This is a genomic window from Pimelobacter sp. 30-1, assembly GCF_018831735.1.
GTDB lineage: Bacteria > Actinomycetota > Actinomycetes > Propionibacteriales > Nocardioidaceae > Nocardioides.
Genome location: NZ_NHTS01000003.1, coordinates 280,286 through 502,914 on the forward strand (window position 1 = coordinate 280,286; position 222,629 = coordinate 502,914).

Consider the following 222,629-nt stretch of genomic DNA (forward strand, 5'->3'; position numbering starts at 1 on the left):
GCCGAGCGGTAGCCCGCGGTGATCAGGCCCTTGGCGTCCTCGGAGGTCTCCGCGATCTCGCGTGCCACCCCGACGAGGGCGTCGCGGTGATCGAGCAGGATGCCGCGCCACGGCTCCTCGGCGGCCTCGGCGAGGGCGGCCAGGGACGGGTTCGGGGTGAGGCCGAGCTGCTCGGCAGCCTCGTCGGCGGCGGTCGCCCGCAGCACCTCGGTCGCGCGGAGGTCCTCGAGGAGGACCTCGATCTCGCGGGTGGCGTTGACCAGCCATCGGGTCCGGCCGCTGGCAAGCACGAGGCGTTCGACCTCGAGCTTGTACGCCAAGAGCTCGAGGAGCTCCCGCTCGCGCCACAGGATCTGCGACAGCCTGTCCATCCCACGCCCTTCCGTCCGCTCCCGGTGGAGCGATCTCGGCCCTACCCATCGCCCGGGGTGAGGGCGACCTGAGCGGTCTCGGGCGATCTACCTCAGCCGGACGGTCATCTCCCGGAGGTTCGTCGTGACCAGGGGGTACCGGGACTCCGTCCCGTATTGCCGGACCGATAGGCCCGTTTGGCGCAATTGGGCTGCGCCACGCCCACGCGAGGCCGGAATGTCGTGCACGTGAACGAGACGGACGAGCTGATCACGACCCACATGCCTCTGGTCGGCCACATCGTGCGGGAGACGATGGGCCGGGTGCCGTCGCACGTCAGCCGGGACGACCTGACCTCCGCCGGACTGACCGCGCTCGTGCTCGCCGCCAAGGCGTACGACGAGTCCCGCGGCGTCCCGTTCGACCGCTACGCCGCGACCCGCATCCGCGGCGCGCTGCTCGACGAGCTGCGCTCGGTCGACTGGGCCTCCCGCTCGGTCCGCCGCCGCGCCCGCGACCTCGCCGAGACCCGCAGCCGGCTCGCCAGCGTGCTCGGCCACACCCCGACCGTCGCCGAGGTCGCCCGCGCGGCCGGCCTCAGCGAGGACGAGGTCGCCGCCAACGACGACGACGTCTCGCGCGCCCAGGTGCTCTCCCTGCAGGGATCGAGCGCCACCCCCATCGAGGAGCTCGTCGCCACCCGCGCGCCCTCCCCCGAGGAGCTCATCGAGCACGCCGAGCGGCTCACCTACCTGCGCGAGGCGATCGAGGAGCTGCCGGAGCGGCTGCGCGTCGTCGTGCAGGACTACTTCTTCTCCGAGCGGCCGATGGCCGACATCGCCGCCGACCTCGGCGTCACCGACTCGCGGATCTCGCAGATGCGGGCCGAGGCACTCACCCTGCTGCGCGACGCGCTCAACCACGCGCTCGAGCCGTCGCTGGTCAAGCAGAACGGCAAGAGCGGGGGCGTCGCCCAGCGCCGGCGCGAGTCCTACTTCGCCGCCGTGGCCGCACGGCACGCGCAGGGCGCGCACGGCGGGGTCGTCGTACCGCTCGACGCGGTCGGCTGAGAAGCGTCGCCTGAGAACCACTGCCGAAAAACCTCTCAGGCGCGGTGATCGGGGACCGATCACCACCCCGACGGGAGACCACGGACGGTCACCCGAGAAACGACCTTTCAGTTCCAGGAGGGAAACATCATGGGTCTTCGCATCAACCAGAACATCGAGGCGACCAACGCGTACCGCAACCTGTCGGTGACGCAGAACCAGCTCTCGAAGTCGATGGAGAAGCTGTCGTCCGGCTTCCGGATCAACCGGGCCGCTGACGACGCCGCCGGTCTGGCCATCTCCGAGGGCCTGCGCTCGCAGGTCGGTGGCCTCAAGGTCGCGGTCCGCAACGCCCAGGACGGCATCTCGGTCGCGCAGACCGCTGAAGGTGCGCTCACCGAGGTCCACTCGATGCTGCAGCGCATCAACGACCTCGCCGTCCAGTACAACAACGGCACCCAGAACACCGACTCGCAGGCCGCCATCGAGGCCGAGGTCACCGAGCTGAACGCCGAGATCACCCGGATCAAGGACAACACGAAGTTCAACGGCGTCGCCCTCTTCGGCGGCACCGCGCTGGACTTCCAGGTCGGCTACGCGGACGCGGACACCATCACCGTCTCCGCCACCGCCCTGGCCGACTTCACCACCGCGGTCGGCACCCTGACCGCGGCCGGTGGCAGCGACGCCGTCCAGACCGCCATCACCGCCGTCTCCACGCAGCGTGCGGAGCTCGGTGCGGTCCAGAACCGGTTCGAGCACACGATCAACAACGTCAACGTCGCGATCGAGAACCTGTCCGCCTCCGAGTCGCGCATCCGCGACACCGACATGGCCCAGGAGATGATGAGCCTCACCCGCTCGCAGATCCTCTCCCAGGCCGGTACGGCGATGCTCGCCCAGGCCAACTCGGCCCCGAACGGCGTGCTCCAGCTGCTCCGCGGCTGATCCTCGTACTGCACCACAGCACCAACCGAGCGCCGGTGGGGCCGGCGGCCCCGCCGGCGCTCGGGTACTTCCGGGGGTATGACCCACCCCCGCACCCAGGAGGACGAACCCCATGGCAGCGACCAGCAGCATCGGCGGACTGGCCAGTGGCCTGAACACGGCCGACATCATCAACCAGCTGATCGCGCTCGAGGCCCTCCCCCAGACCAAGCTCAAGACGCAGGTCACCACCGAGCAGAGCCGGATCACCGCCCTGCAGAAGGTGAACACCGCGCTGCAGGCGCTGGTGACGTCCGCGAAGACCATGCAGTCGACGACGACCGGCGCGTGGGCCAACCTCGCCGCGACGTCCAGCAACACCGCGGTCTCCGTCACCGCGACCAGCACCGCCAGCCCCGCGGCCTTCACGGTCACCGTCGGCCAGACCGCGCTGAGCCACCAGCTCGCGTTCACCGACGCCCACGCCAAGACCGACCAGGTCACGGGCGCCACGAACGGCGTCCTCCTCAAGCGGGCCGGGCAGCCGGACGTCGCGATCAGCACCGCGAACGGCACCCTCGAGGAGCTCGCCGCCGCGATCAACGGCGCCGACGCGGGCGTGCGCGCCACGCTGGTCCGCACCGGCAGCGCCGGCGGCACCGAGCAGTACCGCCTCCTCGTCGAGTCCGCCACCACCGGCGCCGCGGGGTCCTTCGAGCTCACCGACTCGGCCGGCGCGCCCCTCCTCGGCGGCGCGACCACGCGGGCGGGCCGCGACGCCAGCATCGACATCGGCGGCATCACCGCCACGTCCTCGTCGAACACCTTCACCGACGTCGTCCCCGGCGTCACGATCACGCTCGGCGCCACGGCGACCGGCACCGCCGAGGTCGCCGTCAGCCGCGACGCCGCGAGCCGCTCGGCCTCGGTGAAGTCGCTGGTCGACGAGGCCAACGCGCTCATCACGCAGATGGGCAACCTGACGCTCAACAGCCTCACCACCAAGGGAGTGCTGGCCGGCGACAGCACGCTGCGCGACGTCGCCAGCTCGCTCGCGGACGCGATCTACCCCGCCGACGGCACCTCGATGGCGAAGTACGGCATCCAGGTCGACCGCTACGGCAAGCTCACCTTCGACACCCAGAAGTTCGCCGACGCCTACGCCGCCGACCCGGCCGGCACCGCGGCCGCCTTCACCGGCACCGACGGCTTCGCGGCGCGGCTGCAGAAGGCCGCCGAGACCGCCAGCGACAAGTACGACGGCACGGTCACCCAGGCGATCACCAGCCGCAACGTCACCGTGACCCGGCTCAACGACAGCATCGAGCGCTGGGACGGCCGGCTCGAGCTGCGCCGGGCCACCCTGGAGCGCCAGTACACCGCGCTGGAGAAGGCGCTCTCCCAGCTGCAGGGCCAGTCCTCGTGGCTGACCAGCCAGCTCAACGCCCTCAACGCGAACTCGAACCAGTGAGGACCTGACCGATGTACGCCACCCCGACCGTGCGCAACGCCCAGTCCGCCTACCGTGACAACGCGGTGGCGACGGCGTCCCCGGCTCGCCTGCTGGTGATGCTGGTCGAGCGCCTCGTCCTCGACGTCGAGCGCGGCCTCGCCGCCCAGCGCGCGGAGGACTGGACCCAGGCGCACCACCACCTCATGCACGCGCAGGACATCGTGGTCGAGCTGGAGTCGAGCCTCGACGTCTCCGCGATGCCCGGCGGCCGCGAGCTGGCCGCGCTCTACGAGTACCTCCGGACCCGGCTCGTGATCGCCAACGTCCGGCGGCGCACCGCCACCACCGAGGAGGCCCTCGGCCTGGCCCGGCAGCTGTGCGAGACCTGGCGCGAGGCCGCGATGACGGCGGCGCTGCGATGACCGCTCCGCACACCCCCGACCGCCCCTCCTCGTGGACCGAGGCGCTCGATCGCCTGGAGGCCCACGCCGACCGCGCCGAGCGCCTCCTGCACGGCGAGAGTGCCGAGCCGACGCCCACCCCCTGGCAGCCGTCGGCCGAGCTCGGCCCGCTCCCCAGCGAGCTGGTCCCCCGAGCCCGGCAGCTCCTGGCCCGCCAGCAGCGGCTGATGGCCGCGATCCCGGCCGTGCTCTCCGACAAGCGCCAGCAGCAGCGGATCGCGGACCGGGTCGGCGACGCCACCGCCGCGACCGTGCCGCCGATCTACCTGGACGTCACCGCCTGACCTGATCCGGGTTCCGGTGGAACAGCCGTGGTTCCTCGTGCGTCGAGGGGTGTAGAAGACCCCTGAGGAGGAACGCACGGTGAGCACGGACCAACGGCACGAGGCGGAGTTCACGGCGTTCGCCCGCGCCCGGATGCCCCACCTCTACCGCGCCGCGTGGCTGCTGTGCGGCGACCGGCACCGGGCGGAGGACCTCGTCCAGGAGACGCTCGGCAAGGTCTACGCCCACTGGGGTCCCAAGATCGCCAACCCCGCGGCGTACGCGCAGACGACGCTGACCCGTACCTGGATCAGTCAGCAGCGCCGGGCGAGCACCCACGAGCGGCCGACCGACGAGCTGCCCGAGCAGGCACAGCACACGGCCGACGACGCGCTGCGGCTCACGCTCCTCGCCGCGCTCGACGGGCTCGCCGCCAAGGACCGTGCGGTCGTCGTCCTGCACTACCTGGACGACGCAACCATCGCCGACGTGGCCCGCCAGGTCGGTAGCAGCGAGGGCGCGGTGCGCAAGCGGCTGATGCGGGCACGCCGCGTCCTCCGGGAGCGTCTCGGGCTCTCCTTCGCCGACCTCGTCCCCGAAAGGACGGAATCGTGACCGACACCGAGCTGACCGACCTGATCACCCGCACCTGCGCGGGGATCGACCCGCCCGGCGCCGACGTCCAGGCCCGCATCCTCGGCGACGCGCTCAGCGACGGACGCCGCCGCCGGAGCCGGCACCGCCGGCGCGTGGCGACCGCGTGGACGAGCGCCGCCCTGGTGGTCGCCGTCACCGGTGCCGCCGGTCTCGTGGGCGTCCTCGACGGCTCCGGGCCGGGCGAGGGCGATCGCGACGTCGCCGTCGAACCGACCACCCACACCGCGTCGCCCGACCCGTCGCCGACGGCCGCCACCACCTATGCCCCCGGCACCGGGCCGGTGATCGCGACCGAGCGGCGGCTCGTGCCCGACGCTGCGCTCGCCGACGTCACCGCTGGCCTCGTGCCCCCGGGCGTGGCGCTCACCGGGCTCGAGGTCGAGCACGTGGGGAGCCGGGTGATCACGCTCATGAACGACACCTCGCGCGACGGCCGGCGGGTGTCGTTCCTGCTCGACGGCGCGAGCGCGAGCGTCACGCTGCAGCGCTGGGACGGCTACGCCGCCGTCGCCGGACCCGCGCGCAACCAGCGCGTCACCACCACTGCCCGCGAGGCCTGCCAGGGCGCCTACCGCATCTCTCCGGCGCCTCGGTGCACGCAGGTCGACGGCGGCTGGCTCCTCATCGAGCCCGGCCGCGGCGACGACCAGCAGGAGCTCTGGGTCAGTTACTACACCGACGACGGCTTCCTCGTCGGTGTGGTCGCCCCCGAGCCACGGCTCGACCGGACGCAGGCACGGGCCATGGTGACCAGCCCGCGCTGGTTCACGACCCGCTGACGATCAGACCGCCGCGGTCCGGGAGCGCCGCACGGTCGAGGTGATCCGCTCGGCGAGCCGCTCCAGCGGCAGCACGTCGTCGGCGAGACCCGCGCCGGCCACTGCTCCCGGCATCCCCCACACGACCGAGGAATCCTCGTCCTGGACGATGATCCGGGCGCCGGCCGCGGCGAGGTCGCGCGCGCCGGCGAGGCCGTCCTGGCCCATCCCGGTGAGCACCGTGGCGAGCGCACCGCCGCCGTACACCTCGACGGCGGAGCGGAAGAGGACGTCGACCGCCGGGCGGCAGAAGTTCTCCTGCGGGCCCTGGTCGAGCACGGCCCGTCCCCCCAGGGCGGTACGCCGGACCCGGAGGTGGAAGTCGCCCGGAGCGATGAGCACCTCGCCGGCCCGCACCTCGTCACCGTCCGCGGCCTCGCGGACGGTCAGCGCGGAGACCTTGTCGAGCCGCTGGGCGAGCATCGCCGTGAACACCGGGGGCATGTGCTGCACCACGAGCACCGGTACGCCGAGGTCGCCGGGCAGCTGGGGCAGCAGCCGGGCCAGCGCGTCCGGGCCGCCGGTGGAGCAGCCGATGAGCAGCGCCGAGACCGGGGCCGTCGGCGGCAGCGCCCGCGCCCGCCGTACGACGGGCCGGCCGCCGCCGACGCCGGGCGTCAGCTTGCGGATGCCCGCCAGGGCGCGGATCCGGGGCACGAGCTGGTCGCGGATCGCCGCGATGCCGTCGGCGATCTGGCCGGTGTTGGACGGCTTGGTGACGTAGTCCGAGGCCCCGCGGGAGAGCGCGTCGAGGGTGGCGGTCGCCCCGCGCTCGGTGAGCGTCGAGAACATGATGACCGGCAACCGGGCGTGCTTCTCGCGGATCCGGGTGAGCGCGCCGAGACCGTCGAGGTTCGGCATCTCGATGTCGAGGGTGACCACGTCGGGGCGCAGCTCGTCGACCATCCGGACCGCCTCCAGGCCGTCCCGGGCGACGCCGGCGACCTCGATGTCGGCAGCCTGCTGGAGCGCGGCCGTCACCAGCCGCCGCACCAGCGCCGAGTCGTCGACCACGAGCACCCTGATCTGTGTCACCCCCGTCCCATCGGCCCGACCCGGCGCGGCCTGAGCGCTCAGGAAGTCCGCCGGAGCGCCGATCAGACCGGCATGACCGCGACCTCCGCCTTCGCCTCCGTCTCGGCGCTGGTGCGCAAGGAGACGTCGATGGTGTACGACGAGGGCAAGGAGTACCTCGTCGAGGCACGCCTGACGCCCCTCGCCAACGCGCGCGGCCTCGGCCTCGAGCAGTACGTCGCCCGGCTGGCCTTCGACGCCGACGAGCGGCGCAAGGTGATCGACGCGCTCACCATCAACGAGACCAGCTGGTTCCGCGACCACTCGCCGTACCAGGCCTTCACCGACGCGATGCTGCCGCCGCTGCTGGAGGCACGCTCCGTGACCCGCCGGCTGCGGATCTGGAGCGCCGCCTGCTCCAGCGGGCAGGAGGCGTACTCGATCGCGATGCTGCTCGACCAGCACCTCCCCGCGGGCTGGCAGTACGAGATCGTCGCGACCGACATCTCCACCCAGATGCTGGAGCGGGTCCGCGCCGGGCGCTACAGCCAGGTCGAGGTCAACCGCGGGCTGCCCGCGACCAGCCTGGTGCGCTACTTCACCCGGGTCGGGCGCGAGTGGGAGATCGCCGAGCGGCTGCGCGAGCGGATCACCGTGCGCCACCTCAACCTCGCCGCGCCGTACGTCGGGCTGGGCACGTTCGACGTGATCTGGCTGCGCAACGTCCTCATCTACTTCGACGCCGCCACCAAGGCCGACATCCTGCGCCGGATGCTGCCGATGCTCGCGCCGGACGGCTACCTCCTCCTCGGCTCGTCCGAGACCACGCTCGACCTGCCTCCCGACCTCGCCGCCGCCTGGCAGCGCGAGCAGATCGGCCGGGTGCCGGCGTACCGCCGCGCGCCTGCCTTGTCCCTCACCAGCACAGGAGCCTGACCGTGCGCGCGATGATCATCGACGACTCCCGGGCGATGCGCAGCATCCTGCGCCGCATCGTCACCGACCTCGACTTCGAGACGACCGAGGCCGAGCACGGCCAGGCCGCGCTCGACCAGCTGGAGGCGGGCGAGGTGCCCGACCTGTGCCTGGTGGACTGGAACATGCCGGTGATGGACGGCTACACGTTCATCACCCAGGTCCGCGCGAACCCGGCCTGGCGCGACATCACGCTGATGATGGTGACCACCGAGAGCGAGCAGCGCCAGATCGTCCGGGCTCTCGCCGCCGGGGCGCACGAGTACGTCATCAAGCCGTTCACGCCCGACGCCATCGTCGACAAGCTGGCCCTGCTCGGGCTGCTCTCGGAGGACCGGCAGGTGAGCGCATGAGCACGCTCGCGTCGGCCGAGACGCCCGCGACCGACGACGTCCTGGCCGTCACCGAGGACGTCTGGATGGCGCTGCTCGGCGACGAGGAGCCGCTGGCGCCGCGCGCCGTACCGGCCGGGACGCCGTTCGACGCCGCCGGTGCGTGGTCGGCCGCGACCACGGTGAGCGGCGGCTGGCACGGCGTCGTCACCGTCGAGCTCGACGAGTCCGTCGCCCGGGTCCTGACCGCGCGCATGCTCGACCTGCCCGCCACGGAGACCGCCGCCGATGCCGACGTCGCCGATGCCGTCGGCGAGCTGGTCAACATGGTCGGCGGCAACGTCAAGAGCCTGATGCCCGGGCCGTCGGTGCTGTCGCTGCCCGCGGTCGCGGCCGGCCGCGCCGCCTTCGCCCACGACGTCAGCGAGGCCTGCCGCCTCGACCTGCTCTGGCAGGGCGCCCCCGTCCGCATCTCCGTCCACGTCCCCGCCTGAACCTCCCGAGGAATGAGCACCCCATGAAGATCCTGATCGCCGACGACAGCCGGGTGATGCGGCAGATCGTGATCCGCACGCTGCGTCAGGCCGGCCACGGTGGCCACGAGATCGTCGAGGCCGAGAACGGCCGGCAGGCCCTGGAGCTGGTCCACACCGAGGCGCCCGACCTCGTCCTCTCGGACTGGAACATGCCGGAGATGAACGGCATCGACTGCCTCGCCGCGCTGCGGGCCGCCGGGTCCACGGTCGCCTTCGGCTTCGTCACCTCGGAGGGCTCCGACGAGATGCGCCAGCGCGCCGACGCCGCCGGTGCGGCCTTCCTCATCGCCAAGCCGTTCACCCCGGAGGCGTTCGACGACGCGCTCCGCAGCGTCCTCTGAGCGCCGGAGCACCACCATGGCCATCCACCTCCCCCTGACCAAGCAGGTCCGTGACCTGCTCACCGAGCTGCTCGGTCGCGAGGTCACCCTGGAGCCCACCGCGCCCTATGCCCCGGGGCCGGACACGCCCGCCTCGGTCGCCGTGTACGTCGACGACAGCCTCCGGATCCGCGCGCTCATCGTCGGCGACCTGGCCTTCTCGGCCCACGCCGGCGCCGCGATCGGGCTCGTCCCCGTCGGCGGCGCCGTCGCCGCGCTCGAGGACGGCAAGCTCACCGACACCCTCAGCGAGAACCTCTACGAGGTCCTCAACATCGCCGCCTCGACCTTCAACGTCGCCGGCGCCGAGCACCTGCGCCTGCACGCCCTGCACCCCGCCGGTCCCCCGCTCGACCCGCAGCTGCGGATCAGCACGCTGACCCTGGGGCGGCGCGAGGACCTGAAGGTGTCGATCGCCGGGTACGGCGACGGGCTGCTCTCGGTCGTCCTCGTCTAGGTCGCAGCGGAGCAGGTCCCGGCGCGCCAGCGCGCCGAGCGCCATCGAGCGGCGCACGTCGAGGCTCGCGGTGCTGCCGGCCCGGCGCAGCAGGTAGGCCCGCCGGTCGAGCGCCACGTCGAGGGCCCGGGCGTCCGCCGCGGCCAGGACGGCGTCGACGACCACCCGGTCGTGCCCGTCGGGCGCCCCGACCTGGACGTCGCGGGCGTCGGCGGCCGCCACCCGCTCGCGCTCCGCCCGCTCGGGCTCGCAGCGGAGCACCGCCTCGACCACGAGGTCCTCGACCCGGTCCCACCCCGCGCTCGTGAGCTCGCGCAGCGCAGCGTCCACGAACCCGGCCGCCGCCACGCTCAGCGGCCGGGTGCGCGCGGCGACCTGCTCGGCCCGCCACGGCGCCAGCCGGCCCCCCACCACGGCGGCGTGGACCCCGGGCAGCCGCCAGGCGCACTCCAGCACCCGGCCGACGTAGAGGCGCCCGCGGTCGGCCGGACGGTCGAGCACCGCGAGCAGGTCGACCAGGGCGAGCTCGGAGACCCACGGCGCTCCGGCGCCCGCGATGGGCAGCCCGGTGTCGAGCCGGCCGTCGCCGATCGTCGCGGCCCGCTCGCGCGAGGACACCGTGTGGTCCGCGGCCCACGCCACGATCTCGGTCCACTCCGCGACCAGCAGTCCTTCGCGGTGGACGACGCCGGCGCGCAGCCGCTGGAGCGAGGTGGAGACGGTCCCGAGTGCCATACGGAGATGACAACACAAGGATCCGACACAACCCCCCGGGCCCGCCGTTCGGCCGAACTTTTCGGGACCAAGTCCCGCCCGGCGCCGCTCAGGTCGCCCCGGCCCGGACCGATCAGGCCGGTTGAGCGACGGATTGCTCACCACCGCCGACGGACCGGCACCGCCTCTTCGCCGACCCCCGGGCCGGTGACTCCCCAGGAGATCCGATCGTGTCCTTCGCCGCGTCCGACGCCGTCGGCTTCGTGCTGCACTCCGCGATCAACGGGCTGTCCGTCCGGCAGCAGGTGATCGCCGACAACATCGCGAACGTCGACACCCCTGGTTTCCGCGCCCGCAGCGTGGAGTTCGAGTCCGCGCTCTCGCGGGCGATCGAGAGCGGCAGCGCGTCCGCGGAGGACCTCGGGGCCGTGGTCTCGCCCACCCAGACGCCCGTCGGTGCCAACGACAACAACGTCGACCTGCGCAAGGAGTCGATCGCGGCGATCCAGACGCAGTACCAGTACCAGATCATGGGTCGCGCGATCAGCGACCGGAACGCCCGCCTGGGCACGATGGCCGGGGGTGGCGCATGAGCGCCTTCGAGACGCTGCGCATCGCCAACACCGCGCTGGGCGCGCACCAGGTGTGGCTCGACGCGCTGGCCGGCAACATCGCCAACGCCAACACGGTGCGCAGCACCGACCAGGAGGCCTTCCGCGCGACGTACGTCGTCTTCGACCCGCGCGCCGACGGCGGTGTGGACGTCGCCGGGTTCGCCCAGTCGAACGCCGAGGGCCGGATGGTGAGCTCGCCGGACCACCCGCTCGCGGACGCCGACGGCTACGTGCGGATGCCCGACCTCGACATGTCCTCCCAGATGAGCCAGCTCGTGATGGCCCAGCGCGGCTACCAGGCGTCGGTGCAGGTCACCAAGAGCGCCCAGGACACCTACACCGCCGCGCTGCAGATCGGCTCGCGCTGATGGAGATCTCGCCGCTGACCTTCCCCAGCCTGTCCGGAACCGGCGCCGCCACGGGCATCTCCTCGGTCGCGCCGTCGACCGCCGTGTCCGGGCCGACCGGCCCCGACACCGAGTTCGGCTCGCTCGTCCTCGACGGCCTCGACCGGCTGGAGGGCCTGACCGACAAGGCCGACGGCCTCGCCGTGCAGGCCGCGACCGGCAAGCTCGAGAACATCCACGACTACACGATCGCCGCGAGCGAGGCCTCCGTGGCCAGCCAGATGACCGTGGCGCTCCGCAACCGTGCGGTCGAGGCGTTCAACGAGATCATGCGGATGCAGGTCTGAGGCTGATCGACCGATGCAACAGCGACTCACCCGGTACCTCACGCGCGCCCGGGACACGTTCGCCGGCTTCACCGCCGGCCAGAAGGCCGTCGCGCTCGTGGGGACGGCGGCCCTCCTCATCGCGGTCTTCCTCGTCTTCCGGTGGGTCTCCGCGCCCAGCTACGCACCGCTCTACTCGAACCTCAGCGGCAAGGACGCCAGCGCCGTCATCGAGGAGCTCGACGCCCAGGGCGTGAAGTACGAGATCACCGGCGGCGGCGGCACGATCATGGTGCCGCGCGCCGACGTCTACAGCACCCGGATCGCCCTGTCCGGCAAGGGCTTGCCGTCGAGCTCCGACAGCGGCGGCTACAGCCTGCTCGACAACCAGGGTCTGTCCACCTCGGAGTCGCAGGAGCAGACGAACTTCAAGCGCGCCATGGAGGGCGAGCTCAGCAAGACGATCGAGGCGATCGACGGCGTCAACACCGCGGTCGTGCACCTCGCGATCCCGCAGAAGCGCGTGTTCAGCGACGAGCAGGACCCCGCCACCGCCTCGGTCCTGGTCGACACCGACGCGGGCAAGTCGCTCGACGAGGAGCAGGTCCAGGCCGTGGTCAACCTGGTCGCGTCGAGCATCGACGGCCTCGACCCCAAGAAGGTCACCGTCGCCGACTCCTCCGGCAAGGTGCTCACCACCGACGCCGCCGACGCCGGCTCCGGCGCCGCCTCGACCCGCAGCAAGCAGGTCAAGGAGTTCCAGGGCTCGATGCAGGCCGAGATCCAGGCCGTGCTCGACCGCGTCGTCGGCCCGGGCAACTCGACGACCACGGTCACCGCGGACCTCGACTTCGACAAGTCGGTCACCGACAGCCGCAAGTACGACGCGCAGACCGGCGTCCCGCCGCTCTCGGAGTCGAGCAGCAACGAGACCTACAACGGCGCGGGCAGTCCCAACCCGAACGTCGGCGGCGTGGTCGGTCCCGACGGCCAGATGGACCCCGGCACGACCGGCAACGCCGACTCGTCGTACCGCAACCGCAAGCAGACCAAGGACAACGCCGTCGGCGAGACCGTCGAGCACCGCGAGACGGCGCCCGGCGCGGTCAACAGCCTGCACGTCGGCGTGGTCCTCGACTCCACGGCCGCCGCGGCGATCCAGCCGCAGGTCGTCAAGGACCTGATCAGCAACGCGGTCGGCATCAAGGCCGCCCGGGGCGACACGATCGACGTCTCGACGATGCCGTTCGACCGCAGCGTCGAGAAGGCCGCCGCGGCCGACCTCGCCGCCGCCAAGGACGCCGACGCGGCGCACCGCCGCAACGCGCTGCTGCGCAACCTGGGCATCGGCGGCGGCATCATCCTGATGCTCGTGCTGGCCTGGCTGCAGGCCCGGCGCCGCGCGGCGGCCCGCGACGAGGCCCGGTCCTACCTGGTCGAGCAGCTCCGCTCCGACGCCGCGAACCGGGCGGCCGCCCTCGAGTCCCCGGCCCTGGCCGCCCTCGAGGCCGCCGAGCAGGACGAGGACGAGTCGCTGCGCGACGAGCTCATCGCCCTGGTCGAGAAGCAGCCCGAGGACGTCGCCGCCCTGCTGCGCGGCTGGCTCGTGGAGCCGCGCCCGTGACGATCATCGCCGCCCCCTCGTCCGCCATCGTCCAGCTCGGTGTCCGCAAGGCCGCCATCCTGCTGATCCAGCTCGGCAAGGAGCGCGCCGCCCAGGTGATGGCGCACCTCAGCGACGCCGAGGTGGAGAGCATCTCCGCCGAGATCGCCCGGCTGGACGCGGTCTCCGCGGCCGAGACCGAGCAGGTGCTGAGCGAGTTCCACGACCTCGCCACCGCGCACGCCCACGTCACCCAGGGCGGGTTCAACTTCGCCCAGCAGCTGCTGGAGCAGTCGCTCGGGCCGGAGCGGGCCAAGGAGATCATGGAGCGGCTGCACGCGGCCGCCGTCCAGATGCCGTTCCAGTTCCTGCACCGCGCGGATCCCGCGCAGCTGCGGGGATTCATCGCCGACGAGCACCCCCAGGTGATCGCGCTCGTGCTCGCCCACATGGCCGCCGACAAGGCCTCGCTGCTGCTCAGCGGGCTGCCCGCGCACCAGCAGGCGGTCGTCGCGCACCGGATCGCCGTGATGGACCGCACCTCCCCCGAGATCGTGCGCACGGTCGAGAGCGTCCTGGAGCGCAAGCTCTCCTCGATGCTCCAGCCGGCCGAGGTCTCCCGGGTCGGCGGCGTCGACCCTCTCGTCAACATCATCAACCGCTCGGACCGCCCTACGGAGCGCCAGATCGTCGAGGGCCTCGAAGGTCTCGACGCCGCGCTGGCCGACGAGGTCAAGAGCCGGATGTTCATGTTCGAGGACATCGTCGGTCTCGACGACCGGTCGGTGCAGCAGGTGCTGCGCCAGGTCGACACGGCCGAGCTCGCTCTGGCCCTCAAGGGTGTCAGCGACGCGGTCCGCAGCAAGATCACCGCGAACCTCTCCGAGCGCGCCGCGGAGAACCTGCTCGAGGAGGTCGAGCTGCTGGGCGCCGTCCGCCTGGCCCAGGTCGAGGAGGCCCAGCAGGGCGTCATTCGCACCATCCGCCAGCTCGAGGAGCAGGGCCAGATCATGGTCCGGCGAGGGAACGACGATGAGTTCATCGTCTGAGTCGGCCCTGCCGCTCCCCGAGCTGCGGGTCGGTGCCTGGACCCGGCTCGGCAGCAGCAGCGTGCTCGGCGACCCGGTCACCGAGTCACTGCTGGGCGGGATCGCCGCCGAGGCGCGCGACGCCGCCCGGGCCCAGGGGTACGCCGTCGGGTGGGCCCAGGGCCGTCGTACGGCGGCCGCGGAGGCGGCCGTCGAGGAAGCCCGCCGCGTCGCCCTCCACACGGAGGCCGAGGCGCGGCGCGAGGCCGAGCACCGCGCCGCGCTCGACGCGCTGGGTGAGGCAGCCGAGCAGGTCAGGGGGCTGCTCGACGACCTGGCCCACGCGATCGAGGCGCAGGCCACCGACCTGGCCTGGTCGCTGACGACCACGGTGCTCGGCCTCCAGGTAGCCAAGATGGGACCGCAGGACGTGGTCGCCCGTGTGCTGCAGGTGCTGCCCCCGGCCCCCGTCGGGGCGGTCCGGCTGCACCCGTCGGTCGCCGGCTCGTCCGCCGCGCAGGACCTGCTCTCGCGCGGCCTCGACGTGATCGCCGACCCCGCCCTGGGCTCGGCCGACGCCCTAGTCGAGGCGGTCGACGGCAGTGTCGTCGACCTGCGCGTGCGCGAGGCGATGGCCCGCGTCCGGGAGGTCCTCGCATGAGCGTCGACGCCGCCGTCCGCGGACGGCTCCTGGCCGCGGCCGCGCCCCTGCACCTGGGCACCGTCAGCGAGCTGGTCGGCCTGCACCTCGACGTGCGCGGACTCCCCCAGGCCGCCGTCGGCGACCTGCTGGAGGTCCGCACCGCGCAGGGCCCGCTCCTCGCCGAGGTCGCCGCGCTCCGGGCCGGCCTCGCCACCTGCCTCCCCCTCGGCACGACGACCGGCGTCCGCGTCGGCGACCACGTCCGCACGACGGGCGGCCCGCTCCGCGTCCAGGTGGGCGAGGCCCTGCTCGGCCGGGTCCTCGACGGCCTCGGCCGCCCGGTCGACGGCGGCCCCGCGCTCGACGGCCTCCCGGGCCTGGCCTCGGTCCCCACCGAGAACGCCGCACCCGACGCCCTCAGCCGGCCACGGATCACCGAGCCGCTCGGCCTCGGCGTGCGTGCCCTCGACGCGCTCGTCCCCGTCGGCCGCGGCCAGCGGATCGGCATCATGGCCGGCTCCGGCGTCGGCAAGTCCTCCCTGCTCTCGATGATCGCCCGCGGCACGGACGCCGCGATCAACGTCATCGCCCTGGTCGGCGAGCGCGGCCGCGAGGTCCGCGAGTTCCTCGACGGCGACCTCGGCCCCGAGGGTCTCGCCCGCTCGGTCGTCGTCGTCGCGACCTCGGACGCCCCCGCCGTCGAGCGGCTCCGCGCCGCCTTCACCGCCACCCGGATCGCCGAGTGGTTCCGCGACTCCGGCCGCGACGTCGTGCTGATGATGGACTCGCTCACCCGCGTCGCCATGGCCCAGCGCGAGATCGGCCTGTCGGCCGGCGAACCGCCCGCCACCCGCGGCTACCCGCCCAGCGTCTTCGGCCTGCTGCCCCGTCTCCTGGAGCGCGCGGGCACCTCGTCCGCCGGCTCGATCACCGGCATCTACACCGTCCTGGTCGAGGGTGACGACCTCCAGGACCCGATCGGCGACACCGCCCGGTCGATCCTCGACGGCCACGTCGTCCTCTCCCGCGACCTCGCCACCGCCGGCCACTTCCCCGCCATCGACGTGCTGGAGTCGATCTCCCGCGTCCACGGCGCCGTCACCACCCCCGAGCAACGCGCGAACGCCACCCGCCTGCGCCGGATGCTCGCCGCCCACCGCTCGGTGCGCGAGCTCGTCGAGATCGGCGCGTACGTCGCCGGGGCCGACGCCGACGCCGACGCGGCCCTCGCCCGCCTCCCCCGCATCGAGGACTTCCTGCGCCAGTCGCTGGAGGACCTCACCGCCCCCGCCGAGACCTGGGACCGGCTCGCCGGTCTGGTGGCGTCGTGAGCGCCCGCGGACACCGGGACGACCGGGGACTCGCCGCCGTGGCCCGCGTGCGCGGCGTGCGCGAGACCGACAGCCGGATCGGCCTGCAGCACGTGCTGGCCGAGGAGGCCGCCGTCACCGCACGGTTGACCGCGCTCGAGACCGGCCTCGGCGCGGCCGCCGTCCCGGCCACCACGACGCCGGGGGCGCTCCTCGCGATGCGCACGATGCTCGCCGGCACCGGCGTCCTCATCGGCGAGACCCGCGCCGCGGCCGCGACCGCGCACGTCGTCAGCGACGAGGCCCGCGCCCGCTGGGGCGCCGACAAGGCCCGGCTCGCCGCCGTCGAGCACCTGTTGGAGCGCCGCGCCGCCCGGCGTCGTACCGAGGCGGAGCGGGAGGCGGCCCGCGAGGCCGACGACCTCGCCGCCCAGCGCTGGATGCGGGGTCCGCGATGAGCATCGACCTGGTCACCGCCCGGATCAGCGAGATCCAGGCCCGCCTCGCCCAGCTCGCGCCGGCCCGCGGCACCGCGTCGGCATCCGGCGCCTTCTCGACCGAATTGGCCGCCGCCACGGGCGATGCGGCCGGTACGCCGTCCACCGGCGGGACCGTCACCGGCGAGGACGTCGTCGTCGAGGCCCGCAAGTACCTCGGGCTCCCCTATGTCTGGGGCGGCACCGATCCGACCAAGGGCATGGACTGCTCGGGCCTGGTGCAGGTCGTCTACAAGAACCTCGGCTACGACCTGCCGCGGGTCTCCTACCAGCAGGCCGCTGCCGGCCGGCCCGTCGCCAGCATGGCCGAGGCCCAGCCCGGCGACCTGCTCGCGTGGGACAACTCCAGCCGCAACAACGGTGTCGACCACATCGCGATCTACATCGGCAACGGCAAGATGATCGAGGCGCCGCGGACCGGGCTGAACATCCGGATCGTCGACGTCCCCTCCACCCCGGACGTCATCCGCCGCATCATCGACCAGCCGGCCGCCGCCTCCGGGGTCTCCGGGCCCGTCGGGCGCGCGGCCACCGGGACGCCGTACGCGGGGCTGATCGACGCCGCCGCGGCCCGCACCGGCGTACCGGCCGCGCTCATCGCCGCCGTCGCGAAGCAGGAGTCGGGATTCGACCCGCGCGCGGTCAGCCCGGCCGGCGCCCAGGGCCTCATGCAGCTCATGCCCGGCACCGCCCGCGGTCTCGGCGTGGACGACCCGTTCGACCCGGCCCAGGCGATCGACGGCGGCGCCCGGCTGCTGCGCTCGCTGCTGGACCGGTTCGGACGCACCGACCTCGCGCTCGCGGCGTACAACGCGGGGCCGGGGGCGGTCAGTCGCTATGGCGGGATCCCGCCGTACCCGGAGACGCAGCGGTACGTCCGCAACGTCATGGCCATGATGGGGAGCAACGGATGAGCATCACTCCGTCGCCCGCGCTGCCGATCGCGGGGCTGCCGACGCCCCCGGCGGGCGCGGGTCTCGGGCAGGCGCAGGGGCAGCCGCAAGGGCAGGGGAACCTCGGTCAGGGGTGGGGGCAGTCGGCCCTCGCCGACCTGCTGGCGGCGCTCGCCGCGCCGGTCGAGCTGGACGCGTCGGCTGCACCGGCCGATCCCGCTGCCGAGACCGCTGAGCCGGCGCCGGCCGACGACTTCCTCGGTGCCCTGGCCGCGGCGCTCGGCATGACCGCGGCGCCCACGCCCACGCCCACGCAGCCGCCGACCACGGCGCCGACGCCGGGTCCGGCAGCGGCCCCGGCCCTGGGCCGGAACCTGACCTCGGTGGCGACACCGCAGCCCGAGGCGACCCCGACCCCGGCCACGACCCCGGTCCCAGCAGCAGCGCCGCCGGCGAGCGAGTCCACGCCGGAGCCCGCCGCACCGCCCCCACCGCCGCCGCCCCCGACGACCGCGACCACGACGGCGAGCGCCGCGGCCACCGCAGCCGTGCCCGTGGCCGCGCCCGCGCTCGCCCCCGGGCAGCCGGACGTCGCGCTGAGCGTTGTCCGGCAGGTGTTCCCCGAGGTGACCCGGATCGTGACGTCCACGCCGACGGACCGCCCCGGTACCCAGCGGATCACCCTGACCCTCCAGCCCGAGCAGCTCGGCGAGGTACGGGTCACGCTGGTGGTCCGCGACGGCACGGTCCACGTCCGGCTGGCGGGCGAGTCCGACAATCCCGCCGTCCACCGGGCGCTCGCGACCGGGGCCCCGGAGCTGCAGCGGCTGCTGGAGCGGACCGGAGGCGGCGAGGCGCGGGTACTGGTCCGCGAGCCGTTCGGGCTCCCGGCCACCGCTGCCACCTCGGTCAGCCCGGCCGCCGCCTCCACGCCGGCCACCCCGGCCACGCCGACCACCCCGGCGGCGACCACAACCGCGGCCGCCCCGGACGGCACCGCCCTCGGCGCCGACCCCGGCGGCGCGCACGCCGGCCGGGACCAGCGGGGCGACCAGGGCTCCGAGCGCGCGGACCACCCGGCCGCGACCGTACAGGCCACCCCGACGCCGACGCCGTCCACGACACCGACGCCGCCCACGACGCCCGCCGCCGCGGGCCACCTCGACCGGATCCTCTGAGGAGCCACCAATGCCGATCGATCCCACCTCCGCCGCAGCCGCGGCCACCACCAGCTACGGCGTCACGTCCAACGCCGGCTCCACCAGCAGCACCAAGGGCTTCGGCGACCAGCAGGTCTTCCTGGAGCTGATGGTCGCCCAGATGCGCTACCAGGACCCGCTCAATCCCACCGACTCCTCGCAGTTCATGGCGCAGACCGCGCAGTTCACCGCGCTGGAGAAGATGCAGAACGTCGCCGACCAGACCGCGATGCTGCTGAGCACCCAGCTCGCGTTCGGCGCGAGCTCGATGATCGGCCAGACCGTCCGCTGGTACGACGCCAAGGGGGTCGAGCAGAGCGGCACCGTCCAGGGCACCACGTACCTCTCCTCGGGCCCCGTGCTCAGCGTCGACGGCCACCACGTGCCGATCACCGACGTGATCAGCGTCGGCTCGGCGCCGACGATCGAGAAGCCGCCGACCGGCGGTACCGGCAACGGGACCTACACCCCGCCCAGCGGCACGCCCCCGACCAAGACCGCCTGACCAGCACCCACCCGAAGAAGAAGAAGAAGAAGGAGACACACCCATGCTTCGCTCGCTCTTCGCCGGCATCTCCGGCCTCCGCGTCAACCAGACCATGCTCGACGTCACCGGCAACAACATCGCCAACGCCAACACGACGGGCTTCAAGGCCAGCACCACGGTCTTCTCCGACACCCTGAGCCAGATGCTCACCGCGGCCTCGGGCGGCAACGCCGAGCGCGGCGGCACCAACCCGATCCAGATCGGCCTCGGCGTCCAGCTCGCCGCGACCTCGACCAACTTCGGCCAGGGCTCGGCGCAGCTGACCGGGCGGCCGACCGACGTGATGCTCCAGGGCGACGGCTTCTTCGTGCTGCGCGACGGCGCGGAGGACGTCTACACCCGGGCCGGCGCGTTCACGTTCGACCAGACCGGTGTGCTCGTCACGCCCAACGGCATGCGGGTGCAGGGCTACGCGCTCGACGGCGCGGGTCTGCCGACCGGCGGTCTCGTGGACGTCGACCTCAACAGCCTCGCGCTGCCGGCCGGCGTCGAGCTGACGTCGTACTCCATCGCGGCGGACGGCAAGGTCCGCGGCGTGTTCTCCGACGGTGTGCAGCGCGACATCTGCCAGCTCGCGGTGGCCGACTTCAACAACCCGATGGGCCTGGAGAAGATCGGCGACACGGCGTACCGCGCCTCCGCCAACTCCGGTCCGGTCCAGCTCGGCGTCGCCGGTCAGGGCCAGCGCGGCCAGATCATGGCCGGCGCCCTGGAGATGTCGAACGTCGACCTGTCGGCCGAGTTCACCAACCTGATCCTGGCCCAGCGCGGCTTCCAGGCCAGCTCGCGCGTGATCACCACGAGCGACCAGGTCCTCGAGGAGCTCGTCAACATCAAGCGCTAAGGGACCTCCCCCGGGGGCCGATGAGGACGTCGGAGAGCCACGGACGGCTCTCCGATCAGTCCACGCACACGGAGGTGCCGCGGTGATCTCGTTGACCCGACTCTCGGGGACCACGTTCCTGCTGAACGCGGACCTGATCGAGCGCGTGGACTGCACGCCCGACACGGTGGTGACCCTCGTCGACGGCACCAAGTACCTCGTCTCGGAGCCCCTGGACGACGTCCTGGCCGCCGTCGTGGACTACCGCGCGGCGATCGTCGCGCGCGCCGGCCTCCCGGACGCGGCGACGCTGCCGTCCGTCAGCCCGCGCCCGACCGCCCGGCTCACCGCCGTGCCCCCGCGAGGAGTGACCCCATGAAGGACATCGCCACCCCGGTCGGCATCGCGCTCGGCCTGGTGATCATCGTCGCCGCCAACATGCTCGAGGGCGGCAACCCGATGAGCCTGCTGCTCCTGCCGCCCATGCTCCTCGTCCTCGGTACGACGATCATGGTCACCGTCGCGGGCGGCACGATGAGCGACGCGAAGTCCGCGGTCAAGGACCTCAAGCGCGCGTTCAGCGGCAAGGTCGAGCCGGCCGACGAGCTCGTCCCCCAGGTCGTGACGCTCGCCGAGCGCGCCCGCCGCGAGGGCCTGCTCGCGCTGGAGGACAGCCTGCGCGAGATCGACGACCCGTTCCTGGTCAAGGGCGTGACGATGGCGATCGACGGCACCGACCCCGAGGACGTCCGCGACATCCTCGAGGCCGAGCTGCGCGCCAAGCGCCGCGACGACAAGCAGTCCGCGAAGTTCTTCGGCGACGCCGGCGCCTACGCGCCGACCATCGGCATCGTCGGCACCGTGATGGGCCTGGTCCACGTGCTGGAGAACCTCGCCACCCCCGACGAGCTCGGCCACCTCATCGCCGGCGCCTTCGTCGCCACCCTGTGGGGCGTCATGTCGGCCAACGTCATCTGGCTGCCGATCTCCAGCCGGCTCAAGCGCCTCGGCGAGCTCGAGTGCGCGCGGATGGAGGTCGCCATCGAGGGCGTCGCCGCCATCCAGGCCGGCGCCAACCCGCGCCTGGTCGCGGAGAAGCTGCGCTCCCTGCTGCCCGCCGGCATGGCCGAGCGCGAGGCCGCCTGATGTCCACCCGGCCCGGCACCGGTCCGCCCCGCCGGCGGCACCGCGAGGAGGAGCACGAGGAGGCGGAGGAGGGCAAGGAGCGCTGGCTCGTCACCTACGCCGACATGGTGACCCTGCTGATGGTCCTCTTCATCGTCATGTTCGCGATGTCGACCGTCGACGAGAAGAAGTACGCCCAGCTCAAGGACGGCCTCGCCGACGGCTTCGGCCGCGAGCAGTCGATCCTCAACGGCGCGAGCCCGATCAGCAACAGCAAGGGCGCCAACGACCCGGGCGAGTCGTCGTACCAGATGCTGCTGGCGCAGGTCCCCGAGCCGCAGCGCGGCACCGTGTCCAAGCTCCTGCAGGAGGCCGACCGGCTCCGCCGCGACCGGGCGTACGGCGAGGCGCGGGTCGAGGTCGAGCGCCTCCTCAAGGTCTGGCGCAAGATCGACAAGGCGCTGCGCGCCAAGGGCCTGCGCGACGACGTCCGCGCCACCATCGACGAGCGCGGCCTCGTGGTCAGCCTGGTCTCCCAGCACGTCGTCTTCGAGCCGGACATCGCGGTCCTCACCGACCGCGGCCGGCGCGTCGTCGACACGCTCGCGCCCGTCCTGGTCGCCCTGTCCGAGCCGCTGGAGCTCGACGGCCACACCAACCAGGAGCCGGTGAAGCCGAAGTACTACCCCACCGACTGGGAGCTCTCCCTCGCCCGCGCGGCCCACGTGCTGCGCCGGCTCGAGGAGGTGCACCACGTCCCCGCCGCGCGGCTGCGCGCCACCGGCTTCGGCCACACCAAGCCGCTCGTCGACCCGGCCCGCTCGGGCTCGCAGAAGGTCAACAAGCGCGTCGACATCCTCGTCCTGAGCCAGGCGCCCGCCGAGACGCGTGCCTTCATGGGCGAGGCGTACGAGGAGCTGCGCCGCCAGGCCGGCCTGGACGACCCCGGCGCCCCCGTCGGCAGCGCCGGCCCGGCCGGCGGTCCCGAAGCACTGGGCTATCCCGTCACCCGTCAGGAGGAACGACCGTGAGCACCACCCTCGCCGCCCCCGCGGCCGCCACCGAGCAGGAACCCGCCAAGGGCGGGCGGACCCGGACGATCGGGATCGTGGTGCTGCTGGTCGCCGTGCTCGCCGGCGCCGGCTGGTTCTTCGTCCTCAAGCCGACCGACAGTGCGCCGAAGCCCGGCGAGGTCGTCGCGCTGGACTCGATCCAGGTCAACCTGGCCGGCGGCCACTACCTGCGCCTGGGCATGGCCCTGCAGCTGACCGCGAGCACCAAGGAGGCGGACGGCAGCAAGGCGCTCGACGCCGCGATCGCCGTCTTCAGCGGCCTGCCGGTCGGCGAGGTGAACAAGCCGGCCGTGCGCGAGACCCTGCGCAAGCAGCTGGAGAAGCGACTCGAGGAGCGCTACCACGGTGAGGTGATGGAGGTGTACTTCACCGAGTTCGTCACGCAGTAGGCCCCAGCCGAGCCGCCGACCCGGGACCCCACCCGGGACCCTGCGTAGTCCGATCGGGCCACCCAGCCGTGACCGCCCGGCGACCGGGCGACCCCTCAGGTCCGCCCCCGCCGCGACGATGGACCCCTCGTGACCCTCCAGCGGCCGCGCCGCCGACCCCGCACGGCCGAACCCACGCCGTACGACTTCCGGCGTCCGATCCAGCTCTCGCGCGAGCACCAGCGCACCCTCCAGCTCGGCTTCGACGGCTTCGCCCGCCAGGCCACGACGGTGTTCACGAGCTCGCTGCGCACGGTGTGCACGGTGACGCTGGTCGGGATCGAGCAGCGCACCTACGCCGAGTACGTCGACAGCCTCGGCCCGTCGACGTACATGACGCTGTTCTCGGCCGACCCGATGCCCGGCACCGGCGTGCTGGAGATCCCGCTGTTCGCCACGATGTCCTGCCTGGACCACATGCTCGGCGGGCCGGGCTCCGACGAGCAGCCGGACCGGCCGCTCACCGAGATCGAGGACGGCGTCATCCGCGGGCTGGTCGAGCGGCTGCTCGGCGAGATGCGCTACTCCCTCGACGGGATCGTCGCGCTGGAGCCGACCGTCACCGGCATCGAGTACAGCCCCCAGTTCGCGCAGGTCGCGAGCGCCGCCGACGTGATGGTCGTCGTCGAGCTCGAGCTGCGCATCGGCGAGCGCGCGCACCGGGTGTCGATCTGCCTGCCGTTCACCGGCCTGCTCCCCCACCTGACCAACGCCACCGGCAGCGGCGCCGTCTCCGACCGCGAGCGCGCCCAGCGCGCGCAGTCCGCGCTCCTGCTGCAGGAGCAGTTCCAGCGGGTGCCGGTCGCGGTGTCCGTGCGCTTCCGCCCCATCGCGCTCGACCCCGGCACGCTCTCGGCGCTCGAGCCGGGCTCCGTCGTCCGGCTGACCCACCCGGCGTCGGCACCCCTCGACGTCACCGTCGCCGGCAACACCTTCGCCCACGCCACCCCCGGTACCCGCGGCCAGCGTCTGGCCGCGCTCATCGTCACCACTCCCGAGGAGTCCTGATGTCCGACGTGCTCGACCCCACCGCGCTGGCCGAGGCCGTCGCCGAGGCGGCCGCCGCCGCCCTTCCGGCCGTCACGCCGCTGACCCCGGCGCCGGCCCAGCCCGGCTCCCCCCACGTCACCGCCGCGTTCGCCGGCGGTGCGGTCGTGGAGCTGGACGGCGGGGTGCCCGGACGGGTCGTCGTCCTCGTCGGCACCGAGCTGGTCGAGGCGCTCGCCAGCAGCCCGCTCGGCGGCCTGGACGTCGCGGCCGCCGTCCAGCCGGCCCTCGACGCCGCCGCGCTGCGCCTCGGCGCCCGCGCCCGCGGGGCGCGCACCCTCGACCTCGACGCCGAGGACTTCGACATCAGCACGCTGCTGGGCGGTGCGTTCAGCACCGTCCCCCTGATCGGCACCGGTATCGCCGCCGCGGTCCTCGTCCCGGAGACGACGCTCGCCGGTGCCCGCGAGCCGATCAGCCCCGAGGACGCCGTACCGACCGCGGCGGAGGCGGTCGCGGCCGCCGCGCTCTCGGCCGGCGACGGCCCGGAGCCGTTCGTGCCCGCCTTCGGCGCGCCGGTGGCCCCGCCGCGCGGCCTGGAGCTGCTCCAGGGCGTCGACATGGAGGTCACCGTCGAGCTCGGCCGGACCCGGATGACCGTGCGCGACCTGCTCGCGCTCACGCCGGGCGCCGTCCTCGAGCTCGACCGCGCCGCCGGCAGCCCCGCCGACCTGCTCGTCAACGGACGACTCGTCGCGCGCGGCGAGGTCGTCGTGGTCGACGAGGACTTCGGCCTGCGGGTCACCGAGATCCTCGACGCGAACGCCGCGGTCTGATCGCGATGTCCGGCGCTGACCCGAACCTCGGAGAGCTGGCGTTCCGCCTGGTCGGCTCGCTCGTGGTGGTCGTCGGGCTGCTGCTGCTCATCGCGCGGGGCGTCAACCGGCGCTTCAAGGCGCCCACCGGTGCGGCGATCCAGGTCGTGCACCGCCAGGCGCTCGGCCGCGGCCAGGCCGTCGCGATCGTCTCGGTCGGCACCCGCGTCCTCGTCCTCGGTACGACGGAGCAGCAGGTCACGCTGCTCACCGAGGTCGAGCCCGACGAGATCGGCCTCGACCTCGACCCGGCCGCGCTCGAGGCCGACCCGGCCGAGACCCCGCGGCACAAGCAGCCCCTGACCACCGGCCCGCTGGCCGGCTCGGTGCTCTCGCCGCAGACCTGGAAGCAGACGCTCGCGGCCGTCACCGGCCAGTCCTCCGACAGCACACCCCCGCGACGGCGAGCCTCGTGAACGCACTGAGCCACCTGGTCCTCGCGCTCGACCCCAACGGGCCCAACGGGCCGAAGGGCCCCGGCAACGGCGGCAGCGTCGAGATCGACCTGTCCGGACTGACCGACAAGCCGAGCCACGGCCTGCTGGTCTTCCTCGCGCTGACGCTGCTCAGCCTGCTGCCGGCGATCGTGCTGACCTGCACCAGCTTCACCAAGGTGCTCGTCGTGCTGGGCCTGACCCGCAACGCGCTCGGCCTCCAGCAGACCCCGAACAACCAGGTGCTGGCGGGGCTCGCGCTCTTCCTGAGCCTGTTCATCATGGCGCCGGTGCTGTCGGACATGAACGACGCCGGCGTCCAGCCCTACCTCAAGGGCGACAAGTCCAACTCCGCCGCCTTCCAGGACGGCATGGAGCCGCTGCGCGCCTTCATGCTCGACAACACCGGCGACGACGAGCTGACCCTGCTCACCAGCGTCGCCGACCGCAAGCTCCCCGAGAACCGCGAGGACGTCCCGACCGCGACGCTGATCCCCGCGTTCGTGCTCTCGGAGCTCAAGGACGCCTTCATCATCGGGTTCATCATCTTCATCCCGTTCCTGGTCATCGACATCGTCGTGAGCGGAGCGTTGATGAGTCTCGGCATGATGATGATGCCGCCGGTGATGGTGTCGTTGCCGTTCAAGCTGCTGCTGTTCGTGATGGTCGACGGCTGGGCGCTCGTGATCAGGTCGCTCGTCGCGTCGTACACCGGAGGCGGTTAGCGCCATGACCGACACGTGACCGACACCGCGATCATCGAGATCGCCCTCAAGACCATGCTCGTCGCCCTCAAGCTGTCGGCGCCGATCCTCGCGACCTCGCTGGTGATCGGCTTCGCCATCTCGCTGTTCCAGGCGATGACCCAGATCCAGGAGTTCACGCTCGCCTTCGTGCCCAAGCTCGTCGGCGTCGCGGTGGCCCTGCTCTTCTGCGGCAACTGGATGCTGCACACCCTCATGGCCTTCACCCGGGAGCTGTTCGCCATCCTCCCCGGCCTCCTCGTCTAGCCGCCAGGAAGCACACCCGTGGTCCTCTCCGTCGACGGTGCCGCGCTCAGCGCGCTGCTGCTCGCCTCCGTGCGGGTGGTGGCGTGGCTGGCCGTCGTACCGCCGTTCGCGACCCGGGGCATCCCTGCGATGGCCAAGGTCGTGCTGGCGCTGGGCCTGTCGCTGACGATGGCGCCGACGCTGGCCACCCAGGACCTGCCCAGCACCACGCCCGCGCTGCTCATGGCGACCGTCGCGCAGGCGCTGATCGGCGTCGCCATGGGCTACGTGACGATGCTGCTCTTCGCCGCGATCGGCGCCGCCGGCGCGCTGATCGACCTCTTCGGCGGCTTCGCGATCGCCGCCGCCTGGGACCCCCTGGGCATGAACATGAACACCGTCTTCGGCCGGTTCCACCAGATCCTCGCGACCGCGCTGCTCGTCGTGACCGGCGGGCACCTGCTGGTGATCGGCGGCCTGCTCAGCACGTTCCGCTACCTGCCGCTGACCGGGATGCCCGACATCTCCAGCTGGGACGGCGTCCTCGTCACGGCGTTCTCGATGTTCTTCACCGTGGCCGTGCAGATGGCGCTGCCGATGATCGCGGTGCTCTTCGTCGCCGACCTCGCGCTCGCGCTGCTGACCAAGGTCGCGCCCCAGCTCAACGCGCTCAACGTGATGTTCCCGGCCAAGGTCGGGCTCACGCTCCTGCTGCTCGGGCTGTCGTTCCCGATGCTGCCCGACGCCGTCGAGCGGCTCGTCGGGTTCGCGAACGACGCCATGGCCACGATGTCCGGAGCGGGGTGAACCGATGGCCGCGTCGAGCGAGGAGAAGACCGAGAAACCCACTCCCAAGAAGAAGAAGGAGGCCCGCAAGGAAGGCCAGGTCCCGCGCACGCCCGAGCTCGGCGGCTGGCTCGGCCTCCTCGTCGTCGCCCTCGCGCTCGGTCCCCTGATGGACCACGAGCTCAACGCCGTCCGCACCCTGATGGCCACCAACCTGCGCGCCGCCGAACGTCCCTCGATCCCGCTCGCCCTGCACCTGCTCGGCCAGGCCGGCCAGCACATCCTGGTCAGCCTCGTCGTGCTCGGCGCGATGGTGATGGTGATCGGCGTGGTCTCCGCCCTGGCCCAGGGCGGCTTCTACCTCGCCCCCAAGCTCGCCAAGCCCGACGCCAAGAAGCTCAACCCCCTCCAGGGCGCCAAGCGCCTCCTCGGCCCGCACGCCGCCTGGGAGGGCGTGAAGGTCCTCGTGAAGAGCTCCGTCGTCGCCTTCCTCGCCTGGGGCGCGGTGAAGTCGATGATGCCCCTCGTCGGCGGCCTGCTGCCCATCGAGCTCGTCCTCCACGAGCTCACCGCCGAGGTCTCCCGCCTCGTCCTCACCGTCGCCATCGCCGGCCTCGTCATGGCCGCCGCCGACTACGCGATGATGAGGCGCCGGATCGGCAAGCAGATCCGGATGAGCCACAGCGAGATCAAGCAGGAGCACAAGCAGGCCGAGGGCGATCCCCTCGTCAAGAGCGCCATCCGCAGCCGCCAGCTCGCCGCCGCCCGCAACCGGATGATCTCCGACGTCGGCACCGCCGACGTCCTCCTGGTCAACCCCACCCACGTCGCCGTCGCGCTCCGCTACGACCCCGACCGCGGCGCGCCCCGTGTCGTCGCGCGCGGTGCCGGCGCCATCGCGGCCAAGATCCGCGAGCGCGCCGCCGAGGAGCGCGTCCCGCTGGTCCAGGACGTCCCCCTCGCCCGCGCGCTCTACCGCCACTGCCAGGTCGGCCAGGAGATCCCCCGCGAGCTCTGGGCCGCCGTCGCTCAGGTCCTCGCGTTCGTGCTCAGCCGGCGGCACGCGGGGCAGCACGGCGGCGAGCACCGCACCCCTCGTCGTACGGACGAGCTGCCGGAGGTGCTCGCCGGGGCCCGGCGGCGCCGGGCGCAGTCCACCTGAACCCCTCAACCCGCCCGCGCGCGTGCCGATGGGCCCCCCGACGCCAGGACGGCGTCGCGTAGGGCCAGGGACGGCGCTCACTCGTCGAGAGGCTGTACCGCCGCATGCCCGTGAAGTCGCTGACCAAGCTCGGTGTGCCCCTGGGCATCGTGCTCATCGTGGTCATGCTCGTGGTGCCGCTGCCGGCGGTGCTGCTCGACCTGATGATCGCGCTCAACATCACCGGTGCCCTGCTCGTCCTGATGGTCGCCATGTTCATCCACAAGCCGCTGGAGTTCGCCGCCTTCCCCTCGGTGATCCTGGTGATGACGCTGTTCCGGCTCGCGCTCAACGTCAGCGCGACCCGCCTGGTCCTCCTCGACGGGTACGCCGGCAAGGTGATCGACACGTTCGGCCACTTCGTCGTCGGCGGCTCGCTGATCGTCGGCCTGATCGTGTTCGCGATCCTGCTGGTGATCCAGTTCGTCGTCATCACCAACGGCGCCGGCCGCGTCGCCGAGGTGGGTGCGCGGTTCACGCTCGACGCCATGCCCGGCAAGCAGATGGCGATCGACGCCGACCTCAACTCCGGGCTCATCGACGAGGAGGAGGCGCGGCGACGGCGAGCCGAGGTGCACGCCGAGGCGGACTTCCACGGCGCGATGGACGGTGCCTCCAAGTTCGTCAAGGGCGACGCGATCGCGGCGATCGTGATCACGCTGGTCAACCTGCTCGGCGGCTTCGCGATCGGCGTGGCGCAGTACGGCATGCCGTTCGGCGAGGCGATCAACACCTACTCGCTGCTGTCGATCGGCGACGGCCTCGTCTCGCAGATCCCCGCGCTGCTGCTGTCGGTCGCGACCGGCCTCATCGTCACCCGCTCAGTCGCCGACTCCGACATGGGCTCCGACATCGTCGGCCAGATCTTCCAGCGCAAGATGCCGCTGCGGGTGGCCGGGTTCGGCGCGCTCGCGCTGTGCGTCATCCCGGGCCTGCCGAAGCTGCCGTTCCTCGTGGCGGGCGGGCTCATGCTGCTCGGCGCCAGCCGGATCGACGAGAAGTCCGCCACCGGTACGGCGGCCGACGCCGCCGGTGCCGGCGGCCCCGGCGAGCTCGTCCAGGTCCCCGACTCCCCCGAGGCGCTCGTCACCGAGATCCGGGTCGATCCGCTCGGGCTGGAGCTCTCCGCCGACCTCATCGACCTCGTCGACACCCGCTCCGGCGGCGACCTGCTCGACCGGGTCAAGGCACTGCGCCGCAAGGTCGCCGGCGAGCTCGGCATCGTCATCCCCCCGGTGCGCACGCGCGACAACCTCGAGCTGCCGCCGCACACCTACGCCATCACCCTGTCCGGCGCGGAGGTGGCCCGCGGCGAGGCCCCCCGCGGCACGGTGCTGGCCATCGGCGACTTCCTCGGCTCGCTCCCCGGCACCCCCACGCAGGAGCCCGTCTTCGGCCTGGAGGCCAAGTGGATCCCGGCCGAGCTGCGCCACCAGGCCGAGATCGGCGGCGCCACCGTCGTCGACCGCGCGTCCGTGGTGACCACGCACCTCGCCGAGGTCGTCCACCAGCACGCCAGCCGGCTGCTCGGCCGCGAGGACGTCCGCCTGCTCACCGACGTCGTCAAGCGCACCCACCCGGTCGTCATCGAGGAGCTCACCCCGACCCTCCTCCCGCTCGGCGAGGTGCAGCGCGTGCTGCGCTCGCTGCTGGAGGAGCGCATCCCGATCCGCGACCTGGTGCGGATCTTCGAGGCGCTGTCGATCCGCGCGACCTCGTCCAAGGAGCACGACGCGCTGGTCGAGGCGGCCCGGGCCGCGCTCGAGCCGGCGCTCGCGGCGCCGTACGTCACGGACGGGGTGCTGCACGCGATCAGCTTCGAGCCCCTGCTGGAGCAGCAGATGCTCGAAGGCCTGCGTCCCACCGACCAGGGCGCCGTCATCGTGCTCGACCCGGACATCGCCCAGCAGGTGCTGCTCGGGCTCACCCAGGCGGCGCACGCGGCCGAGAACGCCGACGTACGGCCGGTCCTGGTCTGCGCACCCGCCCTCCGCGCCGCCGTACGACGCCTGGTGGCGCCCGCGGTCGAACGGCTCCCCGTGTTCTCCTACGCCGAGCTCGGCGCCGCCCGTGAGGTCACCTCGGTGGCCGTGATCAGCGGCCACGGCGCCCGGCCGGCGCTCGGCACGATCGGGGTGGGGGCGTGATGCTCGACCTCCGTGTGTTCCTCGTGGCCGCCGTGCTCGCCTCGCCGGCCGTCGTCCGGGCGGCGGACGGCACGCTCCCCATGGAGGACGCGCTGACCCGCGTGCTCCTCGTGATGCTCGGCGCGACGGCGGTCAGCCTGCTCGTGCGCACGCTCTGGCCGCTCCTGGCCGGGCCGACGGCCGAGCCGGAGCGCCTCCCCGACACGACGCCGACGCCCGTCGAGGACGACTTCATGCTGACGAGCGAGCTCGACGAGCGTGACGACGACGGGCTCAGCCTGTTCAGCCCACGGCCGGAATGATCCACTCCAGCTGGGTTCCCTGACCCGGAGCCGAGCCGAGCTCGAGGTGCCCACCCAGGTCCTCGGCGCGCGTGCGCAGGTTGCCGGTGCCGTTGCCGTGGCAGACCGTGGCGGGATCGAAGCCCACCCCGTCGTCGCTGACCCGCAGCCGGAACCACGCCGACGACGCGGTCAGCTCGACCACGACCGACGCGGCGCCCGCGTGCCGCGCGACGTTGGACAGCGCCTCGCGCAGGGTGGTCAGCACGTGCGCTCCCGCCTCGGGCACGAGCGCGCGGTCGACCGGACCCTGGACCCGCAGGACGGGCTGGAAGCCGAGCACGCCGACGTACTCCCCCAGCAGCGAGCGGACGTCCTCGAGCAGCGGGCGGCCGGTGCCGGTGCCGAGCTCGAAGATCGCCGCCCGGAGCTCCTTGATCGCCAGGTCCAGGTCGCTGATCGTGCTGTCGACGCGGGCCCGCAGCTCGTCGACGTCGAGGCTGCGGGCGCCCTGGAGCTGCATGCCGGTCGCGAAGAGCCGCTGGATGACGAGGTCGTGCAGGTCGCGCGCGATCCGGTCGCGGTCCTTGGCGACGAGCAGCTGGGCCCGGTCGCGCAGCGCCTGGTCGCGGTCGAGGATCAGGCCCAGCTGGGTCGCGGTCACGGTGACCAGGTCGAGCATGACCCCCTGCAGGGACGGCGTCTCGTGCGCCCGGTCGACCACGATCACGCCGGAGCCGGCCAGCCGCGTGTGCACCGGTACGACGAGCGTCGCCCGGCCGTGCTTCTCGGGAAGCCGCTCGGGCACCCGCGAGGAGGTGACGTGCCGGATGGTGTCGCCGTGGCGCTCCACCACCCGCGGCGCGACCTCGGCCTTGCCCGCGAGCTGGCGGATCTCGAGCAGGTCCTCGTCGACGCGGACGTAGGCGACCAGCCGGGCGCCGCACAGCTCGCGCAGCGACACCACCAGCTCGTCGAGCGCCTCCTGCACGCGCATGGTGCCGGACAGGTCGCCGCCGACCTCGGCGGTGCCGGCCAGCCAGCGGCGGCGCCACTCGACGGCCTCGAACGTGCGGGCGTTGTCGATCATCGCGCCGGCCGCGCCGGCCAGCGCCTCGACCAGGGCCTCGTCGGTCGCCGTGAACTCCGCGCCACCGCGCTTGTTGCCCAGGTAGAGGTGGCCGAACGCCTGGTTGCGCACCAGCACCGGCGCACCGAGGAAGCTCTCGATCGCCGGGTGCCCGTCGGGGAAGGAGCCCGTGGAGACGGGGTGCTCGTCGACCTGACCGACCCGGATCGTGCGCCGCTGCTGGGGAACGAGGCCGATCAGCCCCTCCCCGAGCGGCATCCGGCCGATCTCCTGGAAGCGGTCGGCGACCACCCGGTTGGGGACGAGGTCGACGAAGGCGCCGTCGTCGTCGACGATCCCGAGGACGCCGTACTCGGCGTCGGTGAGCTGGCAGGACGCCTCGACGATGCGCGTCAGGACGCCGCGCAGGTCCAGGTCGGACCCGATCGCAACGACCGCGTCCAACAGGGCCCGAGCCTCTGGGGGCAGCTCCATGTCCATCAGCTACTCGATCCCTCCCTCAAGATCGCTGACAGAGCTCAGGCTATCGCCTTCGCGCCGGCTCGCTCCACGCGCACGTGCCAACCATCGGCACCGGGACCTTGGGCCTGAGCGGTCCCGGGACGAACGTCTCAGAACCGCCGCAGCTGGTAGAGGCCGCGGGTGCGCCCGACGACCGTCCCGGCCTCGTCGGTGAGCTCGGCGACGAGCTCGAAGTCGGACTTGCCGCGCTCGTCGTACTCGGCGAGCACGCGGGCGATCTCGTCCTCGGTGATCGACGCGCGGGCCACGACCGCGGTCGTCGCCGGGCGCAGGAAGTCGATGGTCACGCTCTTGACGAGCGGGACGCCGCCCTCGACCGCGAGCGAGGTGCGCGGCAGCAGGCCACCCAGGACCTCGGCCACGGTGAAGAGCGAGCCGGCGTACGCCGTGCCGAAGTGGTTGACGTTCGGGTCGGACGGGATGCGCGCGGCCACCGACGTCCGCTCCAGCTCGACGACCTCGACCTGCATGGCGTCGAGGACGGGGATGATCCGGCGGATGTCGGCGGTGGTCTCCTGGAGTTCGGTCACGGCCTCAACCTACTGAAGCCGGACCCTGCGGCGGCTCAGGCCACGTCGTAGCGGCGCTGGCCGAGGCGCGGGTGGTCCGAGCCGGTCAGCAGCACGTCGACCACGCGCTCGACGTCGTCGATCATCGGCACGTGCCCGCAGCCAGGCAGCGAGATGTGGTCGGCGTCGGGCAGCGCCTGCTGGGCGCGCGTGGCCTGGTAGGGCAGCAGGACGAGGTCGCGGGTGCCCCACGCGACGGTGATCGGGATCGACGGGTCGATCGGGCGGTCGAACGGGAAGCCGCCGTCGATGATCGTCTCGAGCGCCGGGCGCGCGTGGACCAGGCCGCGCAGGTCGCCCAGCGCCGCCTCGGGCGAGAGCCGGTTGCCCTTGGTCATCAGCAGCCCGAACGCCGCCGCGCGCCCCGGGCCGGTCTTGAGGATGGCCGGCGCGACCGGCTGCGCGATCGTCGCCGCACCCGTCAGCAGCGTGAACACCGCGCGGATGTAGGCGAAGTCGACCTTGTTGCGCCAGAAGCCCGCCGGGGCCAGCGTCGTCGCACTGCTCACCAGGTCGTCGGCCGCCGCCTCCAGGGCGATCCGCCCGCCGAGCGAGTTGCCGGCGATGTGCGGGCGCTCCAGGCCGAGCTCGACGAAGCAGTCCTCGAGGATGTCGCGCAGGATGTCGCGCACGGGCCGGCCGTCCGGCACCAGCGCCGGCGACTCACCGTGCCCCGGCAGGTCCACCAGCACGACCTCGCGCTTCTCGGCCAACCGGTCGACCACCGGGTACCACGCCTGCCTGCGGTGCCCGATCCCGTGGACCAGGACCAGCGGCTCTCCCGAGCCGATGCGTTCGTAGGCGAGCATGAGGACCTCGATTCCCCGCACCGACGTTGGTGCGATCTAGGTGCAACGGTGAGTTGCAGATACCGAGAGTACGAAAGGTGCTAGCTGCCCGCAAGCACTTGGCAGCAGCCGATTCGTGTGGCCCACGTCACACGAAGGCGCGGTAGCCTCGCCCCATGCCCCGCGACTGGCTGAACCTGTCCTGGAAGCTCCTGCTCGCCCGCGGCGTGATCGCCGTCCTGTTCGGCATCGCCGCCATGGTCTGGCCCCTCGACACCGCGCTCGCGCTCGTCCTGCTCTGGGGCTTCTGGGCGCTCTTCGACAGTGCCGGGTCGTTCGTCCAGGCCTTCGAGCGCGGTACGCCGGGCGCGGCCCGCCTGCTCCTCGTGGTGATGGGACTGGTCGCCCTCGTCGCCGCCTTCCTCGCCATCTTCAGCCCGGCGATGACCGCGGTGACCCTGACCTGGATCCTCGGGATCTGGCTCATCGTGCGCGGCGTCTTCGAGGGCGTCGGCGCCCTCGTCGCCTCCGGTGCCGCACCCCGCGGCCTCCTGCTCGCCAGCGCCGCGGTCGACGTCCTGCTCGGCATCCTGTTCGTCGCCAACCCCGGACGCGGCGCGCTCGGCATCGCGTTCGTGCTGGGCCTCGTGGCGTTCGTCTGGGGCGTCATCTTCCTGGTGATGGGCTTCGCGATGCGCCGCCGCGTGGCCGGCTTGGACCAGCCCGCCCCTACGCTCGGAGCGTGACCGACACCGCCGCCGACCGCCGCGAGATCCACGACGCCGTCCTGCGCTACTGCCGCGCGGTCGACCGCCTCGACTTCGACGGCATCCGTGCGGTCTACGCCGACGACGGCGTCGACCACCACACCGGCTTCAGCGGCCCCGCCGACGACTACGTCGCCTGGCTGCGCGGACTGCTCCCCCACCTCGACGGCACCATGCACCTCCTCGGCAACCACCTCGCCGAGGTCCAGGGCGACCAGGCCGTCGCCGAGACCTACGGCACCGCCGTCCACTGGGGCACCCCGCGCGACGACGCCCGCCGCAACTTCACCTCCGGCTTCCGCTACGTCGACCACTTCGTCCGTACGCCGTCCGGCTGGCGCATCCGCGAGCGCTGGGCCGTGCGCGAGTGGACCCGCAGCGACGCCGGCCGCCTCCTCGCCCCCGAGGGCGACGGACCGCGCGGCACCCGCGACGAGCACGACCCGCTCGCCGTGCTGCGGCGCAGCGTGCTCGGCGGCTAGGACCGCTCTCCTTCATCGGCGCTTCATGCGCGCCGCCCTAGGTTCGCGCCGTGCCGATCGGAGGAGCGTCCCAGGAAGCGTGGTTCCGCGCCGTCAACCACCTCGCCCGCGCGACACCGTGGCTGCACACGCCGGCCCGGCTGTTCGCCCAGGACGGGATCGTCCTCTTCGCCGCGCTGCTCCTCCTGTCGTGGTGGTGGGCGCGGCGCTCGGGTGACCCCCGCCGGGTCGCCGCCGCGCTGTGGGCACCGGCCGGAGCACTCGTGGCCCTCGGGGCCAACCAGCTCCTCGTCGCCGCCTTCGCCGAGCCCCGCCCCTTCACCGTGGTGCCCGACGCCCTCGTCCTCGTCAGCCGCAGCACCGACGCCTCCTTCCCCAGCGACCACGCGGTGATGGCCGGCGCGGTCGCGATGGGTCTGGCCCTCGCGCACGGACGGCACGCCCTCACCTGGACCGGCGCCGGGCTGGCCGTGCTCATGGCCGCCACCCGGGTGTACGTCGGCGCGCACTTCCCGCTCGACGTGGTCGCCGGCCTCCTGGTCGGCGCGGCGATCGCCCTGGCGTCGTACCGGCTGGTGCGGCCGGTCGCGGTCCGCCTGGTCGAGGCGGTGGCCCGCACACCCGTGCGCGTACTGGTGCGCGGGTGAGCCCGGACGGGAGGCGTGCCGCCCGGCTGTGGGCGGTCGTGCTGGTGTTCGCCGGTGTCGGCGTCGCGCGCTCGGTCCAGGTCGGCATCCCCTTCCGCGACCCCGGCGGCGACTTCCTCGCCCGCCGGATCGTCATCACCACCGGGGTGTTCGCCGCCCTGGTGCTGCTCGACGGCCTGCTCCGCACCCCGCGCCCCTGGACCCGTGCGGCCCTCACCGCGACCGTCCGGGACCGCTGGCCCCCGCGCCGCCTCGCGCTCGCGGCGAGCGCCCTGCTGGCCTACCTGGTGACCTACTTCGTCTACCACAACCTCAAGAGCTGGGACGTCCTCAACGCCCCGCGCGACGCGATGCTGCTGCGCTGGGACCGCGCCCTGTTCGCCGGCCACAGCCCCGCCGTGCTCCTGCACGACCTGCTCGGCACGCACGTCGCCGCGTGGGTGCTCATGATCTGGTACGAGGCGTTCCCCGCGCTCGTCGTGGTCGCCTTCCCCGCCGCGGTGGCCCTGGCCCGTCGTACCCGGGACGCCTATGCGGGCATCGCCGCCCTCGTCTGGGTGTGGATCCTGGGCACCGCGACCTACTACGCCATCCCGTCGCTGGGCCCCTTCCACGCCGCACCCGAGGAGTTCGCCGGGCTGCCGCACACGATGATCCAGGACACCCAGGCCCACTACCTGGCCCAGCGCGACGCCCTTCTCGCGCACCCGCACGGCCCGGACGTCTTCGCCCAGATCTCCGCCTTCGCCAGCCTCCACGTGGGCGTCACCGCGACCATCCTCGGCCTGGCCTGGTGGCACCGGATGCGCCGCACGACCATCGCCCTCACGGTCTTCCTCGCCGGCACCATGGTCGCGACGGTCTACCTCGGCTGGCACTTCGCCGTCGACGTCCCCGCCGGCCTGGCCATCGCGGCCGCCGCGTGGTGGCTCGGGCCGCGCACCGTCGGCGTACGCCGCCCGGCGGCGGCCACCGCTCACTCCCCCGACGCGGCATCGACCCGCTTGAGCAGGTCCTTGCGGCGCAGCACCTGACGCAGGTCGCCGCCGAGGCGGTCTTGAGCGACGGCGCCTCGGTCATGCCCGCCATCCCGTTGTGCTCGGCGCCGCGGCGCGCGACCACACCGAGCGCCGCCGCCCGGACCACGTCGACGTTGGTCCCCGCGAACAGGATGCCCCGGCACCACCCCACCCTCGAGTCCGGCGTCTCCGGTACGACGTCCTCGCGCGAGGCGAGCGCTCGCCGTGCGGTCCGGCGCAGGTCGCCGATGCGGTCCGCCTCGTCGCCCAGCGCGTCGAGGCGGGCGATGGTGGTCGCCAGCGCGACCCGGCGGTCGTCGTACGCCTGGGGGTGGAGGGTGCGCAGCGCGATCGTCGCCGTGGCCGCCGTCCAGGGCAGGCGCACGCGCGCCAGGTGCGCCGCGAGGTCCGGCTCCGTCACGCCGCGAGCATGACATAGGCTCGACCCGTGCTCATCGAGGTCGACAGAGGCTAGCCGCCGGACCGGCGGCCGCCTTCGCGACGACTTCCTCGCCCGCGCGCTCGGCGCGCGGCGGGTCGTGCGCGCGGGCGTGTGCCCGACGGTTCGAGACGACCGTCCCCTCCCTCGCACGACGCACGAGAGACCTCACGATGTCCACGAACCCTGTCATCACCCTGCACGACCTCACCCTCGAGTGGCCCGACGGCACCGTCGCCCTCGACCGCCTCAACGGCGCGTTCAGCTCCGGCCGGACCGGCCTGGTCGGCCGCAACGGCGCCGGGAAGTCCACCCTGCTGCGCCTGGTCGCCGGCCTGCTCACACCGACGAGCGGCCGCGTCGACACGGTCGGCGCGGTGGGCTACCTGCCGCAGACCCTGACGCTCCAGGCCGGCACCACCATCGCCGGGCTGCTCGGCATCCAGGCGATCATCGACGCCATCGACCATGTCGAGCGCGGGGACGTCGACCAGCGCCACTTCGACACCATCGGCGACGACTGGGACGTCGAGGCGCGCGCCGACGAGCTGCTCGACCAGATCGGCTTCGGCGCCGGCGACCTGCACCGCCGGGTCGCGGAGGTCTCGGGCGGGGAGGCGATGCTCATCGCCCTCACCGGCCTGCGGATCCGGCGTACGCCGATCACGCTGCTCGACGAGCCCACCAACAACCTCGACCGGCCCACCCGCGCCCGGCTCGCGGAGATCGTCGACCAGTGGCCCGGCGCGCTGGTCGTGGTCAGCCACGACCTCGAGCTGCTGGAGCACGTCGACCAGACCGCCGAGCTGTACGACGGCCGGCTCACCACGTTCGGCGGCCCCTACAGCGCCTGGCGCGAGCACCAGCAGCAGGAGCAGGCGGCCGCCACGCAGGCCGCGCGCTCCGCCCAGCAGGCACTCAAGGTCGAGAAGCGCCAGCGCGTCGAGGCCGAGACCAAGCTGGCCCGGCGGGAGCGGACCGCACGCAAGACCCAGAAGGACGGCGGGATCCCCAAGATCCTCGCGGGCAACCGGGCCAGCAAGGCCCAGAACGCCGCCGGCTCGCTGCGCTCGACGCTGGACGACAAGGTGCAGGCCGCCCAGGCCGCGGTCGACTCGGCCGACGCCCGGGTCCGCCGCGAGGAGCACATCCACCTGACGCTCCCCGATCCCGCCGTGCCCCGTGGCCGGCAGCTCGTCGAGCTGGTCCAGGACGACCGCACGATCGTCGTCCAGGGACCGGAGCGGGTCGCGCTCGTCGGGCCCAACGGCGCCGGCAAGTCGACGCTCCTCCAGCAGCTCGTCGGGCGTGGTCCGGCGCCGCGGGCCGGGGCGCCGTACGGGCGGCTGCTGACGGACCGCTTCGGCTACCTGCCCCAGCGCCTCGACGGCCTCGACGAGGACGCCGACGCGATGGCGAACGTGCGCGCGGTGGCGCCCGGCGTACCGGACGGGACGATCCGCAACCAGCTCGCCCGCCTGCTGCTGCGCGGCTCGAGCGTCGACCGCCCGGTCCGCTCGCTGTCGGGCGGCGAGCGCTTCCGGGTCTCGCTGGCCACCCTGCTCCTCGCCGACCCGCCGGCCGACCTGCTCGTGCTCGACGAGCCGACCAACAACCTCGACGTCACCAGCGTCGACCAGCTCGTCGAGGCGCTGTCGGGCTATCGCGGCGCGCTCCTCGTGGTCAGCCACGACCACGCCTTCCTGGACCGGCTCGGACTCGACCTCGTCGTCGCGATCGACGCCCACGGCCGGCTCAGCCGCGAGTCGGCGCTGCCCACCTGAGCGGCACCGGGGTCGCGGCCGAGGTTGTGTCGGACGAGTCCGGCACGATGAGTCCGTGACCCCGATCGTCGTCGAGCTGCCCAGCCCCGTCCTGCTCCTGGTGGGCCGCGAGGACTTCGATCCGCCGCGCTCGTTCGGCGACGCCACCTGCGTGGCCACCGCCGACTGCGTCGCCACCGGCATCCGTCCCCGCGCCGCCGGCCCGACCACCGTCACCCTGGTCGCGGACCGCCCGGCGCGGGGCCTGGTCGAGCTCGGCAGCCACGTGATCGAGACCGAGGGCATGCTCTCGCTGCGCGACGTCTACAGCCGCGAGTACGCCAACATCGGAGTCGAGCCCGGCCACGTCGCGGTGACCGCCTGGGGCGACGACCCGGCCGGGCCGGGCGAGCTGGTGCTCCAGGTGCAGCCGGCTCCCTAGCCGGAGCCGTCGGGGGGCCAGCCGGACCCATGAAACGGGCACAGCGACGCCCCCGCGTCCGGCAGGATGCGCACTACGTTGTGCGGGCCGCTCCGCGGCCCACCGCCCCGACAGGAGACGCCATGCCCCCCGACCCGAGCCAGCCGCAGATCGTCCGGCCCTTCACCCGGCAGTCCACCGTGCTCGAGCTGGCCTCGACACTGCCCGGACGCGCGTTCAAGGCGCTGATCGTGCGCCAGCTTCCGCCGGTGGCCACCGAGAAGGAGCGCCAGGAGCTGGAGGACATGACCGTCGGCCTCCCCCTGGAGACCCTCGTCGAGCTGTCCGAGGGCAAGCTCACCTGGGGCATCGCCGACTCCGTCCTCGACCTGGCGAACCGCAAGCCGCACCGCGTGGCCGCACGCGGGGCCGGCGCGGGCGTGAGCGCCCTGAGGAAGGTGGCGAGCTCGGTTCGCCGCTGAGGGCGCCCGCTCGTCGGCACGAGCGTCACCTCAGTCCGGGGTCCACCGATCTCCGGTCCGAGACGGCAGCCGCGCGCCGCGCGCCGACGGGGACGATCAGGGGCCGCAGGGACACCGGATCGACCAGCACCTGGCTCTCGAGGCCGAAGACCTCCCGGAGCATCTCGGCGTCGATGACCTCCTCGGGCGGACCGCTGGTCACGATCGCGCCGTCGCGCATCACGATCAGGTGATCGCTGTACCGGGCAGCGAGGTTGAGGTCGTGCAGGACCATGACGACCGTCCGCCTCAGGTCCGCGTGCAGCTTGTCGACGAGGTCCAGCACCTCGACCTGGTGGGCGAGGTCCAGGTACGTCGTGGGCTCGTCGAGCAGGAGCACGTCGGTCTCCTGGGCGAGCGCCATCGAGATCCAGGCACGCTGCCGCTGTCCTCCCGACAGCTCGTCGACCGGTCGGCCCGCGAGAGCCTGCATGCCGGTCAGCTGCAGAGCCGCGTCGACCTCGGCCACGTCGTCGCGCGACCACTGCCGCAGCCAGGACTGGTGCGGGTGCCGCCCCTTGGCGACCAGGTCCGCGACGGTCAGACCCTCCGGCGCGGTCGGCGACTGGGGAAGCATGCCGAGGACCTTGGCGACGTCGCGGGTGCGCATCGAGGTGATCGCCTTGCCGTCGAGGAGGACCTCGCCGGCCTTCGGCTTGAGCAGCCGCGCGATCGCGCGGAGGAGGGTCGACTTGCCGCAGCCGTTGGGGCCGATGATCGTCGTCACCGTGCCGACCGGGATCTGCGTCGTGAGCCCCTCGACCACCACACGGTCGCCGTAGGCGAGGCGCAGGTCCTCGGCGGAGATCTGGCGAACAGTCATCGAGCCGTCCTCCGGTTCGTGCGGATGATCAGGTACATCAGGAAGGGCCCGCCGATCGCCGTGGTGACGATGCCGACAGGCAGGTCGATCGGCAGCACGACGCGCGCGACGTAGTCGCTCCCGACGACGAGGGCCGCTCCCATCAGCCCCGACGCCAGCAGCGGTGGTCCCGCGGTGCCGACGAGGCGCACGGTCAGCTGGGGAGCGACGAAGGCGACGAACCCGATGGGCCCCGCTGCCGTCACGCACATCGCCGCCAGCACCACCGAGGCGACGAGGAGCACGGCCTGGCTCAGCTGGACGCGGACCCCGAGGGCACGGGCCGTGTCCTCACCGAGCCGCAGCGCCGACAGCGCGAAGGTCGACGCCAGGGCGACGGCACCGACGACCCCGACGGCGAGCGCAGCCGGCCAGACATGGCGCCAGCCGCGGCCGGCCAGCGAGCCGTTGAGCCACACCGTGGCGCGCTGCACGTCCCAGATCTCACCGTGCACCAGCATCCAGGACGTCAGCGCGGCGAGGACGGCGTTGACGGCGATGCCGATGAGGACCAGCCGGAAGCCCTCGATCCCTCGACGCCAGGCCAGCACGTAGATCAGGCCGGCGGTGAGCAGTCCGCCGAGCAGGGCGGCCGCCGAGACGCCCAGGCCCACCCCGGCCATCGTCGAGCCACCGAAGATGATCACCGCGACGGCGCCCGCGCTCGCCCCGGCCGTGATGCCGAGGATGTCCGGGCTCGCCAAGGGGTTGCGCGTGATCGACTGCGTGACGGCACCGGAGATGCCGAGCCCGACACCTACGAGCACCCCCACCAGCGACCGGGGCATCCGCAGGTCCCAGACGATGAAGTGCTCGACGTCGCTGCCGCCGCCGAGCAGCACCTGGACCACGCCGCCGATGCTGATCGGGTAGTCGCCCTGGCCGACGTCGAGGCAGAAGAGGAGGAACACCGCGACGGCGAGGACGACGTTCGCGAGCACCAGCCGCGGTCGCCACACCATGCTCACCGGCCCCCATCCGAAGCGCGGCCGACCCGTCACCAGCCCGCTCACAGCGTGGCCAGCCTGCGGCGCCGGACGAGCGCGATGAAGAACGGGCCGCCCACGAGGGCCAGGACGATCCCGGCCTGGAGCTCGCCCGGTCGAGCGACCACGCGGCCGATGACGTCGCAGATCGTCAGGAGGATCGCGCCGACCAGCGCGGAGCACGGCAGCAGCCACCGGTAGTCCGGGCCGGTGAAGGATCGCGCGACGTGCGGCACGACGAGCCCCACGAACCCGATCGGACCGCAGGCCGCGGTGGCCGCACCGGCGAGCAGCGTGATCGCCAGGACGCCGGCGATCCGGTTGCGCACGAGGTCGGTTCCCAGGGACCGCGCGACGTCCTCGCCGAGGCTCAGGAGGTTCAGCCCCGGAGCGCTGCCGAGCGCCAGCACGAAGCCCACGACGAAGAACGGCAGCAGCGGGGTCAGGATCTCCAGCCCACGCCCGGCGACCGAGCCGACGACCCAGAACCGGAACGCGTCCAGGGCCTGCTGGTCGAGCAGGACGACGGCGGAGGTGATCGAGGAGAGGAAGGCAGCGACCGCGGCACCGCCGAGGACCAGCGACACGGGCGAGCTGGTCCGGCTGCCCATGGCGGAGAGCCCGAACACGGCCACGCTGGTGACCAGCGCGCCGGCGAGCGCGAACCACACGTAGCCCCCGACCGAGGCGACGCCGAGGAACGCGATGGCGAGGACGACGGCGCACGACGCTCCGGCGCTGACACCGAGGATCCCGGGGTCGGCCAGGGGGTTGCGGGTGTGGCCCTGGATCAGCGCGCCGGCGAGTCCGAGCGCCATGCCCACGACGACGGCGAGCAGGGTGCGGGGCAGCCGAAGGTCGCGGACGATGAGGTCTGCCTCGGACGGGCTGCCGCCGTAGGGAGGCACCAGGGCACCGGCGATCTCGGCGAAGGTCAATGGACGGGCACCCACGGCGATGCTGGCGAGCAGCACGGCGCCCAGGAGCAGGACCAGCGCCACCAGTCCGGCGACCCGGCGGGCCCGCAGGGAGGCCGGTGTCGCGACGACCTCGAGCTCGGCGAAACCCTCGTCGAGCGCCGTTGCTCGTCGTACGACGTCGGGGCGCGGGAACGGCGAGAGACTGACCCGCACGCCCTGCGGTCGTCCGTCGGCACCGCGAGCGACCAGGCCGGTCCACGCCTTGCCGATCGACTCGCCGCGGCGTCCCTGCGCATACCCGATGTTCCACACCTGCACGACCACGGCGGCCACGACGGCGAACGCACCGAAGACCACGCGATCCGTCTGGCCGCCACCGTTGGCGTCGCGCAGCGACTGCACGATCAACCCGCCGACGACCAGCGGCAGGCTCACCACGACGAGGTCGATGACCGCAGCGGCCGCACGCAGGCGGAACGGCGCACGGCCCCGGGGCACGTCCAGCCGCGTGTGGTCCGGCCGCTCCACCACCGCTGCGTCCGCGGCGAGCTCACTCAGCCGGGCAGCCACGACGTCCCCTCCTCCCGACGGTGCCCCGCGCCGCGACGGCGCGGGCGCACCGGTGGTGCGGGTGCGACCGAGGTGACATGACGAGGATCCGGTGCGTCAGGACAGCGGTGCACCCTTGCCGGCGGCCGTCGACGGCAGCACGTCGCGCAGGACCCCGAGCGCGTGCTCGTAGCTCAACGGACCGAAGCCGTCGGCGAGGGACCGCGTGTCGATGTTGTCGATGGCGGTGTAGCGGCCACCCTCGACGGCGGGCAGTCGCTGGAACAGCGACTCGCCCTCGAGCGAGCGGGTCGCGGCGGGGTCCGTCGCGAGGGACAGCAGGATGTCGGCGTCCTCGAGCTTCCCGATCTCCTCGAGGGACAGCTCGGCCAGCGCCTCGGCGGTGGTGGTCTTGACCGTCAGGCCGAGCTCGCGCAGCAGCTTGACCAGGGGGCTGCCGTCACCCTGCAGGTACAGCACGTCCCCGAACTTTGAGCCGATCATGATCGTCCGGTCGGCCAGCGGGGCGAGCTCCTTCGCCAGGGCGGCGATGGCGTCCTCCACCTCGGCGACCAGCTCCTCGGCACGGTCGTCGCGACCGACCGCGGCGGCGATCGTCCGGAGGTCGCTGCGCCACTCGCCGTTCCAGCTCAGCCCGACGGTGGGCGCCATCGCGGAGAGCCCGTCGAACTCGTCGACCACGGGATTCTGCATGCCGATGATGAGGTCGGGCCGCTGGGCGGCGACCAGCTCCATGCTCACGTCGGACGTGGCGTCGAGCTGCTCGATGTCGCCGATGCCCGCCGCCTCCTGCCAGGGCGTCAGGCCGGTCTCCCAGGCGTTCGTGAACCCGAACGCGACGGGCGTGACACCCAGCGCGACGAGGTGGTCGAGGTCGGTGTAGTCGTCGAGCACCACGACCCGCTCGGGGAGCTCGTCGATCTTCGTCGTTCCGGCGGCGTGCTCGACGTCGCGCGGGAACGCGTCGGCATCGCCCACCGCGGCGCCCTTTGCGACCGGGGACGACGGCGTGGACGACTCGCCGCAGCCCGAGAGCACAGCGAGCAGGAGCAGGACGACGGCAGCGCAGAGCGCGCGAGGCAGAGCCAGCACGGATCGTGAATCTAGGCCAACCACGGCGGGGCTCACCCGACAATCGATGTCGCGAACCCGCCAGAGGACTGGGTGGCGCACTGGGCGGCGTACTGGCCGGGGGTCATCCCCGTGACCCGGCGGAACCGGGCGACGAAGGCACTGGTCGACGCATAGCCCGTCCGCCGCGACACCTCGGCGACGCTGGCGCCCTGCGCGAGGCGGACCAGGGCTCCACGGACCCGAGCCTGCAGCCGCCAGTGCTCGAAGCTCATGCCGGTCTGCGCCGAGAACAGGCGCTGCAGGGTGCGTGGACTGGCGCCGACGATCAGGCCCCAGTCCTCCAGGCAGCGGTCGTCGGCCGGGTCGCGGAGCAGCGCCCGGGCGACGCGTTCGGCACGGTCGTCGGTCGGCATCGGGAGCTCCGTGCCGGCCGACGACACCGGGTGCACGAGGTCGTAGAGGACCGACTCGGCCCGGCGCCGCGCCGCGAGGGCGAGGTCCTGGCGAGCAAGGTGGCCGACCGTCGCCAGCAGCATCGGCCCGGTCGCGACGACGGTGGGCTCGGTCCAGGCGATCGGGCACCGGTCGGCACGCACGTAGACGCAGGCGTAGGTCGTGCCCGGCTCCGCGTCCGCCCGGTGCCGCACGAACGGCGGGATCCAGACCCCGAGCGTCGGTGGCACCAGCCAGAGCGAGCCGGCGATCTCCAGGCTGAAGGTGCCGGAGGTGACGATGAGCAGCTCGTGCTCGACGTGGTCGTGCTCGGGCCACGTGGTGGGCTCGGCCACGAAGTCGGCCCACACCGCCATACCGGTGGGCCCGGCCGCGAGGCCGTCGTGACAGGCCTCGATCAGCTGCCTGCTCGCGGGCATCGTCCCCATCAGCGGAGCGTCTCTGCGGCCACCTCGCGCACCGCCTCGTCCTCGAACGGGACTTCCCGAGGTGCGTCCCCCAGCAGGAAGGCGCGGACCAGCCGGCGCGGCAGGGTCCGGGCCGTGGCGACCTCTCCGTACACAGAACTCTCCTCGCACCTTCGCCGGACTTCGGGTACTTAGGCAAGCCTAACTTATCCCATCGGCGGCCGGGCCTGCGGGCCAGGTACAGCCGGGACGGGACAGGTCGAACGCGCCAGGTCAGCGACGGTCCGCCGATCCGTTCACCTCAGCCCGGCCCGGCTCGATGAGCCGCCCGCGGAAGCCGGCGGTCAGCACCTCCGAAAACGCGAGAACCGGCAGGTCAGCGGGGACCTGCCGGTTCTTGCTTGCTGGTGGAGGTGAGGGGATTCGAACCCCTGACCTTCTCATTGCGAACGAGACGCGCTACCAACTGCGCCACACCCCCAAGCGAGGAGAAACGGTAGCACCCGTGGTCGGGGACGTCCGAATCGGGCCCTCAACCACGACCTCGGCCGGCCGACCGGGTGTCGTCGCCCGTGTCATCGCCCGGGTCGTCGGCGCGGTCACCGGGGACGGCGTCGCCCCACTTCTTCTCCTGCTCACGGGTCTGCTGCGCGGCCTGGCGGTCGGCGGCGGTCTCGTCGCTGGGACGGTTGGCGCGGTGCGGAGGGGTCGAAGAGGTCATGGCCCGGCGTTACCCGGACCGGGCGGGGACAACCTCTGGAGGTGGGTCAGCTGCCGGTGGCGCGGCGCTCGTCGGCGTCCGTAGCGGCGGCCGCGGCGGCGTCGGCGCGCTGGGCGTCGGCCTCGCGGGCGAGCTGGGAGTCGGCCTCGTTGCGGCCCGAGCTCCACACGCCGGTGGCGTCGAGGTCGATGGTGCGGACGGTGCGGCCGGCCGGCGCCTTGGCGACGTACGTCGGGAGGGGGACGGCGACCGGGGTCCAGCCGTCGGCGACCTCGGCGGTGATCGCCGGGATCTCGCCGGTGTCGTCGTCGGCGAGCTCGGCGACCACGCCTCCGGGCTCGGCCGGGAGGTCGGGCTCGGGGGCGGTGTCGGAGGCCGCGGCGTCCTCGGCGGCCAGCTCCTCGTCCGCGAGCGTACGACGGCGCCGGCGGGCCGGCGCGGTGGCGGCGGCGCGGGCGGCGCGCTCGTTGCGGACCATCAGGCGGCAGGCGACGAGCCAGGCGGCGAGGAGGGTCAGGGGCGCGGCGATCCAGGGGGTCGCGATGACGCCGCCGACGGCGAGGCCGGTGACGACGAGGGTGAGCAGCACGAGGGTGCCGAGGACCCGGCGGCGGCGCTGGGCCGCGCGACGGGCGGCGGCCCGGCGGGCGACCGGGGAGCGGACGGCACGCGGCGCAGGGGTGGGCGCCGCGGGCTCGGCAACGGGCTCGGCAACGGGCTCGGCAACCGGCTCGGCAGCAGCCTCGGCCTCGGCCGGGGCGTCGGCGACGGGAGCGTCGGAGGTGACGAGCTCGGCCTCGCGAGCGGAGACCGCATCGCGCCGGGCGAGCACGCGCAGGCGGTCGGAGAAGCGGTCGACCGAGCGGCTGACGGCGTCCTCCTCGTGGTGGCGCAGTGCCTTCGGCACGAGGTAGACGACCCAGGCCACCGCCAGTGCGACGAAGATGAGTGCGCTCAGGTCCACACCGAGAGGTTAGGAGCGCTACCTCAATGTGGGGCGCATGTCCATCGGTGTGTCACGAATTGATTGATGTGACGCATGTGATTTGCCGGCCCGACGCCGTCAGTCCGGGGCAGGCCGATCGAGGCGAGCGAGGACGCCGCGGGGCGCCTCCTCCTTGGTGATCGCGAAGATCCGGTGGTCGCGCCAGTCGCCGTCGATGTGCAGGAACCGCGGCGCGTAGCCGACCTCGCGGACGCCGAGCTTCTCCACCACGCGCAGCGAGTTGGAGTTCTCCGGGCGGATGCAGATCTCGATCCGGTGCAGCCCGGCGACGAAGAAGCAGTGGTCGATCACCATCGCGACCGCGCGCGGGATGACACCGCGCCCGGCGAACTGCTGGTCGATCCAGTACCCGACCGACGCGAACTGCGCCGAGCCGCGCACGATGTTGTTGACGCTGACCTGGCCGGCGAAGACGCCGTCCACCTCCACCACGAACGGGTACGTCGTCCCGCGGTGCGCGGCCCTGCGCAGCCGCCGTACCAGCACCCGGAACGAGGTCGGCCGGGCGTCGGCGCCGGGCGGCGCGGTGGCGTCCCAGCGGGCCAGCCAGAGGGCGTTGCGGCGCCGGGCCGCGCGCCAGGCCCGGGCGTCGCTGCGCGCGATCGGGCGCAGCCGGACGACGGGGTCGGTGCCGGAGATCAGCTCGTTGGGCCAGGCGCGGCCGGGGACGCCGACGACCATCCGCTCACGGGGAGCCTCGCTCAATGGTCGCTCCCGACGATCTGCTCGACGGCGTGGACGAGGACCGGCTCGAGAACGGCGAGCGCGTCCTTCACCCCGCCGCGCGAGCCGGGCAGGTTGACCACGAGGGTCTGGCCGGCGATGCCGGCCAGACCGCGGGAGAGCACGGCGGTCGGGACGCCCTTGGCGACGCCGGCCGCGCGGATCGCCTCGGCCAGGCCGGGCACCTCGCGGTCGAGCAGGGGGCGGGTCACCTCGGGGGTGCGGTCGGTGGGTGTGAGCCCGGTGCCGCCGGTGGTCAGCACGACGCGGGCACCCGCGGCGATCGCGGCGGCGATCGCCTCGCCGACCGGCTCCCCGTCGGGCCGGACGACGGGCGCGTCCACGGCGAAGCCCCAGGCCCGCAGCGCGTCGACGAGGAGCGGACCGGTCGTGTCGTCGTAGACACCGGCGGCGGCGCGGTTGGAGGCCACGACCACCACCGCGGGCAGCGCGCTCATCGCGACCAGTCCCCCGACTTGCCGCCGGTCTTGGTCTCGACCCGGATGTCGGTGATGACCGCGCCCTTGTCGACGGCCTTGACCATGTCGACGACGGTCAGCGCGGCGACCGAGACGGCGGTCAGCGCCTCCATCTCGACGCCGGTGCGGTCGGTGGTCTTGACGCTGGCGGTGATCTCGACGGCGTCGTCGGCGACGGTGAGGTCGACGGTGACGCCGGAGACGGCGAGCGGGTGGCACAGCGGGATGAGCGCGGGGGTCTGCTTGGCGCCCATGATGCCGGCGATCCGGGCGACCGCGAGCGCGTCGCCCTTGGGCACGCCGTCGCCGCGCAGCAGCGCGACGACCTCGGGCGAGACCAGGACCCGGCCGGACGCGGTCGCCACCCGGCGGGTCACGTCCTTGGCCGAGACGTCGACCATCCGGGCCGCGCCGGAGGCGTCGACATGGGTCAGCCGGGCGGGCTGCTCGTCAGCCATGGGGCTCCTCCTCGGGATGCAGGGCCAGCACCTCGACCGGCGTGCCCTCGGGGACCAGCCTCGCGCTTGGCGGTACGACGAGCAACGCGTCGGCCGCCGCGAGCAGGCGCTGGGAGTGCCCGGCGTGCCCGGGCAGGGCGGCGATCCGGCCGTTCTCGACGTGGCGCGCGGGCAGCAGGACGGTCCGGTCGGTCGCGGTGACCGCCTCGGCGAGGGGCGCGGTGACCGGCTCCCAGGGAGTGCCGGCGAGGGTGCGCAGCAGCGGGACGACGTAGAGCAGGAACGAGGCGTACGCCGCGATCGGCGTCCCCGGCAGGGTGACCACCGGGACCCGGCGGCCGTCGCTCGCGACCAGGACGCCGCAGCCCTGGGGACGCCCCGGCTTCATCGCGACCGGTCCGAACCAGAAGCCGTCGCGCTCGCGCAGTGCGGCCTTGACCACGTCGTGGTCGCCGGCCGAGATGCCGCCGGTGGTGACCACGACGTCCGCGGCGTCGGCGGCCGCCTGGAGCAGGGCGAGGAAGCGCTGCGGGTCGTCGGGCGCGGGCCCGAAGGCGCTCGCGTCCGACCCCGCCGCCCGGCCCGCGGCCAGGAGGGTCGGGGTGTTGCTGTCGGGGACCTGGCCGCCGACCAGCTCGGCACCGGTCGAGACCACGGCGAGCCGCGGCCGGACCCGGACCTCGACCTCGGTCGCGCCGACCGAGGTGAGCAGCCCGAGCTGGGCCGGACCGAGGCGGGTCCCGGCGCGGAGGGCGATCTCGCCCGCGCCGACGTCCTCGCCCTCGCGGCGGATGTGCCGGCCGGGCGCGGCGGCGCGCTCGATCCGGACGGGGTCCGCACCGGTGGTCCACTCGAACGGGATGACCACGTCGGCCCCTGGGGGCACCGGGGCTCCGGTCATGATCCGGACCGCCGCCCCCTCCCCCAGCGGTACGACGTCATCGCCCGCCGCGACGACGCCGGTCACCGGCAGCTCGGCCGGCAGCGCCCCCAGGTCCGCGGTGCGCACGGCGAAGCCGTCCATCGCGGAGTGGTCGAAGGGCGGCACCGCGAGCGTCGCGACGACGTCGGCGGCGAGCCGGCGGCCGAGCGCGGCGGTCAGCGGCACGCGCTCGGTGCGGGCGAGCGCACCGGCCCCCGCGAGGACCCGGGCGCGGTGCTCGGCGACGGACGGCGCCGGCGCCGGCGCCGCTCCGGGGTCAGTCATCCGCCCCGGACAGCACCTCGCCGGCCGGGATGCGCTGGGCGCCGCGGCCCTCGAGCTCGACCGCGCCGACGACCTGGACCCCGTGACCGAACGTCCAGTCGCCGTCGACCTTGAAGGAGGAGGCCTTGGCCAGCGAGGGCGCGCCCTCGGGGAAGCGCTTGTCGAACTCGCCGACCAGCTTGTAGTGCTCGCCGTCGAGGTCGACGTAGGGCACGTCGGCGGCGACCTGGGTGAGCGCGAAGTCGGCGCCGATCTCGTAGACGTCGGAGCGCAGCACGAGCAGGTCGTTGGTGGTCTTGACCGGGATGAAGCGGTCGCGGCCGACCTCGATCAGCCGGGCGCCCTCGAACACCTCGATCGCGGCCCCCATCGCGGTCTCGATCTGGACCACCTCGGGCGAGGTGGGGTCGGCCGGGTCGAGGTGCTTGACGTTGCGGATCAGCGGCAGGCCGAGGATGCCCTCGCGCTCGTCGAGCTTGGCCTTCATCGCGTGCAGGTCGAACCACAGGTTGTTGGTCGAGGTGAAGCGGTGCTTCTCGAGGTCGGCCGCGGCGGCCTTGTCCTCGTCGAGGGTCTGGGCGGTCTCGCGCAGCACGATCCGGCCGTCGGCCTTGCGCCGGGCGAACTGGCCGCCCTTGCGGTCGGAGACCGTCCGGCGTACGGCCTCGATCGCGAAGGGGGCGCCCGTGCCGGCGAACCAGCCGGCCACCCGCGCGTCGGGGACGGCGCCGAGGTTGTCGGAGTTGGAGACGAAGGCGTAGCGGTAGCCCTGCTCGATCAGCCGGTCGAGGAGCCCGCTGCCGCGCAGCGCGGTGTAGATGTCGCCGTGCCCGGGCGGACACCACTCGAGGTCGGGCTCCTTGGGCCAGGAGGCCGGGGTGAGGTCGGCGGTGAGGAGCTTGGGCTCCTTGTTCTGCAGGAACTCCAGCGGCAGTCCCTCGGTCGCCAGGTCCTCGTAGCGGCCGAGCGCGTGGAGGGTGTCGGAGGAGGTGCGGAAGGAGTTCATGAAGATCAGCGGCAGCCGCGCGCCGTAGAGCCCGCGCAGGTGCAGCGCCTGGCGGGCGATGATGTCGAGGAACGACAGCCCGCGGCGCACGCACAGCAGCGACTTGGCCCGGTCCATGCCCATCGACGTGCCGAGACCGCCGTTGAGCTTGATCGCCACGGTCTGGGCGACGGCCGCGGCCGCGACCTCGTCGGAGACCTCGACGTCGGCGAGGCTCTCGATGTCGACCGGCTCGATGCTCGACTCGGGGATCATCCCGGTCTCACCGTGCTCCAGCAGGCGGTAGTAGTGCGCGAAGGTGTCGACGGCGACCGCGTCCACGCCCGCGTCGAGCATCTTCGCCCGCGCCTTCTCCAGGCCGCCACTACGACCAGTCATACCCATACTGCCGATCGTAGGCTGGACTGGTGACGGCTCCACATCCGTGCCAAGGGGCGGCCAAGACCGCGGTCCGCGACCAGCTCCTCACCGCCCGCCGGCGACGGCCCCTGACCGAGGTCGGCGAGGCCGCCCGCGCGCTCGCCGAGCACCTGCTCGCCACCCCCGAGGTACGCCGCGCGGCCACCGTGGCGGCGTACGTCTCGGTCGGCACGGAGCCCGGCACCACCGCCCTCCTGGACCGGCTGACCGAGGCCGGCAAGCACGTGCTGCTGCCGGTGCTGCTGCCCGACAACGACCTCGACTGGGCGCGCTACCACGGGCCCACCTCGCTCGCCCCCGCCCGCCGCGGGCTGCTCGAGCCGGCCGGGCCCACCCTCGGCGTCGGCGCGGTCGCCACCGCGGACGTCGTCCTGGTGCCCGGGCTCGCGGCCTCGCCCGCGGGGCTGCGCCTGGGCCGCGGGGGCGGGTCCTACGACCGGGCGCTCGCCCGGGTGCCGGTCGGCACCTTCACCTGCGTCCTGCTGTACGACGACGAGCTGCTCCCCGCCGTCCCCGCCGAGCCGCACGACCGGCCGGTCAGCGCGGCGGCGACGCCCGGAGGGGTCGTCCGGTTCACGGCTTGAGGACGAGCACGTCCTCGCCGGCCTGGTCGACGTCGTCCTCGGAGAACGCCCACGGCAGGGTCTCGCCGCGTGCCCAGAGGTCGGTCTGGTCGGTGTAGTTCGGGTGGAAGGCGTGGCCCGAGACGCCGGTCAGGTTGACCCAGCGCGCCGCATCGAGGTCGTCGAGCGGCACCACCATCCGCATCGACGGCGCAGTGGTGACCTCGTAGCCCTCGCGGGCGTCCCACGAGGTCGCGTTGACCAGCGAGCTGCCGCCGCCGACCTTCCAGCCGCCGCGGTTGAACAGCCGCTCGATGATCCCGATGCCGGACTCCCCCAGCGTGGCCGAGCGGAGCTCGAGCCGGTGCAGCCGGCCCCAGGACCACTCGTCGGTGTCCGGGGACTCCAGCGCGGTGAGCTCGTCGCGGGCGGCGATCATCGAGGCGCGCAGGATGTCGTTGCGCCGCTCGACCTTGTCGTCGGTGCTGATGTCGTCCCACCAGGTCGCCCGGGCGCGCGGCAGGAGCGCGCTCACCACCGCGAACCACCGGTCGCCGCCGTCGGGACGCAGCCCCTCGGGCAGCTCGTCGGCGAACGTCCGGTGCAGCACCTGACGCCAGACCGCGTTGAAGTACGCCGCCGCGGCGCTGTCGGCGCCCTCGCGGTAGTTCCACGAGCGCAGCAGCCGCTGGCCGTCGGAGTAGTAGCCGCGCGGCAGGTCCACCTCGAGCAGGTACGGCGTGAGCACCTCGCCGATCGCGCTCCAGTCGTCGAGCTGGATCGCGCTCATCGCGTCGACGCTCAGCTCGTCGTCGGCGGCGAGCAGCTGGTCGATCCGGTTCGAGCGGTAGCCCAGGTCCCAGTCGGAGGTCAGGTACGGCGCGTAGCGGCCCGGGTCGATGACCGCCTGGTTGGCGGTGGCGATGATCCCCGAGGCCGGGTCGAGCACGTGGGGCAGCGCGTCGTACGGGATGTGCCGGCCGGTCCAGTCGGTGTCACGGCGCCAGCCCGCGGCCGGCAGCCGGCCGTCGTTGCCCGCCCGCCGGATCGGGACCAGGCCCGTCGCCTGGTAGCCGATGTGTCCCTGGGTGTCGGCGTAGACGACGTTCTGGCCGGGCGCGGCGAAGTCCGACAGCGCGGCGCGGAACTCGTTCCAGTCGCTCGCCCGGTCGAGCGCGAGCAGGGCGTCGGCGGTGGGCCGCGGGGTCAGGGCGGTCCAGGCCAGGGACACGGCGTGCTCCTGGCCGTCGTCGTCGAGGCCGGCGGTGCCGACGTCGGTGACCTGGTCGACGAGACCGTCCTCGGTGAGGTCGACGCCGGCGTCCGCCGCGGCGGAGGCGAGGTCGGAGAGCAGGGGGCCGTGGCTGGTGGAGCGCACGGTGATCTCGACGTCGTCGCCGCCCTTGACCTCGATCTTCTCCTTGCGCAGCGTGAGCGGGAGCTGCTGGCCGTCGTACTGCCAGGTGTCGCCGCGGACCCGCTCGACGTAGAGGTCGGTGACGTCGGGCCCGAGGTTGGTGAAGCCCCAGGCGATGTCGCGGTTGTGGCCGATCACCACGCCGGGCACGCCCGAGAAGCTGAAGCCCGCCACGTCGTAGGGGCAGGCCGGGGAGACCGAGCGGCAGTGCAGGCCGACCTGGGTCCACACCCCGGGCAGCGAGATGCCGAGGTGGGGGTCGTTGGCCAGGATCGGCGCGCCGGTGTCGGTGCGGTCGCCGTCGACGACCCAGGCGTTGCTGCCGATGCCGTCGCCCTTGCCGAGCAGCGCCGGGACCCCGTCGAGGACGCGGCGTACCGACGCCAGCGCCCGGGTGACGTCGGGGTCGAGCGGCGGGCGCGGGAGCAGCCGCCGGCCGCCCGCCTCGGCGTCCTGGTCGAAGCGCTTCCCGACCACTCCGCCCTGCTGGACGATCGGCTGGTGCTGGTCGTAGGGGTACGACGGGTAGAGGTCGGCGGCCCGCTCCGGTCCGACCGCGGCGCTGGCCAGGGCCCGGCCGATCTCCTCGTCGAGGTTGCCGCGCAGGTCCCAGGCCATCGCCTTGAGCCACGCGATCGAGTCGACCGCCGTCCACTTCTCGGGCTGGTAGTCGAGGCCGGTGAGGTCGAGGAGGGTGTACTCCAGCGACATCTCCGAGAGCGAGCGGCTCTCCATGTAGGCGTTGACGCCCTGGGCGTAGGCGTCGAGCGCGCTGCGGGTCGCCGGCTTGAGCAGCGGCAGCTCCTCCTCGGCGACCTCGCGCCAGCCGAGGGTGCGGACCACGAGGTCGCTCTCGAGACCGGCGTCGCCGAACAGCTCGGAGAGCCGGCCCGCGGTCGCGTGGCGGCGCACGTCCATCTCGAAGAAGCGGTCCTGGGCGGCCACGAAGCCCTGGGCCAGCATCAGGTCGTGGGTGGAGTCGGCGTAGATCTGCGGGATCCCGGCGTCGTCGCGCACCACCCGGACCTCGCCCTCGAGGCCGTTGAGGGTGAGCTCGCCGGAGGTCTGCGGCCACGACTTGCGCACCAGGACGACCGAGGTGGTCAGGCCCGCCACGAGCGCGAGCACGAGCAGCACCCCCACCACGCTCGCCCAGCGCAGCACCCGGGGCCACGGTCGGGGCCGGGTCGTCGGCGCGGTCGTCGTCGCGGCGTCCACGCCGTTGTCTGCCTCCACCATGGTGCCGCCATTGTGCCCGGACCTGGGGTCGTGACGTAGCATTGGCACTCGAAAGTCGAGAGTGCCAACCGGAGATCGCCGATGCCCACGTACCAGTACCAGTGCACCGAGTGCGGTCACGCCTTCGAGCAGGTCCAGTCCTTCAGCGACGACGCGCTCACCACGTGCCCCGAGTGCACGGGTCGCCTGCGCAAGCTGTTCAGCTCGGTCGGCGTGGTCTTCAAGGGCTCGGGGTTCTACAAGACCGACAGCCGCTCGAGCACCACCGCGACCTCACCGGCGGCGTCGACGTCGACCTCCGGGTCCGCGGACTCGTCCTCGACCTCGTCGACCTCGTCCTCGACCTCCTCGTCGTCGTCCTCGTCGTCCTCGTCGTCGAGCAGCTCCGGCGGCTCGAGCACCAGCGCGGCGGCCTCCCCCGCCTGATCCCCGCCTGATCCGCGGGCCCTGTGGAGGACGCCGGCACCCGGCGCCGTCCGCGCCTACCGTCGCGGGCATGGACCTTCTCGGGACCCTCGCCCGCACCCGCGCGACCCTGCGCCGCCACCTGCTGCGCCACCGCCGGCTCCTCGCCGCCCTGCTGCTCGCCGGCGCCGCCGCGAGCAGCCTCCCCGTGCTCGCGCCGCCCGATCCGCCGACCGCCGCGGTCCTGGTCGCCGCGCGCGACCTCCCGGCCGGCCGGGTCCTCGCACCGGGTGACCTGACCAGCGCCCCGCTCCCGCCCGGCGTGCTCCCGGCGGGCGCCGTGCCGGCCGGCTCCCCGCCGCTCGGGCGGGCGCTCGCGGCCCCGCTGCGCCGCGGGGAGCCACTGACCGACGTACGACTGGTCGGGCCGGGGCTCGCCACCGGGCAGCCGTCCGGCGCGGTCGCCGTACCGATCCGGCTCGCGGACGCCGGTCAGGTCGCGCTGCTCGCGGCCGGCGACGTGCTCGACCTGCTCGCAATCGACCCGCGCGGGGCGGCCCCGAGCCGGGTGCTGGCGCGGGCGGCGGTGGTGCTCGCCGTACCGGCGGCGTCGGCGGCCGAGGACGGCGCGCTTCCCGGACGCCTCGTCGTGGTAGCCCTACGCTCGAGCGACGTGTACCACGTCACGGCCGCGTCCGTGGCGAGTTACGTGACTTATACATGGAGTCGCAGTTAGTTTCTTCTGGCCCCCCACCGCCTCCACAAGAAAACCTCGGGAAGAGGAGAGAAAAATGTCCGGCTTCAAGAAGTTCCTGCTCCAGGGCAACCTGGTCGACCTCGCGGTCGCGTTCATCATCGGTACGGCGTTCGCCGCGGTCGTCAAGACCTTCACCGACATGCTGGTCGCCTTCGTCGGCAAGGCCGGCGGCGCCCAGGAGGTCGGACGGCTGCTGATCGCCGACGTCGACGTCGCGCCGTTCATCAACGCCGTGATCGCCTTCGTCGTGATGGCCGCTGTCGTCTACTTCTTCGTCGTCACGCCCTACACCAAGGCCAAGGAGCGCTTCTTCCCCGACGCGCCCGAGGGACCGGACGAGCAGCTCCAGCTGCTCACCGACATCCGCGACGCGCTCACCACGCGCGGAGCCTGATTCCTGCGGCGCTCGGCGCCGATCAGCAGTGCCGTCTCACCCGGTCCGGCCGTGGTGGGGCGGCACTTGCGATTTCAGCCACTGGTCGTGACCGGCGCCGCGGTCGGCGGCCTGGTCGCGGTCGTCCCGCTCGTCGGACGTGGTCTCGGGCAGGGCGTCGCCGAACACCTCGGCGAGGCGCCGCTTGCGCTCCCAGTCCGACTCCGGGCGACCCGACCGCTCGCTCACGTGCAGAGACCGGCCTGCTCGCGGCCGCTGGTCGAGAGGCCGTTGTCCTGGGTCGGCGTCTGGCCCGGCTTGCCGTTGGTCGCGCCGTTGGAGGCCGTGCCGCTCGGGCTGTTGGACGCCGAGCCGCTCGCCGAGCCGCTGGTCGTGCCGCTCGGGCCGCCGGGGGTGCCCGCCGAGGCGGTGCCGTCCGGCTTGTCGCCGGCGCTCAGCGCGTCCTTGAGGAACTCGGGCGTCAGCGGCTTGTCCTTGCGGACGAGCTGCCAGAGCTTGAGCACCTCGGGCGTCCACTCGATGCCGCCGCTGACCTTGTCGGAGTAGGCCCACGGGGTGGTGACGAACTTGATGTTGTCGGCGCCGGTGCCGCGGGCGGTGACCGCGAGGTCGGCCATCTGGGCGATGCTCTTGAAGTCGGTCTGCAGCGACGAGGTCGCGGCGTTCATGAACCCGATCAGGTGGTCGGGGCGGGCCAGCATGTCGGCCGAGAGGGCCTTGCTGATCATCGAGCCGATGAACGCCTGCTGGCGCCGGGTCCGCTGGGTGTCCGTGCCGTCGCCGACGCGGTAACGCACGCGGACGTAGGCGAGCGCCTCGTTGCCCTTGATCTCGCGGGTGCCGGCCTTGAGGTGGATGTCGTGGTCGTTGTCGTCGATGTCCTCGGGGATGCAGACCTCGACGCCGCCGAGCGCGTTGACCATGTCCTTGAACTGGTTGAAGTCGACGACGACGTACTTGTCGACGCGGATCTTGGAGAGCTGCTCGAACTGCTGGATCGTGCAGGAGGGACCGCCGACCGCGTAGGCGGCGTTCCACTTCTCGTAGCCGCCGGCCGCCGGGACGACCCCGCCACCCTTGCGCTTGCACTCGGGGCGCATCACCGCGGTGTCGCGCGGGATCGAGATGCCGTAGGCGAACTCGCGGTTGGCCGAGAGGTGGAACAGGATCGTGGTGTCGGACAGGCCACCGCCGGCCTCGCCGTCGATGCCGTTGCCCTTGCCCGCGCGGGTGTCGGAGCCCATCACCAGGATGTTGAGCGGCTCGCTCGGGCCGGCGACCTGCTCCTTGGCGGGCCGGTTCGAGAGCAGCGTCGAGACGTCCTCGCGCTTGAGGTTGTTGTTCCAGTTGTTGTAGACGAGGACGACGCCCACGCCGGTCGCCATGGCGAGCGAGAGCAGGCTCGCGGCGATCACCTTGAAGACGGTCTTGCCCGGCTGGGGGGCCTTGCGCCGGCCGCGGCCGCGGCGCCCGCGCGGACGTCGTGCGTCACGGCTGGCGCGGCTCGCCCGGGAGGTCGGCACGCGGCGGGCCCGGCTGCCGGGCACGCTCGGCTCGCCGGCGGCGCGGCTCGTCTCAACGTCCTGCGTCATGGATCACCTGGTCGTAGGGGCCCGCCGGGCGGCGGATCTGGGTGCTCGACTGCGCTGCCGAGCCAGCCGCCGATCGGCGCCCCGGTGGCGCCACGCCCACCGTACGGTCCGAGACAAGCACGCGGGCGTCCGTCCATTGTCACCGGTACCGCTCCGCGGACCCAATCGCCCGGCGGTAGCCACCCGGGGTCCGGCCGGTCCAGCGCTTGAACGCGCGCACGAAGCTGCTGGCGTCGGCGTACCCGAGGAGGCGGGCGATCTCGTCCACCGCGAGGGCCGATCCGCGCAGCAGGTGCAGCGCCTCGGTACGACGAGCGTCGGTCGACAGGTCGTGGAAGGTGGTGCCCGCGGCGTGCAGCCGCCGCTTGAGGGTGCGGGTCGACATGTGCATGGCCGCGGCGACGGCGTCCAGGCCGAAACCGGCGGCGCGGGAGCCCAGCAGCGCCTGCACCCGGGCGACGACGTCGTCGGTGAGCCCGATCCGGCACCGCTCCTCGGCGAGCTCGGCCTGGGCGACTCGCGCGGCCAGCGCGTTGGCGGTGTCGATGGGCTCCTCGAGCCGCCCGACCGGGAAGCGCACCTGGTTGACGCCGGTGCCGAACCGGACCGGTGGGAGCCGGGCCCGGTAGCGGGCGAAGTGCTCCGGCTCGGGGCCGTCGAACCACAGCTCGACGTCGTGCTGGCCGTGACCGGTCAGCACCGGCGTCATCCGCGCGAGGCCCGTCAGGAAGAGCTCGAACAAGCACTGGCGGACGTCGCCCACCGGCCGCGTCTCGCGGACGTCGACCGCGGCCTGGTCGCCGTCCAGCACGAGGCCGAGGGTCAGCATCGGCAGCCGCACCGCGCTGTACTCCACCCCCAGCTCGATGGCCTCGCGCAGGGTCGCGGAGGTGAGCAGGCCGAAGCCCATGACGCCGTGCGAGGTGACGGTGCTGCGGAGCCCGATCTCGTAGCCCAGCCCGGGCTCACCGGTCAGGTCCATCCCGTGCCGCAGCAGGTGCCCGGCCTGGAGCGGGGTGAGCCGGCCCTGCGGGTCGGCGAAGGCGGTCGCGGGCAGCCCGGCCGCCGCGCGCAGCTCGGGGCCGACCCCGAACGACGCGGCGACCTCCTCGATGAGCAGCCCGTACCCGACCGGCACCACGGGTCGGTCGAACCACTCGGTCATGACTGGCCCGAATTGCCAACGACCTTGGCCTGCTCGGCCATGGCTCGGCGCCGGAGAGCGCGCCGATAGTGGTCGCATCCGCACCCCACTCCCCCCACCCCCTCGGAGGATCGATGAACGCCGACCGGACCGTTGACCGTCGTCGCCTGCTCAAGCTCGCCGGAGGCGCGGCGGCCGTGACCGCCCTGAGCCCGCTCAACCCCCTGGGCCCCCTCGGCTCGCCCGCACCGGCGAGTGCTGCCGGCAACGGCTTCGGCCTCACCATCACCGACCAGGCCGTGTTCGGCCGGATGAACTACTTCCGGTTCGCGACCAGCGAGATCGGCTGGCAGCCGGGCGTCAACGTGCTCCTGCCCGACGACTACTACACGACCAGCTGGCGTCGCTATCCCGTGCTCTACCTGCTCCACGGCGGCCTCCAGGACTTCCGCAAGTTCGACATGGAGGACGACATCCGCGGCCTGACCGCGGGACGTCGCCTGATCGTGGTGATGCCGGACGGCGGCGGTGCCGGCTGGTACAGCAACCCGGTCTCGTCGTTCAGCGGACCGCGCAACTGGGAGAGCTTCCACATGAACCAGGTGATCCCCTGGGTCGACGCGAACTTCCGCACCTACGCCGAGTACGACGGCCGCGCCGTGTCGGGCTTCTCGATGGGCGGCTTCGGCGCGCTGAAGTACACCGCGAAGTACTACGGGCACTTCGCCTCGGTCAGTGCCCACTCGGGCCCCGCGAGCCTGCGCCGCGACGCCGGCCTCGTCGTCCACTGGGCCAACACCAGCTCGGCGGCCGTCGAGCTCGCCGGCGGCACCGTCTACGGCGCCCCGTTCTGGAACGAGGGCCGGGTCAGCGCCGACAACCCGGTCGAGCGGCTCAACAGCTACCTCAACAAGCGCATCTTCCTCGTCTGCGGTCTCGACGAGGACATCAACGAGACGCCCGTCCGCGCCGGCCAGCGGGAGTTCCGCGGCCTGCTCGCCTCGCGCGGTATCCCGCACGAGTGGCACGAGCTGCCGGGCGGGCACTTCGTCCGCCGCGACATGCTCCAGCGCGACATCGACGGCGTCATCGCCCGCCTGAAGAAGGCCTGACCTGGGACACCCCCCCACGGATCGAGTGCCCGCGCTTCTGGGAGCGCGGGCACTCGGTCGTCCGGGGAGGGTGCGCACCATCGGTCAGCCCGCGCTGGGGTGGTAGATCGACACCTTCGCGGGCCAGTCGACCTGGTAGCCCGTCGCCGGCAGCTCCGCGATCCGGTTGAGCCGCCGCGGCAGCCGGCCGGGGCAGAACTTGTCGTTGTTGCTCACCGCCCCGACCCGCACCGCGCCCTTGATCCGGGTCTGCCCCTCGTACGGCGGCGTGAGCAGCGGGCCAGTGACAGTCGCCCGGACCGCACCGGTGAACGGCACCTCGCACTGCAGCCCGAAGATGCCCGCCGAGCCACTGATCCGGAGGTCGAGGTCCATCGCCAGCCCGTCCTCGTCGTTGCAGGCGACGTCGCTGGCCATCGGCGAGGCGACCACCCGCGTCGGCACGTCCTCCATCCGCGGCATCCCGGGGATCACCAGGCTCGCCTCGAGCCCGTGCGTGACCACCCCGTCCGCCGGGATCACCAACCGCGCCTGGATGCCCTCGCACCCGCTGCCGGCCTGGGCCGCGACGACCCGGACCACGCCGCACACGGAGACGTCGATGTCGGAGATCTCCAGCGGCCCGTCCCCGGCGACCGTGCCACCGGTGACCCGGGCGACGAAGCCGTACTCCGTCGGCGGCGGGTTCGGGTTCGGCTTGCACGCCGCCGGCAGCGGCACCGCTGCCGCCACCGTCGGTACGACCGGCGCCTGCGGCGCCGAGGGCCCCGGCGGCGCGGCCGCACCGGGCAGCACCGTCAGCACCACCGCGCCCACGGCCAGCAGCGGTGCCCAGCGCCAGGGCTTCGCGGGTCGGTTCATGGCGTCCTCGCTGTTCCTGTTGTCCGTCGTGGTCGCGACCGGCCGGGGACGCGGGTCGGCGTCCCCGGCCGGTCGCTCGATCAGCTCGCGGCCAGCGAGATGTCGTCGAGCTGGGCCCAGGTGTCACCCGAGGCCCAGAGCCCACCGAAGACCTCGAGCGAGGCGTTCGGGCCGGAGTTGAAGTTCACGGTGACCTGCGTGTAGCCGGTCAGCTTGCCGTACTTCTTCTCCGCGACGACCGCACCGCCCCCGGGTCTGCGCACCCCGAAGTAGCCGTTGGCGTTGTTGGCCGACGTCCGGATCCACCCGGTCAGGGTGTAGTCGGTGTTCTTCTTGAGCGCGACCGTCTGGTGGAGGTCGTTCCACCCGCTGGTCTTGCGCACCCAGCCGTTGTTGGCGCCGGTGCGCGCGTTGCCCAGGCCCTGGTCGACGCCGCAGGTCCCGGCGCAGGCCCACGGCCCCAGCCCGGCGTCCTCGAAGCCGCCGTCGCCGACCCGCTCGCCGGCCAGTGCGGCCCGGAGCGTGTTGGCGTCCACCTGGTAGATGTCGGCGGTCATCCGCGCGCTGTTGGTACCCGCCGCGGAGGGCAGGCCGCCCTGCGCGTTGATCACGTAGTTCAGCGCGCCCGTCAGCCCGCAGTCGTGCGCGCCCGGCGCCCGGAACGAGTTGTCGACGGTCACGATGTCGAGGAACCTCAGCCCGCCGACCGGCTGGCCGGCGTTGCTGCCGGGGTTGAAGTGGCCGCTGATCGGGGTGTTCGGCGGCGGCGGGGCGGTGGTACCCGTGGTGAGCCGCAGCGGGATCGGGTCGCTGGCACTGCCGACATGGCACTTGGAGCCCAGCGCCGTCAGGAAGTCGGTGAACGGGTTGCTGATCTGGGCCCGCAGGTCCAGCTCGAACGCCGGCGCCCGGCCGGTCCGCAGCGCCCCCAGGTTGACCTTGGGCAGGGCCGTCATCTTGGGCGTGGCGTAGGCCGCCAGCGGTCCGATGCCCGCACCGGGGATGCCGAGGATGCCGCCCGGCACCTCGATCGGCTCGGCGGTGAGGATCTGCTGGAGGTCGTTGTCGGGCGGCACGACCGTGGTCACGAAGGTCTCCGGGTCCTGCTTGATCCCGAACTCGAGGGTGACCGGCGAGCTGGTCTCCAGCTCGAAGTCACCCAGCTTCATCTCCAGGCCGGTCGCCTTGACGTAGACGCAGGTCCGGACGTCCGGGTTGTCCACGGGGCAGTTGGCGTACTTCTGCAGGTTCTCGGGCAGCGGTTCGGCCGACGCGCTGCCGGGGGTCGCCGCGGCCAGGAGCGCGGTCACCACGCCGGTGCCGACGGCGAGGGCCAGCGCCTTCCGGGCTCGTGGAGAACGCCGCGCCCCGCGCGGGCGGTCCAGTAGTCTCATTGCTCAGCTCCATCTGTAGGTGGGGTGGTGTGGGTGGCCCGCGCAGTGAGGTTGCGCGGGCCACCCGTCTTTGCAGCCGTCACCGGGTCGGGAGGAGGCGACGGCGTCCGGAGGCGAGCCGGTCAGTACTTCAGGGACAGGTGCGGCGAGAGGCTCAACGTGCCGCTGGTGAGCTGGGTGTTGGCGATGGTGCAGCCGCTGATGGCGGTCGCCGCGAACGCCTGCGGGCTCGCGGTGAGCACGTTGGTCCCCGTGTTGTACGTGCCGCTGGTCGTCGCCCCACCGGTCGGCCCCTGCGCCTTACAACCGATGCTCGGGTCCTCGAACACGATGGCGTTGGCAGGCAGCGCGAGGGTCCCGGTGATCGAACCGGAGTAGACCACGCCCGGCGTACCGGCGGCGGGCGCCGTCAGGTTGAGCGTCCACGCGCCGTTCTGGGTGGTGACGTCGAGCGGGACGGCACCGCCGCCACCCCAGACGTCGCTGGTGACGTCCTGGCAGACACCCAGGGTGGAGCCGCTGCTCGACGAGGAGATCCGGGCGGGCGGGGTGACCGAGATCGACCGGGTCGCACCGGGCGCGATGTCGGCGACGTTGGCCGCGGTGAGGGTCTGGCTGAACAGGCCCGCCGTGGCCCGGCACTCGATCCTGGTGAGGTTGTTGTTGATCTCGGTCGTGAACTTCAGCGTGCCGGAACCGGTGACGGTGGTGCCGGCCGTGAGCGCCGAGCCGCTCGTGACGTTCCACATCTGCCAGTTCGGGTTGGCCTGGGCCGAGGTCGAGGTCGCCGCGACGAGGCTGGCGGTCAGGGCGGTGGCACCGAGGGCGGCGCCGATCATCTTCTTGTTCAACATTGGGGGTTGTCTCCTTGTGAGGTACTACTTCGTGGGCATTCCTTCTCTTCGGCGACAGCCCGTGCTGTGAGGTTGGTGCACGGGTTGCTCCGTCTGTGGGGTGCGCGTCAGGAGGTCATGACGCTCACTCGAATCCGTAGCCAGGGGGCAGGTCCGTGCGCTTGGGAAGACCCACCGCGTCGACGGTGACGTCGAGCGAGAGGTCGCTCAGGCCCGGCACGATGGGATATCCCTCCGGCGGCGGCAGGACGCTGAAGCCGGACGGGAAGAAGTTGGCCAGGTCCCGCTTCTCGCCGCCCGGCGTACCGCCGTCGTGGAAGCCGTAGCCGTAGAACTGGGTGTTGACCACGCCACCGCAGCTGGCGGCGCTGCGCGGCACCCGGATCGTGAACGAGTTGGACCCGATCGTGGCGGTACCGCCCTCGATCGCCCCGGTCAGGTTCCGGGTCGGCAGGTAGACCTTCTCCTGCCGCTTCGGCACGCGTGGGTAGTAGAAGTCGGCCGGGCTGCCCGGCTGCGCGGCGATGGCCGGCGGCTCGGCCGCCGTCGCGGCCAGGTCCTTGGGCGCCGTGCCGAAGGTGCCCTGGACGCCCATGTTGCGGCACAGGAAGCGGGGGTTCGGGTTGCCGTTGGGCAGCGGGCCCGGGTCGGCGTCCATCGTCGAGTCGAGGTCGGTGGCCATCTCCAGCGAGCCGTCGGGGGCTACGCCGCTCACCCGGACCGTCAGCTCGCGGGCGATCATGTTGGTCATCCCCATCTTGTCCAGGCCGCTGATCCGCTGGCCGAGCGTGCCCGGGAACGGGGCGACGGTGGTGTCCGGGAACGGCACCCAGCGCACCGCGGGCGGCGGTATGTCGCCCTGCGTGATCCGGCTGATCTGGCTCTCGATCTCGACCAGCGAGTAGGACTGGAGCGCCTTGATGGTCGGCCCGGTGTCCTGCGCCCGGACGTAGGGGCACAGCGTGACGTCGGCCGGGACGACGGTGACCTTCATCGACGGCAGGCTGACCCGCGCGATGACCCAGCCGGTGATGCGGGAGCCGATGATCGAGAACGGCACCTGGTCGCCCCAGCCCTTGGCCCGGGAGCTGTAGCCGGCCAGCATCACGCCGTTCGAGAGCTTCAGCCGCAAGGGAACGGTGTAGCCCTCGGGGCTGCCGGCCTCGGTGGGTGCGGGCAGGGCCGGCGCCGCGCAGGACGGCTCCGGGCTCTGCTTCAGCTCGCCGATGCTGCGCGGCAGGTACGGGTCGGGATTGAGGCCATACTCCACCTGCCCGGCCTCCGGAGGGAGCGGCGGCAGGTAGTGCTCGCGCGGGTCGTCGTCATCGGCCCGGGCCGCAGGTGCGGGCCCGGTGGCCAGCACCAGGGCGCCCGCCAGCACCGCCGCGACCAACCCGGCGGGCGCTCTCCTCGTTCCTCGACGCATCGCTCTTCCTCTCAGTCCGGGCCGCGCTGCAGCAGCCGCGGCCCCTTGGCGCACGGCTTCGGGTCGGCCGCCCCCGACGTCGCCGGTACGGCGAGCGGCCGGGTGCTGCACAGCGGCTGGCCGACGTTGATGGTCAGGTCGCCGTGGAAGACGCCGCCGCGGGCGACCTTGCTGAGGTCGTTGCCGACCCCGGGCAGGAGGCCGAACAGCACCTCGATGGCGTCGGTGTTGCGGCTGAGCGCGGTGCCGATGGCACCGGTGCCGCGGAGCAGCTCCTGGAAGGGGCCGGTCTGGGTGCGGACGAGCTCCTCGATGGTGTCGGCGGCCTCGCCGCCGTCGACGAGGAGCTGCTCGAAGTCGGCGTCGTTGTCGGCGAGGCCCTGGGCCAGGACGTCGAAGGAGCGGACGATCGTGGCCAGCTGCTCCTGGGTGGCGTTGCCGGTGCGGAGCACGGTGAGGCCGTCGACGATGAGCTGGCGGGTGCCGGGGGCGGCGTCGGTGACGGCGTTGATGAACCGCTGGCCGCCGACGACCAGGGTGCGCAGCTCGGGAGCGAGGCCGCTGAAGGCGTCGGCCATCAGGGTCTGCACGGTGTCGAGGTCCGCGGGGTCGAGGGAGCGCAGCAGGGCCGTGCTGCTGGCGAGGGCCTCGCTGACGGTGGTGGGGACGGTGCCGGTGGCGATGGTGCTGCCGTCCTCGAGGTGCGGCTCGGCGGAGCCGGTCGGCACGGTGGTGGGGACGAGGTCGACATAGCTCTCCCCCAGGGCCGAGAGCATCCGGACGCGGGCCTCGACGCCCTGTGGGACGGGCTGGTCGTCGGACAGGCTCAGCCGCAGGTGCACGCCCGAGGGGCTGACCTCCATCGAGGTCACCTTGCCGATGCGGACGCCGCGATAGCTGACGTCGCTGTCCTCGAACAGCCCCGCCGACCGGGGTACGTCGACCGAGACCTCGTAGTCGTCGTCGACCGGCGACCAGCCGATGATCTGCACGCCGATGTAGTAGAGACCGAGCAGCAGCCCGATCCCGATCCCGATCAACCGCGGGACCGGTGAGACCCGGTTCATGGCTGCCTCCTCGACTCGAGCGGGCCCAGCGCGGTCATCAGCGACGTCGCGGCCGGGCGGGCGGCCGGGCGGCCGGAGGTGACCGTGCCGCCGGCGGTCGACGGCGCCGAGCTGAAGGCGAGCTGGGCCGCGACCGACGTCCGGGCGTAGCCGTACTTGGTCACCTCGGGCACCTGGTCGGCCAGGACCCGCACGTTGCGGATCATCGGCGTGATCAGCTCGCGCGACTCCACGATCTGCCGTACGACGGGCACCAGCCGCTTCAGCGCACGCACGGTCTGCCGGCCGCTGCGGTCGATGATCCGGTTGCCCGCGTCGGCCAGGCCGTCGAGGCCCTTGAGCAGCGCGCTGAAGTCGTCGTTGAGGTCCGCGAGCACGCCGAGTGCCGGCGAGATCTCCTTGATCCCGTCGACCAGGACGTCGCTGCCGTCGTCGAGCTGCCGGGACAGGCGCGCGACCTCGTCGAGCGCCCGGTCGATCGGGCCGAGCCCGCCGGCCAACAGCTCGGCGGACTTCTCCAGGCGGCCGAGGAGCTGGCGTACCTGCGGCTCGTTGCCCGAGAAGACCGCGTTGAGCTCGCGGGAGATGGTGTGCAGGTCGCCGACGCCGCCGCCGGTGAGGACGGTCGCGAAGGCGCCCAGGGTGTCCTCGACGGTCGGCGCCGCGGCGGTGTCCTCGGCGGCGAGGGTGTCGCCGTCGCGCAGCGGGGGCCCGCCTTGGCCCTCGGGTGGGCGGTGGATCTCGACGAACTGGTCGCCGAGGGGGTTGTCGAAGCGCACCTCGACCGTCGTCCCGCCCGGGACCTCGACGCCGTCGAGGAAGCGCAGCTCGACCTCGGCGCGGTAGCCGTCGACCTCCATCGCGCCGACCTCCCCGACGACCCGGGCACCGTCGCGGATCTCGGCGTTGGCGGGCAGGTTCAGGACGTCGTCGAAGGACGCCGTGACGCTGTAGGTCTTCTCGTCGAGACCGCCGGGCTTCGGCATGTCCTGGAGGCTGAGCGAGCAGCCGCTCACGGCCAGCGTCAGCGCGGTGGTCGAGGCGAGCACGGCGATCGGCAGCAGCCGCGTGCTCCTGGTCGTCCTGGTCGTCCTGGCCATGTCAGCCACCCAGCCCTTCGAGCGCCCGCCGGGTCCAGGCGGACGCGTCCGGGGTGCCCTTCGGCTTGCGCAGCTCGTCGAGCCAGCGGTCGGTGCCGCAGGCGAGGTCGAGCACCTCGCGGTCGGAGAGGTCCGGGGTCAGCGCGACGGCCATCATCCGCAGCAGTCCGTCACCGCAGATCTGCGCGCGGACGGGGGCTCCGGCGACCGGGTCGAACCGGGCCCGGATCGCCTTGCCGTCCTTGGTGTCCACGATCGCGTTGCCCACGTTGGACGTCGCCAGCGGCAGGTTGCGCAGCAGGCGGGTCAGCGCCTTCTGCTGCTTGCCGACCTCGCCGGCGACACCGGACAGGCTGGTGATGGTGCCGGCGAGCTGGTCCTTGTTCTCCTGCACGAAGGTGTTGAGCTCGGCCAGCAGGTCCTGCAGGTTGGTCAGCACCGCGGTGACCTGCGGCGCGTCGCCGGCGAGGACGCCGCTGACCGAGGCCAGGTTCTCCGCCAGGTCGCGGTACGTCGTGCTGACGCCGGCCGCCGCGGTGCTCAGCTCGCCGAGGTCGGTCAGCCCGGAGGTCACCGCCTCGGGGTCGCTCGCGACGGCGTCGAGCGTCGTCCCGAGGTTGTCGACGAGCTCGTGCACGGTCGTGCCCTTGCCGCCGAGGCGCTCGGCCAGCGCGCCGAGCACCCGCGAGAGCGAGCCGTCGGCGTTGGCGCCCTCGGGCCCGAGCAGCCGGGAGAACTCATCGAGGTTGTCGATGATCTGGTCCACCGACTGCGGTACGACGGTCCGGTCGACGGCGATCCGGTCGCCGTCGCCGAGGCGCGGGCCCGAGCCGTCGTACGCCGGGGCGAGCTCGATGAACCGGTCGTTGACCGCGTTCGGCGCCATCAGGAAGGCGCTCACGTCGGCCGGGAGCCGGTGGTCGGCGGTGACCTCGAGCTCCACCTCGACACCCTCGGCCCCGGGATCGACCCGGGTCACCCGGCCCACCGGGACGCCCAGGATCTTGACGGAGTTGCCGACGTAGACGCCCGGCGCCTCGGCGAACGTCGCGGTCACCCGGTAGGTGCCCGGCCCGGCGCTCGCCCGCCACACCACGAGGGCGGCGACGACCACGAGCAGGGCCCCGAGCAGGGCGATCACGTTGCGGCGGGTCATGGCCGGCACCCCACTCTCGGGTCGTTGGGCGCTGGGAAGGCACCGGCGTCGGCGCACTCCTGGATGACGGCGTCGGGGATCAGCCCGTTGGGCACGACGATGTCGACGAACCGCCCGGTCCCGGTGACGCGCGCGATGTTGGTGCTCAGCTGCTCCATCGCCGGGATCGCCCGGCCGAGGCTCTCGTTCTCGGTGGCCAGCGCCTTCGAGATCTTCTCGAGGTTGTGCAGCATCGGGCCGAGCTTGTCGCGGTTGACGGCCAGGATGCCGGCGAGCTGCGCGCTGAGGTCCGCGGTCCCGCGCACGAGCCGGCTGATCGCCTGGCGCCGCTCGCGGAGCACCGCGGTGAGGGCGTCGCCCTGGCTGACGATGTTGACGATGACGTCGCGGCGCTCGTTGATGATCTTGATCAGCTCGCTGCCCGAGGCGACGAGCTCGGAGATCCTGTCGGCGTCCTCGGCGAGGTTGCCGGCGAAGTCGTTCAGGCCGGTGAGGGCACGCTCGACGGCGTCGGCCGACGTACCGGTGAGGGTGGCGGTGACGGTGTCCAACGCCTTCTGCAGCTGGGGGATGTCGGTCTGGTCGAGCTGCCCGGAGACCCGGCCCAGCTCGTTGACGAGGGTGCGGCTGGCGAAGGTGCGCTCCACCGGGATGGGCTCGTCCAGCTCGCCCGGACCGGCCGGGTCGAGCTCGAGGAACTGCGAGCCGAGCGGGTTGAGCACCTTGACCCGGGCCGAGGTCAGCTCGCCGAGACCGACGTCGCTGTCCACCTCGAAGTCGACCCGTACCCGGTCGTCCTCCAGGACGATGCCGGTCACCTTGCCGACCCGGACACCGCGTACCTGCACGGTCTCGCCGCCGGTCAGGCCCGACGCGCTCGTCAGGTACGCCGCGTGGTCGTCCTTGCTGTTGACGAACGGCAGCCGGGTCAGGTTGAGGCCGAGCAGGACGAGCACCAGCAGCACCGCGGCGGCGATCACCGCCACCTTGAGCGGATCGCGGTCGGAGACCCGCCAGTCGTCGAGGTCGAAGTCGCGCAGGTTCATCGGCAGACCTTTCCGGCGCGGGCGGGGTCGCCGACCTGCCCCGAGGGCAGCTGGAGACCGGCCGGGTCCTGCGGCGCGGCGAGCCCCGGCACGAGGGAGAGGTTGAGCCGGCCCGTGGCGCGCAGGTCGAGGTTGCAGAGGTAGACCTTGACGAACGAGCCGGAGTCCATGATCCGGTTGAGGGCGTCGACGGTGTCGGGGACGTCCCGCATCAGGTCGATGATCGCGTCGGAGCTCTCGTTCAGCACCGCGGAGGCGTCCGCGACGCCGTCGATGTCGGCGTTGATGGCGTCGGTCGACTCCCGGGTCAGCGCGGCGGCGTCCTCGCCGAAGCGGGCCAGGCCGTCGATCGTCGAGGCGAGCACCGCGCGCTGGTCGCTGAGGTTGCCCACCACCGAGCCGAAGTCGTCGATCATGCTGCTCAGCGCGTCGCCCTGCTCGTTGACGCTGGTGAGCAGGTCGGCGAGGCTCGTGATCACCGTGGAGATGACCTCCTTGCGACCGGCGAGGTGCGTGGTGATGGTGCCGACCTGGTCGACGAGGTTGGCCACGGTCCCCGACTCCCCCTGGAAGATCGCGACGATCGACGCCGTGAGCTGGTTGACCTGCTCGGGGTCGAGCGCGTCGAAGAGCGGCTGGAAGCCGTCGAAGACCGCGGTCAGGTCGACCGTGGGCAGGCTCTGCCGGGCGGGCAGCGTCCCGCCGGCCCGGAGCCGGTCGGCGGGCGGGCCGTCCGGCGGCAGCAGCGCCAGGTAGCGGGTGCCGATCAGGTTGGCGTACCGGACGGCCGTGCGGGTGTTGGTGTGGACGGCGTGGTCGCCGCTCACGACGAAGGTGACCTCGACGTCGTCCCCGCGCAGCTCGACGCCCGTCACCTTGCCGACCTCGAGCCCCGCGACGGTGACGTCGTCCCCCGAGCGCAGACCGGCGGCGTCGTCGAGCCGGGCGTGGTACTCCTCGCCGTTGCGCCGGCCGAGGTCGAGCACGGAGATGACCACGAAGACCGTCAGCAGCAGGGAGACCGCGACGAACACGGCCACCGACAGCAGCAGGCGTCCGGAGCGGGGCGGGCGGGCGCTCGTCACGGCGTGCTCCTGTCGGTCGGGCGGTCGGTCGAGCGGCGGCTGAGCGAGCAGAGCGGCTGCGGGCAGCCCTGGTACGTCGGCGGGTCTGCGAAGCCCGGACGGACCGCCTCGTTGAGCAGCCGGACGATCTGGTCGGGGTCGCCGCCCGCGGTCATCGCGAGCACGAGGTCCGCCGGGTTGCGCACCGAGAGCGCGGCCATCCGGATGTCGGGCATGCCGTCGGCCAGCGCGGGCGCCCAGGACGCGGCCCAGCGGTCGACGCTGCGCAGCGTCCGGGTGATGACGTCGGGGCCCTGCGAGAGCGCGGCGAGCAGCGCGACCGCGCCGTCCACGCTGTCGGCGTACGCGTCGATGGTGCTCTCCAGCAGGTGCGCCGACGTGACCGCGAGCTTGCTGCCGTTGCTCACCAGCGACCGGAACGAGTCGGCGTTCTCGCGCACCGTGCGGGCGGTGGTCGTGACGTTCTCGACGAGCGAGAGGAACTCGGGCGTGATCTCGCTGAGCCCGCCCGCGAAGGTGGCGAGCTCGTCGAGGTTCTCGACGAGCGTCGGCCACAGCGGGAGCATGATGCCGAGGTAGTCGTTGGTGGAGACCAGCGTCCGGCCGAGCTCGTCGCCCTGGCCGTTCAGCGCCGTGGCCAGGCCCGAGAGACCGGCGTTGAGCCGGGCCGGGCTGACCTCCTTGAGCACGTCGTTGAGGGCGACGAAAGTGCCTTGCAGAGAGGGATTCCGCGCTGCGTCGTACGCCGGGACGACGGCGTCGTCGGCCAGCCCGGCAGGCCCGCCGTCGTGGGTGGCGAGCAGCTGGACGTACTGGTTGCCGAAGATGGAGATCGGCCCGACCGTCGCGACGACGTCCCGCGGCAGGCGGTCGAGCCAGTGTCGCTCGATCCGGACCTCGACCTCGGGAACGCTGTCGTCGCCGGTGCCCGCGCCGGTCCGCGCGGCCTTGACGACCGTCCCGACGCGCACGTCGCGATAGGTCACCGGGCTGTCGACCGCGACCACCGAGCTGGCCGGCGGGAGCTGCACCCGCAGTGTCGGCGCCCCCGAGAATGCCCCGTTGAACTGGGCGATCACGAGCCCCGCGACCCCCAGCACGAGCACGCTGAAGACCACGCCCAGCCGGGTCAGGACGCGCGGGTCGCGGTAGAGCGCGTAGATGTCCATCTAGACCCGCACCCCCGTCGAGGTGCCCCAGAACAGCAGCGTCATGAGCATGTCGGCGACCGCGATCGTCACGATGCTCGCCCGGATCGCGCGCCCCGACGCGACGCCGACGCCCTCGGGTCCACCCTGCGCGGTGTAGCCGTAGAAGCAGTGGATGAACGTGATCATGAGGCCGAGCACCACGACCTTGAGCACCGACAGGACGACGTCCCCGGGATCGAGGAAGAGGTAGAAGTAGTGGTCGTACGTGCCGGTCCCCTGGCCCGCGATGAGCTGCACCGTCACCTTCGAGGCGAGGTAGGCACCCGAGAGCGTGACCAGGTAGAGCGGGACGACGAAGATGCTGACCGCGATCAGCCGGGTGGTCACGAGGTACTCCATGCTGGAGACCGCCATCGTGTCCATGGCGTCGATCTCGCCGCTGATCCGCATCGCGCCGAGCTGGGCGGTGAACCGGCAGCCCATCTGAGCGGCGAGCCCGAACGCGGTGATCAGCGGCGCGAGCTCGCGGGTGTTGCCGACCGCGGCGACCAGGCCCGAGAGCGGCGAGAGTCCGACCACGCTCAGGCCCTGCATGCCCTCCAGGCCGAGTTGCACGCCGATCACCGCGGACAGCAGCGCGGAGACGAACACCGTGCTCGCCGCGACGGTCAGGAGCCCCTTGCCGAAGGCGATCTCGGCCAGCAGCCGCCACACCTCGTGGCGGTAGCGGCGCAGCGCGAGCGGGATCGTCACGACCGCGTGGATGCAGAACAGCAGCATCGTGCCCTGGCGGCGCAGGTTGTCGCCGAACCCGCGCACGATCAGCCCGCCCCAGCGGGGGCCGGTGCGCGGCATCAAGGACGTCGCCATCGTCCTCACCCCACCCTCGGTGGCGCGGCCAGCAGGAAGACCTGGCTCACCACGAGGTTGATGACGAACAGCAGCACGCCGGTCAGTACGACGGACCGGTTGACCGCGTCGCCGACGCCGGCCGGACCGTGCTGCGCGTTGAGCCCCTGGTACGACGCCACGAGCGCCGCGACCAGCCCGAACAACGCCGCCTTGACCGTCGACTCGATCAGGTCCGCCGGCTGCGCGAAAGCACTGAACGACTGGAGGAAACCACCCGCGGTGCTGTTGAGCAGGTAGACCGCGGACAGGTAGCCGCTGATGATCCCGACGAACGCGACCACCCCGTTGAGCAGGACGCTGACCAGCATCGTGGCCAGGATCCGCGGCGCGACGAGGCGCTCCAGCGGATCGACCGCCATCACCCGCATCGCCGCGATCTCGCTGCGGATGGCACGCGAGCCGAGGTCCGCGCAGATCGCGGAGCCCCCAGCACCGGCCAGCACGATGCCGCTGATGATCGGCGCGGCCTGGCGCACGGTGCCGACCGAGTTGACGCCGCCGACGAGTGACGCGGCACCGACCTGGCTGGTCAGGCCGCCCACCGTGAGCACCAGGACCAGACCGAACGGGATCGCGATGAGGATGGTCGGCAACAGCGAGACCGAGGCCAGGAACCGCGTCTGGAGCACGAATTCCCACCACGAGAAGCGTCGTCGTACGAGCGCACGGACGGTGACCGCGCACGAGTCGACGAACATGGCGACCATGCCGCCGAACCCGCGCGCGCTCTCCCCCAGCGCCGGGACCGGCCCGGCCCTCACAAGAGGTCCACGCTGTCGAGGAGCCAGGTGTCACCGTGCCGGACCAGGTGCATCCGCAGCCGGCTGGCCTGGCTGGTCGGCTCCGCGCTCTGCTTGCTGCTGGCCGACTGGTCCGCGAACACCAGCACCGTGGCCAGGTCGCCGTCGACCTTCTGGACCGCGGCATCGATCACGGTGCCCTTGGCGGTGGCCTGGAGCTGGGTGAACATCGGCGCCAGCGTCTTGTTGGTCTCGGCGAACTTCTGCTGGAAGGCGTCGGTCGAGCCCTGCTCCAGCAGCCGCTGCTGGGCCGCGAGGTCGCGGTAGTCGTACGTCGTGAGCGCGACCGCGAGTCCCCGCGCCTGCTCGAGCACCTCGGCCCGGGTGACCGAGGCCGACTCCAGCCGGTCGACGTCCGACCGGCTGTCGTCGAGCCGCAGCCACAGGTAGCCCACCGCCGCCGCGAGCAGCAGCACCAGCACGACCGCCGCGACGACCGGGGGCCGCGGCCGGAAGCCGCGTGCGGCCGGAGGGAGGTCGGCAGGAGGCAGGTCCGCCGGGGGCTGCTCGGCCGGGGACTCCTCGGCCGCGGGCTTGCTGGTGACCAGTCGCTTCTTGGTGACGAGGCTCGTCGACATGACGCTTCCTTCGGGTCGGTGGGGACGACAGGGATCAGGGGACGGACGGCTCGCCGAGACCGGCGTCGACGCCCAGCTCGGCCTCGGCATCGACCATCTCGTCCATGCCGATGGGGCCACGGGCCTCGCCGGCGAAGAACTGCTGCACGATCGGCCGCTCGCTGGCGAGCACCTCGGCCGCGGGACCGAAGGCGACCAGCCGGGAGCGGAACAGCATCCCGATGTGATCAGCCGTACGCCGTACGGAGTCGATGTTGTGGGTGATCACGAAGAACGTGCACCCCGTGACGGCCTGCACCGACCGCATCAGCTCGTCCAGGTGAGCCACCCGCACCGGGTCGAGCCCCGAGTCGGGCTCGTCGAAGAACACGATCTCCGGGTCCAGCGCCAACGCCCGGGCCAGACCGGCCCGCTTCTTCATCCCGCCCGAGACCTCACCGGGCATCTTGCCCAGGTGCTTGACCAGACCCACCATGTCGGCCTTGGTGTGCACGACCTCGCGCACCTGCGCCTCGGTCAGGTCCGTGTGCTCGCGCAACGGGAACGCGATGTTGTCGTAGAGGCTGATCGACCCGAACAGCGCACCGTCCTGGAACAGCACACCGAACTTGCGTCGTACCCGCATCAGGTCGCGGTGCCGCATCCCCACGATCGGCTCACCGTCGACGTAGATCTGCCCCCGCTCGGGCGGGTACATCCCGATGATCGTGTTGAGCAGCACCGACTTGCCCGTGCCCGACGGCCCGAGCACCGAGGTGATCTGCCCCCGCGCCACGTCGAAGCTGACGTCATCGAGCACCTGCATGGGCCCGAACGCCTTGCTCACCCCGCGCAGCGAGATCACCGCGCCCGGATCGAGGTCCGGATCGAGGCCGGCTGCAACGCTCCGGCCTGCGGCCGTCTCGACGGTGGGTGCTGGTCCACGTGTCACGTGAGGGTCCTCCCGTAGGGCTCCGCACGGGCGCAGCGAGCCTCCGAGAACCCGCCCGTGCCTTCGCCGCTCGCACCCCTCGAGCGGTGTAACCAGCAGTTACAACTGACAGTTACATCCCCATATACTTCGCACGTGTAGTAAGATGTGTCAAGGGTCACAAAGAGTTGAGATGTGACGTTCTCAGCCGGGCTCGCCCTGGCGAGGACAGGCAGGTCGAGGCCGGCGCTGGCGCGCGCCAGGGCGCCGGATCAGCGGCAGGACGGCCGTCGACGAGGCCGACGAGCCGGCGCGGAGGTGCGGTGGTGCCCCCGGTAGGAGTCGAACCTACGACCTTTCGCTTAGGAGGCGGCTGCTCTATCCACTGAGCTACGGGGGCGCGGGCTCCATCCTGTCAGGTCCGGACCGGCCGGCCGCGCGCACCCTTCCCCGCCGCGCCACAATTGGAGTAGCGTTCAATTATGAGCGCTACTCCAACTACGATCCGCGCGGCCGCGGTGCAGACCGAGGCGCGGCTCGGGGACGTCGCGGCGAACCTGGCGGACTGCGAGCGGCTCGCCGACCGGGCCGCGTACGACGGCGCGGGCTGGGTCGTGCTGCCCGAGTTCTTCTCAACGGGGATCGGCTACCTGCCGCGGATCTCGGCGGAGGCGCCGGGGATCGACGGGGAGCCGACCCGGCTGCTGGCGGGGCTGGCCGCGCGGCACGGGATCCACGTGGGTGGCTCGACGCTGGTGCGCGATCTCGACGGCGAGGTGCGCAACGCCTTCCTGCTGTTCGGACCGGACGGGCTGGTCGGGCGCCACGACAAGGACCTGCCGACGATGTGGGAGAGCGCGCTCTACACCGGCGGGAGCGACCCGGGCCGCCTCGACGTCGCCGGTACGACGGTCGGCGTGGCCCTGTGCTGGGAGCTGATGCGCTCCCAGACGGTCGCCCGGCTCGGCGGTGAGGTTGACCTCGTGGTCGGTGGATCGGGGTGGTGGAGCCTGCCGGAGTGGCCGCTGCTCGGGGGCGCCGAGCGCCGCAACCATGCACGGGCCACGGCCGCGCCGGCCACCTTCGCCCGGTACGTCGGGGCGCCGGTCGTGCACGCGGCGCACGCCGGGCGGGTGGACTGCGCCTTCCTCGGTACGCCGCTGCGCTACCGCGGCCGGCTCGAGGGAGGCGCGCAGATCTGCGACGCCCGCGGGCAGGTGCTGGCCTCCCGGCACCGCGACCAGGGCGAGGGCGTGGTGATCGCCGAGGTCACGCTCGGGCGGACGACGCCGGCCTTCGCCCACGACCGCTTCTGGCTGCAGCGGCGGGGCGCGGTCGCCGCGGCCGCCTGGCACTTCCACAACACGGTCGGGCGGCGCGCCTATGCGCGGGCCCAGCAGCAACGCACCCACCAGCACGAGGAGAGCACCCGATGAGCACCACCACCCCCAGCGCCCTGACCACCTCCGGCGCGGTCGAGCTCGCGGCGGGCGCGCTGTCCGGCTGGGTCTACACGCTCGCGATCGCGGACAAGGAGCGCGCCCGGCGCCTCGGCATCGTCAGCACCCCGCGGGTGCGCCAGTGGCACCTCGACCTCGCCGCCCTCGGTACGGCGACCGTCGCGCTCGGCGCCGCCCTGCCGGACGCCCCGGCCCCGCTCCAGCGCACGCTCGCGGCCGGCGCGTGGAGCAACGCGATGCTCTTCCTCCCGCTGGCGTTCCGCCCGGAGCTGGCCGACGACCGGCGCTACCGGGTGGCGGTCGCGGGCTCGTTCGTGACCACGTCGGTGGGCTTCGTGGGGTTCGCGGCTACGGCGCTGCGGCGTCGGCGCGCAGCGCGTCGCTGAGCAGGCGGCGGCCGACGGCAAGCGTCGCCGCGAGCTCGTCGTCGTCGATGCGGAGCCGGTCCTGGCGCAGGGACAGCGCGATCACGCCGTTCCAGGCGCCCCACACGAAGCGGGTGGCCCGGGCCAGGTCGACGTCGGCCCGGATCTCCCCCGCCCGCACGGCGGCCTCGAGGTCGGTCTGCACCGCGCCGACGAGGGCCTCGACCCGCTCGGCGATGCGCTCCTCGACCTCGGGATCGGCCTGGCCCGAGCCCGGCTCCAGCACCCGCAGCGCGATCATCTGGAAGGCGCCCGGGTGCTCGACGTGGAAGCGCAGGTAGGCATCGCCCGCGGCGAGGACCCGCTCCAGGGGGCTGTCGAGCCCGAGGTCGAGCACGTGCGCCATCGCCTGCTCGTTGAGGTCGAGGGCCCGCTCGACCAGGGCCAGGTAGAGCCCGGTCTTGCTCTTGAAGTGCACGTAGACCGAGCCCACCGAGACGTCGGCGGCCTCGGCCACCTCGTCGATCGTCGTGGCCTGGAGGCCGCGCTCGCGGAAGAGTCCCTCGGCGGCGTCGAGGATCGCAGTGGCGGTGCGGGCCTTGCGGCGGGCGCCGCGGGGGCTCGTCGTCACGTCCCGCACTCTAGGGCGTGTCTCCCAAGTCCGCGCAGCAGGCGCGGACTTGGGAGACACGCCCTAGTTGGCGCGGCACGGCAACCGATCGGCCTGCTGCCGCGTCTATGTCTACGTGATGTGGATTGCCGCAGGGATCATGTGGTTCATCGTGCTCCTGCTCGCGGGCGTGGCGATCGCTCGACGCTGACCCGCCCCGAGAAGGGGCACCCGACACGCAGTACCGAACGAACACCGAACAACACACCGAGCCCGTGCCGACGTCGTCGGCACGGGCTCGGTGCTGTGGGTGGGGTTCAGCCGGTCAGGCCTCAGGCCTCACGCCGCCGGAGCAGCACCAGCACGGCTCCCGCGAGGACCATCGCCAGGCCGGTCGGGATCAGCCAACCGGCCGGACCGCCCGTGTTGGGCAGGCCGGTGCCGGCGACCTCGCCCGGCGTCTTCGGCGGGTGGTTGGTGGTGACCCCGGCGACACCGCAGGTGATGCCGGTGACCTGGTCGGCGGTCTCCCCCGGCGCCGCGGCGCGGATGACGTCGTACTCGACGCCGCCCTCGGTGTAGGTGAACGGGTAGACCCCGGCGAAGCCCTTGGCGATCAGGTCCGCGAGGTCGACGATCAGGATCGTGCCCGGGATGTCGGCCCGTCGCGCCGACACCTGCGAGTCCATCGGGATCGAGCAGACCACCGCGCGACCGTCGACCGGGCAGGCCTTGGTGTTGGTCTCCGACGGCACCGGGTAGGTGTACGTCGACTCACCGCCGGGGAACTCGGTGTTGCCCACGGCCGTCAGCGTGATGCTGCCGTCCTCGTTGCGGGTCACCGTGTAGCCCGGGTTCTCCGGAACCTCGCCGTAGACGGCGTTGTCCGGCCCGCACGGGTCGAGCACGTCGACGTCGGGCGGCGGGATCGTCGCCGGGCAGGCCACGTTGCTGTCCGTCGGCGCCGGGTAGGTGTACGTCGACTCGCCACCCGGGAACTCGGTGTTCCCCACGGCCGTCAGCGTGATGCTGCGGTCCGGGTTGCGGGTCACCGTGTAGCCGGGGCTCGGCGGCACCTCACCGTAGACGGCGTTGCCGGGACCGCAGTCGTCGGTCACCAGCAGCTCCGGCGGCGTGATGGTCGCTGCCGGGCAGCCGACATTGCTGTCCGTCGGCACCGGGTACTCGTACGTCGGCGCGCCGCCGGGGAACGTCCAGCCGACGTCGGCGGTCAGCGTGATGCTGCCGTCGGGGTTGCGGGCGACGGTGTAGTGCCCCGGCGGGACCTCGCCGTACACGGCGTTGCCCGGACCGCAGTCGTCGGTCACCGGCACCTGCGGCGGGGTGATCGCCTGCGGGCACTCCACGTCGCTGACGTCGTGCGCCTGCTCACCAGGCTGCGCGAAGCGGATCGCCACCGAGTCCTGGGCGTCCGGGAACGGCCACGGGAACACCGGGGGGTCCGGGAAGTTCTTGAGCGTGTTGACGCTGACGATGATGATGTGGTCGAGCACGCCGCCGGGGGTGGAGACGTACTTGCAGACGACGACCTTCTTCTCGTTGACCGGGCAGGCGACGTTGCTGTCGACGGGCGCCGGGTAGGTGTGCGTCGCCTGGCCGCCCGGGAACGTGGCCGGCGCGACCGCGGTGAGCGTGACGCTGCCGTCCGGGTTGACCACGGAGGTGTAGTCGGGGCTCGCCGGGACCGGGTCGTAGTGGGCGTTGCCCGGACCGCACTCGTCGGTGGTCGTCAGCACGGGTGGGGTGATCTCCGCCGGCTGCGGGCAGGCCGCGGTGTTGGTCTCGACCGGCGGCGGGAGGCTCACCGTCTTGAACCCGCCGAAGAACAGGTAGCCCGCGTCGGCGGTGAGGGTGATCGAGCCGTCGGGGTTGCGCACGGCCGTGTAGGTGCCGGCCGGGATCACGCCGTAGACCGCGTTGCCGGGACCGCAGTCGTCGACGACCGGGACGACCGGCTTGGCGATCTGGGTCGGGCAGTCCGAGAGCGGGACGTCGTGCGCCTGCTCACCGACGTTGGCGTACCGGATCGCGACCGAGATCTGCGCGTCCGCGAAGGCCCACGGGAAGGTGCCCGGGAAGCCCGGCAGCGAGTTCACGCTCGGGATGATGATGTGGTGCAGCACGCCGGGCGGCGTGGACACGTACTTGCAGACGACGACCTTCTTCTCGTTCGGCTCGTCCACGGAGGCGGCGCCGAGCAGGGTGCCGGCCGACGGGTTCGCGACGGAGGCCGTCTTCTTGGCGGACGCCGCGGGCGCCAGTGCGGGCGCGGGCGTCTCGGCCGGGGCCGCAGGAGTGTCCGGAGCAGCCGGCGCGGGCTCGTCCGCGGGCTTCGGGTCCGGCTTCGGGTCGGGCTTGGGCGCCGGCTTCGGGTCCGGCTTCGGCTCGGGCTTCGGCGCCGGCTTCGGGTCCGGCGCGGGCGCCGGGGCCGGCCCGGGCGCGGGCGTCTCGCTGACCGCGGGCGTGCCGGGGTCGGAGTCGACGTCGTCCGCGAGCGCGGGCGCCGCGAAGGCGGTGGAGGCGAGCAGCACGGCGGGAAGCAGCAGTGCGATCTTCCGCCCCTTGCGCCACGGGTGGAGCGCTGTTTCAGACTTCATGGGTCAAACCCCCAGGCATCGCGCTGTGGGGACCGCGACCAGTCGGAACGTCTGCGAGCGGGCGGTGTCCGAGCACCAGGAGGAGGAGCACCGGGCCTCCGTCCGCGCCCCACCGCCGACGGGTTTCCTGAGCTCTCCCTCTGGCCGCTGTCAGCTCCCGAGCGGAGGTGGCGGCCAGACCCAATTGCAGAGTAGGGACTTAGGTCCCGGGTCATGGCGGTTTTGGGGTAAAGACCGCTCCCCGGCGGAGAATTTAACCTTGCCCGTGACCTGGGCCACGGCCCGTCCGGTGCGGGGTCAGCCGGTCAGCCGACGAGCGCGACCGCGGCGCCGTAGCCCTCGGGCACGGCGACGTCGCGGACCGACCACTCCCCCAGCCGGCGACCAGGAGCCTGGTCGGTGCCGAGGTAGTCCAGGTGCGGGTCGCGGCCGAGCCCGATGCCGATCCCCTTGAGGTAGGCCTCGGTACGTGCCCACGCGCGGGTGAACCGGACGGTGGCGCGGCCGCCGTCGAGCGTGCCCTGCGCGGCCGCCTCGATCTCCTCGATCTCGCGCGGGTGCAGCAGCTTGGCCAGGGCGACCGGGTCGTCGGGGTGGCGCTCGACGTCGACGCCGACGGGGACGTCGGCGACCGCGACGAGGACCTGGCCGGGCGTGTGGGAGAGCGAGAACTCCACGGGAGCGCCCTCGGCCCGCGGACGGCCGTGCGGCTCACCGCAGCCGGGGCACGCGTGGCGGCCCCAGACGACGTCCTGGGGTGCGAGGCCGGTCGCGGCGCCGACCACCAGGCGCGCCGCCGCGTGGGCGATCTCGTAGGCCCGGCGCAGCTCCGCCCGGACGTACGACGACGCCTGCGCGCGCTCGCCCTCGTCGAGCCAGGCGCGGCCGGCCTCGAGCTCGTCGTCGCCGACCCGCTCGGTGTCGACCAGCCACACGCCCAGGCGCGCGGCGTCGTCGGCGGGCCGGCCGGGGGCGACCAGCAGGGACTCCAGGGTCACCGGAGAGACCGGGACCGCTGCCTGGTCCGGGACCGCCTCTGCTGCTTCGCGCCTCATCGCTCCCGAGGCTAACAAGAGGGCGGTCAGTCCCGGTCGGCGCGGTGACGCCGCGCCTTGGCGATGGTGTCCTCGACGATCGAGTTGAGCCGCGCACCCTGCGGCCATCCGGCGTAGTGGCTGAGGAAGACCACGATCTCGCGCAGCGCCTCGTCGTCGAGCTCGCCCGCGGCGTGCGCGGCCGGGACCTGGATGCCGAGCACGTCGGCGGCACCCTGCCCGGCGAGCATCCCGATCAGGAGCAGCCGGCGGTCCCGGTCGGTGAGCCCGGGCCGCTCCCAGATGTCGGCGAAGAGGTGGTCGGCGGTGTAGCGGAAGAAGTCGCCCGTGCCGTCGGTCATGTCGAAGCCGTAGACCTGCTCCATCCTGCGCAGGCCTCGGGCCCGCGCCTCCGGCAGGCCGGCGAACTTGTCGGTCTCGTCGCTCATCGCAGTCCCAGTCCCTTCCCGAGGCGCGGCAGCGCCTCGCGTGCCAGTGGTACGTCGACACCGAGCTCGTCGGCCAGCGCGATCGCGAGGCCGAGGTCCTTCTCCCCCAGCGCGGTCACGTGGGTGAAGACGCCGTGCCAGAAGTCGTCGGGCGCGATCGGCGCCGTCGTCTCGCGGTACATGATCGCGCCGGGACCGCCGGTGATGGCGTCGGTGTGACGCACGACGTCCCCGAGCGCGACCAGGTCGAGGCCCGCGGCCTCGGCGAGCCGCTGGGCCTCGGTGACCGCGGTGAAGGCGACGAAGTGGATGAGGTTGCGGGCCAGCTTCATCCGGGTGCCGGCGCCGACCGGGCCCGCGTGGACCACCTTGGCGCCCATCACGTCGAGGGCCGGGCGGGCCGCGGCGAAGGCGTCCTCCGCACCGCCGACCATGATCGCCAGGCTGCCGTCGGCCGCACCCATCGGGCCGCCGCTGACCGGGGCGTCGAGCACCCGGCGTCCCTCCGCCAGCTCGGCGGGCGTGCCGGGCGCGACCGTCGAGTGGATCACCAGCACCGTCTCGGCCGGCACCTCGGCGGCGACCGCGCGGACCTGCTCGTCGTCGCGGACCATCACGCACACCACGTCGACCGCGGCCGCCAGCGCGGCGACCGAGCCGGGCGCGGTGGCACCCGCGGCGACGAGCTCGGCGACGGGCTCGGGCGCGACGTCGTGCACGTGGAGGTCGATGCTGGGCGCCGCCGCGAGCCGCAGCGCCATCGGCTTGCCGATGTTGCCGAGGCCGACGAAGCCGACGCGGACCGGGGCACTCATGCGCGGAAGGTCTGGCCGCCGTCGACCGCGAGGATCTGGCCGGTCACCCACGACGCCTCGTCGGAGAGCAGGAAGAGGCAGGCGCCGACCATGTCGTCGACCGACCCCATCCGCTTGAGCGCGAGGTTCTTGACCAGCTCCTTGGCCGCATCGCCCGCCTGGACGCGCGTCGCCTCGGTGTCCGTCGGCCCCGGAGCGATCGCGTTGACCCGGATCCTCATCCCGCCGAGCTCGTGCGCGAGCTGCTGGGTGAGCCCGTTGACGCCGACCTTGGCCAGCCCGTAGAAGCCCGAGTAGAGGTACGCCGCGGTGCTCGACTGGTTGACGATCGCACCGCCGCCGCGCTTCTGGATCTCGGGGTAGACCGCTCGGGTCATCACGAGCGCGCCGTCCATGTTGACGCCCATGAAGCGGCGGTAGTAGTCCCAGTCCACGCTGATGAGGAGGTCGAACTCCATCGCGCCGTAGATCGCCGCGTTGTTGACCAGGGCGTCGATGCCGCCGAAGCGCTCGACGGTCGCGGCGACCAGGGCCTGCGCCGACTCCGCCGACGACACGTCGCAGCGCACGAACAGCGCCTGCCCGCCGTCGGACTCGATCTGCTTCGCGACCTGCTCGCCCGCCTCGGTGTTGACGTCGGCGACCACGACGGCCGCACCCTCGGCGGCGAGCGCCTTGGCGTAGGCCTCGCCGATGCCCTGCGCCGCGCCCGTGACGACGACGACCTTGTTCTCGAATCTCATGCCGGCTCCGCAATCGTCTTGGTCTCCAGGTACTCCTCGAACCCGGCGACACCCATCTCCCGGCCCACGCCGGACTGCTTGTAGCCCCCGAAGGGGGCGTCGGGGCTGAACCACACGCCGCCGTTGACCGCGAGCGTGCCGGTCCGGATCCGTGCCGCGACGGCCTTGGCGCGCTCCAGCGAGCCGGAGTCGACCGAGCCGGAGAGGCCGTAGGCCGAGTCGTTCGCGATCCTCACCGCGTCGTCGTCGCCGTCGTGCGGGAGCACGACGAGCACCGGGCCGAAGATCTCCTCCTGCGCCAGGCGCGAGGAGCTGTCGAGGCCGGCCACGACGGTCGGCTGCACCCAGAACCCGGGCTGGTCGATCACCGCGCCTCCGGTGGCGAACCGGCCGCCCTCGGCGACCGCGACGTCGAAGTACGCCGCCACCCGGTCGCGTTGCACGGCCGAGATGACCGGGCCGCAGATCGCGCCCGGGTCGGCCGGGTCCTTGGCCCCGATGGACTCCATCGTCTGGGCGGCGACGGTGACCGCCTCGTCGTACCGGTCGCGGGGGACGACGAGCCGCGTGGTGATCGCGCAGCCCTGACCGGCGTGGATGCACGCGGCGAAGGCGGTCGCGCCCGCCACCGCGGCGACGTCGGCGTCGTCGAGCGCGATCGCGGCGGACTTGCCGCCCAGCTCGAGGAACACCTTCTTGAGGGTGGGCGCGGCGGCGGCCATGATCGCGCGGCCCACGCCGGTCGAGCCGGTGAACGAGACCATGTCGACGCGCGGGTCGGTGGCCAGCACGGCGGCCACGTCGTTGGCGCGCGGCGTCACCACGTTGAAGACGCCGGCCGGGATGTCGGTGTGCTCGGCGACGAGGCGGCCGAGCTCGGCCGCCACCCACGGGGTGTCCGGGGCGGGCTTGAGGACCACGGTGCAGCCGGCCGCGAGCGCCGGGCCGACCTTGGCGAGGTTGATCTGCGTGGGCACGTTCCACGGCGTGATCGCGGCGACGACGCCGACCGGCTCGCGTCGTACGGTGCGACGGGAGGGGATGCCCATGGGCGCGGCCACCCCGAGGTCGGTCTCGAACGCATAGGTCTCGGCGAGGTCGGTGACCCACTTCAGCCCGTCGACCGGTACGTCGAACCCGGCCGCGCCCATCATGAAGCCCGGCATCCCCACCTCGGCCGTGGTCAGCGCGCGGAAGGCGTCGGCGTGGTCGAGCAGCGCGGTGTGGAGCTGACGCAGGCAGCGCACCCGCAGCGCCAGGTCCGTCGACCAGTCCGACTCGTCGAACGCCCGCCGGGCCGCGGCGATCGCGGCGTCCACGTCGTCGGCGGTGCCGTCGGGGGCGACCCCGATCTCCTGTCCTGTCGCGGGATTCACGATCGCGTAGGTCGCACCGGACGACGCCGCGACGAGCTTGCCGTCGATGAGCTGCTGCGCCGGAGGCGGCAGTGCCGTCATCGCACGGGCTCCTGGGTGACGTAGTCGCCGCGCTCGACGGGCGGCGGCCACACCGTCGAGGGCAGGTCCTTGCGCCGGTAGTGGCCGGGCACGTCGTGACCGGTGACCGACATCCGCTTGAGCAGCGTGTCGGGCGCCTTGCCCGCCTCGATGATCGACAGGAAGGTGTGGGCGGTCGAGGGCATGTCGAACCAGTCGCGCTGCCAGGCGATCTTGACCTGACCGGCGTCCGCGCCGGAGGTCTGCCGCTCGACACCGAACCACGAACCGCCGAGCCCGAGGATCTCGTACTCCTCGCCGTTGTCGTCGAGGATGCCCGAGCGCTGCTTCCAGAAGCCGACGATCATCGCCTTCTTCTCGTCGATCACCGTGCACACGTAGTCGTAGTGCCAGCCGTCGAGACCGTCCATCTCGATGCCGATCGCCCAGTCCCGGATCTGGTCCCGGCCGACCGCCATGAAGTGCTCGTCGTGGGAGTACATCCAGCCGTAGGTGGCATCCTCGGCGAACCACTCGGCCATCACCCGCCAGTCGCCGGTGCGCTCGGCCTCGCGGTTGATCTCCAGCCAGGAGTCCCAGAACTCCTCGATCTCTGCGCGGGTCAGGTCACTCATGTCAGTCGGTCTCCTCGATCGAAAGGGCGAAGGCAGGGCAGTACTTCACGGCGGTGGCGACGTCGGTACGCCGTTCCTCGCCGGGGTGCTCGTCGAGCAGGGTGACCACGTCGTCGGCGCTGTCGAACCCGAACACGTCGGGGGCCTCGCCCTGGCAGAGCTGGTGGCCCTGGCAGACCGTGGTGTCGGCGACGACCCGGAAGCTCATCGCGACCGCCGGCGATAGCGGACCCGGCACGGCTGCTCGAGCTGGATCACCATCTTGGAGCAGTCGTCGCGGTAGGAGTCGGCGGGCTGGGCCGTCTCGAACTCGAAGTCGCGCAGGATCACCGAGAAGATCGCCTTCATCTGCATCATCGCGAAGGCGTTGCCGACGCACCGGTGCTTGCCGGCGCCGAAGGGGATCCAGGTCCAGCGGTTCTGGAGGTCCTCCTGCCGCGGGTCGATGTAGCGGCCCGGGTCGAACGCCTCGGCCGAGGGGAAGTCGGCCTCGATCCGGTTGGACACCTTGGGTGAGGCGGCGATGAGCGTGCCGGCCGGGATCGTGCGGCCGAGCAGCTCGAAGTCCTCCTGGACCAGCCGCATCAGGATGATGAGCGGCGGGTGCAGCCGCAGGGTCTCCTTGAGCGCCGCCTCCAGCACGGGGATCGAGCGCAGCGCCTGGAAGGACACCTCAACAGGACCAGTGCCGTCGGCTGCGTCGGTTCCATAGAGCGCGTCGAGCTCGCCGACGACGTCCGCCATGACGGACGGGTGGCGGAGCAGCTCGATCATCGCCCAGGACGCCGTGCCCGAGGACGTGTGGTGCCCGGCGAACATCATCGAGATGAAGATGCCCGTGATGGTGTCGGCGTTCATGTCGATCGAGATGAGGACGTCGAGGAGGTCGCGCTCCTCCTTGGCCACGGTGCCGCGCTCGCGGCGGCGGTCGATGATGTCCTGCACCAGCGCGACCAGCCGCACCCGCGCGGCATCGCGCAGCGCGAAGGACTCGATGTCGGCATAGGGGTCGACGTACGCGATGGCGTCGGTGCCGCGCTCCAGCTCGTGGTAGTGGTGCGCGAACGAGCTGTCGAGCTCCTCGCGGAACGGCTTGCCGACCAGGCAGGAGGAGGTCGTGTAGATCGTCAGCTCGGCGAAGAAGTCGAGCAGGTCGATCTCGCCCTCGTCGCCCCAGTCCGCCACCATGCGGCGGATCTCGGCCTCGATCGTCTGGGCGTGCCCGCGCATCTGCTCGCCGCGCAGCGCCTGGTTCTTGAGCATCTGCTGGCGCTCCTCGGGCGAGGCGTCGAAGACCACGCCCTTGCCGAAGATCGGCGTCATGAAGGGGTACGCCGCCGCCTGGTCGAGCACGTCCTCCGGGGCCCGGAAGAACGCCTCGTTGGCCTCGGCGCCGGTGACCAGGACGACGTCCTTGTCGGCGATCCGGAACCGGCCGACGTCCCCGCACTCGGCCCGCACCCGGTCGAAGAGCCCGATCGGGTCGACCCGCATCTCCGGCAGGTGGCCGGTGCCCTTGATGATCGCGGGCACGTCCGGGCCCTGGTCGTCGAGGACGATCGAGACCTCGGGGATGTCGGCAAGGCTCACGATGACTCCACGGGTGCTTCGGGGTTGACGTCGACGGGGCTCAGGTGGACGCCCCGCGGCGCGCTGACGACGGAGGTGATGACGTCGGCGATGGCCGACGCCTTGAGGAAGTGCGAGTGCCGGGCGTGGCCCCACTTGAGCCACTCGTTGAGGACCTTGGCCGCCGCTTCGGGCGACCAGTCCATGCCCATCTCGCTCCAGGTCGGCCCCGGCCGGACGACGGACGCCCGCACGCCGGTGCCCTCGAGCTCCATCTGGAGCGAGGCGACGAGCCCCTCCAGACCGGCCTTGGTGGCGCTGTAGCCGCCCATGAACGGCCGCGCCCGCAGGGCGACGTCCGAGGAGACGAACACGATGTCGCCGCGGCGGCGCTCGACCATGCCGGGCACGAACGCCCGGACCAGCCGGTGCGGGCCGAGCAGGTTGACGTCGACCTCGTCGGCCAGCCGCGAGCTGTCGGTCTCCAGCAGTGCGCCGGGGCCGATCAGCGCGGCATTGCTGACCACGACCTCGATGTCGCCGAGGTCGGCGGCCGCCTTGGCGGCGAACTTGGCGACCGACTCGTCGGAGGCGACGTCGAGCTGGTGCGCGACCGCCTCTCCCCCGGCGTTGCGGATCTCGGCGGCGACCTCCTCGCAGCGGTCGAGGCGGCGCGCGCCCAGCGCGACCGGGAACCCCGCCGCAGCCAGGGATCGCGCGGTCTCGGCGCCGATCCCGGAGGACGCGCCGGCGACCGCCGCCGGCCGTCGTACCGGTTGGTCGTACTTGCCCATGGTCATGACCTCCGGGGGGTGAAGGTGACGGGGAGCGAGGCGAACCCGCGCACGCTCGTGGAGTGCACCCGGACGGCACGCTCGGCGTGCACCTCCAGGTCGGCGACCCGGCGGACGAGCTCGTCGAGGACGACGCGCGCCTCGAGCCGGGCCAGGTTGGCACCGAGGCAGAAGTGCCGGCCGGTGCCGAAGCTCAGGATCTGGGCCAGCTCGGCCTTGTCCCGGCGCACGTCGTACGACGTGGGGTCGGTGAAGACGCGCTCGTCGCGGTTGGCCGAGCCCAGCAGCACGAGCGCCTTGGCGCCCGCAGGGACCGTGGTGCCGCCGATCTCGGTGTCGCGCTCGACGTGGCGCGCGAGCATCTGGCTCGAGGTGTCGTGGCGCAGCGTCTCCTCGATCCACGGCGCGACCAGGTCCGGGTCGGCGAGCACCTGCGCCCGCTGGCCGGGATCGGCCGCGAGGTGGAAGAGCGCGTTGCCCAGCAGCTTGGTCGTCGTCTCGTTGCCGGCGACGACCATCAGGAAGAGGAACGCCATGATCTCGCCGTCGCGCAGCCGATCGCCGTCGACCTCGGCCGCGACCAGCGCCGAGGTGAGGTCGTCGGTCGGCGCCGCCCGGCGCTCCTTGACCATCGCGGCGTAGTAGGTCATCAGCTCGATGGAAGCCTCCATGCCGGCCTGCGGCACGTCGCGGACGCCGTCCTCGCGGTGCACGACGAGGTCGGCCAGGCGGCGTACCTCGTCCCGGTCGGGGACCGGGACGCCCATCATCTCGGAGATGACGTCCATCGGGAGCTTGCCGGCGAGGTCACGGATCCAGTCCGCGTCGCCGTCGGCGCTGCGCTCCAGCGTGGTCGCGAGGTAGTGCTCGGTGAGCGCCTGCACCTCGGGGGTCAGCTCGCGCACCCGGCGCGGCGTGAAGGCGGCCGAGACGAGCCGGCGGATGCGCGACTGCTCGGCGCCGTCGAGCGCGAGGAAGGACATCACCCGGTGCGCGTCGGGGCTCCACGCGCTGGCGTCGAGCGAGACGCCCATCCGGTTCGAGAACGTCTCGTCGTCGCGCAGCACCGCGAACACGTCGGCGTGCCGGGAGACGACCCACAGGTCGTCGGCGGCCGCGTGGTGGACAGGCGCCTCGTCGCGCAGCCGCTGGTACGTCGGGTACGGGTCGTCCTGGAAGGCGTAGTCGTAGGGGTCGAACGCCACTCCGCTGGTCGAGCCTGTCGAGACCGTGCTCATGAGTTGCCTCGCAGGATCACGGCGACCGCCGAGACGAGCTGCTCGGCGATCTGGTCGTAGGTCAGCAGGCCCATCCCGGCCTGGAGCAGCGCACCGGAGAAGGTCAGCACCAGCACGTCGAGCACGGCGGGGTCGGCGGGCGTGCCGGGCTCACCCAGCGCCGACTCGAAGCGGGCCAGGAACTCCCCACCGATCTTGAGCCGCAGCCGGGCGACGTCAGGGTCGGTGCCGAGCAGGGCCGGCGTCACGGCGGCGGCGAGCTCGGGCTCCTCGACGATCCGCGCGGTGAGGGCGCGCATCGTCGCCTGGAGCCGCTGGACCGCCGTACCGTCGCCGCTCACCCGGAGCCGGGCGCCGCTGAGGTGGCGCCAGAACAGCTCGGCGAAGAGGTGGTTCTTCGAGGCGAGGTAGGTGTACGCCGTGGCCGGCGAGACCCCCGCGCGCTGGGCGACCGTGCGGATGGTCAGCGCCTCGTGGCCCACCGCGCGCAGCTCGGCCAGACCCGCGGTCAGCAACCGCTCGACGGTCTCGGCCTGGCGCCGGTTCAAACCCTGACGCGGCGTCTCGAACACTTGACTGGACACGTGTCCAACATAGGAGACGTTCTCGGCGGGCGCAAGACATTTCTAGAACACGTTCCTATTGTGGGGCCATGCGCAACGGCATCGTCCTCTTCACCTCCGACCGCGGCATCACGCCGGCCCGTCTCGCCCAGGCGGCCGAGGAGCGGGGCTTCGACACGATCTACGTCCCCGAGCACACCCACATCCCGGTGCGCCGCGACGCCCTCCACCCGACCGGCGGCGAGGACCTCCCCGACGACCGCTACCTGCGCACGCTCGACCCGTGGGTCTCGCTGGCCACCTGCGCCGCCGTCACCGAGCGGATCGGCCTGTCCACCGCGGTCGCCCTGCCGGTCGAGTCCGACCCGATCACGCTCGCCAAGACGCTGGCCACGCTCGACCACCTCTCCGGCGGCCGGGTCACCATCGGCGCCGGCTTCGGCTGGAACACCGATGAGCTCACCGACCACCACGTGCCCGCGGGCAAGCGCCGTACCGTCCTGGCGGAGTATCTCGACGCCATGCGCGCGCTGTGGACGCAGGAGGAGGCGTCGTACGACGGCGAGTTCGTCTCGTTCGGCCCGAGCTGGGCCTACCCGAAGCCCCCGCAGGGCCGGATCCCGGTGATCATCGGCGCCGGCGCCGGTCCCAAGACGATGAAGTGGATCGCCGCCCACGCCGACGGCTGGATGACCACGCCGACCTCGACCGAGGTGGCGGCCGGCGCCGAGCTGCTGCGCAAGGAGTGGGCCGAGGCCGGGCGCGAGGGCGAGCCCGACGTCCGGGTCCTGGTCGCGAAGCGGCCCGCGGCCGAGGACTTCGCCGACTGGACCGCGGCCGGGGCGTCCGAGCTGATCTGGGGCGTCCCGGACAGCGACGAGTCCGCCGTGCTGACCTACCTCGACAAGCTCTCCGGACGGCTCGGACTCAGCGCGTGACGAGCCGGTACGCCGCGCTGTCGCGCGACGAGCTCGCCACACTCGTCCCCGAGCTGCTCCTCATGGGCCAGCTCATCGACCGCTCCGGCATGGCCTGGTGCATCGCGGCGTTCGGCCGCGACGAGATGCTGCAGGTCGCGATCGAGGAGTGGGCCGCGGCCAGCCCGATCTACACCCGCCGGATGCAGGAGGCGCTCGGGTACGCCCCCGCGGTGGCCGGGCAGGGCGACGTCGTCACGATCTTCAAGGGGCTGCAGCTCGACATCGGCGCCCCGCCGCAGTTCATGGACTTCCGCTACACCGTCCACGACGCGTGGCACGGCGAGTTCCGGCTCGACCACTGCGGCGCGCTGATGGACGTGGAGCCGATGGGCGAGGACTACGTGCGCGGCATGTGCCACGACATCGAGGACCCGACCTTCGACGCGACCGCGATCGCGACCAACCCGCACGCGCAGGTGCGGCCGATCCACCGCCCGCCGCGCACGCCCGCCGACCGGCACCCGCACTGCGCCTGGACGGTGACCATCGACCCGTCGTACCCGGAGCCGGAGCCGGTCCCCGCACTCGCCGTCAACGAGCGCTCCCGCGCGGCGACCCTGACGCTCGCCCCCATCGACCCGGCCGACGAGGGCGCCGCCGACTACGCCGGCCCCCTGCTCTCGGACGTCGACTTCACCGCCTTCTCGCACTCCGCGCTGGTCCGGATCGCCGACGAGGTCTGCCTCCAGATGCACCTGCTCGACCGCTCGTTCGCGCTCGCCGTCGCCGAGCGCGTCGAGACCGACGCCGAGCTGGTCAAGCTGCGCCGCAAGCAGCTCATCGGCATCGCCGGCATCGGCGCCGAGCGCCTCGCCCGCGCCCTGGACCTCTCCCGCGACCCCGCCGGCGCCCTCCGCGCGATCTGGCTGCACCCGCTGCTCAACCCGGCCGCCTACGTCGCGGCCGCGGCCGGACCGGACGCGATCACCGTGACCTCCGGCCCCGCCGACGAGGACGCCGCCTGGATCTCCCTGTGCGGTCCGGACTGGCCCGAGGCCCTCCGCGCGATCACGCACGCCGTCGACCCGCACCTCGACGCCGTGGTCAGCGGCGAGCCGGGCGGCGGCTGGCAGGTCGCCGTCACCCGCGACGATGCCGCCCGCCCGGAGGCCGACGAGGTCGCCGTCACCCGGTTCAGCACCGGCGCGACCTTCGCCTTCGAGCCGCGCCGCTCGCTGCCCCTCACCGTCGTCTGAGCCCCAACCTCCGGCGAGCTTCAGCTGAAGCCTGCGCCCCCTCCGCATGAACACCCGGTGACGCCCACGCCTGGCCCCGCCTGAGGGCCCCCTGAAGGCTCACCAAAAGTTCATTTCGCGCTGCTAGCTTCCGGCCATCTCGCGGTCCCCGCACGCCTCGGCGTCCGGGGACTGCGTGCTGTCTCGGGACCGATGGCACACCCCCTGTACGCCGTCATGCCCTGACGGCACCCGATGGAGGACACACCCCCCATGACCCCCTCATCCCGACAGCACCGCTCCCGGTGGCGCAGGCGACCGGCCGTCGTGGCCGGCGGCCTCGCGCTCTCGCTGGCCGCCGGCGCCGGCCTGGTCTGGGCCGCGACCGGAGGCGGCCTCGCCCCGCCGGCCGTGGACCCGAAGGTGGTGCACGCACCGCTCGTCGTACCGGACCGGATCGTGCTCACGCCGACCACCGATCCCACCACCTCCCAGAACGTCTCGTGGCGCACCTCGGCCGCGGTCACCACGCCCAAGGTCCAGCTCACGCTGGCCGGCACCGGCGTGGCCCGCCCGAGCAGCACCGTCGACGCCACGTCGACCACCTTCACCGCCGACCTCGGGTACGACGTGCGCCAGCACTCGGCGTCGCTGACCGGCCTGCAGCCGGGCACGACCTACCTCTACCGGGTCGGCGACGGCGACACCTGGAGCGAGTGGCTCGAGTTCGAGACCGCCCGCGCCGGCAATGCGCCGTTCTCGTTCATCGTCCAGGGCGACGCCCAGAACGACATCAAGTCCTACGTCTCGCGGACCTTCCGCGCGGCGTACGAGGCGCGCCCGTACGCCAAGGCCGTGCTGCACGCCGGCGACCTGATCGACACCGACGACTCGGACGCCGAGTGGGGCGAGTGGTTCGGTGCCGCGGGCTGGTCCAACGGCTCGATGAACGTGATCGCCGCCGCCGGCAACCACGAGTACTACCCGGGCCCCGAGCTCGCCGAGCACTGGGGCGCGCAGTTCGAGTACCCCCGCAACGGGCCGGACACGACGAACCGGATCTCCCAGCTCTACGCGGAGAACGTCTACTACACCGACTACCAGGGCGTCCGCTTCATCGCGCTCAACAGCAACTTCCCCGGTGACCCCGAGGCCTTCGCCGCGCAGACGGCGTGGCTCGAGGAGGCGCTGAAGAACAACCCGAGCAAGTGGACGGTCGTCACCTTCCACCACCCGGTGTTCTCGGTGAGCTCGGGCCGCAACAACGCCGCGATCCGTGACGCCTGGCTGCCCCTCTTCGAGAAGTACGACGTCGACCTCGTCGCCCAGGGCCACGACCACGCCTACGGGCGCGGCAACCTCGTCGCCAACGAGTCCGGCCTGCCGGCCGGTGCGAGCGCCGCCAAGAGCAACAAGGGACCGGTCTACATGGTCTCGGTGGCCGGCCCGAAGTACTACGTGATCGACCCCGTCTCCAACAACAACTGGACCCAGAACGGCGCGCACCTGCGCACCTCGCTCGCCAACACCCAGCTCTACCAGCTCGTCGACGTCACCGACGGCGAGATGCACGTGGAGAGCTGGAACGTCTCGGGCCAGATGGTCGACGCGTTCACCATCGCCAAGGGCGCCGACGGCACCAAGCTCGTCACCACCGACACGACGCCGCGGCCGTCCGGCCCGGGCTCGACCCGCGGTGGGATCGGCCGTCCGGACCTGCCCGAGGTCGCCGTCCCGGGTGAGCAGCCCACCGAGCCGGAGACGCCGACCAAGGTCGTCCCCGTCGTCAAGGCCACCACGCCCCAGCAGCGCTACGGGACGCGGACCCCGGTCCAGGTGAGCGCCACCGTCGCTCCCGTGGCCGGCGCCGTGCCGGCCGGCACGGTCACGTTCCGCGCCGGGAGCCGGGTCCTGGCCAAGGACGTGCGGATCGCCAACGGCACCGCGACGCTCACCCTGCCGCGCGACCTCGCGGTCGGCAGCTACGCCGTGACCGCGCAGTTCGTCCCCACCGGGACGGGCTTCGAGACCGGCACGTCCACCGCGACGACGGTCCGCGTGGCCCGGACGACCAGTGCGGTGTCTGTCTCCGGCCTACCCGCGAAGGTGAAGTCCAAGGCCCGCCGCACCCTGGCGATCCGGGTCGTCGTACCGGACATCGCCGCGCCCGCCGCCACGGTCACCGTGCGCGTCGACGGCCGCGTCGTCGCCACCCGCAAGGTCGCCGGCACCGTCAGCGTCAAGCTGCCCAAACTGCGTCCGGGCAAGCACAAGATCACCGTCGACTACGCCGGTACGGCGAACGTCGCGGCGTCCCGCGTGGTCAAGAAGGTCGTGAGCCGCCGATGAGCACGCCCGCCGACGCGATCCCCCACTCCCCCGTTCCGAGCGTTCCGAGAGGACGACCCATGCTCGACTCGTTCCGGCGCCGCGTGCGCCGGCCCCTGGGCGGCCTGGTCGCGGCGACGATGCTCGCGACCAGCGCCCCGGCGCTGGCCGCGGTCGCCGTACCGGGCCTGCTGCCGACGGCCGCGGCCGTCGCCCAGGACCCGTCCGTCACCTACCAGCCCACCGTGGTTCCCGACCGGATCACGCTGACCCCGACCAGCGACCCCAAGACCAGCCAGAACGTCGTGTGGCGCACGTCGGACGGCGTCCGCGAGCCCAAGGCCGAGCTGCGGGTGGCGTCGAGCCTGACCTACCAGAACGACCAGGCCGTCTTCGTCGCCGAGCGCAGCACCAAGCTGACCACCGACCTCGGCTACGTCGAGGCGTTCCACAGCGCCAAGATGACCGGCCTGCAGCCGGGCACGACGTACCAGTACCGGGTCGGCGACGGCACCAACTGGAGCGAGTGGCAGCACTTCACGACCGAGGCCGCTACCCCGGAGCCGTTCTCGTTCATCTACTTCGGTGACATCCAGAACGGCATCAAGTCGCAGGCCTCGCGGGTCGTGCGCAACGCCTTCCGGGACGCGCCGAAGGCCCGGATGGTGCTGCAGGCCGGCGATCTGGTCGACGACGCCGAGAGCGACGAGCAGTGGGCCGAGGTCTACGAGGCCACCAGCTACGGCCTCGGCACCAAGCAGTTCATGATGGCGCCGGGCAACCACGAGTACAACGGCACCGAGCTGTCGCGGCAGTTCTCCGCCCAGTTCACCTACCCGGCCAACGGGCCGACCGGCACCGGTCCGGCGTACGACGTGCTCAAGGGCACCGTCTACTCCACCGACTACCAGGGCGTGCGCTTCATCGCGCTCAACAGCAACGCCAGCTCGGCCGAGCCGCTCGCGATCCAGACCGCGTGGCTCAAGGACCAGCTGCGGAACAACCCCAACAAGTGGACCGTCGTCTACTTCCACCACCCAGTGTTCTCGCTCGACGAGGGCCGCAACAACCGCGCGGTGCGCGAGGCGTGGCTGCCCGTCTTCGAGGAGTACGGCGTCGACCTGGTCCTGCAGGGCCACGACCACGGCTACGGCCGCGGCAACACCGACGCCGCCGAGAAGGACCTGCCGAAGAGCTGGAACACCGACCTGTCGTACGACGGCCCGGTCTACGTCGTCTCCAACGTCGGCGAGAAGCAGTACAAGCCCGGCTCGCGCGTGTGGGACACCAATGACGCGCACCTGCGGCGGATGGGCGGCGGACTGCAGCTCTACCAGGTCGTCAACGTCGAGAACGGCAAGCTCCGCTACGAGTCCCGCACGGCCGACGGCAAGTACTACGACGGCCTGACCATCGTGAAGAACCAGCACGGCAAGGCGGTCACCGACGACCGCAAGCCGGACGTCATCGACCCGACCGACCCCGGTCCGTGCCTGGGCTGCGAGAACCCCGAGAACCCGGAGAACCCCGAGAACCCGGGTAATCCGGACGCGACGTACGAGTACCGCCACGACAAGGAGCTCCGCTCGGTCGACCCGGCGGCGGCCCGTCTGCCTGCTGGTGTCGCCTTCTCGCAGGAGCGCGACACGCTCTTCCTCGGTGACCAGAACAGCCGCACCATCTGGGAGATCGACCCCGACACCGACAAGGTCCTCCACACGATGACCCTCCCGGAGAACATCCGCGACCTCGGCATCGACGACGACAAGAAGCTCCTCTACGTCGGCCAGCAGAACAAGAACTGGGTCGTCGTCTCCCTCGCCGAAGCCAACTACGGCCAAGTCGTCCGCGGCCCCTACCCCATCAGCGAGTCCAACCGCTCACTCGACATCGACCCCGTCCGCAACTACGTCTACGCCGCCATCCCCGCCCGCGGAGTCGAAGTCTTCGACGCCACCACCGGCGCCTCCATCGGCACCATCAACAACACCGTCGGCGCCTACTACGTCGCCGCCGACCCCACCAAGGGCAACGTCGCCGTCGCCTACTTCGAGGACACCGACACCGTCAAGAACGTCGAGGTCTTCAACGCCGCCAACAACTTCGCCAAGGTCTGGGACAAGCCCACCCGCCCCGACGCCCGCCAGGTCGACATCGACTCCACCCACGGCCTCGTCTACGTCGGCTTCACCGGCATCGACGACACCTCCGGAGGATTCGCCGTCTACGACCTCGCCAACGGCAAGCTCCTCATCGACAAGAAGGGCAAGCAGTACGGCAAGGACGGCTACGGCATCGCCGTCGACGAAGAACGCCAACGCGTCTTCGTCTCCAACCGCGACCACCGCCTCAACCCCCCAGGCCAGGAGACGACCCCCGTCGCCGTGACCGTCAGCCAGCGGTACGTCGACGGCAAGCTCCCCGGCCCGGTCCCGGGCAGCGGTGGCGGCACGGACCCGGGCACCGACCCGGGCACGGGCCCGATCGGCGACAAGTACAAGGCCACGCCGCTCACCGTCCTGCCCGACGGCAGCAACACCGACGTCGACGACAAGCCGGTCGGCTCCGCCGTCGACCCGCAGTCGGGTCTCCTCTACGTCGGCAACGAGCAGCGCCCCGCCCGGGTCCGCGTCGTCGACCCGGCCGCCGACCGCACCGAGCGGGTGCTCACCCTGAGCATCCCGACCAACGTGGGCGGCGTACCGGGTGACCTGGGAGCGGACAACGGCGTCCGCGACATCGCCCTCGACCCGGCCAAGAGCGAGCTCTACGTCGCCCTCGGCAACCAGTGGGTCGTCGTCGACAGCACCTCGGGCACCCTCAAGCGCGGCCCGTTCGCCTTCGACGCCAACGTACGCGGCATGGACGTCGACCTCGGCCGCGGCCACGTCATCGGCGCCACCCGCGGCGCGGGCTTCGTCGTCCTCGACGCCCAGACCGGCGCCACCGTCCAGCAGGTCACCATCGGCGACGCCACCTGGCGCAGCCACGGTGTCGCGTACGACGCCCAGCACGACCTGGTCTACGTCTCCAACAGCGACAGCCCCACGGCCACCGTCGGCCTCCGCGTCTTCAAGGGCGCCGACTACACCCAGGTCGCGGAGGTCGCCCGCACCGCCCCCCAGTGGCGCTCCGTCGCCGTCGACCCCGGCCACGGCCGGATCTACCTGGGTGAGCAGAACGAGACGTTCGACAACAGCGGCGTCACGGTGCTCAAGGCCGAGGACCTCTCCCAGGTCGCCCGGCTCTCCACCCACCAGTACGGCAACAAGGTCTACGGCATCGCCGTCGACCCGACCCGGCACCGCGTCTACGTCTCCGCGCGGGACCGGTACCCGGCAGGCCTGATCCGGCTCGAGCTGGAGTAACCCCGAAGTCAGGGGGTTGCTGGTCCGAAGTCAGGGGGTTGCTGGTGCGAGGTCGCAGATCTCGGACCAGCAACCCCCGTACTTCGTGGGTGCAACCGGCGCACTTCGGCGGGCTGGCAGGTCACCCCGCCAAGCGCGGGGTCCCGCAGTCCACCGTCGGCGCGACCTTGATCGTGCCGCCCGCGACGTCGATGCCGAGCGTGCGCAGCAGCGGGTCGAGCAGCCACTTGTCGAGGGTGCCGACGAGCGGGTTGACCAGGCCCTCCAGCGCGAGGTTGACCACCCACTGCAGGAGGCTGCCGATGCCGAGGAACTCCAGCAGCGACGACAGCGGCCCGAGACCACCGAGCAGCTTGAGGTCCTGCAGCTGCAGGTGGAGCGTCGGGATGCCGAGACCGCGGATGCTGGCGGGCAGGCTGACGTCGTAGTTCTCGTCGACGATGTCGAGGTGGTCGGCGCGGGTGGGCCGGCTCATGCTCTGCCCGCTCGACAGTACGACGGTCCCGCTGACCACCTCGATGCCGTTCCAGCCGGGCAGGCCGACGTCGAGCAGCGAGAGCATCATCTTCGGCGAGCCGGGCTCGTTCTCGCGCTGGCCCAGCCGGACGGTGACGCCGAGCAGACCGCTGTCGATCAGCATGTCGACGCGCTTGCCCGACGGCACGCAGCGCACCGCCTGGGCGACAGCGCTGGCGTCGGCGAGGGTGACCCGGATCGACAGGGGGACGCGGGCCTTGAGCAGGCCGAGGTCGAGGGCGAGGGCGTCGCCGTTCAGGTCGACCTCGATCTGCGAGCTCTCGACCTTGCCGGAGCACTTCACGACCGGCTTCTGCCCGACCTTCACCTTGGCGGTGAGGTCGACGAGGCTCGTGCCGCCGGGGCCGAGGGGCAGCGGCACCTTCACCTTGAGCGGCAGGGCCAGGACGTTGGTGCCGTTGGCGATCGCGAGCGAGCCGGCGACGAGGTCGAGCAGGTCGAGGCCGAGCTCGGCGGCGGCGTCCTCGGCGGTGGTGAGGTCGATCAGGTCACCGAGCTTGACCATCACGTTCGGCACGTTGGCCTGGATGCCGTTGTAGACGTTGCGAAGCAGGTCGATCTCGGCCAGCTTGCCGCTCTGCCGCTCCAGCGCGTGGATCGCGGCGAGCATCAGCTCCGACAATCCGACCGCGACCCCGGCGACCTCGGTGAACGACGCTGCCGAGATGTGCGCGCTGACGAGGGGGTCGAGCTCCTCGATGAGGTCGAGCAGGTTGAGGTCCACGCCGGCGAGACCGGCGTCCGGGTCGAGCACCTTGAGCGCGAGCTTGGTGCCCAGGAGGTCACCCAGCAGCGCATTGAGGAGCCACGAGCGCCCGGTGTCGAGCTGGGCGGCGTACGAGCTCACCTGGAGGCACGCCGTCGTACGGGCGGCGGCGACGGCGGTCCGCGTCGAACCACCACGGTCGACCCCCGTCACGCCACCGAAGGCGAACGCCACGTCCGAGCTCGCCGTCACCCGCACCCCGCCGGGGATGTCGCCCGACGCGGCCGGCTTCCACGCCGCAGGCGCACCGTTCGTGCCCTCCGCACGTACGACGAGCTCCCACCGCACGTCCTCCGGAGGTACGGCGCCGCCCAGCAGGTCGCTGTTGCGCCGCAGGCTCGCGACCTTGGCCCCGTCGATCCGGGCCCGGTCCGCGGCGGTGTAGGTGCTCACCTTGCCGCCGGTCAGCTCGCGGGCGAGGTCCATCGACACCAGGTCCACGACCGCCTGCAGGTCACGGCGCAGCACCCGCTGCATGCCGAGGTCGACCGCGAACGCCGCCGACACCACCGCCACCGCGGTGCAGATCGCCACGATGACGGCGCTCACCCCGCGCTCGTCCGACCGGCCGCGGCGCAACCGGAACCTCCCACGCAAGGCGCGCGTCATCGCCGGGTCTCCCTCCCGCCGAGTCCGCGCGGCCGTCGTCCCCCTCGCCGGCGCCGCGGACGTCCTCTCCCTCGGGCGCACGAGAGTGCACCCGGAGGGATCGTAGTGGAACAGGTTCCGGTGGCGCTCCGGGCGGCGGCGGCCTCGACGACGAGGCCTGAGCGTCAGCGCCGCTCGAACGTGATCCCGGCCCGCTCCAGCCGCAGCAGCAGCGCGTCGCCCATCGCGGTCGCCGTGGTGACCTGGCCGGCGACGTTGGGGTTGTCGTCGAGCGCGAGGCACAGCGCCGACTCGGCGAGCATCTTGGCCGTCTCGGTGTAGCCGGGGTCGCCGCCGGAGACCCGGGTCCGGACCTCGGTGCCGCCCGAGGAGGCCACGAAGTCGACGGTGAACCAGGACTTCTCGCGGCGCCCGGCCGAGGGGCCCTCGCCCTGCGGGACCCGCTTGAGCAGCGCGTTGCGCACCGGCGGGACCTGGGCGGCGAGGGTGAGGCCGGTGACGCCGACCGCGCCGCCGGCGGCGTACCGGAGGGTCTTGGTGCCGGCGAAGTGCGAGTACGTGAACGCCGGCCCGTACGACGGCAGCGCCGCTCCGCTCCGCGCGACCACGAACGGGTCGATCGTCGGCAGCGGGAGCAGCCAGTAGCCCAGGGCGCCGTCGCGGCGCGGCCGGCCCGCCACCGCGCGCGAGCGGCGGCCCTCGGGACGCGGCTCCATCCGCCGGCGGGCCGTGGAGGCCTCCTTCATCTGGCGGGCGCGGGAGAAGGCGGTCAGTGCCGAGTGGAAGGTGCCGCCGGAGAAGCCGGCCTTGGACCGGACCACGCCACGCATGGTCACCGGTCCGGTGATCTCGCCGCCGAGCTCGCGGGCGAGCTCCTGGATCGTGAAGTAGGCGCCCAGGTCGTGCGGGATCGAGTCGAAGCCGCACGAGTGCACGATCCGCGCCCCGGAGCCTTCCGCGGTGGCGTTGTGCTCGACGTACGTGCGGTCGACGAACTCCGGCTCGCCGGTGAGGTCGACGTAGTCGGTCCCCGCGGCGGCGCACGCGGCGACCAGCGGTCCGCCGTGCTCGATGTAGGGCCCGACCGTCGTCGCGACCACCTTGGTCGTCCGGGCCACCTCGGCGAGCGCCTCGGGGTCGCGCGCGTCGGCGACGAGGAGCGGCAGGTCGGCCAGGCCGGGATCGATCGTGAGGAGGTGGTCGCGCACCGCCGCCAGGCGCTCCTCGCTGCGCCCGGCGAGCGCCCAGCGCAGGCCGGCCGGCGCGTGCTCGGCGAGGTAGTCGGCGGTCAGCCCGCCGGTGAACCCGGTGGCACCGAAGAGGACGACGTCGTACGGGCGCGCGGTGTCAGCCATGGCGCCACTCTTGCATCGCTCCCGAATCCGATGGAACCCCCGGCCCGTCCGGGCTCGTCATAGGTTCAGCGCGACGAGCAGGAGTGAGAGTGGATCCCGACAACGAGGCGGCGTACGCCGACTACGTCGAGCAGAGCTGGCCGACCCTGGTCCGGGCCGCGGTCTTCCTCGGCGCGCGGCCGCACGAGGCCGAGGACCTCGCCCAGACCACGCTCGTGCGCTGCTACACGGGTTGGGAGCGGGTCAACAGCGCCGACAACCGCGACGCGTACGTCTATCGGATGCTCCTCAACTCCCTGCGCGACGTACGCCGTACCCGCTGGTGGAAGGACCGCCAGTACGACACCCCCGAGACGACCCTCCGCTCCAGCCCCGACGCCGCCGAGCGGATCGCCGTCGCCGACGCCGTGCACCGCGCCCTCGCGGCGCTCTCCAAGCCCAACCGCGACGTGGTCGTGCTGCGCTACTTCGTCCAGCTGACGGAGAAGCAGACCGCCGAGGCGCTGGACATCCCACCCGGGACGGTCAAGAGCCGGCTCTCCCGGGCGCTCGCCCACCTCGCCGCGAACGACCACCTTCTCGACCTGTCCGGAGGGACGACGCCGTGACCGACCTCGAACGCCTCTGGGACGACTACCCCACCGGCCCCACCCCGACCCGCGAGATCCTGGCCGCGGCCGCCGGGCGGCCGCGGCACCCGCGGCGCCGCCGGCCGTTGCGGCGCGCCCTGGTCACCGCCGGCGCGCTGACCGCGCTGGTCGGCGCCTTCGTCGCCGGCACGCTGGGCCAGGACGGCGGCGGAGGTGGCGGTGGCGGAGACCGGACCAGCACGCCCCGCTACGCCGCCTTCCAGGCCGACCTGAAGCCCGCCGCGTCCTGCGCGGACCTCCGCCAGGTGTACGTCGACCGCGGGCTCGACCTCGTCGGTCCCTACGGCTGGAACGGCGGCTTCGAGCAGGCCTACGCGCGCGACGACAGGGCGCCGCTGGCCGACGAGCTGATGGACAGCGTGAGCGGCCTCGCCACCGCCAGCAAGTCGCTGGCGCGCTCCCAGCGCCAGGTCAACAGCGAGACCGGCACCAACGTCCAGGAGGCCGGCGTCGACGAGCCCGACACGGTCAAGACCGACGGCTCGCTGCTCGCCGTGGTCCGCGACGACCGCCTCACCACCTACGACGTCACCGGCGCGGCGACGCGGCGTCTGGGCAGCCTCGTCCTCCCCCGGGTCGCGAACGCCGAGATCTTGCTCGACTCCGCGACCGGCACCATCATCGCGGTCGGCAGCGACGCCAGCGCGCGCAGCGAGCGGACCCGCGTGCTGACCGTGTCCCTCGCCGAGCCCGCGGAGCCCGCGGTCACCGACCAGGTCGTCTACGACGCCCCGCTGCTCTCCGCGCGCCAGCACGGCAGCACCGTCCGGCTGGTGCTCGCCTCGGGGCTGCCGGACCTCGACTTCGTCTCCCCCGGACCGGCCCGGTCCGCGAAGCGGGCGCTGGCGCACAACCGCAAGGCGGTCGAGGAGTCCACGATCGAGGACTGGCTGCCCACGATCGCGGTCGACGGCGACGATCCGGAGCAGCTGCTCGACTGCGCCGACGTCGCGGTCCCCTCCGACGACCTCGCGCTCGGTACGACGAGCGTGGCCGGCTTCGACGCCGGCTCCCCGGGCAAGGTCTCCGCGATCGGGCTGGCCGGGCGGACCGACATCTCCTACGAGTCCGCCGACCACCTCTACCTCGCCGCGAGCGGCGGCTGGGGCGGCGTCCTGCGCGAGAACGACCTCATCGACTGCGTGCGCCGCTGCCCCGTCTGGTCGGGGCCGGGCGGGACGTCGTACCTCTTCGACTTCACGCTCGACGGCACCCGGGCGACCCACGTCGCCTCGGGCGAGGTCGAGGGATCGGTGCGCGACCGCTGGTCCCTGGACGAGGCGGACGACGTGCTGCGGGTCGCCGTCGGGCCGACCGCCGAGACGGGCAACTTCAACTCGGTCGTCACCTTCGAGCGCCGCGGCAAGGAGCTCGTCGAGCGCGGCCGGCTCGACCGGCTCGGGCCCGGCGAGGACCTCCAGTCGGTGCGCTGGTTCGACGGTCTCGCGATCCTCGTGACGTTCCGCCAGGTCGATCCGCTCTACGCCGTCGACCTGACCGACACCGCGCACCCGCGGCTGCTCAGCAAGCTCAAGATCCCCGGCTTCTCCTCGTACCTGCACCCGCTCGGTCCGGCCCGGATGGTCGGCATCGGCGAGGGCCCCGACGGCAAGGGCGGGTGGGGCGCCCAGATCGGGCTCTTCGACGTCCGCGACCCGACGGCGGTCAAGCGCCGCGACGTCCTCCACTACGCCAGCGGCATGGAGGCGCTCGCCGGGACCGATCCGCGCGCGTTCACCTGGCTGCCGGACCAGCGGACCTTCCTCACGGTCGTGCAGAAGTGGGGCAGCCGCCGCGTCGGCTACCTCTCGGTGATCCGGCTCGAGGGCGGCACGATGCACGAGCAGCGGTTCAAGGCGGAGTACGGCGACGACGTCGACCACCTGCGCGCCGTCCCCCTGCCGGACGGCCGGGTGGTCGTGGTGACCGGGGAGGACGCCCGCTTCTTCGCCCTGTGAGCGGGCGGCCCGTCGTACGGTGGAGGCATGTGCCGCAACATCCGCCCCCTCAACAACTTCGAGCCGCCGGCCACGTCGGACGAGGTCGCCGCGGCCGCGCTGCAGTTCGTCCGCAAGGTCAGCGGCACGACGAAGCCGAGCCAGGCCAACCAGGCCGCGTTCGACCAGGCGGTCGCCGAGATCGCCCACATCACCCAGCACCTGCTCGACGACCTCGTGACGACCGCGCCTCCCAAGAACCGCGAGGCCGAGGCCGCCAAGGCCCGCGAGCGGGCGCGCCTGCGCTACGGCTGAGCCGGCGGTCCGTGGACCTGGCCGCGGCGTTCGCCGCCTGTCCACGCGCACGGTTCCTGCCGCCCGGCCAGCAGCCGTACGCCGGGCTCGACCGCGCCCTCCCCCTCGGGTACGACGTCACCTGCTCCCAGCCCACGACCGTGCGCCGGATGCTCGAGCTGCTCGGCCCGCGCCCCGGCGACCGGGTGCTGGACGTCGGCTGTGGCTCCGGCTGGACCACCGCACTGCTCGCCCACCTGGTCGGCCCGGCCGGCCGGGTCGTCGGCGTCGAGATCATCCCGGAGGTCCTCGCCGCGGGCACCCGGCACCTGGCCGGCCTGGACGGCCTGACCGGCCTGGCCCGCGTGGAGCTCCACCTGACCGCGCCGGGCGCACCGCTCGGCTGGCCCGCGGGCGCGCCGTACGACCGGATCCTGGTCTCGGCCGACGCCCCGGCCCTCGCCCCCGACCTGGTCGCGCAACTGGTCCCCGGCGGCGTGCTCGTCGGGCCGGTGCGCGGCGAGATGCTGCGTGTCGAGCGGCACGGTCGCTACCTGTTCGTCCCGCTCCGTACCCTGGACCCGTGACCCTGGTCGGCCGGCGGGACCCGGCACTCGACGTGTGCGCCGACGGGCCCCTCGTCGTCCTGACGGGCGCGGGCCTGTCCACCGACTCCGGCATCCCCGACTACCGCGGCCCCGGCGCACCGGCCCGGATGCCGATGACCTACCAGGAGTTCGTCTCCGGACCCGCCGCCCAGCAGCGCTACTGGGCGCGCAGCCACCTCGGCTGGTCCCGGATGCGCCGCGCCGAGCCCAACGCCGGCCACACCGCCGTCGCCGCCCTCGGCGCCGACCTCGTCATCACCCAGAACGTCGACGGCCTCCACGAGGCCTGCGGCACCCCCGCCCTCGTCGCCCTCCACGGCCGGATCGCCGACGTCATCTGCCTCGCCTGCCGTCGTACGTCGCCGCGGGCGTCGCTCCAGCAGCGCCTCGAGGACGCCAACCCCGGCTGGGCCGCCCGGCACGCGGACGTCGCCGTACGCCCCGACGGCGACGTCGACCTGGACGAGACCGCCGACTTCGTCGTCCCACCCTGCGCCGACTGCGGCGGCCCGCTCAAGCCGGACGTCGTGTTCTTCGGCGAGAACGTGCCCAAGCCCCGCGTCGAGCGCTGCTTCGCCGCCGTCGAGGCCCTCGCCGGGCGCGGTGGGACGCTCCTGGTCGCCGGGTCGAGCCTGACCGTGATGAGCGGGCTGCGGTTCGTCCGGCGCGCGGCCCAGCGGGGCGTGCCGGTGGTGATCGTCAACCGGGGGACGACGCGCGGGGACGAGCTGGCGTCGTACAAGGTGGAGGTGGGGACGGGCGCGTGGTTGCCCGCCCTCGCCGCCGCGCGCGGCGCGTCGCCTAGCTGACGTCCGGGGCCGGGGTGAGGTCGATGGTGCCGGAGAAGGCGCCCGGGTCACCTTCGACGATGCCGATCGTGTTGCACAGCGCGCCCGTCTCGGTGACGGTGTCGAACGTCAGCCCGGCGACGGTCTGGTCGATCGTGAACGTGCCCGAGGCGTCGTCGTAGGTGCCCTGGAGGTAGCCCGAGAGGTCAGCCTGGCAGTACGCCGACCCCGCGGTGCCGCGCAACCGCAGCGCGAGCCCCGACAGGACGGCGGCGCCCCCCGTGGCGGTCTTGGCCCTCAGCCCGAGCCTCCAGCTGCTGCCCGGGGCCGGGGTGAGGCTGACCGGACCGAAGAGGCTGGGCTGGTCGCACCCGGTGAAGCTGGCAGACGTGGGATCGAGCTTCACCGCCGCATCGGTGACGACCGTCCCGGCGGTGAAGGCGTGCCCGCCGTTGTCGGCCGCTCCGGACGCGCTGAGGGCGCACCCGATGATCCGCGTGTTGCCGGAGGTGCCGAAGGGCCCGAGGTAGGTGTCCTCGAGGATCAGGCCGCTGCCCGTCGCGGTGACCGCCGTGGTCCCGGTCGCGGGCGCGTTGATGTCGTAGTCGGACGCTGCGGACGCCGGGCCGACCGACAGGGCCAGGACCGCGGCGGCTCCGGCTGCGACGACGGTGAGGCGGTGGAACGTGCGCGTGCGCTGCATGGGGTGCTCCGATCGGGTCTGAGCGCCCCAGCCTCACACGTGCGCGCGCCGACGACCACGGCCGACACCCACCGGCCGCACATTCCGGACGCACGTCCGGAACGGCTCGCTCAGAGGCGCTTGACGAAGATGTGGTCAGCGGCCTCGGGGAAGATCTCCGCGGTCTCGCCGCCCGCACCCACGAGCACCCCGTCGGCCGTCGCCTGGATGGTGATGGTCTTGTCCGGCAGCGCACCGACCCGGCGCATCGCGCTCATCAGCGCGTCGTCCTTCTGCATCTCCTCGGAGATCCGGCGGACGACGGCGCGGGCGCTCTCGGCGCCGGCGGCCTTGGAGAGCGGCTCGACGTCGTCCATGAAGGCGTCGCCGGTGGTGTGCTCACCGAGCTCGTCGAGGCCCGGGATCGGGTTGCCGTACGGCGACTCGGTCGGGTGGTCGAGGAGCTGGATGAGGCGGCGCTCGACCGTCTCGGACATGACGTGCTCCCAGCGGCACGCCTCCTCGTGGACGAGCTCCCAGTCGAGACCGATGACGTCGGTCAGGAGGCGCTCGGCGAGGCGGTGCTTGCGCATCACGCGGATGGCGAGGCGCTCGCCGTCCTCGGTGAGCTGGAGGTGGCGGTCGCCCTCGACGGTGAGGAGGCCGTCGCGCTCCATGCGGGCCACCGTCTGCGACACGGTCGGACCACTCTGGTGCAGGCGCTCGGCGATCCGGGCCCGCAGCGGGACGATGCCCTCCTCGATCAGCTCGTAGATCGTGCGGAGGTACATCTCGGTGGTGTCGATCAGGTCGCTCACCCGACCCATTCTTGCCCATGAGGTGCAACAAGCGCACAAACCGGCGCCCTGAGCCTCGCTGCTGGGCGTTTGGCAGGCTAGGAACGTGACCCACCTGCCTCCGCTGATCGTTCCGCACCGCTTCAACGGACCGCCCCGTTCCGGCAACGGCGGCTGGACGGCGGGCGCGCTCGCGGCCACCCTGCCGGCGCAGGCGCTGGGCACCGCGGTGACCGTGACCCTGCGCCAGCCGCCGCCGCTCGACGTACCGCTGCCGGTGGAGCCGACCGCGGCCGGCGTCCTGGTCACCCACGACGGGCAGACCGTCGCCGAGGCCGTGTACGCCGAGTCGTCGCCGGTCCCCGTGGCCCCCGTCTCGGCGAGCGTGGCGGCCGAGGCCGAGGGGCGCTTCATCGGGCACCGCACGCACCTGTTCCCGGGCTGCTTCGTGTGCGGGCCCGACCGGCGGGTCGGCGACGGGCTGCGGATCTTCGCCGGGCACCTCGCCGGGGCCGAGCGCACCGACGCCGACGACAGCCGGGTCGCGGCGACCTGGACGCCGTATGAGAGCGCGGTGCCGATCGCGTGGGCCGCGCTCGACTGCCCCGGTGGGTGGGCCAGCGACCTGGAGGCCCGGCCCTCGGTGCTGGGCCGGATGACGGCCGAGGTGCGCAGCGTGCCGCGGACCTCCGAGCGCTATGTCGTGGTCGGCGAGCTGCGCGGCATCGACGGCCGCCGTACCTACACCGCGGCGACGATCTACGGCCCCGGTGACGTGGTGGTCGCGACGGCCGAGCACGTGTGGATCACCATCGATCTGGAGGCGTTCCGGTGAGCCCGGCGAACCCCGCGGGCCAGGCGGCCCCGTGGTGGCGCGACGCGGTCGTCTACCAGGTCTACGTCCGCAGCTTCGCCGACGGCCGCCCGGCCGGCGACGGCGGCGGTGACGGCGTCGGGGACCTGCCCGGCATCACCTCGCGGCTGCCCTACCTGCGCGACCTGGGCGTCGACGCGCTCTGGATCACGCCGTTCTACACCTCCCCCCAGAAGGACCACGGGTACGACGTCGCCGACTACACCGACGTCGACCCCCTGTTCGGAACGCTCGACGACGTCGACACGCTGCTCGCGCGCGCCCACGAGCTGGACCTGCGGGTGATCGTCGACCTCGTCCCCAACCACACCTCCGACCAGCACCCGTGGTTCCAGGCGGCGCTGGCCGCGGCGCCAGGCTCGCCGGAACGGGCGCGCTACCTGTTCCGCGAGGGCCGTGGAACCGACGGCGCCGAGCCGCCCAACAACTGGGACTCGGTCTTCGGCGGCCCGGCCTGGACCCGGGTCCCCGACGGCCAGTGGTACCTGCATCTCTTCGACACCTCCCAGCCCGACCTCGACTGGCGCAACCCCGAGGTCGGCGACCTGTTCGAGGGCGTCCTCCGGTTCTGGCTCGACCGCGGGGTCGACGGCTTCCGGGTCGACGTCGCGCACGGGCTCTACAAGGAGGCCACGCTGCGCGACCAGGTCCGCCCCGAGAAGCCGAAGAAGACCGCCGACTCGATGGTCGAGCGGGTCCTCAACGACGAGCCGATGTGGGACCAGCCCGAGGTGCACGAGGTCTACCGGCGCTGGCGCCGGGTGCTCGACTCCTATCCCGGCGACCGGATGGCCGTCGCCGAGGCCTGGACCCAGACCGCCGCCTCGATGGCGATGTTCATCCGTCCCGACGAGCTCCACCAGGCCTTCAACTTCGGCTGGCTCGGTACGCCGTGGTCCGCCGCGGCGTTCGCGGACGTCGTCACCGACTCCATCGCCGCGGTGGGTGCGGCCGCGTCGGCGCCGACCTGGGTGCTGTCCAACCACGACGTCGAGCGGCACCCGACCCGCTACGGCGGCGGCCCGGTCGGGCTCGCCCGGGGCCGGGCGGCGACGCTGGCCATGCTGGCGCTGCCCGGCTCGGCGTACCTCTACCAGGGCGAGGAGCTCGGCCTGGAGCAGGTCGACGTCGCCCCCGAGGACCGCCAGGACCCGTCCTGGTTCCGCACGGGGCAGCCCGGACGGGACGGCTGCCGGGTGCCGCTGCCGTGGTCCGGCACGCGGGCGCCCTACGGCTTCGGGGGCGTGGACGGCGCCCAGCCGTGGATCCCCCAGCCCGACGACTGGGCGCCGCTCACCGTGGCCGCCCAGACCGGCGACCCGGACTCGACGCTGGAGTTCTACCGGCGGGCGCTGGCCGCGCGCGCCGCGGTGTTCGCCGGGGCGGACGAGACGACCGAGGCGTCCGCCGAGGGCGACCTGCTCGTCGTACGGCGGGCGGGGGTGACGGTCGTGCTCAACGCGGGCACCGCTCCGGTGCCGCTGCCCCCGGGCGAGGTCCTGATCAGCAGCGCGGCGGTGGCCGGCGGACTGCTGCCGCCGGACACCGCCGCCTGGATCCGCTAGCGGTCCCCCGGCATCCCGAGCGCGTCGTTGTAGCGCCGGAGCGAGCCCGCGAACGCGTGCAGCTCCTCGGCCGGCCAGTCGGCGAGCCGCTCGTCGAGCTGCTCGCGGCGCTGGTCGGCGACCGCCTCGAGCCGGCGTACGCCGTCCTCGCTGGCGGAGAGCAGCGTCGCCCGGCCGTCCTCGGGGTCGGGCTCGCGGTCGACCAGGCCCAGGTCGATGAGGTGCTGGACCTGGCGGCTGATCGCGCCCTTGTCGATGTCGAAGACCGCGCACATGGCCGAGGCCCGCAGCGGTCCGTTGTCGCGGACGTAGCTCAGCATCAGGTACGACGCCGGGAGCAGGTCCGGGTGCACGGCCCGGGCCCGCTCGCCGATCACCCGGCGGATCCGCCGGATCAGCACGCCGACCTCGGTCTCCAGCTCGCGCAGCGCTTCGGTGCGCGAGGTGACGACGGCGTCCATCACCTGCTCCGCCCGACCGGGTCGGCCTCGCCGGCCCCGATGTCGGCGGCCTCGGCGGCGTCGCCCGCACCCTCGACCTCGTAGCCCGGGTAGTCGGCCGGGTTGCCCGTGGCGACCGCGCCGGCGTCGATCTCGGACTCCGCGACGCTCGGCCCCATCGTGGTCCGCAGCGGCACCTCCTTGATGAAGAGGATGCAGAGGAAGGCGACCACGGCGAACGGCGCCGCGACCATGAACAGGTGCCCGACGGCCTCGCCGAACGAGCCCTCGTAGATCGCCCGGATGGCCGGGGGCAGCTCGGAGATCTTGGGGATGTCACCGGTGGAGTGCTGCATCTGCTCGAGCTGGGCCTGCGAGATCTTGCCGGAGGCGACGAGCTGGGCGATGCCGTCCTTGACGCCGCCGGTGACCTGGTGGGCGAGGACCGCGCCGAGCGCCGCGACACCCGCAGAACCACCGATGGAGCGGAACATCGCGACGACCGAGCTGGCCGCACCGAGGTCCTGGGGGGCGGTGTTGTTCTGCACGGCGAGGACCAGGTTCTGCATGGTCGCGCCGAGACCGACACCGGTGATCGCCATCCAGGCGCCGACGACCCACAGCGAGGTGGTCGCGTCGATCGTGCCGAGCAGCGCGATGCCGGCGATGACGAGCACCATGCCGCCGACCAGCCACCGCTTCCACAGGCCGGTCCGGGTGATCACCCGGCCGCTGAGGATGCTGGAGACGAGCAGGCCGCCGACCATCGCGATCGACATCAGGCCGGCCTCGGTCGGGCTCATGCCGCGGGCGAGCTGGAAGTACTGGCTCAGGTAGACGGTCGCGCCGAACATCGCGACGCCGATCATCACCGACGCGGCGGTGGCCAGGGCGGTGGTGCGGTCGCGGAACAGGCGCAGCGGGATCACCGGCTCGGTGGCGACGCGGGCCTCGACCCACAGAGCCGCACCGATGAGGACCAGGCTGGCGACGACGAGTCCGGCCGACGTACCGGAGATCCAGTCGAAGTTGGTGCCGGCCAGGCTGACCCAGACGAGGAGCAGGCTGATGCCGCCCATGATGAGGGTCGCGCCGAGGTAGTCGATCTTGACCTCGCGCTTGATCGTCGGCAGGTGCAGGGTCTTCTGCAGGACGACGAACGCGATGGCGGCGACCGGGATGCCGACGATGAAGCAGCCGCGCCAGCCCAGCGGGCTGTCCACGACGATGCCGCCGAGCAGCGGGCCGCTGACCGTCGCGGTGGCGAACACCGCACCGATGTAGCCGCTGTAGCGGCCGCGCTCACGCGGCGGGACCATCGAGGCGATGACCACCTGGACCAGCGCGGTCAAACCACCGACGCCGAGGCCCTGGAAGGCGCGCGCCCCGATCAGGACGCCCATGTTGGGCGCGATCGCGGCGACGACCGAGCCGAGGGAGAAGATCACCAGGGCCGCCTGGACCAGGAGCTTCTTGCTGAACAGGTCCGCGAGCTTGCCCCAGATCGGGGTCGTCGCGGTCATCGTCAGGAGGGTCGCGACGACGACCCACGTGTAGCCGGTCTGGCTGCCGTGCAGGTCGGTCACGATCGCGGGGAGGGCGTTGCTCACCACTGTGCTGGAGAGCATCGCCACGAACATCGCGAGCAGGAGCCCGGTCAGGGCCTCCAGGATCTCGCGGTGGGTCATCTGACCCGGTTCGGCAGGGGCCGAAGGAGCGGTGGTCATCGAGTGCGTCATCTCTTCTCGTCGTAGCGCAGGTGCAGCCGAAGATTGGTTGCGACCGGTCAACTATATGAGGATTGGTTGACGACGGCAACTTTCTGTGACGCACGGAACGCGCACCCGGCGACGAGCACCGAAAAACGCAGCGACCCGCAGGTGTGGTCGGAGGACCAGGCCGGGGGACGATCCCGGTTTCACCTGCGGGTCGGGTGGCTGCGTTGAGATTCGCGTCGCAGCCGTAGAACTGCGGGGCTGCTAGCGCGCAGCCACCTCACGCGTCCTGAGAGAAATCATTCTTCGGACCACCTCCTTTCCCGTGTGCCCCCAACGGTAGGTCGCGCTCCGAGCGCGCACAACGGATTAATGCCGGGAACCGGACGGCGGCCGCCGCTGTGACGCAGCCAACGCCCCGATCAGGAATGTCGAGCGATCTAGTTGCCTTTTAGCGAGCATGTCCGACCAGATCCCGCTCATCGAAGCCCCCAAGTCCCGCCTGCCGCTGATCGGCGGCGTCGGGGTGGTCGTCCTGGCGCTCATCGCCGGGGCGATCTTCCTGCTCACCCGCGGCGGCGACGACGCCCCGCGCGCGACCGGCAAGGACGGCACGACCGCGCTGAGCAGCGACGACCCGGTCAAGGTCGTCCTGGGCACGGTCGGCGCGAGCGACCCGTACTGGGAGACCTTCAAGGACGCCGCGAAGGACGCCGGCATCGAGCTGGAGATCAAGGACTTCGCGGAGTACCCGCAGCCGAACCCCGCGCTCAGCGAGGGCGAGCTGGACGCCAACCAGTTCCAGCACATCGTCTACCTCGCGCAGTACAACGTCGCCAACGACGACGACCTCGTGCCGCTCGGCTCGACCGCGATCTACCCGCTCGGCCTCTACTCCCAGAAGTACGACGACGTGGCCGACATCCCCGACGGCTCCACGGTCGTCGTCCCGGACGACGACTCGAACCAGGCCCGCGGCCTCCTCGTGCTCCAGTCGGCCGGCCTGATCAAGCTCGACGGCGGCGGCTCGATCTTCTCCACCGTCGCCGACGTCGACGAGTCGGCCTCGCGGGTCAAGGTCAAGGCGCTGCAGGCCGACCTCACCCCGACCTCGCTGCCCGACGTGGCCGCCGCGATCGTCAACAACGACTTCGTCGAGGACGCCGGCCTGAAGTTCGACGACGCCATCGCCCAGGACGACCCGAGCGACCCCAAGGCCGTGCCCTACGTCAACATCTTCGCGGTCCGCGCCGAGGACAAGGACAACGCGGTGCTGCAGAAGCTCGTGCAGGTCTACCAGGACACCCAGGCGGTGCTCGACGGCGCCGACGAGGCGGCCGGCGGCACGGCGCAGTTCGTCAAGGTCAGCCAGGCCGACCTCGAGAAGAGCCTGCGCGACGTCGAGAAGCAGATCCGCGAGCAGCAGTGACCGCTCCACTGGTCGAGCTGCGCGGAGTGGTCAAGGAGTTCCCCGGCACCCGCCGCGGCGATGCTCCGAGCCGGGCGGTCGACGGCGTCGACCTGGCCGTGGAGCGGGGCGAGATCTTCGCGATCATCGGCTACTCCGGCGCCGGGAAGTCCACCCTGGTCCGGCTCGTCAACGCACTGGAGCCGGTCACGTCGGGGAGCGTGGTGGTCGACGGTGTCGACGTCACCACGCTCTCCGAGCGCGGCCTGCGCGAGCTGCGCCGTGGGATCGGCATGGTCTTCCAGCAGTTCAACCTGATGGAGTCGCGCACGGTGTGGGGCAACCTCGCGTTCCCCCTCACCGTCGCCGGGATGGGGCGGGACGAGCAGCAGGCGCGGATCTCCGAGCTGCTGCACTTCGTCGGCCTCGCCGACAAGGCCCACGCCCGGGTCGGCGACCTCTCCGGCGGCCAGAAGCAGCGCGTGGGCATCGCGCGGGCTCTGGCCACCAATCCCCCGCTGCTGCTGGCCGACGAGGCCACCAGCGCGCTCGACCCGGACACCACGCGCGACGTGCTCGACCTGCTCGAGCGGGTCAACCGCGAGCTCGGCGTGACCATCCTGCTCATCACCCACGAGATGGACGTCGTCCGCCGCATCGCCCACCGCGTCGCGGTGATGGAGTCCGGCAAGGTCGTCGAGCAGGGCCCCGTCGTCGAGGTGTTCACCCAGCCCCGGCACGACGTCACCCGGCGCTTCGTGCGCACCGTCGTCGAGGACGTGCCCGACCCGGACGTCGTCGCCGCGCTCCGCGAGCGCCACCCGGGCCGCTTCGTGCGGCTCGCGTTCCGCGACACCGCCGGCCGCCCGTCCGAGGCGTTCGCGACCTTCCTGCGCCACGACGTCGGCTTCGAGCTGGTGCACGGCGGCATCGAGGAGATCCAGGGCACCAGCTTCGGCAACCTGACGGTCGCACTCACCGGCACCGACGCGGCGGTCGACGCCGCGCTCGCCGAGCTCGCGCCCGCCGTACCGTGGACGGAGGTGGCGTGATGACCGCCGTCCTCGGCATCGACACCCGCCTCGGCGACCTCCAGCCCGAGTTCTGGCAGGCCGCCGGCGAGACCCTCGTCATGGCCACCACCGCGCTCGTGCTGGGCGGCCTGCTGGGCCTGGCCCTCGGACTCGGCCTCTTCGTCACCCGCAAGGGCGGGCTGTACGCCAACCGGCTCGTGTTCGTGGTGCTCAACGTGGCCGTGAACTTCTTCCGGCCGATCCCGTTCGTCATCTTCGTCGCCGCCCTGCAGCCCGTGGCGCGGCAGGTGGTCGGCACCGGCATCGGGATCTGGGCCGCGACGTTCGCGATCACGATCGCGGCGATCTTCGGCGTCAGCCGGATCGTCGAGCAGAACCTGGTCACCGTCAGCCCCGGCGTGATCGAGGCAGCCCGCGCGATGGGCGCGAGCCGGCTCCGGATCGCGCTGACCGTCGTCCTGCCGGAGGCCCTGGGGCCGATGATCCTCGGCTTCACCTTCGCGTTCGTGGCGATCGTCGACATGACCGCGATCGCCGGTGTCGTCGCGGGCGGCGGCCTCGGGTCGTTCGCGCAGCGCTTCGGGTTCCGGCAGTTCGACCAGGTGATCACGTGGTCGGCGATCGTCGTCCTGGTCGCGATGGTCACGGTCATCCAGCTCGGCGGCAACGTGCTGGCCCGGCGGGTGCTGCGGCGCTAGTCAGACGCGCGCAGGGCGGAGCGCGCCCACGAACATCAGCACCACGCCGACCTTCGACGGCGTGATCACCGGCCACTCGACGCCCTCCATGGCTCGCCACAGGATCAGCCCGATGCCGAAGCACACGGCACCACCGAGGATCTCGCTCATCCGGCTCGACATGTCGCGCCCTCCCCTCGTCGTCGGTCAGGCCGTCACCGTAGCCAGGGCGCAGCCGGCACCGACAGCGACTTCGGACGCCACCGAGCCCCTACTTTGGGCGCCTCACACCGCCGCCGCCGCGAACTGCGCCGCGTGCAGCCGGGCGAACGCACCGTCGCGCTCCAGGAGCTCGGCGTGCGAGCCCTGCTCCACGATCCGCCCGTGCTCCATGACCAGGATCAGGTCCGCGTCGCGGATCGTGGAGAGCCGGTGCGCGATCACGAACGACGTCCGGTCGGTGCGCAGCGCCGCCATCGCCTGCTGCAGCAGCAGCTCCGTGCGCGTGTCCACCGACGAGGTGGCCTCGTCGAGGATCAGCAGCGCCGGCTGGGCCAGGAAGGCCCGGGCGATGGTGATGAGCTGGCGCTCGCCGGCCGACAGGTTCGAGCCCTCGTCGTCGACCTTGGTGTCGTAGCCCTCGGGCAGCGAGTGCACGAACCGGTCGACGTACGTCGCCCGCGCGGCCTCGCGGATCTCCTCGTCGGTCGCGTCGGGCCGGCCGTACGCGATGTTGTCGCGGATGGTCCCCTCGAAGATCCAGGTGTCCTGGAGCACCATGCCGATCCGGCTGCGCAGCTCGGCCCGCGACATCTGCGTGACGTCCACCCCGTCGAGGGTGATCCGGCCGCCGTCGAGCTCGTAGAACCGCATGATCAGGTTGACCAGCGTGGTCTTGCCGGCGCCCGTAGGGCCGACGATGGCGACCATCTGGCCCGGGTGGGCGACCAGCGAGAGGTCCTCGATGAGCGGCTCGTCGGGGTCGTAGGAGAAGTCGACGTGCTCGAAGGCGACCTCGCCGCGCGTCGTGCCGGAGCGGGTCGGCTCCTCGGACAGGGCGGAGGGGTCGACCTCCTCCTCGGCGTCGAGCAGCTCGAAGACGCGCTCGGCCGAGGCGACGCCGGACTGGAGCAGGTTGGCCATCGACGCGATCTGGGTGATCGGCTGCGTGAACATCCGTGAGTACTGGATGAACGCCTGCACCTCGCCGAGCGTCAGCGATCCGGAGGCGACGCGCAGGCCGCCGACGACCGCGATGACGACGTAGTTGAGGTTGCCGATGAGCATCATCATCGGCATCACCAGGCCGCTGATGAACTGCGCGCGGAACGACGACTGGTAGAGCTCCTCGTTGGCCGCGTCGAACTCCGCCTCGACCGCCTTGCGCCGGCCGAAGACCGTCACCAGCGCGTGCCCGGAGATGGACTCCTCGACCTGTGCGTTGAGCCGGCCGGTCTGGCGCCACTGGTTGATGAACTGGCTCTGCGAGCGCTTCATGATCCGGCCGGTGGTGAACATCGCCAGCGGCACCGACACGAGCGCGATCAGCGCGAGCAGCGGCGAGACCCAGAACATCATCCCGAGCACGCCGATCACCATGAGCAGCGAGGTGAGGAGCTGGCTCATCGTCTGCTGGAGGTTCTGCGCGACGTTGTCGATGTCGTTGGTGACCCGGCTGAGCAGCTCGCCGCGCGGCTGCTTGTCGAAGTACGCCAGCGGGAGCCGGTGGACCTTCTCCTCGACGTCGGTGCGCATCTGCCGCACGGTGGCCTGGACGACGTCGTTGACGAGGTAGCCCTGGAGCCAACCGAGCACCTGGCCGCCGACGTACACGAGGAGGGTGATGAGGAGCAGGTGGCCGACCTTGTCGAAGTCGATCCCCTGCCCGGGTACGACGTCCTTGAGGCCGCGCAGGAAGTCGGCGTACCCGCTGTTGCCGCCGGCCTCGGCCTGCGCGACGGCGTCCGCCTGGGTGTGGCCCTCGAGCTTGCGCCCGATCAGGCCGGTGAACACGGCGTCGGTGGCCTTGCCCAGCAGGTACGGGCCGACCACGACGGATGCGACGCTGCCCAGGCCCAGCAGCAGGACGGCGACCGCCTTGCCGCGCGCGGGGCGCAGCAGCGCCAGCAACCGCTTGGCCGAGGTGCCGAAATCGTCCGCCTTCTGGCCGACCATGCCGCCCATCGGGCCGCGGCCGGGGCCGCCGGACTGGACGATCCGCTCGGTCTGCTTCATGGTGCCGTTCTTGGACTCGCTCATGCCGGGACCTCCTCTCCCTTGATGCCCTGTGAGGCCGCGATCTCCTGGTACGTCGGGTTGTACTCGAGCAGCTCCTCGTGGGTGCCCTGGCCGACCACCTCGCCGTCCTCGAGGACGAGGATCTGGTCGGCGTCGCGGATCGTCGCGATCCGCTGGGCGACGATCACGACCGTCGACTCGACCGTCACCGGCCGCAACGCCGCGCGGAGGCGGGCGTCGGTGGCGACGTCGAGCGCCGAGAAGGCGTCGTCGAAGAGGAAGATCTCGGGTCGTCGTACGAGGGCGCGGGCGATGGCCAGGCGTTGGCGCTGACCCCCGGAGACCGTCGTACCGCCTTGGGCGACGGGGGTGTCGAGCTGCTCGGGCATGGCCCGGACGAAGTCGGCCGCTTGGGCGATCTCGAGCGCGGCCCAGAGGTCCTCGTCGGTGGCGTCGGGGTTGCCGTAGCGCAGGTTCGAGGCGACCGTCCCGGTGAACAGGAACGCGCGCTGCGGGACCAGGCCGATCTTGGACCACAGCAGCTCGGGGTCGAGCTCGCGGACGTCGACACCGTCGACGCGGACCGTGCCCGCGGTCGCGTCGAGCAGCCGCGGGACGAGGTTGACCAAGGTCGTCTTGCCGGCGCCGGTCGAGCCGATCACCGCGATCGTCTGCCCCGGGCGGGCCGTGAAGCTGACGTCGCGCAGCACCGGCGCCTCGGCGCCCGGGTAGGTCAGGCCGACGCCCTCGAGGTCGAGGTGGCCGGACAGCGCGACCTCGGTGACCGGGTGCGCCGCCGGGACGACGCTCGTCTCGGTGTCGAGGACCGCCGTGATCCGGTCGGCGCTGACGGCGGCGCGCGGCACCATCATCAGCATGAAGGTGCCCATCATCACCGACATCAGGATCTGCATGAGGTAGGCGAGGAACGCGGTCAGCGCTCCGACGTCCATCTGGTCGGCCTCGACGCGGTGGCCGCCGAACCAGATCACGCCGACGCTGGCGACGTTCGAGACGGCCATGACGAGCGGGAACATCAGCGCCATCCAGCGGCCCGCGCGAAGGGAGACGGCGGTCAGGTCGTCGTTCGCCTTGTCGAACCGGCGGGTCTCGTGCGGCTCGCGGACGAACGCGCGCACCACGCGGATGCCGGTGATCTGCTCGCGCAGGACCCGGTTGACGTCGTCCAGGCGCTCCTGGACCTGGCGGAACGCCGGCACCATCCGGGACACGACGAGGCCGATGCACACGAAGAGCACCGGTACGACGGCCACGACGAGCCACGAGAGACCGAAGTCCTCGCGCATCGCCATGATCACGCCGCCGACCATCATGATCGGGATCGTGACCGCCATGAGGCAGGTCATCATCGCCAGCATCTGCACCTGCTGGACGTCGTTCGTCGCGCGGGTGATGAGCGACGGCGCGCCGAAGTCGGAGACCTCGCGCGCCGAGAACCGCCCGATCCGGCCGAACACGGCCTTGCGCAGGTCGCGACCGAACGCCATCGCCGCCTGCCCGCCGAACCATGCCGAGCTCATCGAGCAGGCGGCCTGGACGAGCGCGACACCCAGCATGATCGCGCCGATCTCGATGATGTAGCCGGTGTCGCCGCGGGCGACGCCCTTGTCGATGATGTCGGCGTTGAGGCTCGGCAGGTAGAGCATCGCCACCGTCGAGGTGAACTGCAGCAGCACGATCGCGGTCAGCCAGCCGCGGTAGGGCTGGAGGTACGTGCGCAGGAGTCGGGTCAGCATCAGTGGGTCTCCTCGAGAGCCTCGGCGGAGGCGGGCGTCCGGCGTACGGCGCCGTACAGGACCAGGTCGACGATCTGGTCGGCGGTGAGCAGGTCACCACCGGTGAACTTGGGGTGGGTGCCCGAGAACGTCAGCAGCCGCAGGCTGCGGACGACGAGCGCGGCCGGCTGGGCGAGCTCGGCCTGGAACGGGCTGATCAGCTCGATCATCGCGTCGGTCGTCTGCTGCACCCGGCGCAGCCACTCCCCCTTCTGGTCGGGTGGCTCCGGCGGCCCGTTCATGCCCAGCCGCTGGAGGAGCAGGAACGACTTCGCGAACCGCCGCTGCATGATCCGCACCAGCGCGAGCGCCCGCTCGTGCAGCGTGGCGTCGTCCGGGATCTCGGCCAGGTCGCGCTGCATCTGCCCCGGCTCGAACGCCTTGCGGACCGTCGCGTCGATGAGCTCGTCCTTGGACGCGAACACCCGGAAGATCGTCCCCTCCGCCACCCCCGCCGCCTCCGCGATCAGCCGGGTCGTGACACCCCGGCCGTGGTCGTAGAGCAGCGGCAGCGTCGCCGCCATGAGCGCCTCCCGGCGCTCCTCGGGCGACAAGGGCGCAGCGCGGGGTGGCATGTCCGCCAGTATGAATGAGTGAGCACTCACTCACAACCCATTTTCCTCACCCCACCCCGCCGAAGGCGCAGGTTCCAGCCGCCGAAGTAGCAAGGTTCCGCCCTCGAAGTAGCAGGTTTCCGCCCCCGAGGGCGCGCCGCGATGTCGCCCCGCGAAACCTGCGACCTGGCCGCCGGAAGCCTGCGACTTCGGCGGAGAAACCCTGCTACTTCGAGGGCGGAACCTTGCTACTTCGGCGGGGGAACCCTGCGCCCTCGGTGGGAAAAGGGGGTGCGGGGTGGGTGGCGGGTGCCTAGGGTCGCGGACCATGAACAGCTTCTTCGTGATGGTGCGTCGTGGCCGGGTCCGGGCAGGGGTCGCGGCGGGCGTGGGGGTGGCATCCGCTTCGGCCTGAGGCGGCGCGGCGGTTGGTCGCGGCCGCGGAGGTGGGGCCGGGCGAGCTGGTGCTCGACATCGGTGCCGGGGACGGCGCGCTGACCGGTCCGCTGCTGGCGAGCGGGGCGCGGGTGATCGCGGTCGAGCTGCACGAGGGGCGGGCTACCTCCCTCCGCACCCGGTACGGCGACCGCGGGCTCCGCGTCGTCCGGTGCGACCTGCGCGAGCTGCGCCTTCCCCAGCAGCCCTTCCGGGTCGTCGCCAACCCGCCGTACGCCGCGACGACCGCGCTGGTCCGGCTGCTGCTCGGCAGCGACCGGCTGGTGCGGGCGGACCTGGTCCTGCAGGGCGGGGCTGCGCGGCGGCTCGTCGAGCGACCGCCGGCCGCGCGGCACGGGCGGCGCTACCGGCTCACCGTGACCGGGTCGCTGCCGCGTGCGGCGTTCCGGGTGCCGCCGAAGGTCGACTCGGTGAAGTTCCGGATCGAGCGCCGGTGAGGGCCGGCGAGGCCGTCTCAGGGCGCCAGCGCCGCACCCAGGTCGCTCCCGGGCAGCACCGGCACCCGCAGCACCGCACCCTCCGCACCCCCGAGCCGCACGGTGTGCAGCCCCGGCAGCGCGAGCAGCGAGGCGACCGAGGAGCCGACGAGCTGGATCCGGATCCGGTGCCCCGCGCGGAACCGGTTGCCGACCGGCCACAGCTCCACCTGGTAGCGCCGGAACTGACCGGTGCGGGCGGGCGCGGGGTGGGCGTAGTCGCCGTACGGCTGGACGACCTCGCCGTCGACGACGAGCGACTTGGCCGGGTCGATCGCGGGATAGCTGGTCGAGAGCCGGCCGACGGTGAGCGGGTGGGACGAGCCGTCGGGGGCGACGTCGGAGAGCACCGCCCAGATGCCGGTGCCGGGGGTGGTCGTCGCGAGGGAGAGGTCGAGCGCGACGGGTCCGGCGAGGTCGACGTCGGCGCCGAGCGCCTTGGTCGTGAAGCTCACCCCGGTCAGGCCGTCCAGCGCCGCGAGCCGGCTGTCGGCGAGCAGCGGGAGGGCGCCGGTGAGGGCGCTGGCGCCGCCGGCCTCGATGATCGCCGCATTGGGTACGTCGGACGCGGTGGGCAGCGAAGGCACCGTCAGGTACGACGCCAGCCCGGTCGCCGCGGGGGTCCCCGTGACCAGCGAGCGGCCCGGCGCGAGCGCCAGCGTCGTCCACTGCGTGCCGGGGACGGGCCAGTCGGCGGCCTCGCGGCGCACGTGCTCCCCCGCCAGGTACGACGCCCGCGAGCCCTTCGCCAGCAGCAGGCTCACCCGCGGCGTGCTCTCGATCCCGTTGTCGACGCCGCGCACGTAGTGGTCGAGCCAGGCGGCGGCCTCGCCCCGGCCGCCGTCGCTGCCGACGGGGACGCCGTCGTGGCCGCCCTCCATCACCAGGTGGGCACCGTCGGCACGCAGCGCCTGGTAGGCCTGGAAGGCGCCGCGCGACTCGACGTCGTAGAAGCCGTTGATCATCAGCACCGGGATGTCGTTGGCGTCCCCGCGCCAGCCGCGCTCGCGCCACCACTGGTCGAGCGTCGGGTGCAGCAGGACGCCGAACCCGCTCGAGAACAGGCCGCCGAGCACGTCGGGGACCGAGCCGGGCGAGCGCTGCAGCCGGTCGGCGCCCTGGAGCAGCGCGGGCGCGCCGATCATGGCGATGACGCCCGCTCCGGGGACGAGGTTGAGGATGCCGCCGGGCACGAGCAGGTCGCGGTAGAGCTCGTGCGTGCCGGACTTGAGGATCGCCGCCTTCACGCAGGGCAGCTCCTGGTGCCAGGAGTTGTAGAGCACGATCGCGCTCGCCGAGAACCCGTTGAGCGCGAGCCGCCCGTCGCTGAACGGCTGCGTGCACGCCCACTGCAGCACCTCGACGACGTCGCGCTGGCTCGTCGGGCCCAGGGCGTCGAACGCGCCATCGCTGTCGCCGGTGCCGCGGATCTGGACGAGGAGGTAGTTGTAGTCGGGCCCGACCTGGAGCGTCGCGCTCCCGTCGCCGTAGGGGGAGAACTCGACCACCGTCGGCTTGGCCGTCACCGGCCCGGTACTGGTGAGCGTCGTCTGCAGGGACACGCCGTCGGAGGCGGTGAACCGCTGGTCGACCGTGACCACGCCCGGGTCAGGTGCCACCGACGGGGGCGCCGCCGACGAGGGCACCACCGCACCTCCGACCACCAGACACCCGACGAGCGTGGAGACCCAGGTGAGCGCGCGCAGCCGTCCCATGTGAGCACAACGACACCGCCGCGCCTGGGCTATGTCACCCCCTGTGCGGAGAATGGGCTGCATGGCACGCGTCGCACTGGTCCTCGGCTCGGGCGGCGCCCGTGGCTATGCCCATCTCGGCGCGGTCCAGGAGCTGCGCGAGCGCGGGCACGAGATCGTCGCCGTCTCCGGTACGTCGATGGGCGCGCTCGTCGGCGGCCTCGTCGCGGCCGGCAAGGACGAGGAGTTCGCGACGTGGGCCTCGACGCTCACCCAGCGCCGCGTGGTCCGCCTCGCCGACCCGACCTGGTCCGGCGGCGGCGCGGCGACCGCCGAGCGGCTGATGTCGGCGCTCGACGAGATCGTCGGCGACCTGCTCATCGAGGACCTGGCGATCCCGTTCACCGCGGTCGCGACCGACCTCGCCGCGCGCCGCGAGGTGTGGTTCCAGCGCGGACCGCTCATCCCGGCGATCCGGGCGTCGATCGCGATCCCCGGCCTGTTCACGCCGGCCGTGGTCGACGGGCGGGTGCTCGTCGACGGCGGGCTGCTCAACCCGCTCCCCCTCGACCCGACCGCCGCCTCGGCTGCCGACTTCACCGTCGCCGTCTCGCTCCAGGGCCCCCGCGAGCCGCACGAGCCGTCCTCGCCGGCCCGCGGCTTCTCCGTCCGTACGGCGGAGTGGGCGACCGAGTGGGCCACCGAGCTCCGCCGCCGGTTCCGCCGCGGCGACCTCGGCGCCGAGGCCGACCAGCTCGCGGACGTCGTCCCGATCGGCAGCCCGGAGGCGCCCGCCGAGTCCCCGGCCGAGTCCCCCGCCCGCCCCGACGTCCGTACGTCGGAGGTGGTCGCTCTCTCCTTCGACGCGATGCAGAGCCTGATCACCCGCTACCGCCTGGCGGCGCTGCCCCCGGACGTGCTGGTCACGGTCCCCCTCGGCGCCGCCCGCACGCTCGACTTCCACCGCGCCGAGGAGCTCGTCGACCTCGGCCGGACGCTGACCGCGGCCGCCCTCGACACCGCCGGGCGCTGAGCGGCCCGTCTATCCTCGTCGGACCACGACGAAGGAGGCTCCCGTGCCAGGTCTCGGGTCGCGCGCGCTGCGGATCCTCGGCACCGCCGCGGTACTGCCGGACGAGGTGCTGACGAGCGCGGATCTCGACGAGCGGCTGGGCCTGCCCGCCGGCACGGTCGAGGAGCGGACCGGCGTACGGGTGCGCCACGTCGAGCGCGGCAGCGCTGCGGCGCTGGGCGCCCGGGCCGCGCGCAAGGCGCTCGCCGACGCGGGACTGACCCTCGACGACGTCGACGTGATCCTCGGCGCGAGCGCGACGCCCGACCAGCCGCTGCCCTGCAATGCCGCGCTGCTGCACGAGGAGCTCGCCCCGGCGCGCCCCGTGCCCGCGTGGGACGTCAACGCGAGCTGCCTGAGCTTCCTGGTCGCGCTCGACCTGGCCGCGACGCTGGTCGACGCGGGCCGCCACGAGCGGATCCTCATCGTCTCCAGCGACCTCGCCTCCGTCGGCCTGGACTGGTCCGACCTCGGTGCCTCCGGGATCTTCGGCGACGGTGCCGCCGCCGTGGTGGTCGGCCACGCCGGGACGACCGGGTCCGCCGTCCTGGCGGCCGGTCTGGCCACCCACAGCGAGGGCGCCCACACCTGCGAGATCAAGGGCGGTGGCTCCCGCTTCGCGCCCGACCGGGTCGACGGCGACTACGCCGACTGGGCACGCTTCCGGATGGAGGGCGGCGCCGTCTTCCGGCTGGCGATCAAGCACCTGCCGCCCTTCGTGGACGGGCTGCTCGCCGAGGCCGGGACCACGATGGACGACCTGTCCGTCGTCGTCCCGCACCAGGCGAGCCACCACGCGCTCGACTGGGTGCGCAGCCGCTTCGGCGTCGAGGGTGATCGCCTCGTCGACATCTACGCCGACCACGGCAACCAGGTCGGTGCCTCGCTGCCGTCCGCGCTGCACGCCGCGATCGAGAGCGGCCGGCTGCGCCGGGGCGACCGGGCGCTGCTGCTCGGGACCGGCGCCGGCCTCAGCCTGGGCGGGATCGTGCTGTGCTACTGACCGACCTCACCGCCGGGCTGCCCACCGACCAGCCCCGGGTCACGCTCCACTGGCTGCGCGTGGGCCACTGCGTCCAGATCGAGGGCCTGGCCCGCAAGGGCGCGCCGATGCGCCGCATCGAGTTCCCGTCGTACGCCGCGGCGATCGGGCACCCCGAGCACGGCTGGACCCTCTTCGACACCGGGTACGCCGACCACTTCTTCACCGCGACGCAGCGACTCCCCGCGCGGCTCTACCGCGAGCTGCTCCCGGTCACGCTGCCCGACGACCAGCACCTGCCGGCCCAGCTGCGCGGGCTCGGCATCGACCCGCTCGACGTACGACGCGTCGTGGTCTCGCACTTCCACGGCGACCACGTCGCGGGCCTGCGCGACTACCCCAATGCCCGGATCGTCGCCGGAGGCTCCGGCAGCGCCCAGATCACCGGTCTCAAGGGGATCAACGCGATCCGGCACGGCCTGCTGCCCGCGATGCTGCCCGACGGCCTGAGCGACCGGCTCGTCGCTGCCGAGGACCTTCCCGGCGGCGACCTGCTCGGCGACGGCAGCCTCCTGCTGGTCGCCCTGCCCGGCCACATGCCCGGTCACCTCGGGCTGGTGCTCACCGCGACCGACGGGCGCCAGGTGCTGCTCGCCGGCGACGCGGCGTGGTTCACGAAGTCGATCACCGACCTCGCGCCGCCGTCCCGCCTGGCCGGGATCGCCTTCGACGACTGGACCGCCGCGATGGGCACGCTCGGCCACCTCCACGCGCTGCACCGCGCGCACCCCGACCTGCTCCTGCTCCCCGCCCACTGCACCGCGGGCTTCGACGCCTGGCATGCCGGACTCTGACGCGCGGGTGGTCGCGGCGGCATTCGCCCGCGAGCGCTGGCTCCCCCGGGGCGGGTTCGACCGCCGGCGCGCCCGCGCACTCGATCACTTCCTGCGCCACGAGCTGACGAAAGCCCCGTTCTACGCGGGTTTCGCGGGTGCGTCGCTCGCGGACCTGCCGGTCGTCGACAAGCGCACGGTGCTCGCCGACTTCGCGTCGTTCAACCGGCACGGGATCACCCTCGACCGCGCGCTCGCGGTGGCCGAGTCGGCCGAGCGCTCCCGCGACTTCGCCCGCACGCTGCCCGGCGGGGTGAGCGTCGGGCTGTCGTCCGGGACGTCCGGAACCCGCGGCGTCTTCCTCGTCTCCGAGGCGGAGAGCCGCCTGTGGGCGGGCATCCTGATGGGTCAGCTGATGTCGCCCGCGTCATTGCGGACGATGCTGCGCCGCCCGCTGCGGGTCGCGCTCTTCCTGCGCGCCAACAGCAATCTGTACCAGACGCTCGACAGCAGCCGGGTCGCGTTCTCCTGGCACGACCTCACCGTCCCGCTCGAGACGCACCTGCCGCGGCTGGCCGGCACCGACGTCCTGGTGGCGCCTGCCGGCGTCCTGCGCCGGATCGCCGAGGCCGCGCCACCGGGCCTGCGCCCGCTCCAGGTGGTGTCGGTCGCCGAGACCCTCGAGCCCGACGACGCCGCGGTGATCGCCGCCGCCTGGGGGCGCCCGGTCGAGCAGATCTACCAAGCCACCGAGGGTCTGCTCGCGGTGAGCTGCCCGGCCGGACGGCTGCACCTCAACGAGGCGCACCTGCACGTCGAGCCGGAGTGGATCGACCACCAGCGCTTCCACCCGGTCATCACCGACTTCACCCGCACCACCCAGTACGTCGTGCGCCACCGCCTCGACGACGTCCTCCTGGCCGCACCGGGCCCGTGCCCGTGCGGCCGGCCCGGACGTAGCATCGCCGCCGTCCTGGGCCGCGCGGACGACGTGCTGACGCTGCCGCCCGGAGACGTCCCCGTCTACCCGGACGCGCTGCGCCACGCGGTGGCGCTGGCCGGAGACCTCGGCGACTACCGCATCGAGCAGCACGGCGCCCAGTGGCGGCTCGCGACCACGCTCGGCGGCCCGGACGCCGTCACCCGGGTCGCGGCCGAGGCCGGGCGTCTCGCCGAGCGGCTCGGCGCGCGGGCGCCCGAGGTCGTCTCGATGGGGTGGCCGGACGAGGCGCCCACGCAGAAGCGACGACGCATCAGGAAGGTGACATGAGAATCCTCGTGACCGGAGCCTCGGGCTTCGTCGGCGGCCGGACCGTCGAGCTGGCGCAGGCCGCGGGCCACGAGGTGGTCGGCCTGGGCCGGCGCCGCCTCGACCAGGTCGGCTACCTGAGCGCCGACCTCGGCCGGGTCGGCCCCGAGGACCTGCCGGTGCTGCCGTGGCAGCCCGATGCGGTGATCCACTGCGCGGCCCGGGCCACCCCCTACGCGAAGCGGGCGGACTACGACAGCGACAACGTGATCGCGACCCAGACCGTGGTCGACTGGTGCGCACTGCTGGGGAACCCGCGGCTGGTGCACGTGTCGTCGTCCTCGGTGCTCTACCGCGACGGCGACCAGCTCGACCTGACCGAGGAGAGCCCGCTGCCCGGCGACTTCGCCAACGACTACGCGCGCACGAAGGCCGACTCGGAGCGGATCGTCCGTACCTACGGGGGTTCCTGGGTGATCGCGCGGCCGCGCGCGGTGTTCGGACCCGGCGACACGGTGCTCTTCCCCCGGATCATCGCGGCCGCCAAGGCCGGCCGGGTCCCCCGGCTGACCGGGCGCTCCGAACCCGCGGTGGGCGACCTGATCTACGTCGACAACCTCGCGGACTACCTGCTCCGGCTCGCCGCGCGCCCCGACCTCGGCGGCGTCTACCACCTGACCAACGCCGAGCCGGTCGAGATCCAGACGATGCTGCTCGAGGTGATCGAGCGGCTGGGCCTGCAGCCCCCGACCCGCGAGGTCAGCCTGACCACCGCGATGCGCGCGGCGACCGTGCTGGAGCGGACCTGGCGGCTCCTGCGCCTGCCCGGCGAACCGCCGATCACCCCCTACGGCGTCGGGGTGCTGAGCTGGTCCAAGACGTTCGTGCCCGACAAGATGCTGCGCGACCTCGGCGCGCCGCGGATCTCCGTCGCCCAAGGCGTCGACGAGTTCGTGTCCTGGCAGAAGGAGCGCCTGTGAGCCGCTGGGTACGACGGGCCGCGGTCGGCTACCTGGCCCTCCAGGCCGGAAAGTCCGCCGCCGCCCTGCACGCCGCCCGGCAAGCGCCGCCCGCGGTCGAGCCGGCCGCCGACGCGATCGCCCGGGTGGTCGTCGTGCAGCCCATCCTGTCGGGCGATCCCGGGCTCGAGGACGCGCTGCGCGACAACCTGCTGTCGCTGGCCGGCGCGCGCTTCGTCTGGCTGGTCGACGAGGACGACCCCGAGGCCCAGCGCGTGGTCGCGCGGATCGGCCCCGCGCCCCGGCTGACCGTGCAGGTCTGCCCGCCCGCCCCCGACGGGATCAACCCCAAGCTCGCCAAGCTCCAGCCCGCGCTCGACGACTGCGCGGACGACGAGGTCCTCCTCATCCTGGACGACGACACACGGCTGCCGCGGACCAGCCTCGGCGCCCTGCTGGGCGGCCTGGACCGGGCGACGCTCGCGACCGGCCTCCCGGCGTACCTGCCTGGGGGGACGGTGTGGGCCCGGCTGGTCGAGCAGTTCGTCGACAACAACGCGGCGCTGACCTACCTGCCGATGGCACCGGTGACGATCAACGGCATGTGCTGGGCGATGCGGGTCGCGGACCTGCGCGCCCTCGGGGGATTCACGCCGATCCTGCGCAACCTGACCGACGACCTCGCGGTCGCCGGGGCGGTGCTCGGCAGCGGCGGGACGATCTGCCAGACCGCGTCCCCCCAGTGGATCACCACGACCGTCGACGGTCCGGCCCCCTACGTGCGCCTGATGCACCGCTGGATGCTCTTCGCCAACCTGCTGCTGCGCCGCCAGCCGCCCGCCATGGTCGGCGCGATCAGCGTGCTCCACGGCGTGCACCCCAACCTGCTGTGGTTCGTCCTGGTCGGCTCGGCCCGGTCGCGCCGGGTGCTGCCGGTGGTCGCCGTCCTGGGTGGGCGCGCCCTGCTGCTGCGGGGCCTGCAACGGCGGATCTACGGGCGTCCGCTCCACGCCCCCGCGCTGTCGCTGGTCTCCGAGCTCGTGCAGCCCGCGCACCTAGGGCACGGCGCGGTGCAGCGCACGATCCGGTGGCGGACCCGCACCTACCGGGTGCGCTCCGACGACGACTTCTCGCCGGTGCCAGTGCCCGGGCCGGACGACCGCTGATGCGCCTCCAGGTGCTGCACCTGACCGGGCAGAGCGACCCGCGCTCGTGCGCGCTCTCCCCCGTGCAGAGCGCCTTCCTGGACGCGCTGCCGATCGCGGACGAGGCGAAGGTCCGGCTCAACTTCCCCTACGCCACGGGGCTCGCGCCGTACCGGCCGGTGCCGCTGTGGCTCGGGAGCCTGCGGCACCTGGTGCTGTTCTGGCGGATCCGGCTGCTCTGCCGGTCGTGGGCGGCCCGGGTGCGTCCGTCGGTCACCCGGCAGCTGCTCGCCGCCGACCGGACGCTGGTCCTGGCCGGGTCGATCGGTCTCGACCTGCTCGGCCGGCTCGACCTGCCGGCACCGGTGCTCGACCGGCTCGTCGTCGTCGCGTACGGCGCCGTCGCCACCCGGCCGCCGCCGTGCCGGGTGATCCGGGTCGGCAGCCGCAGCGACCACCTCGCCCGGTGGTGGCCGCACGACGTCACCGTGGACGCGGGACACCTCGACTACCTCGCCGCGCCCGAGCTCACCGCGCTCTGCCGCACGCTGCTGGCCGAGCTGGAGGCCGCCTCATGAGCCTCGTCGACCTGGTCGCCCCTCCGATGGCAGGTCACCTGCACCCGATCCTGGGCATCGCGGCGCGTCTCGCCCGCGAGCCCGGCGTCGAGGTCCGGGTGATCAGCACCGCCGGCGCGCTCCCGGCGATCACCGCGACCGGCGTACCGGGCCTGGCGCTGCTCGACGGCGCCGACGAGGTCCTCGAGACGGTGGTGAACCCGCCCTACCGGGTGGGCAGCAACCCGCGCCGGCTCGCCCGGCAGCTGCGGGCGGCGGTGGGCCTGCAGCGGGAGTTCCGCGCCGAGCTGCTGGACGTGTGGGCCGCGCGCCGGCCGGACCTGGTGCTCGCGGACTTCACCATGGGCGCGGTCGGCAGCGCCGCCGACGAGATCGGCGTGCCGTGGTGGACGACGCACCCGTCGCCGTGCGCGATCGAGGGCCGCAGCGGGCCGCCGTCGTACCTGGGCGGGTGGCGGCCGGGGGTCGGCCTGGCCGGCCGCTCGCGTGACGCGCTCGGACGGGGCGTGGTGCGCGGGTTCAAGGGGCTCGCACCACGGCTGGCCGGCGTACGGCTGGCGGAGGTGGGGGTACCCCGGCTGCACCGGCCGGACGGCTCGGAGGCGATCTACTCCCCCGAGCGGATCTTCGCGCTCACCCCCGAGGCGATCGAGTTCCCGCGGTCGCTCCCGGCGGCCGTGCGGTACGTCGGACCGGTGCTCCACACCCCGCCCACCGCCGTACCCGCTCCGGACCTGGCGCCGGGACGACCCGCCGTCCTCGTCACGGCCGGGACGCACCTGCCCTGGCACAAGGCGTCGCTGCTGGTCTCCGCGGCCGAGGCGGCGGCCGCGCTGCCGGACGTCGACGTGCACGTGAGCCTCGGGGGCGACCCGGTGCCGCCGTCGGCTCCCGGGGCCCGCGTGCAGGTGCACCGGTACGTCGACTACGCCCGCGACCTGCCCCGCTTCGCCGCCGTCGTGCACCACGGCGGCGCCGGGGTGCTGGGGCACACGCTCGCGGCCGGCCTGCCCGCGGTGGTGGTACCGGTGGACTACGACCAGTTCGACCACGCCGTCCGGCTGACGGAGGCGGGCGTGGCCGTCGCGGTGACCACCACGCTCGCCGCCGCGATCCGCGAGGTGCTCGCCGTGCCGTCGTACCGGCGGGCGGCGGAGGAGGTCGCCGCCGGCCTCGCCCGGACCCCCGCCGTGGACGCGATCGCCGCCGAGGTCCGGGCCCGGTTGGCCGAAATCGGCCCCACGGCCGCTGATCCGGCGGCAGGATTCGCCCCATGACCCTGGGGCTCCCCCCTGAAGACGACCGCGCCCTGCTCTCGGCGCTGATCGCCGCGGCCGCGCCGGACGCCGTACCGGCCGAGCAGGCGATCCCCCTGCTCTGCCGCGTCGACGAGACCGACGTGGCCGCGCTGGCCCAGCTCGCCTACCACGCGCTCACCGGCGTCGAGCCCGGTACGCCGGAGCCCGCCGCCCCCGCGGACCTGGACCCCGGCTTCCCGCCGTTCGCCTCCGAGGTGCTCGTGCGCGCCATCGTCGGACCGGACCACCGCCGCCCGACGCCCCAGGCGCTCCTGGTGGTGCTGGAGATGATCGGCGCCGACCAGTGGCCCAGCCACGGGCGGCCGCACGTCGTGCTCGCCGCGCCGGAACCCGAGCCGGAACCCGAGCCGGAACCAGAACCGGAACCAGAACCGGAGCCGGAGCCGGAGGTGGTCGCCGTGGTGACGAAGCCGGCGCCCGAGGAGTTCCGCTCGCTGCTGCTGCCGAGCCGGGACGTGCCGCGCTTCGATCCGCTCACCGATCCGCTGCCGGACCTGCGCGACGATCCCGTCGTCGCGGCGCCGCCGGTCGCCCTCGTCCCCGAGCCCGAACCCGAACCCGCCCCGGTCGAGCCCGAGCCGGTCGAGCCCGAGCCGGTCGAGCCCGAGCCGGAGCCGGTCGAGCCCGAGCCCGACCCCGAGCCGGCCCGCCACGTCGACGCCCAGGCCCGGCCGATCCAGGACGAGTTCCGCAATATCGTCGCGCCGACCTACGCGGTCCCGCACTTCTCCCCGCTCGAGGGCGCCGGTCCGCTCCCCGGGCTCGAGGACGGCCGTGAGCGCCGCCGCCGCAGCGGCCGCAAGGGCCGGCGCCGGCATCCGGTCAACCACACCTCGCCCGAGGACCGGCGCCAGACGCTGGTGATCGTGGCGGTGATCCTGGTCCTGGTCGTGCTGGGCGCGATCTACGCCGCCAGCCGCAGCGAGGACAAGCCGCGCGACGGCGCCCCTCAGGGGGCGAGCCGCACCCTCGTCCAGCCGGCACCCTGGCGCGTGTAGCGGATCCGGTCGTGCAGCCGCCCCGGCCGGCCCTGCCAGAACTCGAACGACGCCGGCCGCACGACATACCCGCCCCAGGTGGGCGGGACCGGGACGGGCAGCGGCCCGTCCGGGCCGGCGAACCGGTCCTCGGCGGCGCGGTAGGAGTCCTCCAGGTCGCCGCGGCCGGCGACCACCTCGGACTGGGGCGAGGCCCAGGCGCCGAGCTGGGAGCCCCGCGGCCGCGAGGAGAAGTACGCCGCCACGTCGGCCTCCGACAGCGCCTCCGCCGTGCCCTCGACCCGCACCTGCCGCTCGAGCGGGTGCCAGGGGAACAGCAGGGCGCAGCGGGGCTCGTGGGCGAGCGCCGTGCCCTTGCGGGAGGCGGTGTTGGTGAAGAACCGGAAGCCCTCTCCGTCGCCGGCGCTGCGCACGCCCTTGAGCAGCACCATCCGGGACGACGGCATCCCGTCGGGGTCGACGGTGGCCACGACCATGGCGTTGGGCTCGTGCACCCCGGCGGCCGCGACGTCGTCGAACCAGCGCTGCCACAGGGGCCACGGGGCGTCGGGCAATGCGGCCTCGGCGAGCCCGCGGTCGCCGTACTCCTTGCGGAGGGTGGCCAGGTCGTCACGCGCGTCGGCTTCGGCGGGCATGGGGCCAGCGTAGGGCGCCGGACGGGAGGTGGGGCAGAATGCCGGGTGGCCTGCGGGTCGCCCGGCATCCGGACGGCTCGCCCCGTCGCAACGAAGGAGTTCGCCGATGCCTGAGGTACACCACGGACTGGAAGGCGTCATCGCCTTCGAGACCCAGATCGCGGAGCCGGACAAGGAAGGCTCGGCGCTGCGCTACCGCGGTGTCGACATCGAGGACCTGGTCGGCCGGGTCCCCTTCGAGAACGTCTGGGGGCTGCTGATCGACGGCGCCTTCACGCCCGGCCTGCCGCCGGCCGAGGCGTTCAGCCTGCCGGTGCACACCGGTGACGTCCGCGTCGACGTCCAGGCCGCGATCGCGATGCTCGCGCCGGCCTTCGGCTTCGGCCAGACCTACGACATCAGCGACGAGCAGGCCCGTGCGGACCTCGCCCGGGTCGCCGTCATGGTCCTCTCGTACGCCGGCCAGTCGGCCCGCGACCTGCACCTCCCCGTCGTCCCCCAGCGGCTCGTCGACGAGGGCAAGACGCTCGCCGAGAAGTTCCTCATCCGCTGGCGCGGCGAGGCCGACCCCAAGCACGCCCACGCGATCGACGCCTACTGGTCCTCCGCGGCCGAGCACGGCATGAACGCCTCGACGTTCACCGCCCGCGTCATCACCTCGACCGGCGCGGACGTCGCGGCGGCCTTCTCCGGCGCGATCGGCGCGATGAGCGGCCCGCTCCACGGCGGCGCGCCGTCGCGGGTGCTGCACATGATCGAGGAGGTCGAGAAGACCGGCGACGCGCGCGCGTACGTCAAGAACCTGCTCGACTCCGGCGAGCGGCTGATGGGCTTCGGCCACCGCGTCTACCGGGCCGAGGACCCGCGCGCCCGCGTGCTGCGCCGGACCGCCAAGGAGCTGGGCGCCCCGCGCTACGCGATCGCCGAGGCGCTGGAGCAGGCCGCGCTGGCCGAGCTCCGCGAGCGCCGTCCCGACCGCGTGCTCGAGACCAACGTCGAGTTCTGGGCGGCCATCGTCCTCGACTTCGCCGAGGTGCCGCCGCACATGTTCACCTCGATGTTCACCTGCGCCCGCACGGGCGGTTGGTCCGCGCACATCCTCGAGCAGAAGACGACCGGGCGCCTGATCCGTCCCTCGGCCGTCTACACCGGCCCGGCCGCGCGTCCGGCCAGCGCCATCGAGGGCTGGAACGCCGACTGGGCGCTCTGATCGACGCCGTGGCAGGGGTCGTGGTCGGCGACGACGGGCTGGCTCGTCCGGCCTGGGCCGCCCACGACCCGCTGCTGCGCGACTACTACGACACCGAGTGGGGCCTGCCCGTCACCGACGAGCAGGGGCTCTACGAGCGGATCACGCTCGAGGCGTTCCAGGCCGGTCTGTCGTGGGCGACGATCCTGCGCAAGCGGCCGGCCTTCCGGGCGGCGTTCGACGGCTTCGACCCCGAGGTCGTCGCCGGGTACGACGACGCGGACGTCGCGCGCCTCATGGCCGACGCCGGCATCGTGCGCAACCTCCGCAAGATCCAGGCCGCGGTCACCAACGCACGCGCGACGATCGACCTGCGCGACGACGGCGGGCTGGCCGCGCTGGTGTGGTCGTTCCGGCCCGCCGACACCCCACGGCCGCGGGTGTTCGCCGACATCCCGACCACGTCGGCCGAGTCGCTCGCCCTGTCCAAGGAGCTGCGCCGGCGCGGGTTCGTGTTCGTGGGACCGACCACGATGTACGCGCTGATGGAGGCGGTCGGCATCGTCGACACCCACCTCGTCGACTCCCACCGGCGGGGCACTTCCGGCGTCTGGCCGGACTGACCGCCCAGACGCGTCCGGTCGCTCAGGCCGCCATGCCGATCTGGGCCAGGAACGCGGCCGCGGCCGGCGCCGGGCCGAACCCGCTCCAGATCACGTGCTCGGTACGGACCGGGGCGCGGGTGACCGGGATCGTGACCAGGCCGGGCAGCTGCTCGGCGAAGGTCGACGCGAGCAGCGCGACCCCGAGCCCGGCCCCGAGGATGCGGCTCATCAGGAGCATGTCGGTGACCTCGTAGGCCACCTCGCGGGTGAGCCCCGCCGCGGCGAACGCGAGGTCGGCCTGGCGGCGTCCCGTCGTCCCGGCCGGGAAGTCGACGAACGTCTCGCCGGCCAGGCGCTCCAGCGTCAGCCGGCGACGTCCGGCGAGCGGGTGCTCCGGAGCGACCACCGCACGGTGGTGGTCCCGGGCGATCAGGCGCGCGGAGACGCCGGAGAACGCGAAGTCGTCGGGCAGCCCGAGGAACGCCAGGTCCAGCTCGCCGTCGGCGACCTGGCGCACGAAGGCGTCGCTGTTGCCGCTGGTGAGCCGGACCTGCACCTGGGGGTGCTGCGCGCGGAACGCCCGCAACGCCTCCGGTACGTCGACCGCGGCCACCGTCGGGATCACCCCGATCGCCAGCGGGCCGCGGATCTCGCCTTCCGCGGCCGCCGCCTCGGCCGCCGCGCGGTCGGCCGCGTCGAGGCACTGCCGCGCGATCGGGAGGAAGGCGGCACCGGCCGGGCTGAGCCGCACCTGGCGGCTGGTGCGGTGGAACAGCCGGACCCCGAGCTCCTGCTCCAGCCGGGCGACCTGGTGGCTGAGCGCGGACTGCACGACGAAGCAGCTCTCCGCCGCGCGGGTGAACGAGCCGTGCTCGGCGACGGCGAGGACGTAGCGCATCTGCTGGAGCTCCACAGGATCAATCGTGATGCACGATCGATCCGATGAAAAGCATGTGTTGGACTCATTGATCAGACCGCAGGAACCTGGATGCATGACCAGCACCGTCCTCCCCACCCGGACCGCCGCCCCGACCGGCGGCAACCCCAGCACCGGCAGCACCGGCAGCCGCACCGGCGGCACCGCCGGGCTGACCGCCCTCACCGCGCTCGCCCCGGCCGTGTGGGGCACGACGTACCTCGTCACGACCGAGCTGCTGCCGCCCGGGCACCCGCTGTTCGCGGGGCTCCTGCGGGCATTGCCGGCCGGACTCCTGCTGCTCGTGATCTTCCGGCGGCTGCCGCAGGGCGTGTGGTGGTGGCGGGTGCTGGTGCTGGGCGCGCTCAACATCGGGTTCTTCTTCCCGCTGCTGTTCATGGCCGCCGAGCGGCTGCCCGGCGGGGTGGCGGCGACGGTCGGCGCGATCCAGCCGCTGCTCGTCATCGCGCTCGCCCTGCCGCTGCTGGGCGAGCGGCCCACGACGGCCAAGGTCGGCTGGGCGCTGACCGGCGTGGCCGGGGTCGCGCTCGTCGTGCTCGGCCCGAAGGCGACCCTCGACCCGGTCGGCCTGCTCGCCGGCGCCGGTGGGGCGCTGTCGATGGCCGCGGGCGTGGTGCTCACCCGGCGCTGGGGCCGGCCCGAGGGGGTCAGCTCACCGGTGCTGGTGAGCTGGCTGCTCACCGCGGGCGGACTGGTGCTGCTGCCGACGACCTTCCTGGTCGAGGGGGCACCCCCGGCGATCGACGTCCCGGCGGCAGGCGGCTACCTGTGGCTGGGCGTGGTGGGCGGGCTGGCGGCGTACCTGCTGTGGTTCCGCGGGGTCGGCGTGCTGCCGGTCGCCTCGACGGCCCTGCTCGGCCTGCTCTCCCCCGTCGTCGCCGCCGGACTCGGCTGGCTCGTGGTCGGGGAGGCGCTGCGGCCGCTGCAGCTGGCCGGGTTCGCCCTGGCGCTCGCCGCGATCCTCGGCGGCCAGCTCGCCGGCCGGCCGCGCCGCTGACGGGCCCGGATCGGGCCGGGATCGGGCCGGGTCAGCGCGCGACGTGGTCGAGCAGCTCGGCCCCGGCGGCGGCCGCGGCGACCGGGTCGCCGGCCCGGACGGCGTCGAGCACCGCGTCGTGCTCGGCGGCCAGGACGTCGGTGGCCGAGCCGGGCTCGTCGATGCTGGCGCGCAGGGTCTCGACCAGGCCGTCGTACAGCTCGGCGAGCAGCGGGTTGTGCGCCGCCGCGACGACGGCGACGTGGAAGTCGACGTCCGCGGTGATGAACGCCTCGCCGTCACCGCTCTCGAGGGCGGCGTGGCGACGCTCCATGACCGCGTCGAGGACCGCCAGGTCCTCGGCCGTACGGCGCTCGGCCGCCAGCGCCGCGGCCCGCACCTCGATCGCGTGGCGCACCTCCAGCAGGTGCTCGAGGTCGACCCGGTCGACCTGGCGGCGCATGAGTGCCTGCATCTCGGTCGTCGCGGCCACGTAGGTGCCGTCGCCGCGCCGCACGTGCAGGATCCCGAGGTGCGCGAGCGCCTTGACCGCCTCGCGGACGGTGTTGCGGCTGACCCCCAGCGCGGCGGCGAGCGCGGGCTCGGGCGGGATGCGCGTACCGACGGTCCACTCGCCGCTCGCGAGCAGCGTGCGCATGCCGTCGATGGCCTGGTCCACGAGGGAGGCCGGGGTAGCCGGGCTCAGCGGCATGGACTTCCTTTCATCCGATCATCCGATGTCTGGCTAGAATAGCCGCATGTCCGCCGCCACCCACGCCTCGTCGTCGTCCGCAGCCTCCCCCTCGGCCCCGGGCGCGGCAACGGTACGGGGGCGCGCGGGCATCGGTCTCATCGTCGCCGTCCTGCTCGTGGCGTTCAACCTGCGGCTGGCGATCACCAGCCTCGGGGCGCTCCTGGACCAGCTCAACGACGCCGGCGTCTCCGGCGCCACCCTGGGCGTGCTCACCTCGTTGCCGGTGCTCTGCTTCGCGCTCGTCGGCGCGACGGCGATGGTCGTCACCCGCTGGATCGGCGTCGACCGCGGGCTCGAGGGCGCGCTCGTCCTGCTCACCCTGGGCCTGGTGCTCCGGGTGCTCGACGGCACCCCCGCGCTGCTGGCCGGCACCGCCGTCGCGACCGCCGGCATCGCGCTCGCCAACGTGCTCATCCCCGCCATCGTCAAGGAGCACTTCCCCGACCGGGTCGGCGTGATGACGGGTGCCTACACGGCGATCCTCTCGCTCGGCTCGGCGGTCGGCGCCGCGACCACGGTGCCGATCGCGGACGCCGCGGGCAGCTGGCGCGTCGGCCTCGGCGTCTGGGCGCTGGTTGCCGTGACCGCGGCGATCGCGTGGGCGCCGTACTGCCGCCGGCGCGACCCGGCCCGCTCGACCGTGCGCGGTGCCGCCCTGTGGCGCAACCCGACGGCGTGGGCCGTGACGATCCTCTTCGGCACCCAGTCGCTCTACGCCTACGTGATGATGAGCTGGCTCCCGAGCCTGTACGCCGACGCCGGGTTCAGCGACGCCAAGGCCGGCCTGCTGCTGGCGCTGAGCATCGCCGTCGGCGTCCCGTTCTTCTTCCTCGCCCCGAGCGTGGCCGGCCGGATGCGCCACCAGGGCCACCTCGTCCTGCTGCTCACCCTCCTGACCGTGGCCGGCTGGGCCGGGCTCTGGGTCGCCCCCCACGACGGCGCCTGGGCCTGGGCCGTGCTGCTCGGTGCCGGCGGCGCGGTCTTCCCGGTGACCCTGTCGTTCTTCGCGATGCGGACCACCTCGACCGCCGACACCGCGTCGCTGTCGACGATGGCCCAGAGCATCGGCTACCTGCTCGCCGCCGGTGGCCCGCTGCTCGTCGGGATCCTGCACCACAGCTCGGGCGGCTGGGCGCTGCCGTGCGCACTGCTCGTCGGCCTCGGCCTCGTGCAGGCCAGCGCCGGCTACCTCGCCGGGCGACCGGTCAAGATCGGCCAGCCGGCGAGCTGAGCGCTCCGGCCAGCACCGCCAACGCCTCGTCGAGCTCGGCGTCGGTCGGCCCGCCGAACCCGACGAGCAGCCCGCTGAGCGTGGCCGAGCGGCAGTAGTCGCGCAGCAGGTTGACCCGGAACCCGGCCTCCTCGGCGGCGTCCCGCGCTCGGACCGCCGCTGCGTGCGGGAGCAGCCAGCTGCTGTACATGCCGGCGATCGGCCCCGCCAGCTCGGCGTACGGCGACAGCGCGGCCACCACGCGCGGCGCCCGCTCCGCATAGACCCGGCGCGCCGAGCGGACCACCGCGTCGACGTAGCCGTCGCGCAGCAGGGTCACCAGCGCCCGCTGGACCGGCCAGGGCGGGACGTCGTGGGTGACGGCGCGGTGGGCGTCGTACCGGTCGAGGAGGCGGTCGGGCACGACCGACCAGCCGAGCCGCAGCGACGGCAGGATCGCCTTGGACGCGGTGCCCAGGTAGGCGACCTGCTCCCGGTCGAGCGAGGCGAGCGCGGGCACCGGGGCGACGTCGTAGCGGAACTCGGAGTCGTAGTCGTCCTCGACGACGAGCGTGCCGTCGCGCCGTGCGGTGGCGAGGAGGGTGAGCCGGTCGGCCGCCGGCATCACCCGGCCCAGCGGGTGCTGGTGGGCGGGTGTCACGTAGGCCGCGACGCAGCCGTGCAGGTCGGTGACCGGGTCGAGCGCGGGCAGGTCGCGCACGGACCGGCCCGACTCCAGCACGGTCGCGACGCCCGCGCGGTAGCCCGGGTCCTCGACCGCGACCGGACCGGAGGGCAGCACCGCCAGGAGGTTGCGCAGCCCGGCGCCCGTGCCGCCGGTGATCCGCACCAGGTCGGCGTCGACGACCACCCCGCGGGTGCGGCCGAGCCGCTCGGCGAGCAGTGCGCGCAGCTCGGGCAGGCCGCGCGCGTCGTCGTACCCGCGGGGCGGGGTGGCGACCGAGACCTCGCGCCAGGCCCGGCGCCAGACCGCCTGGTGCCGCGGGTCGATCCACGGCGTTCCGGCGTCGAGCATGACCAGGTCCCGCTCCCGGGTGGCCGGACGACGGCGCGGCGGCGCCGCGGGACGCCCGGCCGTGCCGTCCGCGACCCAGGTCCCGGCACCGTGGCGGGCCTCGAGCCAGCCCTCGGCCAGCAGCTGGTCGAAGGCCTGCTCGACGACCGACCGGGAGACCGCCAGGTCCGCCGCGAGCCGGCGGGTGGCCGGCATCCGGTCGCCGCCGACGAGCGCACCGTCGAGCACGAGGTGGCGGACCTGGTCGGCGAGCTGGGTGCCGAGCGGACGCGGGTCGGCGCGGTCGAGACGGAGCGGCAGCATGGAGTGGCCTGTCGATGTGGGTAGGAAGTGGCCCGTGCTTGCAGGCCACTCGTCGCCCACGATAGTCCCATGACCACGGCGCCGACCCTCCCGATGGAGCCCACCGACCGCACGCGCATCAACCGCGGCCGCAACCGCGCGATCGACGACCGCGCCGCGCTGCTCGCCTTCCTCGACGACGCCTACGTCGCCCACCTCGGCGTGACCGTGGGCGACCACCCGCTGGTGCTGCCGACGGCCTACGCCGTCGACCCCGAGGGGCCCGACGAGGGCGGCACGCTCTACGTCCACGGCTCGGTCGCGGCGGGCTGGCTGCGGAGGTCGGGCGGCGCCACGGTCTGCGTGACGGTCACCGAGCTCGACGGCCTGGTCGCCGGCCGCTCCTCGTTCCACCACTCGATGAACTACCGCTCCGCGGTGGTGATCGGCGCGGCCCGCGTGGTCGAGGACCCCGACGAGCGGCTGCACGCGCTCGACCTCATCGTCGACCACATGATCCCCGGGCGCGCGGCGACCCTGCGCCCCAGCACGCGCAAGGAGCTCGCGGCGACCGCGGTGCTCGCCGTACCGCTGCACGAGGCGTCGATGAAGGTGCGCGCCGGCGGCCCCGTGGACGAGCCGGACGACATCGCGGACGGCGTGTGGGGCGGGCACATCCCGCTGACCCGGGTGCTCGGACCGGCGGTGCCGGCCGAGGACAACCTGCCGGGCCTGGACGTGCCGGCCGACGTCCGCTCAGCCGCGCCGTAGCCCCGACTCGGGCCGCCGATCGCCGATTTGCGCACGGAACCCGTCGAACCGTGGTCGGCGGCCCGGCGCCGGCCTACCGTCCTGGCACCCCACTGAGCGAAGGGATGCACATGGCAGCCGATCCGGCACGACACCGGCCCTGGCCTCTCGCCCGGGCGCTCGCCGGCACGCTGGCGACGGGTGGCCCACTGACTGGGGCGGGGAGTACGGGGAATTCAACCCGGACCGAGGGGCGCACACCTTCAGCTTCCACGACGCCGAACCCCCGGTCGCGGCGCTCAGGACCCGGATGATCGCAGCGATGGACTACCTTGCCGCGTCGACTGATGCCGCCACCTTCGAGATGGTCCCGTGCGACACCAGCTCGGCCGCAGGTCAGACCGACGTCGTCTGGCGTGGGGCAACCGTCACGGTCAACGGCAGAGAGGCCATCGGCCTCACCGAGTGCCGGCGCCGGTTCGACAACGGACTGTGCGATCGCTACCGCGTGACCGTGAACGGCAGTCTGGTCCGTTCCCACTACGGCGCCGACGACAACCGCAACCGCCAGTACCGCAAGACGGCTTGCCACGAGCTCGGGCACATCGACGATTGGTTCTGACATGGCCCCACTCCACGCCTCTCGTGCCAGGCTCACAGTCGCGACCGCCACCACCGCCGTCACGGCGGTACTCACGCTGACCGGCTGCGGCACCGAGAGCGGCCGAGCCGCCGACCAGCGAGACTCGGCCGAGGTCTCCGCCGCACCGGCCACCACGCCTCCCTCGCCCACCGCCGACTGCCGTCCCGTCGATGTCGGCGCCCTGCGGGCCGGCGGTGCCTACGACTACGAGCCGCGCACCCCCGCTCAGGCTCTGGCCGAGTCCGACCTGGTGGTCGTCGCCACCCTGGTCCGCATCGTCGACGGCTTCGAGCAGCGTGACGACGGCGATCGCGTCCCGTACCTGATCGCCGAGCTCTCGATCACCGAGCGCATCGGCGGCCGTCACCCAGCAGCGGTTCCCGACGACCTGCTGCGCATGCCGATCCCCCAAGGCTCGATCAGCGTCGAGTCGGGCGAGCCGTCGTTCGACCTCGAACGCTTCCGCAGCGCACTCCCGGCAGGAACCCGGATGCTGCTGTTCGTCAACGACGCGACCGCCGAGTACGACAGCCCGCCGCCGACACTCCCCGAGGGCACGCGCCTCTACGACGGGCGGCCCGACGGCGTCCTCGTCGACAACTGCGGGGTGCTGGTCGGCGGTCACGACGACCTCATGGGCGCGTGGCGATCCCACCGCACCCTTGGTGACCTCCGCGCCGACCTAGCCGCGCCGTAGCCCCGACTCGATCGCGAACACCACCAGCTGGGCGCGGTCGCGGGCGGCGAGCTTGACCATCGCCCGGCTGACGTGGGTGCGCACGGTGTCCGGGCTGACCACGAGCGCGGCGGCGATCTCGGCGTTGGACATGCCGGTCGCGACCCAGCCGAGGATCTCGCGCTCGCGCTCGGTCAGGTCGCCCAGCCGCGGGTGGGTCTGCGTGGGACGCCGGGCGCCGAAGTGCTCGATGACCGTGCGGGTCACCGAGGGCGCGAGCAGCGAGCCGCCGTCGGCGACCACGCGGACGGCGTCGAGGATCGCGGTCGGCTCGGCGTCCTTGAGCAGGAAGCCGCTGGCGCCGTTGCGCAGCGCCTCGAAGACGTACTCGTCGAGCTCGAAGGTCGTCAGCATCACCACCCTCACCTCGGCGAGGTCCGGGTCGAGGGCGACGGCGGCGAGCAGCTCGAGGCCGTCCATCGTGGGCATCCGGACGTCGCAGAGCACCACGTCGGGCCGGGTACGGCGCAGCAGCGCCAGCCCCTCGCGCCCGTCGGCCGCCTCGCCCGCGAGGGTGAGGTCGGGCTCGGCGTCCACGAGGGCGGCCAGGCCCATCCGGACCAGCGGCTGGTCGTCGACCAGGGCGACCCGGATCACCGCGGCTGCTCCGGGACCTCGACCACGACGGCGAACCCGCCGTGGGGCCGCGGGCCGACCCGCAGCGTGCCGCCCGCAGCGGCCACCCGCGCGCGCATCCCGCTGATGCCCATGCCCTCATCCTGCACGTCGCCGCCGCGTCCGTCGTCGCGCACGGTCAGCACGGCGTTGCCGCCGACCGAGGACCACGCGATCCACGCGGTGTCGGCCGAGGCGTGGCGCAGCACGTTGGTGAGCGCCTCCTGCACCACGGCGTACGCCGCTTCGCCGGCCTCGCGCGTGAGCGACCCCGGCGCCCCGGTCACCTCGACCCGGAGGCCCGCGGCCCGGACCCGCTCGACGAGCGCCTCGATGTCGTCGACGCCTGGCGCGGGACGCCGCGGCGCGGGCTCGCCCGCGATGACGGCGAGCTCGGCGCGCAGCGCGTCGAGCGACTCCCTACTGGCCGCCCGGATCGCCTCCAGGCTGGCCCGCACCTTGGCCTCGTCGCGCCCGAGCACGTGGAGCGCGACCCCGGCCTGCATGGCGATCACGGCCAGCCCGTGGCCGACACCGTCGTGCAGGTCCTGCGCCATCCGCAGCCGCTCCTCGGTCGCGGTCCGCTCGACCCGCTCGGCGCGCGCCTCGAACCGGTTGCGCGTCGCGGTCGCGACCGCACCGGCGGCCAGGACCACGCCCGCCATGCCGATCGCCTGCCACAGGCTCTTGTGCGGCTCGTCGGCGTGCCACTCCCAGCGCGCGGCCAGGCCGGCGGCCATCAGCGTCACGCCGCCGAGCGCGCCCGGCAGCCAGCCCGCGAGCGGCACGGCCGCCCCGGCCAGGAAGGTCACCGTCGGCAGGGCCAGGAAGACCGGGCCGTCGGCGAAGCCCAGCGCGAAGTAGATCCCGCACAGCGCCCCCGACGCCGCCAGCGCGAGCCCCGCCGTCCGGGGCGGCAGCGGCGGCAGCACGGCCGGCACCGTCGCCGCCACGACGAGGAGCACCGCCAGCACGACGGGGTGCCGGTCGTTCGCGGCGTTGGAGGCCGCCGTGCCGAGGAACACGATGACGAGCACCGCCCACGGCCACCACGCACGGTGGGCACGGGTCAGCTCCGCCACACTCGGATGGGTCATGAGCCGAGGCTAGAGCGCCCCGCCAGCCCGCGCGTACGACGACAGGCGCCCGCGGCGTACGCAGAACTGCGTATCCCCGGGCCTCCGCCGAGCGGACGCGCCGGCGCCCGCGAGCCGCGACGGTGGAGCCATGAACCCCAACGCACCGGTGGCCACCACCGAGAACCTCACGAAGGTCTACGGCGACCGCGTCGCCGTCGACAAGGTGACCATGACCGTGCGCCGTGGCGAGGTCTACGGCTTCCTCGGCCCCAACGGGGCGGGCAAGACGACCACGCTGCGGATGCTGCTCGGCCTGATCCGCCCCACCTCCGGCACCGCGTACGCCGACCCCTCGGTCGGCGCGCTCATCGAGGGACCGGGCTTCCACCCCTACCTGTCGGGCCGCGCCAACCTGCGCGTGCTCGCCCGGCACCGCGGCCTGAGCGACGCCGAGGTCGAGCGGGTGCTCGGCCGGGTCGACCTCGCCGGGCGCGGCGACGACAAGTTCAAGGGCTACTCGCTCGGCATGAAGCAGCGCCTCGGCGTCGCGGCGGCGCTGATGGGCGACCCCGAGCTGATCATCCTCGACGAGCCCACCAACGGCCTCGACCCGGCCGGCATGGCGGACATGCGCGCCCTGGTCGTCGACCTGGCCCGCGAGGGCCGCACCGTGCTGCTGTCGAGCCACCTCCTCGCCGAGGTGCAGGAGATCTGCCACCGGGTCGGCGTCATCAACGACGGCCGGCTGCTGCGCGAGTCCACCGTGGCCGAGCTGCGCGGCGGGGTCTCGCTGCGGGTGCGCGCCACCCCCGAGCCGGAGGCGCTCGCGGTCGCGATGCGCCTGGCCGGCGACGACGGCGTACGCCGGGAGACCGACGGCGCGCTGCTGCTGTCGCTCCCCGCCGACCGCGCCCCCGACGTCACCCGCGCGCTCGTCGCCGCGGGCGCCGACGTCCACGAGATCACGGCTGCCGAGCGCAGCCTCGAGGAGGTCTTCTTCGAGATGACTGCCACCCACCAGCCGCACCAGGAGGTATCGGCATGAGCACCCTGACCGCCGCCACGCGCAGCACGCGCGCGGAGCTGATGCGGCTGCGGGCCTGGCCCGCCGTGTGGATCACGCTGGGCGCCTGGCTGGTGCTGAGCATCATGTTCGGCTACCTGTTCACCTACCTGTCCTACACGAGCGGCGACGCGAGCTTCGCCGACGAGGGCACCACCCAGGCCGAGCAGCTCGCCCGGATGCTGCCGGACGCCGTGCCCAACGTCTTCCTCCAGGGCATGCCCATGTTCGGCGGAGCGCTGATGATGGTGCTCGGCGCGCTGGTGGCCGGCAACGGCTACGGCTGGGGCACCTGGAAGACGCTGTTCGCCCAGGGCGTGCGGCGTACCCCCGCGCTGCTGGGCTCGGTCACCGCACTGACCGCGGTCGTGCTCGCCACCCTCGTCGTCACCATCGGCCTCGACCTCGGCATCTCGCTGGTCATCACCGCCAGCGAGAGCCAGGACATCGTGATGCCGTCGTTCGGCTCGGTCGCCGAGGCCTTCGGCGCCGGCTTCCTGGTGCTGGAGATGTGGGCGCTGCTGGGCTTCCTGCTCGGGACGCTCGCCCGCGGCCCGGCCCTCTCGGTCGGCCTCGGCCTGGTCTGGGCGCTGGTGGTGGAGAACCTCCTGCGCGGCGTCGGCCAGCTCCTCGGCTGGGTCGAGAACCTCACCGAGGTGCTGCCCGGGACCTCCGCCGGGTCGCTCATCGGCTCGATCGTCGGGGTCGGCGCCGGGGACGGTACGCCGGGCGTCCTCGACACCGTGCCCGGCGGCCGGGCGGCGATCACCGTCGGGATCTACCTCGTGCTCGCCGTGGTCGCCAGCATCGTGCTGGTCCGGCGCCGCGACGTCGCCTGAGCCCGCCGGCGAGCGGGCGAGCCGGCGTCCGGCGGCCGGGTTCAGCCGATGCGCTTGCCGAAGCAGCGCGAGAGCGGCGCGTCCTTGTAGAAGCCGAAGCCGGGGATCTCCGCATAGCCCTCGCTGCGGTAGAGCGCGATCGCCTCGGGCTGGAGCAGCCCGGTCTCCAGCACCACCAGGTCGTGCCCGGCCTGGACCGCCCGGTCCTCGAGCGCGGCGAGGACCTGGCGGGCCAGGCCCCGGCCGCGGCGCTCGGGCACGACGAACATCCGCTTGACCTCGACCGCACTGGTGCCGCCGAGAACCCGCACCGGCGAGCGGCGCCAGGCGCCCGTCGCGACCGGGTCGGGGCCGTCGTACCCGACGAGGAAGAGACCCTCGGGAGGGTCGAACAGGGTCGGGTCGACGGGGCTCTCGTCGGGTGAGCCGTAGCGCTCGACGTACTCCTGCTGGACGCGGGCGACGAGCGCCACGGCGTCGGCGTGGAGGTAGCCGACCGGGCGCAGGTCGAAGAGCGTGTTCATGGCGGGCCTAGCGATTTCGAGCGGGTGTGACGGGCCTGTCAGACTAGAGCCATCTCTGACAGCGTCGTCAGCCTGTCCCTCCCGCACTCTGCGATGAGAAGGTTCCACCGTGACTGACGCGATCGTGATCCCCGCCGACCTCAAGCCCGCCGACGGCCGTTTCGGCGCGGGCCCCTCGAAGATCCAGACCAGCCACCTCGACGCGCTCGCCGCGACCGGTGACGCCCTCATGGGCACCTCGCACCGCCAGGCGCCGGTCAAGAACGTCGTGGGCCGGGTCCGCGAGGGCCTCGCCGCCCTCTTCGAGCTCCCCGAGGGCTACGAGGTCGTGCTCGGCAACGGCGGCGCCACCGCCTTCTGGGACATCGCCACGTTCGGCCTGATCGAGCAGAAGTCGCAGCACCTCGCCTTCGGTGAGTTCTCGGCCAAGTTCGCCAAGGCCGCCGAGCTCGCCCCCTGGCTCGACACCCCCTCGGTCATCAAGAGCGACCCGGGCACCCGCCCCGAGGCCGTCGCCGAGGAGGGCGTCGACGTCTACGCCTGGGCCCACAACGAGACCTCGACCGCCGTCATGGCCCCCGTCGTCCGCCCGGCCGGCACCGACGGCGCCCTGGTCCTCGTCGACGCCACCTCGGGCGCCGGCGGTCTCCCGGTCGACCTGACCGAGACCGACGTCTACTACTTCGCTCCCCAGAAGTGCTTCGCCTCGGACGGCGGTCTCTGGATCGCCACCTTCTCCCCCGCCGCCCTCGAGCGCGCGGCCCGCATCGGCGCCTCGGACCGGCACATCCCGGCCTTCTTCGACCTGCCGACCGCCATCGACAACTCGGCCAAGAACCAGACCTACAACACCCCGTCGGTCGCCACCCTCTTCCTCATGGCCGAGCAGCTCGACTGGATGAACGCCCAGGGCGGCCTCAAGGCCATGGTCGAGCGGACCACGGCCTCCTCGGACGCGCTCTACGGCTGGGCCGAGCGGACGTCGTACACGACTCCCTACGTGGCCGACCCCGCCCACCGCTCGCTGGTCATCGGCACCATCGACTTCGACGAGTCGATCGACGCCGCCGCGATCGCCAAGGTGCTGCGCGCCAACGGCATCGTCGACACCGAGCCCTACCGCAAGCTCGGGCGCAACCAGCTCCGGATCGCGATGTACCCGGCGATCGACGCGGCGGACGTCGAGGCGCTCACGGCGTCGATCGACTATGTCATCGGGGCGCTCTGACGGACACGCGAGAGGGCGCGACGCAGGCGTTCTACGACACCGTCGCGGACGACTACGCCGACCTGATCCCCGACCTGCGCTACGAGCGGCCACTGGAGCGGGGGCTGCTCGACGAGCTCGTCGCGGCGCTGCCGGCGTCCACGGCGCCCGTGCTCGACGCCGGGTGCGGCACCGGGCGGATGCTCGGGCACCTGGCCCCCCAGGGCGTCGTACCGCTCGCGGGGGTCGACCTGTCCCCCGCGATGCTCGCCCACGCGCGGCTCCGGCACCCCGGCACACCGCTCGCAGTGGCCGACCTCGGCGCCCTGCCCCTCGCGCCGGCGTCGGTCCGCGGCGTCCTGTGCTGGTACGCCGTCATCCACAGCACGCCGGCCGAGGTCGCGACGATCGTCGACGAGCTCGCCCGGGTGCTCGTCCCGGACGGCCCCGTGCTGCTGGGCTTCCAGGCCGGGCGGGGCGAGCGGGTCGTCGACGGCACGGCATATCGCCAGGACGCCACCCTGCACGGGGTGCTGCACGAGCCCGAGGACGTCGCCGGGCTGCTGGGCGAGCGGGGCTTCAGCGTCCTCGCCACCGCACGACGTACGGCGGGCAGAGGCGAGCGCCACGACCAGGGCTTCGTCCTCGCCCGGCGCCACGGAGAGCCGGCTCAGGCGTAGACGTCCACCTGCGGCGCCCCGAGCGCGACCATCAGGTCGCGCCGGCTCGTGCCGGTGACGGCGCCGGGGGTGCTCAGCGCCGTGGCGACCGTGCGCTGCAGGTCGCGGTGCTCGGAGAAGTGCCGCAGCGCGGCGTCGCGCCACTCGTCGACGGCCGGGCCGGCGTCGGGACGGACCGGGCGGGAGCGGAGCAGCCAGCCTGCGCACAGCAGCGCGAAGGCGGCCAGCAGGACCGCGGTGGTGAGCTCCAGCGGCATGATCGGCTCCTCTCGGACGGGGTCGGTGGTGATGTGCCTGACCAACGACCTTCCGCCGAGCGGGTGACGACCGCATCCCCAAAATAGGGACCGGGTCCCGACGGGGCGACCCCGTCAGAGGCGCCCCACGACCAGCTCGTACGCCGGCCCGCCGAACGCCACGATCCGGGCCACCTCGACCTGCGTGGGCGTCGCCCGCAGCGTCTCCAGGGCGGCGTCGACGGCGTCCTCCTTGGGCCAGCCGTAGGCGCCCGCGCTGATGAGCGGGAACGCGATGGACCGGGCCCCGAGCTCGTCGGCGACCTCCAGCGCCCGGCGGTAGCACGAGGTCAGCAGGGTGCGGTCGGTCTCGCCGGCGGTGCGGTCGGGGCCGACCACGTGGATCACCCAACGCGCGCTCATCTGGCCGGCCGTCGTCCAGCCCGCGTCCCCGGTCGCCAGACCATCCGGGAAGCGGCGGCGGCAGTCCTCCAGCACCTCGGGCCCACCGACCCGGTGGATCGCCCCGTCGACCCCGGCGCCACCGCGCATCGCCCGGTTGGCGGCGTTGACCACCGCGTCGACGTCCTGCTGGGTGATGTCTCCCTCGACGACCTCGATCCGCATGGCCTCGAGCCTGCCAGGTCCGCGAGACTGGGGCCATGGCACGCCCTCGCCGGCTCGACCCGGACTCGGTCTCCGCCCTCGGCTGGGGCGTCCAGCTGCTGCTGTCGCTGCTGGGCGTGGCCGCGCTGTTCGACGAATCGCTGACCCTGCTGTGGATCTGGTGCGGCGTCGGTACGGCGTACGTCGCGCTCGCGGTCGTCTCGCTCGCCCTCTACGCCCGCCGCGACCCCGCCGCCCCCGTACCGGCCGAGGAGCTGCACCACCCCCACGGCCTGCGCGGCGTGCTCACCTTCGTGCTGACCGTCGTACCGGTGGTGATCGGGGTGGTCGCCGCGATGATCATCGTGGGCTTCCGCGACGACCGCTACGTCGGCTCGTTCGTCCGCCTCCCCGGCGTCTGGGCGATGCTGCTGGCGTGGGTGCTCCTGCACTGGGGCTTCGCCCAGCTCTACGCCGCCCGGTCCCAGGAGGCCCGCCCCGGGCGAGTCCTCGACTTCCCGGGTACGCCGCACCCGACGCTGGTCGACCACGTGTACTTCGGGTTCACCATCGGCACCACGTTCGCCGCGTCCGACGTGAACGTCCTCTCGACCCGGACCCGCTGGCTGGTCACCGTGCACTCGGTGCTGAGCTTCTTCCTCAACGCGCTCATCATCGTGCTGGCGTTCAACACGATCACCAACGGCTAGGACACGCTCACACCGTCCGGACCCGCACCCGACAGGACGCGCCCTCGGCCAGTCCCTCCGCGATGCGCACGGCCTTCTTGACCGGCAGCACGAAGGTCTTCTCCTCCGCGCTCGGGAACACCGACGTACGCCAGGTGCTCCCCCCGACGCTGACCTCGACCCGCACGCTGCCGAACCCCTTGCGCGGCCCGGTCTCGTCCTCGATCGCGTCGGCGACGTCGAACGGCAGGCTGACGAAGAACCAGGACCCGCTCGTCTCCTCGTCGCGGGCCTGCCAGCGCCACAGCGCGGCGGTGAACTCGTGCTCGATCACGCGCCGATCGTGCCACCGGCCGCCGACATCAGCGAGCCGCCAGCAGCCGGAGGGTGGCGCGCTCCACGTCACCCCCACGCCGTACGGCGGCCCGGATCGTGCGCCCCTCGGCATAGGCGTCCACCACCCGCGGGTCCACGTACGACGACCGCGCCAGCGCCGGGGTGTTGCCCAGGAAGTCGGCGACCTCGCGCATCGCCGCGGCCACCGCCCGCTTGCGGGCGGTGCGGCTCGCGTCGGGGCCGGGCGCCTCGGCGAGCGCGGCCGCGGCCAGCACGGTCGCGTGCCAGGTCCGGAAGTCCTTGGCCGTGACGTCGAGGCCGCTGACCTCGCGCACGTAGGCGTTGACGTCGTCCGCGCCCACGTCGAGCAGCCGCCGGTCCTTGCGCCTGCGCCGGCGCCGCCGGTCGAGCGCGGCGACCGCGACCTCGTCGTCGATCTCGACGTGGTGCTCGATGCCGGACTTGCCGGTGAACGCGAAGACGAGCGTCTCGCCGCGGCGCCGGACGTGGTCACGCTCGAGCGTGGTCAGCCCGAACGAGCCGTTCTCGGCCGCGTAGACGTCGTTGCCGATCCGGAAGCAGCCCAGGTCGATCAGCCGGACCGCCAGCGCGCAGGTCGCCGTCGGCCCCAGGTCGTCCTCGGCCAGGTCGGCCGCCACGCGTTCCCGGATCCGCGGCAGTCGCCGGCCGAGCGCGACGACGCGTTCGTGCTTCTCCGCGGACCGGCGGGCCACCCAGGCCGGGTGGTAGAGGTACTGGCGGCGGCCGGCGTCGTCGGTGCCGACGGCCTGGAGGTGCCCGTTGCCGGCCGGACAGATCCAGACGTCGGTCCAGGCCGGGGGGATCACCAGGTCTCGGCAGCGCTGGACGTCCGCGTCCGGGAGCCGCTCACCCTCGGCGTCGACGTAGACGAAGCCGCGCCCGGCCCGGCGCCGGGTCCAGCCCGGCTCTTCGGGCGAGGTACGGCGCAGGCGGGGCACGTCAGCCTCGCCGGCGTGCCAGCGCCACGAACGTCCCCAGCGCGACGACCAGCCCACCACCGAGCGCCGCCCACGGCCACCACACGGCCTGGGCCTCGGGGTCCCTGTCGGTCGCCGGGCCGTCGGTTCCCGCAGGCTCCCCGGGCTCCCCTGGCGCCGCCGCCTCGAACGGCAGGTCGACGCGCAGCACCTCGGCGCCGACGCCCTCCGAGCTCAGCAGCACCTGTCCGTCGGCGGCGACCGCGATCCCCTCGCCCTGCTTCTGGGCGGGCAGGTCGAAGCGGCCGACCCGCTCCAGCTCCGGCCACGTGTAGACGACCGCCTGGCCGTAGTTGCGCAGCACGACGTGCTCACCGTCGGGGAAGAAGGCGCCGTCGGTCGCGATGCCGAGCACCTCCTTGACCGGCTCGAGGCGGTTGGGGCCGTCGGGGTCGAGCTTCGCGGGGGCGGCGTAGAGGCGGCCGATGAACTCCTTGACCACGACGTAGAGCCGCCCGGTCGCCGGGTCGCTCAGCAGCGTCTCGGCGTCGTGGGCACCGTCCGGGTACACCAGCTCGTACGTCGGCGCGGTCACGGTCCGCTCACCCCGGCCGTAGGGCACCCGGGACACGGTCACGTGGTCGCGGGTGGCGGTGTTGTCGCCGATGTCCCCGACCCACACCTCGTCCGGGCCGGCCGGTGCCAGCGCCTCGATGTCGCGGGCTTCGCCCTGCCACTGGGTGACGCCGACGGTCTTGCCGGTGGTCAGGTCGACGGTGAAGATCCGGTTGCTGTCGCCGGAGTCGTTGACCGTCACGACCACGCCGTCGCCGGCGACCAGGCCGCTGGACTCGTCGATCGCGGGGTCCTGGAAGGCGACGACGGGCGTACCCGGCACCGGTTCGACCGCAGCACCGGGGCTGAGCAGGCCGACCGCGAAGGGCACCGGCAGCAGCAGGAAGAGGAGCTTCTCCACGCGGCTCACCGCCCGGCCAGCAGCTCCCCGAGCCGCGGGTGCACACCCCACGCGGCGACGAGGTCGTCGTACTCACGGGTGTCGGCGGCGGTTCCGGTCCGGACCGCGCGGAGCAGGGTGTTGCGCGGGGTGTGCTGGCTGTCGACGAACTCGATCACGTCGACCCGGTACCCCTCGCGCCGCAGGAGCAACGCGCGCAGCGCGTCGGTGAGCGTGTCCGCGAACCGCTCGCGCAGGATGCCGTCGCGCACCAGCGACCCGTACGGCACCGGGGCGGGCGCCGCGCGCAGCTGGGCCGCGATGTCGTGGTGGCAGCAGGGGGCGGCGAGCACGAGCGGCGCCGTCCAGGCCACCGCGCGGGCCAGGGCGTCGTCGGTGGCGGTGTCGCAGGCGTGGAGCGCGAGGACGACGTCGGGCGGCTCGGGCAGCGCGGCCTCGCCGATGGTGCCGGCCACGAAGGTCGCCTCGATGCCGAGCTCGCGCGCGACCGCGTTGTTGTGGTCGCGCGACTGCTCCTTGACGTCGACGCCGGTCAACCGCACCGGCAGCCCGCGCCGCTCGCTGAGGAAGCGCTGGGCGGCGAACGTCAGGTAGCCGTTGCCGCAGCCGAGGTCGACCACGCGCAGCGGGTCGTCGGCGGTGGGCTTGCGGAGCTGGCCCTTGGCGATCGCGTCGGCGACGGTGTGGTCGAGGATGCGCAGGAAGTCCTCGACCTGGCGGTACTTCGCGCGCCGCGTGGGCTTGATCCGGCCCTGGGCGTCGGAGAGGCCGAGGACGACGAGCAGCGGGTCGTCCTCGGGCAGCAGCCGGTCCTTGGCCCGGTCGTGGCTGCGGTCGGGAGCCTGCTCGTCGGCGGCGCGGGCCGTCGTGTGCACGGCCGCGGCGCCCTTCTTGGTGATCCGCAGGCTGAGCTGGCGCTCGGGCGTCTCGACGGTCCAGTTGCCGAACGGCTCGGCGAGCAGCGCGTCGACGGCCTCCTCGGCCGGGCCGCCGCGGGCGTGGTTGGCGGTGTGGGCCTGCGTGGCGTCGTACCGGACGACCTGGAGGTGGCGCCCGGCCTTGAGGTCGACCCAGCGCAGCTCGACCCGGCGCCACGGCGGCGTCGCGGTACGCCGGCGGCCCGAGGCGACCGCCCGCACCAGCCGGTCGTCGGCCAGGAGGTCCGAGCGGACCTGCGCGAGCCCCTCGTCCAGCGCCAGGGTGCTCATCGCACCAGCGCGGCGACGACGACGATCAGGAGCAGCGCCACCAGCGCGGCCGGGATGATCAGACGACGGTGGCGAGGATTCACCCGACGATGGTAGTCGGTGTCACCAGTGCTCCAGCGAGGCGCCGATGATCAGCGCGAGGTCGTCGCCGGTCACCTCCTTGGGCGCGGTCGCGAGGAGACGCTGCTGCTGGAGCGCGCCGTCGACCAGCGCGCCGACGTCACCGGCGCCGTACCCGACCTCGGCGAGGCCGTTGGGGATGCCGATGTCGCGCATCAGGCGCGCCACCACGTCGGGCAGCAGGCCCGGCCCGTCGGCGCCCGGCGCCGCCGGGTCGAGCAGCCGCGCCGCGCGCAGGTGCCGCTCGGGTGCGGCGTCGAAGGTGAACCGGAACGCCTCCGGCGCGGTCAGCGCGACCGCCATGCCGTGGGGCACCATCGCCTCGTGCTGCGGGTAGTCGGCCGGCCGGAAGTCCTGGACCCGTCCCGCCACCGGGTAGGCGTTGGCGTGCGGGATGTGCACCCCCGCGTTGCCGAAGCCGAGCCCGGCGAAGGTCGCCGCGAGCGCCATCTGCTCGGCCGCCTCGCTGTCCTCGCGCCCCTCGCGCGCATCCCGTACGGCGGCCCGGAAGGCCGTCGCGAGCAGGCCCAGCGCCCGCTCCGACCACAGGTCCGCGATCGGGTTCGAGCCGCAGTAGGGCACCCGCTGCTCGGGCTGCTTGGCCGCGAAGTCGCCGTACCAGCGGGCGGTGTAGCTCTCCAGCGCGTGGCACAGGATGTCCATGCCGGCCGCGGCGAGGACGCCCGGCGGCTGGGTCGCGCTGAGGCTCGGGTCGACGACGGCGAGGCGCGGGCGCAGGGCCGCGTGGCTGATCCCCGTCTTCACCTTGAGCGCGAGGACGTCCATCACGCAGATCGTCGTCGACTCCGCACCGGTGCCCGTCGTGGTCGGGACCGCCACCAGCGGCAGCACCGGCTGCTCGGGCGCCCGGGCCTTGCCGATGGGCGCGTTGACGTAGTCCATGAGCTCGCCGGGGTTGGTCACCAGCAGCGCGACAGCCTTGGCGGTGTCGATCGACGAGCCGCCGCCCACCGCCACCACCGCGTCGAACGGACCCTCGGCCCGGGCGAACGCCACCGCCTCCTCGAGCGAGGCGTCGGTGGGCTCGACCCGGGTCCGGTCGAAGACGACGACCTCGAGGTCCCGGGCCCGCAGGCCCTCGGCGACCCGCTCCGGGTGACCGGCGGCGGCCACCCCGGGATCGGTGACCAGCAGGACCCGGCGGGCGCCCCAGCCCCGGACGTCGTACCCGATCTCGGTGGCGGCGCCCCGCCCGAACTTCAGCGCGGGCGCGGCGTAGGTGAAGACGGTCTCGGTGCTGGTGCTCACCCGGCGACAGTATCGCCGGCGGTCTCGATGGCCGCGCGCACCGAGCCGTAGACCTTGAGCCGGCCGGCCGCGATGTCGGCGAGCGGCACCCAGGCGACGCCGTCCGTCGTACCGCCCTCCTCGACGACGCGGGGCTCGCCCGGCCCGACCTCGGCGCGGTAGATCACGCCGATGGCGTGGAAGTCCTCGGCCCGGCCGTTGGGCGCGGTCCCAGTGAAGTGGTGGTCGAGCACGGTCAGCAGGCTGGTCGCCTCACCCTCCAGCCCGCACTCCTCCCACAGCTCGCGCCGGATGGTGTCGGTCGGCGCCTCGCCGTGGTCGATGCCGCCGCCCGGCAGGTGCCAGGTGCCCGGGTCGGGCGCGAGGTCGGAGGTGCGGGTGAGCAGGATCGCGCCGTCGCGGACGACGTACGCATAGGCGGCGGTGCGCTGCCGCTGCCGGATCCGGTACGACGCGAGGGCGTCCGCCACCAGGCTCACCGTCGGCACCGTCCCGTCGAGCACCTCCGCGACCGGCTTCCACGCCGCCTCCGCCGTCGACCCGTCGACCTCGGTCACGTGCGGCTCGGGCGCATCGGCCGCCACCCAGCCCTCGTACACGATCCGCACCGAGTGCGCATCGACCCGTCGCCCGCGCCGCCACGAGTCGGCGACGTGGAGCGAGTAGACGTGGGCGGTCTCGTCGATCTGGGCATCGAGCCCGGTCTCCTCGTAGACCTCGCGCACGACCGCGTCGCGCGGGTCCTCGCCGTGGTCGACGCCGCCGCCGGGCAGGGACCACAGCTCCTTGCGGGTGACGCGCTCGGAGAGGCGGGAGAGGAGGATCTGGTCGCCGCGGATGATGACGGCGTACGCCGCCAGTCGCTGCACCCGCTGCCCCATCACCGTCTCCTGTCGTCCTCCTCCACCCTAGGGGGTGCGTACCCGCGGAGGATCGGCACCGTCAGGCCACAGGCTGCAAAGTCCGGTTGTCGAACCGCCCTCGTCGAGGCATACTGGTCAACGTCTCCGCTTCGCGAAGCGGACGAAAGTGAGCCTGGGGAGTTCCCGCTGGTCGGGGTCCCGGGCTCGCGGCCTTTTTCAGGTTCCGGAACCGGGCGTGTGCTGGACCTCGACGCCCCCGAGCAATGGCGCATAGGCCGGGTGTTCCCCGGAGCGTCCGGCGCTGAACGCTCCGGCGACGACGTCCGGGATCCACAGCAGCGGTTCCTGCGGACCGGCGACGTGGTGCAGGCGCAGGTCGGAGCGGACGATCCGCGCGGAGCGCATGACGCTGAGCAGCTCCATGTCGCCGGCGTTCTGCCTCGCCTGACGTGCCTCGAGCGTCACGCTCCCGACCTCGTGGGCGGAGTCGAGGATCCAGAGGAGGTGCTCGAGACACTTCCGGCGCCGACGCTCACTCGGCTCGCCACGGCAGTCGTCCCGCACGACCAGCAGGTGCTTCACCGGCAGGCCTGCGACCAGCCTCGCCAACGGCGGCCGCTCGGCCGGGAGCCGATCGTGCCAGTGCACCTTGCGCTCACCACGTCGCCGGGCGCGGACCAAGGTCGTGCGCACACCGTCCGCGTCGTCAGCACCGACGAGCGCGCACCCGAGCAGGTAGGTCTCCCCGCTGCTCGGCTCGGACTCGTCGACGTACGCGCTGACGCTCATGGTCGGGGGATCGTCGCACGGCAACGCCGGCGGATCCTCCGCTCATCCACAGCCCTCGCGCTCAGGAGAACGGCGGCCGGGCGTCCTTCGCCAACGAACGCTTCCCCGCCCACCGCCACACCCGCGCGGCCCGGTCCCGGTCCTCGTCGGTGACCAGGTTGCCCATCCACCGCAGCGCGAGCGTCATCAGCAGGTCCGAGCGCATCCCGACCGGCCCGAGCGCGGGCAGCAGCCGGGGCACGGTGACCAGGCCGGCCAGGCGCCGGGCGATCGAGAACGACTCGCCGTAGTGGTCGCGCAGGAGCTGGGGCCAGACCACGCCGAGGTCGGCGTCGGGGTCGGTGGCGAGGAGCTCGGCGATGACCCGGCCGGTCTCGAGGCCGTAGTCGATGCCCTCGCCGTTGAGCGGGTTGACGCAGGCGGCGGCGTCGCCGATGAGGGCCCAGTTGCGGCCGGCGACGTGGGAGACGGCGCCGCCCATCGGGAGCAGGGCGGACGTCGGCGCGCGCAGCTCGTCGCCGAGGCCGAACTCGGTGCGCAGGCGGTCGGCGTAGAGCTTCATGAGGGGCTTGATCGCGACGTCGGCGGGGCGCTTCGCCGTGGCGAGGGTGCCGGCGCCGAGGTTGACCTCGCCGCTGTCCTTGCCGAGGGGGAAGATCCAGCCGTAGCCGGAGAGGATCTCGTCCTGCTCGCCGCGCAGCTCGAGGTGCGAGCTGATCCACGGGTCGTCGGCGCGCGTGGAGGTGACGTACGAGCGTCCGGCGACGCCGTAGACGGTGTCGCGGTGCCACTCGCGGCCGAGGACCTTGCCCAGCGGCGACCGTACGCCGTCGGCCACGACCAGCCGCTTGCACGCGATGACGCGCCCGTCCTTGAGCACGACCCCGGTGACGCGCTCCCCCTCCATCCGTACGTCGACCGCGCGGGCGCCGTCGAGCCCCGTCGCGCCCGCCTTGAGGGCGGTGGTGCGCAGGTGGTCGTCGAGCTCGGTGCGGGCCACGGCGCTGCCCCAGTCGGGCAGGTTGCCGCCGGGCCAGGGCAGGTGCAGGGTCTGGCCGAAGCCGTGGGCACGCAGTCCCTGGCTGACCGTGTGGGCGCGTACCCAGTCGCGCAGGCCGAGGCGCTCGAGCTCGCCGATGGCGCGCGGGGTGAGCCCGTCGCCGCAGGTCTTGTCGCGCGGGAAGACCGCCGCATCGGCCAGGATCACGTCGAGCCCGGCGCGGGCGGCCCAGGCGGCCGCGGCGGAGCCGGCCGGGCCGGCGCCGACGACGAGGACGTCGGTGCTCAGCGGGGTGCTCGCGCTCATCCCCCGATTGTGTCAGGGCGCCCACCCGGGGACCGCGACGGCCCGGATGTCGAGGACTCCGAACCCGTCCCCTCGGGCCGTCGGACCCGCGATGATGGCTCCGTGCCGGTGCCGCGACCCTCCGCGCCCCGAGGACGTGTCCTCGGGGTGCCCGAGCGCGCCGCGGTGGTCCTCGCCGTCGCGCAGGCGCTGCTGGCGGGCGCGACGGTCGTCGCGCTGCTGGCGACCGCGCACGTCGCGGACCCGTCGTACGAGGTGCGCCGCGAGCTCGCTCCCCTCGACGTGGTGATGAGCCTGCTCTACGCCCCGCTGGGCGCCCTGATCGTGGTGCGCAGCCGGCACGCGGTCGGCTGGGCGTTCCTCGTCGTCGGCTGGGGGTACGCCGTCACCGCCGCCGGCATCGCGTGGACGGTGGTCGGCGTCGCCCACCCGCCGCTGCCCGGCACCGACTGGGCCGCTCCCCTGCTCCTCACCGGCTGGACGACGGCGACCCTGGTCTCGCTGCTCGTCGTGCCCTTCCTGCTCACCCCCGGCCCGCCCCGCGGCTGGGCCCGCCGGTTCGCGATCGGGGGCGGGGCGGTCGTGGTGGTGGCGACGGTGGTCCGGCTGCTCGTCCAGGTCCGCGACGCCCCGCCGCACCCGCTCACCGGCGGCGGCGCCCTCTCCGACCTCGCGTACGACGTCGACGGCGCCCTCATCCCCGGCTACTTCCTGCTCGGCCTGGGCGTCGTCGTCTGGATCGGCTACCGGCTGCGCACCGGCGACGCCGAGCAGCGCCGCGGGCTGTCGTGGCTGCTGCTCTCGCTGCTGACGGTCGCGGTCGCCTACATGGTCTTCGAGATCGGCGTCAGCATCGACGGTCCGTGGTTCCCCGCGGGGACGGCGCTGCTGACGACGGCCGAGGTGATGCTGGTCGGCGCGGTGCTCGTGCTGATCCGGCGCCAGCCGTCGTGGCGGGTGGACCTGGCGATCTCGCGCACCCTGGTCGGCATCCTGCTCACGACCTCCCTCGTCGCGGCGTACGTCGTCGCGGTGTGGGCGCTCGGCATGATCACCCCGATGGGGGCAGAGTCGACCGGCCTGGTCGTCGTGGCCGCGCTCGCGCTGGCCGTGCTGCCGCTGCGGGACTGGCTCCAGGGCCAGGTGGAGCGGCTCGTGTTCGGCTCCGGCGCGGACCCGTCGGCGCTGCTGGAGCGGGTCGCCCAGGCGCTCGACGCGGGCGACGCCGACAGCCCCCAGCTGACCGGTCTGGTCGACGCGCTCCGCCGCGCGCTGCGCCTGGCCCGCATCGAGGTCCGCCTGTACGACGTCCCGGTCGCGGTCTCCGGCCGCCCCGAGCCCGACGACGCCGAGCGCGCCCTGGCGCTGCCGCTGCACCCCCGCGGCCGCGAGGTCGGCACCTTGACCGTGGTGCCGCCGCGCGGGGAGCGGCTCGACCCGCGCACCGTGCGCCTGCTGCGCCAGATCTCCGGGCTGGTCGCGGTCGCGGCCCAGCTCGACGACGCCAATCGGGCCGTCGAGGAGGCCCGGGCCCGGGTGGTCGAGGTGCGCCACGAGGAGCGCCGGCTGCTGCGCCGCGAGCTGCACGACGGCCTCGGTCCCGCCCTGTCCGGGACGGCGCTCGCGTTGGCCGCGGTGCCCACCACCTCCTCGCTCAACGCCGACGACACCGTGCTGCTGCGCCGCCTGGCCGAGGAGCTCAGCCGCCGCGCGGACGACGTACGGCAGATGGCGCGGGTGCTGCTGCCCCCGGTCCTCGACGAGGGCCGGCTCGGGGCCGCGCTCGACCTGCTCGCGGACCGGTACTCGATGTCCCGCTTCTCGGTCGCCGTCGACGCCCCGCACGCCGACCGGCTCGACGGCATCCACCAGATCGTCGTCTACCAGGTCGCGGCCGAGGCGGTGCGCAACGCCGCCCGGCACGCGGGCGCCCGGCACTGCCGGATCCGGCTGGACCTGCCGCCCGACGGCGGCGTCCGGCTCGAGGTCCGCGACGACGGCCGGGGCATCGACGACACGGCCGTCCCGGGCGTCGGGACGGCCTCCATGCGCGAACGCGCCGCCGAGCTGGGCGGCACCGTCGAGGTCGCCGGAGGCGACGGAAGGGGGACCTCGGTGGTCATGCTGCTGCCGTGAACGGGGACGAGCCGATCCGGGTGCTGGTCGTCGACGACCATCCCGTGTTCCGGATCGGGATGAGCGCGCTGCTGCGCTCGCTGCCGGACGTCGAGGTGGTCGGCGAGGCCGCGGACCGGGACGAGGCGCTCACCCTGGCCGACGCCCACGCCCCGCACGTGGTCCTCATGGACCTCGACCTCGGGGACGACTCGGGCGTCGAGACCACCCGCGAGCTGTGCCGTCGCGACCCGACGCTGGGGGTCCTGGTGATCACCATGTTCGGCGACGACGACTCGCTGTTCGCCTCGATCCGGGCGGGAGCGCGTGGCTTCCTGCTCAAGGGCGCCTCGCCGGCCGAGGTGGAGCGGGCGGTCCGCTCGGTGGCCAACGGCGACTTCATGCTGGGGCCCCAGCTGGCCCAGCGCGGCGCGCTGTACCTGTCGGGGGCGCGCACCCGGGGCGCCGTACCGTTCCCGGAGCTGACCGACCGCGAGCGCGAGGTCGTCGACCTCGTCGCCCGGGGGTACGACAACGCGACCATCGCCCGCCGCCTCGTGCTGAGCACCAAGACCGTGCGCAACTACGTCTACGGCGTGCTGGCCAAGCTCGACGTACCCGACCGGGGGCAGCTCATCGTGCGCGCCCGGGAGTCCGGGCTCGGCGCCGACGACGAGGAGTCCGACGAGACGGCCCGGGCCGGTGGCCCGGAAGGTCGTGACGGGCTGACCTGACGCCCGGGTCACCGGGCAGCCGAGGCTCGGTGCCATGAACGAGACCCCTCTCTCCCCGTCCCCGCTGGCGCCACCGAGCTCCGAGCCCGCTCCCTCCGGCGGCGGCTTCACCGCCTGGCCGCTGCTCATCTCGCTGTGCGGCGTGCTCGGCATCGTCGCGCTCTTCCTCGAGGGTCGCCCCGACAACAGCAGCGACTTCGACTACCCGGTCACCGCCGAGGACGTCCTCGGCGTCGACTACCTGCCCTACCGGATCTCCGGTGCCGTCGGCTACATCCTGGTGATCGTCCTGCTGATCACCGCGGCGGTCTGGCGGCACCGGGTCGAGCGCCGCTTCCCCGGCTCCGTGGGTGCCACCGTCGTCGGCTACGGCGTGCTGGCGACTGCCGGCATCACCGCGCTGGCGTACGGCTGGCGCGGCGCGCTCGGCAACTACCTGCCGAAGGCGATGGAGGAGAACACCTACGACGCCGAGGGTCTCTACAACTACTTCGTGATGACGGACTTCAGCCCCTACATCGCGTTCGTGCCGCTCCTCGCGTCGGCGTACGCGCTGGCCTGGATGGCCTTCCGCGAGCGCCTCGTCTCCCGCGGCCTCGGCGCCGGCGCCGGCCTCGTCGCCACCGCCCTGCTCGGCGCCGTGCTCGCCCTCGGTGTCCCCGGCCTCCCGGCCCTGATCATGCTGGCCCTCATCGTGGCCGGGATCTGGCTCGCCGTCGGCCGCAGCCCGATCACCGCGAGCCGGCCGTGAGGTGCCGCGCGATCGCGGCCGGGCTGATCGCGGCCGCCGCCGCGGCGGCCGCGGCCGGGACCGCCGCGCCCGCCAAGGCCGAGCCGCCCCCAGGTGGGGAGACCGGCCCGGACCGCACCCCGCCGGTCATCCACATCGACATCCCCGGCGGCGCCGTCGACGGCTGGTACCGCGAGCCGGTCGAGGTCAGGGTCACCGCGACCGACAGCTGGGGCATCGCTGACCTCGAGTTCACGCTCACCGGAGCACACACGGACTCCGGCGCGGCGCCGGGCAGCACCGGCTTCCGGCGGGTGATCGAGAACCAGGGCGTCTCCACCCTGAACATCGTGGCCACCGACGGTGTCGGCAACCAGGCTGTCCGCGAGTACGGGATCGGCATCGACCTGAGTGACCCGACCGTCGCCTTCGCCGGTCCGGCCACCGACGGGCGGGTCATCCGCCAGGGCGACTCCGCGACGCTGACGTTCTCCTGCGCCGACGTACCGACCCACGTCACGGACTGCTACGGCCGGGTCGGGGACGAGCCGTTCCACTCCGGCGAGGCGGTCCCGACCGCGAACCGCGGCCCCCAGGCCGTCACGGTGACCGCCGTCGACGCGGTCGGCCGTTGGGTCGAGCGCCAGTTCACCTACACCGTCGCCGAGCCGCAGCTCAAGATCAACGGCCGCCCGAGCATCTCGGGCAACCCCGGGACGGTCCGGGTCGGGGACACCCTCGCGGCGACCGGCGGCACCTTCACCCCCGCCGCCACCCACCTCGAGTACCGCTGGAAGGTCGGCGACCGGGCTCCCGTCAGCGGACAGACCTACGTCGTCACCCCCGACGACCTCGGCAAGCGGATCCAGCTCTCGGTGGTCGGCAGCCGCGCCGAGCACGCCCCCACCACCGCCGAGGCGACGAATGACGTCCCCGTGGTCACCGGTACCTACCTGGTCACCGGCAACCCGACGGTCACCGGCACCGCCCGGGAGGGCGGCCTGCTCCGGATCGCCGAGCCGGCGATCACCCCGGCCCCGCGCGGCCGCGACAACCTGTGGACCATCGCCGGCGCCGAGGTCGAGACCGACAGCCCGGTGCTCCCGCTGACCTCCGCCCACGTCGGAAAGCGGGTGAGCTGCGTGCAGCGGTACACCGGTCCGGGCTTCGCCGACCTGACCGTCCCGTGCCGCTTCGCCGGCGGCGCGTCCTCCGTGGTCGTCACCGGCAACGCCTGGACCGTCCGCGCCCCCGCCCGTCTGGCCGGCAAGGCCAAGGTCGGCAAGAAGCTGCGCGCCGTCGCCCCGGCGCTCTCGGGCCGGGCGGACCGCTACGCCTACCAGTGGCTGCGCAACGGCAAGGTCATCAAGGGCGCGACCGCGGCGGCGTACCGCCCGCGTGCCAAGGACGTGAAGACCCGGATCAGCGTCCGGGTCACCGCGACCACCGCCCACCGACCGGCCACCGTGTCGGTCTCCCCGGCTCAGCGCGTACGGCGCTGACCCCAGGGGTCCCGGCCTGTGGGGGGCCGGGCCCCGTCCTCGAGAAAGGGGAAGGCCCTCCCGAGCACTGCTCGGGAGGGCCTTCGGCCGTGGTCGCACGCCCTAGGGTCGGACCATGACTGATCCCTGCCTGTTCTGCGGCATCGTGGCCGGCGAGGTGCCGGCGGTCAAGGTCGCCGAGGACGCCACGACCTTCGCCTTCATGGACATCCAGCCGGCCTCCGAGGGCCACCTCCTGGTGATCCCCAAGCGGCACAGCCGCGACCTGACCGAGATCGCGCCGGCCGACCTCGGCGACGTCACGCTGGCCGCCCAGCGCATCGCCCGGACCGTGCTCACCGAGCTGGGCGCCGACGGCGTCAACCTGCTCAACTGCTGCGGCGCCGACGCGTGGCAGACCGTCTTCCACTTCCACCTCCACGTCGTCCCCCGGTACGCCGACAAGACCCGCGACCGGCTGACCCTGCCCTGGCAGCCCGGGGTGCGCGGGGACGCCGACGCGATCGCCGCCGTCGGCGGCCGGCTCGCCGCCGCGCTCGCCTGAGTCCCCCCGAAATGCCCGAAGGCCCTCCCGAGCAGTGCTCGGGAGGGCCTTCGGCTGACTCGATCAGTTCTGGTAGGAACCGAAGTCGAAGTCGTCCAGCGCCACGGCCTGGCCCTGGTTGCCGAACTCGTAGTCGTAGGACTCGTAGCCGGTGACGGCGTACGCCGCGGCGCGCGCCTCCTCGGTGGGCTCGACCCGGATGTTCCGGTAGCGCTCCAGACCGGTGCCGGCCGGGATCAGCTTGCCGATGATCACGTTCTCCTTCAGGCCGCGCAGGCTGTCGGAGCGGCCGTTGATCGCGGCGTCGGTGAGCACCCGGGTGGTCTCCTGGAAGGAGGCCGCCGAGAGCCACGACTCGGTCGCGAGCGAGGCCTTGGTGATGCCCATGAGCTCCGGACGACCCGAGGCCGGCTTGCCGCCCTCGGAGACCACGCGCCGGTTCTCCTCCTCGAAGCGGACCCGGTCGACGAGGTCGGACGGCAGCAGGTTGGTCTCGCCCGACTCGAGCACCGTGATCCGGCGCAGCATCTGCCGCACGATGATCTCGATGTGCTTGTCGTGGATCGACACACCCTGCGACCGGTAGACCTCCTGGACCTGGTCGACGAGGTGCTGCTGGGTCTTGCGGACACCAAGGATGCGCAGCACCTCCTTCGGGTCCTCGGTACCGGCGGTGAACTTGTCGCCCACCTCGACCCGGCCGCCGTCCTCGACGAGGAGGCGCGAGCGGCGGGACACGGGGTACTCCTTGACCTCGCTGCCGTCGTCGGGGGTGACGATGACGATGCGGGCCTTGTCGGTCTCCTCGATGGAGATGCGACCGGCGGCCTCGGAGATCTGGGCGTGACCCTTGGGGGTCCGCGCCTCGAAGAGCTCCACGACGCGGGGCAGACCCTGCGTGATGTCGTCGGCCGAGGCCACACCACCGGTGTGGAAGGTACGCATCGTCAGCTGCGTGCCGGGCTCACCGATCGACTGGGCCGCGATGATGCCGACGGCCTCGCCGATGTCGACGAGCTTGCCGGTCGCCAGCGAGCGGCCGTAGCACTTCGCGCAGGTGCCGGTACGGGCGTCGCAGGTCAGGACCGAGCGGACCGTGACCGTCTCGATGCCGGCCTCGATGAGCTCGGCGATCTTGACGTCACCGAGGTCCTCGCCCGCGGTGGCGAGCACCTCACCCGTGGTCGGGTGGGTGATCTCCTTGGCGGCCGAGCGGGCGTACGCGGCGGTCTCGGCGTTCTCGTCCTTGACGACCACGCCGTTCTCGTCCTTGACGCCGATGACCTTGGGCAGGCCGCGCTCGGTGCCGCAGTCGTCCTCACGGATGATGACGTCCTGCGACACGTCGACCAGACGACGGGTCAGGTAGCCCGAGTCGGCGGTCCGCAGCGCGGTGTCCGCCAGACCCTTGCGGGCACCGTGGGTGGAGATGAAGTACTCCAGCACGGACAGACCCTCGCGGAAGTTGGCCTTGATCGGCCGCGGGATGATCTCGCCCTTGGGGTTGGCCACCAGACCACGCATGGCGCCGACCTGGTTGATCTGGTTGAAGTTACCCGAGGCGCCCGAGTGGACCTGGACGTAGATCGGGTTGGTCGGGTTCGCCTCGAAGGTGGCCCGCAGTGCCTTGCCGACCTCCTGGCTCGCCTTGGTCCAGATCTCGATGAGCTCCTGGCGGCGCTCGTCGTCGGTGACCAGACCGCGCTCGTACTGCTTCTGGATCTTGGCCGCGTCGGCCTCGTGCTTGGCGAGGATCTCGGACTTGTTCGGCGGCGTGATGACGTCGTCGATCGAGACCGTGACACCCGAGCGGGTGGCCCAGTGGAAGCCGTTGTCCTTGAGCGCGTCCAGGGACGCCGCGACGACGACCTTGGGGTAGCGCTCGGCGAGGTCGTTGACGATCGCGCCGAGGCGCTTCTTGCCGACCTCCTCGTTGACGTACGGGTAGTCGGCCGGCAGCGCGTCGTTGAAGATCGTGCGGCCCAGCGTGGTCTCGACCAGCGAGGCCACGCCCTCCTCGACACCCTCGAAGAAGTAGTCCTCGAGACGGATCTGGACCTTGTTCTGCAGCGTGATCTCGCCGCGGTCGTAGGCCATGATCGCCTCGGCCGGGGACGAGAAGGTCCGCAGGCGGGTCTCGCCGCCGGCCTCGACCGTCGCCTCGCCACGCTCGGTGGTGAGGAAGAACAGGCCGATGATCATGTCCTGGGTGGGCATGGTCACCGGACGGCCGTCCGACGGCTTGAGGATGTTGTTGGTCGACAGCATCAGGATCCGGGCCTCGGCCTGCGCCTCGGCGGACAGCGGCAGGTGGACCGCCATCTGGTCACCGTCGAAGTCGGCGTTGAACGCGGTGCAGACCAGCGGGTGCAGCTGGATGGCCTTGCCCTCGATCAGCTGGGGCTCGAAGGCCTGGATGCCGAGACGGTGCAGCGTGGGCGCACGGTTGAGCAGCACGGGGTGCTCGGTGATGACCTCTTCGAGGACGTCCCACACGACCGGGCGGGCGCGCTCGACCATCCGCTTGGCGGACTTGATGTTCTGCGCGTGCGACAGGTCGACGAGGCGCTTCATCACGAACGGCTTGAACAGCTCGAGCGCCATCTGCTTGGGCAGACCGCACTGGTGCAGCTTGAGCTGCGGACCCGACACGATGACCGAACGGCCCGAGTAGTCCACGCGCTTGCCGAGCAGGTTCTGGCGGAAGCGACCCTGCTTGCCCTTGAGCATGTCGGAGAGCGACTTCAGCGGCCGGTTGCCCGGGCCGGTGACGGGGCGACCACGACGGCCGTTGTCGAACAGCGAGTCGACGGCCTCCTGGAGCATCCGCTTCTCGTTGTTGACGATGATCTCCGGCGCACCGAGGTCGAGCAGCCGCTTGAGGCGGTTGTTCCGGTTGATGACGCGGCGGTACAGGTCGTTGAGGTCGGAGGTCGCGAAGCGGCCACCGTCGAGCTGCACCATCGGGCGCAGGTCCGGCGGGATGACCGGAACGGCGTCGAGGACCATGCCCTCGGGCTTGTTGCCGGTCTTGCGGAAGGCCTCGACGACCTTGAGCCGCTTGAGCGCGCGGACCTTGCGCTGACCCTTGCCGGTGGCGATGGTCTCGCGCAGGTTCTCGACCTCGGCGTCGAGGTCGAAGCTCTGCAGGCGCTTCTGGATCGCCGTGGCGCCCATGTGGCCCTCGAAGTACTTGCCGAACCAGTTCTTCATCTCGCGGTAGAGGATCTCGTCGCCCATGAGGTCCTGGACCTTGAGGCTCTTGAACGTGTCCCAGACCTCGTCGAGGCGGTCCAGCTCGCGCTGGGCGCGGTCGCGCAGCTGCTTGAGCTCGCGCTCGGCGCCGTCGCGCACCTTGCGGCGCTGGTCGGCCTTGGCACCCTCGGCCTCGAGCGTGGCGAGGTCGTCCTCGAGCTTCTTGGTGCGGTCCTCGAGGCCGGCGTCGCGGCGCTTCTCGATGGACTCGCGCTGGAGCTGCACCTTGCCCTCGAGCGAGGACAGGTCGCGGTGCCGGGCGTCCTCGTCGACCGAGGTGATCATGTAGGCCGCGAAGTAGATGACCTTCTCGAGGTCCTTCGGCGCCAGGTCGAGCAGGTAGCCCAGGCGGCTCGGCACACCCTTGAAGTACCAGATGTGGGTGACCGGGGCGGCGAGCTCGATGTGGCCCATCCGCTCACGGCGGACCTTGGAGCGGGTCACCTCGACGCCGCAGCGCTCGCAGATGATGCCCTTGAAGCGGACCCGCTTGTACTTGCCGCAGTAGCACTCCCAGTCCCGGGTGGGACCGAAGATCTTCTCGCAGAAGAGGCCGTCACGCTCGGGCTTGAGCGTGCGGTAGTTGATGGTCTCCGGCTTCTTGACCTCGCCGTGGCTCCACGTGCGGATGTCGTCCGCGGTGGCCAGGCCGATCTGAAGCTGGTCGAAGAAGTTCACGTCGAGCACGATGGCTGCTGTCCTTCGTTAGTTCTGTGAAAGGTGAGGCTGGGGACTGAGGGGGCCCCGGTGGTTGAGGTGCGAGCTCGCGAGCCTCGAAACCACCGGGGCGATCCGCTCAGACTTCTTCGACGCTCGAGGGCTCGCGACGGGAGAGGTCGATGCCGAGCTCCTCGGCGGCGCGGAAGACGTCCTCCTCCGCGTCCTTCAACGCGATGGCGGAGCCGTCCTGGGACAGCACCTCCACGTTGAGGCAGAGCGACTGCATCTCCTTGACGAGAACCTTGAACGACTCCGGGATACCCGAGTCGGGGATGTTCTCGCCCTTCACGATGGCCTCGTAGACCTTGACGCGACCGGGCACGTCGTCGGACTTGATCGTCAGGAGCTCCTGGAGGGCGTAGGCGGCGCCGTACGCCTCCATCGCCCACACCTCCATCTCGCCGAACCGCTGGCCACCGAACTGGGCCTTACCACCCAGGGGCTGCTGCGTGATCATCGAGTACGGACCGGTCGAACGCGCGTGGATCTTGTCGTCGACCAGGTGGTGGAGCTTGAGGATGTACATGTAGCCGACCGAGACCGGGTCCTTGAACGGCTCGCCGGAGCGACCGTCGAAGAGGCTGGCCTTGCCGCTCTCCTTGACCATCCGGACACCGTCGCGGTTGGGCAGGGTCTGACCGAGCAGGCCGGTGATCTCGTCCTCGCGGGCGCCGTCGAAGACGGGGGTCGCCAGCTTGGTGTTCGGCTCGGCCTGGTCGGCACCGATCGAGGTCAGGCGCTGGGCCCACTCCTCGTTCTTGAGGTCGGCGTCGATGTGCCAGCCCTGCTTGCCGAGCCAGCCCAGGTGCAGCTCGAGGATCTGACCGATGTTCATCCGTCGCGGCACACCCAGCGGGTTGAGCACGACGTCGACCGGCGTGCCGTCCTCCATGAACGGCATGTCCTCGATCGGCAGGATCTTGGCGATGACACCCTTGTTGCCGTGACGGCCGGCGAGCTTGTCACCCACGGAGATCTTGCGCTTCTGCGCGACGTACACGCGGACCAGCTGGTTGACACCCGGCGGGAGCTCGTCGCCCTCTTCGCGGTCGAAGACGCGGACGCCGATGACCGTGCCGGACTCACCGTGCGGGACCTTCATCGAGGTGTCGCGCACCTCGCGCGCCTTCTCACCGAAGATCGCGCGGAGCAGGCGCTCCTCGGGGGTCAGCTCGGTCTCGCCCTTGGGCGTCACCTTGCCGACGAGGATGTCACCGGTGGTGACCTCCGCGCCGATCCGGATGATGCCGCGCTCGTCGAGGTCGGCGAGCATCTCCTCGCTGACGTTCGGGATGTCGCGGGTGATCTCCTCGGGCCCGAGCTTGGTGTCGCGGGCGTCGACCTCGTGCTCCTCGATGTGGATCGAGGTGAGGACGTCCTCCTGCACCAGGCGCTGGCTGAGGATGATCGCGTCCTCGTAGTTGTGGCCCTCCCACGGCATGAACGCCACGAGCAGGTTGGTGCCCAGCGCCATCTCGGCCATGTCGGTGCACGGACCGTCGGCGATCGGCGAGCCGGCCTCGACCCGGTCACCGGCGACGACCAGCGGGCGCTGGTTGATGCAGGTGCCCTGGTTGGAGCGCTTGAACTTCGCGAGCCGGTACGACGAGTAGGTGCCGTCGTCGTTCATGGTCTCGACGAGGTCCGCGGAGACCTCCTTGACCACACCGGCCTTGGTGGCGGTGACGACGTCGCCGGCGTCGACCGCGGCGCGGAACTCGATGCCGGTGCCGACGATCGGGCTGTCGCTCTTGATGAGCGGGACGGCCTGACGCTGCATGTTGGCGCCCATGAGCGCGCGGTTGGCGTCGTCGTGCTCGAGGAACGGGATCAGGGCCGTCGCGACCGACACCATCTGGCGCGGCGAGACGTCCATGTAGTCGACCTCGTCGGCCGTGATCTCGGAGACCTCGCCGTCGCGCTGGCGGACCAGCACCCGCTCCTCGGCGAAGCGGTTGTTGGCGTCGAGGGCCGCGTTGGCCTGCGCGATGACGTAGCGGTCCTCGTCGTCGGCGGTCAGGTAGTCGATCTGGTCGGTGACGACACCGTTCTCGACCTTGCGGTAGGGCGTCTCGACGAAGCCGAACGGGTTGATCCGCCCGTACGACGCGAGCGAGCCGATCAGACCGATGTTCGGGCCTTCCGGCGTCTCGATCGGGCACATCCGGCCGTAGTGCGACGGGTGGACGTCACGGACCTCCATGCCGGCGCGGTCACGGGAGAGACCACCCGGGCCGAGCGCGGAGAGGCGACGCTTGTGCGTCAGGCCCGCGATCGGGTTGGTCTGGTCCATGAACTGCGAGAGCTGCGAGGTGCCGAAGAACTCCTTCAGCGCCGCGACCACGGGACGGATGTTGATCAGGGACTGCGGCGTGATGGCCTCGACGTCCTGGGTCGTCATCCGCTCGCGGACCACGCGCTCCATGCGCGCCAGACCGGTGCGGAGCTGGTTCTGGATCAGCTCGCCGACCGTGCGCATGCGGCGGTTGCCGAAGTGGTCGATGTCGTCGGGGCTGATCTCGATGTCGCCCTGGGGCGTCGAGAGCTCGGCCCGGCCGTCGTGCAGCGCCACGATGTAGCGGATCGTCGCGACCATGTCGGAGATCGTCATCGTCTGCTGGTCGAACGGCTGGTCCTGGCCCAGCTTCTTGTTGATCTTGTAGCGACCGACCTTGGCCAGGTCGTAGCGCTTCGGGTTGAAGTAGTAGTTCTTCAGCAGCGTCAGCGCGGCCTCACGCGTCGGCGGCTCGCCCGGGCGCAGCTTGCGGTAGATGTCGAGCAGGGCGTCGTCGGGACCCTGCGTGTTGTCCTTCTCCTCGGTCAGCTGGATCGACTCGAACTGACGCAGGTCGGCCATGACGGCCTCGTAGTCGTACTCCTCGCCGGTGTCCTCGGCGATGGCCTGGAGGGCCTTGAGCAGGACCGTGACGTTCTGCTTGCGCTTGCGGTCGAGGCGGACGCCGACCATGTCGCGCTTGTCGATCTCGAACTCCAGCCAGGCGCCGCGGCTGGGGATCAGGCGGGCGGTGAAGATGTCCTTGTCGGACGTCTTGTCGGCCTGGCGCTCGAAGTACACACCCGGCGAGCGGACGAGCTGGGAGACGACGACGCGCTCGGTGCCGTTGATGACGAAGGTGCCCTTGGGGGTCATCAGGGGGAAGTCGCCCATGAAGACCGTCTGGCCCTTGATCTCACCGGTCTCGTTGTTGGTGAACTCGGCCGAGACGTAGAGCGGCGCGGAGTAGGTGAGGTCCTTCTCCTTGCACTCGTCGACCGTGTACTTGGGGTCGTAGAAGACGGGGTTCTCGAACGAGAGCGACATCGTCTCGGAGAAGTCCTCGATCGGCGAGATCTCCTCGAAGATCTCCTCGAGACCGGACTTGTCGGACGCGTCCTGGCCCTCGGCCCGGCGGGCCTCGATCCGGGACTTGTGAGCCTCGTTGCCGATCAGCCAGTCGAAGCTGTCGGTCTGGAGCGAGAGGAGCTTCGGGAGCTCCATCGGCTCCTGGATCTTCGCAAACGAGATGCGGGACTTACCGGGGGTGGTGCGCGCGGCCAAGAGTTGTCCTTCGACGGGTTCGACTCTTCGAGAGCGCCCAAGCCCACCACGTCATCGGCCACCGGGCAGGCCGAAGCGCATCTGAGGGCAGGCGCAAGGAGCCACGATACACCAAAGGGGTGCGCTCGACAACGTCCGGGTGCGCAACCTCACACAGCCGTTGAAGCGGTCCCGTCGTGCACAGGTGAAACCGGTCCGCCGATCATGCTGCGCCCGCCTCCGAAGGTCAAGCGGCCTCGCCGCGGGGCAGCGATCCGCTCACCCGCAGGAGGCGTCGGTGCACAGGTCCTCGAGCTGCCAGCGCTCGGCGCTGCCCGAGGCGCGCTTGAGCGAGAGCGTCGCCCACATCTGGAGCACGAAGGGCTTGCCGCCGGCCTTGGTGACGTACTGGTCGACGTAGACCACGACCGTGGCCCGGTCCCCCGCCGGGTCGACCCGGGTGAGGGCGGTCGCGCTGGCCTTGGCCTCGACGACGATCTGCTGGGACTCGGCTTCCTTGGTGATCTCGGGCCAGGCGCGGGCCTGCTTGTCGGCCAGCGTCGTGGTCATGTAGCCACGGTGGCGCTCGAGGTCGTCGGCCATCGTCTTGTAGTTGTACGACAGCACCGGCGCGACCATCTGCTCGGCGGCGCCCTCGGCCGAGAGCGCCGCGCGCTCGGCGCGGGTGTTGCGCTCGGAGACCGCCTTGGCGGTGTCGTCGCCGGTGGCGCCGGGCATGAGGAGCACGCCGACCGCGAGGGCCAGGGCGAGCAGCGCCACGACACCGACGGCGATCAGGGCGGTGGTCGAGGGGCCGGTGCCGGACTGCGCGGCGGGCTTGCCCTCGGGCTCGTCGGCCGCGGCCGCGGTCGCCGGCGCGGACGCGGGCGCGGGCGCCGGGGTGCCTGTGGGCTCGGGCTCGGGGGTGACCTCGGGCTCGGCAGCCTCTCGCTCGGCGGCCAGCTCCGCGTCGTAGGCGGCGCGGCGCTCGGCGTCGAGCAGCACCCCGGCGGCGTCGTTGAACGCCCGGAACCGGCGCTCGGTCGGGTCGAGGTCGGCGATCGCGGACTTCCACGCGGCGCGGATCTCGTCGGCGCTCGCGCTCTCGTCGACGTCGAGGAGGTCGTAGAGGTTGGTCCTCATCACTGACCCGCCGTTCCGGTCGGGTTGCCGGTCGGGTTGCCGGTCGGGCTGCCGGACGGGCTGGCCCCACCCGAGGGCGCCGGGCTCGGCGCGCCACCCTGCGGGATCGAGGCCTCACCGAACGAGGGCAGCTCGTCGTCGACGTCGTCGAGGTCGTCGACCAGCCAGCGGCCGTCCTGCTTGACCAGCGAGACCTCGTAGCGGAAGCGCAGCGGCTCGAACGGGATCCGCTCCCCCGCCTTCTTCGGGTCGGGGTAGGAGAACTCCACGACGCCGGCCACGAGCACCTGGGCGGAGTCGGCGTCGATCGACGCGATCCCGACCGCGTACGGCGTACCGGTCCGGTCGATCTGGGTCTGCTTGACGGTCTCCTCGGCATAGCCGACGTTCTTGTCGAAGACCGTGCGGAACTTGGCCGTCATCAGCCCACCGACCGCGGCGTAGTCGGGCATCTTGCCGGCGCTGTCGAGCAGCCCGGGCCCGTAGGTGTTGAACCGCTGGACGAAGGTGCGGGCCGCGGCGAGAGCCTTCTCGCGCTGGGCGGTCTCGTCCTTGGGCGGGTGGCGCAGGGAGCCGAGGTCGCCGTCGGCCTTGTCGACCACCACCCAGGCGGTGACGCCGAGGGAGGCGACCAGGACGCCGAGCAGGACCGCCATGACGATCCAGCGAAGCGTGGCGCGGGGCGCGGCGGGCCTCACCGGGTCGCGGTCGAGTCGAGCATCGGTTGGACGTACAGCCACTTCCACGAGTCCTCTCCCAGCGACGGCGGCGCCACGCTACCCCGGCGGGTGTCGGACGACGCGGGCGCACCCCAGCTCAGCTGGCCCGACTTCGTGTCGTAGCTGGCGACGACCGGGGAGGTCCCGTCGACGTCCGGTACGGCGCGCGGCAGGTTCTGGGCGCCGCGCGGGTTGCTCTTGGAGGCCGGCTCGGTGCAGCCGACGTTGGGCATCGGCGGGTTCTCGAAGCGGTCGGAGGGGCTCTTGCGCTTCTTGAGGTAGCCCGCGTAGCAGGGCGTGCTGTCGGGCGCGAGGACCAGGCCGAAGTGGGCGTCCCAGAAGCCGTTGGGGCTCTTGCCGACGGTGACGAAGCCACCGACCACGGCGTAGGGGTAGACGACGAGCATCTGCTTGATCGCGGGGATGTGCTTGACCACGACCCGGCCGGTGGCGACCAGGTTGGCGAGCAGCTCGCTGAGCTCGACGCCGTTCTGCTCCAGGAAGGTGCGCAGCTGGGTGGCCGCGGCCGAGCCGGAGTCGATCACCTTGCGCAGCTGCGGGTCGGCGCCGGCGAGCGCGCCACTGAAGAGCGAGAGCTGGCTGGCGAAGGTGCGCAGCGAGGACTCGGTCGCGAGCTGGCCGTTGAGGACGGTGTTGCTGTCCTTGATCAGCGCCGAGGTGATGTCGAAGTTGTCGTTGGCGGTCTCGATGAACGAGTTGCCGGTGTCGATGATCTTCTGCAGGTCGGGGCCGGTGCCGCCGAAGGCCTTGCCGAGCTCCTCGACCGTGGTCCGCAGCGAGTCCCGGTCGACGCTGGCGACCGTCGCGGAGAGGTCGCCGAGCAGCTTCTCGGTGGCGATGGGCGTGGCGACGTCGTCGAGCTGGGATCCGTCGACGAGGTAGGGACCCTTGTCGGTCTGGGGCTGCAGCTCGACGTACTGCTCACCGACGGCGGAGCGGTTGCCGACCAGCGCGATGCTGTCGCGCGGGATCTTGTCCCACTTCTTCTCGATCTCGAGCTGGACGTCGACGCCCTTGTCGGTGAGGACCAGGTCGCCGACCGTGCCGATGCCGACACCGCGGTAGGTCACCTCGGCACCGGTGAAGATGCCGCCGGACTGCGGGTAGTGCGCGGTGACCGTGTAGGAGCGGTCGACCACGAGCCGGTCGAGCTTGGCGTAGCGGGCGCCCACGAACGAGACGCCGAGCAGCGTGATGATCGCGAAGACGATCAGCTGGATCCGGGTACGACGGGTGATCATCGGCTCGTCCCCCCGGTCGTCGTGGCGCCACCGGGCGCGGCCACCAGCGGGCCGGCGTAGGCCCGGAGCAGGTTGGCGTCGTAGGCGTCGTCGAAGTCGGCCCACATCAGGTCGGCCTCGCTGCTGCCGCCGGGGGCGGGCCGGCCGAGGCCGCCGCCCTTGAGCACGTTGTTGAGCAGCTGGCTGAGCGGGTCGGTGCCGGCACTGGCCTTGTCACCGCTGGTGGCCCCGGGCTTGTTGCCGACCAGGCCGCACAGCAGCTTGACCGCCGCGCAGACGTTGTCGAAGAGGTACTTCGGGAGCTGGCGGCAGGCATCGATGTTGACCGGCGTCCGCAGGCACCCCTGGAGCGTCTGGTAGACGCCGTTGCAGAGGTTCTTGAGGTTGATCAGCTGGTCGAGCGGGCTGTCGGGCAGCAGGTTGATCGGGATGCACGGGATGTCCGGCAGCGCGAGGTTGTTGAAGTCGAGCTGCAGGTCGATCGACAGGTTGACGTAGTCGCCCATGTGCAGGTTCTCGGCGACCCGCGGGTCGCGGCCCACCGACTCGTCGATGAACGGGTAGGTCAGGAACGTGCTGAAGCCCTTGACGAAGTCGTCGCCGGCCTTGGCCAGCTGGGTGAGCACCGGGTCGAGCGAGCGGAGCGAGTCGACCGTCGTGGCCTGCGTGGTCTGGATGACCCGGACGCCGACGTCGCTGAGCTTGGTCAGCCCGTCGAGCATCGCGACGAGGTCCTCGCGCTGGCTGTCGAGCGAGTCGAGCGCGCTGGGCAGCTCGTCGAGCGCCGCGTCGATGCTCTTCTGGTGCTTGCGCGCGGTGAGCGCGAGCCGGTTGACCGACTCGATCGCGCGCACGATGTCCTGCTTGCGCTGGTCGAGCTGGCCCATCAGCGACGAGACCTGGGTGAGCACGGACTTGGCCGAGCCCTCGCGGCCCTCGAGGGCGAGGTTGAGCTCGGAGGAGATCGTCTTGAGCTGGGCGACGCCGCCGCCGTTGAGCACCAGGCTCAGCGCGCTCAGCACGTCCTCGACCTCGGGGTTGTGGCCGCCGTCGGGGATCAGGTCGCCGTCGGAGAGCCGGCCCTTGGCGCCGGACGTCGGCGTGGCCAGCGAGACGAACTTCTCGCCGAGCAGGCTGGTCTGGCGGATCGTGGCGACCGCGTTGTCGGGCAGGTCGACGTCCTTGCGGAGCTCGAGCTCGACCACGGCCTGGTAGCCGTCGAGGGTCACCTTGGTCACCTGGCCGACCGCGACGTCGTTGACCTTGACCGAGGACTTCGGCACCAGGTCGAGGACGTCGGGGAAGCGGACCTTGACGTGGATCGGGTCCTTGCCGGTGTCGGCACCACCGGGCAGCGGCAGCGAGTAGACGTCGAAGTTGCAGCCGGTGAGCAGCAGCAGGCCGGCGCCGAGAGCGGCGACCGCACGGGTACGGCGGCCCAGGCGCGCGCGCAGGCGGGTCGTCATCGGTCCACCTCCACCAGGCCGTTGAGGGTCGGGTCGTACTGCTTGCCGGACCACGAGCCGGTCCCGAACGGCGCACCGCGGGGCAGCAGCTTGTCGACCAGCTTGCACAGGTCGCCCTTCTTGTCGACGCCCGAGACCAGGGCGCACACGACGGCGCCCGGGTTGGAGGTCAGCTCGTGGAGGATGTTGCCCAGGTTGGCGTTGGTGTCGAGCGTGCCGTCCTTGGGGTTGTACGTGTGGTACAGGTTCGTCAGCGCGAGCGGACCGGCCTGGAGCAGCTCGTCGAGCGCGGCGCGCTGGCGCACCAGCACCTTGGCGACCCGGTTGACGTCCTTGATGTTGCGACCGAGGACGGCCCGGTTGTCCTTGACGAAGGTGGCGACCTCGCCGAGCGCCGTACCGAGGTTGCCCAGGGCGGTGGTCAGCTCCTGGCGCTCGTCGGCGAGCAGGCTGGAGACGTTGCCGAGGGACTTGTTGAAGTCGCGCACGGTCGTGTCGTTGTCGGCCAGCGTCTTGATGAACGACTCGAGCTGGGCCGTCGACTCGAAGAGCTCGTCCTTGTTGTTGTCGAGCGTCTCGCTGAGCCGGCCGAAGTCCTTGATCGTCTGGTGGAAGTTGGCGCCCTGGCCGCCGAAGTTGCGGGCGGTCTGCTCCAGCAGGTCGGTGAGCGCACCGTCCTTGTTGGCGCCGTTGGGCCCCAGTGCCACCGTCAGCTTGTCGATGCTGGAGTAGATCTGGTCGAGCTCGAGCGGGACGGCGGTCTTGGCGACCTCGATGACCGTGTTGTCGGCCATCTCCTCGTCCCCCTTCTCGTAGGCGGGCGAGAGCTGGATGTAGCGGTCCCCCACCACCGACGGCGAGACGATCACCGCGTCGGCGTCGGCCGGCACCTTGACGTCGGAGTCGTAGGACATGACGACCTTGACCTTGGTGCCCGCGGGGGTCACCTCGTCGACCTGGCCGACCCGGACGCCGAGCACCCGAAGGTCGCTGCCCTCGTAGACCGACACGGCCCGCGGGAAGTACGCCGTCACGGTCTTGCTGTCGCCCTTGCCACCGAACATCCACACCACGCCGGCGACGACGAGGAGTCCGATGACGGCCAGCGGGAGCCAGCGGCGCAGCCCGGTCACTGGCCCACCGTCCCCGGGACGGGCGGCAGGTTGAAGATGTAGGTGTCGAACCACGGGCCGCTGCCGAGCGTGCTCGCGAAGACCCGGTAGAAGGGCGCCATCGTCGCGATCGAGTCCTCGAGGTTGTTCTCGTTCTTCTTTATCACCTGGAGCACCGAGTCGAGGTGGTCGAGCGCCGGCTTGAGGTCGGCGCGGCTGTCCCGGATCAGGCCGGTCAGCTTGGTGCTCAGCGTCGAGGTCGAGACCAGCAGCCGGTGGATCTGCTCCTTGCGCTGCAGCAGCGCGGTGAACAGCGTGTCGGCGTCGCCCATCAGCGCGACGATGTCCTCGTCGCGCGAGTCGAGCACGGTCGAGACCCGGTGCAGGTTCTGCAGCAGCGAGCCGATCTCCTTGTCGCGCGAGGCGACGGTGTCGGCCAGCGCGGACAGGCCGGTGAGCGCCTTGCGGAAGTCCTCGGGCGTGTTGCGGGTCAGGTCGGCCAGCGTCGTCAGCGACGCGGCGAGCTGGTCGGTGTCGATGTCAGCGGAGGTCTCGGCGAGGCCGGTGAAGGCGTCGACCACGTCGTACGGCGAGCTGGTCCGCTCGACCGGGATCGTGGTGCCCTCGGCGAGCTGGCCGCTGCCGGCCGGCTCGAGCGCGAGGAACATCGAGCCGAGGATCGTCTTGACCTTGATGTCGGCCCGGGTCTCGTCGCCGAACGCGGCGTCGGACTTGATCTTGAAGCCGACCTTGACCGAGTTGCCGTCGAGGTCCATCGAGGTCACCTGGCCGACGCGGACGCCGGCGATGCGGACCTCGTCCTTGACCTTGAGCCCGCCCGCCTCGGAGAACGAGGCGTAGTAGGTGTCGCCGCCGCCGATCAGCGGCAGATCCTGGGCGCGGAACGCCGCGACCAGGCCGAGCACCAGCACGGCGATGCTGACCATGCCGATGATGACGGGGTTGCGCTCGCGGAACGGCTTCATCACTGACCCACCTCCCGCTGGAGCGAGCACCGGTCGGCGGCCACCTTGTAGGCGACCGGCGGGAGCGGCTTCTTCGCGCCCGGCAGCGTGATCGTGGCCTTGAAGTGGCACAGGTAGAAGTTGAACCAGGAGCCGTAGGTCGCCGTCCGGCCGATCTTGGTGAGCTTGATCGGGAGCACCTGCAGGGAGCGGTCGATCTCCTTGCGGTTGCGGTCGAGGTTGCCGGCGAGCTTGCGCAGCTCCTTGATGTCCTTGACGAACGGGTCCTTGATGTCGGTCACCAGGGCCGCGGTCTGCACCGAGAGGTCCGAGATCGAGTCGAGCGAGGAGAGGATCGCCTCACGGTCGTCGTTGAGACCGCCCACGAGCGAGCGGAAGCTGTCGATGAGCCGGGTCAGCTGCTTGTCGCGGTCGGCGACGTGGCCCAGGACGTAGTCGAGATTCTCGATCAGGTCGCCGATCACCTGGTCGCGGTCGGCCAGCGTCTGGGTCACTGACGCGGTGCTCGACAGCAGCCCCTGGACGGTGCCGCCCTCACCCTGGAAGACCTGGACGATCTCGTAGGAGAGCTTGTTGATGTCGTCGGGCGAGAGCGCCTGGAAGAGCGGCTTGAAGCCGTTGAAGAGGACCGTCAGGTCGAGCGCGGCCTCGGTGTTGCCCATCGCGATCGTGTCGCCCTCGCCGAGGCGACCGCCGCCGGCGGTGCCCTCCTGGGTCAGCGAGATGTAGCGCTGGCCGATCAGGTTGCGGTAGCGGATCCGGGCGTGGGTCGCGCCGTCGAGGACCGTGTCGGCGTCGACCTTGAAGGTGACCCGGGCCCGGTGGGCGCCCTTGACCTCGACGCCCTCGACGGTGCCGATCTTGACGCCGGCGATGCGGATGTCGTCGCCCTTGTTGACGCCGGTCGCGTCGGTGAAGTCGGCGGAGTACTGCTTGGTGCTGCCGAAGGACAGGTTGCCGATCGTCACGATCAGCACGCCGGTCGCCAGCGCGGTGGTGACCATGAAGATCACCAGCCGGACGAGCGCGCCGCTGGTCTGCTTGTCGAGGCCCCGGATCATCGCGTGGCTCCCTGGGCGAGCAGCGGGCCGGTCAGCAGGACGTTGAGGTCGGAACCGGCGCCGTCGTACTCGGCGTCGAGGGCGCCACGCAGCGCGGTCACGTCGTCCGGGGTGCCCTGGTAGCCGGCGCCGGGACGCAGGTTGCCCTTGCCGGTGTTGCCGTTGATGCCGTCGTTGAGCTTGGGCAGCGGGCCGTGCGGGTTCTCCTGGCTCCACACCGGGTTGGGCAGGCCGAGGCAGTCGGGGCCGCGGTCGTCACCGAAGATCGGCTTGTCCTTGGCGGTGTACTTGCGCGGCTGGTCCTGCAGCGTCTCGAGCACGATGTGCAGCTCGTAGCCGCGGAACGCCTGGGCGAGCCGGCCTTGGACAGTGGTGATCGCCTTGGCCATGCACGGGATCTCGGGCGCGTAGCGCGCCAGCGCCCGCAGGATCGGCGTGCTCAGCCGCCCGGCCTCCTCGAGCCGCTCGGCGTTGGCGTCGAGGAACGAGCGCGCGGTGTCGGAGAAGGTCCGCACGTCGCGCAGGGTCGCGCGCAGCGAGGCCTCGCGCTCCTCGATGGTGCCGGTGGTCTTGACGGTGTCGTCGAGGATCTGGGCCACCTGGGGAAGGATGTCGGCGTAGGTGTCGGAGACGTCGGCGGTGAGCTTGAGGTCCTCGAGCAGCGCCGGGATCTGCGGGTTGAGCCGCTTGAGGTAGGAGTCGAGCACCTCGAGGTTCTTGCCCAGCTGCTCGCCGCGGCCCTCGAGCGCGGTCGCGAGCGCGGTCAGCGTCATGTTGAGGTCGGCCGGCCGCACCGTCTGGAGCAGCGGGTAGAGGTCGGAGAGGACCTCCTCGAGCTCGGTGCTGACCACCGTGCGGTCGATGGTCGCGCCGGCGCGCATCGTGCCGGACGGGCCGCTGTCGGGGATGACGAGCGAGACGTACTTCTCGCCGAAGAGCGTCTTGGGCACGATCGAGCCGGTCACGTTGGCCGGGACCACGCCGATCTTGTCGCGGTAGAGGCCGAGGGTGATCTTGGCGCCACCGGCGTCGCCGGCCTCGGTGGCGAGCACCTCGCCCACGATCACGCCGCGGACCTTGACGTCGGCCCGGGTCGGCAGCTGCAGGCCGATGTTGGTCGTCTCGAGGGTGACCCGGTCGTAGCTGGTGAACTTCTTGGTGAACGTCGCGTAGGTCAGCCAGACGCCGACCAGCAGCAGGCACACGAAGACGACACCGAGCACGCGGTGGGCGGAGAGCACGCGGTTCATCGTCGCCTCACCCCGCCAGTCGCACGGTGGTCGAGGCGCCCCAGATCGCCATGGACAGGAAGAGGTCGATCACGTTGATCGCCACGATGCTCGTCCGCACCGCACGACCCACCGCGACGCCCACGCCGGCCGGACCGCCGGAGGCGGTGTAGCCGTGGTAGCAGTGGATGAGGATGACGACCACCGCGAACACCAGCACCTTGCCGAAGGACCACAGCACGTCGCCGGGTGGCAGGAATTGGTTGAAGTAGTGGTCGTAGGTGCCTGATGACTGCCCGTAGAACTGGGTGACCACCAGGCGGCTCGCGACGTACGACGAGAGCAGGCCCACGACGTACAGGGGGACGATGGCGATCAGGCCGCCGATCACCCGCGTGGTGACCAGGAACTGCATCGACGGGATCGCCATCACCTCGACGGCGTCGATCTCCTCGGAGATCCGCATCGCGCCCAGCTGGGCGGTGAAGCCGCAGCCGACCGTCGCGGCGAGCGCGATGCCCGCCACCAGCGGGGCGATCTCGCGGGTGTTGAAGTACGCCGAGACGAAGCCGGAGAACGCCGCGGTGCCGAGCTGGTTGAGCGCGGCGTACCCGGAGAGCCCGACCTGGGCCCCGGTGAAGAAGGTCATGCCGATGATGACGCCGACCGTGCCGCCGATGACCGCCAGGGCGCCCGAGCCGAGGGTGACCTCGGCCAGGATGCGCAGGATCTCGCGCGGGTAGCGGCGTACCGACCGGGGCAGCGCGATGAGGACCTTGAGGTAGAAGGACAGCTCGTGACCGAGGTTGTCCAGGCCCTTCATCGGCCGGTCGTAGATCGCCTTGATGCTCGCCATGTCCGCTCCCCTAACCCGTCTTCGGCGGGACGACCTGGAGATAGATCGTGCTCAGGGTGAAGTTGACGACGAACAGCAGCAGGAAGGTGATGACCACGGACTCGTTGACGGCATCGCCCACGCCCTTGGGGCCGCCACCGGCGTTCATGCCCTTGTAGGCGGCGACGATCGCGGCGATGAGTCCGAAGACCAGCGCCTTGATCATGCCGATCCACACGTCCGGTAGCTGGGCGAGCGCGGTGAAGCTGGCCAGGTACGCGCCCGGCGTACCGTCTTGGAGGATGACGTTGAAGACGTAGCCGCCGGCCACGCCGACGACGCTGACCATGCCGTTGAGGAAGACCGCCACGAGCATGCACGCCAGCACCCGGGGCACGACGAGGCGCTGGATCGGATCGATGCCCAGCACCATCATCGCGTCGAGCTCTTCACGGATCTTGCGCGCGCCGAGGTCGGCCGCGATCGCCGACCCACCGGCCCCCGCGATCAGCAACGCCGTCGCGATCGGCCCCGCCTGCTGGATGACCGCCAGCACCGACGCCGAGCCGGTGAACGACTGGGCACCGAACTGCTTGATCAGGCCACCGACCTGGAGCGCGATGACCGCGCCGAACGGGATGGCGACGAGCGCGGTCGGGATGATCGTGACCGAGGCGATGAACCAGGCCTGCTGGATGAACTCCCGCGTCTGGAACGGTCGCCGGAAGAGCCCGCGACCGACGTCCAGCGCGAAGGCGAACAGCTTGCCCGCCGTACCGAAGGGGGCGATGACACGTGCAGCGGTCAGCGACACCTACCGCCCCTTTCCATCCTGATGCTGTCTCCTCGATCCGTTCCCGTGGTGCGCCGCGCGCCGGCTCAGCTCTGCTGCTGTCCCGCCGCGTGCTCGGCCTCGCGGGTGAACGACCCCGGAGGCGGCGTGATCCCGTTGGCCCGGCACCAGGCACCCGGCTCGGCCTGCGCCCGGCGCGGGATGCCGTTGGAGGGCTCCATCTGGAGCGGGATCGGCGGCAGCGGCGGCAGGTCCATGTCCTTCTCGGCCTCCAGCTGGTCGGCGTCCTTCTCCTCCGACATGCCGATCGGCCCGATCGTCTGCGCGTTGAGGAACTGGCGCACGACAGGCTCGTCCGAGGACAGCAGCATCTCGCGCGGCCCGTACATCGCCAGGTGCTTGTGGTACAGCAGACCGATCTGGTCCGGCACCACCCGCACGCTGTGGATGTCGTGGGTCACGATGAGGAAGGTCGCGTCGATCTGGGCGTTGAGGTCGACGAAGAGCTGGTTGATGAACGACGTACGCACCGGGTCGAGACCGGAGTCCGGCTCGTCGATCAGCAGGATCTCGGGGTCCAGCACCAGCGCCCGGGCCAGCCCGGCCCGCTTGCGCATACCACCGGAGATCTCACCGGGAAGCTTGTCCTCGGCCCCGAGCAGACCGACCATGTCCATCTTCTCCATGACGATGTCACGGATCTCGGACTCGGACTTCTTGGTGTGCTCGCGCAGCGGGAAGGCGACGTTGTCGAAGAGGTTCATCGAGCCGAACATCGCGCCGTCCTGGAACAGCACGCCGAACAGCTTGCGGATCTCGTAGAGCTCCTTCTCGGAGCACGACGCGATGTCGGTGCCCTCGATCACGATGGAGCCCTCGTCGGGCTTGATCAGGCCGATCAGCGCCTTGAGAAAGACGGACTTGCCGGTACCCGACGGTCCGAGCATCACCGAGATCTCGCCCGCCGGAAGGGTCAGCGACACGCCCTTCCAGATGAGCTGCTTCCCGAACTGCTTCGTCAGGTTCGTCACCTGTACGTCGACGCCCATGATTGACCTCTCCCTCGTCCGCCTGCCGGCCCAGGCTGCGTAGGAACAACGCAGCCGCGTGGCGCACGTTACGCGGCATCCGTGGCATGCGTCACGCCTACCCGACCATCGAGACCCGCAAAGTACTGACGAGTAGCTCTAGCGTCCAACTCACGAGTAGTGGTAGCCCCGAACCCCACCCGGCCGGGGCCGCGGAAGCGGCGGAGGTGGCGGCGGACGAGGCGACAGCCGAGCCGGAGGTGGCGGCCGCACAGCGGCGGCGCGGGCGGAGCCCGTGCCGTTGTCGCGCCGCCCAGCCGGCCGTCAGGGCCCCCGCAGTCAAGGACGCCCGACGGGCGCCGCGAAGCGGACCGAGCGAAGCGAGGGTCCTTGACGGCGGGGGACGGCCGGCTAAGCGCGGCCGCCACCGCAACCCAGCTCACCAGCCACCCTGCGACCTCGACCCAGGAAACCTGCACCCTCGGCGCAGCAACCCCGCGACTTCGACCCAGCAACCCCGCGACCTCGGCGCAGCAACCCGCGCACTTCGCGCACCAAAAACAGCACGAGGCGGGCCCCCGAAGGGACCCGCCTCGTGCCAGCGAGCTGTCCGGCCGCTACGCCCACCCGGAGGCGGCGCGGCGACCGGAGGAGATCACTTGAGGGTGACGGTGGCGCCGGCGCCCTCGAGGGCCTCCTTGGCCTTGTCAGCCGTCTCCTTGTTGACCTTCTCGAGGATCGCCTTCGGGGCGCCCTCGACGAGGTCCTTGGCCTCCTTGAGACCGAGGGAGGTCAGCGCGCGGACCTCCTTGATGACGTTGATCTTCTTGTCACCGGCAGCCTCGAGGACGACGTCGAACTCGTCCTGCGCAGCGGCGGCGTCGTCGCCACCCGCGGCACCGCCGGCGGCGGGAGCGGCGGCAACGGCGACCGGGGCGGCGGCGGTGACGCCGAAGGTCTCCTCGAACTGCTTCACGAACTCGGAGAGCTCGATGAGGGTCATCTCCTTGAACGCGTCGAGGAGCTCGTCGGTGGTGAGCTTCGCCATGGTGGCGTCTCCTTCTTGGTGCTTGTGGCCCGCGGACGCGGACCGGGTTTCAGGTGGTGGTACGTCGGCCTGGGCTCAGGCGTCGGTGGAGTCGGCAGCCTCGTCAGCGGCAGCCTCGGGGGCCTCGGGGGCCTCCTCGGCGGCAGCCTCGTCGGCGGCCGGGGTCTCCTCGGCAGCGGCCGGCGTACCGGCACCACCTGCGAGGATCGTGGGGTCCTCCTGGGCCTTCGCCTCCAGGGCACCGGCGAGCCGGGCAGCCTGGGCGAGCGGGGCGTTGAGGAGGTAGACGGCCTGGCTGAGCGAAGCGAGCATCGCGCCCGCCAGCTTGCCGAGGAGCACCTCGCGCGACTCGAGATCGGCCAGCTTGGCGATCTCCTTCGCGTCGAGGAGGTTGCCGTCCAGAACGCCACCCTTGATCACGAGGGTGGGGTTCGCCTTGGCAAAGTCACGCAGACCCTTGGCAGCCTCGACGACGTCGCCCTTGATGAAGGCGATGGCGGTCGGGCCGGTGAGGAGCTCGTCGAAGCCCTCGATGCCCGCCTCCGTGGCGGCGAGCTTGGCCAGCGTGTTCTTGACCACGGCGTAGTTGGCGTTCGCACCGAGGGAGCGGCGAAGGTCCTGCAGCTCCTTGACGGTGAGACCGCGGTACTCGGTCAGCACAGCGCCAGCGGACTCGCTGAAGGACTCAGCGATCTCCGCGACGGCGGCCTGCTTGTCTGCCCGCGCCATGGGTCTCCTTCCAGTGGTTACCACCGCGAAGGGCCCCGATACGACGAACGCCCCGAGCGCAGGCGCTCAGGGCGTGGACTTCGGGCACCTTGCGGTACCCGGGTCGTGCTCTGATCCCCTGCGCAGGCCGTCCGCGATGTCTCGCGGATCCTTCGGTCAGGGCTGGGAGCCCAGACGACCGGCGGTCTTAAGGTTTCAGTCGGCAACGGTACGGCGCCCGCCGCGCCGCACCAAATCGGCGCCGACTCCCCCGCCCCACGGTTTGCGGCTCGTCGCCGCGGGGACGGTGCTCGCATGAGCGAGACCCCCACCCTGCACGACGAGCTCGTCGCCGCACTCCAGGACACCAGCCGCGACGACTACGAGATCGTCGCGGCCGGCCCGGCGACCGAGGAGCAGGTCGTGGCGCTCGAGGCGGCCCTCGGCCTCACCGTGCCGGCACCCCTGCGCGCGCTGCTCGGCGACCGGCTCAACGGGCTGGCGGTCCTCGCGCGCACCGAGCTGTGGCCCGCGCCGCAGGTGTTCGACGTCGGCCCGGCCTGGACCTTCTGGCCGGGTCTCGTGGTGCTCGGGGTGGGCGGGGAGGACCTGCCCGGCTGGGCCTCGATCGAGGAGCGCGCCGAGGGGCTGCGCGAGGCGGGGATCACCGACGTCGTCCCGGCGTTCGCGGTCTACGGCGACGGGGACCGCACCTGGGGACTGCGCCCGGACGGCTCCGTGGTGCTGGCCTGGGCGTCGAGCGGCGAGGTCGACGTGCTCGGCACGGACCTCGCGAGCGCCTACCGCGAGGAGGTCGTCGCGCTGCACCAGCGCACCGCCGACATGGTCGCGCTGCGGCGCGAGCGCGGCGAGCTCTGACCTCGACGGACGGACCGGGCGCGCGCCCCGCGCGCGGACTTGGCACGATGGTCCTGTGACCACCTCCGCGCAGCCGCTGTCCGCCCTCTCCGCCGACGAGCTCGCCACCCGCCTCACCACGGTGCGTGGCGCGTACGACGACCTCAAGGCCCGCGGCCTGACGCTCGACCTGACGCGCGGCAAGCCCGGCGCCGACCAGCTCGACCTGTCCAACGCGCTGCTCGGCCTGCCCACGTCGTACCGGGACCGCTCGGGCGCCGACGTGCGCAACTACGGCGGCCTCGAGGGCCTGCCCGAGATGCGCGAGATCTTCGCCGACCTGCTGGGCGTCGACGTCGCCGCGGTGGTCTGCGGCGGCAACTCCAGCCTGACGATGATGCACCAGGTGCTCACCGCGCTGCTGCTCAAGGGCGGCCCCGACTCGCCCCGCCCGTGGGGCGAGGAGCCGGTCGTGAAGTTCGTCTGCCCGGTGCCGGGCTACGACCGCCACTTCACGATGCTCGCCGAGCTCGGCATCGAGATGCTCCCGGTCCCGATGACCCCCGACGGCCCCGACCCGGTCGCCGTGCGCCGCCTCGTCGCCGACGACCCGGCCGTCAAGGGCCTGTGGATCGTGCCGACGTACGCCAACCCGACCGGCGCGGTCTGCTCCGCCGAGGTCGCCGCCGAGCTGATGGCGATGCCGACCGCAGCGCCCGACTTCCGGATCTTCTGGGACAACGCCTACGCCGTGCACCACCTGACCGACGACGAGATCAAGAGCGCCGACGCGCTCGGGCTCGCCGCCGCCTCGGGGCACCCGAACCGGCCGATCATGTTCGCCTCGACCTCCAAGATCACCTTCGCCGGCGCCGGCGTCGCCGCGCTCGCGGCGTCCCCCGAGAACAAGGCGTGGTACCTCCAGCGCCTCGGCTTCGGCTCCATCGGCCCGGACAAGATCAACCACCTGCGCCACGTCGAGCTCTTCGGCGACGCCGACGGCGTCCGGGCCCACATGCGCAAGCACCGCGACCTCATCGCGCCGAAGTTCACCGCGGTCGAGGACGCACTGTCCTCGCGCCTGACCGGGCTCGGTATCGCCGAGTGGACGGTGCCGACCGGCGGCTACTTCGTCAACCTCGACGTCCTCGACGGTACGGCGTCGCGCGTGGTCGCGCTCGCCAAGGAGGCCGGCATCGCGCTGACCCCCGCCGGCTCGGCGTTCCCCCACGGCGACGACCCGAACGACCGCAACATCCGCCTCGCCCCCACGTTCCCGGTGCTCGCCGAGGTCGAGGCCGCGATGGCCGGCGTCGCGGTGTGCGTCGAACTGGCCGCGCTGGAGAAGCTCAGCGCCTGAACGGCGTCAGCCGCACGGTGGTGAGCGGCCCGATGTCGAGCGTCGGGTCGTCGGGGGTGTCCCCGGCGATCCGCGCCGGCACGGCGACCGGAACCTGACCGCGCGCGAGCTGGAGCACGAGCAGCGACACACGCTCGGACTCGGGCTCGGCACCGGCGAGGTCGCCGGTCCACTCCAGGTCGCTCGTGGCCCGCTCCCCCGGCGCGAGCCGGACCGGGCCCGCCGGGGCGTCGGACGTCCCCGGGCCCACCTCGTTGACGAACGTCGTCCCCCAGGTCCCGCGGGCGCCCACCCCGGGCACCCCCTCGACCACGCACGGCCCGTCCCCGGTGTTGCGGACGACGACCCGGCTGTAGCGGTGCCCGGCCGCCTGGTCGAAGCCCTCCAGCGTGACCGCGACCCGGTCGGGGGTGCAGTGCTCGGCGCCGGACGCCGTCGCCCGGGTGCGCAGCAGCGCCGACAGCGCGGCGTCGTCGAGCTCCTCGTCGGGAGTCGGCGCGGCACCGTCCGGGCTCTCGTCCCACCCGGGCGCGAGCTCCTCGTGCCCGGGTGCGGCCGTCGTGACGCCGGGCTCGGCCGGCGCTGCCTCCGGCTCGCCGGTGCAGGCGGTCAGCACCGGCAGCGCGGTGAGTACGGCCAGGAACCCGAGAGCACGCTTCACGCCGTCACCCTAGGCGGATCGGCGAAAAGCACGACGCCCGCCGTACCCCGAGGGGCGCGGCGGGCGTCGGATGCTGACTGTGCCTGGATCAGGCCGGCGGCCTGGCGGCCGCAGTCTTCAATCGCCTCGGCATACGAGCAAGCTCGTCTGCGCTCGGCTCAATCAGACTTCGTCCTCAGCCGCGACGTTCTTGATGCGGTTGGGGTCGACCTGGACGCCGGGGCCCATGGTCGTGGAGACGGTGACCTTCTTCAGGTAGCGGCCCTTGGAGCTGGCCGGCTTGAGCCGCAGCACCTCCTCGAGGGCAGCGGCGTAGTTCTCGGCGAGCTGCTGCTCGGAGAAGGAGGCCTTGCCGATGATGAAGTGCAGGTTGGCGTGGCGGTCGACGCGGAACTCGATCTTTCCGCCCTTGATGTCGGAGACGGCCTTGGCCGGGTCCGGCGTCACGGTGCCGACCTTCGGGTTCGGCATGAGGCCACGGGGACCGAGCACGCGGCCGAGGCGGCCGACCTTGCCCATGAGGTCCGGGGTCGCGACCACGGCGTCGAAGTCGGTCCAGCCGCCGGCGACCTTGTCGATGAGCTCGTCGCTGCCGACGAAGTCGGCGCCGGCCTCACGGGCGGCGTCGGCCTTGTCGCCGTTGGCGAACACGAGGACGCGGGCGGTCTTGCCCGTGCCGTGGGGCAGGTTGACGGTGCCGCGCACCATCTGGTCCGCCTTGCGGGGGTCGACGCCGAGGCGGAACACGACGTCCACGGTCTCGTCGAACTTCTTCTTGCTGCTGGTCTTCGCGATCTTGATCGCGGCGAGCGGTGCGTAGAGCTCGTTCTTGTCGAACGTCTCGGCAGCCGCGCGGTAGGTCTTGCTGCGCTGCATGAGTGGTCCTCTGCTTTCAGGAGATGTGGTCAGCGGGCCAGCGCGGCCCTCCCACAGTGGTTCAGGCGCCCTCGACGGTGACGCCCATGGAGCGGGCGGTGCCCTCCACGATCTTCATGGCGGCGTCGATGTCGTTGGCGTTGAGGTCGGGGAGCTTGGTCGTGGCGATCTCGCGCACCTGGTCCTTGGTCAGCTTGCCGACCTTCTCCTTGTGCGGGACGCCCGAGCCCTTCTTGAGGCCGGCGGCCTTCTTGATCAGCTCCGCGGCCGGCGGGGTCTTCGTGATGAAGTCGAAGGACCGGTCCTCGTAGATCGTGATCTCGACCGGGATGACGTTGCCGCGCATGGACTCGGTCTGCGCGTTGTACGCCTTGCAGAAGTCCATGATGTTGACGCCGTGCGGACCGAGGGCGGTACCGACCGGCGGGGCCGGGGTGGCCGAACCGGCCTGCAGCTGCACCTTGACCAGTGCGGCGATCTTCTTCTTGGGAGGCATTCCTGTGCCCTCTCTTTCTTCTCGTGGTCATGACGAGGAGCACGTCGTGCTCCTCTGCCACCTGCGTCACCGGCCCGAGGGCCGGGGAACCCAGACATTCTTCCGCGCCCGTGCGCGGACGGCGAAATTCCGGCCCGCGCGGGGCCGAGCGGTCAGACCCGCTGGATCTGACCGAAGCTGAGCTCGACCGGGGTCTCCCGGCCGAAGATCTCGACGAGCGCCTTGACCCGCTGGGCCTCGGCGTTGATCTCGGTGATCGTCGCGTGCAGCGTCGCGAAGGCGCCGTCGACGATGAGCACGGAGTCGTTGACGCCGAAGTCGGCGACCTCGATCGGCTTCTTGGCCGGCGTGGTCGACGTACCACCGGACGAGGTGGCCGCGGCGGCCTCGGCCTCGGCAGCGGCCGCGGTGACCACGGCGGGGGCGAGCATCTTCTCGACCTCGTCCATGCTCAGCGGGACCGGCTGGTGGCTGTGACCCACGAAGCCGGTGACCGACGGCGTGTGCCGCACGGCGGCCCACGACTCGTCGGTGAGGTCCATCCGGACCAGCACGTAGCCGGGGAGAACGGTGCGCTTGACCATCTTGCGCTGGCCGTTCTTGATCTCGGCGACCTCCTCGGTGGGGACCACGATCTCGTGGATGTAGTCCTCCATGTTGAGGGAGTGGATCCGGTTCTCGAGGTTCTGCTTCACCCGGTTCTCCATGCCGGAGTAGGTGTGCACCACGAACCAGTCGCCGGGCTTGGCCCACAGCTCGCGGCGGAACGCCTCGAGCGGGTCCTGGTCCTCGGCCTCGGCCTCGGGCTCCTCGTCGGCGTCGGCCTCGTCGGCCTCGTCGTCGGCGCCGGCCGCAGCCTCGGGCTCCGGGTCGATGTCGGTCTCGTCGTCGGCCTCGGCGTCGGCCTCGACGTCAACCTCGACGTCAACCTCGACGTCGGCGTCGGTCTCGATCTCGTCGGCCTCGTCCACCTCAGCTGCCTCGTCGGCGAGCTCAGCGGCCGCGAAGGCCTCGGCGGCGGCGGTGTCCTCGGCGTCGTGGGCCGGGTCGTACTGCTCGGACACGTGCTGCTCCATCAGTTGTCTCGTACGGGTCACTCAGGCGGGCACGAGCGCGCCCACCCGGTCAGATGTCGTCGGCGCCGGTGAAGATCTGGAACGCGAGCTTGCCCAGGGCAAGGTCGAGCACCGAGACGAGCGCGATCATCACGAGGACGAAGACGAGGACGACCACGAAGTAGGTGCCCAGCTGCTCGCGGGTCGGGTAGACGACCTTGCGGAGCTCGGCGACCACCTGGCGGTAGAAGGTCACCGGGCCGGTGCGCTTCTCGGGCTGCTTGCCGCCCGAGGAGTCCTTGCGGCCCCCACGGACTGCCGGAGCATCCGCCACGCTGCTCACCTTCTCCTTGTCGTGCTGGACGTCGTCGCCAGCATCTTCGTCATCTCTTGCAGGGCACGAGGGACTTGAACCCCCAACCTTCGGTTTTGGAGACCGATGCTCTGCCAGTTGAGCTAGTGCCCTCCGCGGCTTCTCCCGGATCGTGCGCACCCTGGTTCAGGGCGCGACTCACCATGTGGAAGATCCACCAGAGAGCACTCTACAGATGCACCCGGTGCCGACCAAAGTACGGACCGAACCCAACCACGGCCAGCACCGCTTCAGGCGCGCAGCGAGGTGACGAGCGCGAGCACGTCGTCCACGACGCCGCGCAGCACCGGGAGGCGGCTCATCCGGACGAGCCGGTCCACGAGCGGGACGAGTCCCCGGACGAGGGTGCGGGTACGGCGCTGGCCCTCGCTGGCGTCGTACACCCAGAAGAGGACGACGCCCATCTGGAGCAGCCACAGCAGCTCGGGCAGCTGGGCGTGCAGCGCACGGGAGACCTTGGCGTCGGAGCCGTCGAGGAGGCGGCGCATGAGATCGATGCTGCCGTCGCGAGCGGGCGCGGACTCGGTACTGAACGGCGAGAGCGGGCTGGCCGGGTCGGCGGCGTTGCGGAAGAACTGCGCCGCGAAGGCGTGGTGCGGTGCCGCGACCGTGAGCCAGGCCTCCAGGCTGCCCTGGAGGCGGGCGGCGAAGCCGGACTCCCGGGCGAGCACGTCCTCGACCGCACCCTGGTGCTCGCCGAGCAGCTCGTCGTAGAACGCCTGGACGAGGTGCTCCTTGGAGGCGAAGTAGTAGTACGCGCTCCCGAGCGAGACCCCGGCCTCCTTGGCGACCGCGCGCATCGTCGTCCGGTCGTAGCCGTCCTCCCGGAAGAGCCGCAGCGCGGTCGCGAGGATCGCGTCCCGGGTCTGGGCGGCCTTGGGGGTCCGTGGTGTCTCCGGCACGGGCTCCACCCTAGAGAGGCTCACCGGGGGGCGGCGGGGTACGCCGGGCCGTAGGCCACCGGGTAGCGCGGCATCGGGGGCGGCGGCGCGAGGCGCTGGAACTCCTCGATCCGGTGCCGGCGGCGCAGCCGGTTGAAGACGTAGACGTTGACGAAGTGCAGCACGCCGAGCGTCAGCAGCACGACGCCCACCTTGACGCTCAACGAGTCGAACAGGCCCTCGGCGTCGTGGATCCGGCCGCTGCGCACGAACAGCGTCACGAAGCCGAGGTTGAGCAGGTAGAAGCCGACGACCAGCAGGCGGTTGACCGCGTCGGCGAGGCCCTCGTCGCCCTGGAAGACGTCGGCCAGGAAGACCCGGCCGTTGCGCGAGAGCGTACTGGCGACCCAGATCGTGAGCGGCACGGTGATCGCGAGGTAGACGAGGTGGCTGGCGATGGTCCAGTTCATGGTCGAACCCTTTCTTGAACACGTTCAAAACCTTGTGCCTGCAGCGTAGGCCAGGTTTTGAACGTGTTCAAGTCTGGGTTCGAGGTGGTCAGCAGACGGGTCGCTCCCACTGCACGGCGATCGACGACCAGCCGTCGGTCTTCCCCGCGGTCCGGATCACCAGCGGCGACTCCGCGGCCACCGCGGCCGCCGGCAGCCGGAAGGTGATCCCGTCGCCGCGCGTCTCGATCGCGATCGCGCCGCACGGCAGCCCCTCGGGGACCTCGGCGCCCTCAGCCGGGTCGGTGCCGCCCGTCTCCAGGCGCGGCCCGGGGTCGATGCTGATGTCGGCGTCGGCCTTCCCGGGCGGCACCTCCTGCACCTCGGGCAGGAGCTCGTCGGCGTCGTAGCTCACCTCCGCCTCGACGCCGTGCTCCGCCAGCGCCCGCTCCAGGCCGGCGGCATCGTCGAGGCTGGCGATCGTGACCACGATGTCGCCGTCCGCCTCCTCCTGGACGGCGAACGCGGGCCCCGGCTGGAGCAGCACCGCGCCGGTCGCGATCGACCCGGCGGCGACGAGGCCGGCGCCGGCCGCGGCCCACCGCCGCCGACGGGTACGACGGGGCGAGGGCCGATCGGCGACGTGCCGGCGCAGCTCGGTGAGCAGGGACTGCTCGAACGTGTCGAGGGTGGATGTCATGACGGAACCTCCGGTGCGAGTGCGGCCTCCGCGACGGGGTGCGGGGGCTGCAGGTGGGACTGGACCAGGCGCCGGCTGCGGTGCAGCCGGACCCGCGCGGTGGCCGGCTTCACCCCCAGCACGGCCGCCGCGTCGGTGACCGACAGGCCCTCGATCGCGACCAGCTCCATGAGCGCGCGGTCGCGGGGGCGCAGGGCGCCCAGGGCGTCGTACAGCTGGCGGGTCTCGCGCTCGGCGTCGATCCGCTCCTCGATCCGGGCCAGGCTGTCGCCGTCGAGGAGGCGGCGCCCGGCGACCTTGCGGACGGCGGTGCGCTGGCGTCCCTGGCGGCGGAACTCCGCGGCCACGACGTTGCGCGCGACCCCGGTGACCCATGCCGCCGGTCTCCCCCGGCGCGGGTCGTAGCCGCCGGCGGCGTCCACGGCGGCGAGGAAGACGTCGGCCGTCAGGTCGGCCGCGAGGTGCGGATCGCTCACCCGGCGAGCGACGAACCGCTGCACCAGGTCGAGGTGAGCGCGGTAGAACGCCTCGAAGGCGTCGGGGTCGTGGCCGATGCGGCGGACGTCGTCCGAGGCACCGGCGGGCTGGTCGCTCATGTCCCCTCTTGGCCCTAGGGGTGCTCGACGTTACAGCGGCGCCCCCTACGATGGCGCCGTGCGGGATCTCCAGGCGTTGCCCAAGGCGCACCTCCACCTGCACTTCACCGGCTCGATGCGGCACGCCACGCTCCTCGAGCTCGCCGAGCGCGACGGCATCCACCTGCCCGACGCGCTCGTCTCCGAGTGGCCCCCGCACCTGACGGCCGCCGACGAGAAGGGCTGGTTCCGCTTCCAGCGCCTCTACGACGTCGCCCGCTCCGTGCTCCGCACCGAGGACGACGTACGACGGCTCGTGCGCGAGGCCGCCGAGGACGACGTCGCCGACGGCGGTCGCTGGCTCGAGATCCAGGTCGACCCCAGCGGCTACGGCGCCCGTTTCGGCGGGATCAGCGCCTTCACCGACCTGGTCCTCGACGCGGTCCGCGACGCCTCCGAGCGCACCGGCCTCGGCATCGCCGTCGTCATCGCCGCCAACCGCACCCGCCACCCGCTCGACGCGCGGACCCTGGCCCGCCTCGCCGGTCAGTACGCCGGACGCGGCGTGGTCGGCTTCGGGCTCTCCAACGACGAGCGCCGCGGCCGTACCTCCGACTTCGCCGGCGCCTTCGCGATCGCCGAGCGCGCCGGCCTCCTGCTCGCGCCCCACGGCGGCGAGCTGCGCGGGCCCGAGCACATCCGGGTCTGCCTCGACTCGCTCCACGCCGACCGCCTCGGCCACGGCGTCCGCGCCGCCGAGGACCCCGACCTCCTCGCCCGGATCGTCGACGCCGGCGTCGCCCTCGAGGTCTGCCCCGTCTCCAACGTCGCCCTCGGCGTCTACTCCGACCTCACCTCGGTGCCACTCCCGACGCTCCTCGACGCGGGCGCCACCGTCGCCCTCGGCGCCGACGACCCGCTGCTGTTCGGTTCCCGCCTGGCCGGCCAGTACGCCACCATGCGCGCCGCCCACGACCTCGGCGACGACCGCCTCGCCGAGCTCGCCCGGATGTCCTTCCGCGCCAGCCGCGCCCCCCAGGAGGTCGTCGCCGCGGCCCTGGCCGACATCGACGCCTGGCTCGGGGCGTAGCGCTACCACCCGGCGGGCAGGATGGCCCCATGAGCGGCCTGTCCTACGAGCCCTACCGCGCGCCGGCCTTCGGCCACGCGGTGCCTGAGGGCGGAGCGACGTACCGGATCGCGAGCACGCACCCCAGGCCGTCACGGCCCTGGTGTTCGCCGTCGTCGGGATGGTCGGCGTCCTGCTGACGCCGTTCACGATCGTCTCGTTCGCGGCGGCGATCTGCTCCCCCATCGCGATCCGCACCGCGCTGCGCGCCCGGCGTTCGATCCGGAACAACCCGGAGGCCCACCGCGGCGCCGGGATCGCGACCGCCGCCCTCGTCACCGGCATCGCCGGAACCGTGCTCGCGGCGTTGCTGATGCTGGCGGTGGTCGCCGTCCTGGCGGCCGTGGTGGGCCTGGTCGCGTGGGTGGTCTCCGCGATCCTCTAGGGGGTCAGGGGCGTCAGCTGCAGGGAAGGTAGGACCGGCTCACGGTCAGCCGCTTCCCGTCCTTGAGCGTGATCCGGGCCGCGACGGTGGCCGACGACGCCGCCGGCGCGCGCAGCACGAGCGAACGCTTCCGGAGCTGCTGGCCGCGCAGGGTCGCGGCCGGGCGGCCGTTGACGCTGACCTGGATGCGCTGGGCCCGCTTCGCGGCCTTCTTGGCGATGCCGACGGTGACGGTGCCGGCCGGGCAGGACCGCGCGCCGGGAGCGACGTACGAGCGGCCGGTGCCGGTCACCGGGGAGGCGTCCCCGAGCGGCCGGAGCGCGATCACGAGGCGGACGTCGAGCGAGCTCACCCGGTGGCCAGGCTCGCTCCCCTGGGCAGAGAGCCAGGCCTCGTAGTCCAGGTCGACGGTCCCCGCGGGCAGGAACGCGGTGATCGTGGCGGTGCCCCGCCCGGTGCGGACGAGGCGCGTCTCGCTCTCGGCCGTGTCGAGACGAACATCGGCCCCCATGTCTCCGTGCGCGCCCGATCCTGTGGCGACGAGGGTGATCGTGGCCCACATCGGACGGGCGAGGGCGAAGGAGCCGTCCAGGTTGCTGTCGGCGTCGGCCAGGCCGTTGCACGCCGTCGTGGCGGGCAGCACCGGGATCGCGCTGGCCGCCAGCGAGGACGTCACCGTGATCGTCGCGGGCCCGGTCCGGATCGGCGTCGCGACGACGGCGGTCGCCGCCTTGACGCTGGCGTTCGTGACGTCCGTGGGCGTGGGGCCGGTGATCTTGCCCGCGACGGCGTAGGAGTCGCGGACGGTCTTTCCGTTGTCGGCCCAGGTCGGGGTGTCGAACGTCTGCGACCCGCCGCTCCCGGTGCACCCGCTGTTGGAGTCGCGGTAGCTCCCGCTGGACGAGAGGCGGCCCTCAGCCGCTGCCGCCCGTGCGGGCGCAGGGACGAGGGCGGTGCCCGAGAGGACGAGGGCGCTGAGGCACAGCGCGGCCAAGCCGCGCCGCACGAGGTGCGGGTGGTTCATGAGGTGGAGTCACTCCTGAGATCGTGATGGGGGGGTGACTCGACGCTAGGCGCGGTGCGGGCGGCGTACCGGCGGCTTGGGGGATTCTTTACGCAGCGCGCCACTTCTCAGAGCGCGCAGCCGATCAGCACAGGCTCGTTGACCAGGTCGATCCCGAACCGCGCCGCCACCCCGTCGCGCACCTCGCGCGCCAGCGCCAGGAGCTCGTCCGTGCTGGCGCCGCCGCGGTTGGTCAGTGCGAGCGTGTGCTTGGTCGACAGCGAGACCCGGGCGCCGGGGCGGTCGAGGCCGAAGCCCTTGCCGAAGCCGGCGTGCTCGATGAGCCAGGCCGCGCTGGTCTTCACGCCCCCGTCCCCCTGCGGGTACGACGGCGCCCCGTCCGGCACCCGTGCCGGGTCGACGATCGGGTTGGTGAAGAAGGAGCCCGCGCTCCAGGTGTCGTGGTCGGCGGCGTCGAGGACCATGCCCTTGCCGCGGCGCAGGCCGAGGACCGCCGTACGGACGTCGGCGAGGGGGGCGCGCTCGCCCACCGCGACGCCGAGGGTGCGGGCGAGCTCGGCGTACCCGACCGGCGCGGACAGCTCGTCCTGCGGCAGGCGGAAGGTGACGTCGAGGACGAGGTGGCGGCCGGCGTCGGCCTTGAACCGCGAGTGGCGGTAGCCGAAGCGGCACTCCTCGGCGGTGAAGACCCGCTCGCCGCAGAGCATCCGGTCCCACACGCGCACCCGGGCGATCGTCTGGGCGACCTCCTGGCCGTAGGCGCCGACGTTCTGGATCGGCGTCGCGCCGACGGTCCCCGGGATGCCGGAGAGCGCCTCGATGCCCGACCAGCCCTCGGCGACGGCGCGCGCGACGAAGTCGTCCCACGGCTCGCCGGCCGCGACGGTCACCTCCCCAACGCCGGAGCCGGCGTCGGGGGCGACGTCGATCCCGCGGGAGGTGAGGTGCACGACCGTGCCCACGAAGCCCGCGTCGGCCACGACGAGGTTGCTGCCGCCGCCGACCAGGAGCACCGCGTCGCCGGCGGCGTCGGCCGCGGTCACCGCGGCGACGAGCGTCGCGGCGTCCGGGGCGGCGACGTACCGCTCCCCCGGGCCGCCCAGGCGCAGCGTCGTGAGGTCCGCGAGGGACGGGTCAGGCACGGACCGAGACCTTGGGCGCGCCCAGCACCTTGGTGCCGTCGCTGGTGATCTCGAGGGCGAGCGTGAGCAGGCCGGCGTCGTTGCGCTCGCCGACGGTCCCGGCCACGGTCACCCGCGCCGCCCCCTCAGCCGGTACGACGACCGGCGCGACGAACTTCGCCCCGAGCTCGACGACCTCGGCATCGCCGGTCCACTCGCGGACCGCGCGGCCCACGAGCGCCAGCGTGTACATGCCGTGCGCGATGACCCCCGGCAGCCCGACCGCGAGCGCGATCGACTCGTCCTGGTGGATCGGGTTGTGGTCCCCGCTCGCGTGGGCGTAGGCGACCAGGTCGGCCCGGGTGATCTCGTAGGTGCGCGCCTCGAGGACGGCGCCCGGCGTCAGGTCGCTCATGCGGCACCTCCACGGTGGACGAGGGTGGCGGTCGCCGTGCAGACGAGGGCGCCGGTGGCGTCGGTGATCTCGCTGGCGGTCGCGACGATGTCGTTGCCGCCGATCGACCGCACCCCGGTCACGGTCAGCGTCGCGGTGAGCGCGTCGCCGACGACGACCGGACGCTCGTACCGGAACCGCTGGTCGCCGTGCACGATCCGGGACAGCTCGACCTGCTCGGCGGCGAGGAAGTCCTGGAGGGCGGCGAAGGTGACCACGATGGGGAAGGTCGGCGGGACGGCACCCCCGGCGCTGCCGCCGACGGCCGCCGCGAAGGCCGAGACGGCCTCCTCGGTGACGGCCAGGGGCTGCGTCGCGGGGAAGGCACGTCCGACCAGAGAGGCGTCGATCGGCATACGGCCCACCCTATCGAGCCCTGAGAACGACGACAGCCCGCCTCCCCTGCCGGGGAAGCGGGCTGTCGGAGCGCTCGTACGAGCGCTGGGTTCAGCGGGTCTCGCGGTGCGCGGTGTGCTTGCGGCAGCGCGGGCAGAACTTCGACAGCTCGATGCGGTCGGGGTCGTTGCGCCGGTTCTTCTTGGTGATGTAGTTGCGCTCCTTGCAGTCCACGCACGCGAGCGTGATCTTGGGGCGAACGTCACTGCTCTTGCTGGCCACAGGAAGTCCTTCGTCGATGGTGGTGGTGCGGTACTCGGTAGCGGGAACGGGGATCGAACCCGTGACCTCACGATTATGAGTCGTGCGCTCTAACCGTCTGAGCTATCCCGCCACGTGAGGAGGGCGCCCTCCGCGCTTCCCGCCCGGATCCGGGCGGGTCGTGCGGCGGCGCCCCATCTCAGAGCCCCTTTACGGAATCGAACCGTAGACCTTCTCCTTACCATGGAGACGCTCTGCCGACTGAGCTAAAGGGGCAACGCCGCTGAACGATACACGCGTGCCGAGGCCGTACGAAATCGGCGGCCCCTCAGCCCTGGATCCGGTCGAAGGGGCGGGCCTGCTCCAGCTCGTACGCCAGCTCGATCAGCAGTGCCTCCTGCCCCGGCGCGGCCCCGAACATCATCCCCTGGGGCAGCCCGCCGGAGGTGGTGGCGAGCGGGAGGGAGATCGCCGGGGCACCGGTGATGTTCTGCCAGGGCGTGAAGGCGACCCAGTCGAGGAGCCGGTCCATGATCGTCTCGTAGTCCTGGGTCGGGTCGAGGTGGCCGATCTTGGGGGTCGCGGTGGCGAGGGTCGGGGTGAGCGCGATGTCGTACTTCTCGTGGTAGAGCTCGGCCTGGGCCGCGGTCCGCTTGAGGCGGGTGATGGCGGTGGGCAGCTTGTGCAGGTTGCGACGGGCGTGACGGGCGAGGCCCAAGGTGAGGTTGTCGTGCTTCGAGCGGTCCCAGGTGCGGCCGTGGAAGGGCCGGCCCGTGGTCAACATCACCTGCGCGAGGAACGACCAGTAGAGCAGGAAGTCGTCGGCGAACGACGGTCCGACGGGGACCTCGGACTCGATGACGGTGTGCCCGAGGCTCTCCAGGAGGGCCGCGGTCTGCTCGGTGAGGGCCTTGGTCTCGGCGTCCGCGCCGCGACTGACGCCGCTGGTGTTGAGCGCGACCCGCAGCCGGCGCTTGATGGGGCGGGTGAGGTCGCCGATGGGCGGCAGCTCGAGGTTGCGGTGGAGCCGCTCGGCCTCGCGGTAGAACGCGGCCGTGTCGCGCACCGAGCGGGTGACGACGCCGTCGGAGACGATCCGGATCGGCATGTCGCGGAACAGCTTGTCCTGGGCCAGCCGGTTGCGGGTGGGCTTGAGGCCGACCAGGCCGTTGACCGCGGCCGGGATCCGGATCGAGCCGCCGCCGTCGTTCGCGTGGGCGATCGGTACGGCGCCCGCGGCCACCAGCGCCGCGGAGCCCGAGCTCGAGGCACCCGCGGTCCGCTCGGTGTCCCACGGCGACCGTACGGCGCCCAGACGCGGGTGCTCCGCGGAGGCGCTGAAGCCGTACTCCGAGAGCTGGCTCTTGCCGAGCGCGACCAGCCCGGTCCCGAGGTACATGTCGGCGAAGTCGCCGTTCTTCTTCGCCGGCCGCGGCTCCCACGCGTCCGTGCCGGAGCGGGTGGGCATGCCGCCGACGTCGACGTTGTCCTTGACCAGCGTCGGTACGCCGGACAGGAAGCCCGGACGCGGACGGCGGGCGCCGGCGCGGGCCTGGTCGAAGGCCGGGTGGGCCAGCGCGTTGAGGTCGCCGTTGACCGCCTCCACGCGCGCGATCGCGGCCGTGACGGCCTCGTCGGGGGAGAGCTTGCCGGCGGCGAGGTGTTCGGCCAGGCCGACCGCGTCGAGGTCTCCGAGGGCATCGTCGGTGAAGGCGTGCACGCGCATGCCGGTCACGCTAGCGCTTCCTCAGGGTGCCGAACGTCCGACCAGGGTCGTAATCTCGCGGCTGTCTCGGACGCCGCGAAAGCGCCCAGGGACGCCGCCAGATGCTCAGAAGAGCACCAGTGCGAGCACCGGGACCAGCAGGCTGATCGCCAGCGCGGACAGGCCCATCGCGAGGCCCGCGAAGGCCCCCTCGGTCTCGTCCTCGCGCAGCATCCGGGAGGCGCCGATGCCGTGCGAGACCGCCCCGACGGCCAGCCCGCGGGCACGCCGGTCCCGGATGCGCAGCAGGTTGAGCACGGCCGGCGCGGTGATCGCGCTGACGATGCCGATCGAGATCGCGAAGACCGCGGCGAGCGGCGGGATCCCGCCCAGGGACTGGGTGAGCGCGATGGCGACCGGGGTCGTGGCGGCCTTGGCGGAGAGCGTCTTCTCCAGCTGCTCGTCCGCGCCGAGGGCGCGCGCGATGAGGACGGCGGTGACGATCGAGGTGGCCGCGCCGACGAAGATCGCCACCAGCAGCGGTACGACGAACCCCTTGAGCCGGTCGGCCTGCCGGTGCAGCGGGATCGCCAGCGCCACGGTCGCCGGCCCGAGCCAGAACGCGATCAGCTCGGTCGCACTGCGGTAGTCGGTGTAGTCGACGTCGAGCACCGTGATCGCCAGTCCGGCCGCGGCGATCGCGGGCAGCACGGGCTGGGCCAGCGCATGCCCGCCGGTACGACGCTGGAGCCAGCGCCCCGCCTGGTACCCGCCGAGCGTGATCAGCAGCAGCACCACCGGCGAGCGGGCCAGGTCGAGCAGGTCGTCCCTCACGACGCCTCCTCCCGCGCCCCGCCGCCGAGATCGTCGCGCGGCTTGCCCAGCAGGCGCTCCAGCCCGACCGCGGTCCACCCCACGACGGCGAGCCCGATCAGCCAGGAGCCCAGCAGGGACGCGGCGATCGGCAGCGCGTGGTCGCGCAGCATCCCGAGGTAGACGACGATCCCGACGCCCGCCGGCACGAAGAACAGCTGCAGGTGGCGCAGCAGCGCCGAGCCGGCGCGGACGATGGAGCCGTCGTCGCCGTACCGGCGCACGCGCAGGAAGACGAACAGCAGCAGCATCCCGACGACCGGCCCGGGCACGGTGATGTCGAGGACCCGGACGATCGCCTCCCCCAGCACCTGGAAGGCGAGCAGCCAGGTGAGCCCGGCGATCACCGGCGTTCGCGGAGGCGCGCGTTGGGCAGCCCGGGTGCGGGGATCGGCGCCAGCGCCTGGTCCGGTACGACGCCGAAGCGCCCCGGCGCCACCTGCCGGCCGTCCGGCAGCACCTCGCCGCTCGCGGGGTCGGTGATCTGGGTCTGCCAGGCCTCGCGGTAGGCGACGATCTCGTCGTGGGTGCGCCCCACGAAGTTCCACCACATCACGATGGCCTCGCCGAACGGCGGTCCGCCGAGGACGAGCAGGCGGGCGCCCTCGTCGCCGGCGACGAGCACCACCTCGTCGGCACCGGTGGGCACGTAGGCGAGGTCGGCGGACCGGGCGGCGACCCCGGCGACGGTGACGCTGCCGAGGTCGACCAGCACCCCGTGCTCGTACGACGCGTCGAGCGGCAGGCGGAGCGTCGTCCCGGGGTCGAGCACGAGCTCGGCACCCAGCAGCGGCGTGAACGTGCGCACCGGCGAGCTGTCGCCGAGCAGCGACCCGAGGAAGACGCGGGCGCGCCAGCCCTCGCCGCTGGTCTCGTCCGGCGCGTAGTGCTCGAAGCCCGGGTCGGTCTCGCGGTCGGCCGCGGGCAGCGCCACCCAGAGCTGGGCGCCGTGGAGCACGGTCGTCCCGGGCGTCGACACCTCGGAGTGGCTGATCCCCTGACCGGCGGTCATCAGGTTGACCTCGCCGGGACGCACCATCGCGACATTGCCCGCACTGTCGCGGTGCTCGATCTCGCCGGTGAACAGCCAGCTGACCGTCTGCAGCCCGGTGTGGGGGTGCGGCGCGACGACCATGCCGCCGCTCTCGCTGACCAGGTCGGGACCGTAGTGGTCGAGGAAGCACCAGGCGCCGATGAGCGAGCGGTGACGCTGGGGCAGCGTGCGTCGTACCGGCATCGCACGGGGGCCGCCGAGCGGCACCTCGCGCGGCTCCATCAGCTCCACGCCGGCGGCCTGCCGGCTCTCGCAGACCACTTCGTCGGGCCGGGCGTCCGGGTTGCTCATGCCCTCATCCTTCCGCGCCCGTCAACCGTGCGGTGGGCGAGGGTTCACCCGTCGGCGCAAGGGTGTCCCCGTGCGGATCGCCCAGCTTGCCAACTTCGTCGGGGCGACGTCGGGAGGCATGCGGACTGCGATCGAGCAGCTCGGCCGCGGGTACGTCGCTGCGGGCGCGGAGCGTCTCCTCGTCATCCCCGGCCCCGTCGACGCCGTCCGTACGACGGCGCTCGGCGACGTCGTCCAGGTGCGGGCGCCGCGGGTGGGCGGCGGCTACCGGCTGATCGTCGAGCCGTGGCGCGTCACCGAGGCCCTCGAGCGCTTCGGCCCGACCAGCGTGGAGTGGAGCGACAAGCTCACCCTGCTGCCGGTCGCCTGGTGGGCGCGGCGCAACGGCGTCCGCTCGGTGCTGCTCTCCCACGAGCGGATGGGCGACATGTTCGCGATGCGCACCGGCCTCGACACCACCTCCAAGGTCTCGATCGGCGTGCTCAACCGGGTGCTGGTGCGCAGCTTCGACACGGTCGTCGTCACGTCCGCCTATGCCGAGGGCGAGTTCCGCGCGGTCGCGGACGCGGCCGGCTGCCCGATCGAGCGGGTGCCGCTCGGCGTGGACCTCGACACCTTCGTGCCCTCCTCGTTCCGCCATCCCGGCGACGGCGTCCTGCGGCTGGTGCACGCCGGCCGGCTCTCGCGGGAGAAGTCCCCGCACCTCGCCGTCGCGACCGCCGTCGAGCTGCACCGGCGCGGGATCCCGCTGCGCCTCGACGTCTACGGCGAGGGCCCGCACCGCGACGAGCTCGAGGCCCTCGCGGGCGAGGCGCCCGTCCACTTCCACGGGTACGTCGACGGCCGGGCCGCGCTGCGCGACCGGCTCGCCGCCGCGGACGTCTCGCTGTCGGTGTGCCCCGGCGAGACCTTCGGCCTGGCGGTGCTCGAGGCCCTCGCGTGCGGCACTCCCGTCGTCACCGCCGACCGCGGCGGCGCCCGCGAGCTCGTCGACGCGCGGTGCGGCGCCTGGGGCGCTCCGGAGCCCGCAGCCCTGGCCGACGCGGTGCTGCGGCTGCTCGCGCGGCCCGAGGCCGAGCGTCGTACGGCGGCGCGGCGGCGGGCCGAGCAGTTCGGCTGGGACCGCACCGTCGCCCGGATGCTCGCGCTGCACGCCGGCGACCGGGTCGGCGTGCTCAGCGCCTGAGCGCGAGCTCCTCGGCACCCTCGGCCTCCCCGGCGGTCTCCGGCGCCAGCGGAGCGACGATCCGGCCCAGCCGCTCGCGTGCGGTCCGGGTGAGCAGCAGCACCGGGAGCAGCAATGCGACGGTCATGCAGCCGATCACGATCGCGTAGTACGCACCGTGCAGCGACGAGTCGAGCGGCGCCACCAGCCCGAGCAGCACCGACACCGCGACGAAGGCGCCCGTGCCGTAGCGCGGCAGCCGCTGCGCGGCCAGGAACGGCGGCAGCAGCAGGAAGTACCAGAGGTGCACGACCGGCGAGAGGACGACGAAGGCGCCGCCCACGGTCGCCACCGCCGCGATCGCCGTACGCCGTGAGCCGGTGTCCCAGCGCAGCGCGACCCACGCACCGATGCCCGCGGCGGTGAGCAGTCCCAGCGCGCGCACGACGTCCCGGAAGAACGCGGGTCCGGTGCCCAGCCCCAGGTGCAGCGCGAACCAGTCGAGCACCCCACCGACCAGGGTGGTCGCCGACAAGGGGGTGTTCACCTCGCCCGGGACGGTGAGCGCGTGCAGCCAGCCGTTGCCGAGCCCGGTCACGACGCCGAGGCCGACGAGGGTGCCGACCGAGACCGCCGCGACCGCGACCAGGCGGCGCAACCGCGGCAGGATCGCGGCGCCGACGGGCAGCGAGACGAGCACGATCCCCACGCAGACCAGGCCTCCGGGCACCTTGACCCCGGCGGCCGTCCCGGCGAGCACGGCACCCCACACCCAGCCGCGCTCGACCGCGACGACGAGCGCCGCCGCCATCAGGCCCACCATCAGCAGGTCGTTGTGCAGCCCCGCGACACCGTTGGCCATCATCAGCGGCGACACGATCACCAGCGCGGTCGCCATCGCGGGATTCACGCCGCCCCACGCGGCGAGCCGCGGCACCGCCCAGGCCAGCAGGGCGAGTCCGACGAGGGCGAAGCACCGGTGCGCGACGACCAGCACCCACGGGTTGCCGGTCAGGTTGGCGGCGAGCCCGCCGAGGAACACCGGCACCGGCCCGTACGGCGTCGCCGTGTCCCACCACAGCGGGTCGACGGCCTGCACGATCGGCGGACCCGTCAACCAGCCCGGCAGCGGCACGAACGTCTCCGGCGCCAACGCCCCCGGTCCCCACCGGTACGGCGACAGCCCGACGTCGGCGAGCATCCCCTGGGCGGCGTACGACCAGCCGTCGCGGGAGAACAGCGGAGGCGCCAGCAGCAGCGGAGCGGTCCAGACCAGTGCGGCCAGGCGGACGAGCGCCACCCCCGCCCGCGGATCGCCGGTCTCGCGCTCGCCGACGGCCACCGTCCGGCACAGCCGCAACCAGGCGTTGGCGAGCAGCCCCAGACCCACCAGGACGACCACCAGACCGGCCATCCGGCCGATCTCCAGCCCCCGAACCGTCTCCAGCGGCACGAATCGCAGCACCGGCGTCGAGACAGGCAGCGTCGCGGTCACCAGCCCTCCGAGCAGGACGAGCACGCTGCCGAGCGTTCCGCGAGCGATCACGGCTCGCACCGTAGGCAGCCGGGACGTCGCCCGAAGGTCACCCGGTTGAACTGCCGGTCAACGGGGCAAGAACGCCCTAACGCCTGCTCGGAGGCGCTTTTCAGCACTACTGTGCAGTCATCCCCCGGTGCATTGCGAGCACCGACGACTTCGAGGAGAAAGCATGTCGTACAACGAGCCGCCCCCGCCGCCCCCGGGAGGTCCGGGCGCTCCGCCTCCGCCCCCGCCGGGTGGCTACGGCGGTCCGCCGCCCCAGCCGGGTCCGGGTGGGTACGGCGCCGCTCCGGCAGGCGTTCCGCGTCCGGGCGAGCTGCTCAACCGGTTCCTCGCGCGGCTGATCGACCACGTCCTGCTGGGTGTCGTCTTCGGCATCCTCTGGGGTGTGCTGTCGGCGATCTTCCTGACCGGCTTCACCTACTCGACCGGTGAGTGGTTCCTCTTCTACCTCTTCCTGTCGGTGCTCTCGGTGGCCGTCAACCTCGCCTACTTCGGGGTGATGGAGTCCAGCCGCGGCCAGACCGTCGGCAAGATGCTGCTCAAGCTGCGCACCTACGGCCCGGACGGCGTCTCGAACCCGACCATGGAGCAGGCCCTCAAGCGCAACGGCTACCTCGCGCTCAACGTGATCAGCGTCATCCCGTTCATCGGCCCGCTCATCGCCGGTCTCGCCGGGATCGCGTCGATGGTCTACATCGCGGTGACGCTCAACGGCGACGTGCCCAACCACCAGGGCTGGCACGACAAGTTCGCCGGCGGCACCCGCGTCATGCAGGTCGGCTGACCCGCACCGCACCGCACCCGCACCACCGGCGAGGCGCCCTCCGCACGGAGGGCGCCTCGTCGCATTTGCGGCCAACTCCGAGAACACGTTCTAGGGTGCGCGCATGGGTCTGTTCACGCCGATCGCGATCAAGCTCGGCTCCCAGCCGTGGATGCCGAAGCTGCTCCCCCAGATCACCTGGACCGACCAGCGCCTCCAGCGCCTGACCGGACGGCGCGTGAGCCTGGTCGGACTGGCCGGGCTGCCGAGCCTGCTGCTCACCGTCCAGGGCCGCAAGAGCGGCATCCCGCGCTCCACGCCGCTGCTGTGCGTCCCGTGGCAGGGCGGCTGGCTGATCGCCGGCTCGTCGTTCGGTGCCCCGAAGCCGCCGGTCTGGTCGGCCAACCTGCGCGCGGCCGAGACCGTCGAGGTCGACTACCACCGCCGGCACCACACCTGCACGTGGCGCGAGGTCACCGGCGCTGAGAAGGACCGGGTGTGGGCGCACATGGTCACGGTGTGGCCCAACTACGACAAGTACACCGAGTGGACCGACCGGGTGATCCCGGTCTTCCTGCTCACCCCTCAGGCGAAGAACCACTAAGGGCAGCCTTGCTTTAGTGTTCGCCCTGTGGGGGAAGGGACGACGAGCGCGCGCAGCGCCCCGGTCGCGGCGGCAGGCATCGCCGACGGCCTCGCGCGCCACGGCGACCGCCCCGCGCTCCGCACCACCACCAGCACCCTCTCGTACGCCGAGCTCGACCGGCTCGTCGCCGCCGAGCGCGCCGCCCTCGACGGCCTCGCGCCGGGCGTGCGCCAGCTGGTCCGGCTGCGCCCCGAGGCCACGGCCGACTTCGTCGTCGGCTGGCTCGCCGCACTGTCCGGCGGGCACGCCACGCTGCTCACCCACGACGACGGCCTGGCCCGCGCCTACGGCGTCTCGGTCGAGCGCGACGGCGACTGGCGCGCGACCGCCGTCCCCGCCCCCGTGCTGCACCCGGACCTGCGCCTGCTGCTGAGCACCTCCGGCTCGACCGGGTCACCCAAGCTGGTCCGGCTCTCGGCCGACAACCTCGACGCCAACGCGACGTCCATCGCGGCCTACCTCGGGCTCACCGCCGACGACGTCGCCCTGACCACGCTGCCGCTCGACTACTGCTACGGCCTGTCGGTGCTCCACAGCCACCTGCTCGCCGGGGCCTCGCTGGTCCTGGACGACCGCTCGGTCACCGACGCCGGTCTGTGGGACCGCGCGCGGGCCGAGGGCGTCACGTCGTTCGCGGGCGTGCCCTACACGTTCGACCTGCTGGGCAGCACCGGCTGGCCGCGGCTGCCCACGCTGCGCCAGGTCACCCAGGCCGGCGGCCGACTCGCGCCGGAGCGGGTCCGCGCGCTGGCCGAGCAGGGCGCGCGCGAGGGCTGGGAGCTCGTCGTCATGTACGGCCAGACCGAGGCGACCGCGCGGATGGCCTACCTGCCGCCGGCGCTCGCCGCCACCCATCCCGGCGCGGTCGGCGTCGCGATCCCCGGCGGTGCGCTGCGGGTCGACCCCGTCGACGGAGCCGGGCCCGGCGTCGGCGAGCTCGTGTACGCCGGACCCAACGTGATGCTGGGCTATGCCGAGTCGCCCGCCGACCTGGCCCGCGGTGCCGAGGTCGACGAGCTGCGCACCGGCGACCTGGCCCGGATCACTCCCGAGGGCCTGGTCGAGATCGTCGGGCGCCGCTCGCGCTTCGCCAAGCTCTTCGGCCAGCGGATCGACCTCGACCGGGTGCAGACCCTCCTCGGCCTCGGCGGGTACGACACCGGGTGCGCCGAGTCCGCCGACGGCCAGCAGCTCGTCGTGGCGGTCCCCGGACGTCCCGACGCGGCGACGCTCGCCGAGGTCGCCGCGGCCGCGGCGTCCGACACCGGGCTGCCCGTGCACGCGATCCGGGTCGTCGCGGTCGACGTACTGCCCCGCCTGGCCAACGGCAAGCTCGACCAGCAGGCCGTCGGCCGACTCGACGCGGTCCCGGTCGTCGAGGCGGCCTCGCCCGAGGACTCCCTCGCCCGGCTCTACGCCCGGGTGCTCGGCCGGGCGCAGGTCGGTCCCGCCGACACCTTCGTCGGTCTCGGCGGCGACTCGCTGTCGTACGTCGAGCTCTCGCTGCGCCTGGAGAGCCGGATCGGCCGGCTCCCCGACGACTGGCAGCGCTGGACGGTCGCCGACCTCGCCGGGCTCGCCGCCCCTCGGCGCTCGCGCTGGGCCCGGGTCGACACGACGATCGTGCTGCGCGCGGTCGCCATCGTGCTCATCGTCGGCTCGCACACCAACCTGTGGGTGCTCGTCGGCGGCGCCCACGTGCTGCTCGCCGTCGCGGGCGCCAACTTCGCCCGCTTCCACCTCGCCGACGAGGGCCCGCGCGACCGGCTCGCCCGGGTCGCCCGTGCGGCCGCGCGGATCGCCGTACCGTCGATGCTCTGGATCGGCGCCGTCGCTCTCGTCACCGGCGCCCCCGGCTGGCGCAGCGTGCTGCTGCTCAACGACGTGCTCGGCCCACGCGGGTGGTCCGAGCCCGACTGGTACTACTGGTTCGTCGAGGTCGTGCTCCTCGCCGCCGTCGGGGCCGGCCTGCTCACCGCGATCCCGTGGGTGATGGCGCTGGAGCGCCGGCACCGCTTCCCCCTCGCCGTGGGCCTGACCGCGGTGGCGCTCGTCCCGCGCTTCTGGGCCACCGCCACGTCGTACGACGGCGACGTGATCCACTCCTCCGTCTTCGTCGCGTGGCTCTTCCTCGGCGGCTGGGCCGCCGCGGTCGCCCGCACGCCCCTCCAGCGCGGGCTCGTCACCGCGCTGCTGCTGGCCGGCGCCTGGGGCTTCACCGGCGACACCCGGCGCGACCTGGTCGTGATGATCGGCGTGACCGCGCTGGTGTGGGTGCCCGCCGTACCGTGGCCGCGCCCGCTCGTCGGGCTCACCGGCACCCTCGCCAGCGCCTCGCTCTTCATCTACCTGACCCACTGGCAGGTCTATCCCCACCTCGAGAACCGCTGGCCGCTGGGCGGCCTGCTCGCCTCGCTCGCCCTCGGGGTCCTCGTCTGGCTGCTCGTCGAGCGCGTCCCGGCCTGGACCCGCCGCCGATCCGACACCCGCGCTCACTACGCTCGCGACCATCACGACCGACAGGAAGCCCGATGAAGAACCGCCTCCTCCGCGCCGGCCTCGGCGTCGCCGCCGCCACCCTGATCATGCCGCTCCTCGCGGCCTGCGGGGGTGACGACGAGCCCACCCTGGTGATCTACAACGCCCAGCACGAGCCGCTCCTCAAGGCGCTCGCGCCCGAGTTCACCAAGGAGACCGGCATCGAGGTCGAGCTCCGCAACGGCAAGGACCTCGAGCTCTCCAACCAGCTCGTCCAGGAGGGCAAGGCCTCGCCGGCCGACATCTTCCTGACCGAGAACTCCCCTGGTATGTCGCAGGTCGAGGCCGCCGGCCTCCTCGACAAGCTCCCGGCCGACCTCGTCGCGCCGATCCCCGAGCAGTACCGCCCCCGCAGCGGCCTGTGGACCGGCTTCGTGGCCCGCTCGACCGTCCTGGTCTACAACACCGACCAGACCGACGAGGCCGCCATGCCGGCGTCGCTGCTCGACCTGGCCAAGCCCGAGTGGAAGGGCAAGATCGCCTTCTCCCCCACCGGTGCGGACTTCCAGGCCATCGTCGCCGCCGTCCTCGACCTCGAGGGCGAGGCCGCGACCAAGACCTGGCTCGAGGGCATCAAGGCCAACGGCAAGGTCTACGACGGCAACAACCTCGTGCTCGAGGCCGTCAACTCCGGCGAGATCGAGGTCGGCATCGTCTACCACTACTACTGGGAGCGCGACCACAAGGAGAGCGGTGACGTCAGCGACCACAGCTCGCAGTACTACTTCTCCAACGGCGACCCCGGTGCCTTCGTCAGCGTCTCCGGCGCCGGCATCCTCAAGTCGAGCGACATGAAGACCGAGGCCCGCAAGTTCATCGAGTTCCTCGTGAACGAGAAGGGCCAGCAGATCCTCGCCGACAGCTACGCGCTGGAGTACCCGCTCAACCCGGCCGTCCAGCTCGAGGGCGTCCAGAAGCCGTTCAGCGAGCTGCAGCCGCCCGCCGTCAACGTCTCCGACCTCGACGCGAAGAAGGTCGTCTCCCTCATGACCGAGGTGGGCTTCCTCTGACCAAGCGCTCTGCGCCCCCGCTGCTGGTCCTCGGGCTGGCGATCGCGGCGCTCACCCTCGTCCCGCTCGGCTACGTCCTCTGGACGACGGCCGAGCTGGGCGTGGGCGAGGCCACCGACTTCCTGTGGCGACCGCGGATCGGCGAGCTGCTCTGGAACACCGTCCGGCTGCTCGTCCTCGGGGTGCTCGTCAGCACCGCCGTCGGTGTCGCCGGCGCGTGGGTGGTCGAGCGCACCGACGTACCGGGGCGCGGCTGGTGGCACGGCCTGCTGTGCGCGCCGCTCGCCGTACCGGCGTTCGTCAACGGCTACGGCTGGGTCTCCACGACCCACGCCGTGCAGTCGTTCCCGGGCGCGGTGATGGTGGTGTCGCTGTCGTACTTCCCGCTCGTCTACCTGCCGACGGTCGCCGCGCTGCGTCGCCTCGACCCGGCGGTCGAGGAGGTCGCGACGGCGCTCGGCAAGGGACCGTGGGCGGTGTTCTGGCGGGTCACGCTGCCGGCGATCAGCCCGGCGGTGCTGGGCGGAGCGCTGCTCGTCGGCCTTCACCTGCTCGCCGAGTACGGCGCCCTGCAGCTGCTCAACTACCCCACCCTGACCACGGCGATCCTCCAGCAGTACGCCACCGTCTTCAACGGACCCGAGGCGACGCTGCTGGCGCTCGTGCTCGTCACGTTCTGCCTGCTGCTGCTCGGCATCGAGTCGCTCCTGCGCGGACGACGCCAGCGCGCCCGGGTCGGTTCGGGAGCACGCCGCGAGCCCACCCGGATCCGGCTCGGCCGGCGCCGTCCCGTGGTCGTCGGCGGACTCCTCCTGCTCGCCATGTGGGCGCTCGGCGTACCGATCGCCGCTCTGGTGCGGTGGCTGGTGCGCGGCACCTCGTCGGGCATCGACTGGGCCGAGCTGACGGGCGCCGCGTCGAGCACGTTCGTGCTGGCGCTGCTCGGCGGGCTGCTCGCCACCGCGGCCGCCGTACCGGTGGTGTGGCTGGCGGTCCGTCACCGCGGCCTGCTGACCACCGCGATCGAGCGCAGCGTCTACACCGCCAGCGCCATGCCCGGCATCGTGATCGCGCTGGCTCTGGTCACCGTGTCGATCCGCGCGGTGCCGTCGGTCTACCAGACGCTCGCGCTGCTGCTGGTCGGCTACCTCATCCTGTTCCTGCCTCGTGCCGTGGTGAGCGTGCGCTCGACCTTCGAGCTCGTGCCGCCCAACCTCGAGGAGGTCGCGCGCAGCCTGGGCTGCAGCGGCCCCGCGGTCGCCCGGCGCGTCACCCTGCCGCTGGTCCTGCCCGGCCTGAGCGCCGCTGCCGCCCTCGTCGCGCTCGCCGTGGCCACCGAGCTCACCGCGACCCTGCTGCTCGCACCGATCGGCACCGAGACCCTCGCGACGCGGTTCTGGTCCGACGCCTCGTCCGTCGCGTACGGCGCCGCCGCGCCCTACGCCCTGGCGCTGATCGCGCTGTCCGTACCCTCCACCTGGCTGCTGGCCCGGTTGAGCCTGAGGAGCCGCTGATGACGACGGATGCCGCACTCGAGATCCGCGGGCTGGAGGCCGGCTACGGCATGACCCCCGTGCTGCGCGGGGTCGACCTGGTCGTGCCGGGCGGCGTGACCTCGATCCTCGGCTCCTCCGGCTGCGGCAAGACCACGCTGCTCCGCGCGGTCGCCGGCTTCGTGCAGCCCACCGGCGGCACCATCAGCGTGGCCGGCACCGAGGTCGTCGGCGGACGCCGCAGCGTCCCCGCCCGGCAGCGCGGGATCGGCTACGTACCCCAGGAGGGCGCGCTCTTCCCCCACCTGACCGTCGCCCGCAACGTCTCCTTCGGTCTGCCCCGCGACCAGCGCCGCAACGCCACAGCCCTCGTCGCCGAGGCCCTCGAGATGGTGGAGATCGACCCGGCACTCGCCGGCCGCTACCCCCACGAGCTGTCCGGCGGCCAGCAGCAGCGGGTCGCCCTGGCCCGTGCGCTCGCGCCCCGGCCCGCCCTCGTCCTGCTCGACGAGCCGTTCTCCTCGCTCGACGCCTCGCTGCGCGAGGAGACCGGACGCGCCGTCGTCCGCGCCCTGCGCGCCGCCGACGCCGCCGCGGTCCTGGTCACCCACGACCAGGGCGAGGCTCTCTCGCTCGCCGACCAGGTCGCGGTGATGATGGCCGGCCAGTTCCGCCAGGTCGCCGCACCGGCGGCGGTCTACCTCGCCCCCGCCGACCCCGACGTCGCCGCCTTCATCGGCCACGCCTCGCTCCTCGCGGGCGAGGTCGACGCCGACGGGCAGGGCCGCTCGCCGCTGGGCGTCCTCGACCTGCGCACGCCGGTCGCGGCGGGGCCCGCGCGGTTCGCCGTACGGTCGGAGCAGGTGCAGGTCCGCACCGGCACCGGCACCGCTGCCGGGGACGGCGCGACGCCGGGCGAGGTGCTCGACGTCAGCTTCTTCGGGCACGACGCGACCATCCGGGTCCGGCTCGACTCCGGCGAGCAGGTCACCGCGCGCACCCCGGCCGACAGCGTGCCGCGGGCCGGCGACCGGGTCGGGCTCCGGGTCACCGGCGACGTCATCGCCTTCGCGGGCTGAGCTCGCCCGTCACCACCGATCCGCAGAACCGTCATTTTGCGCACGGATCCGCGGCGATCGCTCCACACCGCGGCATCCCGGGTCACGATCTGGGTCGGAGAAGGCCGTGGGGGCCTTGCCCGAAGGGAGATCCGATGCGTCGCGCAGCCTGGACACTCACGACCACGATCATCACGCTGGCAGTCGGACTGCCGCTCCTCGGAACGGTTCCACCCGCCGGCGCCGGTCCCGGCGACCCGGCAGAGCCCACCGCGCTGGTGGCACGGGCCCATCCCGACCGGGTGACCGTACGACGGTCGCCCGCGCCACCCCGGCCCGCCCAGCGGGCCGGTGCGCTGCGCGTCTTCCCCGTGCCCACCAGCAGTGCCGGGCTCGAGCGGATCACCACCGCCCCCGACGGCAGCATGTGGTTCGTCGAGGGCGATCAGAACAAGGTCGGCCGGATCACGACCGCCGGCGCGATCACCGAGTTCACCCTTCCCGCGCAGACCTCCGACGACAGCACGGTCATGGACCTCGAGGTCGACTCCTCCGGGCGGGTGTGGGTGGTGTGGGACTCCGGCTGGAGGATCACCCGCTTCCATCCGAGCAGCCCGTCGGCCGCCTTCACCTGGAACCTCAGCTACCCCTACGGCGAGGAGGTCCGGATGGGACCCGGCGGCGCCGCCTGGGTGACGCTGTCCTTCGACGAGCAAGGCATCCTCAAGATCGTCGGCGACACCGCCACCTGGGACGACAACGCGCCACCGTGCGACGGCGCGCTGGGGCGCGGTCGCGACGACCTGATGTGGTGCCAGGACTTCGACAAGCTCATCCAGGTCAACGCCGGAGGCACCGGCGGCAGGACCTACCCGATGCCCGACGACGCGACCTACCCCTACTCGGTCGCGACCGGACCCCACCAGCGGATCTGGTTCGGCCGCTACGAGCCGGGCAGCTGGGCCAGCTCGCCCTCGTGGGGCAACGTCGGCTGGGTCGGCACCGACAACGCGGTGCACACGATCCGCACCGGCGACCGCACCGCTCCCCGCAGCCTCACCCTGGGTCGCGACGGCAACGTCTGGTTCGCCAGCATCGGCGCCACCGTCGGCATCGGCCACGTCAACGCCGCCGGCCAGGGCGCGATCGCGCGGGTGGGCAACTTCCGGCCCCGGTCGGTGACCTACGGCGCCGACGGAGCGATCTGGTTCACCGACCGCGACGCCAACGCCATCGTGCGGGTCACCCGCGACCAGCTCTGGGTCACCAATGTCGACGTCGGCGACCGCAACCAGCTCCGCCCCCACCCGCAGCCACGCGCCACCGCCGTCAGCACCCGGCTCGACGCCGACAAGCGCCGTCGCAAGGCGCCGTTGACCGTCGCGTGCGCGGGCGGGCTCGTCGCGTGCCGCGGCAGCGTCGTGGTCAAGGCGGGCCGCAAGACCGTCGGAACCGCGCGCTACGCCGTGGCCCCCGGACGTCGTGCGACGGTCCCGATCGCGCTCTCCGCGGCGGCGCGCAAGCTGCTCGGGCGCAAGAAGAGGGTCAAGGTGGTCGTCGTCCTGACCTCCACCGCCGGCCAGCGCACGAGTCGCGCCGCCCGGTTGACCCGGTGACTCAGGCGTACCAACCCGACGGACCGAGCTCCGCACCCATCCGCGGCACGTACTGGTCGAAGAACACCCGCGCGATCAGCTCGCGCCGCGAGCGCACGCCCGCCTTGTCGAAGACCGACTTGAGGTGGTCCTGCACCGTGTACGCCGACAGGTGCAGCGTGCGCCCGATCTCCTGGGTCCCGACGCCCTGGAGCACCAGCTGCGTCACGTCGCGCTCGCGCGCGGTCAGCCCGAACGCGGCGACCACGAGCCCGACGATCTCGGGCGGGCGGGCCTCCTCGATGGTGATCACGACGTCGCCCGCGTGGTCGGCGGTGCCGCTCAGCGGTCCCGCCTGCAGGATCAGCCAGCGGCCGCGGCGGGTCCTTGCCCGGCAGCGCGGCAGCGTGGTCGACTCGCCCCGCGCGTAGCGGCGGGCCGCCCCGACCAGTCCCGACAGCAGCGCCACCGGGATCTCGCCGCTCGGGTCGCGGGCGAGCTCGCGCAGCCGCTGCTCGGCGGTCGGGGTCATCTGGCTGATCCGGTACTCCGCGCCGATGATGACGACCGCCGGCCCCGGGTGCTCGGCCTCCCCGTCCTCGGGGAGCGCGTCGGCCTCCGCGAGCCGGGCCATCAGGCCGACCCGGACGCCCCGCGCGAAGGCCGGCGACAGCGACGCGAGGAACTCGATCTCCGCGGCGTCGAACGGCCGGTCGTCCGCGCCGCGCATCAGGCCCATCCCGCCCCACACGGCGGTGCCCTCGCGGAAGACCAGACGCGCCTCGTCGGCGTGCCCGTAGTGCGCCAGGTGGTACGACGCGATCCGCATCGAGCGCGCGACGTCCCCACCGGTCTGCAGGAACACCCCCGCGGCCGGGCGCTCCGCCGTGGCCAGCTCGGTGAACGACGTCGCCTCCGGGCTGCCGTACTCCAGCAGGCCGAACTCGTCGTCGCGCGGGTCCTGGGTGAGCAGGTGCCCGAACTTGCGGTCACTCGTCAGCAGGAGGGTCCGCGGGTCGTGAGTGCCGACGCAGGCGCTGACCCAGGGCACCGCGCGGCGCAGCGAGGCCACGGCCTCGACGAGGAAGGAGTCCAGGTCCAGGCCGGCCTGGGCGACGACGTCGACGTCGCTGCGGACCCGGTCCCGCAGGAGCGCCGACGACATCACGCGTACCAGCCGGACGGGGCGAGCTCGCCCCCCATGCGCGGCACGTACTGGTCGAAGTAGATCCGGGCGATCAGCTCGCGGCGCGAGCGCACGCCCGCCTTGTCGAAGACCGACTTGAGGTGGTCCTGCACCGTGTACGCCGACAGGTGCAGCCGGCTCGCCATCTCCTTGGTGTCGACGCCCTGCAGCACGAGCTGGGTCACGTCGCGCTCGCGGACGGTGAGGCCGAAGGCGGCGACCACGAGCGCCACGATCTCCGGCGGCCGGGCCTCCTCGATGGTGATCACGACGTCACCGTCGCGCTCGCGGAAGCTGCTCAGCGGCCCGGCCTGCAGCACCAGCCACATGCCGCTGACCGTCCGCAGCCGGCAGCGCGGCGGGACGGCGGTCTCGCCCCGCCCGTAGCGCCGGGCTGCGCCGATGAGCGCGGCGACGGGCGAGATCGGGTCGCAGTGGCCGGTCGCGTGGACGAGCTCACCGAGCCAGGCCTCGGCCGCCGGGGTCATCTGGGTGACCTGGTCGTCGCGGCCGACGATGATCACGGCCGGGCCGCCGCCGTCGACGGGCGGCAGGAGGTCCGCGGACCGGGAGAGCAGCCCGGTCTTCACCCCGCGCGCGAAGGGCACCGCGAGCGAGGCCAGGAAGTCGACCTCGGCCCGGTCGAACGGCGCATCGTCGGTACCGCGGAAGACCGCCAGCGCGCCCCACAGGTCGCTGCCGTCGCGGAAGGCCAGCCGGGCCTCGTCACCGAAGCCGAAGTGCGGCTTCATGAACTGCGCCATGCGCGCCGACCGCTCGACCTCGCCACCGGTCACCAGGTGCACCCCGGCCGCGTCGGTGCCGGTCCGGGCGAGCTCGGTGAACGCGGTCTCCTCGACCATGCCGTACTCGATGAGCGCGAACTCGTGGTCGTGCGCGTCGCTGCCCTGCATGTCGCCGTACTTGCGGGCACTGGTGAGCATGTGGGTGCTGGGGTCGTGGGTGCCGACGCAGGCGCTGACCCAGGGGACGGCACGGCGCACGGATGCCATCGCCTCCTCGAGGAAGGTCTCCAGCTCGAGCCCGGCGCGCGCGACCACGTCGACGTCCTGGCGCACCCGCTCGGCGGTCAGTGCTGAGGCCATGCGAGCAGTGTGGACCAACCGCTCCTGGGCGCGTATCCCACATTTCTGGGTGGTCTGGACCACCCACTCGGAGGGGTCCAGAAGTACCCCCGCGAGCGGGATGGTCCGCGGCCGGCGTGCGCCCGAGGGTTGCCCCATGACCACCACTCCTGACCGCACCCTCCTCGCCCGGCTCACCACGAGCTGCGAGATCCACCTCCCCGGAGATCCGGGGTACGACGCCGCCCGCGTCCCCTGGAACACCGCCGTCGACCAGCGCCCCGCCGCCGTCGCGATCCCACGCTCCGTCGCCGAGGTCCAGGACGTCGTCCGGGCCGCGGCCGCCACCGGCCTGCGGGTCGCGCCGCAGAGCACCGGCCACGGCGCGGCCGCGCTCGGTGAAGGCTCGCTCGCGGACGTCGTCCTGCTGCGGCTCTCCGGGCTCACCGGCGTCACCGTCGACCTCGGCGCCGGGACCGCGCGGGTCCTCGGCGGGACGCTGTGGCGCGACGTCGTCGGCGCGGCGGCGCAGCACGGCCGGGCAGTGCTCCACGGCTCGGCGCCCGACGTCGCCGTCGCCGGCTTCGTCCTCGGCGGCGGGCTGTCCTTCTACGGCCGACGCCACGGGCTGGCCGCCAACTCGGTGACCGCGATCGAGGTCGTCACCGCCGACGGCACGCTGGTGCGCGCCACGGCCGAGCAGGACCGTGACCTGCTCTGGGCGCTGCGCGGCGGTGGCGGCAACCTCGGCGTGGTCGTCGCGATCGAGATCGGCCTGCTCCCCTATGCCGACGTCTTCGCCGGCATGCTGCTCTGGGACCGCGAGCGGGCCGGCGACGTCGTCCCCGCCTGGGTGGAGTGGACCCGCACGGCACCGGAGAGCGCGACCACGTCGCTGCGGGTGATGAGCTTCCCGCCGATCCCCGAGCTGCCGCCGTTCCTGTCCGGGCGCGACATCGTCGTCATCGACGGCGCCGTGCTGGAGTCCGACGAGACCGCGGCCGAGCTGCTCGCGCCCCTCCGCGCGCTGGAGCCCGAGCTCGACACCTTCGGCCGGATCCCCGCGACCGCCGTGCTGGACATGCACATGGACCCACCCGGGCCCTCACCCGCGGTCGCCGACCACGCCGTGCTCGGGCCGCTCGACGCCGCCGGTGTCGCGGCCTTCCTGGCACAGGTCGGCCCCGGGACGACGTCCGGCCTCACGTTCGCCGAGCTGCGCCAGCTCGGCGGCGCCTTCGCCCGGCCCGACGCCGCCGGTGGCGCGCTGTCGCACGTGCCCGGCTCGTACGCGCTCTTCTGCGTGGCGATGGCCCCGACGCCGCAGGCCGCCGTGGCCGGCCGCGCCGCCGCGTTCTCGGTGGTCCGCGCCCTGTCGGCGTGGTCGCAGACCGGCCTGGTCCCGACCTTCACCGAGACCCGGGTCGACACCAGCCGCTTCTACGACGGCGACGACTGGTCGGCGCTGTGCCGGGTGCGCGACGCGGTCGACCCGGGGCGGTTGTTCGTCGCCAACCACGGGCTCTGAGGCGCGGGTGGGCCTGGGCCGTGGGGGCCCAGGCCCACCCGAGGTCGATCGCAGGAGGCCGCTGCTCAGTCGCCGCGCTCAACGAACTCCCGGACACGCCGCACGTAGTCCGGCGAGGTCATCGCAGCGACGAGTCCCCGCCGCTCGGCCGCGAGGGCCCGGCTGAGCTCCGCCGGCTCGGGCCGCTCGCGGACGACCGCCTTGGTCGAGCGGAGCGCGAGCGGGTCGACCCGCAGGAGCCGCTCGACCTCGGCGGCCACACCGTCGTCGAAGCCGGCGGCCGGCAGCACGTCATCGACCAGCCCGGCGGCGAGAGCGGCCCGGGCGTCCAGTCGTGAGCGCCGCAGGAGCAGCTGGAGCGCAGCCGACGAGCCCAGGCGGCGCCGCAGCGAGAGCGACCCACCGAGATCGGGCGGGACGCCGAGCCGGGCATAGGCCGGGTGGAAGGTGCTGCGGTCGCTGCACAGCACCACGTCGGCCGCAGCCGCGAGCGAGAGCCCGGCACCGGCGGCGACACCGTCGACGACCGCGACGGACACCTGGGGCATCGTGAGGAGCGTGGTGACGAGCACGTCGCTGCGGTCGAGGAAGTCCTCGGCCGCCGCAGCGAGGTCGTCCACGCGCGTCGCCACGTAGCCGAGGTCACCGCCCGCGCAGAAGCCCGGCGCGCCACCCCGCAGCACCACCACGTCGAGGTCAGCGCGCGCGGCGATCGCGACGAAGATGTCGGCAAGCCGGCTCACGGTCTCGAGGTCGAGCGCGTTGAGCGTGCCCGGACGGTGGAACGTGACCTCGGCGCAGCGCCCGGTCTCGACGACGTCGACACTCATCGCCGCACCTCAGAACGAGACCGAGTACCCGCCGTTGACGGGATAGGTCTGGCCGGTGATCCAGCTCGAGGCGTCGGACGCGAGGAACAGGATCATGTTGGCAGCGTCGGCCGGCTCGCCCAGACGACGGATGAGGTACTGGCGCAGCATCGCCTCGACGGCCTTGGGGTCGGCGATCATCGCCTCGACGCCGGGCGTGCGCACGCTTCCCAGCGACACCGCGTTGACCCGGACGCCGAGGCGTCCGGTGCCCTTGGCGAGGGCGCGGCTGAAGCCCGCCACCCCGGCCTTGGCGGCGGAGTACACCGGCATGTGGGGCTCCCCGACCCGGCCGGCGTCGGAGATGACGTTGACGACGCTGCCGGTACCGGTGGCGAGCAGCGCGGGAAGCGCGGCCCGGGTGACGTTGAGCGTCCCGAACAGGTTGGTGCCCAGCCAGGCCTGCCAGTCGTCCGGCGTCGTGTCCCAGAACGGGTCGAAGCTCGCGTCGGCACCGCGCGGCCCGGCGTTGCCCGCGTTGTTGACGACGACGTGCAGCGCCCCCAGCTCGGCCACCGCCGCCTCCACCTGCTCCGTCACCGCGGCGAAGTCGGTGATGTCGGTGGCCATGACCAGGGCCCGTGCGCCCAGCGCCTCGACCTCGGCAGCGACGGCACGCGCCCGGCCCTCGTCGTAGTCGTTGACCACGACGGCGTCGGCGCCGTGCCGGGCGAAGGTGAGGGCGACCTCGCGCCCGACACCCTGACCGGCACCGGTGACGAGAGCCGTCCGTCCCGCGAGCGAGAGAAGCGCCTCGGGCGCGGTGGTGACGGTGCTCATGCGGGGGACCTTTCGTCGTCCGGGGAGGGGGAGGTGCCGAAGCGAGGGGTCCGCCCCTCGTTGAAGGCGGCAAGGCCTTCGGCACGGTCGGCGGAGCGCGCGTAGGCGACCGCGACGTCGAGCTCGGTGCGGATCTGCTGGTCCAGCGGCGCGAACGAGGGAGCGAGCTGCTCCTTCATCCGCTGCAGGCCCAGCGGGCTGCCGGCCGCGATGGCCTCCACCATCCGGTCGACGGCGCCGACCAGGTCGCCGTCGTCGGCCAGGACGTCGGCGAGGCCGCGCCGCTCCGCCTCCCGGCCGTCGACCAGGGCGCCGGTGAGCATCAGGTACTTGGCGAAGCCGTGACCGACGCGCAGCGGCAGCCGCGCGGTGGCGCCGCCGGCGGGGAACTGCCCGAACTTCGCATGTCCGTCGCCGAAGCGAGCCGCCGGGGTCGCGACGACCAGGTCGCAGGCCAGGGCCAGCTCGAGACCGCCGGCGAGCACGTACCCGTCGACGGCGGCGATGGTCGGCACCCGGCACCCGGCGAGCCGGGCGAAGGCCTCGCCTGCCGTCGTCAGGTAGCCGCGGAAGGCGTCGGCGCCGGCCGGGCCGTCGCCGACGTCCGGGACCGACGTGAGGTCGGCGCCAGCGCTGAAGGCCCGGCCGGAGCCGGTCAGCACCAGGGCGCGCAGCCCGAGGTCGGACTCCGCGAGGGTGACGGCGTCCTCGACCCCGGCCAGCAGCGCGGGGGTGAGGCTGTTCATCGCGGTGGGACGCTCGAACCTCACCCACAACGCCGCACCCCGGCGGTGGAAGGAGAGCTCGTCGGTCGGCGCCGGGAGGCGCTCCCCGTCGAGCACGGAAGCAGTCTCAGATGTCACGGTCGTGGCCCTTCCAGTACGGCTCGCGGATCTCCCGCTTCAGCACCTTGCCGGTGGCGTTGCGGGGAAGGCTGGCGAGGAACGAGATGGTCTTCGGTGTCTTGACGCCGCCGAGCAGCGGGCGGCAGTACGCGACGAGGTCGGCCTCGGTCGCCGTCGCGCCGTCCTTGAGCTCGACGGCCGCATGCACGGCCTCACCCCACTTGTCGTCGGGGATGCCGACCACCGCGGCGTTGCGCACGTCGGGATGCCCCAGCAGCACGCGCTCGATCTCGCCGGGGAACACGTTGAGCCCGCCGGTGATGATCATGTCCTTCTTGCGGTCGACCACGAAGAGGTAGCCGTCCTCGTCGAGATAGCCGACGTCACCGGTGTGGTGCCACCCGAACGCCTGCGCCTCCGCGGTCGCCTCCGGCTGATCGAGGTAGCCGGTCATCACGATCTCTCCGCGGACGACGATCTCGCCGCGCTCGCCCGTCGGCAGGAGCGTGCCGTCGTCGTCCATGATGGCCACGGTCGAGCTCGGGCCCACCCGGCCGGCACTCGCCAGCCGGTGGACCAGGCTCGGGTCGGCGAGGGCCTCCGCGTGGTCGGCAGTGGTGAGGACCGACGCGATCATGAGGGCCTCGCTCTGCCCGTAGCCCTGGAACATCACCGGTCCGAAGGCCTCCCAGGCCTCGCGCACCTTGTCGGCCGACATCGGCGCGGCCCCGTAGAGGAGCGAGCGCAGCGACGAGTAGTCGTGGTCGCCGATCTCGGGATGCGACAGCATCAGGTAGATCAGAGTCGGAGGCAGGAACACGGTGGTGATCCGGTGCTGCTCGATGGCGCGCAGGATGGCGCCGGGATCAGCCTGGTCCATCAGCACGTGGGTGCCGCCGTGGCGGTTGAGGGCGGCCGCGTAGATGCCGGCGGCGTGGGTGATCGGGGCGACCACGAGGTGCCGGGGCGGCTCGGGGTAGTCGAAGAGCAGGTCGAAGTCGCGCAGCATCGCGACGAAGGCACGATGCGGGACGACGATGCCCTTCGGCTTGCCGGTCGTGCCGCTCGTGAGCAGGATCGCCGCGGCGTCCTCGGGACCGCGCTCCGGGAAGCTCGACGCCACCTCGTCGGGAAGCCAGTCCTCCAGCGAGGGGGACGACGTGCCGGTCCCGTCGAGGAGGACGACGCCGAGGACACCGGTGTCCGCGCCTGCCGGGTCGACCAGGTCGGCCTCGAGCGAGGTGTGGGAGAAGACGCCGGCCACCGGGATGTCGCTCAACGTCTCGCGGACGGCGTTCGTGCCCATCCGGTAGTTCAGCGGCACCCACACGCACCCGGCCCGGACGATCCCGTAGTTCACCGCGAGGCCGTAGACGTGGTTGGGGCTCAAGATCGCGATCCGCGAGCCGGGCTCGACGCCGGCCGCGAGGATGCCGGTGGCGACCCGGTCCGCGAGCCTCGCCATCTCGGCGTACGTCCACTCGCGGCCGTCGGGGTCGATCGCGAAGACGCGGTCCGGGAACTGGGCCGCTCCTTCGTAGAAGCTGTCGACGAACTGCTGCATGTCAGCCTTTCCTTTGTCTGGGGGGAGATCAGCTCGAGAGAACGGTGACGACGGCGACCGCGGCGTCGTTCCCGAGCCAGCCGCCGCCGTTCTCCGCCAGCGCCACCCGGGCGCCGTCACGCTGCCGGTCGCCGGCTCGGCCGCGCAGCTGGTCGACCAGCTCGACGACCTGGGCGCAGCCGGTGGCACCGATCGGATGCCCCCGGGAGAGGAGACCGCCGCTCGGGTTGACCGGCACCCGGCCGCCGAGCGCGGTGGCACCGGAGCGGAGCAGCGCGGCTGCCTCGCCGGCGCCGCAGAGCCCGAGGTCCTCGTAGAGCCCGAGCTCGGCCGACGCCGTCGCGTCGTGCACCTCGACGACGTCCAGGTCGTCCGGTCCGATCCCCGCGCTCTCGTAGGCCGCGCCGGCGGCGCGCGCGGCCGCGACCGGTCCCGGCGTCTCGCCGAGGCCCGAGGTCAGCTCGACCGCCCTGATCCGCACCGGAGCGGCGACACCGTGTCGCCGCGCGGCAGCCGGGGACATCACCACGATCGCAGCCGCGCCGTCGCCCATCGGCGAGCACATCGGCAGGGTGAGCGGGTCGGCGATGAGGCGCGCGGCCAGCACCTCGTCGGTGGTGGTCGTCGCCCGGAACTGGGCACGGGGGTTGAGGGCACCGGCCTGCCGGCTCTTGACGACCACCTCGGCGAGGTCGGCCGCGGTGAGCCCGTGCTCGGCCATCCGGCGGCGCGCGGCGTCGGCGTAGATGTCCATGAAGAGACTGCGATCGGGCCGGCCGCCGAGCCGCTCGACCATGCCCTCGAGATCCTCCACCGCCGTGCCGGCGTTGAGAGCGGCAAGCATGGCGCTCTTGTCGGGGTGCGACATCTTCTCGGCGCCGATCGCGACCGCGACGTCGCTCGCGCCCGAGGCGACCTCGAGCCAGGCCGTCCGGAAGGCGGTCGAGCCGGACGCGCAGGCGTTCTCGACGTTCGCGATCGGGCTGCCGAGCAGCCCGGAGTCCCGCAGCGCGACCTCGCCGCGGATCGAGTGCTGGCCGCCCATCACGCCCGCGGTCGAGTTCGCATAGGCGACGAACCCGACCTGCTCCACCCCGCAGCCGGCGTCCGCGAGTGCCGCGTCCAGCGCTGTCCGCGCCAGGTCCGCGGTGGAGGTGCCCGGGAACCAACCGAACGACGTCATGCCGACGCCGGCGACGACCACGTTCTCCACGTCTGACCCACCAATCTGTTCTTCTGACTTTGTAGTCAGACCACCGTAGATCCCCGCGACGGCGGGCGTCAAGGCCGTGCGCCGCCCTCTCAGCCCCCTTGCTGAGCCTGATCGTCGGGCCTAGTCTGACTTCATCGTCATTTTATGGACTCGAAAGTCATAGGAGGTACGCCGTGCTTCTCCCCCCGTGGGACGACGAGCAGCAGGCGCTCGTCACGTCCTTCTCCCGGTTCTGCCGGGAGCGTCTCGCCGCCGGGCTCCCGGACGCCGCCCGAGCCGATCCGGCGGCCGTGCGCCCCCTGCTGAAGGCACTGCTCCCGTTCGGCCTCGGCAACGGCCGGGTCCCCGCCACGTCCGGCGGGCTCGGGCTCGACGCGGTGACGGCTGGCCTGCTGCTGGAAGCCGGTGTCGAGCACGCGTACGACGTCGTGACGCCCGCCTTCATCAACGAGACGGTCGCCGTGATCCTCGCCCGCCACGGCCAGGGCGCGGTGCGAGAGCGCTACCTCGCTCCCCTGCTGGCCGCGGAGCGCATCGGCTGCACGGCCAACACCGAGCCGTCGGGCGGCTCGGACGTCGGGCAGACCGCGACGCGCGCGACCCCGACGGCGACCGGGTTCCGGCTGCGCGGCACCAAGGTCTGGATCACGAACGGCCACCTCGCCGACTTCGCCGTCGTGCTGGCCCGCAGCGACGAGTCCGGGGCGCTCGACCTCTATGTGGTCGACCGCGAGGCGCACGGCTACCTCGTCGACCCGCTCGTCACGAACGGCGAGACCACGACCGCGCAGCTCACCTTCGACGTCGAGGTCCCCCGCGACCACCGGCTCGCGACCGACGGCGGCGGGCTCGGTGCCATGCTCAGCATCTTCCAGGAGGCCCGGGCCCTGGTCGCGATCACGGCGATCGGGCTCGCCCAGGCCGCCCAGGCCAGCGCCCTGGCCTACACCGAGCAACGGGTGCTGTTCGGCGCACCGCTGACCGCGAAGCAGCTGGTGCAGGCCAAGCTGGCCGACAGCGACACCGAGATCGCGGCCGCACGCGGGCTCGCGTTCCACGCGCTCGCGCTCAAGGACCACGGGCGGCCCTTCGACCTGGCCTCCGCGCGCGCCAAGCTCTTCGCCACGGAGATGGCCCAGCGTGTCGTCGACCGCAGCCAGCAGCTGCTCGGCGGCTACGGCACGACGCCCGACCACCCCGTCGAGCGCTTGGCCCGCCTGGTCGCGATGTCCCGGATCTACGAAGGCCCCTCCGACGTCCAGCGCCTCATCATCGGCCGCGCCCTGACCGGGCGCGCGGCCTTCTGATCAACCCTCGACCGAGACTGGAGCAATCGTGTCCCTCCCCCTGGACGGCCTGCGGGTCGTCACCGCCGCCGAGCAGTACCCCGGCCCCTACGCGACGATGGTCCTGGCCGACCTCGGCGCCGACGTCGTGATCGTCGAGCGCCCCGGCACGGGTGACCCCACCCGCGCCTTCCCGGCGTTCCACGCCGCGCTGAACCGCGGCAAGCGATCGGTCGCGCTCGACCTCAAGACCGACGAGGGGCGGCGCGGCCTGGGTCACCTGCTGAGCACCGCGGACCTCTTCCTCGAGGGCTTCCGCCCCGGCACGATGGCGCGGCTCGGCTTCGGCCCCGAACAGGTCCGCGCCATCAACCCGGCCACCGTCTACGTGTCGATCAGCGGGTTCGGGCAGAGTGGACCGCACCGGCTCCGGCCGGCGCACGACATCTCGTACCAGGCCGCGGCGGGCCTGCTCGCCGACGCGGGCACGGAGCCGCCGGCGAGCGACCTGGCCCTCGGCGACCTGTCGTCGGCGATGTTCGCGCTCGTCGGCGCGCTCGCCGCACTGCGCCAGCGCGACCGCACCGGCACCGCGGCGCACGTGGACGTGTCCATGACCGACGGTCTCGTCTCCTGGCTGACGGCGCAGCTGGTCCCCGCCGCCAACGGGCACCCCGCACCGGCGCTGGGCTCCGCCGAGCCGGCGTACGGCCTCTTCCGCTGTGCCGACGGACGGCGCCTGAGCCTGTCGGTCGCCTACGAGGACTGGTTCTGGACGCCGCTGTGCGACGTCCTCGGCCTCGGCGACGTCCGCGACCTGGCGCGGCCGGAGCGGCTGGCTCGGCGCGACGAGCTGGAGCAGCGGATCCGCGAGACCCTGCTCACGAGGCCACGGGACGCCTGGGGCGCGGCCCTCGACGCTGCCGACGTCGCCTGGGCGCCGGTCCTCGACCTGGGCGAGGTCCTCGAGGACGAGCACTTCCGAGCCCGTCGGCTCTTCACCGAGGCGCCCTACCGAGACGGCTCCGACTTCCGGTACGTCGCCCAGCCGCTGGTCTTCGACGGTGACCGTCCCGGACCGGCCGCCGGGGTGCCCGAGGTCGGCGAGGCCAACGCCGACCTGCTGCCGCCGCTCCCCTGAGGCTCAGGCCGCCGTCAGCCCATCGAGCAGCATCGCGGACATCGCCGCGGCGAGCTCGGTGGGCGCGGCGTGCTTGTCGGCGTCGTACCACCGGGGGATCCAGTTGATCGCTCCCATCACCGTGCGGACGACGAGCAGTGGGTCGAGCCCCGGCTTGAGGGAACCGTCCTCGATACCGCGCTCGACCATCGCCGAGATCCGCTGCTCGAACCCGCGGCGGCGCTCGACGGCCACCTTGCGGTCCTCAGGGCGCAGCGCGTCGACCTCGAGCAGGGCGGCGCAGGCGCCGAGGTTCTCGGCGATCCGCTCCAGGTAGAAGGAGATCGCCGAGCGCAGCTGCGCGGCCCCGTCGGCTGCGGCGGCCGCGTGGGCCATTGCCTCGTCGCCGATCTCGAGAGCCTCCTTGTGGCACTCGAAGAGGATCTCCTGCTTGTCCCGCACGTAGTTGTAGAGCGTGCCCTTGGAGATGTTGAGCGAGCGGGCGACGTCGTCGAGCGACGTGTTGTGGTAGCCCTTGCGCCCGAAGGCGCGCGAGGCCTCCTTGAGGACCGCCTGCCGCTTGATCTCGCGGATCTGGTCGCTCGTCCTGCGATCGTTCTCCCAGCGGGCCACGCCCGAGACCTCCTCGTCGGCTCTGTCGTCCGCCCCATTGTGCCGAGGCCGACTCCGCCGGGCAACACGCTGACTTCGTCGCCAGTTGACTGACTCCGGAATGCCGGATCCCCGGGGTGACCGAGCACCCCGGGGACGGCGGAGACCGCCGGAGACGAGCGGACGTCAGCGGCAGACCGGATCGCCGAGAGCCTCGTGCTCGCCGCCCTCGAGGCGCACCAGCTCGAAGCAGCCGAGTGCGACCCGATCGCTGGCGGACAGCTCGACCGAGCCGAACCACGGCCCCTCGTCGAGGACGAGCGAGTCGTGCGCCTCCAGGAGGGAGTCGCGGTCGAGGTCCTCGCCTGCGGAGTCGAGGATCGCCGTGACGATCATCGCGTTGGCGACGCCGACCATCGTCCACTGGTTGGGCTCGACGCCCTTGCCGTGCTCACGGACCACGTCGTTGGCCTCGGCCACCACAGGGTCGGCCTCGTCCTGGTAGGGCCGCACCGACAGCGCAGAGACCACGCCGTCCGCGGCCGGGCCGGCGTTCTCGACCACGCTCGAGTCGTAGCCCACCGACGAGACGAGGGTCGGCACCTTCCAGCCGAGGCGGTCGATCGCGAGGAGCCCGAGCGTGGCGAACTTCGGCGCGGAGGCGAAGAGCACGACCTCGGCACCGGCCTCACGCAGCGCGGTGATCTGGGTCGACACGTCGGCGTCGGTCGTGTCGTATCCCTGACTCGTGTAGTCGGCGCCGAACGTCTTCGACAGGACCCCGTCGACCGTCTTGCCGGAGCTGTCGTTCTGGTACAGCAGGCCGACCTTGGCGCCCGCGTGGTGCTCGGCGATGTACTCGGCCCACAGCTCGGACTCCATGCCGTACGTCGGCTGCAGGATCGACACGTACGGAAGTGCGGGCTCGACCAGGGCGTCGAGCCCGGTGATCGCGAGCAGGGTCGGCACCTTGTTGCGGTTGTTCGTCGAGGCCACCGCACTCTGCGTCGCGCCACCGACCCCGCCGACCATCGCGAGCACCTTGTCGGACTCGATCAGCCGGTTGGTCTCGGCCA

227 protein-coding genes and 5 tRNA genes (2 of these 232 running past the window's edge) are annotated in these 222,629 nt (G+C 72.7%); 106 read left to right on the top strand and 126 right to left on the bottom strand.

The window, feature by feature from the left end; all coding sequences use genetic code 11:
• Nucleotides 1-371, bottom strand: the 5' portion of a protein-coding gene (gene flgN, locus CCO04_RS06660) for a flagellar export chaperone FlgN (RefSeq protein ID WP_215813336.1). 109 nt of this gene lie to the left of the window's left edge; 371 of the gene's 480 nt are visible here — the first part of the coding sequence; its start codon is at nucleotides 369-371; the stop codon falls past the left edge of the window.
• Nucleotides 372-599: 228 nt separating this feature from the next.
• Here flgN and CCO04_RS06665 point away from each other — a divergent pair, with 228 nt between their 5' ends.
• The 7 genes from CCO04_RS06665 to CCO04_RS06695 all read left to right on the top strand — a co-directional run bounded on the left by CCO04_RS06665 (nucleotide 600) and on the right by CCO04_RS06695 (nucleotide 5,941).
• The gene (locus CCO04_RS06665; protein WP_257753848.1) at nucleotides 600-1,421 is read left to right on the top strand and encodes a sigma-70 family RNA polymerase sigma factor; all 822 of its coding nucleotides are present in this window, start codon (nucleotides 600-602) and stop codon (nucleotides 1,419-1,421) included.
• Nucleotides 1,422-1,550: 129 nt separating this feature from the next.
• On the top strand, nucleotides 1,551-2,348 hold the full coding sequence (locus CCO04_RS06670; protein WP_215813337.1) for a flagellin: 798 nt from the start codon (nucleotides 1,551-1,553) through the stop codon (nucleotides 2,346-2,348).
• 112 nt (nucleotides 2,349-2,460) lie between these two features.
• Complete coding sequence (gene fliD, locus CCO04_RS06675) at nucleotides 2,461-3,798, top strand: flagellar filament capping protein FliD (RefSeq protein ID WP_215813338.1); 1,338 nt, start codon at nucleotides 2,461-2,463, stop codon at nucleotides 3,796-3,798.
• A gap of 11 nt (nucleotides 3,799-3,809) precedes the next feature.
• Entirely contained in the window at nucleotides 3,810-4,202 is a 393-nt protein-coding gene (gene fliS / locus CCO04_RS06680) for a flagellar export chaperone FliS (protein WP_215813339.1), read from the top strand.
• A complete protein-coding gene (locus CCO04_RS06685) occupies nucleotides 4,199-4,525 on the top strand; it encodes a hypothetical protein (RefSeq protein ID WP_215813340.1) in 327 nt (108 codons plus the stop codon). Before fliS ends, CCO04_RS06685 begins: the two co-directional genes overlap by 4 nt.
• A gap of 79 nt (nucleotides 4,526-4,604) precedes the next feature.
• A complete protein-coding gene (locus tag CCO04_RS06690) occupies nucleotides 4,605-5,120 on the top strand; it encodes a sigma-70 family RNA polymerase sigma factor (protein WP_308281144.1) in 516 nt (171 codons plus the stop codon).
• Entirely contained in the window at nucleotides 5,117-5,941 is an 825-nt protein-coding gene (locus tag CCO04_RS06695) for a hypothetical protein (protein WP_215813341.1), read from the top strand. Before CCO04_RS06690 ends, CCO04_RS06695 begins: the two co-directional genes overlap by 4 nt.
• A gap of 3 nt (nucleotides 5,942-5,944) precedes the next feature.
• On the opposite strand, the gene CCO04_RS06700 is transcribed toward CCO04_RS06695, so the two are convergent.
• Nucleotides 5,945-7,015, bottom strand: coding sequence for a chemotaxis response regulator protein-glutamate methylesterase (locus tag CCO04_RS06700; RefSeq protein ID WP_257753842.1), 1,071 nt, complete (start codon nucleotides 7,013-7,015; stop codon nucleotides 5,945-5,947).
• A gap of 72 nt (nucleotides 7,016-7,087) precedes the next feature.
• Here CCO04_RS06700 and CCO04_RS06705 point away from each other — a divergent pair, with 72 nt between their 5' ends.
• The 4 genes from CCO04_RS06705 to CCO04_RS06720 are packed head-to-tail and all read left to right on the top strand — an operon-like array spanning nucleotide 7,088 to nucleotide 9,178.
• Nucleotides 7,088-7,930 carry a protein-glutamate O-methyltransferase CheR gene (locus tag CCO04_RS06705; RefSeq protein ID WP_215813342.1) on the top strand — a complete coding sequence of 281 codons (843 nt, stop codon included), beginning with the start codon at nucleotides 7,088-7,090 and terminating at the stop codon, nucleotides 7,928-7,930.
• Nucleotides 7,931-7,941: 11 nt separating this feature from the next.
• Complete coding sequence (locus CCO04_RS06710; protein WP_215813883.1) at nucleotides 7,942-8,322, top strand: response regulator; 381 nt, start codon at nucleotides 7,942-7,944, stop codon at nucleotides 8,320-8,322.
• The gene (locus CCO04_RS06715) at nucleotides 8,319-8,795 is read left to right on the top strand and encodes a chemotaxis protein CheX (protein ID WP_215813343.1); all 477 of its coding nucleotides are present in this window, start codon (nucleotides 8,319-8,321) and stop codon (nucleotides 8,793-8,795) included. The genes CCO04_RS06710 and CCO04_RS06715 overlap by 4 nt, the downstream gene beginning before the upstream one ends.
• 23 nt (nucleotides 8,796-8,818) lie before the next feature.
• On the top strand, nucleotides 8,819-9,178 hold the full coding sequence (locus tag CCO04_RS06720; protein WP_215813344.1) for a response regulator: 360 nt from the start codon (nucleotides 8,819-8,821) through the stop codon (nucleotides 9,176-9,178).
• Here CCO04_RS06720 and CCO04_RS06725 read toward each other — a convergent pair.
• Nucleotides 9,135-10,409 carry a hypothetical protein gene (locus CCO04_RS06725; protein ID WP_215813345.1) on the bottom strand — a complete coding sequence of 425 codons (1,275 nt, stop codon included), beginning with the start codon at nucleotides 10,407-10,409 and terminating at the stop codon, nucleotides 9,135-9,137. The two genes, CCO04_RS06720 and CCO04_RS06725, sit on opposite strands and share 44 nt — an antisense overlap.
• A gap of 209 nt (nucleotides 10,410-10,618) precedes the next feature.
• On the opposite strand from CCO04_RS06725, the gene CCO04_RS06730 reads away from it, so the two are divergent.
• From CCO04_RS06730 to CCO04_RS06850, 25 genes are all read left to right on the top strand, one after another.
• Nucleotides 10,619-10,981 (top strand): flagellar basal body protein, encoded by a 363-nt coding sequence (locus CCO04_RS06730; RefSeq protein WP_215813346.1) that lies wholly within the window; start codon nucleotides 10,619-10,621, stop codon nucleotides 10,979-10,981.
• The gene (locus CCO04_RS06735; protein WP_215813347.1) at nucleotides 10,978-11,370 is read left to right on the top strand and encodes a flagellar basal body rod protein FlgC; all 393 of its coding nucleotides are present in this window, start codon (nucleotides 10,978-10,980) and stop codon (nucleotides 11,368-11,370) included. Before CCO04_RS06730 ends, CCO04_RS06735 begins: the two co-directional genes overlap by 4 nt.
• Complete coding sequence (locus CCO04_RS06740; protein WP_215813348.1) at nucleotides 11,370-11,696, top strand: flagellar hook-basal body complex protein FliE; 327 nt, start codon at nucleotides 11,370-11,372, stop codon at nucleotides 11,694-11,696. Before CCO04_RS06735 ends, CCO04_RS06740 begins: the two co-directional genes overlap by 1 nt.
• A 13-nt stretch (nucleotides 11,697-11,709) precedes the next feature.
• The gene (fliF, locus tag CCO04_RS06745; protein ID WP_215813349.1) at nucleotides 11,710-13,299 is read left to right on the top strand and encodes a flagellar basal-body MS-ring/collar protein FliF; all 1,590 of its coding nucleotides are present in this window, start codon (nucleotides 11,710-11,712) and stop codon (nucleotides 13,297-13,299) included.
• On the top strand, nucleotides 13,296-14,327 hold the full coding sequence (fliG, locus tag CCO04_RS06750; protein WP_257753837.1) for a flagellar motor switch protein FliG: 1,032 nt from the start codon (nucleotides 13,296-13,298) through the stop codon (nucleotides 14,325-14,327). Before fliF ends, fliG begins: the two co-directional genes overlap by 4 nt.
• Nucleotides 14,311-14,967: a hypothetical protein gene (locus tag CCO04_RS06755; protein WP_215813350.1), complete on the top strand. Its 657-nt coding sequence runs from the start codon at nucleotides 14,311-14,313 to the stop codon at nucleotides 14,965-14,967. Before fliG ends, CCO04_RS06755 begins: the two co-directional genes overlap by 17 nt.
• Complete coding sequence (locus CCO04_RS06760) at nucleotides 14,964-16,280, top strand: FliI/YscN family ATPase (protein WP_215813351.1); 1,317 nt, start codon at nucleotides 14,964-14,966, stop codon at nucleotides 16,278-16,280. The genes CCO04_RS06755 and CCO04_RS06760 overlap by 4 nt, the downstream gene beginning before the upstream one ends.
• On the top strand, nucleotides 16,277-16,717 hold the full coding sequence (locus CCO04_RS06765; protein WP_215813352.1) for a flagellar FliJ family protein: 441 nt from the start codon (nucleotides 16,277-16,279) through the stop codon (nucleotides 16,715-16,717). The genes CCO04_RS06760 and CCO04_RS06765 overlap by 4 nt, the downstream gene beginning before the upstream one ends.
• Entirely contained in the window at nucleotides 16,714-17,670 is a 957-nt protein-coding gene (locus CCO04_RS06770; protein WP_215813353.1) for a transglycosylase SLT domain-containing protein, read from the top strand. The genes CCO04_RS06765 and CCO04_RS06770 overlap by 4 nt, the downstream gene beginning before the upstream one ends.
• A complete protein-coding gene (locus tag CCO04_RS06775; protein WP_215813354.1) occupies nucleotides 17,667-18,827 on the top strand; it encodes a flagellar hook-length control protein FliK in 1,161 nt (386 codons plus the stop codon). The genes CCO04_RS06770 and CCO04_RS06775 overlap by 4 nt, the downstream gene beginning before the upstream one ends.
• A 10-nt stretch (nucleotides 18,828-18,837) precedes the next feature.
• The gene (locus tag CCO04_RS06780) at nucleotides 18,838-19,353 is read left to right on the top strand and encodes a flagellar hook assembly protein FlgD (RefSeq protein ID WP_215813355.1); all 516 of its coding nucleotides are present in this window, start codon (nucleotides 18,838-18,840) and stop codon (nucleotides 19,351-19,353) included.
• 43 nt (nucleotides 19,354-19,396) lie between these two features.
• Entirely contained in the window at nucleotides 19,397-20,239 is an 843-nt protein-coding gene (locus CCO04_RS06785; RefSeq protein ID WP_215813356.1) for a flagellar hook-basal body complex protein, read from the top strand.
• An 82-nt stretch (nucleotides 20,240-20,321) separates the two neighbouring features.
• Complete coding sequence (locus CCO04_RS06790) at nucleotides 20,322-20,597, top strand: flagellar FlbD family protein (protein ID WP_215813357.1); 276 nt, start codon at nucleotides 20,322-20,324, stop codon at nucleotides 20,595-20,597.
• Nucleotides 20,594-21,364, top strand: a complete 771-nt coding sequence (locus tag CCO04_RS06795) for a motility protein A (protein WP_215813358.1) — start codon at nucleotides 20,594-20,596, stop codon at nucleotides 21,362-21,364. Before CCO04_RS06790 ends, CCO04_RS06795 begins: the two co-directional genes overlap by 4 nt.
• On the top strand, nucleotides 21,364-22,374 hold the full coding sequence (locus CCO04_RS06800) for a flagellar motor protein MotB (protein ID WP_215813359.1): 1,011 nt from the start codon (nucleotides 21,364-21,366) through the stop codon (nucleotides 22,372-22,374). Before CCO04_RS06795 ends, CCO04_RS06800 begins: the two co-directional genes overlap by 1 nt.
• The gene (gene fliL / locus CCO04_RS29670; protein ID WP_215813360.1) at nucleotides 22,371-22,805 is read left to right on the top strand and encodes a flagellar basal body-associated protein FliL; all 435 of its coding nucleotides are present in this window, start codon (nucleotides 22,371-22,373) and stop codon (nucleotides 22,803-22,805) included. The genes CCO04_RS06800 and fliL overlap by 4 nt, the downstream gene beginning before the upstream one ends.
• 129 nt (nucleotides 22,806-22,934) lie before the next feature.
• Nucleotides 22,935-23,852: a flagellar motor switch protein FliM gene (locus CCO04_RS29675; RefSeq protein ID WP_215813361.1), complete on the top strand. Its 918-nt coding sequence runs from the start codon at nucleotides 22,935-22,937 to the stop codon at nucleotides 23,850-23,852.
• Nucleotides 23,852-24,667: a flagellar motor switch protein FliN gene (gene fliN, locus CCO04_RS06815; protein ID WP_215813362.1), complete on the top strand. Its 816-nt coding sequence runs from the start codon at nucleotides 23,852-23,854 to the stop codon at nucleotides 24,665-24,667. Before CCO04_RS29675 ends, fliN begins: the two co-directional genes overlap by 1 nt.
• A 5-nt stretch (nucleotides 24,668-24,672) precedes the next feature.
• A complete protein-coding gene (locus tag CCO04_RS06820) occupies nucleotides 24,673-25,122 on the top strand; it encodes a flagellar biosynthetic protein FliO (RefSeq protein WP_215813363.1) in 450 nt (149 codons plus the stop codon).
• Nucleotides 25,119-25,865, top strand: coding sequence for a flagellar type III secretion system pore protein FliP (gene fliP, locus CCO04_RS06825; RefSeq protein ID WP_257753828.1), 747 nt, complete (start codon nucleotides 25,119-25,121; stop codon nucleotides 25,863-25,865). Before CCO04_RS06820 ends, fliP begins: the two co-directional genes overlap by 4 nt.
• 15 nt (nucleotides 25,866-25,880) lie before the next feature.
• Nucleotides 25,881-26,150: a flagellar biosynthesis protein FliQ gene (gene fliQ / locus CCO04_RS06830; RefSeq protein WP_215813364.1), complete on the top strand. Its 270-nt coding sequence runs from the start codon at nucleotides 25,881-25,883 to the stop codon at nucleotides 26,148-26,150.
• Between the two features lie 18 nt (nucleotides 26,151-26,168).
• Nucleotides 26,169-26,936 carry a flagellar biosynthetic protein FliR gene (locus CCO04_RS06835; protein WP_215813365.1) on the top strand — a complete coding sequence of 256 codons (768 nt, stop codon included), beginning with the start codon at nucleotides 26,169-26,171 and terminating at the stop codon, nucleotides 26,934-26,936.
• Between the two features lie 4 nt (nucleotides 26,937-26,940).
• Nucleotides 26,941-28,077 (top strand): flagellar biosynthesis protein FlhB, encoded by a 1,137-nt coding sequence (locus CCO04_RS06840; RefSeq protein WP_215813366.1) that lies wholly within the window; start codon nucleotides 26,941-26,943, stop codon nucleotides 28,075-28,077.
• Between the two features lie 104 nt (nucleotides 28,078-28,181).
• A complete protein-coding gene (gene flhA / locus CCO04_RS06845; protein ID WP_215813367.1) occupies nucleotides 28,182-30,263 on the top strand; it encodes a flagellar biosynthesis protein FlhA in 2,082 nt (693 codons plus the stop codon).
• Nucleotides 30,263-30,565: a hypothetical protein gene (locus CCO04_RS06850; RefSeq protein WP_215813368.1), complete on the top strand. Its 303-nt coding sequence runs from the start codon at nucleotides 30,263-30,265 to the stop codon at nucleotides 30,563-30,565. Before flhA ends, CCO04_RS06850 begins: the two co-directional genes overlap by 1 nt.
• On the opposite strand, the gene CCO04_RS06855 is transcribed toward CCO04_RS06850, so the two are convergent.
• The 3 genes from CCO04_RS06855 to CCO04_RS06865 form a co-directional block, all read right to left on the bottom strand.
• Nucleotides 30,546-32,078 carry a GAF domain-containing sensor histidine kinase gene (locus CCO04_RS06855; protein ID WP_215813369.1) on the bottom strand — a complete coding sequence of 511 codons (1,533 nt, stop codon included), beginning with the start codon at nucleotides 32,076-32,078 and terminating at the stop codon, nucleotides 30,546-30,548. The two genes, CCO04_RS06850 and CCO04_RS06855, sit on opposite strands and share 20 nt — an antisense overlap.
• 167 nt (nucleotides 32,079-32,245) lie before the next feature.
• Nucleotides 32,246-32,686 (bottom strand): YiiD C-terminal domain-containing protein, encoded by a 441-nt coding sequence (locus tag CCO04_RS06860; RefSeq protein WP_215813370.1) that lies wholly within the window; start codon nucleotides 32,684-32,686, stop codon nucleotides 32,246-32,248.
• Between the two features lie 35 nt (nucleotides 32,687-32,721).
• On the bottom strand, nucleotides 32,722-33,534 hold the full coding sequence (locus tag CCO04_RS06865) for an alpha/beta fold hydrolase (protein WP_215813371.1): 813 nt from the start codon (nucleotides 33,532-33,534) through the stop codon (nucleotides 32,722-32,724).
• A gap of 155 nt (nucleotides 33,535-33,689) precedes the next feature.
• Here CCO04_RS06865 and CCO04_RS06870 point away from each other — a divergent pair, with 155 nt between their 5' ends.
• The 7 genes from CCO04_RS06870 to CCO04_RS06900 all read left to right on the top strand — a co-directional run bounded on the left by CCO04_RS06870 (nucleotide 33,690) and on the right by CCO04_RS06900 (nucleotide 39,533).
• A complete protein-coding gene (locus CCO04_RS06870; protein ID WP_215813372.1) occupies nucleotides 33,690-34,259 on the top strand; it encodes an HdeD family acid-resistance protein in 570 nt (189 codons plus the stop codon).
• Nucleotides 34,256-34,762: a nuclear transport factor 2 family protein gene (locus tag CCO04_RS06875; RefSeq protein WP_215813373.1), complete on the top strand. Its 507-nt coding sequence runs from the start codon at nucleotides 34,256-34,258 to the stop codon at nucleotides 34,760-34,762. Before CCO04_RS06870 ends, CCO04_RS06875 begins: the two co-directional genes overlap by 4 nt.
• Before the next feature lie 50 nt (nucleotides 34,763-34,812).
• Nucleotides 34,813-35,409: a phosphatase PAP2 family protein gene (locus CCO04_RS06880; RefSeq protein WP_215813374.1), complete on the top strand. Its 597-nt coding sequence runs from the start codon at nucleotides 34,813-34,815 to the stop codon at nucleotides 35,407-35,409.
• Complete coding sequence (locus CCO04_RS06885) at nucleotides 35,406-36,443, top strand: phosphatase PAP2 family protein (RefSeq protein ID WP_215813375.1); 1,038 nt, start codon at nucleotides 35,406-35,408, stop codon at nucleotides 36,441-36,443. Before CCO04_RS06880 ends, CCO04_RS06885 begins: the two co-directional genes overlap by 4 nt.
• A gap of 597 nt (nucleotides 36,444-37,040) precedes the next feature.
• Complete coding sequence (locus CCO04_RS06890) at nucleotides 37,041-38,651, top strand: ABC-F family ATP-binding cassette domain-containing protein (RefSeq protein WP_215813376.1); 1,611 nt, start codon at nucleotides 37,041-37,043, stop codon at nucleotides 38,649-38,651.
• 55 nt (nucleotides 38,652-38,706) lie between these two features.
• Nucleotides 38,707-39,072, top strand: coding sequence for a hypothetical protein (locus tag CCO04_RS06895; protein ID WP_215813377.1), 366 nt, complete (start codon nucleotides 38,707-38,709; stop codon nucleotides 39,070-39,072).
• A 122-nt stretch (nucleotides 39,073-39,194) separates the two neighbouring features.
• The gene (locus CCO04_RS06900; protein WP_215813378.1) at nucleotides 39,195-39,533 is read left to right on the top strand and encodes a hypothetical protein; all 339 of its coding nucleotides are present in this window, start codon (nucleotides 39,195-39,197) and stop codon (nucleotides 39,531-39,533) included.
• A 25-nt stretch (nucleotides 39,534-39,558) separates the two neighbouring features.
• On the opposite strand, the gene CCO04_RS06905 is transcribed toward CCO04_RS06900, so the two are convergent.
• From CCO04_RS06905 to CCO04_RS06965, 14 genes are all read right to left on the bottom strand, one after another.
• On the bottom strand, nucleotides 39,559-40,395 hold the full coding sequence (locus tag CCO04_RS06905) for an ABC transporter ATP-binding protein (RefSeq protein ID WP_215813379.1): 837 nt from the start codon (nucleotides 40,393-40,395) through the stop codon (nucleotides 39,559-39,561).
• On the bottom strand, nucleotides 40,392-41,396 hold the full coding sequence (locus tag CCO04_RS06910; RefSeq protein ID WP_215813380.1) for an iron chelate uptake ABC transporter family permease subunit: 1,005 nt from the start codon (nucleotides 41,394-41,396) through the stop codon (nucleotides 40,392-40,394). The genes CCO04_RS06905 and CCO04_RS06910 overlap by 4 nt, the downstream gene beginning before the upstream one ends.
• Before the next feature lie 47 nt (nucleotides 41,397-41,443).
• A complete protein-coding gene (locus CCO04_RS06915; RefSeq protein WP_215813381.1) occupies nucleotides 41,444-42,910 on the bottom strand; it encodes an iron ABC transporter permease in 1,467 nt (488 codons plus the stop codon).
• A 96-nt stretch (nucleotides 42,911-43,006) separates the two neighbouring features.
• Nucleotides 43,007-44,002 (bottom strand): ABC transporter substrate-binding protein, encoded by a 996-nt coding sequence (locus CCO04_RS06920; RefSeq protein ID WP_215813382.1) that lies wholly within the window; start codon nucleotides 44,000-44,002, stop codon nucleotides 43,007-43,009.
• A 32-nt stretch (nucleotides 44,003-44,034) separates the two neighbouring features.
• Nucleotides 44,035-44,865, bottom strand: coding sequence for an AraC family transcriptional regulator (locus CCO04_RS06925; RefSeq protein WP_215813383.1), 831 nt, complete (start codon nucleotides 44,863-44,865; stop codon nucleotides 44,035-44,037).
• On the bottom strand, nucleotides 44,865-44,999 hold the full coding sequence (locus tag CCO04_RS29130; RefSeq protein WP_256448421.1) for a hypothetical protein: 135 nt from the start codon (nucleotides 44,997-44,999) through the stop codon (nucleotides 44,865-44,867). The genes CCO04_RS06925 and CCO04_RS29130 overlap by 1 nt, the downstream gene beginning before the upstream one ends.
• 250 nt (nucleotides 45,000-45,249) lie before the next feature.
• Nucleotides 45,250-45,325: transfer RNA gene (locus tag CCO04_RS06930), tRNA-Ala, on the bottom strand.
• Between the two features lie 51 nt (nucleotides 45,326-45,376).
• Nucleotides 45,377-45,565 (bottom strand): hypothetical protein, encoded by a 189-nt coding sequence (locus tag CCO04_RS06935; RefSeq protein WP_215813384.1) that lies wholly within the window; start codon nucleotides 45,563-45,565, stop codon nucleotides 45,377-45,379.
• A gap of 46 nt (nucleotides 45,566-45,611) precedes the next feature.
• Complete coding sequence (locus CCO04_RS06940; RefSeq protein ID WP_215813385.1) at nucleotides 45,612-46,529, bottom strand: hypothetical protein; 918 nt, start codon at nucleotides 46,527-46,529, stop codon at nucleotides 45,612-45,614.
• 99 nt (nucleotides 46,530-46,628) lie between these two features.
• On the bottom strand, nucleotides 46,629-47,276 hold the full coding sequence (locus CCO04_RS06945) for a GNAT family N-acetyltransferase (RefSeq protein ID WP_252372834.1): 648 nt from the start codon (nucleotides 47,274-47,276) through the stop codon (nucleotides 46,629-46,631).
• Nucleotides 47,273-47,752, bottom strand: coding sequence for a molybdenum cofactor biosynthesis protein B (locus CCO04_RS06950; RefSeq protein ID WP_215813386.1), 480 nt, complete (start codon nucleotides 47,750-47,752; stop codon nucleotides 47,273-47,275). Before CCO04_RS06950 ends, CCO04_RS06945 begins: the two co-directional genes overlap by 4 nt.
• Nucleotides 47,749-48,231, bottom strand: a complete 483-nt coding sequence (gene moaC / locus CCO04_RS06955; RefSeq protein WP_215813387.1) for a cyclic pyranopterin monophosphate synthase MoaC — start codon at nucleotides 48,229-48,231, stop codon at nucleotides 47,749-47,751. Before moaC ends, CCO04_RS06950 begins: the two co-directional genes overlap by 4 nt.
• The gene (glp, locus tag CCO04_RS06960; protein ID WP_215813388.1) at nucleotides 48,224-49,438 is read right to left on the bottom strand and encodes a gephyrin-like molybdotransferase Glp; all 1,215 of its coding nucleotides are present in this window, start codon (nucleotides 49,436-49,438) and stop codon (nucleotides 48,224-48,226) included. Before glp ends, moaC begins: the two co-directional genes overlap by 8 nt.
• Nucleotides 49,431-50,822 (bottom strand): UTP--glucose-1-phosphate uridylyltransferase, encoded by a 1,392-nt coding sequence (locus CCO04_RS06965; protein ID WP_215813887.1) that lies wholly within the window; start codon nucleotides 50,820-50,822, stop codon nucleotides 49,431-49,433. Before CCO04_RS06965 ends, glp begins: the two co-directional genes overlap by 8 nt.
• A gap of 29 nt (nucleotides 50,823-50,851) precedes the next feature.
• On the opposite strand from CCO04_RS06965, the gene CCO04_RS06970 reads away from it, so the two are divergent.
• On the top strand, nucleotides 50,852-51,448 hold the full coding sequence (locus tag CCO04_RS06970) for a 5-formyltetrahydrofolate cyclo-ligase (RefSeq protein ID WP_215813389.1): 597 nt from the start codon (nucleotides 50,852-50,854) through the stop codon (nucleotides 51,446-51,448).
• On the opposite strand, the gene CCO04_RS06975 is transcribed toward CCO04_RS06970, so the two are convergent.
• Nucleotides 51,438-54,083: a penicillin acylase family protein gene (locus CCO04_RS06975; protein WP_215813390.1), complete on the bottom strand. Its 2,646-nt coding sequence runs from the start codon at nucleotides 54,081-54,083 to the stop codon at nucleotides 51,438-51,440. The genes CCO04_RS06970 and CCO04_RS06975 overlap by 11 nt on opposite strands.
• An 81-nt stretch (nucleotides 54,084-54,164) precedes the next feature.
• Here CCO04_RS06975 and CCO04_RS06980 point away from each other — a divergent pair, with 81 nt between their 5' ends.
• The 3 genes from CCO04_RS06980 (at nucleotide 54,165) to CCO04_RS06990 (ending at nucleotide 55,639) form a co-directional block, all read left to right on the top strand.
• Nucleotides 54,165-54,509, top strand: a complete 345-nt coding sequence (locus CCO04_RS06980) for an FmdB family zinc ribbon protein (RefSeq protein WP_215813391.1) — start codon at nucleotides 54,165-54,167, stop codon at nucleotides 54,507-54,509.
• Between the two features lie 70 nt (nucleotides 54,510-54,579).
• On the top strand, nucleotides 54,580-55,224 hold the full coding sequence (locus CCO04_RS06985) for an SAF domain-containing protein (protein ID WP_215813392.1): 645 nt from the start codon (nucleotides 54,580-54,582) through the stop codon (nucleotides 55,222-55,224).
• Nucleotides 55,225-55,279: 55 nt separating this feature from the next.
• Nucleotides 55,280-55,639 carry an MscL family protein gene (locus CCO04_RS06990; RefSeq protein WP_215813393.1) on the top strand — a complete coding sequence of 120 codons (360 nt, stop codon included), beginning with the start codon at nucleotides 55,280-55,282 and terminating at the stop codon, nucleotides 55,637-55,639.
• Between the two features lie 36 nt (nucleotides 55,640-55,675).
• Here the strand turns inward: CCO04_RS06990 and CCO04_RS06995 are convergent, their stop codons facing one another.
• The 3 genes from CCO04_RS06995 to CCO04_RS07005 all read right to left on the bottom strand — a co-directional run bounded on the left by CCO04_RS06995 (nucleotide 55,676) and on the right by CCO04_RS07005 (nucleotide 58,396).
• Nucleotides 55,676-55,867 (bottom strand): hypothetical protein, encoded by a 192-nt coding sequence (locus CCO04_RS06995; protein ID WP_252372835.1) that lies wholly within the window; start codon nucleotides 55,865-55,867, stop codon nucleotides 55,676-55,678.
• Entirely contained in the window at nucleotides 55,864-57,231 is a 1,368-nt protein-coding gene (locus tag CCO04_RS07000; RefSeq protein WP_215813394.1) for an LCP family protein, read from the bottom strand. Before CCO04_RS07000 ends, CCO04_RS06995 begins: the two co-directional genes overlap by 4 nt.
• A gap of 139 nt (nucleotides 57,232-57,370) precedes the next feature.
• Nucleotides 57,371-58,396, bottom strand: coding sequence for an AraC family transcriptional regulator (locus CCO04_RS07005; protein WP_215813395.1), 1,026 nt, complete (start codon nucleotides 58,394-58,396; stop codon nucleotides 57,371-57,373).
• Between the two features lie 113 nt (nucleotides 58,397-58,509).
• Between CCO04_RS07005 and CCO04_RS07010 the strand changes: the two genes are divergently transcribed.
• Entirely contained in the window at nucleotides 58,510-59,487 is a 978-nt protein-coding gene (locus CCO04_RS07010) for an alpha/beta hydrolase family protein (protein ID WP_215813396.1), read from the top strand.
• Between the two features lie 84 nt (nucleotides 59,488-59,571).
• Here the strand turns inward: CCO04_RS07010 and CCO04_RS07015 are convergent, their stop codons facing one another.
• The 15 genes from CCO04_RS07015 to CCO04_RS07085 all read right to left on the bottom strand — a co-directional run bounded on the left by CCO04_RS07015 (nucleotide 59,572) and on the right by CCO04_RS07085 (nucleotide 74,227).
• On the bottom strand, nucleotides 59,572-60,348 hold the full coding sequence (locus tag CCO04_RS07015; protein WP_215813397.1) for a hypothetical protein: 777 nt from the start codon (nucleotides 60,346-60,348) through the stop codon (nucleotides 59,572-59,574).
• A gap of 80 nt (nucleotides 60,349-60,428) precedes the next feature.
• Nucleotides 60,429-61,742, bottom strand: a complete 1,314-nt coding sequence (locus CCO04_RS07020) for a hypothetical protein (RefSeq protein WP_215813398.1) — start codon at nucleotides 61,740-61,742, stop codon at nucleotides 60,429-60,431.
• A gap of 122 nt (nucleotides 61,743-61,864) precedes the next feature.
• The gene (locus CCO04_RS07025; RefSeq protein ID WP_215813399.1) at nucleotides 61,865-62,596 is read right to left on the bottom strand and encodes a hypothetical protein; all 732 of its coding nucleotides are present in this window, start codon (nucleotides 62,594-62,596) and stop codon (nucleotides 61,865-61,867) included.
• A gap of 124 nt (nucleotides 62,597-62,720) precedes the next feature.
• Nucleotides 62,721-64,022 (bottom strand): hypothetical protein, encoded by a 1,302-nt coding sequence (locus tag CCO04_RS07030; RefSeq protein ID WP_215813400.1) that lies wholly within the window; start codon nucleotides 64,020-64,022, stop codon nucleotides 62,721-62,723.
• Nucleotides 64,023-64,033: 11 nt separating this feature from the next.
• Nucleotides 64,034-65,089, bottom strand: coding sequence for an MCE family protein (locus tag CCO04_RS07035; RefSeq protein ID WP_215813401.1), 1,056 nt, complete (start codon nucleotides 65,087-65,089; stop codon nucleotides 64,034-64,036).
• The gene (locus CCO04_RS07040) at nucleotides 65,086-66,189 is read right to left on the bottom strand and encodes an MCE family protein (protein ID WP_215813402.1); all 1,104 of its coding nucleotides are present in this window, start codon (nucleotides 66,187-66,189) and stop codon (nucleotides 65,086-65,088) included. Before CCO04_RS07040 ends, CCO04_RS07035 begins: the two co-directional genes overlap by 4 nt.
• Before the next feature lies 1 nt (nucleotide 66,190).
• The gene (locus CCO04_RS07045) at nucleotides 66,191-67,345 is read right to left on the bottom strand and encodes an MCE family protein (protein WP_215813403.1); all 1,155 of its coding nucleotides are present in this window, start codon (nucleotides 67,343-67,345) and stop codon (nucleotides 66,191-66,193) included.
• A complete protein-coding gene (locus CCO04_RS07050) occupies nucleotides 67,342-68,391 on the bottom strand; it encodes an MCE family protein (protein WP_215813404.1) in 1,050 nt (349 codons plus the stop codon). The genes CCO04_RS07045 and CCO04_RS07050 overlap by 4 nt, the downstream gene beginning before the upstream one ends.
• The gene (locus tag CCO04_RS07055) at nucleotides 68,388-69,476 is read right to left on the bottom strand and encodes an MCE family protein (protein WP_215813405.1); all 1,089 of its coding nucleotides are present in this window, start codon (nucleotides 69,474-69,476) and stop codon (nucleotides 68,388-68,390) included. Before CCO04_RS07055 ends, CCO04_RS07050 begins: the two co-directional genes overlap by 4 nt.
• Complete coding sequence (locus tag CCO04_RS07060; protein WP_215813406.1) at nucleotides 69,473-70,645, bottom strand: MCE family protein; 1,173 nt, start codon at nucleotides 70,643-70,645, stop codon at nucleotides 69,473-69,475. Before CCO04_RS07060 ends, CCO04_RS07055 begins: the two co-directional genes overlap by 4 nt.
• Complete coding sequence (locus tag CCO04_RS07065) at nucleotides 70,646-71,497, bottom strand: ABC transporter permease (protein ID WP_252372836.1); 852 nt, start codon at nucleotides 71,495-71,497, stop codon at nucleotides 70,646-70,648.
• A 5-nt stretch (nucleotides 71,498-71,502) separates the two neighbouring features.
• Nucleotides 71,503-72,300 (bottom strand): ABC transporter permease, encoded by a 798-nt coding sequence (locus tag CCO04_RS07070; protein ID WP_257753797.1) that lies wholly within the window; start codon nucleotides 72,298-72,300, stop codon nucleotides 71,503-71,505.
• Nucleotides 72,297-72,917, bottom strand: coding sequence for a hypothetical protein (locus tag CCO04_RS07075; protein WP_215813407.1), 621 nt, complete (start codon nucleotides 72,915-72,917; stop codon nucleotides 72,297-72,299). Before CCO04_RS07075 ends, CCO04_RS07070 begins: the two co-directional genes overlap by 4 nt.
• 34 nt (nucleotides 72,918-72,951) lie before the next feature.
• Complete coding sequence (locus CCO04_RS07080; RefSeq protein ID WP_215813408.1) at nucleotides 72,952-73,743, bottom strand: ABC transporter ATP-binding protein; 792 nt, start codon at nucleotides 73,741-73,743, stop codon at nucleotides 72,952-72,954.
• A 408-nt stretch (nucleotides 73,744-74,151) separates the two neighbouring features.
• Nucleotides 74,152-74,227 (bottom strand) — tRNA-Arg (locus CCO04_RS07085).
• 82 nt (nucleotides 74,228-74,309) lie between these two features.
• On the opposite strand from CCO04_RS07085, the gene CCO04_RS07090 reads away from it, so the two are divergent.
• Nucleotides 74,310-75,263, top strand: coding sequence for a carbon-nitrogen hydrolase family protein (locus tag CCO04_RS07090; protein WP_215813409.1), 954 nt, complete (start codon nucleotides 74,310-74,312; stop codon nucleotides 75,261-75,263).
• Nucleotides 75,260-75,673: a hypothetical protein gene (locus CCO04_RS07095; RefSeq protein WP_215813410.1), complete on the top strand. Its 414-nt coding sequence runs from the start codon at nucleotides 75,260-75,262 to the stop codon at nucleotides 75,671-75,673. The genes CCO04_RS07090 and CCO04_RS07095 overlap by 4 nt, the downstream gene beginning before the upstream one ends.
• Here CCO04_RS07095 and CCO04_RS28375 read toward each other — a convergent pair.
• The 13 genes from CCO04_RS28375 to CCO04_RS07160 form a co-directional block, all read right to left on the bottom strand.
• Entirely contained in the window at nucleotides 75,636-76,283 is a 648-nt protein-coding gene (locus tag CCO04_RS28375; protein ID WP_215813411.1) for a TetR/AcrR family transcriptional regulator, read from the bottom strand. The two genes, CCO04_RS07095 and CCO04_RS28375, sit on opposite strands and share 38 nt — an antisense overlap.
• Nucleotides 76,284-76,594: 311 nt before the next feature.
• A complete protein-coding gene (locus CCO04_RS07105; RefSeq protein ID WP_215813412.1) occupies nucleotides 76,595-78,880 on the bottom strand; it encodes an LPXTG cell wall anchor domain-containing protein in 2,286 nt (761 codons plus the stop codon).
• Between the two features lie 305 nt (nucleotides 78,881-79,185).
• Nucleotides 79,186-79,935, bottom strand: coding sequence for a 4'-phosphopantetheinyl transferase superfamily protein (locus tag CCO04_RS07110; protein WP_215813413.1), 750 nt, complete (start codon nucleotides 79,933-79,935; stop codon nucleotides 79,186-79,188).
• Between the two features lie 26 nt (nucleotides 79,936-79,961).
• Nucleotides 79,962-80,363: a carboxymuconolactone decarboxylase family protein gene (locus tag CCO04_RS07115; RefSeq protein WP_215813414.1), complete on the bottom strand. Its 402-nt coding sequence runs from the start codon at nucleotides 80,361-80,363 to the stop codon at nucleotides 79,962-79,964.
• Nucleotides 80,360-81,178: an NAD(P)-dependent oxidoreductase gene (locus CCO04_RS07120; RefSeq protein WP_215813415.1), complete on the bottom strand. Its 819-nt coding sequence runs from the start codon at nucleotides 81,176-81,178 to the stop codon at nucleotides 80,360-80,362. Before CCO04_RS07120 ends, CCO04_RS07115 begins: the two co-directional genes overlap by 4 nt.
• Nucleotides 81,175-81,921: an SDR family oxidoreductase gene (locus CCO04_RS07125; protein ID WP_215813416.1), complete on the bottom strand. Its 747-nt coding sequence runs from the start codon at nucleotides 81,919-81,921 to the stop codon at nucleotides 81,175-81,177. The genes CCO04_RS07120 and CCO04_RS07125 overlap by 4 nt, the downstream gene beginning before the upstream one ends.
• The gene (locus CCO04_RS07130; protein WP_215813417.1) at nucleotides 81,918-83,378 is read right to left on the bottom strand and encodes an aldehyde dehydrogenase; all 1,461 of its coding nucleotides are present in this window, start codon (nucleotides 83,376-83,378) and stop codon (nucleotides 81,918-81,920) included. The genes CCO04_RS07125 and CCO04_RS07130 overlap by 4 nt, the downstream gene beginning before the upstream one ends.
• The gene (locus CCO04_RS07135) at nucleotides 83,375-83,992 is read right to left on the bottom strand and encodes a hypothetical protein (protein ID WP_215813418.1); all 618 of its coding nucleotides are present in this window, start codon (nucleotides 83,990-83,992) and stop codon (nucleotides 83,375-83,377) included. The genes CCO04_RS07130 and CCO04_RS07135 overlap by 4 nt, the downstream gene beginning before the upstream one ends.
• A 1-nt stretch (nucleotide 83,993) precedes the next feature.
• Nucleotides 83,994-84,200 carry a ferredoxin gene (locus CCO04_RS07140; RefSeq protein WP_215813419.1) on the bottom strand — a complete coding sequence of 69 codons (207 nt, stop codon included), beginning with the start codon at nucleotides 84,198-84,200 and terminating at the stop codon, nucleotides 83,994-83,996.
• Complete coding sequence (locus tag CCO04_RS07145; protein WP_308281145.1) at nucleotides 84,197-85,582, bottom strand: cytochrome P450; 1,386 nt, start codon at nucleotides 85,580-85,582, stop codon at nucleotides 84,197-84,199. Before CCO04_RS07145 ends, CCO04_RS07140 begins: the two co-directional genes overlap by 4 nt.
• Nucleotides 85,579-86,355, bottom strand: a complete 777-nt coding sequence (locus CCO04_RS07150) for an SDR family oxidoreductase (protein WP_215813420.1) — start codon at nucleotides 86,353-86,355, stop codon at nucleotides 85,579-85,581. The genes CCO04_RS07145 and CCO04_RS07150 overlap by 4 nt, the downstream gene beginning before the upstream one ends.
• 2 nt (nucleotides 86,356-86,357) lie before the next feature.
• Nucleotides 86,358-87,593, bottom strand: coding sequence for a cytochrome P450 (locus CCO04_RS07155; RefSeq protein ID WP_215813421.1), 1,236 nt, complete (start codon nucleotides 87,591-87,593; stop codon nucleotides 86,358-86,360).
• Nucleotides 87,590-88,177: a TetR/AcrR family transcriptional regulator gene (locus CCO04_RS07160; protein WP_215813422.1), complete on the bottom strand. Its 588-nt coding sequence runs from the start codon at nucleotides 88,175-88,177 to the stop codon at nucleotides 87,590-87,592. Before CCO04_RS07160 ends, CCO04_RS07155 begins: the two co-directional genes overlap by 4 nt.
• Before the next feature lie 68 nt (nucleotides 88,178-88,245).
• Here CCO04_RS07160 and CCO04_RS07165 point away from each other — a divergent pair, with 68 nt between their 5' ends.
• The 4 genes from CCO04_RS07165 to CCO04_RS07180 all read left to right on the top strand — a co-directional run bounded on the left by CCO04_RS07165 (nucleotide 88,246) and on the right by CCO04_RS07180 (nucleotide 96,007).
• Nucleotides 88,246-89,094: an LLM class F420-dependent oxidoreductase gene (locus tag CCO04_RS07165; RefSeq protein ID WP_215813423.1), complete on the top strand. Its 849-nt coding sequence runs from the start codon at nucleotides 88,246-88,248 to the stop codon at nucleotides 89,092-89,094.
• Nucleotides 89,091-90,332: a hypothetical protein gene (locus CCO04_RS07170; protein WP_215813424.1), complete on the top strand. Its 1,242-nt coding sequence runs from the start codon at nucleotides 89,091-89,093 to the stop codon at nucleotides 90,330-90,332. The genes CCO04_RS07165 and CCO04_RS07170 overlap by 4 nt, the downstream gene beginning before the upstream one ends.
• 252 nt (nucleotides 90,333-90,584) lie before the next feature.
• A complete protein-coding gene (locus CCO04_RS07175) occupies nucleotides 90,585-92,660 on the top strand; it encodes a fibronectin type III domain-containing protein (RefSeq protein WP_215813425.1) in 2,076 nt (691 codons plus the stop codon).
• Nucleotides 92,661-92,719: 59 nt separating this feature from the next.
• A complete protein-coding gene (locus CCO04_RS07180) occupies nucleotides 92,720-96,007 on the top strand; it encodes a fibronectin type III domain-containing protein (protein ID WP_215813426.1) in 3,288 nt (1,095 codons plus the stop codon).
• A gap of 121 nt (nucleotides 96,008-96,128) precedes the next feature.
• On the opposite strand, the gene CCO04_RS07185 is transcribed toward CCO04_RS07180, so the two are convergent.
• Both CCO04_RS07185 and CCO04_RS07190 read right to left on the bottom strand, forming a co-directional pair.
• Complete coding sequence (locus CCO04_RS07185) at nucleotides 96,129-97,859, bottom strand: hypothetical protein (protein WP_215813427.1); 1,731 nt, start codon at nucleotides 97,857-97,859, stop codon at nucleotides 96,129-96,131.
• Nucleotides 97,860-98,083: 224 nt separating this feature from the next.
• Entirely contained in the window at nucleotides 98,084-99,274 is a 1,191-nt protein-coding gene (locus CCO04_RS07190) for a trans-acting enoyl reductase family protein (protein ID WP_215813428.1), read from the bottom strand.
• 89 nt (nucleotides 99,275-99,363) lie between these two features.
• Here CCO04_RS07190 and CCO04_RS07195 point away from each other — a divergent pair, with 89 nt between their 5' ends.
• From CCO04_RS07195 to CCO04_RS07215, 5 genes are read left to right on the top strand one after another with little or no spacing between them, the layout of a single operon-like run.
• A complete protein-coding gene (locus tag CCO04_RS07195; RefSeq protein WP_215813429.1) occupies nucleotides 99,364-99,882 on the top strand; it encodes a SigE family RNA polymerase sigma factor in 519 nt (172 codons plus the stop codon).
• Nucleotides 99,879-101,882 (top strand): beta-propeller domain-containing protein, encoded by a 2,004-nt coding sequence (locus tag CCO04_RS07200; RefSeq protein ID WP_215813430.1) that lies wholly within the window; start codon nucleotides 99,879-99,881, stop codon nucleotides 101,880-101,882. The genes CCO04_RS07195 and CCO04_RS07200 overlap by 4 nt, the downstream gene beginning before the upstream one ends.
• A gap of 27 nt (nucleotides 101,883-101,909) precedes the next feature.
• Nucleotides 101,910-102,176 (top strand): DUF2277 domain-containing protein, encoded by a 267-nt coding sequence (locus tag CCO04_RS07205; protein WP_215813431.1) that lies wholly within the window; start codon nucleotides 101,910-101,912, stop codon nucleotides 102,174-102,176.
• Nucleotides 102,177-102,187: 11 nt separating this feature from the next.
• Nucleotides 102,188-102,742, top strand: a complete 555-nt coding sequence (locus CCO04_RS07210) for a methyltransferase domain-containing protein (RefSeq protein WP_215813432.1) — start codon at nucleotides 102,188-102,190, stop codon at nucleotides 102,740-102,742.
• On the top strand, nucleotides 102,739-103,572 hold the full coding sequence (locus CCO04_RS07215; RefSeq protein ID WP_215813433.1) for a Sir2 family NAD-dependent protein deacetylase: 834 nt from the start codon (nucleotides 102,739-102,741) through the stop codon (nucleotides 103,570-103,572). Before CCO04_RS07210 ends, CCO04_RS07215 begins: the two co-directional genes overlap by 4 nt.
• Here the strand turns inward: CCO04_RS07215 and CCO04_RS07220 are convergent.
• Both CCO04_RS07220 and CCO04_RS07225 read right to left on the bottom strand, forming a co-directional pair.
• Nucleotides 103,565-104,254: a hypothetical protein gene (locus CCO04_RS07220; protein ID WP_215813434.1), complete on the bottom strand. Its 690-nt coding sequence runs from the start codon at nucleotides 104,252-104,254 to the stop codon at nucleotides 103,565-103,567. The two genes, CCO04_RS07215 and CCO04_RS07220, sit on opposite strands and share 8 nt — an antisense overlap.
• A gap of 110 nt (nucleotides 104,255-104,364) precedes the next feature.
• The gene (locus CCO04_RS07225; RefSeq protein WP_215813435.1) at nucleotides 104,365-105,051 is read right to left on the bottom strand and encodes a metal-dependent transcriptional regulator; all 687 of its coding nucleotides are present in this window, start codon (nucleotides 105,049-105,051) and stop codon (nucleotides 104,365-104,367) included.
• A gap of 85 nt (nucleotides 105,052-105,136) precedes the next feature.
• Here CCO04_RS07225 and CCO04_RS07230 point away from each other — a divergent pair, with 85 nt between their 5' ends.
• Entirely contained in the window at nucleotides 105,137-105,865 is a 729-nt protein-coding gene (locus CCO04_RS07230; protein ID WP_215813436.1) for a hypothetical protein, read from the top strand.
• On the top strand, nucleotides 105,862-107,469 hold the full coding sequence (locus tag CCO04_RS07235; RefSeq protein ID WP_215813437.1) for an alpha-amylase family glycosyl hydrolase: 1,608 nt from the start codon (nucleotides 105,862-105,864) through the stop codon (nucleotides 107,467-107,469). The genes CCO04_RS07230 and CCO04_RS07235 overlap by 4 nt, the downstream gene beginning before the upstream one ends.
• On the opposite strand, the gene CCO04_RS07240 is transcribed toward CCO04_RS07235, so the two are convergent.
• Entirely contained in the window at nucleotides 107,466-107,930 is a 465-nt protein-coding gene (locus CCO04_RS07240; protein WP_215813438.1) for a MarR family winged helix-turn-helix transcriptional regulator, read from the bottom strand. The genes CCO04_RS07235 and CCO04_RS07240 overlap by 4 nt on opposite strands.
• A complete protein-coding gene (locus CCO04_RS07245) occupies nucleotides 107,930-109,636 on the bottom strand; it encodes an MDR family MFS transporter (protein ID WP_252372838.1) in 1,707 nt (568 codons plus the stop codon). The genes CCO04_RS07240 and CCO04_RS07245 overlap by 1 nt, the downstream gene beginning before the upstream one ends.
• A 448-nt stretch (nucleotides 109,637-110,084) precedes the next feature.
• Between CCO04_RS07245 and CCO04_RS07250 the strand changes: the two genes are divergently transcribed.
• Genes CCO04_RS07250 through CCO04_RS07260 form a run of 3 tightly spaced genes read left to right on the top strand, consistent with a single transcriptional unit; the run spans nucleotide 110,085 to nucleotide 112,764 of the window.
• Nucleotides 110,085-111,053 (top strand): MetQ/NlpA family ABC transporter substrate-binding protein, encoded by a 969-nt coding sequence (locus tag CCO04_RS07250; RefSeq protein WP_215813439.1) that lies wholly within the window; start codon nucleotides 110,085-110,087, stop codon nucleotides 111,051-111,053.
• Entirely contained in the window at nucleotides 111,050-112,084 is a 1,035-nt protein-coding gene (locus CCO04_RS07255; protein WP_215813440.1) for a methionine ABC transporter ATP-binding protein, read from the top strand. The genes CCO04_RS07250 and CCO04_RS07255 overlap by 4 nt, the downstream gene beginning before the upstream one ends.
• The gene (locus CCO04_RS07260) at nucleotides 112,084-112,764 is read left to right on the top strand and encodes a methionine ABC transporter permease (protein WP_215813441.1); all 681 of its coding nucleotides are present in this window, start codon (nucleotides 112,084-112,086) and stop codon (nucleotides 112,762-112,764) included. The genes CCO04_RS07255 and CCO04_RS07260 overlap by 1 nt, the downstream gene beginning before the upstream one ends.
• Here CCO04_RS07260 and CCO04_RS07265 read toward each other — a convergent pair whose 3' ends face one another.
• From CCO04_RS07265 to CCO04_RS07280, 4 genes are all read right to left on the bottom strand, one after another.
• On the bottom strand, nucleotides 112,765-112,914 hold the full coding sequence (locus tag CCO04_RS07265) for a DUF5708 family protein (RefSeq protein WP_215813442.1): 150 nt from the start codon (nucleotides 112,912-112,914) through the stop codon (nucleotides 112,765-112,767).
• A 114-nt stretch (nucleotides 112,915-113,028) separates the two neighbouring features.
• The gene (locus CCO04_RS07270; RefSeq protein ID WP_305799865.1) at nucleotides 113,029-115,002 is read right to left on the bottom strand and encodes an ABC transporter ATP-binding protein; all 1,974 of its coding nucleotides are present in this window, start codon (nucleotides 115,000-115,002) and stop codon (nucleotides 113,029-113,031) included.
• Nucleotides 114,999-116,738 carry an ABC transporter ATP-binding protein gene (locus CCO04_RS07275; protein ID WP_215813443.1) on the bottom strand — a complete coding sequence of 580 codons (1,740 nt, stop codon included), beginning with the start codon at nucleotides 116,736-116,738 and terminating at the stop codon, nucleotides 114,999-115,001. The genes CCO04_RS07270 and CCO04_RS07275 overlap by 4 nt, the downstream gene beginning before the upstream one ends.
• Nucleotides 116,738-117,352 (bottom strand): TetR/AcrR family transcriptional regulator, encoded by a 615-nt coding sequence (locus CCO04_RS07280; RefSeq protein WP_215813444.1) that lies wholly within the window; start codon nucleotides 117,350-117,352, stop codon nucleotides 116,738-116,740. Before CCO04_RS07280 ends, CCO04_RS07275 begins: the two co-directional genes overlap by 1 nt.
• Nucleotides 117,353-117,687: 335 nt before the next feature.
• Here CCO04_RS07280 and CCO04_RS07285 point away from each other — a divergent pair, with 335 nt between their 5' ends.
• On the top strand, nucleotides 117,688-118,224 hold the full coding sequence (locus CCO04_RS07285) for an rRNA adenine N-6-methyltransferase family protein (RefSeq protein WP_215813445.1): 537 nt from the start codon (nucleotides 117,688-117,690) through the stop codon (nucleotides 118,222-118,224).
• Between the two features lie 17 nt (nucleotides 118,225-118,241).
• Here the strand turns inward: CCO04_RS07285 and CCO04_RS07290 are convergent, their stop codons facing one another.
• Nucleotides 118,242-119,978 (bottom strand): CocE/NonD family hydrolase, encoded by a 1,737-nt coding sequence (locus CCO04_RS07290; RefSeq protein ID WP_215813446.1) that lies wholly within the window; start codon nucleotides 119,976-119,978, stop codon nucleotides 118,242-118,244.
• 61 nt (nucleotides 119,979-120,039) lie between these two features.
• On the opposite strand from CCO04_RS07290, the gene CCO04_RS07295 reads away from it, so the two are divergent.
• From CCO04_RS07295 to CCO04_RS07335, 9 genes are read left to right on the top strand one after another with little or no spacing between them, the layout of a single operon-like run.
• Nucleotides 120,040-120,990 carry a patatin-like phospholipase family protein gene (locus CCO04_RS07295; protein ID WP_215813447.1) on the top strand — a complete coding sequence of 317 codons (951 nt, stop codon included), beginning with the start codon at nucleotides 120,040-120,042 and terminating at the stop codon, nucleotides 120,988-120,990.
• Nucleotides 120,991-121,033: 43 nt separating this feature from the next.
• Nucleotides 121,034-122,032, top strand: coding sequence for a 3-oxoacyl-[acyl-carrier-protein] synthase III C-terminal domain-containing protein (locus tag CCO04_RS28380; protein ID WP_215813448.1), 999 nt, complete (start codon nucleotides 121,034-121,036; stop codon nucleotides 122,030-122,032).
• Nucleotides 122,023-122,865, top strand: coding sequence for an MBL fold metallo-hydrolase (locus tag CCO04_RS07305; RefSeq protein WP_215813449.1), 843 nt, complete (start codon nucleotides 122,023-122,025; stop codon nucleotides 122,863-122,865). The genes CCO04_RS28380 and CCO04_RS07305 overlap by 10 nt, the downstream gene beginning before the upstream one ends.
• The gene (locus tag CCO04_RS07310; protein WP_215813450.1) at nucleotides 122,852-124,114 is read left to right on the top strand and encodes a F390 synthetase-related protein; all 1,263 of its coding nucleotides are present in this window, start codon (nucleotides 122,852-122,854) and stop codon (nucleotides 124,112-124,114) included. Before CCO04_RS07305 ends, CCO04_RS07310 begins: the two co-directional genes overlap by 14 nt.
• Nucleotides 124,111-125,073: an NAD(P)-dependent oxidoreductase gene (locus CCO04_RS07315; RefSeq protein WP_215813451.1), complete on the top strand. Its 963-nt coding sequence runs from the start codon at nucleotides 124,111-124,113 to the stop codon at nucleotides 125,071-125,073. Before CCO04_RS07310 ends, CCO04_RS07315 begins: the two co-directional genes overlap by 4 nt.
• On the top strand, nucleotides 125,070-126,218 hold the full coding sequence (locus CCO04_RS07320; RefSeq protein ID WP_215813452.1) for a glycosyltransferase: 1,149 nt from the start codon (nucleotides 125,070-125,072) through the stop codon (nucleotides 126,216-126,218). Before CCO04_RS07315 ends, CCO04_RS07320 begins: the two co-directional genes overlap by 4 nt.
• Nucleotides 126,218-126,775: a hypothetical protein gene (locus tag CCO04_RS07325; protein WP_215813453.1), complete on the top strand. Its 558-nt coding sequence runs from the start codon at nucleotides 126,218-126,220 to the stop codon at nucleotides 126,773-126,775. Before CCO04_RS07320 ends, CCO04_RS07325 begins: the two co-directional genes overlap by 1 nt.
• A complete protein-coding gene (locus CCO04_RS07330) occupies nucleotides 126,772-128,052 on the top strand; it encodes a glycosyltransferase (RefSeq protein WP_215813454.1) in 1,281 nt (426 codons plus the stop codon). The genes CCO04_RS07325 and CCO04_RS07330 overlap by 4 nt, the downstream gene beginning before the upstream one ends.
• Nucleotides 128,049-129,092 carry a hypothetical protein gene (locus CCO04_RS07335; RefSeq protein ID WP_215813455.1) on the top strand — a complete coding sequence of 348 codons (1,044 nt, stop codon included), beginning with the start codon at nucleotides 128,049-128,051 and terminating at the stop codon, nucleotides 129,090-129,092. The genes CCO04_RS07330 and CCO04_RS07335 overlap by 4 nt, the downstream gene beginning before the upstream one ends.
• Here CCO04_RS07335 and pdxH read toward each other — a convergent pair.
• Complete coding sequence (gene pdxH / locus CCO04_RS07340; protein ID WP_215813456.1) at nucleotides 129,044-129,727, bottom strand: pyridoxamine 5'-phosphate oxidase; 684 nt, start codon at nucleotides 129,725-129,727, stop codon at nucleotides 129,044-129,046. The two genes, CCO04_RS07335 and pdxH, sit on opposite strands and share 49 nt — an antisense overlap.
• A 106-nt stretch (nucleotides 129,728-129,833) precedes the next feature.
• On the opposite strand from pdxH, the gene CCO04_RS07345 reads away from it, so the two are divergent.
• Together CCO04_RS07345 and CCO04_RS07350 are read left to right on the top strand one after the other, a co-directional pair.
• Nucleotides 129,834-130,937, top strand: coding sequence for a citrate synthase 2 (locus CCO04_RS07345; protein WP_215813457.1), 1,104 nt, complete (start codon nucleotides 129,834-129,836; stop codon nucleotides 130,935-130,937).
• 8 nt (nucleotides 130,938-130,945) lie between these two features.
• A complete protein-coding gene (locus CCO04_RS07350) occupies nucleotides 130,946-131,539 on the top strand; it encodes a DNA-3-methyladenine glycosylase I (RefSeq protein WP_215813458.1) in 594 nt (197 codons plus the stop codon).
• Between the two features lie 22 nt (nucleotides 131,540-131,561).
• On the opposite strand, the gene CCO04_RS07355 is transcribed toward CCO04_RS07350, so the two are convergent.
• Nucleotides 131,562-132,434: a LysR substrate-binding domain-containing protein gene (locus CCO04_RS07355; RefSeq protein ID WP_257753756.1), complete on the bottom strand. Its 873-nt coding sequence runs from the start codon at nucleotides 132,432-132,434 to the stop codon at nucleotides 131,562-131,564.
• Nucleotides 132,435-132,513: 79 nt separating this feature from the next.
• Between CCO04_RS07355 and CCO04_RS07360 the strand changes: the two genes are divergently transcribed.
• Nucleotides 132,514-133,455: an EamA family transporter gene (locus CCO04_RS07360; RefSeq protein ID WP_215813460.1), complete on the top strand. Its 942-nt coding sequence runs from the start codon at nucleotides 132,514-132,516 to the stop codon at nucleotides 133,453-133,455.
• Between the two features lie 31 nt (nucleotides 133,456-133,486).
• Here the strand turns inward: CCO04_RS07360 and CCO04_RS07365 are convergent, their stop codons facing one another.
• A complete protein-coding gene (locus CCO04_RS07365; protein ID WP_215813461.1) occupies nucleotides 133,487-134,146 on the bottom strand; it encodes a FadR/GntR family transcriptional regulator in 660 nt (219 codons plus the stop codon).
• A 46-nt stretch (nucleotides 134,147-134,192) separates the two neighbouring features.
• Between CCO04_RS07365 and CCO04_RS07370 the strand changes: the two genes are divergently transcribed.
• Nucleotides 134,193-135,419: an MFS transporter gene (locus CCO04_RS07370; RefSeq protein WP_215813462.1), complete on the top strand. Its 1,227-nt coding sequence runs from the start codon at nucleotides 134,193-134,195 to the stop codon at nucleotides 135,417-135,419.
• Here CCO04_RS07370 and CCO04_RS07375 read toward each other — a convergent pair.
• Nucleotides 135,394-136,737, bottom strand: coding sequence for a PLP-dependent aminotransferase family protein (locus CCO04_RS07375; protein WP_215813463.1), 1,344 nt, complete (start codon nucleotides 136,735-136,737; stop codon nucleotides 135,394-135,396). The genes CCO04_RS07370 and CCO04_RS07375 overlap by 26 nt on opposite strands.
• 69 nt (nucleotides 136,738-136,806) lie before the next feature.
• Between CCO04_RS07375 and CCO04_RS07380 the strand changes: the two genes are divergently transcribed.
• The 3 genes from CCO04_RS07380 to CCO04_RS07390 all read left to right on the top strand — a co-directional run bounded on the left by CCO04_RS07380 (nucleotide 136,807) and on the right by CCO04_RS07390 (nucleotide 138,806).
• Nucleotides 136,807-137,487 carry a pyridoxamine 5'-phosphate oxidase family protein gene (locus CCO04_RS07380; protein ID WP_215813464.1) on the top strand — a complete coding sequence of 227 codons (681 nt, stop codon included), beginning with the start codon at nucleotides 136,807-136,809 and terminating at the stop codon, nucleotides 137,485-137,487.
• 301 nt (nucleotides 137,488-137,788) lie between these two features.
• Entirely contained in the window at nucleotides 137,789-138,088 is a 300-nt protein-coding gene (locus CCO04_RS07385) for a hypothetical protein (protein WP_215813465.1), read from the top strand.
• Between the two features lies 1 nt (nucleotide 138,089).
• Complete coding sequence (locus CCO04_RS07390) at nucleotides 138,090-138,806, top strand: hypothetical protein (protein ID WP_215813466.1); 717 nt, start codon at nucleotides 138,090-138,092, stop codon at nucleotides 138,804-138,806.
• Here the strand turns inward: CCO04_RS07390 and CCO04_RS07395 are convergent.
• Together CCO04_RS07395 and CCO04_RS07400 are read right to left on the bottom strand one after the other, a co-directional pair.
• Nucleotides 138,792-139,442 (bottom strand): response regulator transcription factor, encoded by a 651-nt coding sequence (locus CCO04_RS07395; RefSeq protein ID WP_215813467.1) that lies wholly within the window; start codon nucleotides 139,440-139,442, stop codon nucleotides 138,792-138,794. The two genes, CCO04_RS07390 and CCO04_RS07395, sit on opposite strands and share 15 nt — an antisense overlap.
• Complete coding sequence (locus tag CCO04_RS07400) at nucleotides 139,439-140,557, bottom strand: sensor histidine kinase (protein ID WP_215813468.1); 1,119 nt, start codon at nucleotides 140,555-140,557, stop codon at nucleotides 139,439-139,441. Before CCO04_RS07400 ends, CCO04_RS07395 begins: the two co-directional genes overlap by 4 nt.
• A 130-nt stretch (nucleotides 140,558-140,687) precedes the next feature.
• Between CCO04_RS07400 and CCO04_RS07405 the strand changes: the two genes are divergently transcribed.
• Nucleotides 140,688-141,584, top strand: coding sequence for an ABC transporter ATP-binding protein (locus tag CCO04_RS07405; RefSeq protein ID WP_215813469.1), 897 nt, complete (start codon nucleotides 140,688-140,690; stop codon nucleotides 141,582-141,584).
• Nucleotides 141,581-142,441 (top strand): ABC transporter permease subunit, encoded by an 861-nt coding sequence (locus CCO04_RS07410; protein WP_215813470.1) that lies wholly within the window; start codon nucleotides 141,581-141,583, stop codon nucleotides 142,439-142,441. Before CCO04_RS07405 ends, CCO04_RS07410 begins: the two co-directional genes overlap by 4 nt.
• A 41-nt stretch (nucleotides 142,442-142,482) precedes the next feature.
• On the opposite strand, the gene CCO04_RS07415 is transcribed toward CCO04_RS07410, so the two are convergent.
• Nucleotides 142,483-142,965 (bottom strand): GNAT family N-acetyltransferase, encoded by a 483-nt coding sequence (locus tag CCO04_RS07415; protein ID WP_215813471.1) that lies wholly within the window; start codon nucleotides 142,963-142,965, stop codon nucleotides 142,483-142,485.
• 109 nt (nucleotides 142,966-143,074) lie between these two features.
• On the opposite strand from CCO04_RS07415, the gene serC reads away from it, so the two are divergent.
• Nucleotides 143,075-144,193, top strand: a complete 1,119-nt coding sequence (gene serC / locus CCO04_RS07420) for a phosphoserine transaminase (RefSeq protein WP_215813472.1) — start codon at nucleotides 143,075-143,077, stop codon at nucleotides 144,191-144,193.
• A gap of 104 nt (nucleotides 144,194-144,297) precedes the next feature.
• Nucleotides 144,298-144,852: a class I SAM-dependent methyltransferase gene (locus CCO04_RS07425; RefSeq protein WP_256448456.1), complete on the top strand. Its 555-nt coding sequence runs from the start codon at nucleotides 144,298-144,300 to the stop codon at nucleotides 144,850-144,852.
• On the opposite strand, the gene CCO04_RS07430 is transcribed toward CCO04_RS07425, so the two are convergent.
• Both CCO04_RS07430 and CCO04_RS07435 read right to left on the bottom strand, forming a co-directional pair.
• Complete coding sequence (locus CCO04_RS07430) at nucleotides 144,843-145,109, bottom strand: hypothetical protein (RefSeq protein ID WP_215813473.1); 267 nt, start codon at nucleotides 145,107-145,109, stop codon at nucleotides 144,843-144,845. The two genes, CCO04_RS07425 and CCO04_RS07430, sit on opposite strands and share 10 nt — an antisense overlap.
• A 114-nt stretch (nucleotides 145,110-145,223) precedes the next feature.
• A complete protein-coding gene (locus CCO04_RS07435) occupies nucleotides 145,224-145,715 on the bottom strand; it encodes a macro domain-containing protein (protein ID WP_215813474.1) in 492 nt (163 codons plus the stop codon).
• 35 nt (nucleotides 145,716-145,750) lie between these two features.
• Here CCO04_RS07435 and CCO04_RS07440 point away from each other — a divergent pair, with 35 nt between their 5' ends.
• A complete protein-coding gene (locus CCO04_RS07440) occupies nucleotides 145,751-146,404 on the top strand; it encodes a DUF1345 domain-containing protein (protein WP_215813475.1) in 654 nt (217 codons plus the stop codon).
• Nucleotides 146,405-146,411: 7 nt separating this feature from the next.
• On the opposite strand, the gene CCO04_RS07445 is transcribed toward CCO04_RS07440, so the two are convergent.
• The 8 genes from CCO04_RS07445 to CCO04_RS07480 all read right to left on the bottom strand — a co-directional run bounded on the left by CCO04_RS07445 (nucleotide 146,412) and on the right by CCO04_RS07480 (nucleotide 154,209).
• Entirely contained in the window at nucleotides 146,412-146,717 is a 306-nt protein-coding gene (locus tag CCO04_RS07445; RefSeq protein ID WP_308281146.1) for a DUF1905 domain-containing protein, read from the bottom strand.
• A 28-nt stretch (nucleotides 146,718-146,745) separates the two neighbouring features.
• Nucleotides 146,746-147,699: a DNA topoisomerase IB gene (locus CCO04_RS07450; RefSeq protein WP_215813477.1), complete on the bottom strand. Its 954-nt coding sequence runs from the start codon at nucleotides 147,697-147,699 to the stop codon at nucleotides 146,746-146,748.
• Nucleotide 147,700: 1 nt separating this feature from the next.
• Nucleotides 147,701-148,654 carry a hypothetical protein gene (locus CCO04_RS07455; RefSeq protein WP_215813478.1) on the bottom strand — a complete coding sequence of 318 codons (954 nt, stop codon included), beginning with the start codon at nucleotides 148,652-148,654 and terminating at the stop codon, nucleotides 147,701-147,703.
• A gap of 5 nt (nucleotides 148,655-148,659) precedes the next feature.
• Complete coding sequence (locus CCO04_RS07460; protein WP_215813479.1) at nucleotides 148,660-149,862, bottom strand: SAM-dependent methyltransferase; 1,203 nt, start codon at nucleotides 149,860-149,862, stop codon at nucleotides 148,660-148,662.
• A gap of 102 nt (nucleotides 149,863-149,964) precedes the next feature.
• Entirely contained in the window at nucleotides 149,965-151,251 is a 1,287-nt protein-coding gene (locus CCO04_RS07465; RefSeq protein ID WP_215813480.1) for a hydroxyacid-oxoacid transhydrogenase, read from the bottom strand.
• Nucleotides 151,248-152,132 carry an NUDIX domain-containing protein gene (locus tag CCO04_RS07470; protein ID WP_215813481.1) on the bottom strand — a complete coding sequence of 295 codons (885 nt, stop codon included), beginning with the start codon at nucleotides 152,130-152,132 and terminating at the stop codon, nucleotides 151,248-151,250. Before CCO04_RS07470 ends, CCO04_RS07465 begins: the two co-directional genes overlap by 4 nt.
• 198 nt (nucleotides 152,133-152,330) lie before the next feature.
• The gene (locus CCO04_RS07475; RefSeq protein ID WP_215813482.1) at nucleotides 152,331-152,903 is read right to left on the bottom strand and encodes a hypothetical protein; all 573 of its coding nucleotides are present in this window, start codon (nucleotides 152,901-152,903) and stop codon (nucleotides 152,331-152,333) included.
• A 61-nt stretch (nucleotides 152,904-152,964) separates the two neighbouring features.
• Complete coding sequence (locus CCO04_RS07480; protein WP_215813483.1) at nucleotides 152,965-154,209, bottom strand: geranylgeranyl reductase family protein; 1,245 nt, start codon at nucleotides 154,207-154,209, stop codon at nucleotides 152,965-152,967.
• 147 nt (nucleotides 154,210-154,356) lie between these two features.
• On the opposite strand from CCO04_RS07480, the gene CCO04_RS29680 reads away from it, so the two are divergent.
• From CCO04_RS29680 to CCO04_RS07505, 5 genes are all read left to right on the top strand, one after another.
• Nucleotides 154,357-156,345, top strand: a complete 1,989-nt coding sequence (locus tag CCO04_RS29680; protein ID WP_215813484.1) for an ATP-binding protein — start codon at nucleotides 154,357-154,359, stop codon at nucleotides 156,343-156,345.
• Nucleotides 156,342-157,058, top strand: a complete 717-nt coding sequence (locus CCO04_RS07490; protein WP_257753733.1) for a response regulator transcription factor — start codon at nucleotides 156,342-156,344, stop codon at nucleotides 157,056-157,058. Before CCO04_RS29680 ends, CCO04_RS07490 begins: the two co-directional genes overlap by 4 nt.
• Before the next feature lie 34 nt (nucleotides 157,059-157,092).
• Entirely contained in the window at nucleotides 157,093-157,809 is a 717-nt protein-coding gene (locus CCO04_RS07495; RefSeq protein ID WP_215813485.1) for a hypothetical protein, read from the top strand.
• A complete protein-coding gene (locus CCO04_RS07500; RefSeq protein ID WP_215813486.1) occupies nucleotides 157,806-159,290 on the top strand; it encodes a hypothetical protein in 1,485 nt (494 codons plus the stop codon). The genes CCO04_RS07495 and CCO04_RS07500 overlap by 4 nt, the downstream gene beginning before the upstream one ends.
• Nucleotides 159,291-159,405: 115 nt before the next feature.
• Nucleotides 159,406-159,834, top strand: coding sequence for an HIT family protein (locus tag CCO04_RS07505; protein WP_215813487.1), 429 nt, complete (start codon nucleotides 159,406-159,408; stop codon nucleotides 159,832-159,834).
• Nucleotides 159,835-159,897: 63 nt separating this feature from the next.
• Here the strand turns inward: CCO04_RS07505 and CCO04_RS07510 are convergent, their stop codons facing one another.
• From CCO04_RS07510 to rplJ, 15 genes are all read right to left on the bottom strand, one after another.
• Complete coding sequence (locus CCO04_RS07510) at nucleotides 159,898-163,776, bottom strand: DNA-directed RNA polymerase subunit beta' (RefSeq protein WP_215813488.1); 3,879 nt, start codon at nucleotides 163,774-163,776, stop codon at nucleotides 159,898-159,900.
• A gap of 109 nt (nucleotides 163,777-163,885) precedes the next feature.
• A complete protein-coding gene (gene rpoB, locus CCO04_RS07515; protein WP_252372840.1) occupies nucleotides 163,886-167,308 on the bottom strand; it encodes a DNA-directed RNA polymerase subunit beta in 3,423 nt (1,140 codons plus the stop codon).
• 318 nt (nucleotides 167,309-167,626) lie between these two features.
• Nucleotides 167,627-168,490 carry a hypothetical protein gene (locus CCO04_RS07520; RefSeq protein WP_215813490.1) on the bottom strand — a complete coding sequence of 288 codons (864 nt, stop codon included), beginning with the start codon at nucleotides 168,488-168,490 and terminating at the stop codon, nucleotides 167,627-167,629.
• The gene (locus CCO04_RS07525; RefSeq protein WP_215813491.1) at nucleotides 168,490-169,146 is read right to left on the bottom strand and encodes a hypothetical protein; all 657 of its coding nucleotides are present in this window, start codon (nucleotides 169,144-169,146) and stop codon (nucleotides 168,490-168,492) included. The genes CCO04_RS07520 and CCO04_RS07525 overlap by 1 nt, the downstream gene beginning before the upstream one ends.
• A gap of 38 nt (nucleotides 169,147-169,184) precedes the next feature.
• Nucleotides 169,185-170,471, bottom strand: coding sequence for an MlaD family protein (locus tag CCO04_RS07530; protein WP_215813492.1), 1,287 nt, complete (start codon nucleotides 170,469-170,471; stop codon nucleotides 169,185-169,187).
• Nucleotides 170,468-171,937 (bottom strand): MCE family protein, encoded by a 1,470-nt coding sequence (locus CCO04_RS07535; RefSeq protein WP_215813493.1) that lies wholly within the window; start codon nucleotides 171,935-171,937, stop codon nucleotides 170,468-170,470. The genes CCO04_RS07530 and CCO04_RS07535 overlap by 4 nt, the downstream gene beginning before the upstream one ends.
• Nucleotides 171,934-173,070, bottom strand: coding sequence for an MCE family protein (locus CCO04_RS07540; RefSeq protein ID WP_308281147.1), 1,137 nt, complete (start codon nucleotides 173,068-173,070; stop codon nucleotides 171,934-171,936). Before CCO04_RS07540 ends, CCO04_RS07535 begins: the two co-directional genes overlap by 4 nt.
• Nucleotides 173,067-174,035 carry an MCE family protein gene (locus tag CCO04_RS07545; RefSeq protein WP_215813494.1) on the bottom strand — a complete coding sequence of 323 codons (969 nt, stop codon included), beginning with the start codon at nucleotides 174,033-174,035 and terminating at the stop codon, nucleotides 173,067-173,069. Before CCO04_RS07545 ends, CCO04_RS07540 begins: the two co-directional genes overlap by 4 nt.
• Nucleotides 174,035-175,096, bottom strand: a complete 1,062-nt coding sequence (locus tag CCO04_RS07550; RefSeq protein WP_252372841.1) for an MCE family protein — start codon at nucleotides 175,094-175,096, stop codon at nucleotides 174,035-174,037. The genes CCO04_RS07545 and CCO04_RS07550 overlap by 1 nt, the downstream gene beginning before the upstream one ends.
• The gene (locus CCO04_RS07555) at nucleotides 175,093-176,346 is read right to left on the bottom strand and encodes an MCE family protein (RefSeq protein ID WP_215813495.1); all 1,254 of its coding nucleotides are present in this window, start codon (nucleotides 176,344-176,346) and stop codon (nucleotides 175,093-175,095) included. The genes CCO04_RS07550 and CCO04_RS07555 overlap by 4 nt, the downstream gene beginning before the upstream one ends.
• 7 nt (nucleotides 176,347-176,353) lie before the next feature.
• Entirely contained in the window at nucleotides 176,354-177,181 is an 828-nt protein-coding gene (locus tag CCO04_RS07560) for an ABC transporter permease (protein WP_215813496.1), read from the bottom strand.
• Nucleotides 177,182-177,191: 10 nt separating this feature from the next.
• Complete coding sequence (locus tag CCO04_RS07565) at nucleotides 177,192-177,974, bottom strand: MlaE family ABC transporter permease (RefSeq protein ID WP_374196981.1); 783 nt, start codon at nucleotides 177,972-177,974, stop codon at nucleotides 177,192-177,194.
• A gap of 65 nt (nucleotides 177,975-178,039) precedes the next feature.
• Nucleotides 178,040-179,002: an ABC transporter ATP-binding protein gene (locus CCO04_RS07570; RefSeq protein ID WP_038676937.1), complete on the bottom strand. Its 963-nt coding sequence runs from the start codon at nucleotides 179,000-179,002 to the stop codon at nucleotides 178,040-178,042.
• Nucleotides 179,003-179,636: 634 nt separating this feature from the next.
• Entirely contained in the window at nucleotides 179,637-180,029 is a 393-nt protein-coding gene (gene rplL / locus CCO04_RS07575) for a 50S ribosomal protein L7/L12 (RefSeq protein WP_215813497.1), read from the bottom strand.
• A gap of 75 nt (nucleotides 180,030-180,104) precedes the next feature.
• Nucleotides 180,105-180,758 (bottom strand): 50S ribosomal protein L10, encoded by a 654-nt coding sequence (gene rplJ / locus CCO04_RS07580; RefSeq protein WP_215813498.1) that lies wholly within the window; start codon nucleotides 180,756-180,758, stop codon nucleotides 180,105-180,107.
• 294 nt (nucleotides 180,759-181,052) lie between these two features.
• Between rplJ and CCO04_RS07585 the strand changes: the two genes are divergently transcribed.
• Nucleotides 181,053-181,616, top strand: coding sequence for an SMI1/KNR4 family protein (locus CCO04_RS07585; RefSeq protein ID WP_215813499.1), 564 nt, complete (start codon nucleotides 181,053-181,055; stop codon nucleotides 181,614-181,616).
• A gap of 55 nt (nucleotides 181,617-181,671) precedes the next feature.
• Nucleotides 181,672-182,955, top strand: a complete 1,284-nt coding sequence (locus CCO04_RS07590) for an aminotransferase class I/II-fold pyridoxal phosphate-dependent enzyme (protein WP_215813500.1) — start codon at nucleotides 181,672-181,674, stop codon at nucleotides 182,953-182,955.
• On the opposite strand, the gene CCO04_RS28390 is transcribed toward CCO04_RS07590, so the two are convergent.
• From CCO04_RS28390 to CCO04_RS07640, 10 genes are all read right to left on the bottom strand, one after another.
• Entirely contained in the window at nucleotides 182,945-183,616 is a 672-nt protein-coding gene (locus CCO04_RS28390; RefSeq protein WP_215813501.1) for a DUF4232 domain-containing protein, read from the bottom strand. The genes CCO04_RS07590 and CCO04_RS28390 overlap by 11 nt on opposite strands.
• 162 nt (nucleotides 183,617-183,778) lie before the next feature.
• Nucleotides 183,779-184,492: a 50S ribosomal protein L1 gene (rplA, locus tag CCO04_RS07600; protein WP_215813502.1), complete on the bottom strand. Its 714-nt coding sequence runs from the start codon at nucleotides 184,490-184,492 to the stop codon at nucleotides 183,779-183,781.
• A gap of 61 nt (nucleotides 184,493-184,553) precedes the next feature.
• Nucleotides 184,554-184,988: a 50S ribosomal protein L11 gene (gene rplK / locus CCO04_RS07605; RefSeq protein WP_215813503.1), complete on the bottom strand. Its 435-nt coding sequence runs from the start codon at nucleotides 184,986-184,988 to the stop codon at nucleotides 184,554-184,556.
• 152 nt (nucleotides 184,989-185,140) lie between these two features.
• Nucleotides 185,141-186,064, bottom strand: a complete 924-nt coding sequence (gene nusG / locus CCO04_RS07610; protein WP_215813504.1) for a transcription termination/antitermination protein NusG — start codon at nucleotides 186,062-186,064, stop codon at nucleotides 185,141-185,143.
• 49 nt (nucleotides 186,065-186,113) lie between these two features.
• Nucleotides 186,114-186,377, bottom strand: coding sequence for a preprotein translocase subunit SecE (secE, locus tag CCO04_RS28395; protein ID WP_215813505.1), 264 nt, complete (start codon nucleotides 186,375-186,377; stop codon nucleotides 186,114-186,116).
• A 59-nt stretch (nucleotides 186,378-186,436) separates the two neighbouring features.
• Nucleotides 186,437-186,509 (bottom strand) — tRNA-Trp (locus CCO04_RS07620).
• 137 nt (nucleotides 186,510-186,646) lie between these two features.
• A complete protein-coding gene (locus CCO04_RS07625; protein ID WP_257753717.1) occupies nucleotides 186,647-187,318 on the bottom strand; it encodes a TetR/AcrR family transcriptional regulator in 672 nt (223 codons plus the stop codon).
• A 20-nt stretch (nucleotides 187,319-187,338) separates the two neighbouring features.
• Entirely contained in the window at nucleotides 187,339-187,767 is a 429-nt protein-coding gene (locus CCO04_RS07630; RefSeq protein WP_215813506.1) for a hypothetical protein, read from the bottom strand.
• Between the two features lie 88 nt (nucleotides 187,768-187,855).
• Nucleotides 187,856-188,446: a hypothetical protein gene (locus tag CCO04_RS07635; protein WP_215813507.1), complete on the bottom strand. Its 591-nt coding sequence runs from the start codon at nucleotides 188,444-188,446 to the stop codon at nucleotides 187,856-187,858.
• Complete coding sequence (locus CCO04_RS07640; protein ID WP_215813508.1) at nucleotides 188,443-189,042, bottom strand: RNA polymerase sigma factor; 600 nt, start codon at nucleotides 189,040-189,042, stop codon at nucleotides 188,443-188,445. Before CCO04_RS07640 ends, CCO04_RS07635 begins: the two co-directional genes overlap by 4 nt.
• A gap of 58 nt (nucleotides 189,043-189,100) precedes the next feature.
• Here CCO04_RS07640 and CCO04_RS07645 point away from each other — a divergent pair, with 58 nt between their 5' ends.
• Both CCO04_RS07645 and CCO04_RS07650 read left to right on the top strand, forming a co-directional pair.
• On the top strand, nucleotides 189,101-190,111 hold the full coding sequence (locus CCO04_RS07645; RefSeq protein ID WP_308281148.1) for an adenosine deaminase: 1,011 nt from the start codon (nucleotides 189,101-189,103) through the stop codon (nucleotides 190,109-190,111).
• 142 nt (nucleotides 190,112-190,253) lie between these two features.
• The gene (locus CCO04_RS07650) at nucleotides 190,254-190,535 is read left to right on the top strand and encodes a DUF4190 domain-containing protein (protein WP_215813510.1); all 282 of its coding nucleotides are present in this window, start codon (nucleotides 190,254-190,256) and stop codon (nucleotides 190,533-190,535) included.
• 13 nt (nucleotides 190,536-190,548) lie between these two features.
• Here CCO04_RS07650 and CCO04_RS07655 read toward each other — a convergent pair whose 3' ends face one another.
• The 11 genes from CCO04_RS07655 to CCO04_RS07705 all read right to left on the bottom strand — a co-directional run bounded on the left by CCO04_RS07655 (nucleotide 190,549) and on the right by CCO04_RS07705 (nucleotide 197,654).
• Nucleotides 190,549-191,559 (bottom strand): hypothetical protein, encoded by a 1,011-nt coding sequence (locus CCO04_RS07655; RefSeq protein WP_215813511.1) that lies wholly within the window; start codon nucleotides 191,557-191,559, stop codon nucleotides 190,549-190,551.
• Between the two features lie 107 nt (nucleotides 191,560-191,666).
• Nucleotides 191,667-192,701 (bottom strand): UDP-N-acetylmuramate dehydrogenase, encoded by a 1,035-nt coding sequence (locus CCO04_RS07660; RefSeq protein ID WP_215813512.1) that lies wholly within the window; start codon nucleotides 192,699-192,701, stop codon nucleotides 191,667-191,669.
• Nucleotides 192,694-193,095, bottom strand: a complete 402-nt coding sequence (locus CCO04_RS07665) for a MaoC/PaaZ C-terminal domain-containing protein (protein WP_252372842.1) — start codon at nucleotides 193,093-193,095, stop codon at nucleotides 192,694-192,696. Before CCO04_RS07665 ends, CCO04_RS07660 begins: the two co-directional genes overlap by 8 nt.
• On the bottom strand, nucleotides 193,092-193,490 hold the full coding sequence (locus CCO04_RS07670; protein ID WP_215813513.1) for a MaoC family dehydratase N-terminal domain-containing protein: 399 nt from the start codon (nucleotides 193,488-193,490) through the stop codon (nucleotides 193,092-193,094). The genes CCO04_RS07665 and CCO04_RS07670 overlap by 4 nt, the downstream gene beginning before the upstream one ends.
• A gap of 91 nt (nucleotides 193,491-193,581) precedes the next feature.
• Nucleotides 193,582-193,752 carry a 50S ribosomal protein L33 gene (rpmG, locus tag CCO04_RS07675; RefSeq protein WP_028654832.1) on the bottom strand — a complete coding sequence of 57 codons (171 nt, stop codon included), beginning with the start codon at nucleotides 193,750-193,752 and terminating at the stop codon, nucleotides 193,582-193,584.
• A gap of 38 nt (nucleotides 193,753-193,790) precedes the next feature.
• Nucleotides 193,791-193,864, bottom strand: a tRNA-Met gene (locus CCO04_RS07680).
• 70 nt (nucleotides 193,865-193,934) lie between these two features.
• Nucleotides 193,935-194,007: transfer RNA gene (locus tag CCO04_RS07685), tRNA-Thr, on the bottom strand.
• A gap of 52 nt (nucleotides 194,008-194,059) precedes the next feature.
• Complete coding sequence (locus tag CCO04_RS07690) at nucleotides 194,060-195,457, bottom strand: amidase (RefSeq protein WP_215813900.1); 1,398 nt, start codon at nucleotides 195,455-195,457, stop codon at nucleotides 194,060-194,062.
• Nucleotides 195,458-195,562: 105 nt separating this feature from the next.
• Entirely contained in the window at nucleotides 195,563-196,270 is a 708-nt protein-coding gene (locus CCO04_RS07695; RefSeq protein ID WP_215813514.1) for an LrgB family protein, read from the bottom strand.
• On the bottom strand, nucleotides 196,267-196,656 hold the full coding sequence (locus tag CCO04_RS07700; RefSeq protein WP_215813515.1) for a CidA/LrgA family protein: 390 nt from the start codon (nucleotides 196,654-196,656) through the stop codon (nucleotides 196,267-196,269). Before CCO04_RS07700 ends, CCO04_RS07695 begins: the two co-directional genes overlap by 4 nt.
• Complete coding sequence (locus tag CCO04_RS07705; protein WP_215813516.1) at nucleotides 196,653-197,654, bottom strand: pirin family protein; 1,002 nt, start codon at nucleotides 197,652-197,654, stop codon at nucleotides 196,653-196,655. The genes CCO04_RS07700 and CCO04_RS07705 overlap by 4 nt, the downstream gene beginning before the upstream one ends.
• Before the next feature lie 70 nt (nucleotides 197,655-197,724).
• Here CCO04_RS07705 and CCO04_RS07710 point away from each other — a divergent pair, with 70 nt between their 5' ends.
• Nucleotides 197,725-198,840: a glycosyltransferase gene (locus CCO04_RS07710; protein ID WP_308281149.1), complete on the top strand. Its 1,116-nt coding sequence runs from the start codon at nucleotides 197,725-197,727 to the stop codon at nucleotides 198,838-198,840.
• On the opposite strand, the gene mptB is transcribed toward CCO04_RS07710, so the two are convergent.
• On the bottom strand, nucleotides 198,830-200,365 hold the full coding sequence (mptB, locus tag CCO04_RS07715; RefSeq protein ID WP_215813518.1) for a polyprenol phosphomannose-dependent alpha 1,6 mannosyltransferase MptB: 1,536 nt from the start codon (nucleotides 200,363-200,365) through the stop codon (nucleotides 198,830-198,832). The genes CCO04_RS07710 and mptB overlap by 11 nt on opposite strands.
• Nucleotides 200,366-200,528: 163 nt before the next feature.
• On the opposite strand from mptB, the gene CCO04_RS07720 reads away from it, so the two are divergent.
• The 7 genes from CCO04_RS07720 to CCO04_RS07750 all read left to right on the top strand — a co-directional run bounded on the left by CCO04_RS07720 (nucleotide 200,529) and on the right by CCO04_RS07750 (nucleotide 209,486).
• The gene (locus CCO04_RS07720; protein ID WP_215813519.1) at nucleotides 200,529-201,146 is read left to right on the top strand and encodes an RDD family protein; all 618 of its coding nucleotides are present in this window, start codon (nucleotides 200,529-200,531) and stop codon (nucleotides 201,144-201,146) included.
• A gap of 103 nt (nucleotides 201,147-201,249) precedes the next feature.
• A complete protein-coding gene (locus CCO04_RS07725; protein ID WP_215813520.1) occupies nucleotides 201,250-201,729 on the top strand; it encodes a nitroreductase family deazaflavin-dependent oxidoreductase in 480 nt (159 codons plus the stop codon).
• A gap of 27 nt (nucleotides 201,730-201,756) precedes the next feature.
• The gene (locus CCO04_RS07730) at nucleotides 201,757-204,306 is read left to right on the top strand and encodes an AMP-binding protein (RefSeq protein WP_308281150.1); all 2,550 of its coding nucleotides are present in this window, start codon (nucleotides 201,757-201,759) and stop codon (nucleotides 204,304-204,306) included.
• On the top strand, nucleotides 204,303-205,319 hold the full coding sequence (locus CCO04_RS07735) for an iron ABC transporter substrate-binding protein (protein ID WP_252372843.1): 1,017 nt from the start codon (nucleotides 204,303-204,305) through the stop codon (nucleotides 205,317-205,319). The genes CCO04_RS07730 and CCO04_RS07735 overlap by 4 nt, the downstream gene beginning before the upstream one ends.
• A 101-nt stretch (nucleotides 205,320-205,420) precedes the next feature.
• The gene (locus CCO04_RS07740) at nucleotides 205,421-206,833 is read left to right on the top strand and encodes an iron ABC transporter permease (RefSeq protein WP_308281151.1); all 1,413 of its coding nucleotides are present in this window, start codon (nucleotides 205,421-205,423) and stop codon (nucleotides 206,831-206,833) included.
• Nucleotides 206,833-207,891 carry an ABC transporter ATP-binding protein gene (locus CCO04_RS07745; protein WP_215813521.1) on the top strand — a complete coding sequence of 353 codons (1,059 nt, stop codon included), beginning with the start codon at nucleotides 206,833-206,835 and terminating at the stop codon, nucleotides 207,889-207,891. The genes CCO04_RS07740 and CCO04_RS07745 overlap by 1 nt, the downstream gene beginning before the upstream one ends.
• A gap of 134 nt (nucleotides 207,892-208,025) precedes the next feature.
• The gene (locus CCO04_RS07750; protein ID WP_215813522.1) at nucleotides 208,026-209,486 is read left to right on the top strand and encodes a hypothetical protein; all 1,461 of its coding nucleotides are present in this window, start codon (nucleotides 208,026-208,028) and stop codon (nucleotides 209,484-209,486) included.
• A 1-nt stretch (nucleotide 209,487) separates the two neighbouring features.
• On the opposite strand, the gene CCO04_RS07755 is transcribed toward CCO04_RS07750, so the two are convergent.
• Entirely contained in the window at nucleotides 209,488-210,630 is a 1,143-nt protein-coding gene (locus CCO04_RS07755) for a helix-turn-helix transcriptional regulator (RefSeq protein WP_215813523.1), read from the bottom strand.
• Complete coding sequence (locus CCO04_RS07760) at nucleotides 210,630-211,757, bottom strand: response regulator transcription factor (protein WP_215813524.1); 1,128 nt, start codon at nucleotides 211,755-211,757, stop codon at nucleotides 210,630-210,632. The genes CCO04_RS07755 and CCO04_RS07760 overlap by 1 nt, the downstream gene beginning before the upstream one ends.
• A gap of 136 nt (nucleotides 211,758-211,893) precedes the next feature.
• Between CCO04_RS07760 and CCO04_RS07765 the strand changes: the two genes are divergently transcribed.
• The gene (locus CCO04_RS07765) at nucleotides 211,894-213,264 is read left to right on the top strand and encodes an FAD-binding oxidoreductase (protein ID WP_215813525.1); all 1,371 of its coding nucleotides are present in this window, start codon (nucleotides 211,894-211,896) and stop codon (nucleotides 213,262-213,264) included.
• A gap of 65 nt (nucleotides 213,265-213,329) precedes the next feature.
• Here the strand turns inward: CCO04_RS07765 and CCO04_RS07770 are convergent, their stop codons facing one another.
• From CCO04_RS07770 to CCO04_RS07790, 5 genes are read right to left on the bottom strand one after another with little or no spacing between them, the layout of a single operon-like run.
• Nucleotides 213,330-214,094 (bottom strand): enoyl-CoA hydratase/isomerase family protein, encoded by a 765-nt coding sequence (locus CCO04_RS07770; protein ID WP_215813526.1) that lies wholly within the window; start codon nucleotides 214,092-214,094, stop codon nucleotides 213,330-213,332.
• Nucleotides 214,095-214,103: 9 nt separating this feature from the next.
• Nucleotides 214,104-214,913 (bottom strand): SDR family NAD(P)-dependent oxidoreductase, encoded by an 810-nt coding sequence (locus CCO04_RS07775; protein WP_215813527.1) that lies wholly within the window; start codon nucleotides 214,911-214,913, stop codon nucleotides 214,104-214,106.
• The gene (locus tag CCO04_RS07780; protein ID WP_151582059.1) at nucleotides 214,910-215,755 is read right to left on the bottom strand and encodes an enoyl-CoA hydratase/isomerase family protein; all 846 of its coding nucleotides are present in this window, start codon (nucleotides 215,753-215,755) and stop codon (nucleotides 214,910-214,912) included. Before CCO04_RS07780 ends, CCO04_RS07775 begins: the two co-directional genes overlap by 4 nt.
• Nucleotides 215,756-215,765: 10 nt before the next feature.
• A complete protein-coding gene (locus CCO04_RS07785) occupies nucleotides 215,766-217,322 on the bottom strand; it encodes a class I adenylate-forming enzyme family protein (RefSeq protein ID WP_215813528.1) in 1,557 nt (518 codons plus the stop codon).
• 28 nt (nucleotides 217,323-217,350) lie between these two features.
• Nucleotides 217,351-218,535 carry a thiolase family protein gene (locus CCO04_RS07790; protein WP_151582057.1) on the bottom strand — a complete coding sequence of 395 codons (1,185 nt, stop codon included), beginning with the start codon at nucleotides 218,533-218,535 and terminating at the stop codon, nucleotides 217,351-217,353.
• A gap of 173 nt (nucleotides 218,536-218,708) precedes the next feature.
• On the opposite strand from CCO04_RS07790, the gene CCO04_RS07795 reads away from it, so the two are divergent.
• Complete coding sequence (locus CCO04_RS07795) at nucleotides 218,709-219,842, top strand: acyl-CoA dehydrogenase family protein (RefSeq protein WP_215813529.1); 1,134 nt, start codon at nucleotides 218,709-218,711, stop codon at nucleotides 219,840-219,842.
• Between the two features lie 28 nt (nucleotides 219,843-219,870).
• Entirely contained in the window at nucleotides 219,871-220,962 is a 1,092-nt protein-coding gene (locus CCO04_RS07800) for a CaiB/BaiF CoA-transferase family protein (protein ID WP_215813530.1), read from the top strand.
• 3 nt (nucleotides 220,963-220,965) lie between these two features.
• Here the strand turns inward: CCO04_RS07800 and CCO04_RS29685 are convergent, their stop codons facing one another.
• Both CCO04_RS29685 and CCO04_RS07810 read right to left on the bottom strand, forming a co-directional pair.
• Nucleotides 220,966-221,574 carry a TetR/AcrR family transcriptional regulator gene (locus CCO04_RS29685; RefSeq protein ID WP_161605460.1) on the bottom strand — a complete coding sequence of 203 codons (609 nt, stop codon included), beginning with the start codon at nucleotides 221,572-221,574 and terminating at the stop codon, nucleotides 220,966-220,968.
• A gap of 165 nt (nucleotides 221,575-221,739) precedes the next feature.
• A protein-coding gene (locus tag CCO04_RS07810) for an ABC transporter substrate-binding protein (protein ID WP_215813531.1) crosses the window boundary here: on the bottom strand, nucleotides 221,740-222,629 show its 3' portion. It continues 277 nt past the right edge of the window; only the last 890 of its 1,167 coding nucleotides appear in the window; its start codon lies beyond the right edge, outside the window; its stop codon occupies nucleotides 221,740-221,742.

Coding starts and splice junctions, on each gene's coding strand:
- CCO04_RS06905 (WP_215813379.1), bottom strand. CDS start 40,395: ATGACTGTTCGCCAGATCTCCGCCGAGGACCTGCGCCTCGCCTACGGC.
- CCO04_RS07385 (WP_215813465.1), top strand. CDS start 137,789: ATGGACTACCTTGCCGCGTCGACTGATGCCGCCACCTTCGAGATGGTC.
- fliS (WP_215813339.1), top strand. CDS start 3,810: ATGTACGCCACCCCGACCGTGCGCAACGCCCAGTCCGCCTACCGTGAC.
- flhA (WP_215813367.1), top strand. CDS start 28,182: ATGCCCGTGAAGTCGCTGACCAAGCTCGGTGTGCCCCTGGGCATCGTG.
- CCO04_RS06935 (WP_215813384.1), bottom strand. CDS start 45,565: ATGACCTCTTCGACCCCTCCGCACCGCGCCAACCGTCCCAGCGACGAG.
- CCO04_RS07400 (WP_215813468.1), bottom strand. CDS start 140,557: ATGACCCATCCGAGTGTGGCGGAGCTGACCCGTGCCCACCGTGCGTGG.
- CCO04_RS06910 (WP_215813380.1), bottom strand. CDS start 41,396: ATGGTGTGGCGACCGCGGCTGGTGCTCGCGAACGTCGTCCTCGCCGTC.
- CCO04_RS07175 (WP_215813425.1), top strand. CDS start 90,585: ATGACCCCCTCATCCCGACAGCACCGCTCCCGGTGGCGCAGGCGACCG.
- CCO04_RS07360 (WP_215813460.1), top strand. CDS start 132,514: ATGACCAGCACCGTCCTCCCCACCCGGACCGCCGCCCCGACCGGCGGC.
- CCO04_RS07480 (WP_215813483.1), bottom strand. CDS start 154,209: ATGAGCGCGAGCACCCCGCTGAGCACCGACGTCCTCGTCGTCGGCGCC.
- CCO04_RS07430 (WP_215813473.1), bottom strand. CDS start 145,109: ATGCCGCTGGAGCTCACCACCGCGGTCCTGCTGGCCGCCTTCGCGCTG.
- CCO04_RS07220 (WP_215813434.1), bottom strand. CDS start 104,254: ATGCAGCGCACGCGCACGTTCCACCGCCTCACCGTCGTCGCAGCCGGA.
- CCO04_RS07495 (WP_215813485.1), top strand. CDS start 157,093: ATGAACGAGACCCCTCTCTCCCCGTCCCCGCTGGCGCCACCGAGCTCC.
- CCO04_RS07065 (WP_252372836.1), bottom strand. CDS start 71,497: ATGGCGACGTCCTTGATGCCGCGCACCGGCCCCCGCTGGGGCGGGCTG.
- CCO04_RS07760 (WP_215813524.1), bottom strand. CDS start 211,757: ATGGCCTCAGCACTGACCGCCGAGCGGGTGCGCCAGGACGTCGACGTG.
- CCO04_RS07330 (WP_215813454.1), top strand. CDS start 126,772: ATGAGCCTCGTCGACCTGGTCGCCCCTCCGATGGCAGGTCACCTGCAC.
- CCO04_RS06770 (WP_215813353.1), top strand. CDS start 16,714: ATGAGCATCGACCTGGTCACCGCCCGGATCAGCGAGATCCAGGCCCGC.
- moaC (WP_215813387.1), bottom strand. CDS start 48,231: ATGGCTGACGAGCAGCCCGCCCGGCTGACCCATGTCGACGCCTCCGGC.
- CCO04_RS07140 (WP_215813419.1), bottom strand. CDS start 84,200: ATGAGCTTCCGGGTCGTCGCCGACACCACGGTCTGCCAGGGCCACCAG.
- CCO04_RS07270 (WP_305799865.1), bottom strand. CDS start 115,002: ATGAGCGAGTCCAAGAACGGCACCATGAAGCAGACCGAGCGGATCGTC.
- CCO04_RS07310 (WP_215813450.1), top strand. CDS start 122,852: ATGCCGGACTCTGACGCGCGGGTGGTCGCGGCGGCATTCGCCCGCGAG.
- CCO04_RS07240 (WP_215813438.1), bottom strand. CDS start 107,930: ATGGACGCCGTCGTCACCTCGCGCACCGAAGCGCTGCGCGAGCTGGAG.
- CCO04_RS07110 (WP_215813413.1), bottom strand. CDS start 79,935: ATGAGGCGCGAAGCAGCAGAGGCGGTCCCGGACCAGGCAGCGGTCCCG.
- CCO04_RS06780 (WP_215813355.1), top strand. CDS start 18,838: ATGCCGATCGATCCCACCTCCGCCGCAGCCGCGGCCACCACCAGCTAC.
- CCO04_RS06785 (WP_215813356.1), top strand. CDS start 19,397: ATGCTTCGCTCGCTCTTCGCCGGCATCTCCGGCCTCCGCGTCAACCAG.
- CCO04_RS07125 (WP_215813416.1), bottom strand. CDS start 81,921: ATGAGATTCGAGAACAAGGTCGTCGTCGTCACGGGCGCGGCGCAGGGC.
- CCO04_RS07295 (WP_215813447.1), top strand. CDS start 120,040: ATGGCACGCGTCGCACTGGTCCTCGGCTCGGGCGGCGCCCGTGGCTAT.
- CCO04_RS06870 (WP_215813372.1), top strand. CDS start 33,690: ATGCCCCGCGACTGGCTGAACCTGTCCTGGAAGCTCCTGCTCGCCCGC.
- CCO04_RS07470 (WP_215813481.1), bottom strand. CDS start 152,132: ATGGGGCAGCGGGTGCAGCGACTGGCGGCGTACGCCGTCATCATCCGC.
- CCO04_RS07165 (WP_215813423.1), top strand. CDS start 88,246: ATGCGCAACGGCATCGTCCTCTTCACCTCCGACCGCGGCATCACGCCG.
- CCO04_RS06990 (WP_215813393.1), top strand. CDS start 55,280: ATGTCCGGCTTCAAGAAGTTCCTGCTCCAGGGCAACCTGGTCGACCTC.
- CCO04_RS07435 (WP_215813474.1), bottom strand. CDS start 145,715: ATGCGGATCGAGGTCGTCGAGGGAGACATCACCCAGCAGGACGTCGAC.
- CCO04_RS07370 (WP_215813462.1), top strand. CDS start 134,193: ATGTCCGCCGCCACCCACGCCTCGTCGTCGTCCGCAGCCTCCCCCTCG.
- CCO04_RS07095 (WP_215813410.1), top strand. CDS start 75,260: ATGAGCACCACCACCCCCAGCGCCCTGACCACCTCCGGCGCGGTCGAG.
- rpoB (WP_252372840.1), bottom strand. CDS start 167,308: ATGGAGCTCCCGAAGCTCCTCTCGCTCCAGACCGACAGCTTCGACTGG.
- CCO04_RS07440 (WP_215813475.1), top strand. CDS start 145,751: ATGGCACGCCCTCGCCGGCTCGACCCGGACTCGGTCTCCGCCCTCGGC.
- CCO04_RS07045 (WP_215813403.1), bottom strand. CDS start 67,345: ATGACCCGCCGCAACGTGATCGCCCTGCTCGGGGCCCTGCTCGTGGTC.
- CCO04_RS06725 (WP_215813345.1), bottom strand. CDS start 10,409: ATGGCACTCGGGACCGTCTCCACCTCGCTCCAGCGGCTGCGCGCCGGC.
- CCO04_RS07005 (WP_215813395.1), bottom strand. CDS start 58,396: ATGACCGAGTGGTTCGACCGACCCGTGGTGCCGGTCGGGTACGGGCTG.
- CCO04_RS07520 (WP_215813490.1), bottom strand. CDS start 168,490: ATGAGGACCAACCTCTACGACCTCCTCGACGTCGACGAGAGCGCGAGC.
- CCO04_RS07265 (WP_215813442.1), bottom strand. CDS start 112,914: ATGAGCGAGATCCTCGGTGGTGCCGTGTGCTTCGGCATCGGGCTGATC.
- CCO04_RS07670 (WP_215813513.1), bottom strand. CDS start 193,490: ATGCCGATCGACGCCTCTCTGGTCGGACGTGCCTTCCCCGCGACGCAG.
- CCO04_RS06755 (WP_215813350.1), top strand. CDS start 14,311: ATGAGTTCATCGTCTGAGTCGGCCCTGCCGCTCCCCGAGCTGCGGGTC.
- CCO04_RS07190 (WP_215813428.1), bottom strand. CDS start 99,274: ATGGCTGACACCGCGCGCCCGTACGACGTCGTCCTCTTCGGTGCCACC.
- CCO04_RS06685 (WP_215813340.1), top strand. CDS start 4,199: ATGACCGCTCCGCACACCCCCGACCGCCCCTCCTCGTGGACCGAGGCG.
- CCO04_RS07530 (WP_215813492.1), bottom strand. CDS start 170,471: ATGATCACCCGTCGTACCCGGATCCAGCTGATCGTCTTCGCGATCATC.
- CCO04_RS07015 (WP_215813397.1), bottom strand. CDS start 60,348: ATGAACCGACCCGCGAAGCCCTGGCGCTGGGCACCGCTGCTGGCCGTG.
- CCO04_RS07075 (WP_215813407.1), bottom strand. CDS start 72,917: ATGTCGACGAGCCTCGTCACCAAGAAGCGACTGGTCACCAGCAAGCCC.
- CCO04_RS07115 (WP_215813414.1), bottom strand. CDS start 80,363: ATGAGCGACGAGACCGACAAGTTCGCCGGCCTGCCGGAGGCGCGGGCC.
- CCO04_RS06840 (WP_215813366.1), top strand. CDS start 26,941: ATGGCCGCGTCGAGCGAGGAGAAGACCGAGAAACCCACTCCCAAGAAG.
- CCO04_RS07690 (WP_215813900.1), bottom strand. CDS start 195,457: ATGCGCGTGCACGCCTTCACCGACGATGCCCTCGGAGACCTCGACGCG.
- CCO04_RS07050 (WP_215813404.1), bottom strand. CDS start 68,391: ATGAACCTGCGCGACTTCGACCTCGACGACTGGCGGGTCTCCGACCGC.
- CCO04_RS07755 (WP_215813523.1), bottom strand. CDS start 210,630: ATGTCGTCGGCGCTCCTGCGGGACCGGGTCCGCAGCGACGTCGACGTC.
- CCO04_RS06775 (WP_215813354.1), top strand. CDS start 17,667: ATGAGCATCACTCCGTCGCCCGCGCTGCCGATCGCGGGGCTGCCGACG.
- CCO04_RS07040 (WP_215813402.1), bottom strand. CDS start 66,189: ATGGCCAGGACGACCAGGACGACCAGGAGCACGCGGCTGCTGCCGATC.
- CCO04_RS07275 (WP_215813443.1), bottom strand. CDS start 116,738: ATGCTGACCCGACTCCTGCGCACGTACCTCCAGCCCTACCGCGGCTGG.
- CCO04_RS07290 (WP_215813446.1), bottom strand. CDS start 119,978: ATGGGACGGCTGCGCGCGCTCACCTGGGTCTCCACGCTCGTCGGGTGT.
- CCO04_RS06865 (WP_215813371.1), bottom strand. CDS start 33,534: ATGCTCGCCTACGAACGCATCGGCTCGGGAGAGCCGCTGGTCCTGGTC.
- CCO04_RS07475 (WP_215813482.1), bottom strand. CDS start 152,903: ATGAGCGTCAGCGCGTACGTCGACGAGTCCGAGCCGAGCAGCGGGGAG.
- CCO04_RS06900 (WP_215813378.1), top strand. CDS start 39,195: ATGCCCCCCGACCCGAGCCAGCCGCAGATCGTCCGGCCCTTCACCCGG.
- CCO04_RS06740 (WP_215813348.1), top strand. CDS start 11,370: ATGGAGATCTCGCCGCTGACCTTCCCCAGCCTGTCCGGAACCGGCGCC.
- CCO04_RS07705 (WP_215813516.1), bottom strand. CDS start 197,654: ATGAGCAACCCGGACGCCCGGCCCGACGAAGTGGTCTGCGAGAGCCGG.
- CCO04_RS07135 (WP_215813418.1), bottom strand. CDS start 83,992: ATGAGTGACCTGACCCGCGCAGAGATCGAGGAGTTCTGGGACTCCTGG.
- CCO04_RS07635 (WP_215813507.1), bottom strand. CDS start 188,446: ATGACATCCACCCTCGACACGTTCGAGCAGTCCCTGCTCACCGAGCTG.
- CCO04_RS07560 (WP_215813496.1), bottom strand. CDS start 177,181: ATGGCGAGCATCAAGGCGATCTACGACCGGCCGATGAAGGGCCTGGAC.
- CCO04_RS07745 (WP_215813521.1), top strand. CDS start 206,833: ATGACGACGGATGCCGCACTCGAGATCCGCGGGCTGGAGGCCGGCTAC.
- CCO04_RS07010 (WP_215813396.1), top strand. CDS start 58,510: ATGAACGCCGACCGGACCGTTGACCGTCGTCGCCTGCTCAAGCTCGCC.
- CCO04_RS07720 (WP_215813519.1), top strand. CDS start 200,529: ATGTCGTACAACGAGCCGCCCCCGCCGCCCCCGGGAGGTCCGGGCGCT.
- CCO04_RS07525 (WP_215813491.1), bottom strand. CDS start 169,146: ATGGCGGTCCTGCTCGGCGTCCTGGTCGCCTCCCTCGGCGTCACCGCC.
- CCO04_RS07640 (WP_215813508.1), bottom strand. CDS start 189,042: ATGAGCGACCAGCCCGCCGGTGCCTCGGACGACGTCCGCCGCATCGGC.
- pdxH (WP_215813456.1), bottom strand. CDS start 129,727: ATGCCCGCCGAAGCCGACGCGCGTGACGACCTGGCCACCCTCCGCAAG.
- CCO04_RS07000 (WP_215813394.1), bottom strand. CDS start 57,231: ATGACGCAGGACGTTGAGACGAGCCGCGCCGCCGGCGAGCCGAGCGTG.
- CCO04_RS07725 (WP_215813520.1), top strand. CDS start 201,250: ATGGGTCTGTTCACGCCGATCGCGATCAAGCTCGGCTCCCAGCCGTGG.
- CCO04_RS07120 (WP_215813415.1), bottom strand. CDS start 81,178: ATGAGTGCCCCGGTCCGCGTCGGCTTCGTCGGCCTCGGCAACATCGGC.
- CCO04_RS07315 (WP_215813451.1), top strand. CDS start 124,111: ATGAGAATCCTCGTGACCGGAGCCTCGGGCTTCGTCGGCGGCCGGACC.
- CCO04_RS07410 (WP_215813470.1), top strand. CDS start 141,581: ATGAGCACCCTGACCGCCGCCACGCGCAGCACGCGCGCGGAGCTGATG.
- CCO04_RS07060 (WP_215813406.1), bottom strand. CDS start 70,645: ATGGACATCTACGCGCTCTACCGCGACCCGCGCGTCCTGACCCGGCTG.
- CCO04_RS07550 (WP_252372841.1), bottom strand. CDS start 175,096: ATGATCCGGGGCCTCGACAAGCAGACCAGCGGCGCGCTCGTCCGGCTG.
- CCO04_RS07770 (WP_215813526.1), bottom strand. CDS start 214,094: ATGAGTGTCGACGTCGTCGAGACCGGGCGCTGCGCCGAGGTCACGTTC.
- CCO04_RS07280 (WP_215813444.1), bottom strand. CDS start 117,352: ATGCCACCCCGCGCTGCGCCCTTGTCGCCCGAGGAGCGCCGGGAGGCG.
- CCO04_RS07415 (WP_215813471.1), bottom strand. CDS start 142,965: ATGAACACGCTCTTCGACCTGCGCCCGGTCGGCTACCTCCACGCCGAC.
- CCO04_RS06820 (WP_215813363.1), top strand. CDS start 24,673: ATGTCCGGCGCTGACCCGAACCTCGGAGAGCTGGCGTTCCGCCTGGTC.
- CCO04_RS06795 (WP_215813358.1), top strand. CDS start 20,594: ATGAAGGACATCGCCACCCCGGTCGGCATCGCGCTCGGCCTGGTGATC.
- CCO04_RS06975 (WP_215813390.1), bottom strand. CDS start 54,083: ATGGTGGAGGCAGACAACGGCGTGGACGCCGCGACGACGACCGCGCCG.
- CCO04_RS06800 (WP_215813359.1), top strand. CDS start 21,364: ATGTCCACCCGGCCCGGCACCGGTCCGCCCCGCCGGCGGCACCGCGAG.
- CCO04_RS06670 (WP_215813337.1), top strand. CDS start 1,551: ATGGGTCTTCGCATCAACCAGAACATCGAGGCGACCAACGCGTACCGC.
- CCO04_RS07775 (WP_215813527.1), bottom strand. CDS start 214,913: ATGAGCACCGTCACCACCGCGCCCGAGGCGCTTCTCTCGCTCGCGGGA.
- CCO04_RS07345 (WP_215813457.1), top strand. CDS start 129,834: ATGCCTGAGGTACACCACGGACTGGAAGGCGTCATCGCCTTCGAGACC.
- nusG (WP_215813504.1), bottom strand. CDS start 186,064: ATGGAGCAGCACGTGTCCGAGCAGTACGACCCGGCCCACGACGCCGAG.
- CCO04_RS06720 (WP_215813344.1), top strand. CDS start 8,819: ATGAAGATCCTGATCGCCGACGACAGCCGGGTGATGCGGCAGATCGTG.
- CCO04_RS07765 (WP_215813525.1), top strand. CDS start 211,894: ATGACCACCACTCCTGACCGCACCCTCCTCGCCCGGCTCACCACGAGC.
- CCO04_RS07260 (WP_215813441.1), top strand. CDS start 112,084: ATGACCGCCGTCCTCGGCATCGACACCCGCCTCGGCGACCTCCAGCCC.
- CCO04_RS07570 (WP_038676937.1), bottom strand. CDS start 179,002: ATGGGCGTCGACGTACAGGTGACGAACCTGACGAAGCAGTTCGGGAAG.
- CCO04_RS07205 (WP_215813431.1), top strand. CDS start 101,910: ATGTGCCGCAACATCCGCCCCCTCAACAACTTCGAGCCGCCGGCCACG.
- CCO04_RS07555 (WP_215813495.1), bottom strand. CDS start 176,346: ATGAACCGCGTGCTCTCCGCCCACCGCGTGCTCGGTGTCGTCTTCGTG.
- CCO04_RS07750 (WP_215813522.1), top strand. CDS start 208,026: ATGCGTCGCGCAGCCTGGACACTCACGACCACGATCATCACGCTGGCA.
- CCO04_RS07025 (WP_215813399.1), bottom strand. CDS start 62,596: ATGTTGAACAAGAAGATGATCGGCGCCGCCCTCGGTGCCACCGCCCTG.
- CCO04_RS07460 (WP_215813479.1), bottom strand. CDS start 149,862: ATGAGCACCCTGGCGCTGGACGAGGGGCTCGCGCAGGTCCGCTCGGAC.
- CCO04_RS07090 (WP_215813409.1), top strand. CDS start 74,310: ATGAGCGCTACTCCAACTACGATCCGCGCGGCCGCGGTGCAGACCGAG.
- CCO04_RS07380 (WP_215813464.1), top strand. CDS start 136,807: ATGACCACGGCGCCGACCCTCCCGATGGAGCCCACCGACCGCACGCGC.
- CCO04_RS06705 (WP_215813342.1), top strand. CDS start 7,088: ATGACCGCGACCTCCGCCTTCGCCTCCGTCTCGGCGCTGGTGCGCAAG.
- CCO04_RS07105 (WP_215813412.1), bottom strand. CDS start 78,880: ATGAAGTCTGAAACAGCGCTCCACCCGTGGCGCAAGGGGCGGAAGATC.
- CCO04_RS07325 (WP_215813453.1), top strand. CDS start 126,218: ATGCGCCTCCAGGTGCTGCACCTGACCGGGCAGAGCGACCCGCGCTCG.
- CCO04_RS06710 (WP_215813883.1), top strand. CDS start 7,942: ATGATCATCGACGACTCCCGGGCGATGCGCAGCATCCTGCGCCGCATC.
- CCO04_RS07245 (WP_252372838.1), bottom strand. CDS start 109,636: ATGACCACCGCTCCTTCGGCCCCTGCCGAACCGGGTCAGATGACCCAC.
- CCO04_RS06925 (WP_215813383.1), bottom strand. CDS start 44,865: ATGGGGACGATGCCCGCGAGCAGGCAGCTGATCGAGGCCTGTCACGAC.
- CCO04_RS07655 (WP_215813511.1), bottom strand. CDS start 191,559: ATGAACCACCCGCACCTCGTGCGGCGCGGCTTGGCCGCGCTGTGCCTC.
- CCO04_RS06950 (WP_215813386.1), bottom strand. CDS start 47,752: ATGAGCGCGCTGCCCGCGGTGGTGGTCGTGGCCTCCAACCGCGCCGCC.
- CCO04_RS07405 (WP_215813469.1), top strand. CDS start 140,688: ATGAACCCCAACGCACCGGTGGCCACCACCGAGAACCTCACGAAGGTC.
- CCO04_RS06985 (WP_215813392.1), top strand. CDS start 54,580: ATGGACCTTCTCGGGACCCTCGCCCGCACCCGCGCGACCCTGCGCCGC.
- CCO04_RS07630 (WP_215813506.1), bottom strand. CDS start 187,767: ATGAACTGGACCATCGCCAGCCACCTCGTCTACCTCGCGATCACCGTG.
- CCO04_RS06760 (WP_215813351.1), top strand. CDS start 14,964: ATGAGCGTCGACGCCGCCGTCCGCGGACGGCTCCTGGCCGCGGCCGCG.
- CCO04_RS06980 (WP_215813391.1), top strand. CDS start 54,165: ATGCCCACGTACCAGTACCAGTGCACCGAGTGCGGTCACGCCTTCGAG.
- CCO04_RS06850 (WP_215813368.1), top strand. CDS start 30,263: ATGCTCGACCTCCGTGTGTTCCTCGTGGCCGCCGTGCTCGCCTCGCCG.
- CCO04_RS06735 (WP_215813347.1), top strand. CDS start 10,978: ATGAGCGCCTTCGAGACGCTGCGCATCGCCAACACCGCGCTGGGCGCG.
- fliD (WP_215813338.1), top strand. CDS start 2,461: ATGGCAGCGACCAGCAGCATCGGCGGACTGGCCAGTGGCCTGAACACG.
- rplA (WP_215813502.1), bottom strand. CDS start 184,492: ATGCAGCGCAGCAAGACCTACCGCGCGGCTGCCGAGACGTTCGACAAG.
- CCO04_RS06965 (WP_215813887.1), bottom strand. CDS start 50,822: ATGACTGGTCGTAGTGGCGGCCTGGAGAAGGCGCGGGCGAAGATGCTC.
- CCO04_RS07365 (WP_215813461.1), bottom strand. CDS start 134,146: ATGCCGCTGAGCCCGGCTACCCCGGCCTCCCTCGTGGACCAGGCCATC.
- fliN (WP_215813362.1), top strand. CDS start 23,852: ATGTCCGACGTGCTCGACCCCACCGCGCTGGCCGAGGCCGTCGCCGAG.
- CCO04_RS06715 (WP_215813343.1), top strand. CDS start 8,319: ATGAGCACGCTCGCGTCGGCCGAGACGCCCGCGACCGACGACGTCCTG.
- CCO04_RS07030 (WP_215813400.1), bottom strand. CDS start 64,022: ATGCGTCGAGGAACGAGGAGAGCGCCCGCCGGGTTGGTCGCGGCGGTG.
- CCO04_RS07375 (WP_215813463.1), bottom strand. CDS start 136,737: ATGCTGCCGCTCCGTCTCGACCGCGCCGACCCGCGTCCGCTCGGCACC.
- CCO04_RS07665 (WP_252372842.1), bottom strand. CDS start 193,095: ATGAGCGACCTGACGCCGGGCGCCGTCCTCGAGGCGCGCACCTACGAG.
- CCO04_RS07150 (WP_215813420.1), bottom strand. CDS start 86,355: ATGGGCAAGTACGACCAACCGGTACGACGGCCGGCGGCGGTCGCCGGC.
- rplK (WP_215813503.1), bottom strand. CDS start 184,988: ATGCCTCCCAAGAAGAAGATCGCCGCACTGGTCAAGGTGCAGCTGCAG.
- fliF (WP_215813349.1), top strand. CDS start 11,710: ATGCAACAGCGACTCACCCGGTACCTCACGCGCGCCCGGGACACGTTC.
- CCO04_RS07020 (WP_215813398.1), bottom strand. CDS start 61,742: ATGAGACTACTGGACCGCCCGCGCGGGGCGCGGCGTTCTCCACGAGCC.
- glp (WP_215813388.1), bottom strand. CDS start 49,438: ATGACTGACCCCGGAGCGGCGCCGGCGCCGGCGCCGTCCGTCGCCGAG.
- CCO04_RS06890 (WP_215813376.1), top strand. CDS start 37,041: ATGTCCACGAACCCTGTCATCACCCTGCACGACCTCACCCTCGAGTGG.
- CCO04_RS07180 (WP_215813426.1), top strand. CDS start 92,720: ATGCTCGACTCGTTCCGGCGCCGCGTGCGCCGGCCCCTGGGCGGCCTG.
- CCO04_RS07390 (WP_215813466.1), top strand. CDS start 138,090: ATGGCCCCACTCCACGCCTCTCGTGCCAGGCTCACAGTCGCGACCGCC.
- CCO04_RS07585 (WP_215813499.1), top strand. CDS start 181,053: ATGAGCGAGACCCCCACCCTGCACGACGAGCTCGTCGCCGCACTCCAG.
- CCO04_RS07785 (WP_215813528.1), bottom strand. CDS start 217,322: ATGCAGCAGTTCGTCGACAGCTTCTACGAAGGAGCGGCCCAGTTCCCG.
- CCO04_RS07505 (WP_215813487.1), top strand. CDS start 159,406: ATGACTGATCCCTGCCTGTTCTGCGGCATCGTGGCCGGCGAGGTGCCG.
- CCO04_RS07155 (WP_215813421.1), bottom strand. CDS start 87,593: ATGAGCACGGTCTCGACAGGCTCGACCAGCGGAGTGGCGTTCGACCCC.
- CCO04_RS07545 (WP_215813494.1), bottom strand. CDS start 174,035: ATGAAGCCGTTCCGCGAGCGCAACCCCGTCATCATCGGCATGGTCAGC.
- CCO04_RS07035 (WP_215813401.1), bottom strand. CDS start 65,089: ATGAACCGGGTCTCACCGGTCCCGCGGTTGATCGGGATCGGGATCGGG.
- CCO04_RS07130 (WP_215813417.1), bottom strand. CDS start 83,378: ATGACGGCACTGCCGCCTCCGGCGCAGCAGCTCATCGACGGCAAGCTC.
- rplL (WP_215813497.1), bottom strand. CDS start 180,029: ATGGCGAAGCTCACCACCGACGAGCTCCTCGACGCGTTCAAGGAGATG.
- CCO04_RS07250 (WP_215813439.1), top strand. CDS start 110,085: ATGTCCGACCAGATCCCGCTCATCGAAGCCCCCAAGTCCCGCCTGCCG.
- CCO04_RS07335 (WP_215813455.1), top strand. CDS start 128,049: ATGACCCTGGGGCTCCCCCCTGAAGACGACCGCGCCCTGCTCTCGGCG.
- CCO04_RS07535 (WP_215813493.1), bottom strand. CDS start 171,937: ATGACGACCCGCCTGCGCGCGCGCCTGGGCCGCCGTACCCGTGCGGTC.
- rplJ (WP_215813498.1), bottom strand. CDS start 180,758: ATGGCGCGGGCAGACAAGCAGGCCGCCGTCGCGGAGATCGCTGAGTCC.
- CCO04_RS07735 (WP_252372843.1), top strand. CDS start 204,303: ATGAAGAACCGCCTCCTCCGCGCCGGCCTCGGCGTCGCCGCCGCCACC.